This is a genomic window from Pseudanabaena sp. FACHB-1998 (genome assembly GCF_014696355.1).
Classification (GTDB): domain Bacteria; phylum Cyanobacteriota; class Cyanobacteriia; order Pseudanabaenales; family Pseudanabaenaceae; genus Pseudanabaena.
In genome coordinates this window covers 1-180,398 of sequence record NZ_JACJQA010000024.1, presented here as the reverse complement: position 1 = coordinate 180,398, position 180,398 = coordinate 1, and the positions used below count along the sequence as shown (strand labels likewise).

Genomic DNA, 180,398 nt, shown 5'->3' with positions numbered 1-180,398 from the left:
CCTGCGTTATACTCTGACCAGTTGCGGATCTGATATTGCTCTTTCATTGGCTGTTTTGCCATCCTTATTTATATTTAATCTACCCTTCCATCCCTCTTTTATGCAACAACGCCGTTACTTCCCTTAGAAAATGACCATTAGCTTTATCGCAGTTAACAAAGCCTTTGGAGGAAACATTCAATGAATACTCAATTAGTGGATTCGATCGCCCAGTTAATCAAATCCCTCCCCGAAGAAGATCGCTCATTACTGAGGGATAAGTTACTAACTGACCTCTTCATCCCAATTCTAAACACCCAAACATCCCCATCTCAAAACATACAACCCGAATCACCCAAACAAGAACCTAACTTAAACCTAGCCCACTTATCAACCCTAAGCGATCAGCAAATAGTCGCCCTCACTGAACTTCAGATGGAACCATCTCAAGATCAAAGATTAAGTCAACTTTTACAGACCCAACAAGAAAGACCACTGAACATTGCCGAGCAATCCGAACTAGAAATGTTAATGGGAATCTATCAAGCAGGGCTACTTCGCAAAGCCCAAGCCCTGAATGAAAGCGTCAAACGCGGACTAAGACAACCATTAAGCGCATGAGTAGCAGGATTTCCGAAGAAACTAGAGCTAGGGTTCGGACGGCAGCAAAAGATTGTTGTGGCTATTGTCGTAGTCAGCAAAAATATGTTTTGGGAATGCTAGAAATTGATCACATTATTCCCACAGCCCAAGGCGGCACTGATGACGAAAAGAACCTATGGCTTGCTTGTCGATTATGCAACAGTTTTAAAGGAACTCAAACCCATAGACAAGATCCAGAAACAGATCGTCTAGTACAACTCTTCAACCCGCGCACCCAAAAATGGCATCGACATTTTACTTGGTCAGAAAATGGTACACATATTGTCGGGCGCACAGCCTGCGGTCGCGCCACAGTTCTCGCTTTGCAACTTAACAACACCTGTGCATTGATGGTCAGACGTGAATGGATTAGCGCAGGTTGGCATCCGCCCAAAGAAACTGAGACTAAAATCGATTAAAAAGGCATTTGAGCAAGGAGCAAAAAATAAGATTGATCTGTGTCACTGGTAAATCAGAAATCTTTACCCCATTAGCTTAGGTGGCGATCACATTGGTATAGAGAGCATTTGTTAAGGAACTTGAGTATTTTGCTCTTTTCCCCTTCTCTTATCTCTTATCTCAGGTTGAGATTCTATGTTTAGGAACCCTTTCACGTCTTTATATGCACTACTAAGCGCAAAGCGCTGTAAGATATTGTTTCTTGCAGTGATTTTAGAATAGTTAAAGCGCTTATGCTGGCGAAACGCATTTTGCCTTGTCTCGATGTTAAAGCAGGTCGAGTTGTCAAAGGAGTAAACTTTGTTGATCTCAAAGACGCAGGCGATCCTGTAGAACTCGCGCAGGCTTATAACATTGCAGGAGCCGATGAGCTAGTATTTCTAGATATTACTGCTACCCATGAAGATCGCAACATTATTTTAGATGTTGTTTATCGCACAGCCGAGCAAGTATTTATTCCCCTCACCGTTGGTGGTGGAGTTAGAAATTTAGACAACATTCGAGAATTACTTAGGGCGGGTGCGGATAAAGTCAGCATGAATTCAGCAGCCGTCAGTGATCCAGATCTGATTAATCGCAGTAGCGATCGCTTTGGTAATCAATGCATAGTTGTAGCGATCGATGCCAGACGTAGAAACGATCCTCAAAATTTAGGTTGGGATGTCTATATACGCGGAGGACGGGAAAATACGGGTATTGATGCTCTATGGTGGGCGCAAGAGGTAGTCAAACGGGGTGCTGGCGAAATTCTGCTTACTAGCATGGATGCCGATGGCACAAAAGCAGGCTACGATCTCGACCTTACTCGTCAAGTTGCCGATTTGGTAGAAGTCCCTGTAATCGCTTCTGGCGGGGCAGGAAATTGCGAGCATATTCGTCAAGCATTAACCGAGGGTAGGGCAGAAGCTGCCCTATTAGCTTCGCTCTTACACTATGGAGAGCTAACAATCTCCGAAATTAAAGATTATCTGAGTACCAGCCAAATTCCCGTAAGAATTCAGTAAAACAAAAGTACAAAATGGCACTGCCATTTTGTACTTTTGTTTTACTGAGTTTGATTTTTAATTCACAAAAGTGTACTGACACTTTTGTGAATGGGGATTACGAATTGATATTTGGACAAATAAGATTTTTAGTCACAATATTTTTTAAGTCCGCTACTCCCTTTCCAGTATTAGCTGTGCGGCACTTAGCGCCGCACAGCTAATACTGGAAAGGCAAGGACGTATTTATTTAGCAATAGTTAAGATGAGTATAAATACTTATCTTCTTTTAGTGTTTGTACAAAGAAAATCCCAAATAAAATTCCTGACCAAAACTCATTTAAGGCATTTTTAAAGCCACTGGTTTTAGTACTGGTATATTGTTAGCTAATATACTCAACCTTTCTGTATATTCCCAAGGGAATACACAAAAACAGTCTTAACACTTTTTTAATATTTGTTGTCACATGTAAATACTTGTAAACATAATTAAAACCTTTGCTCAGAAAGGGTTTTGAGATTATAAGCATTTTGTCAGAAGTCAAACGTAAAGATGTGTTAAGCTAATTTCAAATCCATATAAATACTCGTAGTTAAAGCAGGATTTAAGATTATGACCATTGCAATGGGCAGGTCGCAAGAAGTCGAAAGAGGATGGTTTGACATCGTTGACGACTGGCTAAAGCGCGACAGATTTGTATTTATTGGTTGGAGTGGCTTATTGCTATTCCCCACTGCATTTTTATCAATTGGTGGCTGGTTCACAGGCATCACCTTTGTATCTTCTTGGTACACCCACGGTCTAGCTTCTAGCTTCCTCGAAGGATGCAACATCTTGACCGTAGCCGTTTCTTCTCCTGCTTTGAGCGTAGGTCACTCCTTGCTATTGCTATGGGGACCCGAAGCTCAAGGTGATTTTACTCGCTGGTGTCAAATCGGCGGTTTATGGACATTCCTAGCCCTACACGGCGCTTTTGCTTTGATCGGCTTCATGCTACGTCAATTTGAAATCGCTCGTCTAGTTGGTATCCGTCCTTATAACGCGATCGCCTTCTCTGGCCCTATCGCCGTATTCGTATCCGTATTTTTAATGTACCCCTTGGGTCAATCTGGTTGGTTCTTTGGCCCTACCTTTGGTGTTGCTGGTATTTTCCGCTTCATCTTGTTCCTCCAAGGTTTCCACAACTGGACTCTTAACCCCTTCCACATGATGGGCGTAGCAGGTATCCTCGGTGGCGCATTGCTTTGCGCTATTCACGGTGCGACTGTAGAAAACACCTTGTTTGAAGATGGCGATGGTTCTAGTGCCAACACCTTTAAAGCTTTTAATCCAACCCAAGCTGAAGAAACCTACTCCATGGTTACAGCTAACCGCTTCTGGAGCCAAATTTTCGGTATTGCATTCTCCAACAAGCGTTGGTTGCACTTCTTCATGCTATTCGTACCTGTAACTGGACTATGGTTCAGCAGTGTTGGTATTGTTGGTTTAGCATTGAACTTGCGAGCCTATGACTTCGTATCTCAAGAAGTCCGCGCCGCAGAAGATCCAGAATTTGAAACTTTCTACACCAAGAACTTGCTCTTGAACGAAGGTATCCGCGCATGGATGGCTCCTCAAGACCAACCAGCCGAAAAATTTATCTTCCCTGAAGAAGTACTACCTCGCGGTAATGCTTTGTAAGTTTCCTCTATCTATAAATTTTGCTCAAACTTTAAGTTGAGCAAAATTTTTTAGCAACTTAGCTATCAGATATCGGCACAGTTAGACTAGTTTTTAGATTATGATGATTCTCATCAAAACTCTAGACGTTAGCAGCTAGAAAGCTGATATCTGATAGCTAAAAAATTATTTGCACTTTAAACCTATAAAAAGTTTTCTGGAGATAACCTCTCGTGACGACGACCATTAACTTAAACTCGCTAGGAGTAGGTGGGCGCACACAAGATACATCTGGCTTTGCTTGGTGGTCTGGCAACGCACGCCTTATCAACCTTTCTGGCAAACTGCTGGGCGCTCACGTTGCTCACGCTGGTCTGATTGTATTCTGGGCTGGTGCAATGACTTTATTTGAAGTCGCTCACTTTGTTCCTGAAAAGCCCATGTATGAGCAAGGCTTTATCCTTCTACCTCACATGGCAACTCAAGGCTGGGGCGTTGGTGCTGGTGGCGAAGTTGTTGACATCTTCCCCTACTTCGTAGTTGGCGTTTTACACCTCATCTCTTCAGCCGTTCTGGGCTTTGGTGGTATCTACCATGCTTTGCGTGGACCTGAAGTATTAGAAAACTACTCTTCTTTCTTTGGCTACGACTGGAAAGACAAGAACCAAATGACCAACATCATTGGGTATCACCTGATCGTGTTAGGTTTTGGCGCGCTCTTGCTCGTATTCAAGGCTATGTTCTTTGGTGGACTCTACGATACATGGGCCCCTGGTGGTGGCGATGTGCGGGTGATCACTAACCCAACTCTTAACCCTGTGGTCATCTTTGGCTACCTCCTCAACTCACCCTTTGGTGGAGAAGGTAACATCGTTGGTGTTGACAACTTAGAAGATGTAGTTGGTGGGCATATTTGGATCGGTTTGATCTGTATCAGTGGTGGTATCTGGCATATCCTCACCAAGCCTTTCGGCTGGGCAAGACGTGCTTTGGTATGGTCTGGTGAAGCATATCTCGCCTACAGTCTTGGTGCATTGAGCTTGATGGCATTCATTGCTACTTGCTTCGTATGGTTCAACAATACTGTTTATCCTAGTGAGTTCTTTGGTCCTACTGGTGCTGAAGCTTCTCAATCTCAAGCATTCACTTACCTTGTGCGTGACCAAAAGCTTGGTGCAAACATTGCAACCTCTCAGGGGCCTACTGGACTTGGTAAGTACCTGATGCGTTCTCCTTCGGGCGAAATCATCTTTGGTGGTGAAACCATGCGTTTCTGGGATTTCCGTGGTCCTTGGTTAGAGCCTCTTCGTGGACCTAGCGGTTTGGATATAGACAAACTCAAGAATGACGTTCAGCCTTGGCAAGTACGTCGTGCTGCTGAGTATATGACTCACGCTCCTTTGGGTTCTTTGAACTCCGTTGGTGGTGTTATTACGGAAATTAACGCAGTTAACTTCGTATCTCCTCGTTCTTGGTTGTCAACATCTCACTTCGTGTTGTCCTTCATGTTCTTAGTTGGTCACCTATGGCACGCTGGTCGCGCACGCGCGGCAGTTGCTGGCTTTGAAAAGGGTATTGACCGTAAGACTGAGGCTGTACTATCGATGCCTGATCTTGATAAATAATTAATTAAAAAAAGAGACGCTATGCGTCTCTTTTTCTAGCAAATAAAAAGGAGACGCATAGCGTCTCTTTTTTATTTAGTGTGTTTAGTTACTACCAGTAAATATGACATCAGGGAATTTTCCTTGAGCTTCTGTCATTGGGCGATTTTTACCCTCTTGCTGCCAGTAATTAATTACTTCGGTTGCCTTATTTAAAATCTCGATCCGATCTTGATCGGCAATCCAAGGCTTGCTTTCCATTTCTGATTTAAGTTGATCCCAAGCGTCATCACGGGGCCAAAAGAAATATTTGGTAAGAGGGCTAAAACCTTTGCCAACGACTTGATCGACGGCAAGAGCTACATTATTCTCTAACCATAAGATTTTTAGAATAAACTGGGACAATGCTACCTACCTCCAAGAAAAGTTAAATTACATATTAAAGTAGCGATCTTGCACTATAACATGATTGAAACCTCTAAATCCGTCTCAAATTTATTCGACTCAAGTATTTTTGTATTTGATATTGATGGTGTATTGCGTGATGTGTCTGGTTCTTATCGACGGGCGTTAGCGGATACTGTGGAGCATTTTACAAATTTGGCTTATCGCCCCACTCCCGAAGAAATTGATGATCTTAAGGCTGAAGGGATTTGGAATAATGATTGGGAAGCTTCTCAGGAGTTAATCAATCGATATTTTCAGGGATTGGGGGAAATATCGCGTATTTCCTATGAGGAGATTGTTGCATTTTTTCAGGGACGTTATCGAGGTCGTAATACGGATTGGTCAGATGGTTATATTGCCACGGAGCCTTTGATTGCCACGCAGAAATATTTTCAAGATTTGACTGCTTTGGGTATTGGCTGGGGCTTTTTTAGTGGGGCAACAAGGGCTTCGGCTAGTTATGTATTGCAGCGTTTGGCGATCGCCGATCCTGTATTAATCGCGATGGAGGATGCCGCAGGTAAGCCAAATCCTAAGGGTTTGTTATTAGCGGTGAAGCAAATTGAGGCAAAACAAGGTAAGGCAAAGCAGATAATCTATGTAGGCGATACGGTTGCGGATATGCTGACGGTTGTAAAAGCTAGAGATTATGATCCTAGTTACGATTATGTTGCTGTTGGTGTAATTCCACCTCATGTTGCGGAGGAATTGCGCGATCGCTATACAGATTTACTTAAGGACAATGGTGCAGATATTGTTTTAAATAGTGTTTTAGAGCTAACGCCCTAGATATTGCCCAAACCTCATTGACCATGTATAAGGTTAATTCGCGTTAACATAGATTTGGCTTTACAAGCTGTCCCTGTGTTAAGCATTTTAAAATTAATTTTTTATGTCAGAGTCCAAGCAATATTATTTTGTGGCTGCTAGCCGTAAGTATTTGTGTGAAGAAGAAGGAAAACCTTTAGGTGAGACTTTATCGGAGCGTCGGCGCAATTTTGAGGCTCGTAATCTCGAAGTTAACTTTTGGTTGATTGAGCAGCCTGCTTTTTTGGAAGCGCCTGAACTAGCGAGTATCAAAAAGCAAATTCCTCAACCTGCGGCGGCGATTATTACTACTGATGCGAATACTATGCGTTGGTTGAAGCTCAGACTTGAGTTTGTGGTCACGGGTGAGTTTATGGCTCCTAGCGTCTCTATTCCCGACGCTTTTGCGTCTTTAGCGATCGCCTAATACATCTCTTTATACCTATACCAAAGCACAAAATGGCTTTGCCATTTTGTGCCTTTAAAAACCTTACGGGGTATGGTTTCTAATTCACAAAAATGTGCCAACACTTTTGTGTATCCCCCCTTGTTGGCAAACTTTAAAGATAGCGGATTTAGTGGTTAAACCTTTTGGCGGCAATCCTATATTTGGTAAGCATTCTCCATACGGGTATGCAAATTTGGGATTTAAAGCGATCGCTACTCCTAGTCTTGTTCATAAAGTTCATAAATATAGCGATCAAGATTTATATAAAGTAATTGCCAGCAAGCCCCAATTGGAGACACAGGGTTTTAAAATCCCAAAATCAGAATTACGAGAATTAGTCTCAACTCATAGTTGTGAGCTAAGCCAGCGTTTTTCACTGCAAAAAGCGGGTAATACGATCGCCGAGTGTGAAGATATTTGGCATTATGCTGAAAGCGATCGCCAATTTTCTATAGCTCTATCCGATGGTGCAACCGAGTCTTCTTTTGCAAGAGAATGGGCGGAGGAGCTAGTTAGGAGTTTTGTAAAGCGCGATGTGTCATCAAATCAAGACGATTGCGAGAAGCGAGCATGGCTGCTACCACTTCAGACCTATTGGCAGCAATGGTTAGCTAGTCAAAACCTATCTTGGTTTGCTAAGCGGAAAGCGGAACAAGGAGCATTTGCAACTTTTGTCAGCTTAGAAATTTTTCCTAATAAGAAGTGGAAATCTTTAGCAGTAGGTGATTCTTGTGTGTTTATATTGCGCGATCGCCAATTACATAAGAGTTTCCCATTACAAAGTAGTCAAGAATTTAATAATAGACCGAGGCTGATTGGCACTCATCTGGCGGCGCATAACATCAGTATTTTGCAAATTGAAGGGGATTGGCAAAACGGTGATCGCTTTTATCTGGTGACCGATGCAATCGCCTGTTGGATTTTGAAGCAACTAGAAGCAAATCAAGATCCTTGGGTAAAATTAGAACAGATTAAGTCACAAGAAGCTTTTGCGGAATTTGTGAATGATTTACGCGATCGCCATGAGATGGCTAACGACGATACAACGTTGCTATGTCTAGAAATTAAGGATGCTCCTGAAATTTCTCCTGAAATTCCTTCTGAAATTTTTTGTGAGTCATGACAGATATCCAAACTTGGCCCCTAAATATTGACTTCACAATTGCTGTGCAGAATCCCCAGCTTTGCTTTGCTGATGCCGATCTCAAGCAAGCAAATACCACCAAAAATTCACGGGGAAGGGTGTTGTTGTGGTCAGGGAATTTTGCAACAGTTTACAAATTGACTAAAGGCGATCGCGCATGGGCAGTGCGCTGTTTTACGCGAGTTCCCCAATCAGATGTCCAGCAACGCTACCAATTGATTAGCGACTATCTGAGTCAGCATCCCATTCCTTATTTAGTTAATTTTGAGTTTCTTGCCCAAGGAATTTTAGTCAAAGGAGAGTGGTATCCCATCTTAAAAATGGATTGGGTGGAAGGAACGGAGCTAGATCGCTACATTGGGGAATATATTGATGATTCGCAGATCTTGCTTCGCCTAGAGCGCCAGTTGCACCAGCTTCAAAAGGATTTACAAAAAGTGGGGATCGCTCATGGCGATTTACAGCATGGCAATATCATGGTGGATGAGCATGGGGAACTCAAGCTGGTTGATTACGATGGAATGTATGTGCCTGCACTGCGTGGCACGCCACCTCTTGAGGTCGGTCATCCTAATTACCAACCGCCAAAGCGATCGCCTGAAGACTTTAGCGATCAATTAGATGAATTTTCCTTTGAGGTAATTTCTTTATCGCTGCGAGCCTTGGCAACTGAGCCGAACCTATGGGCAACTTTCCATGAAGATAATAAAAATTTAATTTTTCGCCAAAACGACTTTGAGCAGCCTGAGTCATCCCCTGTATTTCAGGCGATCGCCAATATTCCTGATGATGAAACTCGCGCCCTATGCGATCGCTTAATTCGGCGCTGTCATGGCAAGGATCAAAAAAATGCCGATCCTCAAGCCAACTTCTCGCCAACACCTAAATTTTTTAATTTTCCCAATCTTGCCCCACAGCAAACCTTAATCTTAATTAGTGTCATTGCCTTAGCATTAGGAGCCGCCTTTCTATGGACAAGACGCAGTCCATCAAACCCAATCATAACTATCCCCACGTCCATCCCTGTCCCTATTTCCCCCAAACCATCACCCACAAATAGCCCCACAAATAGCGCCAAGCCAAGTAATTCACCAGCCCCTGTCCCATCTTCGCCTAAGCTTACACCGATGAATGTGGCAACTTTCCAAACCAAATATGCGGAGGGACAACGCGATTTTCGTTATATCCAATTAACTGGTAATGCAGGCGATCGCCTCCAAGGACAAGATTTCAGCAATATTGATCTCAGTGGGTCAGTTATTGAAAAACTTGATCTGCGGCAAGTCATTCTCAGAAAGGCAAATCTCGATAATGCCAAACTCAATAAAATCGATCTCAGGGGCGCTGATCTTAGCAATGCCAGTTTGATTGAAGCTGATTTATCTTTGTCTAACTTAGCGGAGGCTAATCTCACACAGGCAAAATTATTACGCAGCAACTTAAGTCAAGTGAAACTAGGATCGGCTATTTTGCAAAAAGCGGACTTAATGAAAAGCAATTTAAGCGAAGCGGATCTTAATGCGGCTAATCTCAATGGTGCGATTTTAGTCCTCACAAATCTGCGTAAAGCTAATCTCACTAAGGCAAATCTGCGTGAGAGTAATCTCGCGGCAGCGAACTTGAGTGATGCTATTCTCGATGGCGCAGATTTAACTGCATCGGATCTGCGATCGGCTGAACTACATTTAACAAATCTCTCCAATGCCAATCTTAGTGGCTCAAATTTAACCTCTGCCAAACTAATTTTGATTGAGTTTGCAGGAACAAATCTCAGTGGGGCAAATTTTCGCAATGCCAGTATTGAAAATATTGGCAGCATTGAATCCGCCGATTTTAGCAATGCTCTTAACTTAGCGCCTAATCTCCGTAAATATTTTTGTTCTCTCGCCTCTGGCACTATTACTGAAAGTGGTAGTGCCACAAAATCAACTTTGAACTGTAACTAAAGCAGGCGAATCTTGTTTTTATGTGAGTGATAGCTATACGAAGTCTCAGATAAGCAGTAAAATCGTTGTGATTGGCGGAAATCGTCAAAACTAAACACTCAAAAAATGTCAACTCTTAGCAATTTACTGCTAGTCTGAAAAGCGCGAAAAGAGTATTAACGCAATGATCGAAGAAGAAAACTTACCCAACTCGGATGATCTCATCGACGAAGATGATGATGTTCTGGAGTCAAGATTACAACAATTGGCAACCGAAGAATTAGATCAACTCTCTAACTTAGAAGAGTCCTCCCCCGAAGCTAGTCAGTCAACTGATAAAGCTGCCGGCGAACCAAAACCCGAAAATAACAAAGCTAGCGCAGCCGCAGCCGCCACTCTAGAAAAAATTAATGGTTTGATCGCTGAGACGACTACTCTAAGAGAGCAATTAGATGATCGCAAACAACAGTACTTGCGACTATACGCTGACTTCGAGAATTTCCGTAAACGTACAGAGCGTGACAAGGAAGAGCAAGAAGGCACAATTACCTCCAAGATTCTCAAAAAAATCTTGCCAGTAGTTGATGATTTTGAACGCGCACAATTGCAAATCTCTCCTAAAACTGATGGTGAAGCTTCAATTCACAAAAGTTATCAGTCAGTTTATAAGCAATTGCTAAAATGTCTCAAAGAAACTGGTGTCGCGAGAATGGAAGCGGTCGGTCAAGAATTTGACCCCAATTTCCACGAAGCGATTATGCAGGAACCTTCCCCTGAGTATGACGAAGGTTTAATTATCGAAGAACTGCGCCCTGGGTATTTAGTCAGTGACGATCGCGTGTTGCGTCATGCACTGGTGAAGGTATCTTCGGGAAAAATTGACGGAGATAGTGCTACATCGGACAAAGCCCCTGACAATGCCTCTAGCGAACCTAGTTAATTAAAAAAACTAAATAACTAGACTAAATTATTCAAGATGCGATCGCGATTGCATCTTGAAATGCATTCTTAGGGTACATTATTCAGAAAATCACTAAGCTAAACTTTTAAAAAGCTTTTTACGGAACTGGCGATTATGTCGAAAGTAATTGGGATCGACCTTGGTACGACAAACAGTTGTGTTTCGGTCTTGGAAGGTGGAAAGCCTGTTGTCATCTCCAGTGCAGAGGGGGGAAGAACCACCCCGAGTATTGTCGCCTTTGTAAAGGACAGCAACGAACGGATTGTTGGGCAGGTTGCCAAGCGTCAATCTGTAACCAACTCGGTTAATACAATTTATAGTATTAAGCGTTTTATCGGTCGTGGTTGGGACGAAACTTCCGATGAACGTCGTCGTGTGCCTTATACAGCAGTCAAAGGTAAAGATCAAACTGTTGATGTCCAAATTGGTGATAAAACCTATACTCCCCAAGAAATTTCGGCCATGATCTTGCAAAAACTTAAGCAAGATGCCGAGAACTACTTAGGCGAAGAAGTTACCCAAGCCGTTATTACTGTCCCTGCCTATTTCACCGATACACAGCGTCAAGCAACCAAGGATGCTGGGGCGATTTCGGGCATGGAGGTTTTACGGATCGTCAATGAACCGACGGCTGCGGCTCTCGCCTATGGATTAGATAAACAGGATCAAGATCAGATTGTTCTCGTCTTTGACCTTGGGGGCGGCACGTTTGACGTATCAGTTCTGCAATTGGGCGATGGTATTTTTGAGGTAAAGGCAACTTCAGGAAATAACCACCTTGGTGGTGATGACTTTGATGCGGCGATCGTCGATTGGCTGATTGCCGATTTTAAAGAAAAGGAAGGCATTGATTTAGAAGCTGATAAAACCGCCTTACAACGACTCAAGGAGGCAGCCGAAAAAGCCAAGATTGAGCTATCAAGCGCCCCTTCTACTTTAATCAGCTTGCCCTTTATTGCTGCGGATGCCAATGGTCCTAAGACCATAGAACTTGACTTTACCCGTTCTAAATTTGACGAGATTACTGCGCCACTAGTTAAGGCAACGCTCGAACCAACGGCTCAAGCCTTAAAAGATGCAGGATTATTGCCTAAAGAAATTAATCGCATTATTTTAGTTGGTGGCTCTACCCGTATTCCCGCGGTACAGGAAGCTATATCGAGATTTTTTGATGGTAAAAAGCCCGATCAATCGGTAAACCCTGATGAAGCTGTGGCGATCGGGGCGGCTGTGCAAGCGGGGATTTTAGGCGGTGAAGTTAAGGATCTCCTACTGCTAGACGTAATTCCTCTGTCCATAGGCTTGGAAACTCAAGGCGGTGTATTCACCAAAAACCTAGAACGTAACACGACAATTCCCACCAGCAAATCCCAGATTTTCTCGACTGCCGTGGATAATCAATCAGCCGTGGAAATCCATGTCCTCCAAGGCGAACGAGCCATGGCAAAGGATAACAAGAGTCTTGGCAAATTTGAGTTAGAGGGAATTCGTCCAGCCCCTCGCGGTATTCCTCAGATTGAAGTTTCCTTTGACATTGATGCGAATGGCATTCTCAAGGTGTCTGCGCGGGATATTGATACTGGCGTTGAGCAAAGTATTAGTATTACAAACACTGGTGGCTTAAGTCCTAGTGAGATTGAGAGAATGCGGATGGAAGCCGAGGTCTATGCAGACGAGGATACAGCCCGTCGTGAGCTTGCTAATATGCGTAACCAAGCCTCTAACCTGATTCGGACTGTTGAGGAAATCCTTAGAGATAATGGTCCTACCGTAATTAGCCAAAGTATGCGCGAGACTCCGCTTAAAAATATGGAAATTCTCAAAAATCTCTACGAATCCGAAGAGGCTACCTATGAGGATCTCCAAATCGCGATTAAGCCTTTGCAGCAATCTTTGTTTGAGCTAACTCAAGCAGTTGAGAAGTACTCGCAAGTTGAGCGGGTCAAGCAAAAGCCCAGCGATTCTCTCGAATAATAGTGTTAAGGAGGTGCGAAGCGCCTCCTTAACACTATTATTCTAAAAAGACTGGCGATCGCTCATACTTCTCCTGAAGTCCAAAGCGCTGTATGATGACAAAGTTATAGTTGTATTTTTGGTTACAGTTGTCTTGTCCCAAATATTGACAACTGAATGCCTATTCTGTGAACCGTGAGCCGCTATGTCACTGTTTGATTGGTTTGCTGAAACACGCTCTCGCGCAAGTGAAGCATATCGCCGCAAAACTCCTAATTTAAATCAAGAATCTCAAGAACGCGAAATTCCTGATGGTTTGTGGCACAAATGTTCTATTTGTGGCGCTTTGACCTATGTCAAGGACTTGAAAACTAATTTGATGGTTTGTCCTGAATGTGGTCATCACAATCAAGTTAATGCCTATGAGCGCATAGCCCAACTGATCGATGCAGGTACATGGGAAGAGATGGATGCTGATTTAACTTCCTGTGATCCGCTAGGTTTTAAAGATCGTAAGCCTTATATTGATCGCATCAAAGAATACAGACAAAAAACGGGCTTAAGCGACGGTGTCATCACTGGCACTGGCAAGATCGATGGCTGTGATGCTGCACTTGCTGTAATGGATTTCCGATTTATGGGCGGTAGCATGGGATCTGTAGTTGGGGAAAAGATTACCCGTATGCTAGAAACTGCTACGGCAAAGCGTTATCCTGCTCTGATCTTTTGTGCGTCAGGTGGGGCGCGAATGCAGGAAGGGATTTTGAGCTTGATGCAGATGGCAAAGACTTCGGCGGCTTTAGAGCGCCATCGTCAAGCTAATTTGCTGTATATTCCTGTTTTAACTAATCCGACAACGGGTGGTGTAACCGCAAGTTTTGCGATGCTTGGTGATCTGATTTTGGCTGAGCCAAAGGCATTAATTGGATTTACAGGTCGTCGTGTCATTGAGCAGACTCTGAAGCAAAAAATTCCTGAAGGCTTTCAATCATCAGAATATTTGCTTGATCACGGTTTTGTGGATGCGGTTGTACCCAGAACAAAGCTGAAGCAAAATCTTGCCATGATTTTGAAAATGCACCAACCGCAACAAGCGGATATTAGTGGCGATCGCCATCTTAATGGTGCTGCTAAGGCTGAGGTTCATCTTATGTCTGAGCCAAGCTTATCTTCTGAAGTCTAGTTCTATCAATTGACTTCGCAAAATAGGGAGCTTCTGACAAATTTAAAGTCGTCTGGTGACCTAAGCTCAGGGAATATATTTAGATTGTTAGAAAACGAATACTCACACCAAGTTAATCTTTTAGGTGCTTTGGGATCGATCGCTAAGTTCATCGCATGACGCGGCATATTGATCACTAACTCAATTGCCTCCGATGCTGGGCAAACATTCCACTGAACTAGATTGTTGACAGCATGAATCAGGGGCAGCGTCGTACCTGAAAGCGTGCCGTCGGGTAATCTTGCTGTTCCATTTTTAATCGTAATTTGACGATCGTCCCAAGGATAAGTGCCGTCGGGTAAACCGAGGGGGGCAAGGGCATCACTGACCAGAAAAATTTGTTTTTTCATCCGATAAAGTAGTTTGATCATTTCGGGTGAAACATGAACGCCATCAGCGATTAATCCGCACCAAACCCGATCGCTTAGTATTGCTTCACCCAATAAACTGACATCGCGATGATGTAGGCTAGGCATGGCATTAAAGGCATGGGTGACCATTGTTGCCCCTTTGGTGATCGCTATTCGCGTTTGCTCAGCATTTGCAGTGGAGTGACCTAAACTGACGATGATATGGCGATCGCGTAAATATTGAATCGTTTCCCCTGATGGATCGAGTTCGGGCGCGAGGGTGACAAGTTTAATGATGTCGGTGTAATCACCTAATATCTGCCGTAATGTATCGAGATTAAGCGGTAATAGATGTTGTTGTGGATGTGCGCCACGTTTGTCGGGATGCAGAAAGGGTCCTTCAAGATGAATACCTAAAATTTTGGCTTCTTGAGGATCGAGATTTTGCTTTTGATGGGCGATCGCTTCGGCTAGGAAAAATAGCGATCGATTGAACTGCTCAAGGTCGGCAGTAACAAGGGTAGGTAAAAATCCATCGAGTCCCTGTTGATATAGAAACCGACAAATTTCTGATAACTTTGCTGCGCGCTCGGGATTTAAATCATTGAAGGGAATTCCCAATGCTCCATTAATTTGGAGATCAATTGCTCCTTGGGTAGAACAGATAATTTCACGTAAACCTGTCATGATTTCTAGCGATCGCTAACTATGGTTGGGGAATGTTATAAATTTAATTTTCATTGAATTTATGGGCTGAGCTATGATGATCATCAATATCACTCCAAGCAATCTAATTCTAAGCTTATGACAGTTCAACTGCTTACGCAAAACCAGAATAAGTTGGCGAATAAGTTCCTATTGACGACCCAGCAATATCACCTCATGCATGAAGCTGGCATATTTCAAGAGGGCGATCGCCTCGAATTAATTAATGGAGAAATTCAAACTATGTCCCCAATTGGCAGAAAACACGCTACTTGTGTCGCTCGACTGAATGCAATTTTTACTAATCGCCTTTTTGGTAAAGCTATAATCTGGCCGCAAAATTCAATTCGCTTGGTTAATAACTCTGAGCCACAGCCAGATCTAGCCATCTTGAAATTTCGTGATGATTTTTATGAAGAGGGATTACCAACAGAAGATGACATTTTGCTGATTATCGAGGTTGCGGATAGCTCCATTGATTACGATCGCGATATCAAAGCACCTTTATATGCGGCGGCGGGGATTCCTGAGATGTGGTTGTTTGATGTGAATAAAAAAGTGATCGAGGGATATTCGCAACCATCGGTAAATGGATATAAATTAATCAGGCGCTACGATGAGAGTGATAATCTTTCAATTCTTGCTTTTCCTGATGTGACTTTCAATTGGAATGAACTATTTTAAATAGTAATTTTTTGCTCCTGAGGGGAAGTAGAGGAAATGGCAAAATTAAGAGAAAGTTTTTTTAATTAATCATCAGAGATGCCATGATCAACTTTTTCCTGATCGAATTGCTAAATGAGCAAGCTTGCTATAGATAGTTGTTAAAGATATTACATCCGCATGGTTGGCGATAATAAACCCGTTATTGCAACTTATCCAAAGCTGATTTGGCGACTTTTTGGGCGGCTTTTTGGATACGACCGACAGTTTTTGTGACCTGTTTTTCGAGCTTCTGTTCCACATTTTCTAGGGCTTCATTAACTGATTCCACTGCCCAGCTATCCAGTTCCTCTAGCCGATCGCGTACCACATCAACTTGCTTATCAACGGTCTTATGAGCTTTGGATAGATTCTTTTTATATTGCTGTTGAGCGACATCAGCGACCGTATGGAGAGTCTTTTCGATCTGATGTTTAATGTCTTTTTTGGGCATTGCCATAACTCCTAAGTGGGTCGTAAGTGGGTCACTGCAAAAACATTAGTTTTAACTATAATACTAGGGCGATCGCTACTATTGCAGTACTTTACATTCCAGAACAATGACTCAAGATACGGCTCAAGATTTTTATAATCAAGGATTAGCCAAAACTAAGGCGGGCGATCGCTATGGGGCAGTCCAATTATTTAGCAACGCGATCGCCACTAATGCTGAATTTGCTGAAGCCTATTATCAACGTGGATTAATTCTTTTTGATTTAGGCGATCGCCAAGGGGCGATTAATGATTATGAACAGGCGCTAAAAATCAAGCCTGATTTTCTGGATGTCTATATTGCGCGGAGCATGACAAAGTTAGCGATCGCTGATATTGTCGCCGCTCAAGCGGATATTGCTCAAGCCCTTGAGATTAATCCCAAATCAGCGATCACCCATCAATTATTAGGTTTGACCTATAAACAACAAAATCAAATTGAAAAGGCGATCGCGACTTATAAAAAAGCTGCCAGTTTATTTTTAGAACTACGAGATGAGGAGAATTGCCGCCGTTGCATCGAAAGCTATAAGTCTCTTGAGGCTTTATTACCACCATCAACGGAGCAAATTTTAGCGAATGTGCGTCAAAAAATTGATCAGAGCGAATATACCAATGCTTTGATTGATCTCAATTGGTTATTACAGATCGAACCGCAAAATGCGCGAGCCTTTTGTCTGCGCGGATTAGTTTTGGGTAAATTAGGCGATATCACAGGTGCGATGAAAGATCTCAATCAAGCCCAATTTCTAGAACCGCACAATCCTGAAATTCGTATCGGCAGAGGCAAAATTCGGGTCGAAATTGGTGATGCACAAGGAGCGATCGCTGAGTTTAATGATTTGTTGCGCGAATATCCTAGCAATAGTGCAATTTATCGCGATCGCGCCCAAGCCTATCTCAAGCTTAAGGACTATCGCACTGCCATTGAAGATTTTTCGCGATCGCTAGCCATCGACAATCAAAACCCTCAACTATATTGCGATCGCGCCGAAGCGAGGTATGACTTTGGCGATCTTAAAGGGGCGATCGATGATTACCAGCAAGCAGCAAATATTTGGTTTAAGCAATCAGTCACAGATAGATATAGTTATGCCCTTAATCGTATTAATCTCTGGCAATCGGAACTAGAAAAGCAAACTAAAGATGCAAAGCGCCAACAGGACAAGGCGGCGGCAACCGTTGATTTAATGCAAATGCCTAGCCTTGAATTGCAACAAAGGTTATTAGCTTTAGTTGGTGGCAATATGGCGATCGCCCAACGTTTGATCGATATTGCTAAGCAAGATCATCCCAATATGCCCGAAGTTTGGTATTGGCAAAAAGTGATCTTCGACTTGGAAAGCGATCGGCAATAGTATCACCCCATAAAGTTGCGCCGCTTCGCACCGCAACTTTATGCTTTAAGAAAGTGGCATATATTCCTGAATTAAAGTGCGCTGGCTGACTCGCTCCCCTTCTGCCAATAGGCGATCGCCTGCTTCCTTCAAGGTTTTCAAATCAAAGCTCGGTGGACGAAATTCAGGGATTGCCTCAGTACTATTCACCAAACGTAACGACAAGCGCTCTAAGCCAATCTCATAGACAAACTTGCGTACCTGCTCATCATAAAGACTCGATCGCAATGAGCTAAAGAAATCAATCGAGCGATCGGGAAACATATCCACAAGGCGCTCAATCTCCCATTGTGGAATCCCATCAGGCGCAAAAATGCCGCTTACAATCCCAATGCGATCGGCGCGATCGGGTTGCCAATAAAACTTGTCCATCCGACCATCACGCACCAAAGGCGCATACAAAGTCGAAAAGTCATTCCCCGTCACAATGATTGGCACACGCCGAATCGGATTACTGTCATAACTTCCGGGAAGCTGCACATTGGTAGGATTATCCGCAATATTCATTAACGTCGCATTAACTAGCTGCGTATTTACCGTATATTGCGTAGTGCTATCAACCCGTCCCGCCCCTGCATCAATATCATTAATCAACAAAGCGCACATTTTCCCACGCACTTTCACCAGTTCCGCCGCCTCACGATAGCGCATTCTAATCAATCGAGCAGGATCGCCAGCGTCAGGGCTTTCTAACTCACCACCCGACATTCGGATGGGATCAATCCCTAATTTCTCAAACGCTAACTCACACTGAAAAGATTTACCTTCACCTTTACCGCCATGAATACCCAAAATCAAAGGCACTGTCACATTAGGTAATTTCATGAAATTCTTAGCCAAATGGACAACAAGTTTATCCAAAAAGCGCGGTGAAATGTAATAAGACATACAGATTAATTTTTACAACTAATAAAAATCTACATGATCGTGTTACCTAATAAAAATCTAAAGAGGGTCGCGTAGTGACCCTCTTTAGATAAAAATAAAAAAGCCCGCCTAGGCGGGCTTTTTTATTTACTTCTTATCTTTAGAATTAGAGATAACCTTGGGAGGCTCGCGGAAGAAGATTGCGAAGAAGAACAAACCAATCAAACAAGCGAAAATAAAAGTATAGGTGAGAGCTTCCATTGGATCTTATGCCTCTTTAACACGAGTAGTTTTGTCGCCAACTTTTTGGAATGCGCCCCACTCAACTTGCTCTTCGCTGAGTTCTGGGTCAACCCCAGCAAACACATCGCGGAACAAAGTACGAGCGCCATGCCAAATGTGACCAAAGAAGAAGAACAGTGCAAATACTGCATGACCAAAGGTGAACCAACCACGAGGGCTAGTACGGAATACACCGTCAGAATTATTCTTTTCTTGATCGAATTCAAAGATTTCGCCTAGCTGAGCTTGACGAGCATACTTCTTAACGCTAGGTGCATCGCTGAAAGTCTTACCATTCAACTGACCACCAGCAAAGGCGACAGTTACACCAGTTTGCTCAACACTGTACTTAGATTCAGCACGACGGAAAGGAATGTCTGCTCTAACAACACCATCTTGGTCTTGGAGAACGACGGGGAATGTTTCAAAGAAGTTAGGTAAGCGGCGCACGCTTAGCTCACGACCTTCTCTGTCTTTGAAAATAGGATGTCCTTGCCAACCTTGAGCAATACCATCACCATTATTCATCGGACCTACACGGAACAATCCACCTTTAGCAGGGCTGTTACCAACGTAGTCATAGAAAGCAAGTTTGTCGGGGATCGTTGCCCAAGCATCTTGCTCACTCAAACCAGAATTAACACCAGCTTGAACGCGGCGAGAAATTTCTTGTTGGAATGAACTGCTGTCCCACTGATAGCGGGTAGGACCAAATAACTCGATGGGAGTAGCAGCCGAACCGTACCACATAGTTCCTGCAACTACGAAGGCTGCAAAGAATACGGCAGCAATACTGCTAGAGAGTACAGTTTCAATGTTACCCATGCGAAGGGCTTTGTAAAGCCGCTCAGGTGGACGGACGGTCAAGTGGAAAAGCCCAGCGATGATGCCCACAATACCTGCGGCAATGTGGTGAGCCACAATACCACCAGCGTTAAAGGGGTTAAAGCCATTGGGACCCCATTCAGGAGCGACAGGTGCTACGTGACCAGTCAAGCCATAGGCATCAGAGACCCACATGCCAGGACCAAAAAGCCCTGTTTGGTGGAATGCACCGAAACCGAAGCAAAGTAAACCAGATAGGAAGAGATGAATACCGAACATCTTAGGTAAGTCTAAGGCAGGCTCACCTGTGCGAGGATCTCTGAATAGCTCTAGATCCCAGTTGACCCAGTGCCAAATAGCAGCAAGGAAAAGTAAACCAGAGAGTACGATGTGTGCAAGTGCAACACCTTCAAAAGACCAGAAACCGGGGTCAGCAACTTGCTCACCAGTAATTGTCCAACCACCCCAAGAATTGGTAATCCCAAGACGGGTCATAAAAGGCATGACATACATACCTTGTCGCCACATGGGGTTGAGGACGGGGTCACTGGGGTCAAAAATTGCTAGCTCATAAAGTGCCATCGAGCCTGCCCACCCTGCTACGAGAGCAGTGTGCATCAGGTGCGTGGCAATCAGTCTTCCTGGATCGTTCAGGAGAACTGTATGCACTCGATACCAGGGTAATCCCATTGCAAATGTTCCTTAATCTATGTAGTGAATAAGATCTTAACGATTCTTTATTTTAATTTATGATAATTGATCCTGAATTATGGCGCTACTCAAATACTTAAATACCTAGACTCATATATCTATACCCCAATGATTTAGAGAAAGTAGATGAGTTTAAGGAAATGAAAACGAGTAGATACCTTACTCAGAATTGTCAAACCAGAGTGATTATTTTATTCGTAACATCATAATAAACTATTCCTTCCGATTGATTGCGATAAAACCTAAAAAGTAAGGACAGCTCAAAGCCCTGCTCTTATTTTTTAGGTTTTATCGCAGCACAAGTTTTACTTAAGAACTAAAGCCCAAATAAATGAGGCTCGAAAAGCTTCATTTATTTGGGCTTTAGCCTTAGCGACAGCTATAAATCCTCGTTGGTAGGTGCGATCGCATAATTTCGACGACTAAATCCGCAGAGAAATGATCGCTACTTGTTTTTTTACCAAGCATAGGCGGAAGAAATAGGTTAGGATGTAAAGCCTTCCAGAAATATTCGACAAATTTAGTTGTTTCTGCGTCATTCATTCCCGATTTGCCAGATTGTATTAGCTTATGCTCTGCCTCAAGCCGCCATTGCAAACTGTAGGTATAGTCTTCTGGGATCAATACTATTAAGCTATGGAGATAGTCCCATAGAGGTAAGTAGTCGTAAAGCCTAGCGTTACATGCAAGGGCAAAGTCGCGATCGCTTTCAGTCAAAATTGGGGGGATAAACTTTTCAAAAGCCGCAATTGACAGAGGACGCATCCCCACAAACCAACCTTCAAATAGGATTACATCTGCACCGTCGGAAATTTCTGGCTCGATGCGATCGCCTGCACCATTATGTAAAGACTTATCAAAACGGGGAATCGCGATTTTTTGAGGATTATCGGGGTGGCGATCGCGTAATTGTTGGAAGACCTGAATCCCCAAATCCACATCATGGGTGCTAGGTGGACCCCGCCAAATTAGATCGGGGCGATGCAATTGTAATTTTTGGCGATCGGCGTAGGTTTTATACAAATCATCCAAGGAGATACTTAAAAATGTTTTGCCTAAATATTTCAACAGGATATTAAGAACAATACCTAAGGTCGTTTTCCCCGTGCCTTGTCCACCTAATAAACCTTGGATTAAAGGTCGTCCCAACTTTTGCTGCTGCTGATCAAGGTGGATAGCTAAAGGCAGCCAGTAGTACCACAGGGTTGGGAATATATCGGAAGAGAGATCTATGCTGATATTTTGCTGGGCAAGGGTGCGCGATAATTCTGGGTAAACAAGCTTTAGTAGATGTGATCTCCGCTTAATAATTGTGATAATTTCTTCAGAATGACTAACATAAAAATCCTGTTTATCCAATACCTGAAAGCGTTCAGAGCTTATTAACAAATCTTGGATTAGATACTCATAATCTGTATTGGATACAAAACTACCTTGAATAATTAGTTCAATAATTCTTATGAGTGATTTTTCGGTCATTTCCTTACCCTATAAGCTTCTTACACTATTTAGTGCTTAATTCAGCTATACAGATTACAAATTTACAAAAAGTAAGTTATTAATTAACAATTATTTAACATAGAATAATACGGTGAGTAATTATACGCAGGCTCCTCCACAAAAACTGCTTATAGTTACTGACATCAAAACTAGTTAGTCCATTAAAACAGAACAAACTTACAACTATGAATTTGAAAGCTCTTTTGATCGTTGCAACTCTCGGATTATCTGCTGGTCTAGCTTCTTGCGCTACCGAAACTCCTGCTCCTACTGCTACCCCTGCGGCTACAACTGCTCCTGCTGCAAAGCCTGCTGACACCAAGCCTGCTGCTGATGCGACCAAGGAAAAAGCTAAAGATGCTAAGCCTGACGCAATGGCTAAGCCTGATGCCGCTAAGCCTGACGCTAAGCCCGCTGAAGCTCCTAAGGAGAAAGCGTCTGAAACTAAGCCTGACTCAATGGCTAAGCCTGATGCTGCTAAGCCCGATGCTGCTAAGCCTGACGCAATGGCTAAGCCTGATGCCGCTAAGCCTGACGCTAAGCCCGCTGAAGCTCCTAAGAAGCCTCAATAGTTAGTTGTTAGATCAAAAGTAAAAAAGGGCGATTATCGCCCTTTTTTACTTTCGATGTATAGCTGGTGGCATTCTTGTTAGTAACAAAACCCAAAAAGATAGTTGCGGCGCTTTGTCGCAACTATCTTTTTGGGTTTTGTTTTGTCTTAATGCAAGTGACCACAACTATAAGAAAGTAGGCGCAATTAAATATAAAATCCTCAAGGTTTTAGCTCAAGCCTCAAAGATGAATGGCGACGCGAAACGCCGCCATTCATCTTTGAGGCTTAAGTGTTTTAATACAAGCCACATGAGTTATATATAGTAAAATCCTGTAAACATTTGAAGGATTGGTAATGCGATCGCCTGTAATGCCAACTCAAAACCTAGCTACCAAAATTTTTCATTGGGTTAGCTTAATCAGTCTATTTTTGATGATTACTAGCGGGTTACAGATTTATAACGCTAATCCAGTTTTTGGAGGGCGTGGGGGAATTCATATTCCGCCAATTTTTGGTTTGGGGGGCTGGCTCGCTGGAGGAAGACATTGGCACTTTGCCAGTATGTGGATTTTTTCTTTAAATTTATTGTGGTACGGGATTTATATCTTCGTGACTCGCCGTTGGCAGCATCGCTATATCAGTGCCAAGGATATTAAGGCTTTATTAGTGAGCCAAAATGAAAAGCGCAAAAATTATGCTTGGCATCGATTGGTCTACACAATTTTAATCCCGCTTTTACTGCTATCAATTTTTACGGGAATCGGGATGTATAAGCCTGCTCAGTTTTATTGGATTGTTGATAGCTTTGGTGGTTGGGATGCTCTGCGGATTACCCACTTTATGGCAGTGCCATTGACGATTATTTTAGGTGGTATTCACTCGCAACTGGGGCGCAAGGTGGGAGGCGATCGCTTGTTAGATTCGATGTTTTGGAATGATTAATTTGATAAGGATAATTCAGTAAGCTTTATGTCCCACGAACCTCCACAGAACCAATCTCAAAAAACTCTTGAAAATGAAGATGACGATACCGATATTTTGCCGCGCCGACGGTTTTTAAATTTAGCTGGCGCAGGTTTGCTGACTATTGGTTTTGGCAGTCTTGCCGAAGGGATAGTGGGCGGAGTATCTGAGCCACTAAATCAACAGGTCGAGACTTTAATATTTAAGCCCCACCAACTCGTCCCCGAATTTCCGTTGAGTGCGATTGAGCCAGAAAAACTAATTGTTAATAGTTTTCGCGGGACACCTGCTATTAATCCTGTTTCCTATCGCCTTACTGTTGACGGTAATGTAAATAATCCCCTCAGTCTTAGTCTCCAAGACTTACAAATTCTGCCATTGACATCAATGGTGATTCGTCATGTTTGTGTGGAGGGTTGGGCGGCGATCGTGCAATGGGGCGGCGTGAAACTAAGAGATATTTTGGCGATCGCTCAGCCATCATCTCAAGCGAAATATGCCTATTTTTATTCCGCAGATGGCTATTACGAAAGCTGGGATCTAGATTCGGTAATGCATCCCCAGACTATGATGGCGTATCAAAAAAATGGTCAAGCCTTAACTCCAGAAAATGGCGCACCTTTGCGCCTCGCATCTCCGATTAAGCTGGGCTATAAGCTTAGTAAATGGGTAACTCGGATCGAGCTAACTACCGAGCTAACTTCTAAGCGTGGTTATTGGGAAGATTTGGGCTATGAGTGGTATGCAGGGCTATAGCGCCGAAGTTTTAAAAGATGAGTGGCGGAGCTTTGCGCCGCCACTCATCTTTTAGGCTTTAGTATAATGACTGTTAATAATTGTTACAATTTGTATTATGCTGACTATCAGATAAAAAACAGATTGTGCGGGCTTAATGATTAGCCCAAGAGAAATTTATGCGTTTAATCTTTACTCCTAGTTTTAATCGCTTTCAGGCAATTAACTTTACACAGGCTTGGTCTTTATTCTTGACTGGTTGCCAAAAAGATGACTCATTCGGTAAAAATCCTATGATTGGTAAATACTTAAATGTGGTGATTTTGGGAGCATTAATTGCTCAAGTATTAGAAGCAATTTTACAAGCTTCTTAAACTTCTTGCCATAAAAAAGGAGGCGCTTTGCGCCTCTTTTTTTATGGCGTTAATATACTTGACTCACCAAATCGCTAAGCCCTCACCCGTAGGAGAGGGGAACAAAGCAAAACCCAAGAAACGAGTTGCGGCGCGAAGCGCCGCAACTCGTTTCTTGGGTTTTGCTTCCTAACTTGATTGGCTATAGCTATAAAAAGAGAGTCTACGCTAAGCACAGACTCTCTTTTTAGGATGATAGGTATACTGGAACAGCTTTAGACTGCTTCTAGATCCTTTTCACCAGTACGAATTCGGATAATTCGCTCTACAGGGGATACGAAAATCTTACCATCGCCAATTTCGCCAGTACGGGCGGCAGTGATAACTTTATCTACCACCATATCAACTTGATCATCTTCTACAACAATCTCAATTTTGAGCTTTTGTAGAAATTCAACAGTGTACTCAGAGCCGCGATAGCGCTCTGTTTGTCCTTTTTGACGACCAAAACCACGCACTTCTGATACAGTCATGCCTACTACGCCAGCATTTACCAGAGCAATTTTGACTTCGTCAAGCTTGAATGGACGAATGATTGCTTCAACCTTTTTCAAATTAACTCCTCCACTGATTCTTGAACTTTAATACACTTGAATCGATACCCAAATTTGTAGCCTAACATACTTTTTGGGAATGGTATTTCAATTGGCGCTATTGTTTACGTTGCCAAACCCACCACCGAATTACCAGTTTCTCTAATTCTATCCAGACAAACATCAAAGCGCTAAAACCAAAACAGACGGCTAGTTCTTCGGGTCTGAGTAGCTTTGTACCAAAAAATCTTTGAAATGGCTCAACGTAAATTAGTACCAGTTGTAAAACTGTGGTCATAATTACCGATCCCCAGACATAAAGGTTAGTTCGTGGATCGAGTTCGATCGTTAGCTGTGTGTTTGATCGAATGGCGATCGCATGACCCATTTGTGCTAAACACAGCGTGGTAAATACCATGGTTTCCCAACGCTCTTTGTCATAAATCACGCCGTCAAAGATGTAATTGGCTTCGGTGTAGCCATGCGCCCACACCATTAAGGAGATGGTGATCACGGCTAGGATGATGCCAACTCTGATCATGTATGAACCCATCCCCCTTGCAAAGATATTTTCACGGGGATCAATAGGCGGTCTTTTCATGACATTGGGTTCGGCTGGCTCGACAGCTAGGGCTAGGGCAGGTAAGCCATCGGTGACCAAATTCATCCATAAAATTTGCAGAGGAGCTAAAGGAACTGTAAATCCCATTAAAGGAGCCGCCGCGATCGTGATTACTTCACCGATGTTACTGCCCAGAATATATTTAATAAAACGACGAATATTCGTATAAACGACGCGACCTTCCTCGGTGGCTGCGACAATCGTGGCGAAGTTGTCATCCAGCAAGATCATGTCACTGGCTTCTTTGGAGACATCCGTACCAGTGATCCCCATCGCAATACCAATATCGGCTTGCTTGAGCGCAGGGGCATCATTCACCCCATCGCCTGTCATCGCCACAAATTGATGTTGTCTTTGCAAAGCTTGAACAATCCGTAATTTATGCTCAGGGGAAACACGCGCATAGACATTGACAGAGTTAACTTCATGATCAAGATCTGTCGAATTCATGCGCTCTAGTTCTCGTCCTGTAAGAACGCGATCTCCTGCTTTTCCAATCCCTAAATCTTCAGCGATCGCCTTAGCCGTAAGTTGATGATCACCCGTAATCATGATGGGGCGAATCCCTGCTTCACGACAACGCTTGACCGCTTCCCGCACTTCTGGACGGGGCGCGTCAAACATTCCCACTAAGCCTACCCAAATCAGATTACTTTCATCGTGGATGGTAATGCCATCTTCAGAAAGTTGATCGACGTTGCGATAGGCAAATCCCAAGACCCGCAAGCCGCGAGCCGCAAGCTCATTATTTTGGGCAATAATGTGTTGGTGCTGTTCGTTGGATAGGTCGTGAATTTGATCACCAATCTGAATATGAGTGCAACATTCCAAGGTCATCTCTGGAGAGCCTTTACAAAACAATACATGACCTCCATATTCACCCTGTACTAATACGCTCATGCGTTTGCGTTCTGAGGAGAAAGGCACTTCAAACACACGGGGCATCCGATGTTGCCATTCGGCAGATTCACAGCCGCCTTTACTGGCGAGAACCAGCAAAGCGCCTTCGGTGGGGTCGCCGATAATAATCCATTCGCCATTTTTCTGCTGTAAAATCGCGTCGTTACAGAAGACACAAGCCATCAATAACTGCTGAACTTCAGGAATATTATGGACAGCAAAAGAGGAATCTTCAACGGAATTGCCTAGTACACTAAATTCACCACTGGGTGTGTATCCATCCCCTGTGACTTGGAGAGAATGTAAACCAGTACGGATACCCTGCACCACCATTTTATTTTGGGTGAGCGTTCCTGTTTTGTCGGAACAAATTGTTGTCACTGAGCCAAGGGTTTCGACGGCTGGCAAACGACGAATGAGGGCATTGCGTTTGACCATGCGTTGCGTGCCTAAAGCAAGGGTGACAGTTACCACCGCAGGTAACCCTTCAGGTACGACGGCGACAGCCATACTTAGAGAAGTCTCAAGGAGTTCGCCAAAAGCACTTGTCCCTTCTTTAATCACCCCAACTATGACAACCAGAGCAACCAGAGCCAACGATCCACTGACCAGTACATTTCCTAGCTGGGTCATCCGTTGTTGTAGGGGGGTGTCTTCGCTCTCTACATCTTGCAGGAGAGTAGCGATTTTCCCTAATTCAGTTTGCATTCCGATCTTGGTAACTACGGCTTTAGCACGTCCCTGTACTACCTCCGTTCCTTGATACACGCAATTAAGGCGATCGCCTAAACTAGCATCTTCTTCTAAAATTAGTTTTGCTTCTTTGCTGACGGCTTCTGCTTCGCCTGTTAGTGCCGATTCACGCACTTGCAAGTTCTGTTCTTCAATTAATCGACCATCCGCCGAGATTTGCACCCCTGCCTCCAGCAGCATGATGTCTCCCGGGACAAGTTCTTTGCCATTAATTTCGATAACTTCCCCATTGCGAATTACGCGCACTCTGGGAGAAGACATTCGCTTTAGAGCCGCTAGAGCTTTTTCGGCATTTATCTCTTGCATATAGCCAAGAATGCCATTGAGCAGAACAATGGAAAAAATTGCCACGGCATCTTTAGGAAATGCAGGTTCTGGCTTACTGAGAGCTAGAAAAGCTGAAACTACGGCAACCGCCATCAGCATAATCAGCATGATATTGGTGAACTGATCGATAAAGATTTTTAGGGACGATCGCCCTGCTTTTTCGACTAATTCATTGGCTCCATAGCGTTCAAATCGAACTGCGACTTCTTGATCGCTAATCCCCTGATTACTATCACTTTTGAGCAAACTAAGGGCTGCGTCGGCATCAAGAGTATGCCAATAGGCAGGAGTAGTATCTGGTGACTCTGTTGTCATAGATATATGTTGGTAAACAGCTACCAACATAGTACTAAAAAATAGTACTTGTTGGGCAAAGGGTAACAACTCTCTTGGGACTTTTAGCGAGAGCTATCCAAGAAACTTTTTGAAAGTGTTGCTTTGCAACACTTTCAAAAAGTTTCTTGATTTAGGTTTGAGCGAAAAGCGCTATAAATTGCTATACAATTAGCCTATGATCAACAATCCATTTTTGCCTCAACGGTTGGTGGGCAGACACAAAGAGCTAGAGCAAATTAGTCAGATTTTGCTAGCAGATGGGGATTTATTAATTGCTGGAGTAGCGGGAAGTGGGCGCAGAACTCTGGTCAAATGGGCGGCTAAGAAGGTAGGCGCAAGAGTCATCACTCTCGATTGTCTACGGGCAACTGATGGCGATCGCTTTTTAAAGTTAGTAGCTGAAGGATTGCTAAATGCTTTTGATCGACCTGATGAAATTTTGATGTTGCAGCAGATGCTCAAGGAGCAGCAGGTCAACTTTGAGCTAGAACCAAAACCATACATTAAATGGAAGCTTGCTTCTTCGGGTATTTGGAGTCTTTTTCAATATTTACTTAGGCTTCCTCAACAGATGGCGGAATGGCTGGATTGTCGGGTGGCGATCGTTTTGCATAATTTCACGCATATTCGTTCGTGGGATCGCAAAGGAGAATGGGAAGAGTATTTGCGGCGCGAAATTCAATTACAAAGCCGTGTAAGCTATACGCTGATTGCCACAGTTCCCGAACCTTGGATGCATAAATTAAGTATTGATGTCGTAGAGTTGCCACCTCTTCACCATGAAGAACTTTATGAATGGCTAGAACCAACAATGGAAAATAAAGGGTTAAGATTTGACCCTAATAATTCTGAATGTATCTATCCCTTCTCAAATCATGCCACTAGTTCTTTACAGCTATTTAAAGAATATATTCAAGGGAATTTAAGTGATGCGATCGCCTTAATTAGAAGAATTTGGCTAGATTCTCTGACCAAATCCAATCAATCTTCTTCCCCGTCTATATTTCTGATTCAGCCGCATCATGTGCATCACAATATGCTAGCCCTGATCGAAGATTTAGCGCCCACTTTTGAATCTTTAATCATGCTGTTACCGCCAACTCAAGTTAGGGTTTTGGAAAGCTTGGCGATCGATCCTACGGTTAGTCCCCATAGTCGAGAATATATTCAGAAACACCAATTATCCAAGGGAGGCAGCTTACAGGGAGCTTTAGATAGCTTAGAGCAGAAAGGGCTAGTCTATGGTGCAAAATATGGCTATCGCATCGCGCTTCCTACATTGCAGTTTTGGCTAAAGCAAAGACTAGGATGAGCAATATTCATACACTTCCCATTGAAGTTGTCCATCTGATCGCCGCAGGGGAAGTGATTGATTCCCTCTCGGCGGTAGTGAGAGAACTTGCTGAAAATGCGATCGATGCAGGGGCGACCAGAATTGTTATTTCTATTTGGACAGATTCGCTCTCAGTACAGGTGAGTGATAATGGTTGCGGGATGGCGATCGCTGATTTATCACAGGCGGCGACACCCCATACAACTAGTAAGATAGCCAAAGCGGAAGACTTGCAGCAAATCACCAGTTTAGGCTTTCGGGGAGAAGCTCTATATAGTCTCGCACAACTGGCAGATTTAAGCATTTGTAGTCGTCCAAGGTTGGAACCTGTAGGCTATCAAGCTCACTATGGGGAGATGGGGAATTTACTTACTAGCCCCAAAGTTGTGGCGATCGCGATCGGTACTGTTGTGACAGTTCGGAATCTTTTCGCTCGTTATCTCAATCGTTTACAATCCTTGCCCAGTAATTCTCAACAGGTTCGGAAACTGCAATTACAAATTCAACAAATGGCGATCGCTAATCCTCAAATCAATTGGCAAGTTAACTTAGATAATCGTGAGTGGATGACCATTTGGGCTGGGGAAAATGCTAGTGAAATCCTAACGCAAATTATTAGTTCTATTCAGCCCTACGATTTGGCATATAAAGAATTTGCCCTTATTCCCCAATCCCTCCTCTCCAATGGGAAAGAAACTGGGGGGGAGAAAATTTCCATTACTCTCGGTCTACCCGATCGCCTCTCGCGCCGCCGACCTGATTGGGTAAAAGTTGTTCTCAATGGACGAGTGATCAACTTTCCTGAGATCGAGCAGACTATTCTGGCTAGTCTCGAACGAACTTTACCGCGTAATCGCTTCCCAGTCTGCATTGTAAATTTTAATTTGCCCTGCGATCGCCTTGATTGGAACCGCCATCCCGCCAAGTCTGAAGCCTATGTTCAAAACTTAGAGGAATTAAAATCTCAATTAAAAGAATGTATTACTGATGCACTTAAGGTTCCTGAAGTTAATTCTCAAAATCTTTATAGCAATGCAACGAAGGATTTACTTCGTACTGCCGAGCGTAAAACCTCCTATTTGATACCTGCTAAGCGGGAAAATTTTAATCAGCCTAGTTCTAATTTAAAGGCGATCGCGCAAGTTCTCGACACTTATATTTTGGCAGAACATGCAGGTGGTTTATGGCTTGTAGAACAGCATGTTGCCCATGAGAGAGTTCTCTTTGAGCGCATCGAAAGTCAATGGCAAATAGTGACCATAGAGCAACCAGTATTACTAAACCAAGTTACGGAGGAGGGAGTCGAGCGGCTGCAAGATCTAGGGCTAGAAATTGAAGCCTTTGGGAATGATCTATGGGCGGTGCGATCGCTGCCCGAAATTTTAGTTGGGCATGGGGATTGTAGCTTAATTTTGCAGGAAATGTCTCAGCAGGATGATCCAACGATGGCAAGAGCGACGGCGGCTTGTCGTAGTGCTGTTCGCAATGGCACAAAGTTAGATTTAACGACTATTCGCGATCTGCTATCTCAATGGCAACAAACTCGCAATCCTCACACCTGTCCTCATGGTCGCCCAATTTGCTTAGCGATCGATGAGTCCGATCTCGCGCGATTCTTTCGCCGTAATTGGATTATCTCAAAATAAGAAATCTAAAATATGTCCCTAAAATCAGCTAGCCAAAAGTGCGATCGCCTAATCTAGTCGCCAACTTCCTTTACAGCTTTACTACAGTTTGTTTCGTAGTAAATCAGGTTAATCAAATCACTCACGAAGTCATATATCCCCTAGTCAGGATGTCTATATAGAGAAATTCTCTAGTTAACTATTCAAGGAGTATTTAATTGAATCCTGTCATGATCGAGAAATCTCCAATCGTCTAGAAAACTTTCTCGAAGATGATGAAAAGAATTTAGGGATCATCCATACAGTAAGCGTTCAGTATGAAATCAAAGCTGAGCCGAAATGAACTAACTGTCCAAAAGATGATCAAAAAAGTAACTGAAGTGATGGAAAATTCATCGCTTATTAAGAGCAAAATTCAAACTAACTGTCCCAATTAACAGGAAAAAAAATCATGATTTATACTAATCAGCCAGGCGAAGTTATTACAGAGCGTCGTATTAATAATAGTAATAATGGTGTTACAGAGTTTAGCGATCGCGTTCATTGGGGCGCAATCATCGCGGGATTAGTGGTAGCCATAAGCTCTCAATTATTGCTAAGTGCGATCGGTGCTGCACTGGGCTTTGGTAATATTGCAGACTCGGGCGCACCTCGCTCTGACTCAGGTGATGTTGCTCAATCCGTTGGTATCTGGACAATCATTAGTCTATTTATCTCTCTATTTATCGGTGGTTGGGTAACCGCCAGATCTTTCGGATCGGTTAATCGGAGTACGGCGGCTCTTAATGGAGCAATTCTCTGGGCAACAACTCTAGCAATTAGCTCTTTGTTATTAGCTGTTGGAGTCACTGGTGCTTTTGGGTTGGCGGCTGCTAATGCCGATAGGATTGCTAATCAAGCCCAACAAAATGGAATTACTATTCCTGATGTAAGAAATAGTATTCCTTCTGGAGGAGTGGCACCAAATGCTGGAGCAACACCAAGCCCGATGCCTACTTTGAGCGCTCAACAAACTCGTGAGGTTGCTTCAAATGGATCTAAGGCTAGCTGGGCTTTTACTTTTGGTTCATTGTTAGGACTTGCGGCTGCGGTGATTGGAGCAGGTGTTGGCGCTCGTAGTCGGCATACTGAAAGAACCACCTATAACGGTCAGAGCCAAGCATAAATAAAGTGTTAGCTATAATCGCTTACCGCTAATATAGCTAACACTTGGATTAGGATAAATCAAAACCAGAAGCGAGTGGCGGCGCAAATCGCCGCCACTCGCTTCTGGTTTTGTGTCCTAACAAGAATGGCTACGGCTACATCACTACTATGATGAATTTGGTTTATATAAAAACATCCCTTTGAAACATTTTCAAAGGGATGTTTTTAATGATCCTAGTTCTGGGAAATGGGTCAAGCATAAGCATAAAATCCGCTACCAAAAGTCGCGATCGCACAGCGTTGGTTTTTGCTCAGTCTGGGGCATGGGTTTAGGAGATTCGATAGAGAATTTATAAAGTATATTTATGATTACTGAAATATCGCGATCGCATCTTTAATCCTAATCATGAGAGTCATCTCATTGATAGGCGAAGCTGTAAATCCACATTTCTCGTAAAAAACCTTCGCATTCTCAGAAATAGCATGGACAAGGATAGCTCGTATTCCCGCAATTTCAGACGCTTGTAGAGTTCTTAAAATCGCGTCCCTTAGCAAGGCCCGACCAAGCCCTTTCCCCTGCCACCTGCGATCAATTGCTAACCTTCCGATCACCATTACAGGAATTGGATCGGGCATATTCCGCCGCACTTTACCCGTAGCAACAGATTGAATCACTGAGCCATTAGAAAGGCAGTAGAAACCAATCACAACATCATCAGTACAGAGAACATAGGTACGCGAAGCACCCTCAAGTTCATTTTTGATAGCTTTATTCTTTAACCAGTCATCTAGTTGACTATTGCCAGAGTCGAACCCCTTGATCTGGTGAGATAAATTGAGCTTTTCAGGCGATCGCAAATTATCTAAACTTATTCCCACGGAGATTTAGTTGTTAGTAACTTCTGTAACTTTTGATTTGGCTGAGGAACTCCATCCAATAATGCTGTAAATTCCTGATACTTCAATGGGTCTAAATCAAAGAAAGCCCAATCTAAAAGAACATCTTGCGCCTTCTGATATGCTGACTCAAGCATAAACTCAGAGCGTGTTTTACCCTGTACTTCGGCAGCAAGATCAATGATATTCCGTTTCTCTTGTTTCACACGGATATTAATCGTTACATCGCGATTTTGGCTAGAAGGAAGGTTATCTATTGAAGTAGACATGGGGATTTGCCTAAAATACACACTTCTTTATTCTAATGTTTTGTATATACAATGTCAATACACTATCGGGTTTCATGAAAAGCGATGGTCTCTTCTAAACACAAATTAAGATCGCGATCGCCCAGCGTTGTTTTTTGCTGGATAGTCTGAGGCATAGTTTTTAGTTGGGGAGCATTAAATAACATCCACTAAATCTATCTTAATTCTTTTCCCCACTGCTCTAGCCGCTTTATCTAAAGTTCGTAAAGTCACAGAATCATACTCAGGATCGAGTAAGCGATCTAGTGCTGCGCGGCTAGTTTGCATAGATTTAGCCATCTTGGATTTAGTTAAGCCACGTTCTTTCATTGCTTGTTCAACTTGCCAAGCCAAAACACGCTTCAGTGCAACTTCTGTTACTTCATTTAAAATCCCTTCCTGTTCTAGAAAGTCATCAAAAGCCGAACCTAAATGACAATTATTAGACATGTTTAACTCCTAGCTTTGTTTTTAAACTCAATCTGTCGCTTGATGGCTAGATTCAAATCTTCTTTAGGTGTTTTTTGCGTTTTCTTGGTAAACCCGTGCAAAAGAATCATTTGCTCTCCTTCCACACAAAATAAGACTCTAGTAATCGTATTTTCAAGATTAGTACGCACTTCATACAATCCTTTACCCATAGGGCGACAGGTAGGCATTCCGATTGGAAATCCAAACTCAATTGTTTTAATATCTTCTCCTATTTTCTGTCTATCTTCTTTAGATAAAGTCATCAGCCAATCTCTAACAGGTTCTTTATCAGATTCAGTTTTGAAAAAGCTTGCTTTAATTCTCTTAATATTGCTCATAGAAAAATCAAGCAGAAGCTTTCAAAAAATAGAGATTAAGTGATAAATAAATGAGTATTTGATTTTGATTTGACTATTGTATCATTTCTGGTACATAAACTCATAAAATATAAAGAGTGTATAGCTCTCTTATCCTAGCTCAGCGGCTTTTCTAACCATAAACTGCGATCGCGATCGCAAAGTTAAATTTATAAAATATTCTGTATCATCAGTTTAAGCGACGCGATGGCATAATAGGCTTAAGCAACCCAAGGATTTATCAGTAAAGAATCAGAGATATATGTCTAAAATACCGATCCTCCAAGCTGATCAATCATATACTTTTCGCTCCTACTTCGAGATGTCCTACGGCGCGGACGAAATTCTGGCTGAATTTGGCTATACATTTGCTAGCGATCGCATTCCATTACCGAAAACAGAAGAAACTCTAAACTGGGTTCCCGAATTACGCGATCGCATCGAATCCTTCTTACCTCATATCCGACTTACTAGCGAAACTGCTCGTCGTGAAACGCTAGTTGCTCCTTTATTACTTGCGGTTACAGTCCATTGCAATTGTCAATTAAGAATTGAATATCCATTAAATGTAAATAATTGGCTGAAAGGTTATCTAGATTACCTTGTACGTTCTACTCATAATTTATTGGTTGTAGAGGCTAAGAATGATGACCTTACCAAAGGATTTACTCAATTAGCAGTAGAGTTAATTGCTCTTGCTGAAGCTGAAGGGCAGAATGAACTTTATGGAGCCGTGACGATTGGGAATGTTTGGCAGTTTGGATACTTAGATGCGAAATCGAAACAGATAATACAGATTGCTTCACTGTATCGGATTCCTGAGGATATCGAAGAATTAGCTCAAATTTTGGTTGGTATTATCAATCAATAGAACAAGGCTAAGACTTATCGACAAACTCAGTCAGATTGCTGTTTTCGGCATAGAAGGGACGCATGATTTCAGCAGTTTCTCTTAGGCTAAGTTTTTCTGGCTTGTCTATGTCTTGCCGCAGTAGCTTTAGAGCAAATTCGATTACCTCTAGGTGATCGCTATTTGGCATTTGTTTGATCGCTTCTAAAATTTGAGTTTTAATCATAGTTTTTTGAATAAGCTAGAGTAAGAAATCGCCTCTTCTAGCCACAAATTAAGATCGCGATCGCACAGCGTTATTTTTTGTCCGATAGTCTGAATCAATTCATTTTTCAAAAAATAGATAAACTTGGCTGATTGTGACTTAATTAAGCTTGGGCTGACCCTAATCTAAGTTCAAAGTAACCAATATTCTAAAAGCTATCAGTTAGTCTTCTAAATTCAATTTCAAACTTTTCATATGTATTATCACTAGCTGTCACATTCCAAATTGCATAAATAATTTGCTCTTTGTTCAATCCCATCTTAAGCATATTTTGGATTCGACTCTTTAATTCAGCATCCTTAACCTCATTTTCACGATAAGTTTTTTCTCCCTCTTTAGCACCACTTTCTCTTGCTCTTTTTAGATCATCTTTTGTTGCAGTCATGCCACTAGCAAAGTAAAGCTCTGCCGACTTACCCATACCGAAAGTCCATCCATATACAAAAGCAGAACCGAAGAATCCTCCAGCACCTGGCAGCCCTATTTTAAAGAGAGCTAAAATTGTCTGCTGTCCAAGAAAACCGCCACCAATTACAGCTACTATTTCTCCCACAGAGTTTTCACTAATCTTGTAGCCGTAAATATTTCCTATAGCTCTAACCATTAAATACTGGACAGGAGTAATAGTCCAAATGTCAGCAAAAGGCATTGGAACTAACGCTAAAGCAGCACCTGCACCTGCGGCTATCGTGCGTACTTGTGAGCATTTTTTTTGCTTTTCTACTTCACTACAATTAGAATGGTCAGCCGTTATATATTCTAAAATATCGTCTAAGTTCATTACAAATAACCTTTTTTAATAATTCAGTTTATTATACTAATGCTTTAAAATTTAATTGACCTAAGATAAAATGTTGAGAAAAATCACATAATATGCGAGATAAAAACTTAGAAAGAATCAAGAAAATTTTGCCAATTCTCATTTGCAACTGATTGATCGTCGTCATCATAATACATGGTACAAGTATCAGGAAACATATGCTCGATATCATTAGCATCTAGAGAGTTGATATACTCAAACTCAGCTTTTGATTTTTCTGATTCTTCTTTTATTCTTTCATACGCTTTCTTACTTCCGTCACCTAACAAACGTCTTAAGCGTTGATCGTTAGAATCTCCCAATATCTGCGCTTCCAATATTCCAGAGCTTATATAACTAGAGGCAGAAGGATCTCGCGCTATAAATTCAATGACTGACCTGCCCCAAAAACTCTCTACTAAAGGGTCTAGCAGTTCTAGTGAATAATTTAGCGTTAATTGATCTAGGTTTTTAGCATTTGTCATTGAAAAATGAATAACTTGGTTTCTTAACCGCCCAAACTCTTTATACTGAGTAATCTGATTGACTTTAATTCCTGTAGTTGCCCATAGTTGCTCAGGTAATTCGTCATATGAGAAAGTGCGACCATCTTTTAGCAAATCAATAAGTGTAAGATTATCCTTGTTAGGCTCTGATTTAGGCAGTTTAGAAAAAATCAAGAGAGGGTGTTCTTGAGCTATTCTGGCTTTTAGTAAAATTTCTGCTGCATGGGCTGCATGAACTACACACATTGGAGTGTGTCCTTGTAAAGCTTCAATAAATGCACTTTGGAACAAAAGCATCCCGACTCGGCGCATATTTTTTGGGACATCCTTCATATCCATCTACATTTCTTCCCAAAATTCAATATTGAGTATAGCGTCCATATCTCGGCTGAATTGCCACGTGTTAGGAAAATTGACAGACTTATAATCTGGATCTGATCGCATTAACTTGAGCGCATCATCAAAAGCATCTTGAAACAATTCGGGACTGTTTGCATAGTTTTTGAGACTAGGTGACTGTCGCAAGATTTTGCAGATTTCTATCCTTGTTCTATTGATAGTTCTAACCCACCCCGCATAGTTATATTCACTTTTGACATAGATCCGCTTGAGTAAATGCTCTAGCAAAGTGGTTAGTCTATTTTCTAACTCGCGCCTATCTCTACCCGCCAAACCTTCTAACTCCTCAATTAAGTTTTCTACATCTAGATTTTGAAAATCACCTGCTTTTAACTGAGCGATCGCCTCTTCTAACCACAAATTAAGATCGCGATCGTACAAAGTTATTTTTTGTTCAATAGTCTGAGTCATAAGTTTAGGCAATGCGATACAGCATTTACAAAGTATATCCCAAAGAACAAGGGGCTTAAGCCCCTTGCCTGACTTTAATTACTCGATACCATCAAGAGGCGCAAAGCCTTGACGCTGAGTGTTTTCGGTAATAGACCTCGGCTCTAAGAACTGCAATAGATAATCGCGTCCGCCAGCTTTGGAACCGATACCGCTTAGCTTGAAACCACCGAAGGGATGGCGATCTACCAAAGCGCCTGTGATGCCGCGATTGATGTAGAGATTGCCCACTTCAAACTCGCGATAGGCGCGTTCGATATGGGAAGGAGTGCGCGAATATAAGCCGCCCGTGAGCGCGAAGTCAGTACCATTAGCGATCGCCATTGCCTCATCAAAACTATTCGCCTTGATTACCGCCAGTACGGGACCAAAGATTTCCTCTTGGGCGATCGCACTGTCAGGATCAACATCACCAAAAATAGTGGGGCTGACATAGAAACCATGATTAGGAACTTCGCCTTCATAGGTGAGTTTGGCGGTTTCCTTACCTTTAGCGATGTAGTTCTGGATATTGCGTTGAGCAGCAGCGTCAATCACAGCGCTGAGTTTGGTGTCTGGAACGTGAGCTTCACCGACAATTAAGGAACGGGTGGCTTCCACTAATCTCTCCATGAAATTGTCGTAGACGGGAGCCAAGACGATCGCTCTTGAACAAGCGGAACATTTCTGACCCGCAAAACCGAATGCGGAATTCATTACGCCCACTACAGCTTGATCGAGGTCGGCGCTTTCATCGATGATGATGCCATTTTTGCCACCCATTTCAGCGATGACGCGCTTCATGTGTTTTTGCTTGGGGCGCAAAATAGAAGCTTCAGTGACAATCTGACATCCCACTTGCTGCGAACCTGTGAAGGCAATTAGATGCACATCGGGATGTTTGACTAAATGGGAACCAACAGTCGAGCCTTTGGCAGGGAGATAGGTAAATACGCCTGTGGGTAATCCTGCTGCTTGGAGAACTTCCGCGATTTTTGCACCAATTACAGAGGACTGTTCGGCGGGTTTGAGAATGACAGTATTACCTGCGGCGATCGCAGCGACACTCATACCCAAGGCGATCGCAAAGGGAAAATTCCAAGGCGAAATCACCACGACAACGCCGCGAGGTTGATAGATGTATGTATTGTCTTCCCCTGGAAGATTGCGCTGTACTCCTGATTCGAGACGTTCCATTTCTTTGGCATAGTAGCGGCAGAAATCGATCGCTTCGGAAACTTCACCATCGCCTTCACGAATTGGTTTAGCAACTTCCCAACAAATCCATGCAATCAGTTCTTCCCGCTTCTCTTCCATGATGTCCGCAGCTTTGCGGAGAATATCACCCCGTTCTTTAGCGCTGAGTTTCTTCCATGAGGTAAAGGCGGATTTTGCAGATTTGACGGCTTCTTCGGCTTGGTCGATGCTGGCTAGACCGATTTTACCAACTACTTGCGATGAATTAGCAGGATTGACGGATTCTACATAGTTCTCAGTTTGAACAGGCTGACCGTTGATGATTGGTAAATAGGTTTTACCGAGTTGATTGCGAACCTTTTCTAATGCAGTTTGGGCGGCTTCACGTTCTTGATCAATGGCATAGTCGCGATCGCTAGAATTGACAAAGCCATCAAAAACATTTTGGACAGGTGCGCCGTTGTAATTCAGATCGCGATCGCTTTTGACTGGAGCAGCAATCAATTTACCGATATCGCTACTTTCTCCACTAATTCTTAAAAAAGAACTATTAGCGGTATTTTCCAACAGGCGGCGAATTAGGTAAGACATTCCGGGAATCAAATCACCAAAGGGACAGTACACGCGCACACGATAACCCATATCGGCGATCGCCTTGGCAAATTTGTCACCCATGCCATAGAGACATTGGGCTTCAAAGGCGCGACTAGGGATATTCAGGGTTTGGACGATTGCGATCGCCTTAGCTAGTGATCGCGCATTATGACTTCCGATCGCTGCATAGAGATATTGATGATTTTCTAATAGAATCTGAATTAAGCGCTCATAATTGGCATCGGTGGAAACTTTATCGGAGAATACAGGAATAGCCCAACCCTGTTGATAGGAACGAATAGTTTCACGATCCCAGTACGCTCCTTTGACTAGGCGCACGGTGACAGGCTTACCGCGTAATTTTGCCCATTCGACTAGTTCTAATAAATCCTGCTCACTATCGCGGAGATAGCCTTGGATGGTGATACCAACATCGGTGCGATCGCGGAATTCTGGTTCCGTTAGAACTTGTTTGAGAATTTGCAATGTGAGAGATTTGAATTCATACTGCTCCATATCAAAATGGATGCCACAGCCTAAAGTCTGCGCTTTACGCAAGAGAACTCTAGCAGGTTCGCTGACTTTCTCTGTAGTCTTAATGGGATCGAGGGGATCGAATTGGGAATAGAAAGCACTAAGCTTTACGGAAACTTGAACCCGCTTTAGTTCTTCACTATTAGCTTTATCGATTTGATCAATCAATCCCCAATTTTTTGCCTTATTAGACAAATCTTCCATCATGCCGATGTAGCGATTAAGATAGCCCTCGGCTTCCACTTCACTGATTACCGCTTCACCGAGCAGATCCATTGTAAAGCCAAAGCGATCGCGCCGTAGTTTCTCGATTGATTTGGTCGCTTCATTCAAGTTTTCACCGCAGATATAGCGCTTGGCAAGAGTTCCTACGGAGGTCGAGAGCGCGGTAGCCGCCGCCGTTGCTGTTAGAGAATTAGGATTGTCGGTACTGAAATTGAGCAATCCCCGCAATGCTGGCACATCTACGGCATTACTAGCGAGATATTCGTGCATATGACTAGCGATCTCTGACTTGCTCTGCAATGCTGGCAAGCAATCAATCAATCTAAATAACTGCACTCGCAAGCCTTCGTTTTCCATCGTCCAAGCCATGAGCTTGTCATCAAGTCGCAATTCATCCTTAATTTGCGATAATTTTGACCAAAAGGAACCTTTCTCATTGCCACTTAAAATCTTCTTCGCGATTTCCTGTGTCTTCGCTTCATATTTTGAGACATCAAGGGAAGTATCAAATTTGTTGTTAGAGCTTGTATTTGCTCGCTGTGTTGGGCTAACCACTGCTGTAATCCATAAACCTTGCAATCAATCAGTATAGCTAGTAACCATCCTTTGGTTATTTGTAGCTTTGTTAGCTAAATCTGGAAATTAGAAGGCGATAATTGTTGCTATTTATAGGTTGTCAGCGATCGCCACAGCGCAAAATCTAGTGCAAATTGTAAGCAAGTCATGACAAATAATACCAATAACAGAAAGGTGGTGCATCGCGCCGCCTTTCTATAGGATCTCACCAGTCACCACCAGCACCTCCTCCATCACTACTGCCACCCCCAAAATCACTGCTAGAACTACTACTTCCATAATCTGAGTAAGAGGAATCATAGCTACTAGAACTAGAGCTATAGTCAGAACTACTCTCATAAAGACTATTGCTGGTATAGCTTGGCGCAACATAAGGATAGACAGGCTGTTCATAGAAGCAGTTCTGGCATTGCAAGATACTCACAGCCTCCTTTGAGCCTTGTTTCGGAAATTTTTTGGGTTTACGTGACTTTTCGAGAGAAGCGCCAATTACTGTCGGATATTTACATTTAGAACAAATAGATGTTGCCTTGAGAATATTCGGCTGGCAATAAATATGTTGCCGATCGCGCTCAGATTTAGAATGGCAGCGATCGCAAGTATACAAATCATAGGTCGCATTGCCTAGCTCAACTGCGAGTTTCTCAGGTTGAGTGAGATAAGTATTGCTTAAAACCTTATCGAGGTGCTGAGTTACGCTATGGCAAGTGGCACAAAAAAACTGCTCTCTAGTACTCTTCTCGCTCTTCTTATCTAAGGATACTTGATTAACGAGATGAATCAGAAACAGTTGATAGCTCATGGCAAGACTCAAGCCGATCGCTATAAACAGAATATCGCTAGGCAAGAGTGCGGCAACAGTTGGAGATATTAAGGGGATTATTACTAATAAAAGCGAATATTGAATTCCCAGTAAGAGAAATAAATTTTTGAGAAGGATCGCGCCCCATTGCTTCCATAGTTGTAGAGGGGGTGGTTGCTGGAAAGCCTTTGCCAATTTTGCTAGCCAATAGTAAGTAATGCCAAACCACAGGGGAAGACTAATCAGGGCGATCGCGGCATTGATGCCGAGGAAATCTACAAAGTGGTTATCTAACCTTATGGACAGACCTGTGGCTGCCTCGGATAACAAAAAAGCATCTGCACTAGTGGCGATCGCGCTAATCCCCAGAGACAGCATTAATATCGGTCTATTAGCTACTTGTTTGAGTTGGGGAACTCTAAGTTGAAATACTAATGGACTAGACGACCGTTCTCTGTCAGGTAATAGCTGACACCACGAGTTGATTTTTGAGACTATCCAAGCAATGCTGCCTAGGGCGATCGCTATCCCTAATCCGCCCATAACCCTATAAACTGGCGCAAAATCAAAGCTAGGGACACCAATTTGTTCTAAACGGTTCGTGATTTCCTCGACACCATTAATTGTCCCTTGGTCGAATTTCTGAAGCTTGAACTCAGGCTTAATTTTAGTCTCGATAATTTGCGTAACTTGAGCATTGCTGAGTTGGGAAGTAAGCCCGCGACCAGTTTCGATCTCAATCCTCCGTTCATTTACAGAAATTAGAAGTAATACACCATTATCGACACCACGCTTACCAATCCCCCATGTATTAAATAGTTCCGTTGCATAGGCTTTAGGGCTGGATAAGGGAATTGTATCGGGAACCGTCACAACCGCGACTTCTGAACCCTTACGAGCCTCTAGTTGAGAAATTCTTTGATTGATTCGAGATTCGGTCTCCGCACTGAGAATATTGGCGACATCACTTACCCAAGTCCCATTTGTTTTGCGAGGATTGGGAATATCTTGAATGGGAATAGCCCATATAGGCGATATGGGTAATACCACTGCCCAGATTAAAAAACAGAGCAAAAAAATGCGCCGCAGGCGGAGCGATCGCTGCATTTTTTTGGTTTTCTTCTGAAATTGCCAAATCCTTACTGCGCTAGTTTGTAACCATTCAAGCCAATTACCCTTCATAAGCTGTGATCTCCACTCCTGAAACTTGGTATTTAATCTCGCGAAACTTACTTACTTCGACCGCATCCCTAACCAGTAGATCCCTAACCGCAGCACTCAAATATAACTTACCAAATTCCCCTCGATCTTGAGCCATTTTTGAAGCAACATTTACAGGGCTTCCTGCAATGTCTCTCGTGCCGATCGCCAAATTAAAAATTAAAACTTCCCCCTGATCGAGCCCAATGCGACAAGTAAGATCCTGCTTTGCGAGTTCTTGTCGGAAGGTTTGGGCGAAATTAAGTGCGGCGATCGCCTGATCAAAGGCATAAATTCCCAAAGAGCTAACGACTTTAATTTCTGCCTCTAATTCAGGAGCAATGAGCCTTAGCCCAATATCCTTCATGAGTGCTGAAAATGATAGCTGATTGAACATCGTAATTTCATGGATGTCGGCAACTTCACTTTTGCTCTCGATTAGTACCACGACCTTCTGCTGCATATACTTATCCGTCAAGTAATGGGCAAAATCATGATCTTCTAGTCTTGTCTCGTATTCTAATAAATTGGCATAAAAGTCTTCAGAATAGGGAATTGGATAGCGTTGATCAGAGGGTCTTAGATCTTCTAATCTTGCGCCATCTAAGACACGATAAATATTGCCAATTTCCGCAGTCAAATTCTGAGGTAAGTCATCACGACGCTCTAGCGTGAAATTATGCTGGACGGGTAAGCGATCGCATATGGCCTGAGAGATTAGAATTTCGCCCCCCTCAGTATGACTTTCCGCAACCTCCTCGATCGCATTTGCTTCCGTTCCATACAAGCCGCCACTAATTTGATAGAAGCTGCCATAATGAGCGCCTAAACCAATCTTGATCTGACAACTGCGATTAATTTCATCTTGAATAGTTAAGAGCGCAGCAACAAGGGTGGAAGCCTCAACGGAATTTGGATAAAACATTTGGGTATTGTCCGCCGCCCATATCCCCACACTTTCCCCAGAGATCGCTTTTCCATAGCCATGCACAATCTTTTTCGGTTGATTGATAATTGCCAAAATCTCTAGCAATCCTTTTTGCTGACAGAGCTTAGTTAAACCAACGGAGTCTGAGGATACGCTATAGCCCTGTACTTGATGGGTCGCCAGCAGCTTTAGCGCATCATCATAGGTTTGATCACTGCTGAGCCATTGCTCAACGAGCTTTAAGGGCAATGCACCAATGATGTCCTGTGTAACATCAAACAGATTGGTGGAGTAACGCTTCTTGCTAAGTTTTTCAGTCATCGCAATTACCCAATATTGCAAAAAAGAAAAACGGCGCAGAACGCCGTTTTTCTTTTTGTGGTTACTTGACTAATCCTGCTCTCAAGGCTCGAACTGCGGCTTGGGTGCGATCGTCTGCGCATAGCTTGTTCAAAATATTTCGCACATGAGTTTTGACAGTGCCAACCGTAATATACAGGCGTTCAGCAATTTCGGCATTGCTATTACCATTGACAATTTCGGATAATACCTCTAACTCGCGCTCTGTCAGTGGTGTCGCTTCTAGAACCTGTTTATAATCAGCCTCAGCAGCAGCAATTTCCACAGTCGCCTCCTTACGGCGTACCTGTTGCAACACTATACTGGCGATCGCTGGATCAATCCATGAGTTACCCTCGGCAGTTAATCTCAAAGCCTGCACCAGATTTTCCGAGCTAATATCCTTAATGCAATAAGAGTCCGCACCTGCGGCGAAGGCAGCAAGTACTGTCTCTTGGTTATCAGTCAATGTCAAAATTAATACTTTGGTAGCTTTGCCAGCTTCTGTGGCTGCCGCCTTAATTTGGCGCGTTACCTCTACGCCATCCATATCTGGTAAGCCTAAATCCACGATCGCCACATCAGGCTGTTGGCTATTTACCAGCGCCACGCCTTCCGCGCCTGTCGCTGCTTCACCAACAAAGACTAGCTCTCCTTGCTGTTGTAAAGCGATTTTCATGCCCATGCGGGTCAGGTCATGGTCTTCAATTAGGACAACACGAATCGAACTCATAAGCACTTTTGCGAATATGCAGGGTCTATATTCTTACCAGAATCTCACAGAAGGGGCAATAAAAACAAAATACTCTCTAAAAGCTATTTTTTAAGATTTGTTATACCTTTAGTGCTTTTCAAGAGAATAAGCGTGGGTTATTGTTCCCGCCTACGGCAGGAGCAATAATCCACACTTCAATAAACAAGGTATCTGTGACAAATCTTAAAAAATGGTTTGAAATTTCTTCAGGAAGATATACAAATTCAAAGCTAAGTGGCAGCGAGGAATGTCGTCACTTAGCTTTCCCATTCTTATACCAAAACTAAAAATAGCGTAGCCATTTTTAGTTTTAAAAACTCTTACTGGGTTTAGTTTTTAATCCCCGAAAGTGTACCCCCACTTTCGGGGATTGATATTACCTAAATCTAATCAATGATCATTGATATGGAGGCAATCAATAGACAACATTAATTTTGCAAAGCGATCGCCTCTAATCTTAATCAAAAAAAATGATCGCCTCAAATATCCACACTCCCAACCCACAGGCGATTGCTTCCTCAAAAAGCCAACAATGATCGCCTCTAATCTCAATCATAAAGCGATCGCCAGATTTTTCTATTCATAATGTGACCACACAGAAACAACTCTAATAGTTTTAGTTTCTTCATGGATGGCATAAACCAATCGATGTTTGATATTGATGCGTCTTGAGCAATATCTTTTCAAGTTGCCTGAAAGTTTCTCATAGGGAGGTTCGTAGGGATTTTGCTTGAGGATTTCTAGTAAGGTTTTGAGGTTAGAGTCCAAATTGGCAGACTTCAACTTTTTAGCATCCTTAACCACATTTCGACTAAATTCAATCTTCCAATCCATTCAAGGCTCCTAGAAATTCATCTTCGGAAACCCACTCATCCAATTGTTCGGCGGCTTTAATTGACTCCACTAAATTAGGAATAGATTGGAGATAGAGAGTTTCCTGTATGCTTTCCCAATCAGATTTAGATATCAATACTGCGTCACCTTGCCGACTCGTAATAAATCTTGGTAGATGATCTTTGTTAACTTGCTCGACTAAGCTGAACAAGTTGGCTCTCGCTTCACTGGCGTTAAAAATTTTCATTAATAAATTCAAACTCGTACAATAAATTGTACCACTTTTTTTGTTAAAGCGATCGCCTAAAATATCCACACTCCCACCCCACAAGCGATTGTCCCTCAACAAACCAACAACATCAAACAGCGTCAAACACAAGTTAAGATTAAGAAAATCCCAACACACACAAATACTAAACTTTAAAATGAGATTTGAGTGGGATGAACGTAAAAACCAGATTAACCGCGCTAAACATGGATTTGACTTTGTTGACGCTTATCTAGTTTTCAATATGCCTATGGTTGTTGAACTTGACGAAAGAGAAAACTATGGAGAGGAGCGGTATATCGGTATTGGTTTACTTCAAGGTCGAGTCGTGGTGGTCGTCTACACGGAACCTGACGAAAAAACAATTAGGATTATTTCATTAAGAAAGGCACTATCTTATGAACGCAGATACTATGAACAATACCTCGAAGACTGATTGGGAAAGAATTGATGCAATGGGTGATGAGGATATCGATACATCTGATATTCCTCCATTATCATCAGAATTTTGGGCTAAAGCAAAATTGAGAACTCCTAAACAAATTACAACATCGGTTCAAATCGATCCTGAGACTTTTGCATGGTTTCAATCGCAAGGAGAGAATGCATCTCAGCAAATGTCAGTCGCTTTAAAAATTTACGCAGAAGCACATAAGTCTTATGTCGCAACGGCAAAAGCTTAGAATCTCTTGATCCTCCCTCAACAAACCAACATCATCAAACAGCGATCGCCTCTAATCTCAATCAAAAAATGATCGCCTCAAATCCCTACTTTCACTAAACAAGCGATCGCCCCTCAACAAACCAACGACATCAAACAGAGATCGCCCCCAATCTCAATCAAAAAATGATCGCCTCAAATCCCTACTTTCACTAAACAAGCGATCGCTCCCCACATAATCAGCAACACCAAAGTAGCGATCGCTTTATTAACTTGTGACAGAAAACTAGAAAGATTTTCTTGAATCAATTAATGGAGGATGCCAACCAACTTTTACCCATGCTTGTCTAGCTCGCATAATTTCTCCTTCGCCGCGAACTTCATCATTCAAATCTAGTCGGTTTACAGTTGCTCTTCCTACTTCCGTAAGACCAATAATTCTACATCCATCGTTACTCCAAATAAAATGATGATTCCATACTTGTTGGCGAGGATGAAATAGATTTACGGCGTTTAATGTTTTTGGATCTTTGCCTTGGATGAAGTTGTAATGGTGAGAGTTGCAGCGCTGGCAAGCTAGGGCTAAGTTATCAATATCATCTGACCCTCCAATGGATCTTGGTTGAATGTGATCTATCTCAAACTTTGCAGGACTAATTTCTTCTGAAGAATGACAATATTCACACAAAAAACTGGCTCTTTGTCTTATTTGGAGTCTTATTGCTATAGGAATTGCCATGTCAAATTTAGGATTCGCTAATAATTTTGGCATTAAGCAAGGTGAAAATCTGATCTAATTCCAAAATTCCTGCTAATTCTGCTTTTTCTTTGTCATTTAATCCAATTCCTTTAAGTCGCTCATTCAAGTCATCTAAGTGATTTTGTAATTCTTCAGAGAACTTAAATAAATAACGATCGCGCACTTTTGCGGTAATAATTCCTGTAGATATCCACGAAGATGGCTTTACCATTGTTTGAGTTATCATTTGCTTAACTCCTTGCTCTTGATTTAGTGATAATTATAAGCGATCGCCCAAAATATCCACACTTTCTCTACAAAAGCGATCACCCCAACATAACCAACAATATCAAACAGCGATCGCCTAAAATATCCATACTCTCACCACACAAGCGATCGTCCCTCAACAAACCAACATCAAAAAGCGATCGCCCCTAATCTCAATCACAAAGCGATCGCCTAAAATACCAACACTCCCACCACACAAGCGATCGCCCCTCAACAATCAACAAAATCAAAAAGCGATCGCCCCCAATCTCATCACAAAGCGATCGCCTAAAACATCCTTACTTTCACCACACAAGCGATCGCCCCTCAACAAGCCAACAACATCAAACAGCGATCGCCCCTAATCTCAATCAAAAAGCGATCGCCTAAAATATCCACACTCCCACCCCACAAGCGATCGCCCTTCAACAAACTAACATCAAACAGCGATCACCCCTAATCTCAATCAAACAGCGATCGCCCTTCAACAAACTAACATCAAACATTGATCGCCCCCAATCTCATCACAAAGCGATCGCCTAAAATATCCCCACTTTCACCACACAAGCGATCGCTCCTCAACAAACCAACAACATCAAGCAGTCTCAAATACAAGTTAAAATTAGGAAAATCCCAACACAGACAACTACTAAACTTTAAAATGAGATTTGAGTGGGATGAACGTAAAAATCAAATTAATCGTGCTAAACATGGATTTGACTTTGCTGACGCATATCTAGTTTTCAATATGCCTATGGTTGTTGAACTGGACGCAAGAGAGAACTATGGAGAGGATCGGTATATTGGTATTGGTTTACTTCAAGGTCGAGTCGTGGTGGTCATCTACACGGAACCTGACGAAAAAACAATTAGGATTATTTCATTAAGAAAGGCACTATCTTATGAACGCAAATACTACGAACAATACATCTCAGACTGATTGGGAAAGAATTGATGCTATGCGTGATGAGGATATTGATACATCTGATATTCCTCCATTATCATCAGAGTTTTGGGCTAAAGCAAAATTGAGAACTCCTAAACAAATTACAACATCGGTTCAAATCGATCCTGAAACTTTTGCATGGTTTCAATCGCAAGGAGAGAATGCATCTCAGCAAATGTCAGTTGCGTTAAAAATCTATGCAGAAGCACATAAGTCTTATGTCGCAACGGCAAAAGCTTAGAATTTCTTGGTAATAAAATAGCCTCTAATCTCAATCAAAAAGAGATCGACTAAAATATCCACACTCTCAACCCAAAAGCGATCACCCCTCAACAACCAACAACATCAAAGGTAGTGCTTCAAAAATGTGGATGTGATGTCTAGATTCCTTGATAGATAAAATTATTATACCAAAGAAGTTCAACAAGTCTAATGCACTACCTAGTAAGTGATAACATAATATTTCATTAGTAATTATTCTAAGAGAGTGCAAAGGTCATCTAAAAACTGAATCAGTATCAGCATCTGGGAAAAATCTCTTAATATCTTTCAGAAATATATCTGCATCCTCTTTCTTAGTGAAAGAAGCCATTACAATTTTAGTTTCTTTGTCTGAGAGAAAAGCATCTTTGCAAAATTTATCTCGTACAGTTTTTAGGTTATTTCCATTTGAAGGAACAAATACTCGATGAGGTGCATTTTGTCCTATGTAAGTTGCTCCAGCTCCACAGTCTGCAAGGGGATATTTAAGAAGTCCATCTTGAGTTGTAGATGTGGGTGATGGAGTTGTTGTAGATGTGGGTGATGGAGTTGTTGTAGATGTGGGTGATGGAGTTGTTGTAGATGTGGGTGATGGAGTTGTTGTAGATGTGGATGGTGGAGAAACACTAGGTTGATAATCTTTATGATTTTGTGTCTGCTTATAAATCTCAGCCCCAATAGGAGAGAAAAAAGTTGCTACGATTGCCGAAATTGCCGAAATTATCTGCCATATACTTACTTCATTCTGAGTGCTTAATTGCTTTGTAAGCTGAATTATGACTACTACGTCATCAGTCTCGGGGTAAACTGGATAATTTGGTATGTTGATACTAATATTCCCAATATCAGTTATTCTGTAATGGTTCTTGTGTTGGTCAATGCCATTAAGCATAACTGTCTTTATGTCTGCTCCAGGTATTTCAAGCGCACGGCAACGCCAACTAAGAGTAGACGACTCCCATTCTTCTTTACTTAGCCTAATGGGAAAATTAATTTCTTTTTTTTTACTCATAAATTTTTTTGTTCTTTATTTTATAAAGATATTTGAATTTATAAATCAGCAATTTTAAAGCTTAAAACACAATTTTCGTTTAGTAAAGTCTATCAAACCATTTATTAGTTGCCATAATCAAAAAAGAATCGTAACATTTTGTTATTAAAACAGCATTCTAATGTTGAAATGGGGGAGTCATCTATCTTTTAGAAATCTAAACTAGCGTCATAGTTGCTAGTCTGGATGAAGACTCCAACCATGAATTAGATTCGCTTCACTTGCTAAAATCTCTTCATCTCTTTCCGAAATATCTTTTTCATTGGAAGCCCCCAAACCAGCAATTGACAGTAAAAAACTGTTATGAGGTTGTGCTGTTTTTGTTTTAACAGCCTTGTAGCGAAGATAGCCAATAAAACTAACAAGCTCAGAGAAAGCATCCTCTGGCAAGTTATCAATTACTTCAATAATCTGTTGCCGCGTTGGAGTTAGGGTATTCATAAGCAAACATGAAAAAGATGCTCATTATAAAGATGCTCATTATATTTTAGCTGCAAGATGTGGTAAAAACCCTTGCAACATCTTCATCTAAAACCACAATATTTAGTTTTTTAGCTTCATTACGATTAGCAAAGCGATTAGGTTTAGCCTTCTGGTAATCAAAACTATATTCATGTAAAAGCTCATCACTAGGACTTTGTTGACCATCAACGGGAGTGTTGTTCATAATCTTCACGCTCTTTTCTGGTTGTTTGACGGGCGCTAATAATTCGTATTAAAAAACAAGGGGCTTAAGCCCCTTGCCTCTTATTTAATTAGCTACCACCAATACGGGCGACATCGCGAGAGTTGGCTTCAAAAGCGGCGTTGAGGGCATCATCACCACTCAAACCATCTTCCAATGCTTCCTTAATCGCTTGCAATACTCGCTTGTAATCCTTGGGCATTACCTTCACGAATTTAGGAACGATCGCATTCCAATCAGCGAGAACCTTCGCACCCTTAGCGCTCTCCGTATAGTCAACGTGCTGTTGAATCAACTGCTTCAGATCCTTGATTTCTTCGGGATCTTCGAGCTTTTCTAAGCCGACCATTGAGGTATTGCAACGGGTTGCGAAATCGCCTGACTCATCGAGAATGTAGGCAACGCCGCCACTCATACCTGCTGCGAAGTTCCGTCCTGTTAAGCCTAAGACCACAACCTTACCGCCTGTCATATATTCACAGCCGTGGTCGCCGATGCCTTCGACTACGGCATTTACGCCAGAGTTACGGACTCCGAAGCGTTCGCCAGCGATACCGCGAATGTAGACTTCGCCACTGGTTGCGCCGTAGAGAGCGACGTTGCCTGCGATCACGTTCTCTTCAGCGACAAAGGTAGAAGCTTTGTTAGGATAGAGAATGATTTTGCCACCACTCAGTCCTTTGCCGAGATAGTCGTTGGTATCGCCTTCGAGTTCCATCGTCACACCTGATGGAACGAATGCGCCAAAGCTTTGACCAGCCGTACCTTGGAAATGCAGATGCACGGTGTCATCGGGCAATCCTTCCCAATGGCGCTTAGTGATTTCGTTGCCAAGGATCGTACCGACGGCGCGATTGATGTTCTTGATCGGAATAGTCTCTTGAACGGGTTCACCATCTACGATCGCAGCTTGACATAAATCCAATAACACAGTCATATCAAGGGATTTGTCTAAACCGTGATCCTGTGGAATTTGGCAATAGCGACCGACATCTGCTCCAACTTCTGGTTGATAGAGAATCTTCGAGAAGTCTAAGCCTTTCGCTTTCCAATGTTCCACTGCTTGCTTCGCTTCGAGAACTTCCGTACGACCGACCATTTCATCAAGGGTACGGAAACCGAGTTTTGCCATCAGTTCACGGACTTCCATCGCAATGAAAGTCATGAAGTTGACGGTGTGGGCGGGATCACCTGTGAACTTCTCGCGTAGTTGCGGATCTTGGGTGGCGACACCAACAGGGCAAGTGTTGAGATGGCAGACGCGCATCATGATACAGCCAAGGGTGACGAGGGGAGCAGTGGCAAAGCCGAACTCTTCTGCACCAAGTAAAGCGGCAATCACGACATCTCGCCCTGTTTTCATTTGTCCATCGGTTTCCACAACGATACGGCTGCGAAGGTTGTTGAGAACGAGGGTTTGATGGGTTTCGGCGAGTCCAAGTTCCCAAGGTAAGCCAGCGTGTTTGATCGAAGTTTGGGGCGATGCGCCAGTGCCGCCGTCATAGCCAGAGATGAGAACAACATCAGCATGGGCTTTGGAAACCCCTGCGGCGATCGTGCCGACACCGACTTCTGAAACCAGCTTGACGCTGATACGGGCAGCGCGGTTGGCATTTTTGAGGTCATGAATCAACTCGGCGAGGTCTTCGATGGAGTAGATGTCATGGTGAGGAGGTGGCGAAATTAAGCCCACACCTGGGGTGGAGTGACGCACTTTGGCGATCCAAGGATAGACTTTCTTTCCAGGGAGTTGACCGCCTTCCCCTGGTTTCGCGCCTTGAGCCATTTTGATTTGAATCTCTTTGGCTTGGGAGAGATAGAGGCTAGTTACGCCGAAACGTCCAGAAGCTACCTGTTTGATGGCGCTATTTTTGGAATCACCTTGCTCGTTTGTCCATGTGTAGCGATCGGGATCTTCGCCACCTTCGCCTGTGTTGGACTTGCCGCCGATGCGATTCATGGCGATCGCCAGAGCTTCATGGGCTTCCTTAGAGATCGACCCATAGCTCATCGCCCCCGTTTTAAAGCGGCTTAAAATTGATTCGATTGGTTCTACTTCTTCAATAGGGATAGATTCGCGAGCTTTGAAATCGAGCAAGCCGCGCAGGGTGAAATGTTGTTGATTTTGTTCATTCACCAAACTGGAATATTTTTTGAACAGTTCATAGTTGCCATCGCGTACTGCTTTTTGCAATGCGTGAATAGTTTCAGGACTGAACAAGTGTGCCTCACCATCTTTGCGCCATTGGTAATCGCCACCGACATCGAGGGTATTGCCACTCGCAGGGCGATCGGGGAAAGCGTGGGTATGACGGGCGATCGCTTCTTTAGCAATCACTTCCAAATCTGCACCTTCGATGCGTGAGGCTGTCCAAGTGAAGTATTTCTTGATTACATCTTGATTTAAACCAACTGCTTCAAAGATTTGAGCGCCGCGATAGCTTTGGATTGTGGAAATACCGATTTTGGAAGCAACCTTAGTTACGCCCTTAGTTGCCGACTTAATGAAGTTCTTGCAAGCAGTTTTGAACTCGACATTTACCAAGAGACGTTGATCGATCATGTCTTTGATCGTCTCAAAGGCAAGGTAAGGATTGATTGCGCCGCAACCATAGCCAATCAATAATGCGAAATGATGGACTTCTCTAGGTTCGCCAGATTCGAGGACTAGACCGACTCTGGTACGAGTTCCTGTGCGGATCAAATGGTGATGTAAGCCTGATACCGCCAATAATGCAGGGATCGGCGCATTATCAGGATTCACGCCGCGATCGCTTAAAATCAAAATATTCACACCATCAGCGATCGCTTGGTCAGCCTTGGCACAAATCTCAGTAATTGCTGCTTCTAATCCAGACACACCAGACTTAGGAGCAAACAAAGTGGAAAGTGTAACTGATTTAAAACCACCTTCATTAATGTGCTTCAATTTCGCAAATTCAGCATCACTAAGAATAGGAGTTTTTAACTCGATCAAGTGACAGCTTTCGGGTTCAGGCTTGAGCAAATTCCGTTCTGCACCAATCGTGGTTTCTGCGGAAGTAATAATCTCTTCACGAATAGAATCGATAGGAGGATTCGTTACTTGAGCGAATAGCTGCTGGAAATAGTCATAAAGAAGTTTGGGACGATTGGAAAGAACTGCTAGAGGTGTATCGGCTCCCATTGCGCCGATCGCTTCGACACCATCACGCGCCATTGGTGTTAATAGCAAACGTAAATCTTCAAAGGAATAGCCAAAAGCCATTTGCTTCTGAGTTAAAGGAATCGCTTCGGGTTCACTAGCTACACCATCCTTGAGATTAGCGATATCCACCATATGCTGATTAATCCATTCGCGATATGGATGTTCAGTGGCGATTTGATGCTTGATTTCTTCATCAGCAACAATCCGACCTTCTTCCATATTCACCAGAAACATCCGCCCTGGTTGTAGACGACCTTTTGATTCAATCATCTCAGGGGCAATATCCAATACACCTGCCTCCGAAGCGAAGATGACGAGATCATCTTTAGTGACGTAATAGCGTGAAGGACGTAAGCCATTGCGATCGAGAATCGCGCCGATCATTGTGCCATCGGTGAAGGCGATCGAGGCGGGACCATCCCAAGGTTCCATCAAACAGGAATGGTATTCATAAAAGGCTTTCTTCTCGTCACTCATCGACTCATGAGCTGTCCAAGGCTCAGGAATCATCATCATCACGGCATGAGGTAGCGATCGCCCTGCCAATACCAACAATTCCAAAGCATTATCAAAAATCGTGGAGTCACTGCCCTCGATATTAATTACAGGCTTGATTTTGGAAATATCATCACCAAACAAATCCGACTCAAACATCGATTGACGGGCAATCATCCAGTTAGTATTGCCGCGCAAAGTATTGATTTCGCCATTGTGGGCAATGTAGCGGTAAGGGTGCGATCGCTCCCAACTGGGGAAAGTATTCGTACTAAAGCGGGAGTGGACTAGAGCTAGAGCGCTCTCCATGTCAGGATCATGCAAATCGTGAGCATAATACTGCCCAACTTGCGCTGTCATCAACATCCCCTTATAGACGATGGTGCGACAGGAGAGGCTAGAGGGATACCAATAGGAATCGATATTCGTAACCCGAATATTAGTATGGGCGAGTTTACGCAATACATACAGCTTGCGGTCAAATGCGAGATCATCCGCAAGATCGGCAGAACGAGAGATAAACACCTGTTGCATGAAGGGTTCGCTCGATTGTGCAGTATTGCCCAAAGAAGAATTATCGGTTGGTACATCTCGCCAACCAAGCACCTTTAAACCTTCAGCTTCGACTAATTTTTCAAAGGCTTGTCTACCATTTTGACGTGCTTCGGGATCGGGAGAAGCGTAAACCATACCCACGCCGTACTGTCCGACTTCGGGCAAAGTGATGTTTGCTGCCGCCGTCACTTTCACCAAGAATTTATGGGGAATCTGCATCAAAATCCCCGCACCGTCCCCTGTATTCGTTTCGCAACCGCACGCGCCACGGTGTTCCAAGTTCTCCAGAATGGTTAATCCCTGTTCGACGATCACATGGGATTTTTTTCCTGATTTATGGACAATAAATCCGACCCCACAAGCATCATGTTCAAACTGTGGATCGTACAAACCTTGTTTTAGTGGCAGTGCGTTGCTATTCATCATGGACAAAAAGGGGATATTTTAGAGGGCTAAGTTAGCTTGGACGTAATTCGGATTTTACGACGGCTATCTTGGATTGTACTAATAACTTTATGTCTTCGGGAAGATGTCTTAATGAAATGATCATACTAAAAGCCGAAATTTCTGGTATTTTGCCCTGTTTTGTTATTTTCGCTACTGAATAGAATGGGTCTCACGCTGCGCCACACCCCCTTGGGGTTTACGTTTAATCTTCTGGCATCCAAGAATTAGCTGTGCGGCGCGAAGCGCCGCACAGCTAATTCTTGGATAGTAAGAAATTACGAATATGCACATAGCTGGACATGGGCAAATAAGCGCAGGAACGTAAATTTTAGTGGTAATCAATTTATGATAGGCAGTACCAACAACCTAAATTTTTCATGCAGCTTGGTGCAGCTTGATATATGCCTGCCATTCCTTCCCATGATGACAAACCTCAACGCGATCGCCGTCAGTTGTCTCTCAAGATATTACTGATAGTTCCAGTCGTCACACAGGTGATTGCCGCCGTAGGGATTACAGGGTGGTTGTCAGTCCAAAATAGCCATGAAGCCACCAAAGAACTCGCGCCCAAAATCGGACAGGAAGTAACCAACACAATCGAATCCCATGTGCGCGGTTATTTTGATGCTCCCTTAGAAATTCTTCAGGCTCATGGGGCGGCGGCGAAGGCAGGATATTTAGCTTTAGAGAATTTAGATAGTTTAGATAAATTATTTTGGCAACAGATGCATCAAGCCAAAAATCTATACTTTTTTTATGGGGCAAATTCTGAAGGGAAATTCATTGGGGTTGAGCGTAGAGAAGATAACTTACTGTTATTGCATCGCACATCAATGCCCGCGATCGCTGGTATCGTCAGCCCTAGCCAGCCGCAAAAAACAATCTATCGTCTAGACGAAAAGGGGCGAATCCTTAATAAAATTGATGTCAATATTTTTGAACCTCGCGATCGCCCTTGGTACAAGCAGGCAGTCAAGGCTCGTCAAGCGGTTTGGAGTCCGATTTATCTATTTGTTGCCCGCCCGATTTTAGGAATTACGGCTTCCTTGCCAATTTATAGCGAATCGGGAAGTTTGCGCGGAGTCTTAGCGATCGACCTTCCCCTTTCGCAAATTGGCGATTTTTTAAATAAATTAAAAATTGCCAAAACAGGACAAGCCTTCATTCTCGAACCATCAGGAAATATCGTCGCCACTTCGACCTTAGAAGTCCCCTATATTTCTACCTCCACAGGACAAGAGCGAATCCATGCGCTCAAAAGTCAAAATCCTTTACTACGTTTGATCTTTCAAAATCTTCAGCGACAATATCCTAATTTCGCTAATTTACCCAACCATTTACAGATCCAAATGGAATGGGAAAATGCAAATCAATATATTCAGGTAAGTAGATTACGCAACGATCAAGGGCTGGATTGGTTGCTAGTTGTGGCTGTATCAGAACAGGATTTTCGCGATCGCATTGATATTAATACTCGTAATACGCTGGTTTTATGTGCTTTAGCCTTCCTCTTAGCCAGTATCACAGGCTTTTATACATCTAAATGGATTGCCAGCCCCGTTGAGAAACTTATCGATGCATCCCACAAACTTGCCACACTTTCCGCATCAGCAGATATGGCTACAGGGCAACCCTATCATTTAATTGAAACTGCCAATGTTCGCGAACTCTCGATTCTTGCGGATTCCTTCAATCAAATGGCTCAACAATTACAAATTTCTTTTACAGCTCTAGCTCAGAACAAAGAAGAATTAGAACAGCGTGTAGAACGACGGACAGAAGCGCTCAGAACTAGTGAAATCAAATACCGTACTTTGGTTGAGGCAGCAAATTGCATCATCCTTAGACGCGATACCGTGGGTACAATTAAATTTATCAATGAATATGGCTTGAGCTTCTTTGGATTCTTAGATGAAAATGAAGTAATCGGCAAAAATATCCGAGGCACAATTGTCAAAGATGATGATGATACAACCAGTACGAACTTACTCAACTGGTTACAAAATAGCGCCCATAACCCTGAAATCTATATGTTTCAGGAGAGTCAGAATATGCGTAGTGATGGCGAATTGGTCTGGATTTCTTGGTCAAATCGCCCCATCGTCGATGATAACGACAATTTGCTAGAGATTCTCTCCATTGGTGTGGATATTACGGAACGTAAGCGCGTTGAGTCCACCTTAGAAGAATTCTTGAGCTTACAAAGGGCAACCTTTGAATCGATCGCCGATGGCATTTTAGCCGTAGATCGGGTTGGGCATATCACCAGCTATAACCAGCAATTTATGGATATGTTTTCTCTCTCAGACGAGATTCTCACCATACCTGACTATTCCTTAAGATTAGAATTTCTCGCGGAGCAAATGCTCGATCCCCACGAATTTATGCAGCGATCGCATGGATTTTATCGCCATCCCGAACAGGAGAGTTATGACTTACTAGAACTCCAAGATGGTCGAACTATCGAAAGATATTCCCGTCCCCAGAGATTAGGAGATGCAATTATTGGGCGAGTCTGGAGCTTTCAAGATATTACGGCGCGAACTAAAGCCGAACAATCTCTCAAAGAGCAGGAAACCTATCTCCGCCTCATTATTGATAGTATTCCTCAACAAATTTTCTGGAAAGATACCAATCTTATTTTTCGGGGATGTAATAAAAACTGGGCGATGTATGCTCAATTAGAAACCCCTGAAAGTGTGGTTGGCAAAACTGATTATGACTTGATCAATAATTCTCAATTAGCGGAAATGTTCCGTAATCACGATCGCCAAATTATGGAATCGAATATTCCTGAAATGCATATTATTCAGCGTAAGGTCAATCCTGATAAATTAGGTCAATCCATTTGGTTAGATATTAGCAAGCTGCCAATAATTGACGCTGATGGCAAGACTATTGGGATTTTAGGCGTACTAGACGATATTACTCAGCGTAAGCTGGCTGAAGAAGCTCTCTATGCAGAACAAGAGAAGTCGGAAAGATTATTGCTCAACATTCTACCCAAGGTAATCGCCGATCGCCTCAAACAATCTCACGGAGTCATCGCCGATAGTTTTGAGTCAGTCACCGTTCTATTTGCTGATATCGTCAACTTCACTAAAATATCTTCGGAACTTTCACCACAGGATTTAGTCGATCTTCTCAATCTCATCTTTTCTAATTTTGATACCCTCAGCGAAACCTATGGCTTAGAGAAAATCAAAACCATCGGTGATGCCTATATGGTAGCGGGTGGTATTCCTCTCCCCAATGAGAACCATGCTGAAGCGATCGCCTCTATGGCTTTAGAGATGGTTCAAAAAGTGAACGAACTGCGCGAGTTAACAGGTCGAAAATTACAAATTCGCATTGGCATTCACACGGGTGCTGTTATCGCTGGGGTAATTGGCACACAGAAATTTATCTATGATTTATGGGGTGATACGGTGAATATCGCCAGCAGAATGGAATCCCACAGTGAGGTGGGCAAAATCCAAGTTACCTCTGAAACCTATGAATTGCTCAAAGATCAATTTGAATTAATAGAACGGGGGGCGATCGAGGTCAAAGGCAAAGGAACCATGAAAACCTATTGGCTAGAACGCAAAAGATAAAGGCGGCACAAAGTGTCATTTTTATCATTGCCATTTTTATCATTGAGAATTGCGGCGCGAAGTGCCGCACCTCTCAATTGGTTTATAGCTATAGAAACAAAAGCAACTTACTGCTAGTCTGTAATTGCATGTTTGCAAGATATCTTGAGGATGTCTCGGTATGAATAAGTTTCCCTGTCTTACTAATGTAATTAATGTAGCTAACGTCGCTTTTGTCATTGCGCTCAATTTGCCAGCGATCGCTTGGGCGCAATCTCAACCCACCCAACAAAAGATCGTTTTTGTCTCCCCACAAGGTGCGGATGTCGTGGGTGCTGGCTCACCAACCCAAGCCTTTCGCACCATCTCTGCCGCGATCGCCGCCAATCCAGAGCAAGGAACTATCTTTCAATTAGCTGCGGGTAACTATAGTGCAGCAACGGGTGAAAATTTTCCCCTTCGTCTTCCTAAAGGAGCAGTATTACGCGGCAATGGAAATGGAAGTAATGTCGTAATTAGTGGTGGTGGGCGTTTTGTTAGTCCGACCTTTGCGAGCCAAAATATCGCGATCGCTGCTGCTAGTGACTCCCGCATTGAAGGTGTCACCATCACCAATAGCAATCCCCGTGGCTATGGACTATGGCTAGAGTCTAGTCGCAATGTCGTTATTGCCAACAATAACTTCGTTCGCAGCACCCATGACGGCATCTTCCTCACGGGCAATGCGAAAGCCTATATCGGCAATAATCTATTCGCAGGCAATACGGGAAGCGGTATCTCAGCTTTGGGAACTAGCTCAGGTGAAATCCGTGATAACCGATTTGAGAATACTGGCTTTGGTCTGTCCATTGGACAACAATCACAGGTTGTCCTCATTAATAACAACATCTCTCGCAACGTCGATGGCATCGTTATTTCTAATACGGCTCAGCCCACACTTCGCAATAATGCCATCTTTGACAATCAACGCAATGGTTTAGTAGTTTTGCCTAGCAGTAATGGCGCACCACAGCCAGATTTAGGCACAACTTCCTCTCAGGGAAATAATATCTTCAAGAACAATCGCGAATACGATATTAACAATGCCACCACGATTCCCCTTTCGGCAGTTGGTAATCAAATCAACCGATCGCGAGTTACGGGCTTAATCGATCTCACAGCTTCCGTTCCCCCCAGCAATAATCCCATTATGGCAAGCAAGCCCCCTCTTCCAGCTATTGCCGTAGCGCCGATCAATCCTCCTAAAACTGTGTTTGTGCCTGCTAAACCTCCGAGTCAAGCCTTACCAAGTCCCGTAATTTCCACTTCTCCTAATTCGTCAAGAAAACCAGAATCACCAATGGTGATTACAATTGAGCGGGAATATAGTCCTAATAATATTCCGAATACCTCGGCTCCGCGTGTGGCAACTTTACCTCCCGTCACCCTCGATCCGACAACTGGCAAACCATTTCAATATCGGGTAGTTGTGCCAAATACTTCCTTCGCAATTACGCAAAAGGTCAAAACCATGATTCCCGATGCCTTCCGCCTTTCCCGTAGCGGTCGAATCCTGTGGCAGGTTGGTGCATATAGCGATCGCCCAGCCGCCGATGCCATGCTCCAGAAATTAGCCCAGTCGGGTGTTAATGGGGAAATTATTTCCTTTCGCTAAATCCCTGCCTAATCCCAAATGAAGAAATGGCTTAGCCATTTCTTCATTTGGGATTATAGCTGTTGACATTCTTCAAAACCAGAAAACGAGTTGCGGCGCGACGCGCCGCAATTCGCTTTTTGAGGGCGTAAGGCAAGTGACCACAGCTATACATCACAAAAATTGTCATAATTTAGCTTTTTGATAGTGCGGCGAAGCCGCACTATCAAAAAGCTGTTTTTTATTTTTGTGGCGGAGCAATCTCGTAGGTCATGAAATCATAGGCAGGAATGGTATTTGCAAAAATCATTCTTGCTTCATTTACGAGATCTTCCAATAAAACGGCATTTCCGGGGGCATACCTTGGACTGAAATGGGTCATGATTAACTGCTTCACATTTGCCAATAGAGCCACTTGCGCCGCCATCGTGCTAGTGGAATGGAGGCGCTGAAACGCCATATCTGAATCTTGATGGGCAAAGGTAGTCTCATGGATTAAGACATCGGCATTTTGCGCCAACTCCACCGAGCTATCACAAAAAATCGTATCCGTGCAGTAGGCAATCTTGCGCCCAATCTGCGGTGCGCCACAAAATTCCTTTCCATCAATCTTGCGCCCATCAGGAAGAGTGACAATCTTGCCCTGCTTGAGTGCGCCAAAAAGCGGCCCTGCGGGAATATTCATGGCGACCGCCTTATCGACATCAAACTTACCTGCGCGATCGCGTTCTACTAATCTAAAACCATGGGCAGTTACCTTATGTTTAAGAGGTGCTGCCATCACATAAAATTCTGAATCTTCACAAACTATCCCTGTTTTGACCCGATGCACCTTAATCGAATAGGAAAGCCGCGTTTCGCTGTAGCGTAAACAAGCATCCAAATATTCGCCCAACCCTGAGGGTCCATAAATATCAATATGGCTAACATTTCCCGCCATCCCACAACTTGCCAATAGCCCCGGCAATCCAAAAATGTGATCACCATGCATATGGGTAATAAAAATTTTGGTGATTTGGCTAATTTTTACATCACTTCGCAGCAATTGATGCTGAGTAGCTTCGCCGCAGTCCAGCAGCCAAACCTCAGCCCGTTGTGGCAGCCTTACCGCCACACTAGAGACATTGCGTCCGCGAGTGGGAACCCCTGAACTAGTACCGAGAAAAGTGATCTGCATATCTAATCATCTACAAAAATCTCGATACGGCGATTACCTTTGCTATTACTATCGCCAGCGCTACTGGCTAAAGGACGAGTCGCGCCATAGCCCACCACCGTCCAATAATAGCTTTGCTCACCCCGCAGTCTTACCAAATATTCTTTAACCGCCGAAGCCCGTAAATAGGACAAGGTGAGCGCATTGTCAGTACTAGCTACGTCAGTATGTCCATTAATTCTAATGCGTTTACCTTTTTCTAGGGGCAGTTGCGCCGCCACTTCATCCAGTAATCGAAAGCTTTCAGGACGAATGCTTGCTTTATCTGATTCAAACAACGCATCTGAGGCGAGAGTAAATTGCTGCTTTTTGTAATTTAAGAAATTAAAGGAGGGTTGCCATACTAAATCTGGTCGCACAAAAGCGATCGCTAAGCCAGTCACAATTCCTGCGATCGCCCCTACACCCAGAACTGTACTCCGCACAAGCAAAGTCATCACAGGATGATCCGAGGGCAAATTACTCGATGGTTTGCCTATAGATTTACTAGTTCCTTTATCTGGAGTTGGTGAATTTGTCACAGCAACCGCACAATATCCTTGCTCAATAGTCAGATCTACAATTGAGCATACGCCTAATTGTGAATCTCGTACAAATCTAATAGTAGGTTTTTTAGATTTATATACCAAAACACAAAATAGCGTAGCCATTTTGTGTTCTTAAAACTCTTACTAGGTTTGGTTTTTAATCTCCAAAAGTGTCGTCACACTTTTGGGGATTGATATTAAGGTTCTAGAGATCAGAATCAGCAATGCTGAGTTATAGCTGTGGTCACTTGCAGGAGGACAAATCAAAACCCAAGAAGCGAGTTGCGGCGCTTCGCGCCGCAACTCGCTTCTTGGGTTTTGTGTCCTAACAAGAATGGCAACAGCTATAAGAGCGAGCCGCACCTTTAGATACATTATTTTTTCTTGGCTTTAGAACTAACGGTTGTATCGATCAGTTCTAACTCATTTGCCCGAAAGGACACCATCTTTTCCCAGTTCCCACCACCAAAAATCACGGCAACTCGACCATCAGTTACACGCTGTACCTGTCCTTGAAATCCGTAATAGGTGTCACCTTCATTTACAACCCGCACTGCTGAACCCGGAAAAATGATTGGCTGCATATTTTCTTGAAACTCCCTGCTGTGGTTTTGACTAGGTTTATTCTATATCTTTTGACGATCTCCCCCTATTGCTTTTTTCAATGATTACCAGTTGGATAGGTAGATCAGAGGCGGGGGCGCACTACCCATGTGCTACAGATTTCGTATTGATTTGCGAAAGTAAAATTAGAATAATTGAGTATGGGGGGCTTTGCCGCGCAATACTCAATTATTAACGGGGAAGAAATTAATGTTACATAAGTTACAAAAAACTTGCAGACAAAGAAATATTGATTATGATCAGGGCAACGCCAAAATGAAAGCCAAACTTGAAGAGGCATAAATGGTTTCTAGCAATAGCAGGATTGGGATTATCGGCGCAGGGACATCAGGGGCTTATCTTGCCAGTTTACTGATTCAAGAGGGATTTGAAGTCAGCCTGTTTGAGAAATCTCCTGCCGTGCGTACCGATGGCTGTGGCATTCTGATCGTGCGATCGGGGATGCAAGCTCTCCATGATGGAAACCCTCAAATCACTAAAAAAATTATTGAAGCTGGTAATCCTGTTAAGTTGTTTGAGTTTCGGAACCTTAAAGGTGGATTTATTAATTCTGAATCTGTGACCTATGAGGAAGGAGAGATTCCGGGAATGTTGGTACATCGCAAGGCGATTTTAGAAGCCATTCTCGATACTTTGCCGAGCGATCGCATTACCTTTAATGCTCAGGTGTCATCGATCGCCCAGACTCCTCATAGCGCGATCGCCCATTTTAAAGATGGCAGTCAATGGGAAGGCGACTTGATTATCGGGGCTGATGGCATTCTCTCAAAAGTCCGTCCGTCTGTGGTTGGCAATATTGAGCTTAATTATTTAGGGGATCTCGTCTGGCGGGGAATTGTGGAAGATGATAGCTTCTGTCCCGAAGGAAACTTTTTTGTCTATGTGCGCGGTCGTGGCATCTATGCTAACTTTTTTCACATCGATGCAACCCATACCCATTGGGGCTTTTTCATTGAAACCGAACAAACCGATATAGAAAAACAGACGCTACATCCAACGAACACAGAAATACCTGCTCAAGAATTAGCGAAGCTACCAGAGGATGCTCGACAGGTAATTGCATCAACTCCTCTAGAAAATATAATCTGTCGCTATTCCTACGATATCGATCCATTGCCACAGTTATATGATGGTCGAGTTCTGTTAATTGGCGATGCGGCTCATGCTAAAAGCTCTACTCGTGCTAGGGGGATGACTTCAGGATGGGAAGATGGCTTGGCTTTGGTGCGACATCTCAAATCCAGTGACAATATTGCTGAAGCTCTGGCAAGTTATCAGACGGAACGATTACCCATCGTCCATGAGTATCAGCGCAGCAGTCGTGAAGTTAGCCAAAAAATTGGGCGGCGTTAACAAAAACTAGAGGTATTCATTTTGCCCTAGGCAAAACGAATACCTCTAGTTTTAATAACAAAAAATGGCGTAGCCATTTTTTGTTTTGGCATTGAGTCGTGAAAAAATTTATAAAAACAAAGGCGAAAGTTGATGATTAATAACCTTGAGATACCGCCCGATCGCTCCCAAGTTCCTGAAATCTTTATCCGTCATCTTGGTACTTGGCAAGGCGAATATATTAAAACCGACAAACAAGGACAATTCTCCCGTAGTTTTGTAGGCAGCTTTACGATCGCGATCGCTGGTAATCAATACCGACAGGTAAACAAATATGAATATGCCGATGGCTCCCGACTTCAGCTTGATTTTGAAGGAGAATTTGTAGATCAGATTTTAACAATGCGTTCTCGTAGTTACTCTGACTTTGAAGCGATCGCGTGGGATGCAGGGCAGGGCTTAGTTTGCTTTCAGGCTACAAAAACGCAAGATGATGCACTCATTAAGTTTATCGAAACCATGACTTTACTCGATGATCATCAGCGCGTGCGTAGCACCCAAGCTTTTAAAAATGGCATTTTTGATGGCATTTCCTTTATCGAAGAAATCCGAATTGCCTAAGCCAAGAAGCATTTCCCAAATATTGCAAAGCAATATTTGGGAAATGCTTCTTGAGTCGTCGGTCGAAAATTGCTGGCATAATAGCGATATTGCGATCTATTGCCGAAACCTTGAATCAATCCTACTTTCAGTCTGAATATTTACTGTTTGACCCCACTACACCAGATCATGATGCAGTAAATATTGTCTTTGCTTTCCCAAGTACCTACACCGTTGGCATCACTAGCTTAGGCTATCAAGGGGTTTGGGCAAACTTAGCTACGCGATCGCAGGTTAATGTGAGTCGATGGTTTACCGATGCCCATGAGAATTTACCGCGTCAGATTGAAATATTAGGATTCTCGTTTTCGTGGGAACTGGATTACGTGAATATTTTGGCGGCGCTAAAGCAATTTGAGATTCCCATAGATACAAGCGATCGCACCGATGAGCATCCCCTCGTATTTGGTGGGGGACCTGTCCTCACGGCTAATCCTGAACCCTTTGCAGCATGGTTTGACATTGTGCTACTGGGAGATGGTGAAGAATTAATTGGGAACTTTCTCAAGGCTTATCAGGAAGTGCGCCATGCTAGTCGTGACGTGAAACTGCGTCATCTTGCCAAACTAGATGGAATTTATGTTCCGCAGTTCTATGAAGTTACTTACGAATCAGAAGATGGCGCGATCGCTTCAATTCAACCCATTGACTCGGATATTCCCGCCCTAGTGCATAAACAGACCTATAAGGGCAATACTCTTTCGGCTTCTACGGTCGTTACCGAAAAGGCGGCTTGGGAGAGCATTTTTATGGTGGAAGTGGTGCGGAGTTGTCCAGAGATGTGCCGCTTCTGTTTAGCCAGTTATTTAACCCTCCCCTTTAGAACGGCAAGTCTAGAATCAAGTTTAATTCCTGCGATCGCTAAGGGACTGAGCGTAACTAAACGATTGGGCTTGCTCGGTGCATCAATTACCCAACATCCTGAATTTGATGCTTTACTGGATCATCTCGCCCAGCCGCAGTTTGATGATGTGCGCCTCAGTCTCGCCTCTGTGCGTACTAATACACTCACGGAGAAATTGGCGCGAATTCTCTCTACTCGAGATAGCCGCTCTGTTACCATTGCGATCGAAAGCGGTTCTGAACGCTTGCGGGAAATTATTAATAAGAAATTACATAACGATGAAATTAGACAGGCGGCAATTAATGCACAGGCTGGTGGTTTGAAGTCTCTCAAGCTCTATGGTATGGCAGGTATACCGATGGAAAATGATGATGATATCGAGCAAACTATTGAGATGTTAATTTCCCTTCGCAAAATCGCACCAAAATTAAAGATAACCTTTGGTTGTAGTACTTTTGTTCCCAAATCCCATACGCCTTGGCAATGGCAAGGGGTCAACACTTCTGCCGAGAAGAAAATGCAACATTTCCGTAAGAAGTTATTACCAAAGGGAATTGATTTTCGTCCTGAAAGCTACAAGGATTCGCTGGTACAAGCGCTCATTTCTCGTGGCGATCGCCGCCTAACTAAGTTATTGATTTTGGCTTGTAGCTATAGCGATGGCGATGTACCGAGCGATGGTTCCTATAAACGCGCCTTTAAGGAATTGCGGGAACAGTTGCCACCTTTAGCTTGGTATGTCCATGAAAATTGGGATGTAAATCAAGTATTACCTTGGCAACACCTTCGCACTAATTTACCCGTAGAGACTTTAATTAAGCATCGAGATACTTCTTTATCTCAAACCCAGTAAGTTTTTTAAATGAAGAAATGGCGTAGCCATTTCTTCATTTGGTATTAGAGTGAGCCGCACTCTCTCAAGGTCTTAGGGGAGCGACAATAAATGCTGAATAGTTGCCACTAGTTGCTTTAACTTAACAGGTTTGGCTAAATACTCATTTGCTCCTGCTTCTAGGCATTTTTCGCGATCGCCTGACATTGCTAGAGCCGTTAAGGCGATGATAGGAAGTGATTGCAATTCGGGATTTTTACGAATAATTTTAATTGCTTCTAATCCATCCATCTCTGGCATTTGAATATCCATCAAAACTAGGTCAGGCTTTTCTTGCTTGACTATATTAACGGCGGCAAGCCCATCCTTGGCTACTAATAAACGATAGCCATGACTTTCTAAATAGTCCCAAATGCTTGCCACATTGGCTTCATTATCATCAGCAATTAAAATCAAAGATGATTTAGGGTAGAGCGTTTTTTTAGTTGAGATAAAAGAAGATAATGAAGTATTAACTTCAATGATTGGATAAGGTAAAGAATCTGCTTGATGAGGTTGATAGGGAATTCGGATAATAAATTTACTACCTTGATCGATCTGACTTTCTAGCAAAACATGACCGCCATGCAGTTCCGCAATTCTTTTGACTAGGGCTAGTCCTAGCCCAGTACCCGCATATTTGCGATTGAGAGCGCTATCGATTTGGACAAAGGTTTGAAAGAGTTTGCTAATATCTTTTTGATCGATTCCAATACCTGTATCGGTTACCGAAAATTCAATATAAGTGGGACTTGTTTCTATATTGCCTAAGTTAATAATTTGGATTTCTAAGGTGACCTGACCATCATTGGGAGTGAACTTGACCGCATTGGTTAATAAATTGATTAAGGCTTGACGCAAACGAAGTTCGTCAGCATAGATATAAATGGTATTTAAGGGAAGTTTGGTGATTAATTGAATATTCTTTTTATTAGCCAATTGCCTTACAAAGGTCAGACTATCATCGCAAATTGCTGGGGCTGAGGTGTTTTGCAAATGGAGTTCTAATTTGCCAGATTCAATTTTGGCAAGATCGAGAATATCATTAATTAGTTCTAAGAGATGATAGCCACTACGCTCAATCGTTTCAAGGGATTTTCTCTGACGTTCGTTTAGCTCTCCGAGGATACCTTCGAGCAAACTTTCGGACAAGCCTAAAATTGTATTGAGCGGAGTTCTTAGCTCATGGCTCATACTCGCTAGAAACTCATCTTTGAGGCGGGTTGCCCTCACTAGTTCACAGTTAGCTAGTATTAATTGCTCCTCTACCTGCTTGCGATCGCTAATATCCCGAATAGAAGTTAAATAGGATAGCTCGTTATCCCATTCAATTTGGGTGACGAGAACTTCTGCGACTTTGAGTTTACCTGCTTCGGTGATGAAATCCATTTCAAAGGATTTATCAATCGTGATGGGAATCCCTAACTCTAATCCCTTTAGTTCGCCAATATGGAGATTAAAGATTTTTTCTGCGGAAGGATTTGCAAAGATAATCCTTCCATATTGGTCAAGAATGATAATCCCGTCAGAGCTGTGGCTGACAATTGTTTGTAAATGTTCTAAAATAGATCTTTGCTGGGATTCGATCGCTCTAATTTGTTCTTCGGCAAGCTTACGCTTATGAATGTCTTGAGCTTTGCCAACTATTTGTTTAGCCCGTCCCTCTGCATCCCTCAAAAATACGGCACTACGATCATAAAACCAGCGATATTGCCCATTAGCATTAATAATTCGATACTCAAGCTCTAAAATATCTCCATCTTTAGCGTTATCAAAACGTTTTTGAGTTTGGATTATCGTTTCCAAATCATCAGAATGGATAATGGTCAGAAACAAAGCTGAACCCATTGCTTGGATCTGGGAAACAGAGTAACCCAGAATTGAGGTGATAGAGTTATTTACATAAATATTACGATGCTCTTGTAAATCATAGATATAAATAATATCTGGCGATATATCAACAATGCGTTGGATGAAATGTTGATCGTCTACAGGTGTATTTGGGAAGTCCGTGGTAAATCTTGGTTTTGTTAATGCTTCTTGATGATTTTGCTGTATTTCAGTTGTAACTTCACTTTCAATTGAAGATGAACCAGAGGTACGGGAGATTATTTGGACGAGATGCTCCGCTGTAATTAGAGCGATCGGATATTCGTGTTCGTCTAAAACTGGTAAGTATTTGAGGCTATGTTCTGTAAAAAGACGAAGAATTTCTGCAACAGAAACTTGCGATCGCCTAATAGTAATAGGCGATCGCGTAATGACATTAATAAGCTTTAAGGTATCTAATTTTTGATTTGTCGCAATAAGTCGAAACAAATCCTGTTCGGTAAATGTCCCAGCAAACCTTTCCCCCTCTACTACCAATACACAGCTTTGCTGTGATTGGCTCATAAGACCTATTGTATGTATTACAAATTCATGAGCATCGATTGTAGTGGGACTATAGTCATTGCTCCAATCTAAGCTTAGATTAGAAAGAGAATGCAGACTCATAGCCTAAGTTTTTATAATTAACCTGAGTATATGCCAAGCATAGAGCAGTTAATCGGATACTTCATGATTCTTTTGATTTAATAAATTTCACAATCCTGCAAACCATTCATAGCCTTCATCTACCCAATAGCCTCGACGTTGCGAAAGTTCCTTGGCAAAGGTGACTCTAATTACCCATTTAGATTGCTTATAACCCAATTTAATCGGAGATGCTAATCGTAAAGGAGCGCCATTCTCCACAGGTATCGTCTCTCCATTTTTTTGATAGGCAAGCAGCGTCTGTGGATGTAAAGAAGAGGCGATATCCCAACTTTCATAATAGCCATCGGCGGACTCAAAGTAGACATAACGCGCTCCTGCTTGGGGCTGGACTAGCTTTGCTAAATCCAGTAAGCGTACACCTCCCCACTGCACGATCGCTGCCCAACCCTCTACGCAAACATGACGGATCACCATGGAGGTTAAGGGTAGCGATCGCATATCACTCATGCTCAATTGCAAGGGATTATCCACTGCACCATCAATTACTAATTTGAAGGTATTAGGATTAATAATAGGAGTGAAGTCAAAGGAGTTGACTAATAAAGCTTCTGGCTCGATCGCACTGGCGGGAAATTCAGGCACAGGAGTCTGAGGCTTGAGAATTAACTCTTCAATGCTTTGATTAAGTGGCTCAAAAATCGGACGAACTTTATCTACATACAGAGAAGTCCCGCAACTTCCCAAGGCTAAGCCCAGTCCTGATAGTCCTGTAAATTGGAGCATCTGACGACGGGAAAACCGACGCTGTAAATTATGCTGTAATTGCTTTTGAAGATTATTCCGAATGTATTTATCAAACTGCATTTGCTTTACCTTAAAGTATCCTACTTACACAAACATGGAGCGAATCATCTTGAGACCGCCAACTCTAAAAGATAGAAATATATGGGCGATCGCAAAAATAAGCACAATCGGAATAGTCAGAAAATGAGCAATGCGGAGATTTTGCCAACTGCCAAATAAACCTGAGACGAAGGCAAACTGAGCAGGCTTATACATACATAAACCCGAAAGAATCGCTAGCAAAAGTATGGGAATAATCGCCGTATAGGCAAGACGATGCCATGCGTAATTTTTGCGTTTAGGATTTTGAGCTTTGAGGGCTTGCAAATCTTTTTCCGAAGCAAAGCGATGCTTCCAACGCCTAGTAATAAAAATATAAATTCCATAAATCAATAGGCTCATCGAAAAGAACCACATCGCCGCAAAATGCCAATTGCGTCCGCCTCCTAGCCATCCGCCCAAGAGTAAAACCTTAGGGAATCGCCATCCTGCTCTACCGCCAAATACAGGATTAGCGTTATAAATTTGCAGACCACTAGCGGTCATAAAAATCAAAGAGATTAAATTAATAAAATGGAAGGATTTAATAAAAATCGCTTGCTTGGGTGCAGGAGAAGATTTGGGACTCATCAGCTTTTTAGAGGTAAGGAATTAGAGCTTAAGAAGCATTAGCTAAAGATCAAACAGAGGTGGAAATAAAGGCGCTAGCCAAAGTTGAACCTTGACATCCCATCCGAGAATGATCGCGATCGCTGTCAAGGAAATCAGTAAGCCACCGATTTGTTGAAGTATGGCGCTATGTTTACGCAGCTTGATAAATGACTTGCTGAAATAGCGGCTGGCATAGGCAATCAATAACATCGGAATACCTGCGCCAAATCCATAGAAAATTAAAAGAATAAAAGCGCTAAAGATTTCTTGCTCAGCAGCAGCTAAAACTAAGATACTGCCAAGGACAGAACCAGCACAGGGAGTCCATAACAAGCCTAATTGCGAACCTAAAAGGAACTCACCAGCTAGATTGATCCGTTCTGGTTCTTTGAATTTAGGAAGTCGCAACTTACTTAATAATAAATAATTTAACTTTGGGAATAGAGATAGAAGTCCTAAAATTAGCAAAATGGCGATCGCCAAAATGCGGATAAAATTTGCTAAGTCGGTAAACCATAAACTTGCTACGCCTAAGAGGCTACCCGCGATCGCAAAGCCACTCATCGTTCCAGCGACGAGGGCAATGGGTCCGTAGCGATGGGTTTGGAGCGATCGCCCAATCACAATTGGTAAAATTGGCAAGATGCAAGGAGAAAATACGGTGACCATACCGCCAAGAATTGCTAAACCAATTGCGAAAGGAGAAAGTTCCATTATCTCTAGCCTAAGAGTTGTTGAATTGTTTTTTCAGTACGGTCATATGCACCTTCACCAATATGATCATATCGGAGATTACCTTGGCGATCGGCTAAGTATAGATGCGGCCAGTACTCGTTACCATAGGCTTTCCAAGTTTTAAATTCATTATCTACTGCAACCGTGTAGTTAATTCTATAGCGTTGCATCGCATCCTTAATGTTATTGATATCACGTTCAAAGGCAAATTCAGGCGTATGCACACCGATAATTTTTAAACCTTTCGCCCCATACTGCTCATGCCAGCGAGTGACATAGGGCAAAGTCCTTTGACAATTAATACAGCTAAAAGTCCAGAACTGAATCAGCACTACATTACCAACTAAGTTCCCAGTCATCAAGGGAGGAGAATTTAACCATTGAGCAATACCTTGAAATTCTGGCAACTTTGGCAAATTGGCTTCTGTTACTAGGGGCTGGGCTAGGTTTGTCAAAGGCTTGCGAGTCTCTAGTTTGGGTTTGTTGGCTGTAATTTTAGATGCGCCCAATTGCGTGGCGATCGCCGCACTACCAATCCCTAAAGCTCCCAAACCTGCATAGATCAACAATCGACGACGACGCAATAGACTATTACTCATAATATATGCTCCTAAAGGATTGTCCAGTAGAGCGATGCCATCCTTTGTTCATTAAGAAGAAGTGAGAGACGCAGCACCAAAGGTCGCGTTAAACTGGCGACACCAGATCGCAATAGACTGATATTGGTCTGGCTGAATACCTTTAGGAACTGCATAGCGTTGTTTGCCGTTAAAGCTTTTGAGAGGTGCAACTAGGGTATAGTCTCCCTTAGCGATCGCAAAATCTGGCGGCTTAGTCGTTTTTAAAACATCTGGCGATCGATGCAAAATTACAAACAAATCTGGCCCCTTATCTGATGTCTGAAAGGTTTGATCCAGTTCAACAAAATAGGTTCCATTTTCGTAGATAAGTCTAGCCGAGCCACTGGTGGGATGTTCGCCATTAACGAAACTACCAGTTCTTAATTTATTGATAGCTTTTGGGCTATCAGCCAAGACAGGAGATTTAGTCTGCAAAGATTTTTCATTCGCAGTTATTGATGTAGGAATAGACTCAACTTGGGATATGGTTGAACGATTTGCACATCCTAGAAGTATCACTGTTAAAGTGGCTAAGATTAGATTTTTATTTAACATAAATAGATTTGTTCAATTCCAAGAATCGTAATCAAGTCGCTCTTTTTAAGTTAGTCCAAGTAAAGCTTAAGATCTCCGACTTTTTCTCAAAGGGGATGAGTTATACCAAAACTAAAAATGGCTACGTCATTTTTAGTTTTGGAAAGCCTTACTCGGTTTGTTTTTTAATTCACAAAAGTGTTGTCACACTTTTGTGAATTTGTATAACTATGGTTTAGGAGCATCCGCAGGTTTATCACTTTTCATCGCATCATTCTTCATTGCATCCGCAGGTTTATCACTTTTCATCGCATCATTCTTCATCGCATCTCCCTTCATCGCATCCGCAGGCTTATCCTTTTTCATGGCATCACCTTTCATGGCATCATTTTTCATCGCGTCGCCAGTTTTATCCTTCATCGCATCGCCTTTCATTGCGTCATTTTTCATCGCTTCGGCGGGCTTGGTGGCGGGAGTGGATTGAGTGGCGGGAGTGGATTGCTGGGTAGGCGTAGTGGAATCTGCACAGGAGACAAGCCCAGAGGTCAAAACTAAACCAGCAATTAGTCCAAGAAATTTGTAGTTCATCGTTATAAGCTCTCTTTGCAATAAATGGAGTTGTTTTTTGGATACTCACTTATTGGATATACGCATGAACTTTCAAATTGGATGACAAAATAAAAGTGGCGGCGCGAAGCGCCGCCACTTTTATTTTGTCATCCAAGAATTAGTGGTGCGGCACACGACACTTTTGTTTAGACTTCTCCTTTCATGACCATTTCGCCTGTGGGTTCGGGCATATCTTTATTAGGTTCGATTGTAATTATTAAAGTCGTGGATTGCTTGAGAGCGCTCCCTAATGGCACTTTTAAAAAGACCTTGCCCTGAGCATCAGGACGAAATTGGGCGCAGTCAACCTTTTTGCCATCCACGATCGCCCAAAGACGGTAGCTATTTTCTTCAGGAATCGGTATGAGATTTTGAATGTTGATCATGGCAGTCTTTTCATTGGGAGCAATCATCACACTTCCCGAAGCCGCAGGAATTGCGCCCATTCCCTTAAGCGAAATCATCCGATTATCAGCCGCTTGTAACATAGCGATCGCTTGGCGATATTTTTGCATTTCTATTTGAGTACTGGCAATTTGCTGACGCATTTGATAATTGTCATAGCCCAAAATCGCTAGGGCGATCGCACTAATAGCGCCTAAACCAATTGCTCCTAATTTCCAGAGATTTTGAGTTTTTGGTGATCGCTTATCTGTTTCTAAATTACTGTTTTTTAAGGATTTGAAGACAAGTTCAGGATTATCTTGAGGCACAGCGATCGCCGCGATGCGATCGCGCAAATTATTAGCGGGTAAACTTTCACTCAGTCCAAGTGGTAAAAGTGCGAGGGTTTCCTGCAAGCGATCAATTTCCGTAATTAGCTCTGGATAAGTGGTGATGAGTTCCTGCATTTCGGTCACCTCATCCGACTCTAAATCACCTAAAACATAACCAGCTAATAACTCTTCCCAATTAGGAGGATATTTTTGAGGAAAACTTTCAGGATAATTTGCTTGTGTCATGGGTACTCTCGCCTCAATCTAACGCATCTTTTAAACTTTCTCTCAGTCGAATCAATCCATTTCGCGCCCAAGACTTCACCGTTCCTAAGGGCTTATCGAGTGCTTTGGCGATTTCGGTTTGGCTGAGTCCATCAAAATATGCCATTTCTAAAACTTGGCGATGTTTGTCTGGCAAATTTGCTAAAGCTGCCTTTACCTTTTCTGAACGTTCGGCAAGTGACATTGTTTCCATGAGCGAAGAATTTCTAGGGTCATAGTCGATCGCCAGATTCTGTTCCCATTTTTCTAAATGTTGCTGTTGCGATCGCGTTTTGCGAATTCGGTCAATGGCACGTGATCGCGTTAGAACCGTTAAGTAGGTAGAGATCGAACCACGGCTACTGTCATAGTTAGTATTGCGACTTAGCAGAATAAAAATCTCTTGGGTTAAGTCTTCCGCTTCTTGCAAATTACCCAAAATTCTGAGGGCTAAGCGATAAATCAACTCGCCATAGCGATCGTAGAAGATGCCAAAAGCTAGACTGCTACCCGATCGCCAAGCTTGCAAAATATCTGCGTCAGTCTGGTCAGCAAGTTTCATAGTAAAAGGAATCTCAGAAAGCCTTTGAGATTTGGACTTTGCCGTAAGTTTTTTGCTCTTTATTAATATAGCAATGTAAGTTTTGCTTAGGACATAAAACCCAAAAAGCGAGTGGCGGCGCGAAGCGCCGCCACTCGCTTTTTGGGTTTTAGCTTGGACTGGCTAACTCTTGCTTTGCTATACATACGCATCCTAAGCGAAAATGGATGAATTGCAAATAAATCGATCACCACAAGCACAGCTTATGTTTTTGAATAATGCGATCGCGTCGTATTTTTTTGAGGGCTATTTACCTAAGCTCTTTGCCTTCGACTTACCAAGTCCACTTTTAGCTACTGCCGAAGCTGAAAATGCGCCGATTGTCCTCTCTAGTGTGTTATTAAGCTTGGTGGTAATCTATCTCGCCAGCAAAATTGGCTCCGAAATAGCCAAACGGCTCGATTTTCCTCCTGTCCTCGGCGAACTTGTGGCAGGTGTCCTTGTCGGCATATCGGCTCTACATCTGATCATTTTTCCCGACAGTGGCTTATTGGTGTCCGACTCGTTGATCATGTCAGGGATTCAACTACTCAATCATCTGTCCCCCGAAGTCCTTAGCCAAGTTTTTGCTTCGCAAAGTGAAGTTATTTCAGTGATTGCTGAGTTAGGGGTGATTGTCTTGCTATTCGAGATTGGGCTGGAATCCAACCTCCGTGACCTAAAGGAAGTAGGGATTCAAGCCGTGGTTGCTGCTTGCGTCGGGGTAGCAGTTCCCTTTGCCGCAGGTACGGTGGGATTGATGATGATTTTCCATGTGGCGGCTATTCCTGCTATTTTTGCGGGAGCTGCTTTGACTGCAACTAGCATCGGTATTACCTCTAAGGTGCTATCGGAGCTAGGCAGATTGAAGTCTACAGAAGGTCAAATCATCGTTGGGGCTGCGGTTATAGATGATGTCTTAGGAATTATCGTTTTGGCAGTGGTCGCAAGTTTAGCGAAAACTGGTGAAATTGATGTGCTTAACGTGGTTTACCTAATCGTCAGTGCAACAGCTTTTTTGGTGGGCGCAATCTTGCTGGGTGGCTTTTTTAATAAAAGTTTTACAGCGATCGTCTCTAAGCTAGAAACTCGCGGCAACATTGTGATCCCTGCCTTTATTTTTGCCTTCTTTATGGCATTTATCGGGAATGCGATTCACCTTGAGGCGATTTTGGGTGCTTTTGCCGCAGGGCTAGTTTTAGACGAAAGTGACGCAAGGAATGAATTGGATGAGCTAATTAAGCCGATCGCTGATCTAATTGTGCCAGTGTTTTTTGTGACGGTTGGGGCTAGAGCCGATTTAACCGTTTTAAATCCTGCTAATCCTGATAATCGCGCTGGTTTGCTGATTGCGATTTTCTTAGTGTTAGTAGCGATCGCTGGCAAATTGGTCACGGGTTGGGCGGTATTTGGGATACCTAATATCAATCGAGTAGCGATCGGCGTAGGCATGATCCCCCGTGGTGAAGTCGGATTAGTCTTCGCGGGAATCGGTTCCGCTAGCGGTGTTCTGAGCAAACCCTTAGAGGTTTCGATCATTATTATGGTCATCCTCACCACTTTCCTCGCCCCCCCATTTTTACGTCTCGCCTTTGGACAAACCAAAGACAGTTAGGACTTAAAACCCCAAAGATAAAGGGCGGCACTTTGTGCCGCCCTTTATCTTTGGGACTAGGACAGAGCATAAAGTTAGGCTAAACTCCATAGTAATTGTTTAACCAATAATCACAATCTTCTCGAAGTTTGTTAAAAGACACGCAAGAAATAGCAGTTGAATCAACAATGATTCTATCATTTCGCCAATTTAGACGATCTATTTCTTGTGAGCTAAACCGCATATCTTTCCCAATCACAATCAAACCTTGAAATTTTGCCCTTCTACTGCCAAACGTATTATGGAAATCTGAGGTACTTCTCATATCTTCTAATTTCCATAGCCAATCAACTAATTGCGAAAACGCTGCCTCGAATCTTGGTGACCACTCAGGAGTAGCTTTATTTCTCTTGTGCATAAAAATACTATCTGGTCTGCCATCTTCAAATTCAACAAGCAAATAATTATGTGTTCTTGAATCTCCAATGATTAGGTCTGCAACAAAATCACCATTTATTTGAAATTCATGGGCAAATACATCTGGCTTTTTGATGTTTGGAATGTATGAACAAATTAGTATAGATAAATCTTGCCTTTTCTTAAAAAATGGCAACACATCTTTACGCTCACTAAGTGTTTCTTTTGTTCTAAGCAAGGCATCAAAATCATTCCACTCTAATCGGCAATTTATCGCATCAAAGTTATGTGATTTTAGAATTTTCATGCCTTCTCTTGTATTAAGAAGAGTCTACTTGAGTGACCATGATAATCAACAATATCTTCAATAATCCATTTGTCTTCATCAATAGAAATCATTAACCTTAATCTGCTGTTCACTCTATATGCATACAATTGAGTTTGATGAGTTTTAGATAAACCCGTTAATTTATAAAACTTGGGTGAATTTAATGCATTTTCAAAATTCAATTCATTCAGTGAATTGATCGCTTTAACAACCTGATTTCTTTCCGAAGGAGTAAGTGATCTTTTAGCAATTGCTGCCCGTTGTTGTAAAATTACTTTCATAACCAAATAGCTCTCCAATTTACTGTTTTTTAATGCGCGTAGCAATTAAACTTGAGCGATCGCCTCCATGAAATTTAATTTCGCCCTCAAGAGTATCGTCATCTCTCAATTGTAACCAACCACTTCCTGCGGCTTCGTCACATTCGTCATTACCTTCCCAAGTAAACTCAAGACGAGTCTCTGTTTTTCTCTGGATAACTTCTCCATCAATATATCCTGAGACCAATCCAAATTGGAACCGCCCATCACCACGCTCATCTATGGAAATAAAAGCCTCTACCTCCATATTGAGATAATCTGCTTCCCACAAATCCATCTCATCAATGCGCCAGTCACCAGTATATTTCATATTCTTTGAATCTATTTATTTACGATTTATTTGCGATAAAATTCAGGCTTTTGTTCCAAGAATAACTTTAGTCAACTAAGAGGGTAAATACACTACTGCTCTGCGGTGTAAGTACATTTAGACAAAAATTTGTGACTGCTATTAATGCAAATATATTACCCCAAACATATTTTACGCACCAAAGTTTAATAGGATCGATAATAAGTTAAGTATTTGTAAAGAATTAAAATAACAAGTATGTTATCAGCCTACCGTGACCATGTTGCCGATCGCGCCGCCCAAGGGATTCCGCCCTTACCCCTCAATGCTCAGCAAGCATCAGCCCTTTGTGAGCTATTGCAAAATCCCCCCACAGGCGAAGAGGAATTTTTACTCGCGTTACTGCGCGATCGCATTCCCCCTGGTGTAGATCAAGCTGCCTATGTGAAAGCGGGATGGCTAACGGCGATCGCTAAGGGTGAATTGCGATCGCCTCTAGTTAGCCCAGCTTACGCGGTGGAACTGCTCGGCACAATGGTCGGTGGCTATAACGTGCAGACCTTAATTGATTTGCTCACCAATGATGATTTGGGCGACTTGGCGGCAAGGGCGCTCAAGAAGACGTTGCTCGTATTTGATGCCTTTAATCAAGTTCTCGAATTATCAAAAACTAACGCGAGAGCCAAATCCGTCATCGATTCATGGGCTGCTGCCGAATGGTTTGCCAGTCGCCCTGCTTTGCCTGAAACTGTGACCGTGACCGTCTTTAAAGTCACAGGCGAAATCAATACCGATGACTTCTCTCCTGCTTCTCAAGCCTTCTCGCGTCCTGACATTCCCCTCCATGCGCTCTGTATGTTGGAATCGATGATGCCAACGGGTTTGCAAACTATTGCTGAACTGAAGCAAAAAGGGCATCCCGTCGCCTTTGTCGGTGATGTGGTGGGAACAGGTTCTTCGCGCAAATCTGCAATTAACTCGGTGTTGTGGCACATTGGCAACGATATTCCCTTCATCCCTAACAAGCGATCAGGTGGTGTAATTCTCGGCAGCACGATCGCGCCGATCTTCTTTAACACTGCCGAAGATGCAGGAGCCTTACCAATCCAATGCGATGTCACCAAATTGGAAACAGGCGATGTGATCACGATTCACACTCGCGAAGGTAAAATCACTAACGCCGCAGGTGAAACTCTCTCCACTTTCAGTCTCACCCCTGACACGATCGCCGATGAAGTTCGCGCAGGTGGTCGCATTCCCCTCTTGATTGGTCGCAGTCTCACCGCCAGAACCCGTCAAGCCTTGGGACTCCCTGCCAGCGATGTGTTCATCCTCCCCGCCACTCCCGCCGACACAGGCAAAGGCTACACCCTCGCTCAAAAAATGGTCGGCAAAGCTTGCGGCGTGGCTGGTGTGCGCCCCTACACTTCCTGCGAACCCTTGATGACTACCGTTGGTTCTCAAGATACCACTGGTCCGATGACCCGCGATGAGTTGCAAGAACTGGCTTGTTTAGGATTTAGCGCTGACTTGGTGATGCAGAGCTTCTGTCACACCGCCGCCTATCCCAAACCCACCGACATCAAAACCCATAAGGAACTTCCCGACTTCTTCTCCAATCGTGGCGGCGTAGCCCTACGCCCGAACGATGGCATTATCCATTCTTGGTTAAATAGAATGCTTCTGCCCGATACCGTCGGTACTGGTGGCGATTCCCATACCCGTTTTCCATTGGGCATTTCCTTCCCCGCAGGTTCAGGACTAGTAGCCTTCGCCGCCGCCCTTGGCATCATGCCCTTGGATATGCCTGAATCTGTATTGGTGCGCTTCACAGGCGAATTGCAAGCTGGTGTCACCCTGCGTGATGTCGTGAATGCGATTCCCTATATTGCCATTCAACGCGGCTTACTCACCGTTGAGAAGAAGAACAAAAAGAATGTCTTCGCAGGTCGGATTATGGAAATCGAAGGATTGCCTGATCTGAAAGTGGAACAAGCCTTTGAACTCACGGATGCCACTGCCGAGCGTTCCTGCTCTGGTAGCACAATTAAACTCAGCACGGAGACAGTTGCCGAATACCTGCGATCGAATGTTGCCCTCATGAAGAATATGATCGCTCGTGGCTACAGCGATGCCAAGACCCTCTTGCGCCGTATCGCCAAAATGGAAGAATGGCTTGCCAATCCCATATTAATGGAAGCCGATCCTGATGCTGAATATGCAGAAATCATCGAGATCAATCTCAATGAAATCAAGGAGCCAATCGTGGCTGCACCCAACGATCCTGACAATGTGAAGTTGCTCTCTGAAGTAGCAGGCGATCGCGTGGATGAAGTCTTTATCGGTTCCTGCATGACCAATATCGGACATTACCGCGCCGCCGCCAAGGTTCTCGAAAAAGAAGCCGCCGTCAAAGCCCGTCTCTGGGTCGCACCACCCACGCGCATGGATGAGTTCCAACTCAAAGAAGAAGGAATCTACAGCACTTTCGGTGTAGCAGGAGCCAGAACCGAAGTTCCTGGATGTTCTCTCTGCATGGGTAATCAAGCCCGTGTTGCCGATGGCGCGACGGTATTCTCCACTTCCACTCGCAACTTCAATAATCGCATGGGGAAGGATGCTCAAGTCTATCTCGGTTCCGCCGAACTTGCGGCTGTCTGCGCCTTGCTAGGTAAGCTTCCAACCGTGGAAGAATATCAAGCGATCGTCACGAAAAAGATCGATCCTTTTGCCAGTGACCTCTATCGCTATCTCAACTTCGATCAGATTAGCAATTTTGAAGATCAAGGTCGAGTGATTGCGTTGGAGGATATGCCTCGCATTGAGGATATTTTGGGTATGCCTGTAGTAGCGAAGTAGTTAGTTTAATTTGCGTATAATGGGGGTGGATGAATTAGTTCACCCTCATTTTTTGGATTTAGAGCTATGCCAGCCAAAGACATTTATCATGATGCAGTAAAAAATGCCCTCATCAAAGATGGCTGGGTGATCACGGCTGATCCTTATTTGATTCGATATAAAGATGTTGATTTGTTTGCTGACCTAGCTGCCGAACAGCCGATCGCTGCTGAACGACAAGGCAAAAAGATTGTGGTTGAGATTAAAAGTTTTTTAAGTCCTTCACCAATGCGAGATTTTGAATTAGCATTGGGGCAGTACATTCTCTATCGAAATTTAATCCAGTTAACTGCTCCTGAATACAGTCTTTATTTAGCAATCAAGGAAAGCCGTTATCAAAACTTTTTTCTGAGAGATTCAATTCAAGATCTGATACGCATCGATTCAATTAAGTTGTTGATTGTAAATACAATGCAGGAGGAAATTTTACAATGGATAGATTAGATAAGTATCGTGATATCATCAAAAAGATTTTGACTGAATATCATAGCTGGGCTTCTAATTCTAACATTAGAGAAAGGGAGAATTGTCTAGTTTTTGATGAGGTTCACGATCAGTATTTTTGGTTTTTAATGGGTTGGCAAGACAATAGAAAATATAGAAATATTCAGCTGCATATCCGTATTAAGAATCAAAAGATTTATATTGAGGATGATTGGACTGAAGAGGGGATTGCTAATGAGTTGTTAACGGAAGGTATTCCTAAGTCTGATATTGTTTTGGCTTTTCATGATCCAGAGACTCGGAAGTTAACTGAGTTTGCATTGGCTTAGAGATCGCTGGTTGATTAATTTTTTTGAGGGGCGATCGCCTATTTATCAAACCTCTACACCGATAGGAAAACTGTCATCAAAAACTTGAGCAATCACATAAGGACATTCTCTGGATAAATCCTTATAGTCAAGTGGGGTTTCTCGTACTACTAGATCCAAAGCCGACTCATAACCATCTGTCATTGCTTCATCTAAATAAGACTTCAAGCTAGGATTTTTTCTAATTAATTTTTTGATTTCGCGGCGTTGTTCCCTAATTGTTGCTCGCCAACTCTTACCACGCAAATTCGGCTGCAAATCCCACTTGAGTAAATGCCCTAGCAAAATTGCCAAACGATTTTCCAACTCAGACCTTTTCTGATTACCCAAAGATTCAATCTCTTCCGCTAAATTCTCTAAATCTAAACTATCCAACTTACCTAATCGCAAACTCTTGACCTGTTCAACTGTCCAATTATAAAAATCAGATTCATAAAGTACTGTTGATGTCATGATACTCACCGTATTAGTTTAGGCTAGGAATTGATATAACTCCTCTTGTGATTATATAGAATTATTTGCTTGAAGCGATCGCCTTGCTTTAATCTTGGGTGAATAAGCGATCACTGTTTATGGGGAATGGATAGGCGATTGTTGGTTATGAGAATGGATAGGCGATCGCTGGTTGATTGATTTTTAGAGAGGCGATCGCTGATTGTGGCTAATGGATAGGCGATTAGATAAAGATTCTAAACTTTTTTAATTATAATGTTAGGGTGAGTCCAAAGAACTCACCTCAGTTTTTACAAAACTTGTAAGAGGTTAATATAGTGACGAACCCACGTCTTGAACTATTGTCAGAACTTTAGCAAACTCCTGAAGAGTATATTCCAGAATTAATTGGAGTAAGGTGACATGATCGAGCTAAAGAGCATCAATCTTGCCTTTGCGATCGCCCAAATTTATCGAGGAATTACTCTTAGTCCAGAAGTTGAGTAAATGTGGCGCACTCGCGCCACATCTATATTTTTTGAATTGGAGCAATTTTAGGATCGATGATTTTTTTGCCTTGACCTGCAAAGGAAACCGCTAAATACATCTTGTCGCCAGTACCTAATAAATTTGCCACTTGACCTTCGCCAAATTTGTCGTGCATCACGCGATCGCCTAATTGCCAATCAATGCGAGGCTTAGGCTTAACGGCATTGACCTTAGGAGGTGCGACAGTTCTGAGAGAACCTTTAACGCTAGTGGCTTCAGCACGCTGACTCGCCTTGCTAATAAACTTATCGATCCCATGTCCTGTGAGATATTCCTTTGGCAATTCGGCGAGGAATTGGGAGGGAATGGCGTATTCGCGATTGCCATAGAGGCGACGGGCTTGAGCATGGCTCAGAAATAACTTCTCTTGGGCGCGAGTGATGCCCACATACATCAGGCGGCGTTCTTCTTCTAATGCCATGGGGTCATTAATGGAACGGAAGCTAGGGAATAGTCCTTGCTCCAGCCCAACGAGAAATACGACAGGAAATTCTAAACCTTTTGCCGCATGGAGGGTCATGAGGGTGACCTTTTCGGCATTTTCACTACTATCATCAAGGCTAGAAGCTAGGGCAGCATTGGCTAAAAAGGCATCAAGGGATGCATCTTCATTTTCTTCCGCAAATTGAACTGCCGCGTTATAGAGTTCCTGCAAGTTAGCAATGCGATCATTTGCTTCATCATTGCTCTGAGCCTTGAGTTCATCCACATAGCCTGATTCTTGGAGAATTCCTTGAATGATATCCGCCGCAGGGGTAACAGGAACTTTCTCTTGCCATTTTTGCATGAGTTCCACAAAGGAGAGAACTCCCTTTGCCGATCGCCCCGCCAGAGTTTTGACTGTCGTTTCATCGCTGATGATTTCCCAGATCGGGACACTGAGTTCTTGGGCGGCTTGCTGGAGCTTATCGAGAGTAGCTTTGCCGATGCTGCGTTTGGGGACATTAATGATTCGCATCAAGCCGAGGGTGTCGGACGGATTGGAGAGTAAGCGCAAGTAGGAGAGAATATCTTTAATTTCTTTGCGATCGTAGAAACGCAAGCCGCCTACCACTTTATATGGGATATTCCAGCGCACTAGCATTTCTTCAAAGGGACGGGATTGAGCGTTGGTGCGATAGAGAATCGCAAAATGTCCTAGATTGGCGCTAGGATTTTTTGCCCTCACCCGGCGAATCTGCTCGATTACAAATTGGGCTTCATCCACTTCATCATCGGCGCGATATAGCTCAATCAGGTCGCCATCGGGACGAGTTGCCTTGAGCACTTTATCAATACGCTGGGAATTGTTATCAATCAGTTGGTTAGCAATTTCGAGGATATTGGCAACAGAGCGATAATTCTCTTCGAGTTTGATCATTGTGCCTGTGTGGGCATCGGGCAGGCGATCGCCAAAAGCCTCTTGAAATTCCATTAAAATCGTGAAGTCGGCAGAACGAAAACTATAGATGGATTGATCCGCATCACCCACTACAAAAATAGAACGATTCTCCCAAGTGGGCTGATTATCATTTGTGGATAGTAAGCGAATCAAATCATACTGAGTGCGATTGGTATCTTGGTATTCATCAACGAGAATATGTTTAAAGCGATTGTGCCAATAGGTAAGAACTTCGGGATTTTGTTGGAAAAGTCGGACGGGTAAGAAGATCAGATCATCAAAATCGAGGGCATTATTCGTGGCTAGCTGATTTTGATAGAGATTATAAACTTGCGCGATCGACCTCTTCCGATAGGGCGAATCATCGCTTTGTTTTTCATATTCTTCGGGAGTCCAGCCTTTATTTTTGGCATTGCCGATCGCAAAGCGAACCGAGCGTGGCTCAAACTTCTTGTCGTCCAGATTTAATTGATTAACGACAATATCTTTAACTAGGGATTGCGCGTCCGAATCATCAAAGATCGAGAAATTTTTTGCCCAACTTCTCCCATTGGAATCTTTATATTTATCAATATCTAGCCGCAAAATTCGACAGCACATACTATGGAAAGTCCCCATCCATAGCCCATCTTCAGCAAAGCTGTTGATATAGCGCTTATAAACCTTTTTGCGAAGTTTTTCCTGTTCCCATTCATTAATTTCTGTTAAAGGCTTGCCATATTCTCTTTGGGCGACTTCTTGGGTTAGGAGTGATTGAATTCGCTCATTCATTTCCTTTGCCGCCTTATTCGTAAAAGTTACCGCTAAAATCTGCTCGGAGGCAACATCGTGATTGAGCAGTAAGTTGGCAATTCGGTAAGTTAAGGTGCGCGTTTTTCCTGAACCTGCGCCCGCTACTACTAGCATGGGCCCGTGGAGATGGCTAGCTGCTTTTTGCTGAGCAGGGTTGAGGTGATTTAAAAAGTTGGAACTCATGGGTACAGGAGGGAAAAACTTAGGTAGACTCTAATACAGTATGCCAAAAATGTTTACGCATACGTTTGATATGGCGATTACTGCATAAGTAATACCACAAAACCCAATAGATAGCTGCGGCTCTAAGCGCCGCAACTATCTATTGGGTTTTGTGGTTTCGGGCAAGGGGTTGATTTATGTCCAATTTAATTTATGATGGCGATCGCTATGGGACGATCGCTATGTGAGTAGCATTGGTTTCATAAAAGTCAAGGCAATGTAAAATGGTCTGTGAGAAGGTTCTTAAAAACTCATTCTCATAGACCTTTTTAGGTTTAATCACCTTTTAACTCGCCGCCTTTTAACACGTCGCAGAGCGCTATAAGCATCGTGGACATTTATTGCACTCGCCCCAATTGCACCAAGCCTTTAAATTCCTTTGCCGATCTCGACAGCGGCAATACGGTCAAGACGGTTGCCCAAAAATTCTGCACCAGCTGCGGGATGCCTTTACTCCTTGGTGGGCGTTATATCGTCGAGAGTCCGATCGCGAGAGGTGGCTTTGGTGCGACCTTCTTAGCACGCGATCGCTATACACCCGCGATGAAGAGATGTGTAGTGAAGTTGCTGCAACCCATTGGGCTGAGTGGTTCGCAAATGGTCATTGCTAAGCAAATGTTTGAGCGTGAAGCAACGGTTTTAGAAGATTTGGGGACACATCCGCAAATTCCTGATTTACTTGCCTATTTTGAGGTGCAGTCGGGACAGGATGAATTTTTTTATCTAGTTCAAGAGTTTGTGGATGGCTTCACCCTAGAGCAAATTGTGGAGCAGCATGGGGCGATCGCTGAAGCCGATGTCATTGAATTAATGCAAAGTCTCTTGCCTGTCTTAACATTTATCCATGAGAAAGGCTCGATCCATCGAGACATCAAGCCTGCAAATATCATGGTACGCAAATCCGATCAGTCTTACTTTTTGTTGGATTTCGGTGCAGTTAAGCAGGTCGCCGCCGCCCAAGGTCAAAAATCTACAGGTATTTTTACCCCTGGGTATGGCGCACCTGAGCAGATGCGAGGCGATACGGTGTTTCCCTCGACTGATCTCTATGCCTTTGCCGTAACCTGTCTCTTTTTGTTAACGGGCAAGGAGCCAGAGGAATTATTTGATGTGAATTACAATCAATGGCGTTGGGAGAGTTTTATCAAGCTAAGTCCTAACTTCGATGCCATTTTGCATAAAATGCTGGAGACTGCTCCCAGCGATCGCTTTAACAGTGCCGCTAGTGTAATTCAAGCCCTTAGCAATAAATCTCCCATTCCCACACCCATTCCATCACCAATTCCCGCAAAAACAGCCCATCAGACCAATATTCAAGTACCTGTCCCCATTACTTCCCCTAGTGCAGTTAATGCCCCCTCAGTCCCCAAGTCTATATCCACTAAATCCAATAAAACACCTTGGCTCCTATCCGCACCCATTAAGATTCAGTTCTTAGCCGCTTTTTTGTTGGGGGTAGAAGCGATGTTGCTATGGCAATTTGCGGGTACTGTAGGCAAGGCTTTGATGGGTATGCCCAATAACTTGATTGCTTTTGGTGTGGTCATGGTAGGCATAACTTTGCTCAGGATTTCCTCTATTTTAGATAACAAAGATCTATTTTTCTTCGTCAATTTGCTGAGTGTAGGAGCGATTTGGGGAGTGCAAACCCTTGTCAAAATCCCTCAATTTCAAGATTTCCCTCAATGGCTAGAGGTCGCTCAACTATGTGGAGTTGCTGGGTTTACCGCGATCGCCCTCATGGCATTCTTCCGCTTGATTTTCCAATTACTCTATTCAATTTTGTAATGAAAACTGATTATCGCGGACACGATCGCGCCTACCAACGCAACCGCCAAGATCCTAATTTTGAAGGTTGGAGTAGCGGTTATGAAGAGGATTGGGTAAATAGTTGGCTTCCTCTTATCCAAAATCATTACTTTCCTAAACAAGGAAAGCTTCTAGAATTAGGATGCGGAGCAGGTAATCTCAGTATTCGGTTTGCTCAACAAGGTTATGAAGTCGTAGGTGTAGATATTGCGCCCACAGCAATTGATTGGGCAACCGAAAATGCTGCGAAGCTAGGAGTAAAGGCGATATTTCTAACCGCAGATGTTCTTCAGTTAGCCGAGATTGAAGATAATTCTGTTGATATTGCCCTAGATGGACGTTGCTTTCATTGCTTAATAGATCGCGATCGCCAGCTATTTTTAAAAAATGTCTATCGAGTTCTCAAGCCTAAGGGCATTTTTGCGGTGAATACGATGTGTAATGAAGTTCCTGCAACCGCTTCTTGGTTGGCTAATTTTGACCAGCGATCGCGCTGTACCATACATGGAGAGATCGCTACTCGCTATATTGGTGATTCTAATGATATTTTGCAAGAAATCATTCAATCAAATTTTAGAATTTTAAATATGGAGATTGTTCCTCCCCAAAATGTTGAAGATATTGCCGATTTACGAGCGATCGCGCTAAAGCCATAGATGAAGTAACACACAATACCGCATGAAAAACCTAGTTGATCACAAAATTTTTAAATAAAAAGATTTGCTACAAATCCACATAAGCAGTAGTTAAGGCAACGAAGTTAGATATATATCAGCAACATTAAAACGAGAGGTAAGGAAATGAAGTTCGAGACACCCATACAACAAGCTTGCTATGAAAAAATTCAAACTTGGTTGCATGATTTGTATGACAACGTCTATTCACCTCCTTACGATATGCCTGTATTTGTCTTACCCTTAGGTTCAGCAACAGCCACCGTTGAAGTATTACCTTGGGGAACTACAGAAGCCATAATTTCCACTTGGTCGTATGTGGTAACGGGCGCAGAAATTACCCAAGATTTGATGCGATTTTTGCTTAAAAAAAATTCTGAACTACAATTTGGGGTTTTTAGTATTGATGATGATGGCGATATTCGCTTTCATACGACCTTAGTGGGTTCAACCTGCGATCGCACTGAATTACAAACCCTAGTTTCGTCCGTGTTGCAAACTGCGGATAAATACGATGATGCGATCGTCGCTTCGTGGGGTGGAGAACGCGCCTTAGATCGTAGTCTTTAGTAAAAGGAGTCGCTTTGCGCCTCCTTTATGTATATTCGCGAGAATGAAAAATTATTGGTGTGGGCTTTGCCCACACCAATAATTTTTCATTCCTTGCTGTAAACTCTAATAGGTTCTAGTTAACGGTAAATTGAACTCGTGAATTTTCAGACAGATGCACAAAAAGATTGCTACCAAAAAGTAGCTAATTGGCTAGCTGAATATGACAGCGTCACCAAGCCTGTTCCCCAGACACCCATTTTTAGCTTACAAAGTGGTTCGGCAACTGCCCTCATTGATATCAGTCCCTTTGGCGATCAAGAAGCTGCCATTTGTGTCTGGTCGTATGTGGCGACAGAAGTAGAAATTAGTGACGATTTACTCTTATTTTTACTGAAGCAAAATGATATTTTTCGCTTTGGGGGATTTAGCATGGCGGATGATGGCGATATTCGCTTTCACGTTACTTTGCTCGGCTCATCTTGCCAACAGAATGAATTTAAACTTGCACTCACCGAAGTTTTAGAAAGTGCCGATCGCTATGATGATCAGATCGTTCAGCGCTGGGGTGGTAGACGAGCTACGGATGATTTATTTTAGATGTAACTATGCTCTTACCTCGGCAACAATCTAGTCGCGATCGCCATCCGAATCATCTTGCCGAAGTGGTGGCAACTTCCACAACCGAATTTCTTGCTCAATGTCTAGAGCCTGAAAATTTGGATTTTCCGATCATGCCTGCCTTTGGGAGTTGGGTGAAGTCCCAACAGGATGAGCAAAGCGATATTATTGCCTATGGGGTGGTTTATCATGCAACGACAGCCCCGATTGATTCTGTGCATCGAGCGGTGGCTCTAGGGCTGAGCCTTCAGGAACTCCGCGAGCAGCAACCCCAAATTTTTGCGATGCTCCGTTCTGAAATTAAAGTTATTTTGCTAGGCTTTAGTTCTATCGGTAATATCTATCAACATTTACCTTCTCAACCTCCCCAAATCCATCAAGCGGTTTATGCCTGTAATGAGGAGGAAATTGAGAACTTTACGGAAGAATTAAATTTTTTGAGAACCTTGGTACAAATGAATAATGCTCCTGTGGATGAGCTAATTGCGGCGGTACTCCGCAATGTTTATCAAGTGAGAAAGTGCGATCGCAATTGGTTAGTCCAAGCGGGAAGAAAGCTCAGTATTTTGCTAAAAGATGATTACGATCGCCTCGGCGCAATTTTAGGGCAAGTACATCCCTAAAACCCCATAGCAAGATTAAAAAATGGCGTAGCCATTTTTTAATCTTGCTATGGGGCTGATAGTTTAATAGCTACCGCGCAAGCCTTTAATTCTGGTTGTTTGGAGTCAGGACAAGCTTCAGGATGGGTTAGCGCATTTGCCTCCGCCTTATCTGCCCAGAGTGCGCCCCAATGCATCGGCACAAATAACACACCTCGCGCGATCGCCTCAGTCACCAGAGCAGGAAAATTAGAACTGCCGCGCCGCGATTTCACTTCCACAAGATCGCCATTATTAATGCCAAATTTCGCAGCATCTTTGGGATGGATTTCGATAAAGGGATTAGGATACATTTGCCTAATTTTATCGATTCGACCTGTGCGCGTTTGAGTGTGCCAATGTCCATATAATCTACCTGTGGTCAGAATAAATGGATACTCCTCATCGGCAGCTTCAAACACACCTTGGGAATGGTAAGCGCCAAATCTGGCTCGACGATCGCTGGTATGGAATTGCAAATCTGTATAAAGGCGCTTATTGTGAACCGAGTCTTGAGCGGGATCTTGATCAGAGGCTTGCCATTGCATCGCTCCTAGTTCGGTAAGTTTCCCATGGCTAATTCCTGTCAGATCACAGGGTCGATCGCGCGTAATCTCCACAAATTCAGCATAGACTTCGGCGGAGTTTTGGAAAGGGAACTTATCCGCAAATCCTAATCTTTTGCCAACTTCAGCGAAGATTTCCCAATCAGCACGCGACTCGCCAAGGGGCGGCTGAAAAGACTGACAGAGCGTGACACAACGCTCAGAATTAGTCATTGTGCCAGTTTTCTCGCTCCATTGGGTCGCAGGTAAGAGAACATGGGCAAAAGCTGATGTTTCCGTAGGATAGTAAGCATCTTGATAAACCGTGAAAGGCGATCGCCTCAGAGCCGCTTTTGTTCTGACGAGATCAGGAAAGCTCACCGCAGGATTAGTCGCCGCAATCCAAAGTAAATCTACTTCTCCCGCTTCTAAACCCCGAATTATATCCCAAGCAGTCCGGCCCATCTGTGGCGAAATCTGACCAGAGGGAAACTTCCAAAATGATTCTAATTCCGCACGATGATCGGGATTAGTTACAAAGCGATACCCCGGCAATAAATGGGCTAAGCCACCTGCTTCTCGACCACCCATCGCATTTGGTTGTCCTGTCAGCGAAAAAGGACCCGCTCCTTCTTTGCCAATTTGAGCCGTCAATAAATGGAGATTAATAAGGCATTCTACCTTGGCTGTACCTTGAGTAGATTGATTGACTCCCATTGACCAAATGGAAAGAACTCGCTGGGACTCCGCCCAATATTTAGCGGCAAGTTCTAAATCCTCGAGCCTAATTCCACAGCGCCGCGATACAAATTCGGGAGTATAGAATTGAGTAATTTCCGCAAATTCGGCAAAACCTGTGGTGTGATTTTCAATGAATTGGCGATCGCATTTATTCCAACGTAATAGCAAATGGGCAATGCCATTTAATAAATCAATATCCGTTCCCGGTTGAATCGCTAGATGTAAATCTGCAACTTCGGCGGTTTGAGTACGGCGCGGATCAACGACAATCAGCTTGACATGGGGATTTTTTTTGTGATGGCGGCGAAAGCGATTAAAAATAATCGGATGACATTCGGCGGTATTCGTTCCGATCGCAAATAAGCAATCAGTCAAATCAAAATCTTCATAACAACAAGGCGGGCCGTCGGAGCCAAGACTTTTGACATAGCCAGAAACGGCTGAGGACATACAAAGCCTTGAATTGGCATCAAAATTGTTTGTCCCCAAACAGCCCTTTAGGAGTTTCTGAGCGATGTAATAATCTTCAGTCTGGAATTGTCCTGAACCATACATACAGAGAGCATCTGCACCTTTAGCTGCCATCACCTGCTGAATGCGTTGGGTAATAGAAGTTAAAGCTTCGTCCCAGCTTACTTGGCGAAATTCCTGATCGAGGCGATCGCGCATCATCGGATGCAGCAGCCGATCCTTTTGAATGGATTCGGCAATGGTTGCACCCTTGACGCAAACCATCCCCTGACTCGAGGGATGGGCGCGATCGCCGCGTACTTTAAAGCGATCAGGGAATTTGACAGTTGGCTGTTTCGTTGTTTCCACCACTTCTAAACCGCAGCCGACACCACAATAGGGACATAGGGTTTTAGCGATTTGAGGTGTGGTGCTGGTATTAGAAAGAATTGCAGACATAGACGGATAACTTAGCTATTGGCGAACAGCTACTTTTTTGGTGGCGAAACCTTTGACGGGATCGAAATAGCTAGCTTCGGTGAATTGAGAATAGGGCATAGCCGCAAGAGCCGCGATCGGATCGGCACAATCAAAAGTAGAACCATCAGCTAATACAATTGGTTCTTTGTTCTCCTGTGCAGTGGGTAAATCCAACTCTCGCGCCGCTTGATTATATACATCAGTGGCAAGTAAGTTATAAATTACTTCCGCATGATTTTCTGGGAAATTCACTAAACCCCAACGCGCCATTTGTGCCAAAACCCATAGATGTTCTCTACGTGAAGGCATGTTGTCCACACCAAATTGGCAAAAATCCTTATCATATTTTGCTTCCATCGTACTGACGCGGTAGGGACCCGCAAAGCCTGGACGAATATACACAGGATCAAGATTGAGATAATTAGGTTTTGCCAAAGTTAAGACAACTTCATCACGATTTGACACATTTTCACAGAATTGTGAGGCTTCTAGGAGAGCCTTAACGAGGGCTAGATGGGTATTGGGATACTGCTCCGCCCACTCTTTTTTCAGCCCTAACACCTTTTCAGGATGGCCGCGCCAAATATCCAGATCGGTTGCTACAACAAAGCCGACATCATCATGGACGGCTCGGACATTCCAAGGTTCGCCCACGCAATAGCCAATGATGTTATTCGCGATTAAATTAGAAACCATCTGTGGTGGTGGAATTACGATTACATCCACATCCTTATCAGGTTCAATTTCGCCACTGGCTAGCCAATGCCGTAGCAAAAAGTTATGCATGGAGGCATGATGTACCATGCCCATCGCAGGTGTGTAGGGATTATCGGCGAATTCCTTAATATAATTTTTTAAGGAATTTAGATCATTTACTCCCTTGTTTTGCAACTTTTTGCTCAAGGTAATTGCATTACCATTGCGAGTGAGCGTTAGAGAAGTGACAACTGGAACAGGGATTTTATTCCCCATACCCAAGGTAATCGCGAGGGGCATTCCCGTAACCATTTGAGCCGCATCAAGGCGACCTTCGCGAATTCCTTCCGCTAGATCGTTCCAGCTATTTTCTTTAGAGAGTTTGACATCTAAGCCGTATTTAGCAAAGAAACCATTTTCCTGCGCGATCGCAAAGGGAGCGCAATCAGTTAGAGGAATGTAGCCAATTGTGAGATTGGTTTTCTCGATATTGCCCAAACTGACAGCCGCACTGCTCTTGTTTTTGGCGCGTTCGATCTTGATCTGCTTCTGGCGATCGAGGAAGTTCACCACTTCGCCTCTGAGTCGGTAATAGTTAGGATGATTGACCGCATCAAGACGCTTACGTGGATGGGGCAGATCAACGGTGAGGACTTGACCAATTTTCGCTTCGGGTCCGTTAGTCATCATCACAATGCGATCGCTTAAGAGGAGTGCTTCATCCACATCGTGGGTGATCATTACCGCCGAAATCTTATGCTCATCGCAAATCTGCATTAACTTCTCTTGTAATCGACCTCTAGTTAAGGCATCCAATGCCCCAAAGGGTTCATCTAATAGCAAAATTTTGGGCTTAATTGATAACGCACGGGCAATTCCCACCCGTTGCTTCATCCCGCCCGAAATTTCTCTAGGATATTTATCTGCCGCATGACTTAAGCCCACCAGATCAATATTTTCTTGAATAATATGGCGACGTTCCTCTTTGGGCAAATCCCTTAATACGCGATTAACAGCTAAGCCGATATTTTGACGCACCGTTAGCCAAGGTAATAGCGAGTGATTTTGGAATACCAACATGCGATCGGGACCGGGTTCGCGCACTTCCCGACCTTCTAAGACAATACCGCCTTCACTAGCTCTATCTAATCCCGAAAGGATATTCAAAACTGTTGATTTACCACAACCTGAATGTCCAATGATCGAGACAAACTCGCCTTCTTTCATTTCAAAGTAGACATCTTTGACAGCAACGTAGGGTTTCCCATTGTTGGTTTTAAAAACGCGACTGACGTGATCGATTTCTAGGAATTTGGACATAATTAATTACTCAGCATCATCAGCAAGGGCAAAGCGGTTATACAAAAATTCGAGAATGTAGTTACGCAGGGTGTAATAGCGAGGATCGTCGGCGATCGCTTTACGATCGCGGGGACGGGCAAAGGGTATGTCAACGACTTCGGCTATATGGGCGGCGGGTCCATTGCTCATGAGGACAATGCGATCGGCTAGGAACAAAGCCTCATCAATGTCATGGGTGATCATCAGCGCCGTAACTCGATTGGCTCGCCAAATTGAGAGTAGTTCTTCTTGCAACTCTTCGCGGGTCATTACGTCCAACGCGCCGAAGGGTTCATCAAGGATTAACACTTCAGGACGAATTGATAATGCACGGGCGATCGATACGCGCTGACGCATCCCGCCAGAGAGTTCTTTCGGTCTTTTGTTCATTGCTTCAGTCAAGCCCACCAGAGCCAGACTATCTTTGGCAATCTTGGTCTTTTCTTCTTTAGATTTGTCGGTATAAACTTGTTTTACAGCAAGATAGACATTCTCAAAAGCACTCATCCAAGGCAATAGCGAATAGTTTTGGAATACCACCATGCGATCAGGACCGGGACGCAGGATTGGTTTTGACTTTAAGCAAATCTCGCCAGCAGTCGGTCTGTTAAAACCTGCGATCATATTCAGCAATGTCGATTTACCGCAACCAGAGTGACCGATCACACAAATAAATTCGCCTTCATATACGGTTAAGTTCACGTCTTCGAGAACGGTATAGGGACCTCTAGCAGTTTGGTAAACTTTGGAAACTCCATCAATTACTAAGAAAGGGTCTTGATTTTTTTTCTGGTCGTTATCGGTAAGATCTAATGTCTGCATATTGCTACTTTGATTAATTTTAAAAATTTAGAGTTTTAATTTTGCCTATGGCAAAATTAAAACTCCAATAGGTTTACGAATCTGACTGAACTGCGAATTTACTAATGTAATAAACCAGTTTGTCAAGCAACAGCCCCACTAAGCCGATATACAAGAGCGCTAGAATCAGTTCGCTCTGTTTGCCGCTATTGTAACTATCCCAAATAAAGAAGCCGATGCCACCACCTGCGGTTAACATCTCCGCCGCCACGATCGCTAGCCATGATAGACCAACAGCAATACGTAAACCTGTGAAGATATAGGGTGCAGCAGATGGCATTAGGATTGTGATGAAGTAATCTAATTTACCGAGTCGCAATACTCTTGCCACGTTGCGATAATCTTGAGGAACCTGCTGTACACCCACCGCCGTATTCATCAAAATCGGCCAAATCGAAGTTACAAAAATCACGAACAGTCCCGCCGCTTCGTTGACGTTCAGTCCGATAGTTTGGAGGGATTCATTCATGCCACTAAAGGCTGCTAAAGCGATCGGCAACCATGCGAGGGGAGGGATAGTTCGCAAAACTTGGAAGATTGGATCGAAGGCGCGATAGAGAAAAGCATTTGTACCGATCGCAATACCTAGCGCGATCCCCACGATCGCTGATGCTGTATAACCGATCGCCACACGGCGAACGCTAATCATGGTTTTGACACCCAAGCCCTGTTCGATCGTTACTTTTTCTTTAAGTTCTTTACGGGCTGGACTATCAATTTTTTCTTTGGCATTGACATCATAATATTCGCGATCAAAAAAGGGATGCCAAATATATGGTTGAGTTTCTTCCCAAACTTTAGTTGGTGGTGGTAATGGCGGTTTTTTGCCAGAACAAATTACTTGCCAAGCTGCTAAAAGTAAGATTAGCGCTAACAATGGCGGAATAAAAGTTTTTGCCTGCTGTTGTAACCATTCACCTATGTTATTAAGTGTGAATTTAGAAGTTATGCTACCTGCCACCATTTTTTTGTCTCCTAAATTGGAAGTAATTAATTTTTTGCAACCAACTGCTATTTATATCGCTGATTTAGAAACCATTGAAGAATTACTGTGATTGGTTTTAAATCTCTAAGAGATCCCCCTCAATCCCCCTTAGAAAGGGGGAAGAAGATAGTTTTTATATTCTCCCCCCCTTTCGTAAGGGGGGATGGGTGGATCTACACCAGCATCAAATGGCTTCTAAGACATTACGCCTTCTTGATCTTGAGTCCATCCAAATAGGCTTTAGGATTTTCAGGATCGAACTTGACTCCATCAAAGAAAGTTTCAACACCACGAGAAGTACTCTTAGGAATATCAGCTTCTTTTCCAATCATCTTCGCGGCTTCCTTCCAAAGATCTTCGCGGTTAACCTTATCAACCAACTTCTTCGCATCAGTGTCAGCGTCAAGATAGCCCCAACGCATATCTTCAGTCACAAACCAAAGATCGTGGCTCTTGTATGGATAGGAAGCGTTATCTTTCCAGAATTTCATCGCCAAATCAGGGTTGTCAAGGGTGCGTCCATCGCCGTAGTCAACCTTACCTTGAATTCTACCCAAGATTTCAGCAGCAGGAACTTTGAGCCACTTGTCAGCACCGATGATCTTACACATCTCTTCTTTGTTCTCAGCTTTCTCACACCAAACTTGAGCTTCAAGAATAGCTGCAAGCATTGCCTTGGCAGCTTTAGGATTCTTGTCAACCCAATCACCACGGAGTGTGAATGCTTTTTCTGGGTGATCTTTCCAGAATTCACCTGTGGTAAAGGCTGTATAACCAACATTTTGAGCAACTAGACGAGCATTCCAAGGTTCACCGACACAGAAGGCTTGCATGTTGCCAGCCTTCATGTTGGCAACCATTTGTGGTGGTGGAACAACGATCGTGCTGACATCTTTATCAGGATCGACACCATTTGCCGCTAGCCAATAACGCATCCAAAGATCGTGATTACCACCAGGGAAAGTTACAGCACATTTAACCTCTTTACCACCAGACTTGATTTTGGCAAAGCTGTCTTTAAGAGAATCACTCTTGAGTGCGATTTTTAGTTCTTTAAACTCATTAGCGATCGACATCGCTTGACCATTGGTGTTCAACCTTGCCAAGATGTACATCGGTACTTTGTTCCCGTTAGTAATCTTACCTTCAGAAATCAGGTAAGGCATTGGAGACAAGATATGTGCGCCATCAATACCACCTGACTCAGAACCAAGCACAAGATTGTCACGGGTAGTTCCCCAAGAAGCTTGTTTGAGGACTTCGACATCCTTCATGCCATATTTCTCAAATAACCCCTTTTCTTTGGCAATGATCAGTGGTGCAGAGTCAGTCAGAGCAATAAAGCCGAGTTTTGCCTTAGTTGTCTCAGGAGCATCAGCCGCACTCATTTTAGGAGTGGAACTTGCTGTTGCCGTAGGGCTAGTACTAGCTTTGGTTTCGGTCTTGGTGTCAGTTTTCGTAGCTTCGCCACCACAAGCATTTAAAGCGATCGCGCTGACGGTAGATAGCCCTGCTGTGGTTAAAAATTTACGACGGGAGAATGTACTCATTGATTTCCTTAACGTTGATGAATGACTTGATAAATGAAGTTAATAACTAAACTAATGGGGATTAGGAAGATTAATTAGTAATTTCCTGAACTAGATATGTAGAAGGTGACCGCATAATTGCTTATCCAACGGCTACTAGCTCTGCCGAAGATTCAGATAGGGCTTGTTCCTTAGGTGTAGCACCAAAGTGATCCACTAAAAGTTTTCCAATAACTTCTCGTAAATCTTCACAGGGAACCTTCTCCATCACACATTTGCCGAGATGGGCATCCTTGCCGACAGTGCCACCCATATAAATGTCAACACCATCGACAACCTTGCCATTCTTACGCGCTTTACAGCCCGTAAAACCAATGTCGGCAACCTGTGGCTGGGCGCAAGAATTCGGACAACCGCTCCAATGAATGCGGACAACTTTCGGAAGATAGTAATCATCTGCCAGTTGCTTAGTCAGCGCAAGGGAGCGATTTTTGGTCTCCACGATCGCCACAGGACAGAATTGATTACCCGTGCAGGAGACCAATCCGCGCATCAGGTTATCTGGACTAACAGGGAATTTTTGCAGCAAAGGTTCTTGCAAAAGCGCAGGCAATTTCTCATCACTTACATGGGTAATGAGCAGATTTTGCTCTACCGTGAGGCGCATATCTCCGTTGCCATAGGTGTCGGCTAGTCTTGCGAATTCATACATATCAGGCGCATACATCCGCCCCACAGGAATTTGCAAGCCGACGTAGCTCAACCCAGATTGCTTTTGCTTATGCACACCAATATGATCGCGCTTTTCCCATTCGATCTCATCTTTGAGGGCTGCGGTTTCTAGGGTTTTACCCATTTGTTTCTCAACCTCAGCACGGAATTTTTCCATTCCCCACTCATCAATGAGATACATTAATCTAGACTTTTGGCGGCTCTCTCGTAAGCCGTTATCGCGGAATACGATTAACACCGCTTCGCATAGGGCAACGACATCTTCAGGAGCAACCCATACATTGAGGGGAATGGCAGCTTCAACGCGCTTCGCCGAAAAGAATCCGCCCACAATAACGTTAAATCCAAAAATTTCTTTTGCTTCGTCTTTAAAGGCAGGCACAAAGGCGAGGTCATTGATTTCCGCATGGGTGGAATTATCGCGACAACCTGCGATCGCGATATTAAACTTGCGAGGTAAGTTAGTAAAGGCGGAATTACCTTCACCGTTATTAGTTAGTAAATTTTGAACTTGAATAGCGAGTTCGCGAGTGTCGTAAAGCTCATCAGCATCAATCCCTGCAACAGGTGATCCTGTAATATTGCGAATGTTATCCATAGCGGACTGCACACTGGTCAAGCCAACGGCGCGAAACTTCGCAAACATCTCAGGCACATCTTCGATACAGATGCCGCGCATTTGAATATTTTGGCGGGTGGTAATATCTGCAACACCATGCTCACCGCACTTTTCAACCACCGAAGCGAGAACTCGCATCTGATCGCTACTCAATAATCCGTTGGGAATTCGCATCCGCACCATGAAACGTCCAGGGGTGCTTTTGCGAAAGAATATACCTAGCCATTTCAAGCGGTGTTGCAAATCATCGTCCTCGATCGCTTCCCAACCAATTTGGGCAAACCGATCAATTTCTGCTTTAAGTGCAAGACCATCCTTTGAGGCTTTTAGGTCTTCAATTTTGTTTGCCATGCGATTTATCCTTGGCTCATGCGGGTGAACTTGATCTTTAGCGATCGCGATTACAGCAAAATGCTAAATTTCTATATGTCAAACGCTATTTCAACTTTGTATAGGCTTTACACTACTTAATGTTTCGATCTCAATTCGTATAACTAAATACATATTTTTAATCTTTATTTAATAATTGCAATTATGCAATGCGTTAAATGCATAGCCAGAAAACCCCGCAAATCCAGAAATAACTACGCCATTTCTGGATTTGTAGGGTTTTCTGGTTGGTTCACAAATTGGTATAACTGAAAGAGAGTGGCGCTTTTTGCTGCTTTCTTTCAGTTAATTATTGAGTCCCTATGCTTGAGCGTCTTCAAAAAATTCTGTCTAGACATGGCATCGCTTCGCGCCGAGAGTCCGAACAGATTATTTTGGCAGGAAAAGTATGGGTAAATGGGAAACAAGTAACAGAGTTGGGTACTAAAGCCGAGGCTGCTAGCGATCGCATTGAAGTTAACGGCAAGCTATTAAAAATAGATGCGCCCGCCTTTACTTATCTATTAATGAATAAACCCACGGGAGTAGTTTGCACCTGTGATGACCCCCAAGGTCGAAAAACTGTTTTAAATCTACTGCCCGAAGAATATCAGCATCTTTATCCCGTGGGGAGATTGGACTATAACAGCAGTGGGGCGCTAATCTTAACTAATGATGGCGACTTTGCCAACTACCTGATGCATCCACGCCATCATGTTGACAAAACCTATGAGGTCTGGGTAAAAGATATTCCTAGTCAGTCCACCCTTGAACAATGGCAGCAGGGTGTCATGTTGGAAGGAAGAATGACCTTACCCGCGATCGTTCATCTTCAAAAAATTGCACAATCTCCAAATCCTAAATCACTCACTTCTACAACCCAACTCCAAGTAATTTTGAGAGAAGGTCGTAATCGCCAAATTCGTCGCGTTGCTGAACAATTAGGACATCCAGTATTAGCCCTCCATCGAGTCGCGATCGCTTCAATTTCGGTTACTTCATTAAAAATGGGAATGTATCGTCTCTTAAAAAACACTGAAATCAAAGATTTATATCCTGCAAAAACCTGATGCTGTCTAATCTCTCCAGAGTTTCATCACGTTTTAGATCCCAAATCTCTTTAATTCCCTAAATTGTCAACAAATCAACCCTTAAAATGCTGAAAATCACCCAATTATGTTCAAGCTGATCTTTATTTGATGTCAAAACTTTGCAGAATGTTATAGTTATAAAGGTGTAAGCAATCTGCCTATCGCAGAGCGCTACGTTGTGAGCAAACATATTGCGAACAAATATCTATATAAAACTTGTGGTTGTCCAAGTTTGACCAAGGTCAGCTTGTGTAAGTCAGTCAGTCCAATCTCTTCCTAACATGTCTGTGAGTATTGTGAATATTACAACCTCGAAGCAAGCAGAGAAATTAGCAGAAATCGGAGCGCAGTTTAAGCGAATTCGACAAGATAAAGATCTATCGATTCCACATTTAACAGCAACAACGTTAATTTCTGAACGATACTTGCGGGCGATCGAAGACGGAGAAATCGAGTCTCTTCCCGAACCTGTCTATGTGCGTGGATTTATCCGTAAATATGGTACAGCGCTGGGAGTTGGGGATCTTTCGGATGATTTTCCTTTAAATCCTGTATTGCCTGAGCAAAAATGGGCAGGTAGTGCGGCGGCGGAATTACGCCCACTTCATTTATATGCGCTTTATGTGGGGGTCATTGCAGGAGCCGTGAGTCTGCTAGCGACATTTTTAAATCCTCCTGAAGCTAATAAGATTAACGACAATCAAACTATTTTTGGTAATTCGGCGCAAATTAGTCCTGCTAAAACCAATAAGTCCACCACCGCAATTGATGTTTTGTTGCCGAAAATTGGGGGGTTAGAGGTTCTACGACAGGTCGGAATCGATCAAACGGGAAAAGCCATACCTAATATTTCTAAAACTACTGCTCCCGCCCAGCCGCCTGTGGGTGAAACTGTGACCGCCACTCTCTTAAATCAAACTCAAGCCCAGACGGCTTTTACAGAAGCTAGTTTTGGATTTAATAATGCGCTTACCATATGGGCTAGCAGTACTAATCTCCAAAATAATAGCAGTGCGATCGTTGACAATCCTAAGTTTGATTTTGTGGGTAGTAAACCCGTCAATGTCGGTATTGTCGCCAAGGGAGAATCTTGGGTGAGAATCATTGTGGATGGACAGACGGAGTTTGAAGGAATGCTCAATGAGGGCAAAAAGCTATCTTGGTCTGGCGATCGCCAAATCTCCATCCGTGCGGGTAACGCTTCTTCGATCGCCCTAAGCTACAATAACCAGTCCATTAAGCTACTGGGCAAAGAGGGTGAAGTGGCGGAAAGAAACTTTGGGCTTAATCAAGCCAATAATGTCGAAGTTAATGATGATAGCGTGCGTGGTTTTGTGGAATTTATGTCCACTAGTAACTCTCAATAAAACTTCATAAAAAAGGCGGTGCAAAGCACCGCTTTTTTTATAGTTAGCTACTCTCTAGCCCACTTTTTTTGACTAACTCCTCTGGGGTGAGCTTGGCTAAAAATTCACGAAAGGCTTTTCTTTCAGCTTCGTCAGCATCTTGATCCACAGGAATTGATGCTTCGAGGATGACCTCTTCCATTACCCAAATTGGACATTTTGCCCTTACTGCAACGGCGATCGCATCACTAGGACGGGCATCGATTTCTTTTTTGATATCTCCCTGTGAAACCGTGATCACAGCATAAAAAGTGCTGTTTTTGAGGGCATGGACGACAATCCTCTCCACAGTTATACCCCATGCATCCAAAAAATTCAGCATTAAATCATGAGTCATTGGGCGCTCTAGTGGTCTACCATCTAAAGCTCCGATAATTGCTTTGGCTTCGGCTTCGCCAATCCAGATCGGCAAGGCTCTCCGTTCTAAAGTGTCTCGCAGTAAGACGATAGGATTACGGCTGACAGCATCAATCGCTATTCCAGCCACCTTCATTTCGATCATTGTTGCCAGCCTTTCTCAAGAAATGAGCGAAAGTACCCCTCATCAATCAAAAATCTTGATGTGATATTGATAATTAAAGACCATCCATATCTAACTAGCAAGGGTTTTAGAAATTGAGAGGCTTTTGCAGGTTATTATATCACCGTCACGATAGGGAATCTGGCTTCCCGTCTTGTTTTTAAGGGCAATATCCACAACATGAAATCAGACTTAAAAAATATTACGATTATTGGCGCTGGTGCTTGGGGATCGGCGCTAGCAAGTCTGGTAAAAACAAACGATCATTCTGTGCAGATCTGGTCGCGGCAAAGCAATTTGTCGCTGGCGGAAGTAGTTATAAATAGCGATGCGATTATTTCGGCAGTGTCGATGAAAGGCGTTAGGGCGATCGCGGAGCAGTTACAAAGTGCAAAGCTACTACCCCATGCAATTTTGGTCAGCGCCACGAAGGGGCTAGAGCCACAGACCCGACAAACTCCTTCCCAAATTTGGCGATCGCTGATCCCCGATCATCCCCTTGTGGTGCTGTCAGGACCAAATCTGTCTAAGGAAATTATGGCGGGACAACCTGCGGCGACCGTAGTTGCGAGTAGCGATGAAGCGGCGGCTCAATTCATTCAAAATATTTTTGCGTCACGCAATTTTAGGGTCTATACCAATTCCGATCCCATTGGCGTGGAGCTTGGCGGCACGCTCAAAAATGTGATTGCGATCGCGGTGGGGGCTTGCGATGGGCTAAATTTGGGGACAAATGCTAAATCCGCCTTAATTACGCGATCGCTGATTGAAATTATTCGGGTCGGGGTGTATTTTGGGGCGCAGCCTGAGACCTTTTGGGGACTATCTGGTTTGGGCGATCTACTAGCCACTTGCAATAGCAATCTCAGCCGTAATTACCAAGTAGGCTATGCGATCGCACAGGGGATGAGTCTGGAAGCGGCGATCGCGAGTGTGAGTGGTACGGCGGAGGGGGTAAATACGGCGAATGTATTAATGGAAATTAGCGATCGGGAAAAAATCTATGTACCTGTATCCCGTTATGTTGATCGACTGCTCAAGGGTGAAATTACTCTACAACAAGCTGTAGAAGGACTGATGGAACGGGATCTCAAACCAGAAAATTAAAAAATCAAAAAAGAGGTGTGGCGCACGCGCAGCGTGCGCTAAAACTTTTAGGATTTATTTAGCACCAACTTAAACCTATGCATAATCCAAATATTGTTTCGGCTGATTGGCTCCATGCTCGTCTTGACCAGCCTCAAGATCATTCTCAAATAGTTGTAATTGATTGCCGATTTTCTTTAGCCGATCAAGATTTAGGGCGTAAGCAATATCAAGAAAACCATATTCAAGGTGCTTATTACCTTGACCTCCATCTAGATTTATCCAGCCCTGTGCAGCAACATGGCGGGAGGCATCCTCTCCCCGATTTTGAGCAACTAGCGACAAAGCTATCCCAAATGGGAATCACAGAGAAAACTACAGTCATTGCCTATGATGATTCTCGGTTTGCCTTTGCCTCGCGGCTGTGGTGGTTATTACGCTATATGGGACATGAAAGTGTGGCGGTTCTAGATGGCGGCTTTGCAGGATGGCAAGATCAAAACTATGCAACTAGTGCGGAAATTCCTGAGCCGAAAATGGGATGCTTTATTCCCAATTTACAAACTGGATGGGTGGTCGATATTCAAGAGGTAAAATCTCGCAAGGATTTAGCCGATGTTGTTTTAGTGGATTCACGGGAAGGCGATCGCTATCGGGGTGAGCGCGAACCGATCGATCCTGTGGCGGGACATATCGAAGGTGCAGTTAACTATCCTTGGATGGAAGTTACCAATGAGCAAGGTTTTGTACTTAGCAATCAGGGCGATCGCTGGCAAAATGTCCAAAATGCACAGGAAGTGATTGTTTACTGCGGCTCAGGGGTGACTGCTTGCGTGAATTTGCTATCGCTAAAATTAGCAGGAATTGAAACAGCAAAGCTCTACGCAGGAAGTTGGAGCGATTGGTGTTCCTACTTATAATTAGCTAATGGTGGCGCTCTGCGCCACCATTAGCTTTTTGCTAAACAAGGGGCGTAAGTAAGCCCCCTTTTATTTAATTCGGGTGCTGCTGCGTAAAATTTGCCGATCGCACATTTCCTGACTAGTTGCAGGTTCCAAACAAGCTAAGCCCTGACAGACCATCGCGATCGCCTCGGGATGGGCAAAATTCTGCTCGATTCGCAAATTGGCTACGGGCCAATATTGCCGATTGAGATAGGCGTACTGCTCTGGATTTGCGCGTACCAGTGTATGATTGCGGAACCAGTCAAAGGCAACTAATAGACTCGGACAAGCTACAGGGCTATTGCTCATCACCTGACCAAAACGTTTCAGCCCCAACTCAGCCCGATCTAGATATTCCAATTTTTCGGTAATGCTCGCTAGCCGTACTAGATTCGCGATCGCCACACCATTAGCTGAAGGAATCGCATTATCTTGATAATTGCGTTCTCGCAATAATAAATGCTGACTGGAATCGCTCGTAGTATTGAAATAACCGCCAGACATCGCATCCCAAAAATCGCGATCGAACTCCGCTTGAATGGCGATCGCCTGCTCTAAATAAAAACTTGCTGTTTCAGGAATTGCTTGATGTAAATCTAGCAAAGCCTTAATTAAGAGTGCATAGTCTTCCGACTGAGCCGCCCCCGAAGCTGTGCCTTCATAATTAATTCTTTGTAAATGTCCCTCCATCCATTGATTTTCTAGAATGAATTTCGCCGCCTTGACTGCTAGCTGCTTAAAAATTGGCTTCGGAAAGGCACGATAGGCAACAGCTAAGCCCGATATCATCAGCGCATTCCAAGACGTGATTGCCTTGGTATCCGTTACGGGAGGAACGCGACCTTCCCAACTAATTTCGCGAATGTCCGCTTGGCTACGCGCCACCGAAAAAGCGTCAGTCGGACGGGAATATTCACCATAACGACGACGGAATAGTTTTAAGAGACTATTTTCAATCTCAGGGGCTAACTCTCCTAGCCTTTTACGCTGAAGCACATTAGTTTCTTCAAAATTACCACTCACCGAAATGGTGAACTCCTGCATTAATAATTCTAATTCTGTGGCACTAAAAAGCTTTTTGAGTTCTGCATAGCTCCATACCCAAAATTTGCCTTCTCGACCCTCGCTATCAGCATCTTGAGAGGCATAAAAACATCCCTCTTCCGCGAGCATTTCTCTCTGTAACCAAATAGCCGTGATTTCGCAAGCTCTGGCGATCGCAGGTTCTTGTAAGCCAGACATCCATAAATTCGCGAGATATTCCATGATCAAGCCATTGTCATAGAGCATCTTCTCAAAATGCGGCACTGTCCAAGTGGGATCGACCGTATAACGATGCCAGCCCCCCGCTACATGATCAAAAATACCGCCCAAGGCTAAATCTAGTCCCCTTTGCTGCGCCTTATCTAACACCAGCGATCGCACCGATTCAAAACGACTTGCCCTCAGCAAAAAATTAGCGTAGGGAATCATCGGAAAACAAGTTCCATAATCCCGATTAGTAACTACCTCAGCACATTTGGCAATTCCATTAGCCAAAACCTCATCGCTAATAATTGGCACAGGAATGAGACGATTAACTTGATGCAAATTCCGCACGATTTGCTCTTTATAGTCTTGAATGTCCTGATGGCGATCGTAATAAATCTCACAAATCGACTGCAATACTCTTAAAAATCCTGGGCGACCATAGCGTGGCTCAATGGGAAAATAGGTTCCGCCATAAAAAGGCACTAAGTCATCGGGAGCCAGAAACAGATTAAGCGGCCATCCGCCACTTTCGCCCATAATCTGCACAGCTTGCATATAGATGCTGTCAAGGTCAGGACGTTCTTCGCGATCAACTTTAATCGCCACAAATCGCTCATTCATATAGTCAGCGATTAAGGTATCCGAAAAGGCTTCATGCTCCATCACCGTACACCAATGGCAGCTAGAGTAACCTACAGATAGAAAAATCGGCTTATTTTCGGCTCTCGCTTTTACCAAAGCTTCGTCGCCCCAAGGATACCAATCAATGGGGTTCTCAGCGTGTTTACGGAGATAGAGGCTTTGCGATTGCGCGAGACGATTGGGCATAGGGCAGAGTTAGGCGGACTGACTAAAGAGGAATTTTTGTGTCATGGCTAAGCCATGACACAAAAATTCCTCTTTAGTCAGTTTAACTCTTTGTTTCGCCAATCTTCAAAGCAACTTAGTTGCTTTAATCCAATCTTTGATTTCGCTGGGTACGGTGGTGAAATGTAAGTAAATGATCTTAAATTTGGGCGATCGCTGTTTAGGAATAGAAGCGATCGCTAGTTTATTTTCGAGAACGAAATTTTCTGAAATCATCTGCTCTAATCCACTCGTACGATTAGGCTGTTGACGCTTTAACACCTTGGCATAGATTTCCCCTGAAACGGCAATTTCTGAATTTTGATTCCCATCTACTCGCGGATAATCAACGGGAACTTGGAGATGGATCTTGAGATTGCTTAATACAGGAATATCCTGACTAGCAAAGATTTCCGCCCCATAAAGAGATAATCTGCGGATTTCGCCTGTAAAAATGTCCGTTCCTAAATGCTTCTCTTCTAAAATGCGATAGGTAATGGGAATAGGAGTTGGCAAAACTTGGAGAGATTCATTGATGGAAGGGAGTTCCAGACCATAACTACCTTCAATACCCCAAATATCGTAGATCGAGATTGGTTGAGATACGCCTTTGGGTTCTACTTGCATAGAGCCGTTAGTTTTGACCATATCTTGAACTTCTTGATAGGTAGTTTCCGAAATCAGGATTTGACCACCGACCGTATAGGATTCGATGCGGGCGGTGAGGTTGACGTGATTGCCCACCACGGCATACTTAGCGCGGGATTGGGAGCCAATATTTCCCGCCACGACTTCCCCTGTATTAATGCCAATTCCCATAGCTATTTCGGGTAAATTCATGTGAGCAAGCTTTTCATTGACCGATCGCATGGCTAATTGCATAGCGATCGCACTGGCGACAGCTCTGGCGGCATCATCTTCGCGATTAATGGGTGCGCCGAAGAGAACTAAAATCGCATCCCCGATGAATTCGTCAATTGTGCCTTGATAGGGGGCGATCGCCTCGGTCATTGTGCCGAGAAAAACATTGAGGATTTCCACGACCTTCTCAGGAGGCATCTTTTCGGAAACTGTGGAGAATCCCCGCAAATCACACATCAGGATTGAGACTTTACGGCGATCGCCTCCAAGCTTCAGTCCTTCAGGAGTTTCGAGAAGGCTTTTGACCACCGCGTCGGTGAGATAGCGACTAAAGTAAGCGCGAACCTGTGCAGCCGTAATAGCTAAATAGCTCGTCACGATCGCGCCGCCACCTAAAAAGGCAATCATCGCAGGCACAAAGGGTAACCACCAGCCATAGTTTAGGGCTATATAGCTAACAGCCACCAAACCACCGCCGATCGCAAAAATACTGAGCGATCGCGCCACCAGCACCAAGAGTTCCCGATCCTTAGAACTAACATTGCGCCATTGCCAAATTAAAAAGGAACCTGCTAAAGCCCACCCAAAGATCCAGAGATATTCCCAGTACTTCTCCCAAGTATGGATCGTCGCTCGTCCATCAAGGGAACTACTAAGAATATGACTAACAATCTGGGCATGAACCTCGGCTCCCGACGTAAATATGCGGGTGCTGCCAATCCCGCTATCCAGAGGCGTAAAAAACCAATCTCGCAAACTCACCGCAGTTACGCCAATAATCACCACGCGATCGCGCAATACCTCAGGGGCAAGCTTGCCCTCTAAGACTTCCGCCATTCTCACAAACTGAAAGCCTTTAGCGGAACGGCGATAGTTAATTATAAATTGATGTCCTCCCACATCAATATGACTGTAACCGCCATCATTCGCATTTAGTCGCGGCGGATTTAACGCTTGCTCAAAGGGAACTGTTTTTTCCTGTTCAAGATAGAGCAAAGATAATTGCAAACCAAAGCTTAGGGAAGTTTTACCATCGGGGAGGCGCAGAGATAGCAAGCCTCGCCGCACCCGACCATCAGCATCAACGGGCAGATTAATTGCTCCCACTTGATCTAGCTCCGCTAAAGCAGGAGGTGGGGCAATATCTGAACTAGCGATCGCAAAGTTAGAAGCTACGAGATCGGCGGTTTTGGATGCACCAATCAAGTTGGGAGTAGTTTTAAATAATTTCTCTAATTGGGCATAGCCTAAACCCAGTGGCTTATCTCTTGCTAAGTCCAGCCCGATCGCACGGGGCTTTTGCTGACGCACTTTATCTAATAACTGAGTTAATAGAGCATCATCAATTGGCCATCCATATTGACGGATATCCGCTTCATCAATGCCCACAACGACGACTCGCTGATCTTCTGGCTCGGGCGATCGCCATCGAAAAAATTGATCGAGCAAAGATAGTTCTAAAGGTTCCAATGCTCCTAACAGTCTTAGAGCAATGACCACTACAGAAATACTGGGAGCGGCGATCGCAATACCACGCCATTTCCAGAGAAGATTTTTCAACCGAGCAACCTTCGCCATGATCGATCCTTATTGAACAATGCTATAGCCATCCTACTTAATAGTGGTGCGCGGCAACGCCGCGCACCACTATTAACTGATGTTACGTGGAATCCTCACCCCCCCAGCCCCCTCTCCCATCAAGGGAGAAGGGGAGTAAGACAATTTCTTGTTCCCTTCTCCCCTTTTGGGAGAGGGGCTAGGGGTGAGGGTCTTGGAAACTTCCACGTAACATCAGTATTAAGTAGAAGGCTTTGAATTAAGATTATTCTACTGGGGAAATTTTTTGGGACACAAAGGAGAAGGGTAAGACGCGATCGAGTTTAGATGTTTGTAGCAAAGCATTCCATTCTGCAAATACTTCAGTATTTCGAGGAACTGTCATTTGAGCTTCCGCCAAAGTTTGTACAGCATCATACCAAATGCTCTCTTGGGCTAGAAGAGCCGCTTTTTCGGTGGGATTAGTAACCTTTTTAAGTTGTTCTACGAATTTGGCACTAGGCGCAATTCGGCGAATCATTCCAAACACAATCTTGGAATCAGGCTTTTCATTTACATCAAATCTCCATCGATAAGCCTTACCTAATTCTAGGCTGGGCGCATCATCGGGAAGTTTAAAGGCAATAATACCAGCTTCATTTTTTAGTTCAAAATCCTTACGGTAGATAAAACGACCATTCCCTTCTCTTTCATACAGTCGGAAAGTGCCTTGTCCTTCAAATTTGGGAACAAGGAAATAAATGGTTGGACGCTCCGAAATAGTTTGCGGGACGGGGGTTGTATCTATTTTTAAATCTGGAAGTAAACCAATTAGACAAGCTGTATCCTTGAGGCAGACACCACGGATGATCCCAGGGGATGATGTTTTGGGGGCATCTAGATTGCTTGGGGGATTGTACTTGACTTTACGTGACTGTGCTTGGGCAAATGGCGTAAAGATGGTAACCGATGAAGCGATAGTAGTTGCCGCCAAGCAAGAACAGGCTAACGCTGTTAAGAGTTTTTTTGGGAAATACATAATGCGATCGCCTCCAGAAAATTGGATTGTATGATCAAGTAGGCAAATAGTGGGCAGTTATACAGATATTAAGAATGCAGCTTTCACTAAAAAGTTGCTATAGACATTCGACTTAACATTTTGCTGTGGGCGTAAAGCACAGGAAAGCGTATGATGAGATTTAGAAAAGTTTATTTAAATTGTCCTTAAGTCTATAAATCGTTACAAATTATGGATATCTTGTCACTAGGTTGGTTTGGTTTGTTGGGTATGTTCACACTATCGATCGCTTTCGTTGTGTGGGGACGTAACGGTTTATAAATCGTGCTTCTCTATTCCAAAATATAAAGGCGGCGCATTGCGCCGCCTTTATGATGTCGTACCAAAACAGAAAATGGCGTAGACATTTTCTGTTTTAAAATCCTTAGTATAGCTGTGGTCAATCTTGTTAGGACACAAAACCAGAAGACGAGTTGCGGCGCGAAGCGCCGCAACTCGTCTTCTTAGGTTTTGATTTGTCCTAATACAAGTGACCACAGCTATAGATTTGGGTTTCAATTCACCAAAGTGTTAGCACTTTGGTGAATTGGGATAAAAAGTTTAAATTTTGTAACCAAGGTATATGTCAGAAGCTATTGTTCTTAATTCTTTTTTCTGGATTGCGATCATCTTGCTAGCGCTTACCACAGGTGGCATTGGCTATCTTACTTATCTAGAATGGCAAGACCGTCGCCGTCGTGGTGGAAAAAGTTAAACCACTCGTACAGGCGATCGCTTTTCCAAGGACTATTCCAAGCTAGCCCCAAATTGATCGTATCCTCAAATTCGTCGGGCAGTTCCGCATCCTTTGTGGCTACAAAAAATTTAAACGTGGTGATTTGCTCCCATTGCTTTAGATGCTTAAAGACTCGCACGATCGCTTGGCGGTAGGGATGATTGGGCTGCTCGTACCAATCCTCGGAAATTTCATTGGAGCGATCGAAGCCTAAATGCACAATCGAAAGCTTATGAGCGGGAGACTGGGAGGAATCTTTTTTGCTAGCTGCCTCAGGAGATAGGCTCGCACCATTGGCAAAAAGACTAGCCAAATTGGGAGAATTTTCCTCCTGCAATAGCAGGTCATTCTCCGAGGCAACTTCTCGTAATTGCGCCAAATAATCTGACGATATATCACCTGTCCAGCAAATGCCCAAGGTGACCAGCTTAGTTTGCAGGAGTAGATGCCCTAATTTCTCCGCCTTAGTTTCGAGATAGCGCGAGTTATATTCGTTGGTTTCGATCAGCAGAGGCAAACGCCCAACTACTTCAATATCAAAACCCTTCAGCCCTGCTAGTTTGCGGGGATTATTGGTGATCAGGCGCATTTTTTTGACTCCTAGATCATGCAACATTTGCGCCCCAACCCCATAGGTACGCAGATCAGCCCCAAAACCTAGCTTTTCATTTGCCTCAACCGTGTCTAATCCGCCATCTTGGAGGGCATAGGCTTTGATCTTGTTAATTAGTCCAATGCCGCGCCCTTCTTGCTTGAGATAAATGACTACGCCCCAATTGGCAAATTCAATCATTTTTAAGGCGCTTTGCAACTGCCCGCGACAATCACAACGTAGGGAGCCGAGGGCATCACCTGTCAAACATTCCGAATGGACTCGGACTAGCACTTCATTGTCGGCAAATTCCTGTGGATCGCCTTTGACGATCGCTAAATGCTCGGTGTTATCAATGATATTGCGATAGGCATAGACGCGGAAATTACCAAATAGGGATGGCAAACTGGCGATCGCCTCCCGCTTCACAAAGCGATCGTGGGTAAGGCGATAGCTAATCAAATCGGCAATGCTAATTAATTTGAGGTTGTGCAGTTTGGCATATTCGATCAACTCAGGCAAACGCGCCATCGAGCCATCATCATTCTGAATTTCACAAATTACGCCTGCGGGATATAGCCCTGCCATCTGCGATAAATCAACGGCTGCTTCCGTATGTCCTGCTCGTTTTAATACGCCGCCATCTTTGGCTCGGAGGGGAAATACATGTCCCGGACGACGCAGATCATTAGGGCGAGTATGAGGGTTAATCGCGGCTTGAATTGTGCGCGAACGATCCTCCGCCGAAATTCCTGTGGAGGTTCCTTCGACCGCATCAATGCTGACGGTGAAAGCGGTTTGTTGGCTATCGGTATTGCGATCAACCATGAGGGGCAAATCTAAATTATCAAGGCGATCGCCAGTCATCGCTAGGCAGATTAAGCCCCTTGCTTTGACTGCCATAAAGTTAATCATTTCAGGAGTTGCAAATTGCGCCGCTCCAATTAGATCGCCTTCGTTTTCACGGTTTTCATCATCGACAACGATAATTAGGCGACCAGATTTAAGGTCGTTAATGGCATCTGGGATGGAGTCAAATTGAAACTTGGTCAAGGCTTACTATTCAGGGCTTCAAGCTATTTATATCTATAATATAACGTTGTTTACCCAAGGATAAGTGGCGACGCTTTGCGCCGCCACTTATCTTTTTATGCAGGCATAGTGAAATTTCTAAATTATTTGAGGGAATAATTTTATTGAGGGGAAATGCGAAGATTATTTGTAAGAACTTGCGATCGCGGCAGAAATTCATATTTCAGGCAGGTGGGAGGAAAAAAAATAATTGGATGAAATTTTCATAAGCTTTTTAGTAGATTAATTGAGGCTGGGATATGTTGAATGCATCTAAGGTTGTGAATACCGCAAAGACTAGCGAACCCGAAGGACTATTTAGCGCGATCGAACAGACAACTATGCCTCTCCAAAATGTGATGGGTGTGAGTTTGTTGATAGTTTTACTTTGGAGCGCTCTTGGCGCAACTGCCTATCATTACTGGCAATTGCGAAGAACTCGCGAACAGTTAAGGGTGGAACAAATCAAGAATCAAGAACTGCTCAAAAAACTCAAATTAGCGCTACATACAATTGATGACCATGAACGTAATCCCGATCTAATTCATTCCCGTGAATTTAATCTCGACTACCTCAGTATGAGAATGGAGGAACCTCACTTTTGTGACATTATTTTGGCGCAGATAAAAGTTAATCTCCGTCACAAAGTTGCGCCTGCCTTAATGCCTACGGAAGAGGAAAATGGCAATGTCCGCAAAATTGATGTCATTTTCGATGTTTCCTACCAGCCTGAACATCATGATGATTCGCAAATTCGGGTTCTTTTTCGTATTCATGTCAAATTAGCCAAAATTCCTGCCCATGGTTCTCAAAGTATTCTTAAGGATTTGGCTAGTGGTTTAGAAAACTTTGTTTCAGCTTCCGATGAAAATCGCAACTGGCAACCTACGATTCAAGGCAAACTTGCCGTGATCAGTTGGGATCAAAATGCGAAGCCTACACCTGTACTAGTGATTGAGCAAACCAATGAGGGCGCAAATGTCCTGATGCGAAATAAGCGTTTAGCTCACTCAAAAAGATAAGGGTTCCATAACTTAATAAAGAACCAGATTTTGATGGCGCGGCTCTGCCGCGCCATCAAAATCTGGTTCTTTATTTTATGACAGAGCCATAACAGAAACTGATTCTCACGCAAAGCGTGAGAATCAGTTTCTTGGAGTTTAGCAATTATGGATGGCGTAACTGCCGAGAATTTTGAGATTTTCGGTAACGGTTTTTAATTCTTGTAATGCTTCATGGAAGTTCGATTCCTGAGAACTAACTTCGATATCTAGAAAAAAGATATATTCGCCAAGCGATCGCTTGGTGGGGCGAGACTCAATGCGACTTAAATTAATATGGCGATCGGCAAAGACTAACAAGGGCTTAACTAAAGCTCCGGGAATATTGCGATTGAGGCTAAAGGCTAGGGATGTATGCGTGCCTTGGGTGCTGGGTTTATGTCCTAAAACTAAAAAACGGGTGCAGTTATCGGGTTGATCGTTAATGGGAAATTGCAAAATCGGTAGGTTATACAATTCAGCAGCGCGTTGAGAGGCGATCGCCGCCGCAGTTAAATCTTCTGCAACCGTATGGAGTCCATCGGTAGTGGAATCTGTAGCAATTTGCTGCACATTAGGCAAATGTTGATCGAGCCATTGCTGACATTGGGCTAAGCCTTGAGGATGGGAATAGACAGTTCTAATATCTTCCAGTTTTTCGGCACGGGTAATCAGAGCATGGGCGATCGGGAGAACGATCGCTTGTTGAATTTGTAAAGCTTCCGATTGCCAGAGGCTATCAAGGGTCATGGTTACGCCGCCTTGGATAGAGTTTTCCACAGGCACGACCGCGATTTCCACATTACCTTTTTCGGCGGCGTTAATTGCTTGGGGTATCGTCGGATAGGGACACATTCGCGATGGATCGTGTTCTAGGTCTGGATGACTAAGCTGCAAATAGCGCAAGGCTGCCATTTCTGAATATGTACCTGCGGGACCAAGATAAGCGATCGTTGTCATGATTAAAGCTGTGTGGCAGTCAGGTTAATCATAACGCGATCGCTTTGATTAACAGGAATGTAAATGTAACCTGTGTATGTCCAGATCCCCGACTTTTTCTATATCAGTTCAGATCGCTTTTGCCCTCATCCCCCACCCCCTTCTCCCGTTCTGGGAGAAGGGGAGTAAGATATTTTTCTTGTTCCCCTCTCCCTTTTTGGGAGCTACCGTGTACACACAAGTCTAAGTGTCTACGTTGCGATTTATCTAAGCCCCCTAAATCCCCCAATTCTGGGGGACTTTGAAAGAATTTTCTTTTCTTGTTCCCCCAGAATTGGGGGCTAGGGGGCGATTAAATGTTGACTTGACTGGGTTTTATGACTTGTGTGTACACGGTAGTTTTTGGGAGAGGGGCTAGGGGTGAGGGTCTTAGACAATTCTGCGTCAGTCCTAATAAATTTCCTAAATGAGCGAAAAATGCCAATTAGACAAGTCAAACGCAGTATTGCTATTTATTTATCAGCAAAGTATGCTTTGTCGAAAGTAGCTGCAATTTTCAACTCTAATCTATATAAATAAGCGGCTTAAGCCCCTTGCCTGTAAATCCCTACCTAACAACCTGTCACCAAATGCTCAAATCTAAAATAAAAATGGGGGGGTGACTGCTCTCCTAGCAACCACTCTAGCCTTTTCTAGCTCCGCCGAAGCAATTAATCTGATCGGTAACTTACCTTCAAATGATGGTGGTGGTGGTGCTAACATTTCTGCTGGCGTTCAGCAGACTGCTGTCGGTTTCACATTACCCGTAGGCGTGGGCTATCAATTAGATAACATCGTTTTGCGACTCTCAACCTACAACACCGATACTGATGGTGATGTCGCCCTGCTGCAAATCTATGCCGATGCCACTAAAACAAGTACCAGTCCATTAGGAGCCACACTCCAGACAGTTTTCTTCACTAACCCTACATCTAATTCTGATGCAGCGAGTGACTTCACCTTCACTCCCACTGCCAACTTCACCTTTGCCGCAGATACGCGCTATTGGCTATTAGTCGATGCAACATCTGGTAATTATGCTTGGTTTGGGAGTTTTCCTGCTGTCGCGCCAACAGGAGTTGCTACTTTTGATAGTTATAGGAGCAGTAACAACAATGGTGGAAGCTACTTTAATAACGCGAATCGCTATTCTTTTCAAGTCAATGCTATAGATGCTACGCCTGTTCCCTTTGACTTTTCGCCACAGTTTGGCATAGCCGTCCTCGGCGGCGGTTGGCTCTTGCGTAAAAAGTTTAAAAAATCAAAATAAGCAAGAAAGGCGACGCATTGCGCCGCCTTTACTATTTTAAAATAATCTATACTCAAAAAATATAGTTACATCAGCCTAACGATGACAACCCTAACAGTCACTCTGCCTGAAGCTTTGACCCTATACTTGCAAGAGCAAATAGCATCAGGATATTATTCCAATGCCAATGACTACATTCAAACCTTAATTCAGCAAGATCAGTCGCGCAAACAATACCTTGAACCACTCATTCTCGAAGGTATTGCTTCAGGAGATCCAACTCCCATGACCAGCGATGATTGGGATGCAATCCGTCAATCAGTCCGCAACAACCATAGCGATCGCACTCAGAATAGCTAAGACCCAATGGCTAACATCAACAAACGTCCGATCGTCATTCAGGATCTAATTGCCCATGCAACCAATATCAGTCTGGAAAATCTTGATGCAAGCGATCGCTTGCTCTACTCTGCTGAAGCCACATTTAATGTTATCGCTCAGTTTCCCGCGATCGGCAGACTTAGTAACTTCAGCCATCCACAGCTAACTCAAGTTCGCCAGTACCAAATTAAAGGGTTTACGAAATACATCATTTTTTATCAGATTCAATCCCCTGAAACTGTTGAAATCCTTCGGGTTTTACATGGCGCTCAAGATCTGGAATTTATACTTACCCCTGACAAATAAAAAGACTTGTCTATCCCTGTGTATTAACAAACAAACTATTCATTCACTTGTAGCTCCTGATAAAGATCTTGACCGATATAGCGATCGCAATTTTCAGTAAGAGCGGGTATATCAACATCAATAGAACCAATTAACCGTAAGAGCGGATCGGTTTCTGTAACTGGTAACAAGCTAATCTGAGATAAAAACTTTAACTGCCTAGTCAAAGCCTGTAACAAGATCGCTTCAGGAGATTGATTTAGGCGTACTGCTTGAGCCGTTAACTCTTCTTCCAAATTATCTGAAAGCGTAATCGTCAAAGTTTTAGCCATAGCTTTTCTCAGATTGGGTTGTTACCATTTTAGATAACAACATATCTAGAAAGACCAGAATATAGATATTTGTTGATCATTTTATGGTTCTACACCTAATGCAGCTAAGCGATCGCGTAATTTTTGAGCCTCTAGTTCGGCAAGTCTAGCCCTTTCTTCCGCAGATTCGGCACGTTGAGTCTGTTCTTGCAGAGCCGAAAATAACTCACTAGGAATTAACAACTTTTCGCCATTGTCTTGGCGATAGAAATTGATTAGAGAACCTTCAACTTCAAGGCGTAATCCTAAAACCTGACTCAAGCCATCAGCGATCGCTTCATAAATCAATAAATCTTCTTCCCTTTCTGGGAGATTCGCTTGACGACGATAGCCGCGTAATTTTTCAGGAATCCATTCACCTTTAGGATCAAAAAGCCAATATTCCAAAACCCCAATGCTTTCGTAAAGCTCTCGCTTTTTCGTTTGATCATGAGCTTGTGTACTTGCCGAAGTCATCTCAAAAATTACGCTGGGTATTTTGCTTGTTTCCCAAATTTTGTAATTGTCATAGGGTTGTTGAGGAATATCAAAAATCACCATCACATCTGGCGCAACCCGTAATCTAGGAAAGCCCTTTGCGTAATATAAAAACTGATCTGCAAGGACAACAGACGATCGCTCTACAAACTTTTCGGCTAAATAATTGCGTAAAACAGCTACCGTTGCAATAATTGCATCGGCATGAACAGAAGTCTCAGCCAAAGGTTCGCCATCCTCAGAAGGATAAAATATTTCTTTTTGAACTTCTTGAATTTGTTGAACAGACTCAAGCTCAGGGGCAATAATTGGTGTCATAGCTCAAGCAATACGATCGCACTGAATATTTTAGAATAAAAAAAAGGCGGCGCATTGCGCCGCCTTTTTTAATCATTAAAACTTGACTGAAGCCGTTTTCTTTTCGGGTAGCTGCGTATATTCCGCCACAATTTTACGGAACTCCTCACCATCAAGGGTTTCCACATCAAGAAGAATGTCCACAAGGCGATCGCATAGATCGCGATTATCTTCGATGAGTGTTTTAGCAGTGTTGTAACAGGTTTGAGCGATTTCACGAATCTGCCGATCAATGCGATCGCCTAGCTTAATTGAGTAATCACTTTGGGGCATAAAATTACGACCCAAGAAAACTTCACCGCTTTCTGATTCCAGAGCACCCAAACCTAGTTCCGACATGCCAAACTGAGTCACCATCAGTCTAGTTAAGCGGGCAACCTGCTGAAAATCTCCCGATGCACCTGTGGTAATTTCGGCATCACCAAAAACCACTTCCTCCGCAGCACGACCACCGAGCATCATTGTAATCGTGTCCAGAATTTGCGATCGCGACTCTAGCCCATATTCCTCGTCGGGAACACCCTTAGCAAAGCCACCGATACCACCCGAACGCGGCACAATCGTAATTTTGTCGAGGAGAGATGCATTTTTGAGTAGGGTCATCACCAAGGCGTGACCAACTTCGTGATAGGCAACTAGACGCTTCTTGGAGCTGTCGAGCATCGGCTTCATGCTTAAACCGATGGTAACGCGATCGATCGCATCGGCAATTTCCAGTTCACCGATCGCCTCTTTGTAGCGACGAGCGGCTAGAATTGCGGCTTCATTAAGCAAGTTCGCCAAATCAGCTCCTGCAAATCCGGGAGTTAAACGGGCGATCGATTCAATCGATACATTTTCTTCTAGTTTCTTATTACGCGCATGGACTTTGAGGATTTCTTGGCGACCCTTGTAGTCGGGATAGTCCACCGTAATTTGGCGATCAAAACGACCGGGACGGAGTAGGGCGCTATCTAAGACATCAGGGCGATTGGTTGCCGCCACCACAATTACGCCTGAATTACCTTGGAAACCATCCATTTCCGTAAGCATTTGGTTAAGGGTTTGCTCACGCTCATCATTACCGCCACCGATGCCCGCGCCCCGTTGACGACCGACGGCATCAATTTCATCAATAAAAATAATGCAAGGCGCATTTTCCTTGGCTTTTTGGAATAGGTCGCGGACGCGGGATGCACCCACACCCACAAACATTTCCACAAATTCGGAACCCGACAACGAGAAAAATGGTACACCCGCCTCTCCCGCGATCGCCTTAGCTAAAAGCGTCTTACCAGTTCCGGGAGGACCAATTAGCAATACGCCCTTGGGGATTTTTGCACCAACCGCCGTAAAGCGATCGGGCTGTTTCAGAAAAGTGACAACTTCTTGCAATTCTTCCTTAGCAGTGTCAATTCCCGCCACATCTTCAAACATGATTCCTGTTTTCGCTTCTGGCGAAAATCTTGCCTTAGTCTTGCCAAAGCTTAGGGTCTGTCCCGGACCTCCGGGGGCATTACTAAGTCGGCGTAACACCATTAGCAACACAAAAATTAACAATAGTGGCACAAAAAAAGTACTTGCCAATTGCCAAAGTAAGGTTGGCTGTTGAGGCGCTCTTACCGCAATATCGACATTATTCTCCCGTATAGCCTTCATCAACTCGGTGTTTCCGTCACGGGCAATCAAGTCAACTCTGGCTTTGCGTCCGTCTTTTAGAACTACTTCCGCCGCCAGCCCGTTACTTTCAAGATCGATCTTTTGGACTTTGTTATCTTTCACATTGGAAAGTAGCTCCGTATAGCCCATAGATGACGCGGTTTCACCGTCAGCACGCACTGGTGTAGGCGCTGTCATGGCTACACCCTGTACTATTGCTAAACTTACGGCTGTCGTTTTGACGCGCCGCCAAAAGTTTGCCCAAAAGACTTTGTTTACAGAAGACATCACTGCCTGTCGCTCCTTAGAACCCCGTCGATGCGGTAATCGGTTGACTTTGTTATGTTACTAGTCTAATGCATTCTCAAATATAAAGTAGGTTGCTTAACCCCATAGAGATCTGCGCCGCAACTCTGCTATTGAGTTTTATGTCCCCATTATTTATCACTACAAGACAAATGCATGAACAATTGCATTAAAATACACGCAAGTAAAGCTACGCATCTTTAGCATATTTATCTCTATCCATGAACGCCACAAAAAATATTCAGCCATTTTCTGCCGATGACTTTGCCAACGCCCTCGCCGAACATAACTACGAATTTGCTGTGGGGCAAATAGTTAAGGGCAAGGTGATCTCCGTTGAAAGTAGTGGCATTTATGTCGATATTGGCGCAAAATCTTTAGGATTCCTACCCAGTGAAGAAGCTACTCTCAGTGGTTCTTTACGCTCTAGTGATGTTTTCCCCATTGGCAATGAGTACGAATTTCTGATTATTAGCAGTCAGAATGCGGATGGGGAAGTCAAACTATCCGTGCGCCGTTTATTATTTAAGCAAGCTTGGGAAACTCTTCGCACCTACCAAGCCGAATCGCAAGTGTTTGAAACCAAGGTAATTGGTACGAATAGTGGCGGTGTAATCGTCGATGCGGTGGGTTTACGTGGGTTTGTACCGCGCTCGCACCTGACCGACACCACTGATCTAGCAAAACTTGTAGGCACAAAGATGCCTGTAATGGTTTTAGATGCTGATGAAACTCGCAAAAAGTTAGTCTTGTCCAACCGTCAGGCGGCAAAACTTGCAGCCTTAAACCAACTTGCTAAGGGACAATTGGTTACAGGTAAAGTGACCAATATTCGACCTTTTGGCGCATTTGTAGAGTTCTCAGGAGTTTCGGGCTTACTCCATGTCAAGGAAATGAGTCAAAAAGCCGTTGGCGATCCTACCCGTGTATTTCAACTTAATGATGTGATTAAGGCGGTGATTATTGATATTGATGAGTCTCGCAATCGGATTGCCCTTTCGACCAAACTCCTAGAACTTCATGCTGGCGAGATGCTCGATAATTCTGCTCAAGTATTTGCCGAAGCTGAAGAGCGTCTTGAAAAAAATATCAGCAAACTCTGGGAAGCTTAAAACCAAAAAAGAGAAGGGGCGTAAAACGCCCCTTCTCTTTTTTGGTTTTAATTTTTTCGTAAGAGTAATCATTTTTCCACTTAAAATATCTACAGACATTAAAATCTTTAAAATCAGCACTCAAAATCAAATTTATGGAAACTAATTTTCTCGGTCTTCTAGCTACCGTCTTAGCAATATTTGTACCTACCGTTTTCTTGTTAACCCTCTATATTCAGACTGCTAGCCGAGAAGAAGGTCAAAGCAAGTAGGTAAACCAACAAAAAACTCAGCTATTTAGCTGAGTTTTTTGTTTTTGCTAAAATATAGCAATCTAAATTTTCTAAGATTTATTTAGCATGAGTAACTGCCTGTGCCTTGCTTGCGATCGCGCTAATCCTTTAACCACAAAATTCTGCGCCCAATGTGGCGCAAAGCTACAAATTCAAGAGCGTTACCGCGCTTTGAAGGTAATCGGTAAAGGGGGATTTGGTAAGACTTTCTTGGCTCAGGATGAGTCGAAGCCATCACAGCCGCGTTGTGTGATTAAGCAGTTTGCTTTTGAGACGATCAATCCTAATGCGAGTCAAGGCACTTTGGATGTCGCCATCAGGTTGTTTGAGCAGGAGGCAAAGCGGCTTGATGATTTGGGTAAGCATCCGCAAATTCCTGAACTTCTATCTTTTACAATCCATGAGGGTAAGCAGTACCTCATCCAAGAGTTTATCGATGGTGAGACTTTGGAGCAGGAGTTAAGGCGAGTTGGGGCTTTTAGTGAGCAGCAGGTGCGGGATGTGTTGGGGGAGGTGCTGCAAATTTTGGAGTTTGTGCATAGCAAGTCAGTAATCCATCGCGATATTTCGCCAGACAATATCATTCGGCGGCGCAGTGATCAAAAGTTGGTGTTGGTAGATTTTGGGGCGGCAAAGCACGCAACGGCGACGTTATTGGCAAAGACGGGGACGGGTATCGGGAAGCCGAGTTATGGCGCTCCTGAGCAAATGTTGGGTAAATCGGTGTTTCAGAGCGATTTGTTTGGGTTGGGTGTGACTTGTTTGCATTTGCTCACGAATGTGGAACCGTTTACGCTCTATGACGTTTTGGAAAATGAATATCAATGGCGACAGTTTTTGAACGGGAAGGTGGTGAGCGATGAGTTTGGGAAGTTATTGGATCGGATGACTGCTTACAGGGTCAAGGAAAGACCCAATTCAGTTATAGAGACTTTGCAAGTGTTGCAACTAAAAGCGGCTCCAGTTAAGCTTGCACCATTACCCATAGTCCAATCACAACCAGCCAAACCAAGTATCTTATCAGGAATATTTTCACAGCCAGTACAGACTCCTATATCAACTTCGAGTAATTCCCTTGTGTTGGACTGTGGGAATGGCGTGAAGTTAGAACTGGTGAAAGTGGCGGCGGGTAGTTTTGATATGGGAGGTAATGAACGTGATGAAGAAAAGCCGATTCATCGGGTGAACTTGCGTGAATTTTTGATTGGCAAATATGCTGTCACACAGGCGCAATATCAGGCGGTGATGGGTAATACTCCGTCAAACTTTAAGGTTGCTCAAAATCCTGTAGAACAGGTTAGTTGGCATGATGCTATGGAGTTTTGTCAGAAACTATCGCAAAAAACAGGACAGAAAGTGCGATTACCTAGTGAAGCAGAATGGGAATATGCCGCGAAAGGTGGTAATCAAGGCAAAGGCTATGAATATGCAGGAAGTAATAATTTGGATGAGGTGGGATGGTATAACATTCTGGTAATAAAACCCATCCTGTGGGTCAGAAAAAAGCCAATGAGCTTGGTATTTACGATATGAGTGGTAATGTCTGGGAATGGTGTGAAGATGTATGGCATGACAATTACAATGGCGCACCAACGGACGGAACTGATTGGCTGGTTGGCGGCGAACAAAACAGACGTATATGGCGTGGCGGCTCGTGGTTCAACTACGCGTTCATTTGTCGTTCGGCGGTTCGCTTCTGGGAAGATACGGATTTTCGCGACAGCCTCCTCGGTTTTCGGGTGGTTATCTAAGTTCTTTCTGGCGTGAGGACTTTTTCTTTTTTTATATTTCTATGACAAACCAATTACGAGAAACCTATAGAAGTCGTCTAAATCGACAAAAACTATGCCCCTTATCGCATCCGCTAAAAACGGACTAACCATTCGCTTAACCGAGGAAAGATGGCAACATATAACCGCAGGACATCCCGAACTTCTCAACCTCCAATCCGAAATCATGCAAACCATAGAAAATCCTGATAAAATTCTAGAAGGCAATAATGGTGAACTTTTAGCAGTCAAGCTGCTAGGTGATAATAAGTATTTGGTTACAATTTACAAAGAAGCAGAAGAAGATGGGTTTGTCATCACCGCCTATCTAACTAAACGTATCAATTCTCTCAACAAACGCAAAGAAGTATGGTCACGCTCCCATTAAACCCTCTCAAAATTCCTAGCTATCTCAACTTAGCTAATGCAATTAAAAACCTACCCAAGAAAAATACTTGGACTTTTTATGATGTCGAAGCCGATGTGTTATACATCAATTTTCATCAACCCGCACTTCCTGCCGATGATAGCGAACTCACAGATGACGATATTTTAATCCGCTATCAAAATGATGAAATTGTTGGTCTGACTATCTTGAATGTCAATAATCGAGTGTAAAAATCCACTTCGCCATCGCAAAGAGGGAAAAACATGAGTAAGTTTCAAATGTTTGATTCCGTTACCTTAAATCAAGACATTCATCTTCACTCTAGTGGAATTGCCCCACAAGGGACTGATGGTGCGATCGTGGAAATATTTAAAGATGGTGAAGCCTACCTAGTCAAACTATTTGGTGGATGGCTAAAGTTCACCACTGAAGGCGATATGATCGAAGCATCTCAAGACGATCCCGAATCATTTCGTGACACCCTAGATGTAGAGACGCTCTATCCTCATCAAATAAATCCAATAAATGCTCATCAACAAAGCGACAAACATAAAGTAAAACAGCAACTTTTAGCATTACTAGAACTACTTCCCGAAGAATCGATTTTGCAAGTTAAAGACTTCACAGAATTTCTTTGCTACAAGCAACAAGCTACATCAACCTCATCTAAAACCGATCGCCCAAAAGTTTCCACATGAAACAAGATCGCCGATCGCACATCATTGAGAGCCTCTTCATAGGAATCTCCCTCACCAACTACAACCCCTTGAATGCCTAGAGGATAAGCCACATAACCCTCTGGATGTTTTTCTACCACAATTTTGATATGTTTCATGATTAATTGATGTAATTAGAGATATCTATAATACTAGCCTTTTTATTTTCTGGACAAGCACTCATCAAGCAGCACTTCCCTAATCATGCGCCAAATAATATTTGATTGATAGATTTAAAGACTTCACTACTTTTTCTTTCTGCACAGTTGGGAAGTCATCTAAAAAATCTTCCAGAGAGTCTCCTGCTTCAAGATAATCAACCAAATTCTTTACAGGAACTCTAGTTCCCTTAAATACAGGTATTCCAGAGAGAATTTCACGATCTCTTACAATTAATTGATTTTCCATTTTGTTGCCTCAAGTTGATGACGGTGCTTGCACTCCACGATCTTCTATCTTAAGAGAAAGTTAGTACTGTCCGAATTGCCTCGCCTCTGTGCATTAGGTCGAAAGCCTCATTAATCCGCTCAATGGGCATTACATTTGTAATTAGACTATCGATATCGATTTTACCTTCCATATACCAATCGACAATCTTAGGAACATCAGTTCGTCCCTTTGCACCACCAAAGGCAGTACCTTTCCAGACCCGACCTGTGACTAATTGAAAGGGTCTAGTACTAATTTCTTGACCCGCACCTGCTACACCGATAATCACACTCACTCCCCAACCCTTGTGACAGCATTCAAGCGCTTGGCGCATCGTCTCTGGTCTGCCTATACATTCAAAGCTATAGTCTGCGCCGCCTTTAGTTAAATCTACGAGATAGGGAACGAGATCGCCTTCGACTTCCTTGGGATTTACAAAATGGGTCATCCCCATTTTTTCTGCAAGGGCGCGTTTTTGAGGATTAATATCTACGCCGACGATCATATTTGCGCCGACCATCCGACTTGCTTGAATGACGTTTAAGCCGATGCCTCCTAAGCCAAAGACAACGACATTAGAGCCATATTCAACTTTGGCGGTATTAATTACCGCACCGATGCCAGTCGTGACTCCACAGCCGATATAGCAGACTTTCTCGAAAGGTGCGTCATTACGGATTTTGGCAAGTGCGATTTCAGGAAGAACGGTATAGTTCGCAAAGGTGGAAGTTCCCATATAATGATGAATTTTTTCACCATTGATGGAGAAACGGCTAGTTCCATCGGGCATTAAGCCTTGACCTTGGGTGACGCGGATCGCTTGACAGAGGTTCGTTTTACCACTGAGGCAATAGGAACAGTTACGACATTCGGGGGTATAGAGAGGAATTACGCGATCGCCTGCTTTCAGAGAAGTCACGCCTGCGCCTACTTCAACCACTACACCCGCACCTTCATGTCCGAGAATAGTCGGAAATAAGCCTTCAGGATCAGCACCTGATAAGGTAAAAGCATCGGTATGGCAAACTCCCGTAGCCTTGATTTCGACTAGGACTTCGCCAGCCTTAGGCGGCTCTAACTGGACTGTCTCAATCTTGAGGGGGTGACCTGCGGCAAAGGCAACTGCGGCTTTTACATCCATGAATCTTTTGCGTCCCTGAGTTTATATCTGGCGATTTACACCAAATTATACGGGAGACATCCTAAAATTCCCTAGGATTTTCGCTGTCATGGACTCGAAATCGAAATCGAGACTGTTGAATGCATGGACGCATCTGTTCATACAGTTCCCTCACATCAATAGGTAAGCGTTCTAACAAAACTTGGGGAGTACTATGATCGCGAGTAACTAACATGATATTGCCAGTTCCCATAATGCGCTGATTTAGAGGCTTTTCTAATAGGATATCGTCAACTTGATAGATTTCGAGGGTTTCAATATTTTTTGAAAATACTCCAATTTCTATAACAATTCTTTGGGAGGTAATTAGATACTGTGTATTGATAGATCTTAGCCAGAACCAGATCGCACCGATCCCCAACGTAAAAATTACGATTAATAGTCGAGTCACACTCCCAATCACCGCAGGATTTCCTTTAAACAGGATGCGCTCTTCAGGTAAAGGTACTTGTGTCATAGGTCGCCCAATAAACTTTAAGAGAGATTTGCTAGGCAAACCTCTCTTAAAGTTTACAGCGCTTTGCACGGACATCAAAGTCAAAGCCTCAAAATGTTTGCTGTTGCCAAATCCCCATAGAAGAAAGGCGGCGCGTTGCGCCGCCTTTCTTTTATTCGGAATGTTAGCTACCTATCTGGTTTTCTGCGCCCATACACGGATTGGCAGACCCCAGACATAGATAAAACCTTCGGCGGCTTTATGGTCAAATTGGTCAGCACTGGTGTAGGTGGCAAGGTTTTCGTCGTAGAGGGAGTTAACCGACTTGCGACCGACAATAGTTGCATTGCCTTTATAGAACTTGACGCGAACTACGCCTGTGACCCGCTCTTGGCTCTTATCGATGAAAGCATCAAGGGCATCTTTGAGGGGGCTGTACCATAAGCCGTTGTAGATAATCTTGCCATAGGTTTCTTCGACACTACGCTTGTACTGCGCTAGGTCAGAGGGCAAGGCGAGACTTTCGAGATCACGGTGAGCATGGATCAACACCAACATCGCAGGAGCTTCGTAGATTTCGCGAGACTTGATTCCCACGAGGCGATTTTCTACCATGTCGATGCGTCCATAGCCATTACCGCCAGCGATCGCATTGAGTCTAGTGATTAATTCCACTGGCTCAAGGGCTTGACCATCGAGCGATACGGGAAGTCCTTTCTCAAAGCCAATTTCTGTATAGGTTGGCTCATCGGGAGTATCGCTGATCGCCTTGGTGAAGTCATAAATTTCTTCGGGTGGCTCGTTCCAAGCATCTTCTAGAGGACCTGCCTCGATGCTGCGTCCAAGCAAGTTGCGATCGATGCTAAAAGGTGAGGACTTTTTAACGGGTGAAGGAATACCAAACTTTTCACCATAGGCGATCGTTTCTTCACGACTCATACCCCACTCGCGAGCAGGAGCTAGCACCTTAAGATCAGGATTCAAAGCCGCGATCGATACATCAAATCGCACTTGATCATTTCCTTTACCAGTACATCCATGAGCAACGGCATCCGCTCCATATTCTGCTGCTGCTTCTACCAAAATCTTGGCAATCAGAGGACGGGCTAATGCTGTTGTTAAAGGATAACGGCTTTCATAAAGCGCATTTGCCTTAATTGCAGGAAATGCATAGTCCGTGACAAATTCCTTAGTTACATCTCTAACTAGCGAGACGGATGCACCTGAATCTAGAGCCTTTTGCTTAATGGGGCCTAACTCATCCCCTTGTCCTAGGTCTGCCGCAAGGGTAATGACTTCTTCAACACCCCATTCTTGTTTTAGATAAGGAATGCATACAGATGTATCAACGCCGCCCGAATACGCAAGTACGACTTTTTTCGCCCGACCCATGAATCTCTCCTAAACCCATTTCTAAACCTAAAAAAGTAGCCCGGGTACTACGCCTATCTTAAGCATCCCTTAGTGCTGCTGCCTTCCGACCCTGACACGATTCGGGCGTTAAGATCGCATAGATCCGAGCCATCTATAAGATTAGCACTAAGCGTGAAAGTTAGATTAATTGTTGGCAAATCCACACATAAATTTTGTAGCCCGATGTAGCCATTTGGGGTTTTGGCTGGAGCGCAAAATTAAACAGGGTCGAGATTGATACGCAGCAGATCTGCTGCGTATCAATCTCGACCCTGTTTAAAAGTAGTGGCTTAGAGTAAATTTTGCTTTGACTGATTTAATTGCTGCCATAGCTCTTCAATCTTTGAATAAGCCTCGTGGGCTGATAACTTGCCGCCAGTTTCTAACGCACAAATTATGCTGACTCGATGGGAAAACTCTTGCAAATTGGCATTAAACATCAAGTTTTCTGGAGTAAAAGTACCGTAGTAACGGGACTGGGGAAACATAAATTTTGTATGAGACATAATTTCCCTCCTTAGATAGCAACTCAAGGTAAATGGGTGAGTAGTCTTAAAGATCCTGAAAGATTCGCCTTTAAGTAGGCGGTTTCATTAGCTTTTAGGGATTCAAGTTAATAACTATGAATATTATGATCGACAATATTTTTTATTAACCTAATCTTAACCTAAGCTTAATCCATTAAGACGGCTTATTTTACGATCTGTTCCTAGTGAAGAGGTTAGAAAACTACACCACTAAATTACGCCTAGCTACTTACTCCCAATGAAATAAGTAGGCGTGCGCGGCTTCGCCGCGCACGCCTACTTATTTCACTTTTATATAGCTGTAGTTATTTGCATTAGGACAAACCAAAACCCAAGAAGCGAGTGGCGGAGCTTTGCGCCGCCACTCGCTTCTTGGGGTCAAGACTAGCTATAAGCTATAGCTATAGTGCTTATTCTATGGAGTGAAAGGGAGGAGTAACCGATTCAAAACTTAGGTTTTGTTGTCTCTATTGATCACAAACTCAGCTTTCTCAGACTGATTTAAGGTCACTAAGAGTATAAAATTGAGAACTAAATAGACAAGTTTTAAGAGGCTGCGGTATGCCAAGAACTAGCCTAGAAGACTATCGCACACAAAATATGAAGCTATTTAAACCAGCAATAGCAGTCATGAACCATCTGAAATATCCTCAGAAATTTTTAGTGATCAGCCTGTTATTTGTCTTACCACTAGCATTAGTGATGAATTTCCTGATTACTGAATTAGATAGTCGTATAGAGTTTACCCAAAAAGAAATTTATGGAAATACTTATCTCCGTCCCATAAATCAGCTTTGGCAATACATCCCTCAAAGGCAATTACTCTTACAAAGAGAATTTTATAAAGATTCTCAGCGTCTAGACCAGTCAGCAACCACCGAATCTTTTCTAACTTTGCAAAAAAAAATTGACGAAAAGCTGCAAACTTTAACAGATATCGATATTAAATTGGGGAAAATCTTACAAACTGAGCGTAAACTAAACGATATTCGCTTTAAATGGCAATCATTGATAGATAGTCAAGAATTTTTAGGATTTCGCAATCATGATGTATTAATTGAATCAATTAATCAATTTCGTAGACATATTATTGATTATTCAAATCTCATTCTCGATCCAGATTTAGATACTTACTATCTCATGGATGCTATTTGCCTTAAATTACCTGAAATGCAAAGTTTGCTTTACAAGGTGATGAAGGTTGAATCGGAAATCCTCTTTAAGCAAGAGATCAGCAACGAAAAAAGAGCTACATTGATCTCTCTATCGAGCTTACTCAGCGACTACAACAACGATCTGGCGGCAAACCTTGAAAGAGCTTTTCAAAATAATCCCCGTGGCAATTTGCGTAAGGAGCTAGGTGGATCGCTACGAAATTTTGTAGTGATTATCAGTGAGATTAATGCATATACCAGTCAATTAGCGACTCAAGACATTAATCTATCCTCCAAAGAACCACTTTATCAAACAGAAATGCAAAGCGCTTTTGAAAGCAGCTTTACGTTGTGGGGAGATTTGGTAGAGCGTCTTGATGAGCTTTTAATAGATCGAATTCAAGGACTTAAGGATCGGAAGCAATTTATTGTTAATTTTGTAGCGGTGGTGATGGTTGCCATTATCTACTTGTTTATTGGCTTTTATCTATCGGTGATGCGAACTGTCTATCAGTTAGATATTGCTTCTAAACAAATGACTTCAGGGGGTACAAGTATCATTAAATTAGATAGTAAAGATGAGCTATCCATGGTTGTGCGATCGTTTAACAAGGTGGCGATCGCCCTTAAGGAGTCCGAGGAAAAGTATCGTAGCATTTTTGAAAACTCGGTTGATGGGATTTTCCAAACTACTGTGGATGGCAAGTATATCAGCGTTAACTTAGCTCTCGCCCGAATCTATGGCTATGAATCTGTAGAGCAATTGCTGGAGGAAATTGTAGATATTCAAGCTCAACTTTATGTGGAAAAAGATCGCCGCCAAGTTTTTCAAAAATTAATGGAGGCAAATGACACCATCAAGGGCTTTGAGTCACAGGTATATAAACGCGATCGCTCTCCTATTTGGATTAGTGAAAATGTAAGAGCATTGAGAGATAGTCAGGGAAAAATTCTTTATTACGAAGGTACGGTTGAAGATATTAGTCAGCGCAAAACTGCGGAACTCGCCCTAGAAAAAGCCAACCAACAAATTATTGCGTTAAATAATTTGCTGAAGGAAGAAAACCTCCGTATGAGTAGCGAGTTAAATGTCACTCGTAAGCTTCAAGAGATGATCTTGCCCAAGGACAAAGAGCTAGCTTTAATCAGGGGCTTGGATATTGCGGGCTTTATGGAGCCTGCTGCCGAAGTAGGAGGAGACTACTATGATGTTTTGCAGCAGGACGAACGCATCAAAATTGGGATTGGCGATGTCACAGGGCATGGGCTGGAAAGCGGCATGTTAATGATCATGGTACAAACTGCGGTGCGTACTTTACTCGAAAATAATGAAGAAGATCCCGTGCGGTTTCTGGATACGTTGAATCGTACTATTTATGGCAATGTTCAAAGAATGTCTTCAGACAAGAATTTAACTCTCTCCTTGATCGATTATGAGCATGGGAAGTTGACATTAAGTGGTCAACATGAAGAGATTATCGTAGCTCGCAAGAATGGAACGTTAGAAAGGTTTGATACGATCGATTTAGGATTTCCCATCGGTTTAGAGAAGGAAATTATTGATTTTGTGGATCAAAAGCAGATCCATTTAGATGCAGGGGATGTGATGGTGCTGTATACCGATGGTATTACGGAAGCAGAAAATGAACAGCGTCAACTCTATGGTGTGGAGCGCTTATGTGAGGTTGTGGTGAGGAATGTGGCGGGTTCGGCGATCGTCATTCGTCAGGCGGTTATCGAGGATCTGCGATCGCATATTGGCACACAAAAAATCTATGACGACATTACTTTACTTATACTCAAGCAAAAATAGCAAAAAAACAAGGCTCAAAGAGCCTTGTTTTTTCTAAAGAAGAGGCTCGAAGAGCCTCTTTGGTGAACAGTTCTAAACGCCTACAGGAGCAGGAATACTAGTGAAGTTCGCCACCGAGGGCTTGTTGAATACTTGAGCTAGTTGACGAGGAGCGCGATCGCACCAGTTGCGCTTGCCATAGACATAGCCAGCAATCAAAGGCAAAGCAACGGTGGCTTCGGAGAAGACCATTTGCTCTTGCACAATATCAACCTTGCCCCAAGAATGAGCTTCCTTCAAGGTGGAACCAGAAAGAGCGCCATCGCGTTCATCTGCTACGGTAATTTGAACGGCATACTTGTGCATGGCAGCTTCAAATCCAAGCAATTCGGCAGCCACAACGGTATCTTGAGCAAAGTTCTTAGGAACACCACCACCGACCATGAATAGTCCTGTATGAGGACTTGCCAACTTGCATTGAGTCAATTCACGGAAATCTTTTACAGAGTCAATGCTGAGGTGTTCTTCGGGGGAGTTCCATTGGTGATGTACCAACCCAAAACCTGCGGAGCAATCACTAAAAGCGGGAACAAAGATAGGGACTTGATGTTCGTAAGCAGCTAAAACAACGGAATGACGATTCTTGGCATTCTTGTCAAGATAAGCACCCATCTCATGGATGAATTCGCGGGAAGAATAAGCGCGAGCTGGTAGAGAATTAGCAATTTTTGCGATCGTCATATCGCAAACGCGCAATTCATCTTCGTCAATGTAGGTGTCATAGATGCGGTCGATCGCATTTTCGCGCAGCACTGTATCGTCAGCGAAGGTATCACCTACATAGTGACGAAATCCAAGGGCTTCAAAGAAATCTTGGTCAACGATGTTAGCGCCTGTAGATACGATCATGTCCACCATATTGTTGGTAATCAAATCGTAAATGATGCCTTTGAGACCCGCACTAAATAAAGAACCTGCCAAACATAGGATAATCGCGCAATCTTTGTCTTGAATCATGTTGTCGTAGATACGAGCAGCACGACCGAGGTTTCTGCCTTGAAAAGCTGTATTTGCCATGGCATCAACCAAACCAACAACATCAAAAGCTTTGATATCGATGTGTTCAACAGTCTGTTTAAGTAGTTCGCGTTTCATGGTTCTTTTTTCCTAGATGTTTAATGTGGGTGTATGCAAATATGTGCAGAGTTTTAGAGCAAACTTCAAAACAATGAAACAAGCAAAATCGAACATCTAGAAGTTGAAAAAATTTATTCGCTGCAAATCATGGCTACGGCTTAGACAATCACTGTTAGCTCAAGGACTAACCTAGCTTTGATGTCAACACCAAACCTTGCACGCAAAAAAACTTCTTGCCCCAAACGGTTCTTTTACTACTTATTCAGTCTTGAAAATATTTAGCCTTCTCCAATCTGAGAAGCGATCGACCGAGGTTGTTAACGGTTGTTACAACCCTGATAGTTAGAAGGTCGATCGGAACATACTGGGTCCTTCACAGGCATCATCCCACGAAAGCGTAGGGTCAGACTCACGTCTGTCGCCCAACTTTACGTTGAGGAGCCAATCACATCCAAGCAATAAAACCAGTTTTTTCAATTTCTGTAATAACTGAGTACAACAAATCCCTACATATAATAGCACTTTTTTTAATAAACACAAGCAAAATGGCGCTAGAGAATTTATAGGGCGATCCGTTTAACTGTCTATTAGGAGACTTGTAGAGATTTAGAGGCTCCTGCTTGAAACAAGATAGACGTATTTCATACAGGGACGATCATGATGACAGCGCAGTATCAGGCGGCTCTACACTCCTATGCAGAGGGTCGGTATGAAGAGGCTATGCAACAGTTCTCAGAATTGTTGTACGAAGATCCTCGTAATCCTAAACTGCATATTTGGTTGGGCGCAACTTTTCGGAAGGCAGGCAAAATCGAATACGCTAAGGTGCAATATCAGCAAGTACTAACCCTAACGGATGATCCTGACTTGCTTGATCTTGCTAGTACTTCCTTGGCTCAAATCCAAAACAAACTGGCTGCTGCATCTCAAAGAACTTCTTCTAAAAAAGATATCCACAAGGATGTCGATAATATTCTCACTACCAGTGGTCAATCTTTTAACACGGATACTAACAGTACGAGTGGTGCAAGTGATGCTGTAAGTGGGACAAATCAGATTATTACGCCAAATCGGGATGTGACGGTCGAGGATTTAACTTTACTGACTCCCTCTTCTCCTCCCAATTCGACTTCTAAAATAAAAGCGCCCTTAAATATTCAGAGTAATGGGAATGGAGTAGTCCCCCCTCCTCCTGCGATCGCTTCTTTAATTAAAACGCCACCACTAGAAGTCTATCCCGAAGCTTCAACTCAATTAGGTGAGCAGACAACGGATATTGTGACCTTGGAAGAACTAGCGGAGAATGTTAATTCAACGGTTTTACAAGATACTATTGCCAATATTCAGAAAAGTAATCCCAAGACTAAGTTACCGAAAAAAGGCAAAAAAACAAAGAAAAATAATGCCCAAGCTCAGTTCCCTCCTGTAGAAGCGGTTTTATTTGGAGATCGCCATGGTCTAGAGCCAGTGGATAGGGCTTTTAAAAATAGCCCTGATGCATCAGCAATCTCACTGGAGGAGATGTTTAAGTTCTCTAGTGTGGGTCAAAAAATTACGCTATGGGGAGCGTTAATAGCTACAATTCCTGCGATCACCTTAGGCGTAGCAGCTTATCAAGTAGGGGATAGCTTACTTCTAAATAGAGTCAAGCAGGGGCAGCAGGCTGAGGCGATCGCCTTAGCGAAATCAACGGGCAGTTTCTTGCAAAGACAATCTGCGGACGTTCAAGTTTTGAAAACTTTATTGGTTTCCACAGAAGTAGGGCTAAGTACTCTCCAAAATCCAGCTAATCCAGTTCCCTCAACTAATCTTCCTGCTAATAAGACCACAAAACCTGCCCCCTCTTTACCAATTGCTCAACAAAGGCAATTAAAGCAACAGTTAACTAATCGCCTCAATTTGTACGGTCAAGCTTATCCCCAATACTCTAGTATTGCCGTTTTTAGTGCCAATGGTGAGTTGATTGCCCAATCTAAAAACTCTCAAGGTTTACAAACCCTTAGCCCCAACTTTTTAAGTAAGGCGACAACTACGGATAGTACCTTGATCAGTAATTCTGTAGCTACTAAAGAAGGTGCTTACATTTATGCGGTTAGCTCCATTAAAAGTTCTGTTTCTAACAAGGTAAGCATGGTGCTACAGGTAGAAATACCCGTTAAATCCCTAGTCAGTGAATTATCCAGCAATACTAGTAGTACTAGTAGTTTCTACGTAATTGACAGTTCCAATCGCTATGTTGCGAGTTCTCAGACGGTAAATATTGCGGAAGATGCATCGGCGGATTTTTCCATATTATCGGATCTGCGAGCCGCCCAAAGTCCTGATTTACGAGAAGTACTCAAAGGTGATCGCACTTCCCAATTTCTTGCCTATGCCTCTGTAGGCAATATGCAAAATTATGGAATGCTGCCTTGGGATATCGTCACTACGGTAGATAAGTCGGTAGTCATGGCAGGTAATCAAAATCTATTACTTGTGATTGGAATTGGAATTGCTTCGACTCCTTTTTTAGTGGGGGCGATCGCCTATGTTTTATCGCGTAAATTAAGTAGCCGACTCAAGGATATCCGCTCAGCTTTAAGAGATCTTAAACAAGCGAAATCAGATACTCACTTGGGAACCTTGAGTGTGGAGGGTAATGATGAGCTATCAGATATTTCTTTAAGCATTAACAAGATGTCTGAACAGTTCCAAATGATGATGCTCAAGCAAGAACAGGAAAAGGAACGTTTGCAATTACAAGTTGTGAAGTTGTTTAAAGTCTTGTCTAAGCTAGCTAGAGAAGAGAAACAAGAAGTTCAAGAATCTGACTTGTCCGATGAAAATATTTTACAGTTGGGCAAAAAGGTACGGGGAGAAATGGTTCAGCGTAATGCTGAAGTTGAGAGTTATCGTAAGCAGAAGGAAGAAATTCAATTTCAGTTAATGCAAATGCTGAAGGATATGCAAGCTTTGGCTGATGGTGATCTGACGGTGACTACTACGTCTGTTGATGGTAACTTTACAAATCTAGCGATCTTTTTTGATGATGTGATGCGGGGCTTACACAATATTGTCGGTCAAGTTAAGTCATCGGCAAATCAAGTTAACTTCTCGCTAGGACAGAGCGAACAGGCGATCGCTAATCTTGCTAGTGTGTCCCAAAGACAAGTGGATACGGTGGCGCGATCGCTCAATACGGCTCAAATGTCTACTATAGCGGCGACAAAAATATCTAATGATAGCCAGAGGATCGTTCAGTCTTCACAATTGGTAGCATCTAAAATTTCCGAAAGTGATCGCTCCATTGATGCTGTCATGGAGAAAGTCAGCGAGTTGCAAAGTACGGTTTCCAATACGGCGAAAAAAATCAAAAACTTGGGAGAATCTTCCCAAAAAGTCGCCAAAGCAATTTCTACAATTAATGAGATCGCTATCAAAACGAATTTTCTTGCCATTAACGCTACTCTTGAGGCATCTCGCTCAGGAGAAATGGGTGGTGGATTGGCGATCGTTGCCGAAGAAGTTGGCGAACTAGCCGCCCGCTCGGTGGCGACTACTAAAGAAGTCGAGAGATTACTGAGTAGTATTCAGATGGAAACCAATGAGGTAATGGCAGCCGTTGAGTCTGGTAGTAACCAAGTTGCCGAAAGCAATAATTTAGCGATCGCGGCAAGAGATAACCTGCAACAAATAGCCGAAATCTCACAACAGATTGACGAGCTAATGTCTTCCATCGCTGATGCAACCCTATCGCAGGTACAAACATCTGAAGGGGTAGCTAATTTAATGAAAGACATTTCACATATTGCCAAAAGAACCCTTGCTTCTTCTTCGGAAGTATCTAAATTTCTTAAGAGCAGCAAGCAGTATTCTGGAGATTTACAGCAATCTTTAGCCCATTTTAAAGTTAGATAAATGCCCGCCAAATAGAAACAATTAAAGCTTGTCAAATCCATTACAAACCACCTTGAGTTACCAAAATCTACCCAAAATGATTCCTCCAACTGTTGAAATAGCATTACCAACTAAACAGTTATTGGCTGATGAAGCCAATATTTATATTCAGAATCTGAAGCAACAAATATTAGGACTAGATTCTAATTTACCTGTTTTTTTTAATCAGCTTGACAGCTTAATTTTTACCAATAGTCTGCTGAGAGCGTCGGCAATCAAGGCTAAATTTTATAGCCCTGAATCTAACTTGGCTAAAATATCTAGAGATTTTGACGAATCCGTTAATCTATTGCGAGACTACAATTCTGTTGGCGATCCTATTAAAGGCTTACTCGATCAAATAACAGACATAATGTCTCAGATTATTAATGAATATTGCTACGAAATGGAACCTAGTAGTAATTGGATGGATTTACAAAATAAATTGTTTGATCAAATCCAAGAGCATTTGTTACTTAATTTAAACAATCTAGAGATTTTACAAACCAATGAGAATGAGCCATTTAATTTAGATGATATTCCAGAAGCTCTACATTTATTTGATATCGATTTTGATGTCGATTCCGATGGGAATACTGATGATGATTTATATCTACTAGAGGGAACTCATTTAAATGAGTTAGATGGATTTATAATGATTCAGGTAGATGATGAAGTCGAAGATGATGAGTCTAACTCCTTAGAATGGATTAAAGAACAAGATTTATTAGAGCTAACTTCTGATCTGAATGCGGATTTGGCGATCGCCAGTGATGATGGGGACAAGATTGAAAGTGTACAGGAATTAGATAACGCAGATAACGCAATAATTGAAATCTCTCAGGAATTAGATAACAGCGAAATAACTAGCCTGCCTATGCCAGAAATGCTGGCGGAAATATTTTTAGCCCCTGTAACCGAAAATCTGCTGGGCAGCGATGATGAAACAGAATTACAGGGAGTTAGTTGGAATGAGCAAGAAGATATTACCAATATTCAGGAAGATTTAATTGTAGAAGATCTTGATGATCCTTGGATTAAGTTTTCTTCTTTTGAGTCTTGGTCTCCCGTAGATGAGGATGAACTCTCAACTTTAGAAGAATTGGAAGCTAGCTTCAATATAACTCCAGAGGATACCTCTGAATACTCAATAGCCGTCAGCATAGACGATCCCTTAGAACAAGATGAAGAGGATGAAGACGATGATGCGACTTTTTGGAAGTCTTTGGAATCTATCGGTGAACTCCAATCAGAACCTTTAGAAGTAAGCTTTTTAGAAGAAATCACTTTTACAGATGAAGCTCAGGCTGAGAGTGGAGTATTTCTTGAGACTCAACCAGATCAAGACTTCTCCAGTTCCGACGTTGATACAGCCATTGAAGAGTCTCCGATTTATCAAAATAATAATGTGTATTTGGACTTGGAAAAAGGTTCATTGCTGGATGATCCCAATATCTCTGATACTGACTTTAATTTAGAAGATAGTTCTCCGATATTTCTAGAGTCCGATTTGAACTTTGTAGGTTCTTTGAGTTTGGGCAACAACGAGCAGAAAAAGCGAGACTTAGATACAACTCAGGAGCGCGAACAAGCCTATCATTTAGCAACTATCACCAATGATGCTTCTATCCGTTTGCCGATCAATCATTTGGAAATGTTGGGTGACTTAGCTGAAGAGTTGTTAGTTCGTAAAGGTAGCCTAGATATTTATTTAGGAGAAATCAAAGCTTTTTCAGGAGAGGCTCGTAAGAGCTTGCAATTGCTAGATCATAATTCTAATAATCAAACAGCGATCGCCGATTTGCAGAGTAATCTTGAGCAGATCTTGAATGTGATTGACCAATCTGAGCATCAAGCCTATGCAATGGGACAAGATGTTAGGGAATTAAGAAAAAATCTGCGTCAAGTACTCAAGCATCCCATCTCTAGCATTGTTAGAAAATATCCTCGGATTTTGCGTGATTTATCTTTGCTATATGGTAATCAGGTAGAGTTGATTGTTAAAGGTGCGGAAATAAGCATTGAGCGGATTTTGTCAGAGATAGTCGCTGAACCCCTTGAACTCTTACTTCGCAATGCTGTGGAATATGGTATTGAGACTCTCTTTGAGCGCCAACAAATGCAGAAATGTCCTCAAGGAAAAATTGAGATAATTGCCACACAGACAGAAGAAGGTACAGTTATCAAGGTCAGCGATGATGGTCGAGGTATCAATCTTGAGAAGATTCGCCAGCAGTTAGAAAATTCGGCAACGATCGCAGGAATGTCTGATTTCTCTACGATCGAGATGGGAAATGAGCAATTAATGGGCTTGCTTTTTGATGCCAACTTTAATATTTCTCGCGAACCCCATGTAGGCAGTGTGACGAAATTAAGCGATATTCGGAAAAAATTACGTGATGTCGGCGGCACAATATCCGTCCAGTCGCAAATGGGAGAAGGTACAGAATTTACGATTGTTTTACCTAACTTACTGGCTTTAGTCAGAGTCATGCTCATTGATATTAATCAAATGTGTCTTGCTATTCCCAGCAAAGTTGTCTTAGAAGTTATTCCTATAGAATCTGACGACCCCCATGAGGAAGGACAAACGACCCTATTATGGCGCGATCGCAAAATTCCTGTATTGCGCCTTAACTCCAGCCTCAAACTTAACTGTCGCCATAACACCCATCAATTACCTACAACCACAGCATCTTTACCCTTTGCCGATCTGGTAGAAAGATATAAGCCAGCAAATGCTGTATCTGCTTTTCTGATTATTCACCATGATAATCATCTATTTGCCTTACATACAGATGGATGCTGGAATGATCAAGATGCCACATTCCATCATATTGAAGGTGATATTTCTCTAGCCTCAATTTTTCTGGGTACGGTTATTTTAGGTAGCAATCAAGCGGTAGCTCTCATCAATCCTGCGGAACTAGCTGCGGAAGCTTCGAGAATTAATATCCCTGAATCTATAGCTCCCCCATCAAATCAAGGGATTGATAATTTAAAAATTCTCTCTGACTTTTTTGGTAATGACGATGTTATTTCTGAGAGTTCTAATTCATTCAATCAGGCTAATTTAAGTAGAGTTTCTGATCCAGAAAATCTAGAAAGTTCGGGATTGATGATGAACGCTTCAGGAGATCGACAAACTAAGCGATCGCATCAACCTAAAGTCTTAATTGTGGAGGCTTCGGCAAATGTCAGACGATATCTGGCGATGACTTTAACTAAGTCAGGATTTTTGACGGAGCAGGTGCAAGATGGCAACGAAGCCTTTGCCTTTCTCAAAAATCAGCTACGCCGCAATCTAGATATTGATGTGGTGATTACAGATTTAGAACTACCCCACATGGATGGATTTAAGCTCTTAACTAACATTCGGGCTGACGAGGCGCTCAATAGAATGCCTGTAGTGGTTTTGACTTCCCGAAATAATGATCATGATCAAAAATTGGCTTTAGAACTGGGCGCAAGTGCTTACTTTAGTAAGCCTTATCGTGAGCAAGAATTGGTATCAACTTTACAGAATATTATTGGCTAAAAGAAAGAAGGTGACGCGGAGCGTCACCTTCTTTCTTTTTTAGGTAAGTATCGGCGCGAAGCGCCGCCACTTTTTGCTAAATAGTCCCTTTAAATAGTCCCTGCGGTTTGAATAGCAATACTAAAACCATAATTACTAAACCAACCCCTAGCTTATATTCCGTGCCGATACAGTATTTCTGCAATTCTCCTAAAGTGGTGGGGCAGGTAGTCGCGACTTCTTGGGAAATGCCCACAATTAGCGCTCCCGCGATCGCCCCATAGGGATTACCAATGCCGCCGAGAATCACGGCTGCAAACATCGGCAAAATCAGAAACCAACCCATATTCGGGCGCAAATTCGTAATCAGACCATACATACTTCCACCAAAAGCAGTCATCCCGCCCGCAATCACCCATGTCCATAGAATTACCGCATTAACATTAATTCCCGCGACTTTCGCTAGTTCAGGATTATCGGCAACGGCTCTCATCGCTTTACCGATCTTGGTGTTTTGGAGGAGGTAATATAGCCCTGCAATCACGGCGATCGCTGCTACAATAACCACAATTTTATTGCGCGTAATCGCTAACTCAAAAATATTAATTGCGGGAAAAGTCGGTAAATTATACTTTTGCGGCTTTGCGCCCCAAATCAAAACGATCGCATTCCGAATCACTAAAGCTAAGCCAATCGACACGATCATCATTGTGGTGGAAGTGGCTCGCTTGGCGCGTAAGGGTTGCCAGAGAATTTTTTCGCAGATCAGCACCAACCCAATAGAAGCAGCACTACCAAAAGCGATCGATAGCCAAATATCCAGTTTAAAGGTTGTATTGGAAAGAAAAGCAAGATATGCGCCGAGGGTAAGAATGTCCCCGTGGGCGAAATTAGCGAGGCGAAGAATGCCATAGGTAAGCGTTAAACCAACGGCGGCAAGCGCGATAATGCTGCCAACGGCGATACCATCAACGGTTGATTGCAGGACTTCCAGCATTAAAGATTTTTATAGAAATTGATTATTCATAGTACAGCGCTTTGCTGGGTTGCTTTGGAAATAACAAAGTAGATTTTGGGTGATGCGGCAAAGCCGCATCACCCAAAATCTACTTCCTTGGTGAACCAAGTTAGGATTTTACGGATCACTAAGTAAATCAAGACTTTGCGCCTCCTCTAGATGGGTAGCGATCGCCTTATTACTCAAACATCAGCCCAAAGACATAGGAAAATATCCTGTTTTTTGTAAAGATCTAGTAGACATTTCGAGATAAGGGATGTATATTAGAGAGGTGTGAGGAGCGAACAAAGAAAAAAGCCTAGGAACGAAACAGGGAAAGTAACCTAGGCTTTTTTCTTTGGTTACTGTAAATAAAAAAGGGAGACTAGTTATTAACTGGTCTCCCTTTTTTATTAATGCTTTTATTCAAAGAAAGGGTTACGAAGGGTCATCTTTCTCCTAAAAATTAAGCTTGGCTAATACAAAGGGTGGTACAACCAGACTCGTAAACTCTTTTTCCTTGTTGGCATTCCAATCGCTGAGTTCCTCGGCGGAGGGATGACGCAACCAGCCATCCTCGATCCATGACTGCACCAATTTTGCATTGTCTTCAGTCAGAGCCTCGCCCACATCGACGAGATCCAGATTTGCCCCAACTAAAATTACCCTTGCTCTAGCCGCATGGGGCGACAACCATTCCCACAACGCCACATCCACCATCTTCGCCAAATCATCCCTTACATTACTCACTAAAATTCCTCATCCACAACTGGTTCTGTACCTATAATTTCTAAATACTTAGCTTTAATCACCTTTACATCTTGCCATGTCAGCCACTTAGGACTGCCCTGTTCACGACTTTGATTGCGTAATAAATAGGAGGGATGAAAGATGGGCATCACTAGGCGACCCTCCCATTCATACCATTTACCGCGAACTTTGGTAATGCCTAATTTTTCTCCCAGAATTGACTTAAGGGAGGTTGCGCCTGTGAGCAAAATAATCTTGGGATCAACAAGACGAATTTGTTCTAATAAATAGGGTTTACAGGTAGTAGTCTCGATCTCCGTAGGGACACGGTTATTAGGGGGGCGGCATTTGACGGTATTGCAAACATAGACATCCTTATTGGTGTCTAAGCCTACGGATTCTAAGATTTTGTCTAACAGCTGTCCTGACTTACCGACAAAGGGCAACCCTGATAGATCCTCTTGTTCTCCGGGGGCTTCACCGATGATGAGAATTTTGGCGGTGCGATCGCCTCTTTCGACAACCACGTTAGTGCGAGTGGACGCGAGTGGGCATTTTTGGCAGTTACAAGCCGTTTCGCGCAATGCGTCTAGACTGGCAAACTGCTCGGCGACTGGTACTGATACCGCAGGCGCAGCCGTTTTAGAAGAACGAGTAGTTTTTTGAGCCGATGGAGACTTGCCCACAGATGCTTTGGGTAGCTCGGTTACAGGAGCTTCCGAGGGAGTCAAATCGAATAGGCTCATTTGTTCTTTGTCAGTCATAGACAGAATATGCGCCCCAAATCAATATTATTACTAATATTTTACCTGTTAGGACTTACGCAAAACCAAAGAATTTACTGAGTTTTGGGTAGATTGGGAGAGTGCTTTGCCCTCGCCCAATCGCAAGTCCTAAACCCAAGAATTAGCTAAGCGGCGCGAAGCGCCGCTTAGCTAATTCTTGGATGGGAAGGGAGTATCACCTAAAAAATAGACATGATAAAGTCAAGAATTGGTGGTGCGAGGCTTTGCCCCGCATCACCAATTCTTGATCAAGAAGGAATTATCCATGTTGCCAAAATCAAATTTACGCATCGCCTTACTGACTTACTCCACGAAGCCAAGGGGCAGTGTAATTCATACCCTCGAATTGGCTGAGGCTTTGCAAAAATTGGGGCATGAGGTTTGTATTTTTGCTTTGGACAAGGATGGATTAGGCTTTGAGCGTCATTTGGTCTGCCAATTTCAGGCTGTTCTTGCCAAGTCTGCCCCGAAGGAAATTGATCTCTTAATTCAGCAGAGAATTCAAGAATTTGTCGATTATTTAGTCGATTATTTAAGTGCTGCAACCCGTGATTTTGATATTTATCATGCTCAGGACTGCATTAGTGCCAACGCTTTAGCGATTTTGCGATCGCAAGGACTTATTCCTCACTTTGTCCGTACCGTTCACCATATCGAAGATTACAACAGCCCCTATCTACAGGCTTGTCAGGATCGCTCGATTCGCGAGGCAGAGCTTTGTTTATGTGTGAGTGATAGTTGGCAACAGCAACTATATGAGCATTATCAAATTCATGCGTCGCGAGTGATTAATGGGGTGAATTTAGAAAGATTTTCGGGCGATCGCAATGGAATGGAAGCGCAAATTCAACAAAAATTTGGCTTAGGCTTAATAGGATCGCCCGTTTATCTGACCGTAGGCGGTATTGAACCGCGTAAAAACTCTATTAGGTTAATTCAAGCCTTTGCTCAGGTTTTAAATGATTTTCCTAATGCTCAGTTAGTTATTGCGGGGGGATCGACTTTATTTGACTATCAGGATTATCGGGAGCAATTTTTTGGAGTCGTTGACAAGTTAGGGATTGCTCAATCCTTAGTTATCACGGGAGTCCTTACTGATGCTGAATTGGCGACTTTGTATCGCTGTGCCGATGCTTTTGTATTTCCTTCAGCCAAAGAGGGTTGGGGACTAGTGATTATGGAGGCGATCGCCTCAGGATTGCCCGTAATTACTTCCGATTGCTTGCCTTTTACGGAATTTTTATCCCATCAAAGTGCATTGTTAGTAAATCCCGATGATGTGGAGGCGATCGCTAGAGCCATGCAAAGGGTTACTCAGCCTAATATTAGGGACTCTTTAGTAAAGATGAGTCAGCCTGTTTTGAGTCAATATACATGGCAAAATTCGGCTCAGATGCATAGGGTGCATTACCAAAAAATGGCAAAATTAAACTAGATGCAGCTTTGCTGCATCTAGTTTAATCTGTGAGAAATTTTATGCCTGAAATTCGTTTTCAAGTTGCTTGGCCAGATCAATCACAGGACTCGTGTTATTCCCCGTCCCTAGTGGTCAAAGAATATTTTGAGCCGAATACGGAATATGACCTTGTGGACTTTGTAGAGCGATCGCGGACAGCCTTAAATATTGCTAGCGATCGCGTAAAAGCTAAGTATGGATTTCCCTGTGGATTGGCTCTAGGTCAGTTGCAGGAGATCGAGACAAAGGCGGCAATGTTTGCCCAACTTGATAAACCGAAAGTCAAATTTATTAAATTTAATAATTAGGTTGCATTATTCCCGCGTTCTGCTAAGATATAATTCCTAATAAATTTGGAGAGATGGCTGAGTGGACGAAAGCGGCAGATTGCTAATCTGTTGTACGGCAGGTAACTCCGTACCGAGGGTTCGAATCCCTCTCTCTCCGTTCACAAGCCTGTCATAGAGTGATATGGTTGATAACCCTTCAAAGGATCTAATAGTTGAGGCTCCTGAGATCGATCCTAAAGATTTTAATGCGACAGATGTTGCAGCGATCGCGGATCGTCTAGAGCGTGATGACTACGATAATGCTTTTGAGAGTCTTAGGGATTGGCATATTTTGCGATCGCTGGCTTTTAAAGGCTCTGATTTGGCTGAGCCATATCGCCATTTACTAGACTTAGAAGCATTCGATGAATGCTAAACAAAAAGGTACGCTTAGCGTACCTTTTTTGTTTTTATAAAAGATTCGCGCTTCCCGAATCTTTTTATTAGGGGTTTGGACTGGGACTAGGTGCTGCGGGTAAGCCGTTAGTAAATTTCTCGGTAGCGTTTTTGCTTTCGTAAATGCAATCAACACTGGGAGACTTTTCGAGATCGCCTGTAAAGCCAAAAGTATTCATTCTGTCCTTACACTGACGAATATCGGCTTCTTTAATTACATTTTTTTGGAGTAGTAAATTCCAGTTGTTAGGCAAAACTACGCAACCGGGGACTGGCTCGGCTTGGCTGATGAATACATTAAAGGGGTTGAGAGTCACATAGACGCGGCTACTCATCACCATTGCCGATGCTCCGTAGTTATTGCAAAAATCGCGGCTAGGGGCGAGATTATCAAGACGAATTGCATCAACGGTGCGGGGTGTGGGGTTGAGCGTAGAGAGAGCAATGCCCACACCAATACCGACTGCAAAAATCGCGCCTGCGATCGCCAGTTTTGTGGTCGTATCGTTCGACCTTGGTTCTGTGGGAGGTGTATTCAGAGTTGAAGAATATCTACGTCGTGCCATAGATGTGAGTTAGGGTTATTCCCTAGATTAACCGAAAGTGTTGAACTTTTGAGAGGTTTACCTAGTAAACCTCTCAAAAGTGATACTAATTAGCGAAAGTTCTCTATAGCAAAGCAAGAGTTAGCCAGTACAAACCAAAACCCAAGAAGCGAGTTGCGGCGCGAAGCGCCGCAACTCGCTTCTTGGGTTTTGTGTCCGAACAAGACTGACCACAACTATAAAATGACGTAGGCATTTTATTTTCATTATTTAGAGACTAGAAATTCCTGCGCGATCCAAAATTTCAGGAATTAGGTGTTCGGCTTTGATTGCCATAATATGCACGCCTTGGCAAATTTGCCTTGCGGTTTGAATTTGTTCAGCAGCGATCGCGATGCCTTCCTGTAAGGGTGACTTTGCACTGGCTAGGCGATCGATAATATGTTCAGGAATCTGTACCCCTGGCACATATTTATTGAGAAATAAAGCATTTTTGGCGGATTTAATTAGAAATATTCCTGCTAAGACGGGTTTATCGGCTTGATTAGCGATTTGAGTTACAAATTTATCGAGGCGTTCAAAATCGGTGATTAGTTGGCTTTGGAAAAATTGCGCCCCTGCGCTAATTTTTCGCTCAAAACGTCTTTGCAATCCCGACCAGCTTGGGGACTGAGGATCAACGGCGGCTCCTGCTAAGAAATTAGTACCTTGATGGGGCAAGGCTTTGCCGTTAGAGTCTAGCCCCTGATTTAGCTTTTCAATTAATTGCAATAACCGCACTGATTCATAGTCAAATACCGATCGCGCATCAGGAGAATCACCCGCTTTCACAGGATCGCCTGTCAACGCCAAAATATTGGTAATTCCTAAAGCTGCGGCTCCCAATAAATCTCCTTGTAAAGCAATGCGATTGCGATCGCGACAGGCTAGTTGACAAATGGCTTCTATGCCGATTTGTTGCTGGATTAAGACCGAGGCAGCCACAGGACTCATGCTCATCACCGCCCGACTCGAATCAGTAATATTCACAGCATGGATACGCCCCTTCAGCGATCTCGTTTGGGCGAGCATGTGCGTGGGGTCACTACCCTTTGGTGGAGAAACTTCAGCCGTGATTAGAAATTCCTTATTGGCGATCGCCTTGCGGAATTGGTTAAAGGTTTTCTCTGGTTTCTCGAATACTGACTGGGGCGGCTCGATCATGCGAAACAAAACTATTAAAAATTTTTAAGATTGTCTGCATTTTAAACCATTGCGATCGCTAGTAAAGTTCTGATGCATTTGAAAAGAGTAACGACACTTTTGTAAATTAAAAAATAAACCCCGTAATATCAAAATGGTGTAGCCATTTTGATATTACGGGGTTTGCTATATTTGCCTAATTAAGGAGACAAAATTTCGTAATCTTAGGCTATTAGAACCAAGTGCGATCGCTAATGGCTGCTTGCATTTTGCTAATCACTTCATCCACCCCAATAGCACCAAGTTCGCCATGCTTACGGCTACGGATGCTGAGAGTATTTGCCTCCACTTCCTTTGCGCCGATGACTGCCATCACAGGGATTTTGTCCATTTCAGCCTTGCGGATTTGCTTCGCCATGCGATCGCCACTATGGTCTAGCTGGACGCGCAAACCTGCGGCTCTCATTTTTGCCGCAACCTGTTCGGCATATTCTATTTGGCTATCAGAGACAGCAATCAACTTTGCTTGGACAGGAGCTAACCAGAGGGGGAAATCACCCGCATAGTTCTCAATTAATACACCGATGAAACGCTCGACGGAACCGAACAGAGCGCGGTGAATCATGATTGGTTGATGGCGCACGCCATCTTCGCCGACGTACTCCATCTTAAAGCGATCGGGTAAATTGAAATCTAGCTGAATTGTCGAACATTGCCAACGCCGACCGATCGCATCTTCGATCTTGATATCGATTTTGGGCCCATAGAATGCGCCGCCGCCTTCATCAATCACATAGTTCCAGCCCTTGTGATTAAGAGCTTGCTTAAGAGCTTCTGTGGACTTTTCCCAAATCGCATCGGAGCCGACATATTTCTCGGGACGGGTGGAGAGATTGATTTCGTAGTTCTCAAAGCCAAAGGTGGAGAGAATCAATTCGGCAAGATTAAGAACGCCGAGAATTTCCGATTCAATTTGCTCCTCAGTACAGAAAATGTGAGCATCATCTTGGGTAAAGCCACGTACACGCATTAGACCATGCATGGTTCCAGAGCGCTCGTAACGATAGACTGTTCCCAATTCCGCATAGCGAATTGGGAATTCTTTATAAGAATGCAATGTATCTTTATAAATCAGCACATGGAAAGGACAGTTCATCGGCTTAAGCTGATAAACCTGATGTTCCACTTCCATCGGTTGAAACATACTTTCGCGATAGAAGTCATTATGTCCTGAGATTTTCCACAAATCCAAATTCGCCATGTGTGGAGTGGTTACCGACTCATAGCCATTCTGGACATGGGTATCTTTCCAGAAGGTTTCGATGGTATTGCGGATGATCGCGCCCTTGGGATGCCAGAAAACTAAGCCACCGCCAGCATCTTCTTGAATACTGAATAGTTGCAAATCCTTGCCAATGGTGCGGTGATCGCGACGTTTGGCTTCTTCGAGCATGGCATGATACGCCTGAAGTTGTTCAGGAGTTTCCCAAGCCGTACCGTAAATCCGTTGCAGCATCGGATTCTTTTCATCACCGCGCCAGTAGGCTCCCGCAATGCTCTCGAGGGCAAAGGCCTCGGGATGAATATCGCCAGTACTTTCGAGGTGAGGTCCCGCACACAGATCCCACCAAGGCTGTTTTTCAAACTTTTCGGGATCACCGATAAAATAGCGACTAATATTTTGCCCTTCAGGAATGGCAGCTAGTAGCTCTATCTTGTAAGGCTCGTTAAGCTTTTCGATTTCCGCAAGCATCTCAGGACGTGGTAATTCCTGACGCACAAGGGGTTGATTCCACTTGATGATCCGCTTCATTTCCTTAGCGATCGCCTTGAGATCACTGGGCGTAAAATGCTCTGTGCGATCGAAATCGTAATAAAAGCCATTTTCAGTTGCAGGACCGATTGTCACCTTAGCATCGGGATATAATTTCTGAACTGCCATCGCCATCACATGGGAGCATGTGTGGCGAATCCGCGCTAATTTTTCGGTGTCGGCTTGCCGCAGGATATCGCTAGGTTTAATATCACTAGGTTTGCTTTCGCTGGGCTTTACTGCAACTGCATCCATAACTTGATGTCGTGACCTTAATTTATTACAAGAGTTACAAAAATTTTACTAGAGACTAACATCTTAGCTTTTTTATTGCATTAAGTAGGTTGTTGGAATTAAATGTAGGATGGATTAGCGATCGCGTAACCCATCATCTTTATATAATTGATGCGTTACGTTGCACTAACGTATCCTACTAAATAACTAGAAGATTTCTGTTTTTTGATGTCCCAGATTTACGTCCGGTTGTAGATTTTGCATCTATAACTTGATGTCGTAACTTGCAAAAGTTACGACATCAAGTTTTTGTGCCACGCGACTTAGCGAGATTCTTCTTTAACTTGCCTTAATAGCCGCCGCTTGTTCTAATAAAGACTCGGCAAAAGCGATCGCTTGTATGACTGAGCTATCATTCCCATTTGCCGCCACATTTTTTCCTTTTTCCTTTTTCACTTTCCCCTGACTTTTCTCTACACTTTTGCCAGAAGCAATTTGGGCTAACTCCTGTTTGCGCTCTTCTAGCTCTAAGAGTCGAATCTGTACTTGAGTCCGATCGCCAACTACTTCTTTATTAACATGGAAATGGCGATCAGCGATTGCGGCAATTAACGGTTGGTGAGTTACACAGAGAACTTGAGAACTACGGCTGAGCTGCCAAAGTTGTGTAGCGATCGCCTGAGCGACTCGACCTGATACGCCAGCATCAATTTCATCAAAAACCATCGTGCCAACGTTAGCATGAATAAAGTCATTCTCAACTTTTCCTGCTGGAGGATGTGAAGGCTCAATTTTCTGTTTGACAAAACAGGTCTTTAAGGCTAGTAAAAAGCGGCTCATTTCCCCACCAGAGGCAGTTTCGGCTAAAGGCTGTAAGGGTTCGCCGAGGTTGGGACTAAATTCAAAAACAATGCGATCGCCTCCTAAAGCGGTAGGCTCAACGGGATAAATCCCCACTTGAAATCGCACTTTTTCCATTGCTAACATTTTGAGGAATTCAATTTGAGCTTGTTCAAGGGCGAGTGCTGATTGTCGTCGCAGTTCCGTAAGTTTTTTACAGGCTTTAAGAAGCGCCTGCAAATCAGACTCAGCTTTTCGTTCTAATTCTTCAATGGAAATGCTGTGATCGGTAAGTTCGGCTAGTTCATTTTGCAACTTTTCCCGATAGGCGATCGCTTCAGGCAGTGTGCCATACTTGCGACAAATCTGCTTGATTTGATTAATTCTTTGTTCGATTACTTCCAATTGCTCAGGATCAGAATCGAGCCGATTTACATAGTTATTAACTTGTCTTCCCGCCTCTTCTACTTGAGCAAGGGCGCTAGATACTAACTCTAGAATTCCTTCCGCTTCTCGATCTAAGGAAACCATGTCGGTGAGGATAGTTTCCGCCTGTCCAAGCAAGTCTGCACAGGCATTTCCCCCATCATTCTGATAGAGGGCTTCATAGACAGCGTAGCCTTGTTTTTGTAGTTCCACACTATGGGCAAGGCGATTGCGATCGCCTTCAAGATTTTCTAATTCATCGGGATCATCGAGATTTGCTGCCTCAAGTTCTTTTAGCTGATAGCGCAACATATCGAGATGTTGCAGACGATTGCGCTCATTCTGCTGGCGTTCCCCTAGAGCCTTGCGCGATCGCTCTTTTGCTTCAAATAGTTTCGCTACCTTAATGCGCTGCAAAGATAGTGTTTGATTCAGCGCTTGATCGCCAAAATTATCGAGCCATTCCCTCTGCTGGGCGGCTTGGCTGAGCAAAATCGTCTGCCCTTGGGCTGTAATCTCTACAAGGCGATCGCGTAATTCCTGAATTTGCTGTTTATTGACGACTATGCCATTAATGCGGGTGCGATTACTTCGCGCCGTAATTTCGCGACTACAAATGAGGGTTTCGGCATCAATCGCATCGATTTCTTGCGTTTCTAGCCATTGAGCGATCGCCTGATTTGTGGAAAAAGTTGCTTCGATATTGGCGCGATCTGATCCAGTTCGTAACATTCGCGCCGAAACTTTGCCACCTAGCGCCGCATCTAGGGCATCTAGGACAATCGATTTCCCTGCACCTGTTTCTCCTGTGAGAATATTTAATCCTGCATAAAGCTCCAGTTCGAGGCGATCGATTAGGGCAAAATTTTCAATTTTTAGGCTCAGCAACATAATGTCTTTTTGATTTGAAGCTATGGGGAAGCAAAACTTCAAATATTTTAAAAAAGTCTTCTAGATTTGATTCCTTATTACAGGTTCAAAATTTAATAAATTAGGACTGTACAAATTACAGTCCTAATTTATTAAATTGGTAGAGTTTCGCCAGCTAAAAGGCGCTTCGAGGCACTCAGCAATTCTTCTTCGAGATAGGGCTTAGTGAAATATCCCTTAGCCCCTAGTTGAATAGCCGACTGACGGTGGCGATCGGCTCCACGCGAGGTCAACATCGCCACAGGAATCTCCTTGAGTCGCGAGTCTTTTTGCAATCTCGATAGGAGATCCAACCCGTCCATCCGAGGCATTTCAATATCACAGAAGATCATGTCACAGGGTAAGCCTGCACGTAATTTTTCCCATGCGTCTTGACCGTCCTTCGCCTGTTCGACCCGATAGCCCACCTTGGCAAAGGTCAGCGATAGCAACTCGCGTACCGTAATCGAGTCGTCTACGATCAGCACCGTTGGATCGACGGCGATATCTTCTTCGACGGGTGGAGACGTAATTACTCCCGAAGCCGAAGGACGCAGTCTACCGCTAGCAATGTCAAATAGTTCCAGAACGTTAGCGATCGCCATCACGCGACCATCCCCTAACACCGTCGCCCCTGCAATACCCGCTGGTTGAGGAATTGGTCCCTCTAACTGCTTGATTACGATTTCGTACTCACCAAGGAATTGATCGACCTGCAAAGCGAGATAACTCGTATCGTTCCGCAGAATGATAATGCAGAGTTCGTCATTATCCTGCTTCCCGTAGATATTGCTACGGCTGAGGTGACGACTATAGGCAAGTAAATTGGATAGATGCTGGAATGGCAGGATTGTATCGCGCCAAGGTAAGCAAGGTTGACCTTTATCATTGAGGACAATCTGGCTTTGAGGAACTTCCACCATATCCTCGAATCCATCGACAGGGAATGCAATGCGGGCGCGATCGCTAATACAGAACATCGCCTTAGAAATACTCAGGGTCAAGGGTAAGCGAATGGTAAAGGTCGTTCCTTTCCCAACTACGGATTCCACAATGATCACGCCGCGAATATCATCGAGACAGGTTTTGACCACATCCAGACCCACACCCCGCCCTTTAAACTCATCGGCTTGGGCTGCCGTACTAAATCCAGGTTCAAATAATAAACCGTAAACTTCGGTATCATTGAGGCGATCTACTTCGGAAAGGGTACGAACTTTTTTCGCAACCGCACTCTTTTTAACTTTGTCTATACTAATACCCGCACCATCATCACTAATAGAAATAACGGTTTGGTTACCTTGATGGTATGCTCTCACGGTTAGTTTGCCCGACGCTGGCTTACCAGCCGCTTGACGAGTAGTGGGATCTTCTAATCCATGATCGATCGCATTATTTACAAGATGCGTTAGTGGATCGGTGAGGGATTCTAAAATTGCTTTATCAATTAAAGTTTCGCGCCCAAAGATTTCTAGTTCCGCTTGCTTACCAGTTTTGAGTGCGCGATCGCGAATCCCTCTAGGCAAGCGATCGGCAATCTGCGCGAAGGGAACCATGCGCGATTGTTTAAGGTCGTCCTGAATTTGAGTCGTAATTGTGCCTAACTGACGGGTTACTTGATCGGTTTCACCCACCACGAACTCAATGTCGGAAGCCGATTCGCGGACTCGGACGATTAACTCAATGATTTCCTGTGAGAGAACGTGGAAAGTGTTGTAGCGGTCAAACTCAATACCCTCAAACTCACTACTTACCGCGCTATTGGAGCTACTTCCCTCAATCGCAAAGGAAGCTTCAAAACTACTGTTAAAAGAACGACCTCCCCGCCCTGCGGTTAAGGAAGCCTCTAATAACGAGCGATCGTACTGATCACGCATTCTTTGAGACACATCACTCAACAACTGCACCTGATGCAATAGGCTGGTAATGAACTGCTGCAATCTTTCTTGATCTTGCTCTAATAGATTACGGTTAACGACAAGTTCCCCAACGAGGTTGTTCAAACTATCGAGATACTTGACATCTACCCGCATCGTCGTATCAGCCATTCTTTGCTTACGAGCAGTTGCGGGGGGACGCGCAGGGGTTTTCGTTTTAATTGGCCCCACATCCTTAGCAAAAGCGGACTGGAGCATACTTTCTAGCTCGTCGAAGTCATCAACGGGTTTGGGCGGAGCAACTTCGATTGACTTCGCAACAGGTTCATTAACCACGGGGCTATCAAAACTGCCCGTATCACCGAGGAGAGCTTCCAGCTCATCAAAATTCATATCATCATTCGCAGCTTGCTGATCGTAGCTGAAAGATGCTGTAGATTGACTTTCACTGGTTAAGCCCATCTCATTAGTAGAACTTGCAAATTCATTGCCAGAATTACCAGAGTTGCCAATCATCGCCTCTAAGTCATCGAAGTTAAAGTTGTCATCAATACCATTTAGCTCTTCGATGCCAGACTGACTCGGAAATCCTCCACTTATTACCGATGATGTTGGAATCTCTTCTGGTTGTTGAGCAAAAGATTCATCTATAAAATCCAAGTCGGCATTACTGGAATTAACCAGCTCGGCAAAATCAGCGATCGCATCCACCGCAAGACTATTTTCATTAGCAGCCTCATCATCTAATAGACTCATCGCATCATCATCATCGCCTTGGAAAAAGTCGGCTAAGTTGTCAATGGTATTACTTGCTGTAACTTCATCATTACTAAGGTTGGTTTGTCTTAGCTCAGTATCCAGATCGTTAAATCGATCTTGAATAGACGTTAGATCGTCATTAAAGTCCGTATTAAACTCAGGGTCAGATATATCGTCATTTTCGCCAAAGAAATCTTCGCTTAGAAAATCATTAGCATTTTCGGGAGATTCATCTTGCCATTCCTCTTGGGTAAGCGATCGCACTTCATTAAAACCCAACTCATTTTCGAGTACCGTCAGATCATCTTCTTCAGCACTGGAGAACAAAGTGGCTAAATCAGCCGCCGCCTGATCCGACTCTCCAAACAAATCGGGACTACTTTCCTCTAGATAGTTTTCTTCAAGGCTGGTGTCGAATTGAGTTAATTGAGCTACAGAATTTGATTCAGCGCTTAGCTCTTCTTCAAAGTCGGAGAAATCATTTTCGACTGAGATTGTCGATTTATCTGATGAAGCAAAGAAATCGCCTAAATCTTCATTACCATTAAACTCATCTGTAAATTCATCGCTAAAAGCATTAACTTCTACCGAGGCTTCCGTTAGATCATCTTGGGAAGCTTCCATCTCTGAGAAGAAATCGTCTAGTTCTTCGGAGTCTTTAATTTCAGTACTAACATTATTTGAGAAGACAAAGCCCTCAGACAGTTCTTCTTCGGCATCTGCAAAGAAATCACCCAAATCATCGGTATTCTCGATCGCCATACTTACAGCAGCTAGATCCGCGATCGCTAAATCATTTTCTTCAGATCCATCCATCCCTTGATTGTCAGCAAAGAAATCATCTAATTCATCAATAGCATTTCCACTACTTACTACATCATTTTCTTCTTCAGAGAAAATTTCCAATTCGTTATCACTTTCAGTAGTAATATCAAAATCTCCAAAATCATCAGTTTCTTCAACCGTTTTTGATTCCTCCGTATCTTCAAAGAAATCACCCAAGGATTCCGTATTGGTAGGTATATTTTCGGATTCACTAAAGAAATCGCCTAGAGCCTCTGTACTAGTAATTTCCGCATTAGTTTCTTCGGCTTCGCTAGATTCTCCAAAGAAATCACCTAAATCATCAACATCACTAAATTCGCCACTAAATTCATCAATAGCAACATTTTCTAAACCTTCAACCGTATTGAAAGCGTCTATGTTATCCACAGAATTGTCCGCATCCGCAAACATATCTGCTAGATCGTCAGTGCTAGTAATCGGCTGCTCAAATTCAGTTGCGATAGAATTGGAAATGGTAATCTGTGGCTCAGCATCGTCTTCTGTAAAGAAATCAGACAATTCATCACTTGCCACTTCTATCTCATTGAAACTAGAGGAGCTAAGAGTGACTTCTATATTACTGAGGTCATTATTATTTTCAGAATCAGAGAAGAAATCTCCAAACTCTTCGATATTATCGATGGGTTGAGGATTATCAAAATCACTGAAACTTTCAGCAGGAGTTTCTATTTCCAAGAATTGTAAATTCTGCTCCCAATCTGATTCACTTTGTAACTCTGAATTATCGGAGATGACATAATCTGAGTTGGTTTCTTCAGGAGTTATTGCAAATTCCGCAGCATTTGCAACTTCTAAAGTGCGGGAACCTGAGGTCGTATCAAAATCATCACTATCAAATCCCAATTCGTCGAATATATTTAAACTGGAGGTATCATCATTCTTGGAATTGTCAGTAATATCTTCTAAAGAATTACTAACCTCATCTATTGCCTCAGAGCCTGCACCTTCTAGGAGCAGATCAATATCATCAGCGATCGCTCCTTCAATTTCCTCACTAACAACCTCTGTAGATGCTCCCATCAGTTCTTCGTCAAGGCTGTCATCGATCGCAAAGGGATCTTCCAAGAGAGCCATATCTTCTTCGGAAAGGGTTAAGGCAAATGGCTCATTAGGAGTATCATCTCCATGATCTACATAATCAGAGATTTCACTATCTTGACTATTACCTGCGTTGTCCAGTGCTGCGAAATAATCTTCACTAGATAAATCGTCAACAAAGCTATCCTGAGAATTAATAAACCTATTATCAAGCCCTTCTTCCTCATCCAACTTCGTTGCAGTAGGAACGCTGTATTCTAGGAGATCGACTTCAGACAAATTGATATCATCAAAATTAATGTCTTCAATGTTAATTACGCCAGCAGATTCTTCAATCTCATTAATTTGATCAATAATATCAATTCCCAAATCGATTTCATCATTGATTGCATCATCATTACTTAGTAAATCATCCAAGCCAGAATTGACGCTTTCCTTCACAGCTAAGGGCGATTCTACCCAAGCGTTATCTAGATCGTCAGGGAATAGAGCGTCTTCCGAAGCTTGATCGTCAAAATCAATTGCTTCATCCGTTGGAAAATCACCAAACAATTGATCGATATTTGATTCTTCGGGAGTAGATTTACTAGATGCTACATTTGCCTTATCGTCATATTCTTGACCCAATAAATCCGCAAAGTCATCATGATTATCAGGCGCTTGATCCAGCCCTTGATTAATCATATTGGTCTCATTAGACTCAATATCTTCCCAAGCTGCATCAAAGTCAATGTCATCATTCTCAAAGAGAACAGCCAAGGACTTTAATTCTGATGCACCAATTTTTGGCCCATCAATATGCTGATTCTCGGAAATTTCATATTCTCCGTCAATCCAATCCAATTGATCGATTTGATTATCTTGACTGTCGGACAGATCGAATACATCTTCACTACTAGGATCGGCAAATAGATCGATTTCTTCGAGGTCAGCACTCGTAATTGTACTTTCAGTAATTGGCGTAGTGGCGGCGATCGCTAAGTCTTCCAGAATTGAATCATCATCAATATTACCCGCAGCAGTGGTAAAGATAGTGCTGACCTCATCGTCTTCTGGCTCACTAAACCAACTGGGCAGTAAATTTTGAATCTGAGGAGAAACTGTAATTTCTTGCTCCCGATTTGCCAAGACTAAATCTTGAGCCTCTTTCAGTTCTCTAATTAAAATTGGCGCAAGGGTACGATAGGCATTTGTGGGCTGGGCGATCGCATTTTTAATTTGCGTTACCAAATTAGTCCAATTGCTTAACGCAAAAGTATCCCCTACCTCTTGGAAGTAACCACAAATTGCTTGCAACCCTGCCCGCGTGTCTGACGAATCTTCACCTCGGAATAATTGCAACATATCCCGCATTTTGGTGGTGACTTCTTTTTGAAACACTGATTCTGCGGAATTACTGCCGACTGGCTGTAGTTGTATTTCCGCAGGAATAACTTGTTCGGTTACTACAGGTGCTACTTGGCGATCGCTATCCGAGTTAGTCAACTGATTAAGATAGGATTGTAACTCCGCGAAAATAGGTTTAACTCGATTACTTGTCTCTAGAGTCAACTCATCGGATATCTTAAATCCCACCTGCAATTCATCTAGTAGCTCCGACAGAGGATCAAAACCTGCTAGCAATAAACTCTTAAGCCTTTCATCAACATTGATATGGGGATTTTCTTTAATGATTTTGAAAAAGTCTTCTAATCTGTGAGACACATGCTGGATACTGCTAACTCCTAACATTGCCGAACCACCTTTAATCGAATGAGCAGCTCTAAACAACTCATTAATTGATTCAGAGTCATTCAATATATCTTGCAAGTTTAAAACACCTTGCTCAATGGTCTGAAGATGTTCGCGGGCTTCTTCTATAAAGTAGCCCATGATTCGCTGCTGTTGTTGTTCCGAGTTCATGACAGAGTCCTCTCAAAGATTAGGGTATGAGTAGCTAGCTAATGGTAATAGTCCTAACGACCTCCCGTTGTTTTATCACCTGAATCAACGCGGAACCTTTCCACAGAATCTTGCAAACTACGGGCTACACCTACAAGGTTTTGTAGAGAAGCTGACACTCGTTGCGATTCCTGTGAAGTTTCTTGAGCGGTTAACTCAACTGATTGCATAACCTGTGATACGGTTCGTGATGTCTCGGTTTGTTTGACAGTATCTTCGGTAATCGACAAAACTAAAGTTTCAATGCGATGGGAAACTTGGATAATGTCAGCGAGAGACTGACGGGCTTGTTCCGCACGTTTTGTACCATCGATAACCTGTTGTGTGCCGACTTCCATCGCTTGTTGCACATTACTGGTTTCACTTTGAATTTGCAATACGATTTGTTCGATTTCTTTAGATGCTTTTGCCGCCCGATCTGCTAGCTGGCGAACTTCGTCAGCAACGATCGCAAATCCCCGACCCGCATCGCCTGCTCTTGCCGCTTCAATACTAGCGTTAAGCGCGAGTAAGTTGGTACGGGACGCAATTTGGGAAATCAAACCCACAATCTTAGAAATTTCCTGCGAGGATTCGCCTAAGCGTTTTACCTTGCGCGTCGTTTCGGCAACCGTTTCTCGAATGTCCAAAATACCCGCCACAGTACGTTCTACTGCGTCGCCGCCTTTGATCGCCGTTTCGGAGGCGAGTTTTGCCACCTGATCTGCTTCGCGGGCGCTTTCTGCTACCCGTTGAATGGACTCGGTCATCATTTGGACTGAGTTTAGGGTCACGCTTAATTCTTCGGCTTGACGCAATGCGTCTGAGGACAAGCTTCGCGCAAAGGCTTCGTTCTCGCGAGAGCTTTCGTTTACCTGACGCGCCGCAATTTTTACTTGGTTAACGATTTCGCGCAGGTTTTGAATGGTGAGGTTAAAAGAGTCAGCAACCGCCCCGAGTACGTCGGCAGTTACCTCCGCCTGTACGGTCAAGTCACCTCGCGCCGCCCCTTCTACGTCGTCGAGTAAGCGAATTACCTGCCGTTGAAGATCTTCTTTGGCTTGTTCCTGTTCGGCAGCTTTCCGTTGAGCTTCGTTAGTGTTGGCAACGATTGTCTGGATCATTTGGTTAAAGCTTGCCGCCAGACGACCAAACTCATCTTCGCTGTAAATAGAGGCGCGTGGAGACATATCGCCACGAATAACCGATTCAAACTGAGCTTGGAGGTTTTCGGTAGATTGATCAATTAACTTAGAAGAGCGTTTACCTAGTCCCCAAGCCGTGGCTCCACTGGCGATCGCCGCCGCCGCCGCCATCATCCACCCCGTATTTCTCACCTGTTCTTTTTGACCTTGATCCTTAATCGCGCCCGTGGCGAAGTTAGTCACCAAGCCAGCCGCCACGATCGCCACTACCCCCGACGCGATCGCCGTAATCACGCTCTTAGTCTTAAGCGGCATATTGTCAAAGGGAGAAAATAGTCCTCCCTGTTCAGAGGCTTCGGCGACTATGTCCATTCCCGAATGTTTTGTACCTGATTGGTTGTTAATTGCGCCTAATCCAAACAGTTCAGCTTCATTATCGACTTGACCAAATCGCCCAATTTTCATGTCATTGCCCACGGCAACAGTGGTATTGCTCGGACGCGCCGCCGTCGCAAAATCTTGACCACCAAAATCTGACATGGAGCGATCGGAAACCATTTGGGTAGCCTCCGAATCGCTAAAGGAACTAGAAAAAGATGATTCGCTAATATCATCAAAGTCGTCAAATTCTTCCATAAAGACGACATCGGTATCCGACATACTCGAAGAACTATTGCTGCCCTTATAACTGGGGTTATAGTTAGATGTGCCAGTTAACTGCGTTTCATCAGTGTAGTTGTACTGACTAGCGCCATTCATAGATACGTCAGAGTTAAAATCTTCAAAATCAAACTCTTCACTCATGGCGCGACTCTGTCCGCCACTGCTCGCACTCGTATCTGACGACCAAGAAGAATTCTGAACGTAGGTAGAATTAGGGCTGTAGTTGCTATCGTTATAGGAATATTGATTACTACTCCCAAACGCATCAGAATTACCTGTATCGCCTAAGCTAGCGTCTCCATAAATATCATCATCATTTAGATCTAGCCTTTCCTTCGCCGCCGCTATGCCACTATGAGCATATTCCAAAATCGAGTTTTCATCGGTCAGTTGCAGGACGGTTTCATATTCACCAATAGAGTCTTGATAGCGTTCTAGGGCAAGGTTGATATGAGCATGAAGTAACCGATACATAGGATCGCTAGGACAAACTTTGACAAGCTCCTGTGTTAATTTTGCAGCTTGTGTATAGTCTCCTTGCATGTAGGCTAAGGAAGCCTTTTCGTATTCTTTTTGGTATTGCGTACTTGATGCCATTTGCTTTCTCCTAAAATCCCTAAAATCTCTATCATCAGCTCGAAATTATCTTGAAGTTATCTTCTCAGTATCTTTTGTCAGTATCTTTAGCCTGTACTATCTGCTTAAAATTGTAGATATATAACATATAGTTGTTGCATAGGCTTTACTTAAGATGCCCAACGAGCTGATCGCAGTATGTTGACCTGATCCAGCAGCTTTAATGGTTCACTTTCTTCCATTATCCACTCACCCTTAATAAAGGGAGCCATACTGTCCGAACTATTTCTCGAAACAGTTAACTGGGAAGAATCGAGCCAAGCCATAACGCCAATTTGTTCGACTGCTAGTCCTAGCATCATGCCCTGATCTTCGATCGCGATGATAGAAATTTCAGCACGATCTGTATTTACTGGCGGAGCCTCACCTAAAAATTGTCCAAGATCGCCTACCCAAACTACTCTACCCCGAATGTTTACTGTTCCTAACAATAGGGGGGATACATTGGGCATTGGGTTAATGCGATCGGGGGCAAATTCCAAAACTTGACTGACTCCAATTGCTGGCAGAGCAAATTCAATCCCAGAAGCCACAAAAAATCTTAGGTGCAGCTCACCTTCTGGAGCTTCGAGTCCTTGCTCAAAGTCCGTAGCCTGATCCTGTCCGATGCCGGGGAAGAAGTCTTGGTTTCCTACCATAATTTGGGAAGCTCTACCTTGCGAAATAGCAAATTCTGGGAAAATTTTTGATGTCTTTAAGTTTTAGAAAAAAATCTTAAAGTATTGATGGTAACGAACAGACTTTAAATAATCAAGAATTGTCCATATTTTTAGCATTCTTAATAAAATTCTTAAGCTTTTCTAAGTAACTGCTTGACTGTGCCAACAAGTTCTTGGGGTTGAAATGGTTTGGCGATATAGGCATCGGCTCCTTGCTTCATTCCCCAATAGCGGTCAAATTCCTCTCCTTTTGATGAACACATTACGACGGGAACGCGCTCGGTTTTAGGATCGGTTTTAATACGGCGGCATAGTTCATAACCATTCATGCGTGGCATCACAATGTCCATGACTACGATATCTGGACAACTATCTTGAATTTGGTCTAGTGCTTCTACGCCATCACCTGCGGTTTTGACGGTTAAACCACTGCCTTTCAGTAAGTCCTCAATCATTTCTCTCTGTGTGACACTGTCTTCAACCACCAGAACTGTACTCATACATAAATGCCCCGATAGGATTCTTCCGCTAGCAACTTACTAAACAATATACTTAAGGTTGACGATGGTTTGGCTTTCGCCGCAGATCATAACTTTGAGATTACTATTTATTAAGTTATCGCTTAATTATTAACTAAACTGTTCATATTTTAGTCTTCTCTGATTAAGTTAGAGCAGAGCCAAAAGTCCAGACACAAAATAGCATGTAAGGGGCTTTTCTCTATAGCTACATTTAAATTATTTTTTGCTAAGTAGTGGGGCGCAATTAAATATAAAACCCCCAAAACCTGTGGTGCACGCGCAGCGTGCGCCACAGGTTTTAGCTCTAGGTTTTAATTATGCCCAGCTACTTACTCGCTTATCATTCCTTAAACAACAGAGGGTCGCGGCTCAGCCGCGACCCTCTGTTGTTTAGGTAACCCGATCAAGGGTGCGATATTGGACGGCTTCGGCAACATGGACTATTTGAATAGGTTCGGAATTGGCGAGATCGGCGATCGTGCGCGACACCTTGAGGATGCGATCGGTGGCGCGAGCCGATAAGCCTAAGCGCTTAATCGCAGCTTCTAGGAGATCCCTTGAATTGTCGTCTAATTTGCACCATTGTCTTAAATGCCTTGATTGCATTTGAGCGTTGCAGTTGACTCTCACTTCCTGCTGAAAGCGATTTTGCTGGATTTTACGAGATGTCTGTACTCTGGTTTTTACGTCACTAGAGCTTTCGCCCTCTGACGATCGCGTCATTTCCTCGGGCTTGAGCCTTGAAACGGTCACCTGTAGATCAATTCGATCCATGAGGGGACCCGATAACTTAGCCCAATACTGCTCCCGTTGGCGAGGTGTACAGGTGCAAGGCTGAACCGAATCGCCGTAATATCCACACTGACATGGGTTTGTACTAGCAACTAGGGTAAATTGTGCGGGGAAGGTAACGGACTGTCTGGTGCGAGAAATACTGACGAAGCCATCTTCGAGGGGTTGTCGCAAAAACTCTAATACATCCCGCTTAAACTCGGTCAGCTCATCTAGAAATAAAACTCCATTCGTAGCAAGGGTGATCTCCCCCGGACGAGGAAAGCTGCCACCACCGACTAGGGAGGGGCCTGAAGCCGAATGGTGGGGACTGCGAAAGGGGCGATCGCTAATTAAACCTTTGCCTTTGAGTAAACCTGCTACGGAATGGATACGGGTGACTTCTAAGGCTTCATCAAAATTCATGTTGGGCAAAATACTAGGCAAGCGCCTTGCGAGAAGGGTTTTGCCCGAACCAGGAGGACCTACAAAAATTAGGTTGTGTCCACCGGCGGCGGCGATTTCTAAGGCTCGGCGAGCGTGCTGCTGACCCTTGACATCTTTAAGATCGAGTTTAAATTCGCTTTCATGCCATTTCATCTCAGGGTTGGCGATTACAGGTTGATATTTTTCTGGATGGGCTAGAAACTCGCCTACCTCGGTAATGCTGGACAGCCCATAAACGGCTAAGCCTTTAACTAAGGCGGCTTCTTGGGCATTGTCCTTGGGTACGACAATCCCCACCATGCCTAATCGTTGAGCCGCCGCCGCGATCGGCAATACTCCTGACACTGGGCGGAGAGAACCATCTAAGGAAACTTCCCCTAGAAATAAATGATCGCCTAGTAATTGTGGTTCGACCTGCTCGGAGGCGGCAAGAATGCCGATACTGATTGGCAAATCGAAAATAGGTCCTTCCTTGCGTAGATCCGCAGGAGTTAGGTTGATCACAATTTTTCGCATGGGAAAGGCATAGCCAGCATTTTTAATTGCAGCTTTGACCCTTTCACGGCTTTCTTGAACTGCGGTGTCAGGTAATCCGACGAGGGTGATTCCTGGCAAACCGCCCGACACATCTACCTCTACCCCCACTTGGATAGCATCGATCCCTAATATTGCTGCGCTCCAAACCCTTGCTAGCACTTGTTCCTATACAAAAAAACTATAAAATATTATGAATTTAGCCTACCATATTCACCAAAAGTTTAGAGATTTTCTACTGAGTATTGCTGGTCAGATATAGCGATCCTATTGCATTTGTTAGAAAGTCAAGGGCTCAAGCCCCTGTTATTAAACTTTTGTTTCTCAGGACTCATTTATAGCAATGTAAGTTTTGCTTAGGACATAAAACCCAAAAAGCAAGTTGCGGCGCGAAACGCCGCCACTCGCTTTTTGGGTTTTGGTTTGTACGGGCTAACTCTTGCTTTGCTAGAGGATCGCTATATTCAAGAATTAGCACTGAGCAGCAAAATTTCTTATACCAATTAATAAAATTGTTGTCACAATTTTATTAATTAAAAATTTAACCTAGCAAAATCAAAACAGAAAATGGCTATGCCATTTTCTGTTTTGATTTTGCTAATAATTTAGTAGCTATTTAAGGATATATGTTTAAATAACAGTTTCGTTGAAAGATTTGCATCGTAAGTCTTTCAACGAAACTATTGTTTGAGGTATAAGCTCATCTAAGATAAATCAAAATTTTGAATTAGCATTCTGCTAATGTAAGCATTCTAATACTTAAGTATTGGAGTTCGTTTGTTTCTAAATGATAGCTAATCGTTAATGGGTCATGGAGGTTGTCTTGTAAAAGTGAGGTAAGACTATTGGGAGTATCACAAGATATCTCAAAGGGACTCTCAGCTAAGCTGCAAGCTTCCCACTTAGATTTCACATGAACATCAAGCTTTTCACAAAGCCCTCCCATCCTGCCTACAGGGCTGTAATGTTGACACAATCGACAAGCTGTAACTGAGCTGCCTGAAGAGTCCATATATATTATTTGGCTATGCCAAATTTACTAAAAGCTTTTTTTATTAATTTAATTATGAAGGGTAGCTTTTAGAGTGAAAATGGCTTCCGAAGTATATTCATCAATACTTTTAGCGATCCCGAATAAAATATTAACTTAATAATCTCTTAACTGATTCCTGTAATGCTTCTATGACAATCTTTTTAAGGTTTTTGGCAATTAAAATTGAGGATGGGAATAGTTAAGAAAATATAGATATATTTTTTTGATGAGTTTTAGTTAAGTATTTGTACTTAAATTTATTGTAATTTCTAATACTTTGCCTCCCACAAAATTCCTATAAAATTTTATAAATTGTTGGGCTAAGTAAGCTACAAAAAATAGCGGTAGTGCTTTGCACTACCGCTATTTTTTGTAGCTTACTTAGCCCTATATATAGCAATTTAAGTTTTGCTTAGAAAATCAAACCCATCAGGCGGCGCGAAGCGCCGCCTGATGGGTCGGGTCGTTGAATTCTTTTACTTTAAGGCGATCTTTTGGGGCGGTAAGGGTTGATCCTGTCGAGCTTCGGTATTTTTGTAACTACAGAGATGATCGGGTAAAGCGGAACCAGACGGATCGAGCTTTTCAGCTAGGTGAGGATATTTGATCCTGCCATGATTGCGTTCTTGCCAAACCTTAATAAATACTGGAGCAATGCGATCTAAATCTTCCCAACTTAAAGAACAATCCTTGAGTTGACCATCATCCCACCGAGCCTTAAAGATTCGCATGAGTAGATTTTTAGCTTCTTCCAGAGTGGTTTCTGTGCCTAGTGATCGCAAGGCAGCTTCACAGGCATCGGCTAACATAACCACACCTGTTTCACGGGATTGCGGAATGGGCCCCACGTAGCGAAATTCGGACTCCACCACATAATTGGATCGCTTTTGGGCTTGGCAATAAAAATAGGAAATGGCGATCGTGCCTTGATGCTCAGGGATAAATGCTTGGAGCAATTCGGGAAGATGATATTTTTGGGCTAATTTGATGCCGCCTGAAACATGTTCTTTGACAATTTGGGCGCTGCGCCAAGGATCATTGAGAACATCATGGGGATTAGGCTGTCCCATTTGGTTTTCAATGAAATATTCAGGTCGTAAGGTCTTGCCAATATCGTGATAGAGCGTTCCAGTTCTTACTAGGGTAGTATCAGCCCCTAACTCACGGGCGGCGGCTTCCGCAAGGTTTGCTACAAAGAGGGTGTGCTGAAATGTCCCCGGGGTTTCCGTGACGAGACGGCGTAAGAGGGGGCGATCCAGATTGGCAAGCTCTGCTAAACGGAAGGGGGTAAGGGCATAGGAAATATGCTCGAGGTAGGGAATAGCGCCAAGGGCTAAGATTGCTGAGATTAAGCCTCCTGAAGCGTATTGCAGGGCGGTAATTGCAATTAAAACGGGTGGGGCTGATCCCCCAATGATGGCGATCGCGGTATAGGCAGCCGCTTGGACGAGGGCAACTAGCAAACCTGTAGCTGCCAGATGGGAACGGGTTAAGGGGCGATTGGTAATGGCGGCGGCGACGATTGTGCCAATAATAATGGGACTGAGGGTAACTAGGTCAGCACTAAGGGCGATCGCCAGTAAAGCTGAAGTTAAGCAGGTAATCAGGAGAGCTAAGCGGGAACTATAAAAACTGCCGATGATTAACCCCATGCTCGCTAAGGGGACAAATACCAACATATTGGGAGCCATGAGAACCGTAGCGAGGGCATTTCCGATGCACACCACTCCAAGGGTCATGAAATCCTTAACGTGGAGCTTAACCTTCAGCAAATATTGCCATCGACGGTTGGCGTAGCCAAAGATGGCAAAGGCGATCGCGGTAGAGCCAATCATTAACAACAAGCCCTTGAGGTTGACTTGTCTTTGGGTCATTTTAAGTTCGTCTAAAATTACAAACTGTTTCTCTGTAATTTTTTGCCCCCCTTTAACGATTAAATCTCCTGCTTTGAGGGCAATTCGCTGGGGTTGTACAGACTCAGAAGCCTTGATGGCTCTTTCGGTAGTACCCACATAATCAATGGAAAGGTTTGGTTTCACTGTAGTGCTAAGCAAGGCGATCGCCATTGCTCGCTGAGCGTCATTGGTGGGTAAATTTTTAAGATTTGCTAGACGTTTTTGTAATAAATTGTCGGGAAACCCAACCACTAGTCCTGATGACTGAATATCCGTTAAAGCTTGCCTAATGAGAGTTTTGATATTTTCCCACTCCTCATTAGTCATATCTAGGAGGCGATCGCGAAACATTTCGGGACCTTTTGCCGACTTTTCCTGAGTGATGGTATAGGCTTTACGCACCTCAGTAATTTTTAAAATTAAATTTTGGTAATCGGTTACCCCCCCATTAGATTTATATAAAGATAGTTCGGCTAGAGCTAAGGAGGAAATTTCTTGCTCTTGATTTAGAAAGCTTGCGCTAGTAATAAGTTGATTCCCTGAACTAGCGGTCAGTTTATTAACTTTTTCCTGTAATTGTGACCATTCTTGTTCTGAGGTACGCCTCAGATATCGTTGAACTTCGTCACTCAGAATTTTGCGATCGACATAGGGTAAGTTGCCTGAAGATTGGCGGAGATCATCACCGACTTTGAGTAATTCCTCTAAATGCTTGGCTGCACTTGCATCTATTTCAGGATTACTACGAAAAATAGGTACTACTTGCTGCTTAGCTAGCTCTTGAGCCTGCTTGGTTGCCTCAATATCTGTCGCTACTATCGTTTTAGGCGATCGCAGATCTTGGTCAACAAATGTACCAATCGCTAAGCGAGGCTCCGAGTAAAAACGAATACTTAGGGTCGAAGATAGACAAATAAACGTGATGCCTATGACCACTCTACCAAACCACTTTCGAGACATCCGAGTGGTTGTAGGAGGAAGCGTCGATGACTGGGTGGGAGTAATTCCCATAATTTGATTACTCTAAATTAAAAGGCTTTGTAAAAACAAATACAGTTCAAGTTGCTATCAGCAAGTTGCCATTATGGAGACTGCAATTAATTGGGAATTAGTTTGAAATTAATTTGCAGTTAAAAAAATCGTAGATATCATCTAGATTTACCAGATTTCTTTGTTGAATTTCAATCAAAAAATAAAAAATCTGCTTTTTGATTTTTTGATTGTCAATAAAAGCTAAATAAATTATTAAGGTTATTCAAGAAATTACTGAGGTAGCCCTGTAAGTTTTGCTGAGGACATAAAGCCCACAAGATAATAGACGATACTTCGCGCCTTCAATTATCTTGTGGGCTTGGATTTGTCCCAGATATTTCTTGCGTTACCATAAAACCTAATTCTTGCTTACCAAAGGAGATAGAAAGAGTAAGACATAAGCCGGGTTCTGTTTGGGGAGTTTTTCAACTCCTTAGCGGTTATCTATCTGGGATATTTGTTACCAAATACCTCATGCGGCACACACTTACATAGCGATCGCCTAGCTTTCACTAAACCATCACTTTAAGCAACGAATACAAGATCAAATTGAAGATCGCAACACTTGTATTCTCTCGCCTTGCTTCCAACTGGGGTTTACCGAGCCAGAGCCTCACGACTCTGCTGGTGCGCTCTTAACACACCTTTGCACCCTTACCCATTGAATAAGTATTGCGAAGCGCTATTTATCAATGGGCGGTATCTTTCTGTGGCACTATCCTCACGATCGCTCGCACTGGGCATTATCCAGCAGCCTGATCTTCGGGGAAGCCCGGACTTTCCTCAAAACTTGCATCTAAGATAAATCTTGAAATAAGTTTCGCAACCGCACGCTTGCTCTTTCCAATCTCTATTATGTACTAAGTAGCTGAGCATGATTAAATCTCAAACAAATAAAGGTGATGCGATGCACCGCCTTTATTTGTTGAGGATGTCCTAAGCAAAACTGGCTCAGTTGTTTTCACTAATAGTTGTTGCTATTCTGGTTAGGACACAAAACCAGAAGCGAGTTGTGGCGCTTCGCGCCGCAACTCGCTTCTGGTTTTGATTTGTTCTAAGGCAAGTGACCACAACTATACTTATTTTTCAGCAAGTCCAGCGAAAATAATGTTTATCAAAATCGAATTGTTTTGCTAAACTATCTGGTTATTCGTGGCTACCCCCGAATAACTTAAAAACTATTCACAATATATTTAAAATATATTTAAACTGTTACATTCTCTGCTCATAGGTGTGAGTGACTAACTAATGATGAAACACTTCTCCAAAGGGATGTATACGCTAATTTTGTCCTTAGTATTGGTACTTGTGGCTGGCGTATCTCAGGCGGCGGCAGCTAACCTCTTACGGGTATTGGTAAGAGAAGAAAATAGCTCCAAGATGTCCGTTGCGGTTACTCAACCTGCTACTTTACAAATTTCGGGTCAGGCTAGTCGGCGACTCGATCCTGGTAAATGGTACACATTACCTCTTACATCTGCTTATCGTATTAGTCCTAGTAACAATGGATTGGTGCAAGTCGGCAGCAATCTCTATCCAGGTGAAATTGAGTTACGCGCTTGGAATAATAAAGCGATCGCCGTTAATGTTTTATCTCTAGAGGAATATCTTCGCAGTGTCGTTCCTAATGAGATGCCTGCCAGTTGGCACATGGACGCATTGATGGCGCAAGCGGTTGCGGCAAGGAGTTATGCGGTCAATACGCAACGTCAGCGTAAATGGGGCGAGGCTCCTTACGATTTGGTAAGTGATACTCGCGATCAGGTTTATAAAGGTTTTTATCGTTTTGATCCCCAAACGGGGCAAGCGATCGCCCTCATCCATAGCCGTAGTGATCAAGCTGTTGCTTCGACGGCTGGCTATATGCTGAGACCAGGATTTAATGGTTACTATCGCGCTCGTCTACCTCGAAATTGGATTAGCTGGGGTGGCGGATATATGCCTGTGTCCGATGGTCAGCATCTTGATCAAGAGATGACTCAGCAAATGGCGCAAAATGGCTGGAATTGGGTACAGATTTTGTCTTGGTGGTATCGAGATCAACCAATTAAGAATTAAAAAAAGTGGCTAAGCCTCTTTTTTTTAATAAAGGCGGCGCATCGCGCCGCCTTTATTTTTGGATTTTCTAAGCAAAACTTATAACTGTGAGCATTTGCTAAATCAAAACCCCAGAAGCGAGTTGCGGTGCTTCGCGCCGCAACTCGCTTCTGGTTTAAGAATGGCAACCCGCTATAAGTTACAAAAAACCAAGCCTAAAATTAGAGATGTGTGGCTTTGCCGCGCATCTCTAATTTTTTTAGGAAACAAATATGGCTATTCAAAAATTATCGGAAGTTGAAATTTCTTCAGCGATCGCCCAGTTAGCAGGGTGGGCTGTCGTTGATCACAAGTTACAAAAAAACTTCAAATTCCGTGATTTTGTCGAAGCCTTTGGCTTTATTAGCAAAGTGGCGATCGTTGCCGACAAAATGGAACATCATCCTGAACTTTTTAATGTCTACAACAAAGTCAGGATCGATCTCACGACCCATGATGCTGATGGCATTAGCGCTCTCGACTTTGAGCTTGCTCAAAAAATTGACAAATTGCTTTAAGCGCTTGGCGCTCCAAGCCAAACCAAGATATTTTCTGAAAGTGTTGTTAAGTAACACTTTCAGAAAATATCTTGGTTTGGCTAAGCATGGTGTTTTTGATGCCATTGCCAAGCGTGTTGCAAAATTAAATGCAAATCAGCATACTTCGGCTGCCAGTTTAGAATTTTACGTGCCTTCTCACTGCTGCCCACCAAGGCAGGTGGATCACCTGCACGGCGATCGCCAAACAACACATTGATCGGCTTACCCGTAATTTGCTTAGCCGCATCAATCACTTCTTTGACCGAAAACCCGTTGCCATTACCTAAATTAAAAATTTCGCTCTGGTTGCCATTGAGCAAATACTGCAACCCTAAGACATGGGCGGCCGCTAAATCTGACACATGGATATAGTCGCGAATGCAAGTACCGTCTGACGTTGGGTAATCAGTCCCATAGACGGTAATCGCGTCCCGCTTGCCTAAAGCAGTTTGCAAAATTAATGGAATTAAATGTGTCTCAGGATTGTGATCCTCGCCGATCGCCCCATCAGGATCGGCTCCCGCCGCATTAAAATATCGAAAAATCACTGACTTTAAGCCATAGGCAACGTCAAAATCCTGCAAAATTCGCTCGACCATGAGTTTAGTCGCACCATAGGGATTGATCGGCGCTTGGGGATGATCTTCCCCAATGGGAATTTGTTGCGGTACACCATAGCTCGCGCAGGTCGAAGAAAATACAAAGGTTTTGATCTTTGCCGCGACCATCGCCTCTAGCAACGATAAAGTTCCGACCACATTATTGCGATAGTACTTATCGGGCTGGGTGACCGATTCACCCACATAGGCATAGGCGGCAAAGTGCATCACCGCACTAATGGCGCGATCGCTAAATAATTTATCTAACAATTGGCGATCGTTTGTATCACCAACGATCAATTCTGCTCCCAAGGTTTCGGCTATATCGCGATGCCCATATACAAGATTGTCTAAAATCAAAACCTCGTAGCCACCATTTTGGAGAGCCTTGACCGCATGGGAGCCGATATAACCCGCACCACCTGTGACCAGAATTGTTTGCTTGCTCATAAATTTGCCATTAATTTTCTATAAACGCGATTTGAGGATATCAAAAATTTCATTGGGAATATGGGTACGCAGCGATCGCCCCAAGCGATTTTTCTTTTGGGCAATTTGCAAGCATTCTAATTTTTTGCACAGATAAGCTGATCGCCCCATTCCCTCGTCTAGCGAGACTTGGAACTGCTGAGAGTTGCTTTTTTGTTGATTTGCACTTTGATTTGCACTTTGATTTGCATGTAAAGCGATTGGTACACGTACTACTCGCCAAAAGTTATCTCGGAGGGCGACACATTGGCAACTAACACAACGACGGTGTAGCTTAAGAGCCAAACTGATTTACTCCTAAATTTTAAAATTTTGACTATGGTTTTGTAATTTTATAAAAACTAAATTTTTGTGATGTGACACGACTTTGCCACATCACAAAAATTTGGCTTTCTATTTTACTGAGCGTCCCTTAGTTATTGTCGTAGTCTTCATCTTCTTCTTCGGAAGGATCATAAGCTTCTAACGCCAAAGCATTACTGGCTTGCATCTTACGCTCCTCCTCCTCATAATCGTATTTTGCCAAATTCTTGATATCAATTTTCCAACCTGTCAAACGAGCTGCCAAGCGCACATTCTGCCCCTCCTTACCGATCGCTAAGCTCAGTTGATCCTCAGGAACCAGCACATGGGCAATTCTTTCGTTGGCATTAATCAACCGTACTTCTTGAATTCTGGCCGGGCTGAGGGAATTGGCTATATAGGTAGATGGATCGGGCGACCAACGGATCACATCAATCTTTTCACCCCGCAGTTCTGATACCACCGCTTGAATTCTTGCGCCTCGCGCTCCAATGCAAGCACCCACAGGATCGACATCGCGCTCCAGGGTATCCACCGCAATTTTGGTGCGAGGACCTACCGCAGGCGATGGTGGATTCGCTTCCCTTGCCACGGCGACAATCCGCACAATTTCTTCCTCAATTTCAGGCACTTCATTGGCAAATAAATACACAACTAGCCCTGCATCGGCACGGGAAACTAACAATTGAGGACCTCGGCGGGAACCCTCAAATACCTTCTTTAAATAAACCTTCAAAGTGGTGTTTGGACGATAGGGTCTTTCGCCAGCTAGTTGTTCGCGCTTAGGTAGCTCGGCTTCAACTTCAGGCTGACCAAACCCACTGCTTACCGCCATAATTACTGAGGTAGTTTCAAAGCGTAATACTCGTCCCTGTAATACGGTTCCCTCAACATCTTGAAACTCTTCTTGGATGATTTTGCGCTGTTGATCCCTTAATTTTTGGGCTAATACTTGCTTCGTCTGAATAGCGGCCATCCGCCCAAAATCTCCCTGCTCAGGGGTAACATCGACTACTACAGTTCCACCAGCTTGGGCTTCGGGCGCAACTTCGCGTACTTCCGATAAGCCAATTTCATGATCGGCATCACTAACTTCATCCACAATTGTTTTCGTGGCTAATACTCGAAATCCTTCACCTTCGAGATCGAGTTCCACATCAAAGTTATTAAAATGCTCCTCTTCAAAATTAATCCCATCGGAACGATAGGTCTTGCGAAAGCGCTCATATCCCTTAAGCAAAGCTTCCCGTAAAGCATTTTGTACCGCGTGCTTTGGTAGATTTCGCTCTTTGCTAATCACCTCTACCATTTGTCCTAAGCCAGGTAAATTCAACAATGACATAATTTTTCTCGTTTCTTATTTCTATATTTGCTTCAGACAAAATATTCAGAATTGTAAATAGCTCGGTTATTCCATTTTTGTGAGTTCAACGCGATCGATAAGCTCACGGGGAATATTAACAATTCGACCTTTGAGGCTAATGCTGACATGGGTTTCGCTGCGTGCTATGAGATGCCCACTCCAACTTTGTTTGCCATCATGGGGTGCTGTCGTACTAACGGTAACCATAAACCCTTTAAAAGCAACAAATTCGCGATCTCCCTGCAACTGACGTTCTGCACCGGGACTAGAAATCTCTAGCACATAGGCATGGGGAATCAAATCGATCGCATCCAGAGTCGGCTCTAGCGCACGGCTCATTTTTTCACAGTCATCTAGTCCTGTATTTTGGTCAGGATTGCGGATATCGACACGCAAAACCACAGGGTTTTTATTAGTATGCAAGACGACATCAACAACCTCTAACCCAAGAGGCGAGGCAACTTCTTCAGCAATTTGAAAAATTTGCGGAATTAGAGGATGACTCATAAAATTTATGGCTTGAGCAATGTGATCAGTTAATTGGAGAGCAAGACAAGTACTAAGCAGGCAAGCGATATCCAGCCAAGCAATATGCAGTCAAGTGATGTAAAGCTAGCCTTAAAAGGCAACTTCTCATCTGGGTTTGGTGCTTTTTAAGCAAGATTAAAAACCCGCTTAAAAAACAAAAAAGTGGGACAATTGCCCACTCCTTGAGTGCTTTAATCTGTAACCGCTCATAGCAAAAAACATCACAGATGCGATGCTTTTGCTGTTATGGACTCCTAAAGTGTCTGCAATATATGCAGCAGATCCTCAAGAAGTGCATCTAGTCGGAGCTTTTGTACAACAGGTAAAACACGATTTTCTTAGTGCTTACTCTTTAATACTTGCCTGCTAGTACTAAAGCCTATAATATCACGCCCATCCTAAATCTAGGAAAAACAGATTTTTTCGTAATTTAGAAGTTTTAATTTTGCCTACAGCAAAATTAAAACTTCTAAATTACCAATTCGGGACGCTCTTCTGGCAATATTGCTCCCTGTACAGGACATACCTGTAAACATACGCCACAGTCAATGCAGATTGATGCATCAATCTTGAACCAAATTGTTCCTTTGCTATTAGCACCATCCCCCTGTTCAATGCAGGCAACAGGACAAGCAGGGACACAATCTGCTACGCCTTCACAAATATTTGATGCGATCGTATAAGCCATATGGAGTCTAGGTTTCAGGGAATTAAAGTATAGCTAAAAATAACTAAAAGTAACTAAAAATAACCAAAAGTAACTAAAGTGTATAACCCAAATATAACTATTTTACGAAAATTAACATAAATTAGGGGTTGTGCTTTCTAATTTCTCATGTAATATACATTCATGCGAGAGAAACTGTAGGAAGTTGCCCGTAGTCAAACTAAAAGATTATTAAGCTTTTAACTAGCGAAGATAACTCTTGATAGTTTGAAAGAATGATGCAATTTATGTGTCTCTTCAGTGTGACTTAGATAGGGCTATTTGGTCTGACTAAAGAGAAATGTAAGTTTGTTGATTATCGTTTAGCATTAGACAACCTAAGTTTAGACGAAACTAGGTGGTGATGGGACTAAGGCAAGACCATGTTTAATGTTAATTCGTCACCTAAGTATTAAGTAGCCGAGCTTGGACGAAGCAGAGCGGTGATGGAATCGCCAAAATCCATACTTTTTACTAGTTAAGTCCAAAGATAATTAATAAGTTGCCTTATATCTAGTAATTAAGTAGCTTGACTGTGACGAAGTTGAGTGGTGATGGTATTAGACAAAACCATGCTGATTACTACAACGTCAATTTAGATCCTCACAAGTGCTTACCAAATGTAAGCCGATCTTGTTAAACACATCTACATTGATTGCTTAAAAATTATGAAATCTTCTGCACTTACCCTCGGTTTAGGAATTCTCGCTGTTACTGGCTCAATGATGGTTGCAGCCTCTTCTGAAGCAGCTACCCTTGTGTTTGCTGATGGCCCCAGCCTTAGCGGAACCGAATTTGAATTTGAATTTTTGCCTCCAACTGTAGGTTCTTACGTATCTGAACTGTTTGTAACTGATGTAGCCAAGTCTGGTGTTGTACAAACCTTGTTTACAGAAGTACCTAGCAACAATGGTAGTGTTACACCAAATAGTGTTGTTTTGTCTGGAAGCTGGGCTGCTACTAATGGTTCTTACCTCCTAGGATGGGGTAATGCTGGTGATCCTGTACTCAGTGCTACCGTTTACTCTAACGATACTACTCCCTTTCAGTTCCGTCTCGATTCTAGCGTTGGTGGCTGGTACACCTACGCAATTGAAGACATTAAAGGTGGCGGTGACTTAGACTTCAACGATGGTAGATTCAGAGTTCGTGCTGTACCTGTACCTGCGATCGTTCCTGGTATTGCTTTGGCAGCCGCTTTCTTGGGTAGCAAGGCTCTCAAGCGCAAGAAGCAAGATGCTAGCGAATCTGTTGGTTAAAATCTAGATCGATGATATTTAAAAGTGTTGCTTTGCAACACTTTTAAATATCATGTTAGCTCTTTAGATATGAAATTGCTATAAATTAAAAGTCGAAGACAGCCTTAGGCTGTCTTCGACTTTTTGGTAGATAGTCTTAGTTAAGGTTTTTATGAAAGCATTACAAATAGGGACAAGTTGGTTTCTTGAGGATGCTGGCGGTTTAGCTCGTGTTTATTATGGTTGCGCCAACTATTTGCCACGGGTAGGGGTTGATGTGCAGGGCTTGGTTACAGGTTCTAGCTTTGTTAGTCAGAGTTCTGGTGGGCGAGTAAAAACCTTTGCGTCAACAGATAGCTCGACTTGGAAGCGATCGCTAGGTATTAGAAAGTCTGTTAAGCAAACTCTAGCCAGTGGTGATTATGACCTAGTTGCTAGCCACTTTTCTCTTTATACTTTTCCAGTTCTGGATTGTTTGGGAAAGCTTCCCTTAGTGATGCATTTTCATGGACCTTGGGCGTTGGAGAGTAAAGCCGAGGGTGCGGGTAAGTTATCAGTCTGGGGTAAGTGGGCGATCGAAAAATTGGTTTATAACCGAGCCAATGGATTTATTGTTTTGTCTGACTCCTTTCGCCAAATTTTGCATAAAACTTATAACGTGCCTTTAGAAAAGATTTTTGTCGTCGGTGGGGGAATTGATACATCAGAATTTGATTTGGATTTGTCGATCGCTCAGGCAAGAGAAAAACTCGGTTGGCAACAGGATCGGCGCATTATTCTCTGTGTGCGTCGCTTAGTGCAACGTATGGGCTTAGAAAATTTGATCGCGGCGATCGCCCAAGTTCGTAAGAAGCATCCCGATGTATTGCTGTTGATCGCTGGTAAAGGGGCGATCGCTAACAATTTGCGATCGCAAATCCAAGAAATGCAACTGGAAGACCATGTGCAGTTATTGGGCTTTGTGCCTGATGCAGACTTAGCGATCGCCTATCGAGCTGCCGAATTAAGCATTGTGCCGACGATATCCTTAGAAGGCTTTGGGCTAATTGTGATCGAATCTTTAGCGGCTGGTACACCTGTATTGGGGACACCCATTGGCGGCATTCCTGAGATTTTGCAACCATTTAATCCTGATTTAATTTTAGAAGGCTCGGGCATTGAGCAATTAGCACAGGGTATAACCGAGGCTTTGTCGGGCGATCGCCAGTTACCAAATGCGTTAGCTTGCCAGAGCTATGTAAAGACAAATTATGATTGGCAAGTAATTGCTAATCAAATGAAATCAGTCTACGAGATAGTTTTAGAGAAAAGGTAACGTAAGTCCATAAATTTTTTGAAAGTGTTGCAAAGAAACACTTTCAAAAAATTTATGGACTTACGTTATTAGCGTTATTGCTATCTTCTACGGCTCCTAGAGATAGTAGTTTCGCCTTCTGAGCGGGAGTAATACCCGTTGCTTCAAAAATATTTAACCCTTCGTAAGGACGTGGCTCCCGATAGGTTCGGACACATTTGCCCGAATGAATATCCCAAAGTTTAACGGTTTCATCGCGACTACTGCTAGCGATGAAATTACTATCAGGCGAAAAGGCGATCGCATAGATCGTGCCAGTATGTCCACTTAAATTAGCAATAGTTTCGCCAGTTTGCCAATCCCAAATATTAATCTGGGAATCTTCGCCTGCGCTTGCCAACAAATTCCCTGTAGGGTCGGAGGCAATGGTCAAGACATCCCGTTCATGCCCGATAAATTCAGCCGTTAATTCATTACTTTGCAGATTCCAGCGATAGATAGATTTACCTGTACAGCAAAAAGCTAGCTGGGTCTGTAAAGGAATAAAAACTACATCGGAAATGATGGAATTTAATTGCCCAAGAGTTTGGAGATTTTCTCCTGTTTGCACATCCCAGACTTTGATGGTTTTATCGCGACTGCTGCTGATGATGTAGCGATCGTCATGGCTAAAGGCTAAGGACAAAATCGCGGAAGTATGACCATCAAAAATGCGGAGACACTCACCCGTGACAATATCCCTCAGCTTAATCACTTTACTCGTCTCACCAGTGGCTAAGAACTTGCTATCGTGGCTAAAGACCAAAGTTCTTGCCAAATCGGGATGCTCCGAGATCGTGGTCAGGCAGTTACCACTGCTGACATCCCAAAGTTTAATGCTACAGTCCTCTGCACAACTGGCAAGGAGCGTACCGCTAGGGCTAAACGCAACTTTCCAAACATGCCCCGCATGACCGTGTAAAGCTCGAATACATTTACCTGTTTGCACATCCCACAGACGAATGATGGAATCATCGCCACCACTAGCTAAGAGAGTTTGCTCTAAGTTAAAGTTTACCGATCGCACTGCGTTGGTATAGCCCTGCAAGATCCGAAACTGTTGTCCCGATGAGACTTCCCAAAGATTCAGTAAGTGTTCATTAGAGGCATTGTCTAAGGGTTGACTATCATTTTGATCTACCCACGATCGCCCCGTATGTCCTTGAAAGGTTCGCATACATAAGCCCGTGTCAATCTCCCAAATCTTCACCATTTCATCGCCACTGCTGCTGGCTAAAATTAAGTGTTCTGGATGAAAAGCTACCGATCGCACCCAATGATTGTGACCAGTTAGGGTTTTAAAACATTGGGCAGTCTTGAGATCCCAGAGACGAATCGTGCGATCGCCACTACCAGTAGCGAGGGTCGAGCCATCATGGCTAAAGCTGACGGCAAATACGGTGTGATTATGACCCGTCAAGGTTTTTAGGCAATTTCCTGTGTCTACATTCCAGAGGCGCGTAGTTTTATCTTCGCTACCACTAGCCAGAACCTTGCCATTTTGACTAAAGGCGATCGACCAGACAATATCTTCATGTCCTTCTAAGATTTGGATACATTCGCCATTCTCAATATCCCAGAGGCGGATCGTGCAATCATCGCTACTGCTCGCTAGTAAGTGACCTCTTTCGCTAAAAGCCACGGACTCGACAATATCTTCATGTCCATGCAAAATCTTGATGCATTGCCCCGATCGCCAGAGTCTGACCGTGCGATCGGCATGACCACTTGCAAGAATTGTCCCGTCAGGACTAAAAGCTGCGGACATTACTGCCCCAATATAGCCTTGGAGCGTATTTAAGCAGTTTCCAGTGGAAACGTCCCATAATTTAATAGATTGATCGATGCTGCTACTAGCTAAAACTGTACCTTCGGGGTTGAATGATACCGAAACTACCCAACCCTTATGCCCTTGATAGGTTAATAAAGGCTTGCCATCGCTCACCCGCCACAGATGAATATCTCCTTTGGTATCACCGATCGCCAATAATTTTCCATCGGCACTAAAGGCAACCGATAACACGCCGCCAATTACCTCCGCGAACACCGATTTAATGAGGGCTGTTTGCGAAAAATTTACCCGATGCAATTTAATTTCTGATAAATAGGCTTGACGGATTGCTAGATAAGAAAAATCTGTACCCGTTAAATCAATGCCAAGGTTGCACAACAAATTAATAATGTTGCCACCACCATAGCCAAAGGTAGATTTCAATTCGCCTTGAGGTCTTAATTCCCGCCTTCTTAACTCCTCTATCGTCTGAAATAACTCCTTGGCTACCATTTGCTTACTGCCTAAACGCCCCAAAAGCTTAGAAACTAATGGCTCTAAAATCAGTCGAATCTGACTTTGGCGAATATAGTCTTTGGCGGTTGCCTTGATTAGGGCATAGTGCCGCAAATAAAACAGTTGGCGATTAAGTTTAGTTTGGATACTTGGTAAGACTCCAAGGGGATGCTCTTGGGTAATCTCTTGGTAAATTTGGTCGATAAGTAAGCTGGTTACAAATTCCATTACCACTGGCTGCTGGGTAAAGCCTGCGGCTGTATGCTCTACTAGCGATCGCCGTTTGAGCGATCGTAAAGACATCATCAAGTAATTTTGTTCGATGATCGGCACAATATCCGAACGTAGCTCATTGGGCTGCACAGGTTCGCGATTGATCGCCAGCCAGATCATGATTTGCTTTTCGTAGGCGGTTAGCCTTTGATATTGCTGCTCGATCAGATTACCGATTCCACTAAAGATGATCGTTTTCTGCTCTAAAAAGCGATTAATGTTGCCTGAATATAAATCCTTAATCGAAGTAGCCGCAATTTTTAAAGCCAAGGGATTGCCGCGATACCAGTCCACTAAGCGATGCAAATCGTTTGCCATCGCCCTGATCCCCTTGGACTCAAGCACCCGCTCGGCTGCTGACTCATCTAATCCACTCAGTTGCAAAGCCCGTACAGGTAAGATATCTCCTTCCAAAGTTGCCACTTCTTCGGGCATTTCACGGCTAGTAATCACAATGCAACTACGATGGGCGACCTCTCCCACTCTTCTCAATAGAGAGCCGTAACCCTCATAGTCTTTGCGATAGGCTCCCGCTTGAGCTTCGTCTTTCAGAACTGATTCAAAGTTATCTAATACCAAGAGACAGCGATAGCGCTGTAAATATTCCATCAGTCGAGAAATCAAGGCATTGGGATCATTAGTCTCAGGATTTTCGCGCTGCTGTGATAAGAAATGAATGATTCCCGCCAGCATCTCACTGGGGGTTTTGGCGTTATTGAGCGATCGCCACACCACAAAATCAAACTTTCCTTTTAATTGATGCGCTAGCTTCACCGACAAAGCTGTTTTACCCAATCCGCCCATCCCCAATATGGCGACCAATCGACAGCGATCGGTATCGACCCACTGCTCTAGTGTGTTTAGCTCCGCACCACGACCGTAAAAGAAAGTGACATCCACTACTTCGCCCCAATCTTGGTGACTATTCGATTCAGGAGTTAAGTTAGGGAGCGTGGTGGTGATTTGCTCAGGTTTGCGTAGCTGCATCTGCCGACGGATGACATTTTGCATCGTACTTTTAGTGACCTTCTCACCAAAAGTTTCTGTCAACAGATGCCATAGCTTGTGACTGACTAGCTTGATATAACCAGCATCATATCCAGTTTGTTTAGCAATCTCCGAATATGACGAACCTTGCCACACACCAAGAAAGACAGACTGCTCAACCCGAGTCAGACTACGCTCTTCTAACGACAACTCTATAAATGCCACCGCTTCATCAGCCGTCATAGATGCGCCTTAAATATAACTTTATAACTTTTATATAACCTCACATTAGTCATTCTAAGACGTTTTATGGTTTGTGGTATTTTGTTGAGAATATTGCTTTTTGCGATTATTGTCTCTAGATCGTGATGGTAAGGATCTTCTAAGATGGACAGATTAAAGTAAAGCCTTACTGGATCTTAAATTCTGCCATTTATATCACTAAGTAAGTAGGCAAAATTCATATAAAACCCTCAGAAGCTGATTTGCCCGCTTCGTGGGCAAATCAGCTTCTGAGGGTTTTATTGTTGATAAACGCAGATGTACAGCCTGTTTAGGGTTTGTGGATTACAGATAAATTTTGAAAAAGCTGGCGAAGCCAGCTTTTTCAAAATTTATCTGGGTTTTAAGAAAGTGCAAAGTGCTGTACTTATCATATTTGTTAAGGTGTAAACATGAAAATTGCTCTAGTACACGACTATCTTACGCAACGTGGTGGCGCTGAAAGGGTGTTTGAGCTTTTATGCAAGCATTTTCCCACTGCCGATATATATACGTCGGTGTATGACCGTCAAAATACTATTGATTTAGGCGATCGCCCAGTTCACACCACATTTTTACAAAATATTCCCGCAACCCGCAAATACTTTCGACTATTTGCACCTTTTTACTACACCGCTTTTAGTGCTTTAAATTTACAAGAATACGATTTGATTTTGAGTAGCAGTGCCAGTTTTGCCAAAGGAGTCCAAAAACGTCCTGAAGCAATCCATATTTGCTTTTGCCACAACATTACTCGGTTTTTATGGGATACCAATACTTATCTTCGTGAATATGGAGCTTATAGCTTTTTAAAACCTGTGATTGAGCTGTTGTTTAAAATCATGCGCCAACAGGATATTTTTTATGCTCAAGCGCCCGATTACTATATTGCTAACTCCAGCACCGTGGCGAAAAGAATTGAAGAAACCTACCACAAAGACGCTCTAGTTATTAACTATCCCATCGACGATCGCCGCTTTACCTTTTGCGATCGCAAAGAAGACTACTGCCTTGTTTCATCGCGTCACCTCAGCTATAAGCGTCTAGACATCATCATTGAAGCCTTTAATTCCCTAGGAATGCCCCTCATCATCACAGGCGAAGGTCCTGAAACAAAACAACTACAAGCCAAGTCTCATAGCAATATTCAATTCTTAGGACATGTGAGCGATCGCGATCGATGTGATCTAATGGCAAAAGCTAAATTTGTAATTGTGGCAGCCCTAGAAGACTATGGACTTGTGCCAATCGAAGCCAATGCCAGTGGCACACCTGTCATCGCTTATGGAGCAGGTGGAGTAATGGATACCCAGATTTCAGGAATGACTGGACTCTTATTTGAGCAGCAAACCTCAGAATCTCTAAAAAATGCCATAATCAAGGCACAGGAAATGCCTTGGAACTATGCCAAAATTCGAGAACATGCTATTTCCAACTTTTCTGAAGTTGTCTTTTTTCAAAAAGTTGATCGCCAAATAGAAAAAATATTAAATAGTAAGGCTACTATTGCGTCAATTTAATAAAGAGATCAACAGAATTTCTAACATTCAACCTCTACAGTCAACTCTTTATTAAATCAATTGTCAATTTTTTACATAAGCATCTATAGGAATGAGGAACTATGCAAACTAACTCTACTCAAAACACTCAACTATTAGTTGGCGAACAAGATCCGGGCTACGGAAAAATATTTGCGATTATTTTACGCAGACGTTTTTGGCTCTTAGGAGGATTAAGTTTAGGATTAGTCTTTGCCCTATTTATTAATATTAACTCCAAGCCAAAATATACAAGTGTAATGAGGCTTTTAGTTGAATCAACTTACAAGTCTAGTTCTTCATCTTTCATTGACTCCAATGTTCAAATTGACTACGCGACCCAATTAAATCTACTCCAGAGTTCATCAATGTATCAGAAAGCTGCTAACTTGCTAGCAGCCGAGTATCCTGGCATCAACGCTGGAGAATTGCAGTCCTTAAAAATTGGCATGTTGGGTGGAGCAGAGAAACCCACTAAAATCGTTGAATTACAATACACCGCAGGCGATCCCGTCAAAACTCGCCAAGTCCTCAGAGCATTCCAAAAAGTCTATACCGATTACAACCGTGAACAACAAGAAAAGCGTTTACAAAAGGGATTAGCAGGAATCGACGAGCAAGCAACCAAAGTCCGCAAGAGTATTTCGGAAATAACCGACTCCATCGAAGAGTTTCGGCGTAAGAACAATTTATTTGACGCTACTCAGAGAGTAAATGACATCACAGCGGCTCTCACTGGATTAGAGCAACAAAAGCGTAATCTCAAGCTAGAAATAGACCAAGCCAACACTCGCCTCAGTGCTGCTCAACAGAAATTGAATTTGTCTTCTCAAGATGCGGTCTTGCTCACACGGCTAAATCAATCCCAACGGTATCAAGCGCTAATTTCGGAAATGCAATCGACGGAGGTGAATCTAAATCGCGAGAAAGCAAGATTTCAAGGATCTACTCCTATTGTTGAGGCTTTAGAATTACGTTTTAAACAGCAGCAAGCTAGCCTAGACGAAGAGAGAAGAAGTATTTTGGGAGATGCAAGCTTATCTACTTCGACCAAATGGAATGGGGATCAACTAAGTGGCATTGACTTAACCTTGGCAAATCAAATAGTGGAAACCCAAGGTCAGATCGGACTTTTGCAATCTCGGCAAGAGTCGCTAGCAACCCAAGAAGCGGAATTAAAGGCTGAGATAAATCGTCTCCCCAAGTTACTGGGCGAATATGAAGCCTTAAAACCTAAACTCCAAGTTCAGCAAGACACATTACAAACCCTACTCAAAAATCGCCAAGAACTTAGTCTGGAAATTGCCCGTGGTGGTTTTGATTGGCAAGTAGTGGAGGAACCGGGGATTGGTTTTACGGATGCAGGGGATAGCCTGCGGAGAAATCTGTTACTAGCTGATGTTACGTGGAAGGAAAACAGAGTAGAGTAAAGATAGACTCCGACAGAGGTTGAAAGGTATGGACAGAAAGTTCTTAGACCTATACTCAGATTACCTAATCAGTAGTTT

Annotated in this window: 157 protein-coding genes, 1 tRNA gene, 2 other RNA genes and 1 pseudogene; 71 read left to right on the top strand and 90 right to left on the bottom strand. The window is 43.3% G+C overall.

The genetic code is table 11. The annotated features are described in order from the left end of the window. Nucleotides 1–180 precede the first annotated feature (180 nt). From H6F42_RS08995 to psbC, 5 genes are all read left to right on the top strand, one after another. Nucleotides 181–600: a hypothetical protein gene (locus tag H6F42_RS08995; protein WP_190399013.1), complete on the top strand. Its 420-nt coding sequence runs from the start codon at nucleotides 181–183 to the stop codon at nucleotides 598–600. Beyond that, complete coding sequence (locus H6F42_RS08990) at nucleotides 597–1,040, top strand: HNH endonuclease signature motif containing protein (RefSeq protein ID WP_190399012.1); 444 nt, start codon at nucleotides 597–599, stop codon at nucleotides 1,038–1,040. The genes H6F42_RS08995 and H6F42_RS08990 overlap by 4 nt, the downstream gene beginning before the upstream one ends. 273 nt (nucleotides 1,041–1,313) lie before the next feature. Then, nucleotides 1,314–2,084 (top strand): imidazole glycerol phosphate synthase subunit HisF, encoded by a 771-nt coding sequence (gene hisF, locus H6F42_RS08985; RefSeq protein ID WP_190399011.1) that lies wholly within the window; start codon nucleotides 1,314–1,316, stop codon nucleotides 2,082–2,084. Between the two features lie 592 nt (nucleotides 2,085–2,676). Then, complete coding sequence (gene psbD / locus H6F42_RS08980; protein WP_190399010.1) at nucleotides 2,677–3,744, top strand: photosystem II D2 protein (photosystem q(a) protein); 1,068 nt, start codon at nucleotides 2,677–2,679, stop codon at nucleotides 3,742–3,744. Nucleotides 3,745–3,956: 212 nt separating this feature from the next. Then, nucleotides 3,957–5,348 (top strand): photosystem II reaction center protein CP43, encoded by a 1,392-nt coding sequence (gene psbC, locus H6F42_RS08975; protein ID WP_190399009.1) that lies wholly within the window; start codon nucleotides 3,957–3,959, stop codon nucleotides 5,346–5,348. Between the two features lie 84 nt (nucleotides 5,349–5,432). Here the strand turns inward: psbC and H6F42_RS08970 are convergent, their stop codons facing one another. Next, the gene (locus tag H6F42_RS08970; RefSeq protein WP_009627931.1) at nucleotides 5,433–5,732 is read right to left on the bottom strand and encodes a 30S ribosomal protein PSRP-3; all 300 of its coding nucleotides are present in this window, start codon (nucleotides 5,730–5,732) and stop codon (nucleotides 5,433–5,435) included. Nucleotides 5,733–5,792: 60 nt separating this feature from the next. Between H6F42_RS08970 and H6F42_RS08965 the strand changes: the two genes are divergently transcribed. The 7 genes from H6F42_RS08965 (at nucleotide 5,793) to accD (ending at nucleotide 14,195) form a co-directional block, all read left to right on the top strand. Continuing rightward, complete coding sequence (locus tag H6F42_RS08965; RefSeq protein ID WP_190399008.1) at nucleotides 5,793–6,563, top strand: TIGR01548 family HAD-type hydrolase; 771 nt, start codon at nucleotides 5,793–5,795, stop codon at nucleotides 6,561–6,563. A gap of 103 nt (nucleotides 6,564–6,666) precedes the next feature. Beyond that, complete coding sequence (locus H6F42_RS08960) at nucleotides 6,667–7,008, top strand: MgPME-cyclase complex family protein (protein WP_190399007.1); 342 nt, start codon at nucleotides 6,667–6,669, stop codon at nucleotides 7,006–7,008. Nucleotides 7,009–7,159: 151 nt separating this feature from the next. After that, nucleotides 7,160–8,152, top strand: coding sequence for a protein phosphatase 2C domain-containing protein (locus H6F42_RS08955; protein WP_190399006.1), 993 nt, complete (start codon nucleotides 7,160–7,162; stop codon nucleotides 8,150–8,152). Beyond that, on the top strand, nucleotides 8,149–10,119 hold the full coding sequence (locus H6F42_RS08950) for a pentapeptide repeat-containing protein (protein WP_190399005.1): 1,971 nt from the start codon (nucleotides 8,149–8,151) through the stop codon (nucleotides 10,117–10,119). Before H6F42_RS08955 ends, H6F42_RS08950 begins: the two co-directional genes overlap by 4 nt. Nucleotides 10,120–10,282: 163 nt before the next feature. After that, nucleotides 10,283–11,038 carry a nucleotide exchange factor GrpE gene (gene grpE, locus H6F42_RS08945; RefSeq protein ID WP_190399004.1) on the top strand — a complete coding sequence of 252 codons (756 nt, stop codon included), beginning with the start codon at nucleotides 10,283–10,285 and terminating at the stop codon, nucleotides 11,036–11,038. A 135-nt stretch (nucleotides 11,039–11,173) separates the two neighbouring features. Beyond that, nucleotides 11,174–13,033 carry a molecular chaperone DnaK gene (gene dnaK, locus H6F42_RS08940; protein WP_190399003.1) on the top strand — a complete coding sequence of 620 codons (1,860 nt, stop codon included), beginning with the start codon at nucleotides 11,174–11,176 and terminating at the stop codon, nucleotides 13,031–13,033. A 184-nt stretch (nucleotides 13,034–13,217) separates the two neighbouring features. Next, entirely contained in the window at nucleotides 13,218–14,195 is a 978-nt protein-coding gene (accD, locus tag H6F42_RS08935) for an acetyl-CoA carboxylase, carboxyltransferase subunit beta (protein ID WP_190399002.1), read from the top strand. A 5-nt stretch (nucleotides 14,196–14,200) separates the two neighbouring features. On the opposite strand, the gene nagA is transcribed toward accD, so the two are convergent. Further along, nucleotides 14,201–15,271, bottom strand: coding sequence for an N-acetylglucosamine-6-phosphate deacetylase (gene nagA, locus H6F42_RS08930; RefSeq protein WP_190399001.1), 1,071 nt, complete (start codon nucleotides 15,269–15,271; stop codon nucleotides 14,201–14,203). A gap of 117 nt (nucleotides 15,272–15,388) precedes the next feature. Between nagA and H6F42_RS08925 the strand changes: the two genes are divergently transcribed. Continuing rightward, nucleotides 15,389–15,973 carry a Uma2 family endonuclease gene (locus H6F42_RS08925; RefSeq protein WP_190399000.1) on the top strand — a complete coding sequence of 195 codons (585 nt, stop codon included), beginning with the start codon at nucleotides 15,389–15,391 and terminating at the stop codon, nucleotides 15,971–15,973. A 181-nt stretch (nucleotides 15,974–16,154) separates the two neighbouring features. Here the strand turns inward: H6F42_RS08925 and H6F42_RS08920 are convergent, their stop codons facing one another. Next, nucleotides 16,155–16,451 (bottom strand): hypothetical protein, encoded by a 297-nt coding sequence (locus H6F42_RS08920; RefSeq protein WP_190398999.1) that lies wholly within the window; start codon nucleotides 16,449–16,451, stop codon nucleotides 16,155–16,157. Between the two features lie 100 nt (nucleotides 16,452–16,551). On the opposite strand from H6F42_RS08920, the gene H6F42_RS08915 reads away from it, so the two are divergent. Further along, a complete protein-coding gene (locus H6F42_RS08915) occupies nucleotides 16,552–17,841 on the top strand; it encodes a tetratricopeptide repeat protein (RefSeq protein WP_190398998.1) in 1,290 nt (429 codons plus the stop codon). Nucleotides 17,842–17,928: 87 nt separating this feature from the next. Here H6F42_RS08915 and H6F42_RS08910 read toward each other — a convergent pair. From H6F42_RS08910 to H6F42_RS08895, 4 genes and pseudogenes are all read right to left on the bottom strand, one after another. Then, nucleotides 17,929–18,768: pseudogene (locus tag H6F42_RS08910) on the bottom strand (AAA family ATPase); the annotation flags it as partial. Between the two features lie 126 nt (nucleotides 18,769–18,894). After that, the gene (locus tag H6F42_RS08905) at nucleotides 18,895–19,008 is read right to left on the bottom strand and encodes a photosystem II reaction center protein T (RefSeq protein ID WP_094531873.1); all 114 of its coding nucleotides are present in this window, start codon (nucleotides 19,006–19,008) and stop codon (nucleotides 18,895–18,897) included. A 6-nt stretch (nucleotides 19,009–19,014) separates the two neighbouring features. Then, complete coding sequence (psbB, locus tag H6F42_RS08900; RefSeq protein ID WP_190398996.1) at nucleotides 19,015–20,544, bottom strand: photosystem II chlorophyll-binding protein CP47; 1,530 nt, start codon at nucleotides 20,542–20,544, stop codon at nucleotides 19,015–19,017. 390 nt (nucleotides 20,545–20,934) lie between these two features. After that, nucleotides 20,935–22,044, bottom strand: coding sequence for a glycerate kinase (locus H6F42_RS08895; protein WP_190398995.1), 1,110 nt, complete (start codon nucleotides 22,042–22,044; stop codon nucleotides 20,935–20,937). A gap of 224 nt (nucleotides 22,045–22,268) precedes the next feature. Here H6F42_RS08895 and H6F42_RS08890 point away from each other — a divergent pair, with 224 nt between their 5' ends. The 4 genes from H6F42_RS08890 to H6F42_RS08875 all read left to right on the top strand — a co-directional run bounded on the left by H6F42_RS08890 (nucleotide 22,269) and on the right by H6F42_RS08875 (nucleotide 24,690). Continuing rightward, a complete protein-coding gene (locus H6F42_RS08890) occupies nucleotides 22,269–22,637 on the top strand; it encodes a hypothetical protein (RefSeq protein WP_190398994.1) in 369 nt (122 codons plus the stop codon). 335 nt (nucleotides 22,638–22,972) lie between these two features. Continuing rightward, nucleotides 22,973–23,560, top strand: a complete 588-nt coding sequence (locus H6F42_RS08885; RefSeq protein WP_190398993.1) for a cytochrome b/b6 domain-containing protein — start codon at nucleotides 22,973–22,975, stop codon at nucleotides 23,558–23,560. Nucleotides 23,561–23,587: 27 nt separating this feature from the next. Continuing rightward, nucleotides 23,588–24,337 (top strand): molybdopterin-dependent oxidoreductase, encoded by a 750-nt coding sequence (locus H6F42_RS08880; protein ID WP_190398992.1) that lies wholly within the window; start codon nucleotides 23,588–23,590, stop codon nucleotides 24,335–24,337. A gap of 158 nt (nucleotides 24,338–24,495) precedes the next feature. Then, a complete protein-coding gene (locus H6F42_RS08875; protein ID WP_190398991.1) occupies nucleotides 24,496–24,690 on the top strand; it encodes a hypothetical protein in 195 nt (64 codons plus the stop codon). Between the two features lie 254 nt (nucleotides 24,691–24,944). On the opposite strand, the gene H6F42_RS08870 is transcribed toward H6F42_RS08875, so the two are convergent. Both H6F42_RS08870 and H6F42_RS08865 read right to left on the bottom strand, forming a co-directional pair. After that, nucleotides 24,945–25,283, bottom strand: a complete 339-nt coding sequence (locus H6F42_RS08870) for a P-II family nitrogen regulator (RefSeq protein ID WP_009627341.1) — start codon at nucleotides 25,281–25,283, stop codon at nucleotides 24,945–24,947. Between the two features lie 97 nt (nucleotides 25,284–25,380). Continuing rightward, nucleotides 25,381–28,179, bottom strand: coding sequence for a cation-translocating P-type ATPase (locus tag H6F42_RS08865; RefSeq protein WP_190398990.1), 2,799 nt, complete (start codon nucleotides 28,177–28,179; stop codon nucleotides 25,381–25,383). A 196-nt stretch (nucleotides 28,180–28,375) separates the two neighbouring features. Between H6F42_RS08865 and H6F42_RS08860 the strand changes: the two genes are divergently transcribed. The 3 genes from H6F42_RS08860 to H6F42_RS08850 all read left to right on the top strand — a co-directional run bounded on the left by H6F42_RS08860 (nucleotide 28,376) and on the right by H6F42_RS08850 (nucleotide 32,323). Then, on the top strand, nucleotides 28,376–29,512 hold the full coding sequence (locus H6F42_RS08860; protein ID WP_190398989.1) for a helix-turn-helix domain-containing protein: 1,137 nt from the start codon (nucleotides 28,376–28,378) through the stop codon (nucleotides 29,510–29,512). Further along, nucleotides 29,509–31,179 carry a DNA mismatch repair endonuclease MutL gene (gene mutL / locus H6F42_RS08855; protein WP_190398988.1) on the top strand — a complete coding sequence of 557 codons (1,671 nt, stop codon included), beginning with the start codon at nucleotides 29,509–29,511 and terminating at the stop codon, nucleotides 31,177–31,179. The genes H6F42_RS08860 and mutL overlap by 4 nt, the downstream gene beginning before the upstream one ends. 430 nt (nucleotides 31,180–31,609) lie before the next feature. Further along, on the top strand, nucleotides 31,610–32,323 hold the full coding sequence (locus tag H6F42_RS08850; protein ID WP_190398987.1) for a hypothetical protein: 714 nt from the start codon (nucleotides 31,610–31,612) through the stop codon (nucleotides 32,321–32,323). A gap of 350 nt (nucleotides 32,324–32,673) precedes the next feature. On the opposite strand, the gene H6F42_RS08845 is transcribed toward H6F42_RS08850, so the two are convergent. The 4 genes from H6F42_RS08845 to H6F42_RS08830 form a co-directional block, all read right to left on the bottom strand. Beyond that, entirely contained in the window at nucleotides 32,674–33,183 is a 510-nt protein-coding gene (locus H6F42_RS08845) for a GNAT family N-acetyltransferase (RefSeq protein ID WP_190398986.1), read from the bottom strand. Next, nucleotides 33,174–33,470: a DUF1778 domain-containing protein gene (locus tag H6F42_RS08840; protein ID WP_190398985.1), complete on the bottom strand. Its 297-nt coding sequence runs from the start codon at nucleotides 33,468–33,470 to the stop codon at nucleotides 33,174–33,176. Before H6F42_RS08840 ends, H6F42_RS08845 begins: the two co-directional genes overlap by 10 nt. A gap of 174 nt (nucleotides 33,471–33,644) precedes the next feature. Next, complete coding sequence (locus H6F42_RS08835; protein WP_094535353.1) at nucleotides 33,645–33,938, bottom strand: helix-turn-helix transcriptional regulator; 294 nt, start codon at nucleotides 33,936–33,938, stop codon at nucleotides 33,645–33,647. 2 nt (nucleotides 33,939–33,940) lie between these two features. Continuing rightward, on the bottom strand, nucleotides 33,941–34,297 hold the full coding sequence (locus tag H6F42_RS08830) for a type II toxin-antitoxin system RelE/ParE family toxin (RefSeq protein ID WP_190398984.1): 357 nt from the start codon (nucleotides 34,295–34,297) through the stop codon (nucleotides 33,941–33,943). Nucleotides 34,298–34,577: 280 nt separating this feature from the next. Between H6F42_RS08830 and H6F42_RS08825 the strand changes: the two genes are divergently transcribed. Beyond that, nucleotides 34,578–35,186 carry a hypothetical protein gene (locus H6F42_RS08825; protein ID WP_190398983.1) on the top strand — a complete coding sequence of 203 codons (609 nt, stop codon included), beginning with the start codon at nucleotides 34,578–34,580 and terminating at the stop codon, nucleotides 35,184–35,186. Nucleotides 35,187–35,193: 7 nt separating this feature from the next. Here H6F42_RS08825 and H6F42_RS08820 read toward each other — a convergent pair whose 3' ends face one another. The 10 genes from H6F42_RS08820 to H6F42_RS22120 form a co-directional block, all read right to left on the bottom strand. Next, nucleotides 35,194–35,391 (bottom strand): hypothetical protein, encoded by a 198-nt coding sequence (locus H6F42_RS08820; protein ID WP_190398982.1) that lies wholly within the window; start codon nucleotides 35,389–35,391, stop codon nucleotides 35,194–35,196. A gap of 187 nt (nucleotides 35,392–35,578) precedes the next feature. Next, a complete protein-coding gene (locus tag H6F42_RS08815; protein WP_190398981.1) occupies nucleotides 35,579–36,211 on the bottom strand; it encodes a DUF697 domain-containing protein in 633 nt (210 codons plus the stop codon). 107 nt (nucleotides 36,212–36,318) lie between these two features. Beyond that, complete coding sequence (locus tag H6F42_RS08810) at nucleotides 36,319–37,074, bottom strand: hypothetical protein (protein ID WP_190398980.1); 756 nt, start codon at nucleotides 37,072–37,074, stop codon at nucleotides 36,319–36,321. Further along, entirely contained in the window at nucleotides 37,075–37,545 is a 471-nt protein-coding gene (locus H6F42_RS08805; protein ID WP_190398979.1) for a DUF29 domain-containing protein, read from the bottom strand. Between the two features lie 78 nt (nucleotides 37,546–37,623). Further along, complete coding sequence (pruA, locus tag H6F42_RS08800) at nucleotides 37,624–40,668, bottom strand: L-glutamate gamma-semialdehyde dehydrogenase (RefSeq protein ID WP_190398978.1); 3,045 nt, start codon at nucleotides 40,666–40,668, stop codon at nucleotides 37,624–37,626. A gap of 226 nt (nucleotides 40,669–40,894) precedes the next feature. Next, complete coding sequence (locus H6F42_RS08795; protein WP_199288960.1) at nucleotides 40,895–42,673, bottom strand: TPM domain-containing protein; 1,779 nt, start codon at nucleotides 42,671–42,673, stop codon at nucleotides 40,895–40,897. Further along, nucleotides 42,663–43,940 (bottom strand): adenylate/guanylate cyclase domain-containing protein, encoded by a 1,278-nt coding sequence (locus H6F42_RS08790; RefSeq protein ID WP_190398977.1) that lies wholly within the window; start codon nucleotides 43,938–43,940, stop codon nucleotides 42,663–42,665. Before H6F42_RS08790 ends, H6F42_RS08795 begins: the two co-directional genes overlap by 11 nt. 61 nt (nucleotides 43,941–44,001) lie before the next feature. After that, nucleotides 44,002–44,691 (bottom strand): response regulator transcription factor, encoded by a 690-nt coding sequence (locus tag H6F42_RS08785; RefSeq protein ID WP_190398976.1) that lies wholly within the window; start codon nucleotides 44,689–44,691, stop codon nucleotides 44,002–44,004. Between the two features lie 597 nt (nucleotides 44,692–45,288). Continuing rightward, nucleotides 45,289–45,546: a Txe/YoeB family addiction module toxin gene (locus H6F42_RS08780; protein WP_190398975.1), complete on the bottom strand. Its 258-nt coding sequence runs from the start codon at nucleotides 45,544–45,546 to the stop codon at nucleotides 45,289–45,291. Further along, complete coding sequence (locus H6F42_RS22120) at nucleotides 45,530–45,793, bottom strand: type II toxin-antitoxin system Phd/YefM family antitoxin (protein WP_190398974.1); 264 nt, start codon at nucleotides 45,791–45,793, stop codon at nucleotides 45,530–45,532. The genes H6F42_RS08780 and H6F42_RS22120 overlap by 17 nt, the downstream gene beginning before the upstream one ends. 178 nt (nucleotides 45,794–45,971) lie before the next feature. On the opposite strand from H6F42_RS22120, the gene H6F42_RS08770 reads away from it, so the two are divergent. After that, nucleotides 45,972–46,250, top strand: a complete 279-nt coding sequence (locus H6F42_RS08770) for a BrnT family toxin (RefSeq protein WP_190398973.1) — start codon at nucleotides 45,972–45,974, stop codon at nucleotides 46,248–46,250. Then, entirely contained in the window at nucleotides 46,213–46,497 is a 285-nt protein-coding gene (locus H6F42_RS08765; protein ID WP_242018379.1) for a BrnA antitoxin family protein, read from the top strand. The genes H6F42_RS08770 and H6F42_RS08765 overlap by 38 nt, the downstream gene beginning before the upstream one ends. A gap of 264 nt (nucleotides 46,498–46,761) precedes the next feature. On the opposite strand, the gene H6F42_RS08760 is transcribed toward H6F42_RS08765, so the two are convergent. Both H6F42_RS08760 and H6F42_RS08755 read right to left on the bottom strand, forming a co-directional pair. Beyond that, the gene (locus H6F42_RS08760) at nucleotides 46,762–47,214 is read right to left on the bottom strand and encodes an HNH endonuclease signature motif containing protein (protein ID WP_242018378.1); all 453 of its coding nucleotides are present in this window, start codon (nucleotides 47,212–47,214) and stop codon (nucleotides 46,762–46,764) included. A 7-nt stretch (nucleotides 47,215–47,221) separates the two neighbouring features. Next, nucleotides 47,222–47,461 carry a hypothetical protein gene (locus tag H6F42_RS08755; RefSeq protein ID WP_190398971.1) on the bottom strand — a complete coding sequence of 80 codons (240 nt, stop codon included), beginning with the start codon at nucleotides 47,459–47,461 and terminating at the stop codon, nucleotides 47,222–47,224. A gap of 681 nt (nucleotides 47,462–48,142) precedes the next feature. Between H6F42_RS08755 and H6F42_RS22295 the strand changes: the two genes are divergently transcribed. Both H6F42_RS22295 and H6F42_RS08745 read left to right on the top strand, forming a co-directional pair. Then, nucleotides 48,143–48,421 (top strand): BrnT family toxin, encoded by a 279-nt coding sequence (locus H6F42_RS22295; protein ID WP_190399018.1) that lies wholly within the window; start codon nucleotides 48,143–48,145, stop codon nucleotides 48,419–48,421. After that, nucleotides 48,384–48,668, top strand: coding sequence for a hypothetical protein (locus H6F42_RS08745; RefSeq protein ID WP_190398970.1), 285 nt, complete (start codon nucleotides 48,384–48,386; stop codon nucleotides 48,666–48,668). The genes H6F42_RS22295 and H6F42_RS08745 overlap by 38 nt, the downstream gene beginning before the upstream one ends. Nucleotides 48,669–48,923: 255 nt before the next feature. On the opposite strand, the gene H6F42_RS08740 is transcribed toward H6F42_RS08745, so the two are convergent. The 4 genes from H6F42_RS08740 to gltB form a co-directional block, all read right to left on the bottom strand. Further along, a complete protein-coding gene (locus tag H6F42_RS08740) occupies nucleotides 48,924–49,700 on the bottom strand; it encodes a hypothetical protein (protein ID WP_190398969.1) in 777 nt (258 codons plus the stop codon). Nucleotides 49,701–49,916: 216 nt separating this feature from the next. Beyond that, a complete protein-coding gene (locus H6F42_RS08735) occupies nucleotides 49,917–50,180 on the bottom strand; it encodes a hypothetical protein (protein WP_190398968.1) in 264 nt (87 codons plus the stop codon). A gap of 46 nt (nucleotides 50,181–50,226) precedes the next feature. Next, a complete protein-coding gene (locus H6F42_RS08730) occupies nucleotides 50,227–50,406 on the bottom strand; it encodes a hypothetical protein (protein ID WP_190398967.1) in 180 nt (59 codons plus the stop codon). Nucleotides 50,407–50,494: 88 nt separating this feature from the next. Continuing rightward, on the bottom strand, nucleotides 50,495–55,084 hold the full coding sequence (gene gltB / locus H6F42_RS08725; protein WP_190399017.1) for a glutamate synthase large subunit: 4,590 nt from the start codon (nucleotides 55,082–55,084) through the stop codon (nucleotides 50,495–50,497). A gap of 425 nt (nucleotides 55,085–55,509) precedes the next feature. On the opposite strand from gltB, the gene H6F42_RS08720 reads away from it, so the two are divergent. Further along, nucleotides 55,510–58,704, top strand: a complete 3,195-nt coding sequence (locus tag H6F42_RS08720) for an adenylate/guanylate cyclase domain-containing protein (RefSeq protein WP_190398966.1) — start codon at nucleotides 55,510–55,512, stop codon at nucleotides 58,702–58,704. Nucleotides 58,705–58,864: 160 nt separating this feature from the next. Beyond that, nucleotides 58,865–60,337, top strand: a complete 1,473-nt coding sequence (locus H6F42_RS08715; protein WP_190398965.1) for a DUF1565 domain-containing protein — start codon at nucleotides 58,865–58,867, stop codon at nucleotides 60,335–60,337. A 220-nt stretch (nucleotides 60,338–60,557) separates the two neighbouring features. Here H6F42_RS08715 and H6F42_RS08710 read toward each other — a convergent pair whose 3' ends face one another. The 3 genes from H6F42_RS08710 to H6F42_RS08700 all read right to left on the bottom strand — a co-directional run bounded on the left by H6F42_RS08710 (nucleotide 60,558) and on the right by H6F42_RS08700 (nucleotide 62,634). Continuing rightward, complete coding sequence (locus H6F42_RS08710; RefSeq protein ID WP_190398964.1) at nucleotides 60,558–61,493, bottom strand: ribonuclease Z; 936 nt, start codon at nucleotides 61,491–61,493, stop codon at nucleotides 60,558–60,560. Between the two features lie 2 nt (nucleotides 61,494–61,495). Further along, the gene (locus H6F42_RS08705; RefSeq protein WP_190398963.1) at nucleotides 61,496–62,053 is read right to left on the bottom strand and encodes an OmpA family protein; all 558 of its coding nucleotides are present in this window, start codon (nucleotides 62,051–62,053) and stop codon (nucleotides 61,496–61,498) included. 380 nt (nucleotides 62,054–62,433) lie between these two features. Beyond that, a complete protein-coding gene (locus H6F42_RS08700) occupies nucleotides 62,434–62,634 on the bottom strand; it encodes an NAD(P)H dehydrogenase subunit NdhS (RefSeq protein WP_190399016.1) in 201 nt (66 codons plus the stop codon). A 331-nt stretch (nucleotides 62,635–62,965) separates the two neighbouring features. Between H6F42_RS08700 and H6F42_RS08695 the strand changes: the two genes are divergently transcribed. From H6F42_RS08695 to H6F42_RS08685, 3 genes are all read left to right on the top strand, one after another. Beyond that, the gene (locus tag H6F42_RS08695; RefSeq protein WP_190398962.1) at nucleotides 62,966–64,036 is read left to right on the top strand and encodes an FAD-dependent monooxygenase; all 1,071 of its coding nucleotides are present in this window, start codon (nucleotides 62,966–62,968) and stop codon (nucleotides 64,034–64,036) included. 132 nt (nucleotides 64,037–64,168) lie between these two features. Then, complete coding sequence (locus H6F42_RS08690; protein ID WP_190398961.1) at nucleotides 64,169–64,636, top strand: DUF3598 family protein; 468 nt, start codon at nucleotides 64,169–64,171, stop codon at nucleotides 64,634–64,636. A gap of 110 nt (nucleotides 64,637–64,746) precedes the next feature. Beyond that, the gene (locus H6F42_RS08685) at nucleotides 64,747–66,372 is read left to right on the top strand and encodes a radical SAM protein (protein ID WP_190399015.1); all 1,626 of its coding nucleotides are present in this window, start codon (nucleotides 64,747–64,749) and stop codon (nucleotides 66,370–66,372) included. A 72-nt stretch (nucleotides 66,373–66,444) separates the two neighbouring features. On the opposite strand, the gene H6F42_RS08680 is transcribed toward H6F42_RS08685, so the two are convergent. The 9 genes from H6F42_RS08680 to H6F42_RS08640 all read right to left on the bottom strand — a co-directional run bounded on the left by H6F42_RS08680 (nucleotide 66,445) and on the right by H6F42_RS08640 (nucleotide 74,402). After that, nucleotides 66,445–68,886: a response regulator gene (locus tag H6F42_RS08680; RefSeq protein WP_347272294.1), complete on the bottom strand. Its 2,442-nt coding sequence runs from the start codon at nucleotides 68,884–68,886 to the stop codon at nucleotides 66,445–66,447. A gap of 87 nt (nucleotides 68,887–68,973) precedes the next feature. After that, a complete protein-coding gene (locus H6F42_RS08675) occupies nucleotides 68,974–69,732 on the bottom strand; it encodes a molybdopterin-dependent oxidoreductase (protein ID WP_190398959.1) in 759 nt (252 codons plus the stop codon). 24 nt (nucleotides 69,733–69,756) lie between these two features. Next, nucleotides 69,757–70,341, bottom strand: a complete 585-nt coding sequence (locus H6F42_RS08670; RefSeq protein ID WP_190398958.1) for a cytochrome b/b6 domain-containing protein — start codon at nucleotides 70,339–70,341, stop codon at nucleotides 69,757–69,759. A gap of 42 nt (nucleotides 70,342–70,383) precedes the next feature. Beyond that, entirely contained in the window at nucleotides 70,384–71,076 is a 693-nt protein-coding gene (locus H6F42_RS08665) for a cytochrome c biogenesis CcdA family protein (RefSeq protein ID WP_190398957.1), read from the bottom strand. A 5-nt stretch (nucleotides 71,077–71,081) separates the two neighbouring features. Further along, the gene (locus H6F42_RS08660) at nucleotides 71,082–71,696 is read right to left on the bottom strand and encodes a thioredoxin family protein (protein ID WP_190398956.1); all 615 of its coding nucleotides are present in this window, start codon (nucleotides 71,694–71,696) and stop codon (nucleotides 71,082–71,084) included. Between the two features lie 51 nt (nucleotides 71,697–71,747). Next, nucleotides 71,748–72,272: a DM13 domain-containing protein gene (locus tag H6F42_RS08655; RefSeq protein WP_190398955.1), complete on the bottom strand. Its 525-nt coding sequence runs from the start codon at nucleotides 72,270–72,272 to the stop codon at nucleotides 71,748–71,750. Between the two features lie 207 nt (nucleotides 72,273–72,479). After that, a complete protein-coding gene (locus tag H6F42_RS08650) occupies nucleotides 72,480–72,839 on the bottom strand; it encodes a pentapeptide MXKDX repeat protein (protein WP_190398954.1) in 360 nt (119 codons plus the stop codon). A 167-nt stretch (nucleotides 72,840–73,006) separates the two neighbouring features. Then, a complete protein-coding gene (locus H6F42_RS08645) occupies nucleotides 73,007–73,822 on the bottom strand; it encodes an anti-sigma factor (protein ID WP_190398953.1) in 816 nt (271 codons plus the stop codon). 13 nt (nucleotides 73,823–73,835) lie between these two features. Then, nucleotides 73,836–74,402, bottom strand: a complete 567-nt coding sequence (locus tag H6F42_RS08640; RefSeq protein WP_190398952.1) for a sigma-70 family RNA polymerase sigma factor — start codon at nucleotides 74,400–74,402, stop codon at nucleotides 73,836–73,838. Nucleotides 74,403–74,646: 244 nt separating this feature from the next. Here H6F42_RS08640 and H6F42_RS08635 point away from each other — a divergent pair, with 244 nt between their 5' ends. Then, nucleotides 74,647–76,035, top strand: a complete 1,389-nt coding sequence (locus H6F42_RS08635) for a cation:proton antiporter (protein ID WP_190398951.1) — start codon at nucleotides 74,647–74,649, stop codon at nucleotides 76,033–76,035. A gap of 79 nt (nucleotides 76,036–76,114) precedes the next feature. On the opposite strand, the gene H6F42_RS08630 is transcribed toward H6F42_RS08635, so the two are convergent. From H6F42_RS08630 to H6F42_RS08620, 3 genes are read right to left on the bottom strand one after another with little or no spacing between them, the layout of a single operon-like run. Further along, complete coding sequence (locus H6F42_RS08630) at nucleotides 76,115–76,738, bottom strand: Shedu immune nuclease family protein (protein WP_190398950.1); 624 nt, start codon at nucleotides 76,736–76,738, stop codon at nucleotides 76,115–76,117. Then, nucleotides 76,735–77,040, bottom strand: a complete 306-nt coding sequence (locus tag H6F42_RS08625; protein WP_190398949.1) for a hypothetical protein — start codon at nucleotides 77,038–77,040, stop codon at nucleotides 76,735–76,737. Before H6F42_RS08625 ends, H6F42_RS08630 begins: the two co-directional genes overlap by 4 nt. A gap of 19 nt (nucleotides 77,041–77,059) precedes the next feature. Further along, nucleotides 77,060–77,389, bottom strand: coding sequence for a hypothetical protein (locus H6F42_RS08620; RefSeq protein WP_190398948.1), 330 nt, complete (start codon nucleotides 77,387–77,389; stop codon nucleotides 77,060–77,062). Nucleotides 77,390–77,626: 237 nt separating this feature from the next. Between H6F42_RS08620 and acnB the strand changes: the two genes are divergently transcribed. From acnB to H6F42_RS08605, 3 genes are all read left to right on the top strand, one after another. After that, entirely contained in the window at nucleotides 77,627–80,227 is a 2,601-nt protein-coding gene (gene acnB, locus H6F42_RS08615) for a bifunctional aconitate hydratase 2/2-methylisocitrate dehydratase (protein WP_190398947.1), read from the top strand. A gap of 66 nt (nucleotides 80,228–80,293) precedes the next feature. Then, entirely contained in the window at nucleotides 80,294–80,710 is a 417-nt protein-coding gene (locus H6F42_RS08610) for a XisH family protein (protein WP_190398946.1), read from the top strand. Further along, complete coding sequence (locus H6F42_RS08605; RefSeq protein WP_190398945.1) at nucleotides 80,698–81,039, top strand: XisI protein; 342 nt, start codon at nucleotides 80,698–80,700, stop codon at nucleotides 81,037–81,039. The genes H6F42_RS08610 and H6F42_RS08605 overlap by 13 nt, the downstream gene beginning before the upstream one ends. A 45-nt stretch (nucleotides 81,040–81,084) precedes the next feature. Here the strand turns inward: H6F42_RS08605 and H6F42_RS08600 are convergent, their stop codons facing one another. Together H6F42_RS08600 and pcrA are read right to left on the bottom strand one after the other, a co-directional pair. Beyond that, a complete protein-coding gene (locus tag H6F42_RS08600; protein ID WP_190398944.1) occupies nucleotides 81,085–81,531 on the bottom strand; it encodes a DUF29 domain-containing protein in 447 nt (148 codons plus the stop codon). A gap of 508 nt (nucleotides 81,532–82,039) precedes the next feature. After that, nucleotides 82,040–84,415 (bottom strand): DNA helicase PcrA, encoded by a 2,376-nt coding sequence (gene pcrA / locus H6F42_RS08595; RefSeq protein WP_190398943.1) that lies wholly within the window; start codon nucleotides 84,413–84,415, stop codon nucleotides 82,040–82,042. A 369-nt stretch (nucleotides 84,416–84,784) separates the two neighbouring features. Here pcrA and H6F42_RS08590 point away from each other — a divergent pair, with 369 nt between their 5' ends. The 5 genes from H6F42_RS08590 (at nucleotide 84,785) to H6F42_RS08570 (ending at nucleotide 88,730) form a co-directional block, all read left to right on the top strand. Then, nucleotides 84,785–86,242: a protein kinase gene (locus tag H6F42_RS08590; RefSeq protein WP_190398942.1), complete on the top strand. Its 1,458-nt coding sequence runs from the start codon at nucleotides 84,785–84,787 to the stop codon at nucleotides 86,240–86,242. Beyond that, on the top strand, nucleotides 86,242–86,919 hold the full coding sequence (locus H6F42_RS08585) for a class I SAM-dependent methyltransferase (protein WP_190398941.1): 678 nt from the start codon (nucleotides 86,242–86,244) through the stop codon (nucleotides 86,917–86,919). The genes H6F42_RS08590 and H6F42_RS08585 overlap by 1 nt, the downstream gene beginning before the upstream one ends. A 144-nt stretch (nucleotides 86,920–87,063) precedes the next feature. Further along, nucleotides 87,064–87,507 carry a YbjN domain-containing protein gene (locus H6F42_RS08580; protein WP_190398940.1) on the top strand — a complete coding sequence of 148 codons (444 nt, stop codon included), beginning with the start codon at nucleotides 87,064–87,066 and terminating at the stop codon, nucleotides 87,505–87,507. 138 nt (nucleotides 87,508–87,645) lie between these two features. After that, nucleotides 87,646–88,086: a YbjN domain-containing protein gene (locus H6F42_RS21870; protein WP_190398939.1), complete on the top strand. Its 441-nt coding sequence runs from the start codon at nucleotides 87,646–87,648 to the stop codon at nucleotides 88,084–88,086. 8 nt (nucleotides 88,087–88,094) lie between these two features. Next, on the top strand, nucleotides 88,095–88,730 hold the full coding sequence (locus H6F42_RS08570; protein WP_190398938.1) for a hypothetical protein: 636 nt from the start codon (nucleotides 88,095–88,097) through the stop codon (nucleotides 88,728–88,730). Between the two features lie 47 nt (nucleotides 88,731–88,777). Here H6F42_RS08570 and H6F42_RS08565 read toward each other — a convergent pair whose 3' ends face one another. The 6 genes from H6F42_RS08565 to H6F42_RS08540 form a co-directional block, all read right to left on the bottom strand. Beyond that, nucleotides 88,778–90,943, bottom strand: coding sequence for a nitrate reductase (locus H6F42_RS08565; RefSeq protein ID WP_190398937.1), 2,166 nt, complete (start codon nucleotides 90,941–90,943; stop codon nucleotides 88,778–88,780). A 15-nt stretch (nucleotides 90,944–90,958) separates the two neighbouring features. Beyond that, nucleotides 90,959–92,980 carry a nitrate ABC transporter ATP-binding protein gene (locus tag H6F42_RS08560; RefSeq protein ID WP_190398936.1) on the bottom strand — a complete coding sequence of 674 codons (2,022 nt, stop codon included), beginning with the start codon at nucleotides 92,978–92,980 and terminating at the stop codon, nucleotides 90,959–90,961. A gap of 6 nt (nucleotides 92,981–92,986) precedes the next feature. Beyond that, nucleotides 92,987–93,823 carry a nitrate ABC transporter ATP-binding protein gene (locus H6F42_RS08555; RefSeq protein ID WP_190398935.1) on the bottom strand — a complete coding sequence of 279 codons (837 nt, stop codon included), beginning with the start codon at nucleotides 93,821–93,823 and terminating at the stop codon, nucleotides 92,987–92,989. Between the two features lie 73 nt (nucleotides 93,824–93,896). Continuing rightward, nucleotides 93,897–94,826 carry a nitrate ABC transporter permease gene (gene ntrB, locus H6F42_RS08550; protein ID WP_190398934.1) on the bottom strand — a complete coding sequence of 310 codons (930 nt, stop codon included), beginning with the start codon at nucleotides 94,824–94,826 and terminating at the stop codon, nucleotides 93,897–93,899. A gap of 224 nt (nucleotides 94,827–95,050) precedes the next feature. Then, the gene (locus H6F42_RS08545; protein WP_190398933.1) at nucleotides 95,051–96,397 is read right to left on the bottom strand and encodes a CmpA/NrtA family ABC transporter substrate-binding protein; all 1,347 of its coding nucleotides are present in this window, start codon (nucleotides 96,395–96,397) and stop codon (nucleotides 95,051–95,053) included. 121 nt (nucleotides 96,398–96,518) lie between these two features. After that, nucleotides 96,519–98,078: a ferredoxin--nitrite reductase gene (locus H6F42_RS08540; protein ID WP_190398932.1), complete on the bottom strand. Its 1,560-nt coding sequence runs from the start codon at nucleotides 98,076–98,078 to the stop codon at nucleotides 96,519–96,521. Nucleotides 98,079–98,419: 341 nt separating this feature from the next. Here H6F42_RS08540 and H6F42_RS08535 point away from each other — a divergent pair, with 341 nt between their 5' ends. Continuing rightward, complete coding sequence (locus H6F42_RS08535; protein ID WP_190398931.1) at nucleotides 98,420–99,166, top strand: pseudouridine synthase; 747 nt, start codon at nucleotides 98,420–98,422, stop codon at nucleotides 99,164–99,166. Nucleotides 99,167–99,483: 317 nt separating this feature from the next. Next, nucleotides 99,484–100,554: a helix-turn-helix domain-containing protein gene (locus tag H6F42_RS08530; RefSeq protein ID WP_190398930.1), complete on the top strand. Its 1,071-nt coding sequence runs from the start codon at nucleotides 99,484–99,486 to the stop codon at nucleotides 100,552–100,554. 43 nt (nucleotides 100,555–100,597) lie between these two features. Here H6F42_RS08530 and H6F42_RS08525 read toward each other — a convergent pair whose 3' ends face one another. After that, nucleotides 100,598–101,095, bottom strand: coding sequence for a bifunctional nuclease family protein (locus H6F42_RS08525; protein WP_190398929.1), 498 nt, complete (start codon nucleotides 101,093–101,095; stop codon nucleotides 100,598–100,600). 198 nt (nucleotides 101,096–101,293) lie between these two features. Between H6F42_RS08525 and H6F42_RS08520 the strand changes: the two genes are divergently transcribed. Both H6F42_RS08520 and H6F42_RS08515 read left to right on the top strand, forming a co-directional pair. Continuing rightward, nucleotides 101,294–102,220: an NAD(P)H-dependent glycerol-3-phosphate dehydrogenase gene (locus H6F42_RS08520; protein WP_190398928.1), complete on the top strand. Its 927-nt coding sequence runs from the start codon at nucleotides 101,294–101,296 to the stop codon at nucleotides 102,218–102,220. 77 nt (nucleotides 102,221–102,297) lie between these two features. Further along, entirely contained in the window at nucleotides 102,298–103,119 is an 822-nt protein-coding gene (locus H6F42_RS08515) for a sulfurtransferase (RefSeq protein ID WP_190398927.1), read from the top strand. Nucleotides 103,120–103,188: 69 nt separating this feature from the next. On the opposite strand, the gene H6F42_RS08510 is transcribed toward H6F42_RS08515, so the two are convergent. The 3 genes from H6F42_RS08510 to H6F42_RS08500 all read right to left on the bottom strand — a co-directional run bounded on the left by H6F42_RS08510 (nucleotide 103,189) and on the right by H6F42_RS08500 (nucleotide 108,676). After that, nucleotides 103,189–105,222, bottom strand: a complete 2,034-nt coding sequence (locus tag H6F42_RS08510) for a thioredoxin domain-containing protein (RefSeq protein ID WP_190398926.1) — start codon at nucleotides 105,220–105,222, stop codon at nucleotides 103,189–103,191. A 105-nt stretch (nucleotides 105,223–105,327) separates the two neighbouring features. After that, nucleotides 105,328–107,679: an adenylate/guanylate cyclase domain-containing protein gene (locus H6F42_RS08505; RefSeq protein ID WP_190398925.1), complete on the bottom strand. Its 2,352-nt coding sequence runs from the start codon at nucleotides 107,677–107,679 to the stop codon at nucleotides 105,328–105,330. A 244-nt stretch (nucleotides 107,680–107,923) separates the two neighbouring features. After that, nucleotides 107,924–108,676, bottom strand: coding sequence for a DUF928 domain-containing protein (locus H6F42_RS08500; protein WP_190398924.1), 753 nt, complete (start codon nucleotides 108,674–108,676; stop codon nucleotides 107,924–107,926). Between the two features lie 210 nt (nucleotides 108,677–108,886). Here H6F42_RS08500 and H6F42_RS22115 point away from each other — a divergent pair, with 210 nt between their 5' ends. Both H6F42_RS22115 and H6F42_RS22110 read left to right on the top strand, forming a co-directional pair. After that, nucleotides 108,887–108,976 carry a cytochrome b6-f complex subunit PetN gene (locus tag H6F42_RS22115; protein ID WP_190350483.1) on the top strand — a complete coding sequence of 30 codons (90 nt, stop codon included), beginning with the start codon at nucleotides 108,887–108,889 and terminating at the stop codon, nucleotides 108,974–108,976. Between the two features lie 301 nt (nucleotides 108,977–109,277). Then, the gene (locus H6F42_RS22110; protein WP_277873840.1) at nucleotides 109,278–109,409 is read left to right on the top strand and encodes a hypothetical protein; all 132 of its coding nucleotides are present in this window, start codon (nucleotides 109,278–109,280) and stop codon (nucleotides 109,407–109,409) included. On the opposite strand, the gene ribBA is transcribed toward H6F42_RS22110, so the two are convergent. After that, nucleotides 109,360–111,075, bottom strand: a complete 1,716-nt coding sequence (ribBA, locus tag H6F42_RS08490) for a bifunctional 3,4-dihydroxy-2-butanone-4-phosphate synthase/GTP cyclohydrolase II (protein WP_190398923.1) — start codon at nucleotides 111,073–111,075, stop codon at nucleotides 109,360–109,362. The genes H6F42_RS22110 and ribBA overlap by 50 nt on opposite strands. Before the next feature lie 278 nt (nucleotides 111,076–111,353). On the opposite strand from ribBA, the gene H6F42_RS08485 reads away from it, so the two are divergent. Beyond that, entirely contained in the window at nucleotides 111,354–112,115 is a 762-nt protein-coding gene (locus tag H6F42_RS08485; protein ID WP_190398922.1) for a hypothetical protein, read from the top strand. 138 nt (nucleotides 112,116–112,253) lie between these two features. Here the strand turns inward: H6F42_RS08485 and pheA are convergent, their stop codons facing one another. Further along, nucleotides 112,254–113,096: a prephenate dehydratase gene (gene pheA / locus H6F42_RS08480; RefSeq protein WP_347272295.1), complete on the bottom strand. Its 843-nt coding sequence runs from the start codon at nucleotides 113,094–113,096 to the stop codon at nucleotides 112,254–112,256. 634 nt (nucleotides 113,097–113,730) lie between these two features. Between pheA and H6F42_RS08475 the strand changes: the two genes are divergently transcribed. The 3 genes from H6F42_RS08475 (at nucleotide 113,731) to H6F42_RS08465 (ending at nucleotide 115,047) form a co-directional block, all read left to right on the top strand. Beyond that, nucleotides 113,731–114,381 (top strand): choice-of-anchor R domain-containing protein, encoded by a 651-nt coding sequence (locus tag H6F42_RS08475; RefSeq protein WP_190398920.1) that lies wholly within the window; start codon nucleotides 113,731–113,733, stop codon nucleotides 114,379–114,381. A gap of 81 nt (nucleotides 114,382–114,462) precedes the next feature. Then, a complete protein-coding gene (locus H6F42_RS08470) occupies nucleotides 114,463–114,720 on the top strand; it encodes a type II toxin-antitoxin system ParD family antitoxin (protein ID WP_190398919.1) in 258 nt (85 codons plus the stop codon). Nucleotides 114,721–114,726: 6 nt separating this feature from the next. Next, on the top strand, nucleotides 114,727–115,047 hold the full coding sequence (locus tag H6F42_RS08465) for a type II toxin-antitoxin system RelE/ParE family toxin (protein WP_190398918.1): 321 nt from the start codon (nucleotides 114,727–114,729) through the stop codon (nucleotides 115,045–115,047). A gap of 35 nt (nucleotides 115,048–115,082) precedes the next feature. On the opposite strand, the gene H6F42_RS08460 is transcribed toward H6F42_RS08465, so the two are convergent. From H6F42_RS08460 to ftsH, 3 genes are all read right to left on the bottom strand, one after another. Next, nucleotides 115,083–115,358 (bottom strand): hypothetical protein, encoded by a 276-nt coding sequence (locus tag H6F42_RS08460; RefSeq protein ID WP_190398917.1) that lies wholly within the window; start codon nucleotides 115,356–115,358, stop codon nucleotides 115,083–115,085. 81 nt (nucleotides 115,359–115,439) lie between these two features. Beyond that, nucleotides 115,440–116,192 carry a Uma2 family endonuclease gene (locus tag H6F42_RS08455; protein WP_190398916.1) on the bottom strand — a complete coding sequence of 251 codons (753 nt, stop codon included), beginning with the start codon at nucleotides 116,190–116,192 and terminating at the stop codon, nucleotides 115,440–115,442. 75 nt (nucleotides 116,193–116,267) lie between these two features. Further along, nucleotides 116,268–118,067, bottom strand: coding sequence for an ATP-dependent zinc metalloprotease FtsH (gene ftsH / locus H6F42_RS08450; protein WP_277873839.1), 1,800 nt, complete (start codon nucleotides 118,065–118,067; stop codon nucleotides 116,268–116,270). Here ftsH and H6F42_RS22105 point away from each other — a divergent pair. From H6F42_RS22105 to H6F42_RS21620, 8 genes are all read left to right on the top strand, one after another. Further along, on the top strand, nucleotides 118,066–118,221 hold the full coding sequence (locus tag H6F42_RS22105; protein ID WP_277873838.1) for a hypothetical protein: 156 nt from the start codon (nucleotides 118,066–118,068) through the stop codon (nucleotides 118,219–118,221). The genes ftsH and H6F42_RS22105 overlap by 2 nt on opposite strands. A gap of 175 nt (nucleotides 118,222–118,396) precedes the next feature. Then, on the top strand, nucleotides 118,397–119,287 hold the full coding sequence (locus H6F42_RS08445) for a S1 RNA-binding domain-containing protein (RefSeq protein ID WP_190398914.1): 891 nt from the start codon (nucleotides 118,397–118,399) through the stop codon (nucleotides 119,285–119,287). A 134-nt stretch (nucleotides 119,288–119,421) separates the two neighbouring features. Then, nucleotides 119,422–119,538 (top strand): photosystem II reaction center protein PsbM, encoded by a 117-nt coding sequence (psbM, locus tag H6F42_RS08440; RefSeq protein WP_190398913.1) that lies wholly within the window; start codon nucleotides 119,422–119,424, stop codon nucleotides 119,536–119,538. 87 nt (nucleotides 119,539–119,625) lie between these two features. Further along, nucleotides 119,626–121,092, top strand: coding sequence for an SUMF1/EgtB/PvdO family nonheme iron enzyme (locus H6F42_RS08435; RefSeq protein WP_199288958.1), 1,467 nt, complete (start codon nucleotides 119,626–119,628; stop codon nucleotides 121,090–121,092). Further along, nucleotides 121,089–121,310 (top strand): SUMF1/EgtB/PvdO family nonheme iron enzyme, encoded by a 222-nt coding sequence (locus H6F42_RS22100; protein ID WP_277873837.1) that lies wholly within the window; start codon nucleotides 121,089–121,091, stop codon nucleotides 121,308–121,310. Before H6F42_RS08435 ends, H6F42_RS22100 begins: the two co-directional genes overlap by 4 nt. A gap of 94 nt (nucleotides 121,311–121,404) precedes the next feature. After that, a complete protein-coding gene (locus H6F42_RS08430) occupies nucleotides 121,405–121,716 on the top strand; it encodes a DUF4258 domain-containing protein (protein ID WP_190398912.1) in 312 nt (103 codons plus the stop codon). After that, nucleotides 121,698–121,946 (top strand): DUF2283 domain-containing protein, encoded by a 249-nt coding sequence (locus H6F42_RS08425; protein ID WP_190398911.1) that lies wholly within the window; start codon nucleotides 121,698–121,700, stop codon nucleotides 121,944–121,946. Before H6F42_RS08430 ends, H6F42_RS08425 begins: the two co-directional genes overlap by 19 nt. Before the next feature lie 33 nt (nucleotides 121,947–121,979). Beyond that, complete coding sequence (locus H6F42_RS21620; protein WP_199288957.1) at nucleotides 121,980–122,414, top strand: hypothetical protein; 435 nt, start codon at nucleotides 121,980–121,982, stop codon at nucleotides 122,412–122,414. On the opposite strand, the gene H6F42_RS08415 is transcribed toward H6F42_RS21620, so the two are convergent. From H6F42_RS08415 to H6F42_RS08385, 7 genes are all read right to left on the bottom strand, one after another. Continuing rightward, entirely contained in the window at nucleotides 122,354–122,551 is a 198-nt protein-coding gene (locus H6F42_RS08415) for a type II toxin-antitoxin system HicB family antitoxin (RefSeq protein WP_190398910.1), read from the bottom strand. The genes H6F42_RS21620 and H6F42_RS08415 overlap by 61 nt on opposite strands. A 79-nt stretch (nucleotides 122,552–122,630) precedes the next feature. Beyond that, entirely contained in the window at nucleotides 122,631–122,840 is a 210-nt protein-coding gene (locus H6F42_RS08410; protein WP_190398909.1) for a DUF433 domain-containing protein, read from the bottom strand. 49 nt (nucleotides 122,841–122,889) lie between these two features. Continuing rightward, the gene (locus H6F42_RS08405; RefSeq protein ID WP_190398908.1) at nucleotides 122,890–124,002 is read right to left on the bottom strand and encodes an S-(hydroxymethyl)glutathione dehydrogenase/class III alcohol dehydrogenase; all 1,113 of its coding nucleotides are present in this window, start codon (nucleotides 124,000–124,002) and stop codon (nucleotides 122,890–122,892) included. Between the two features lie 61 nt (nucleotides 124,003–124,063). After that, nucleotides 124,064–124,498, bottom strand: coding sequence for a PH domain-containing protein (locus H6F42_RS08400; RefSeq protein WP_190398907.1), 435 nt, complete (start codon nucleotides 124,496–124,498; stop codon nucleotides 124,064–124,066). 171 nt (nucleotides 124,499–124,669) lie between these two features. Continuing rightward, nucleotides 124,670–125,869 carry an argininosuccinate synthase gene (locus H6F42_RS08395; RefSeq protein WP_190398906.1) on the bottom strand — a complete coding sequence of 400 codons (1,200 nt, stop codon included), beginning with the start codon at nucleotides 125,867–125,869 and terminating at the stop codon, nucleotides 124,670–124,672. Between the two features lie 34 nt (nucleotides 125,870–125,903). Beyond that, an RNA gene (gene ffs, locus H6F42_RS08390) (signal recognition particle sRNA small type) lies at nucleotides 125,904–126,000 on the bottom strand. 180 nt (nucleotides 126,001–126,180) lie between these two features. After that, on the bottom strand, nucleotides 126,181–126,396 hold the full coding sequence (locus H6F42_RS08385; protein ID WP_190398905.1) for a hypothetical protein: 216 nt from the start codon (nucleotides 126,394–126,396) through the stop codon (nucleotides 126,181–126,183). Nucleotides 126,397–126,978: 582 nt separating this feature from the next. Here H6F42_RS08385 and H6F42_RS08380 point away from each other — a divergent pair. Then, the gene (locus tag H6F42_RS08380; RefSeq protein ID WP_242018375.1) at nucleotides 126,979–129,384 is read left to right on the top strand and encodes a SpoIIE family protein phosphatase; all 2,406 of its coding nucleotides are present in this window, start codon (nucleotides 126,979–126,981) and stop codon (nucleotides 129,382–129,384) included. Nucleotides 129,385–129,456: 72 nt separating this feature from the next. On the opposite strand, the gene H6F42_RS08375 is transcribed toward H6F42_RS08380, so the two are convergent. Beyond that, complete coding sequence (locus H6F42_RS08375; RefSeq protein ID WP_190398904.1) at nucleotides 129,457–130,518, bottom strand: deoxyhypusine synthase; 1,062 nt, start codon at nucleotides 130,516–130,518, stop codon at nucleotides 129,457–129,459. A gap of 639 nt (nucleotides 130,519–131,157) precedes the next feature. Here H6F42_RS08375 and H6F42_RS08370 point away from each other — a divergent pair. Then, nucleotides 131,158–134,397, top strand: a complete 3,240-nt coding sequence (locus tag H6F42_RS08370; RefSeq protein ID WP_190398903.1) for a methyl-accepting chemotaxis protein — start codon at nucleotides 131,158–131,160, stop codon at nucleotides 134,395–134,397. Nucleotides 134,398–134,425: 28 nt separating this feature from the next. Beyond that, on the top strand, nucleotides 134,426–137,953 hold the full coding sequence (locus H6F42_RS08365; protein WP_190398902.1) for a response regulator: 3,528 nt from the start codon (nucleotides 134,426–134,428) through the stop codon (nucleotides 137,951–137,953). A 76-nt stretch (nucleotides 137,954–138,029) separates the two neighbouring features. On the opposite strand, the gene H6F42_RS08360 is transcribed toward H6F42_RS08365, so the two are convergent. The 3 genes from H6F42_RS08360 to H6F42_RS08350 all read right to left on the bottom strand — a co-directional run bounded on the left by H6F42_RS08360 (nucleotide 138,030) and on the right by H6F42_RS08350 (nucleotide 140,443). Further along, on the bottom strand, nucleotides 138,030–138,929 hold the full coding sequence (locus H6F42_RS08360; protein ID WP_190398901.1) for a branched-chain amino acid ABC transporter permease: 900 nt from the start codon (nucleotides 138,927–138,929) through the stop codon (nucleotides 138,030–138,032). A gap of 459 nt (nucleotides 138,930–139,388) precedes the next feature. After that, the gene (locus tag H6F42_RS08355; protein ID WP_190398900.1) at nucleotides 139,389–139,679 is read right to left on the bottom strand and encodes a DUF2288 family protein; all 291 of its coding nucleotides are present in this window, start codon (nucleotides 139,677–139,679) and stop codon (nucleotides 139,389–139,391) included. After that, nucleotides 139,679–140,443, bottom strand: a complete 765-nt coding sequence (locus H6F42_RS08350; RefSeq protein WP_190398899.1) for a uracil-DNA glycosylase — start codon at nucleotides 140,441–140,443, stop codon at nucleotides 139,679–139,681. Before H6F42_RS08350 ends, H6F42_RS08355 begins: the two co-directional genes overlap by 1 nt. Nucleotides 140,444–140,729: 286 nt before the next feature. Here H6F42_RS08350 and H6F42_RS08345 point away from each other — a divergent pair, with 286 nt between their 5' ends. From H6F42_RS08345 to H6F42_RS08330, 4 genes are all read left to right on the top strand, one after another. Further along, entirely contained in the window at nucleotides 140,730–141,899 is a 1,170-nt protein-coding gene (locus H6F42_RS08345; RefSeq protein ID WP_190398898.1) for an MSMEG_0565 family glycosyltransferase, read from the top strand. Nucleotides 141,900–141,940: 41 nt separating this feature from the next. Further along, nucleotides 141,941–142,228 carry an MSMEG_0570 family nitrogen starvation response protein gene (locus H6F42_RS08340; protein ID WP_190398897.1) on the top strand — a complete coding sequence of 96 codons (288 nt, stop codon included), beginning with the start codon at nucleotides 141,941–141,943 and terminating at the stop codon, nucleotides 142,226–142,228. A gap of 47 nt (nucleotides 142,229–142,275) precedes the next feature. Beyond that, nucleotides 142,276–142,367: transfer RNA gene (locus H6F42_RS08335), tRNA-Ser, on the top strand. Nucleotides 142,368–142,391: 24 nt separating this feature from the next. Next, on the top strand, nucleotides 142,392–142,625 hold the full coding sequence (locus tag H6F42_RS08330; RefSeq protein WP_190398896.1) for a DUF2555 domain-containing protein: 234 nt from the start codon (nucleotides 142,392–142,394) through the stop codon (nucleotides 142,623–142,625). Between the two features lie 67 nt (nucleotides 142,626–142,692). Here the strand turns inward: H6F42_RS08330 and H6F42_RS08325 are convergent, their stop codons facing one another. The 12 genes from H6F42_RS08325 to rnpB form a co-directional block, all read right to left on the bottom strand. Continuing rightward, on the bottom strand, nucleotides 142,693–143,211 hold the full coding sequence (locus H6F42_RS08325; RefSeq protein WP_190398895.1) for a DUF3172 domain-containing protein: 519 nt from the start codon (nucleotides 143,209–143,211) through the stop codon (nucleotides 142,693–142,695). A 249-nt stretch (nucleotides 143,212–143,460) separates the two neighbouring features. Beyond that, entirely contained in the window at nucleotides 143,461–144,393 is a 933-nt protein-coding gene (locus H6F42_RS08320) for a methylenetetrahydrofolate reductase (RefSeq protein ID WP_190398894.1), read from the bottom strand. A 211-nt stretch (nucleotides 144,394–144,604) separates the two neighbouring features. Continuing rightward, the gene (gene thrS / locus H6F42_RS08315; protein ID WP_190398893.1) at nucleotides 144,605–146,440 is read right to left on the bottom strand and encodes a threonine--tRNA ligase; all 1,836 of its coding nucleotides are present in this window, start codon (nucleotides 146,438–146,440) and stop codon (nucleotides 144,605–144,607) included. 318 nt (nucleotides 146,441–146,758) lie between these two features. Beyond that, the gene (gene recN, locus H6F42_RS08310; RefSeq protein WP_190398892.1) at nucleotides 146,759–148,576 is read right to left on the bottom strand and encodes a DNA repair protein RecN; all 1,818 of its coding nucleotides are present in this window, start codon (nucleotides 148,574–148,576) and stop codon (nucleotides 146,759–146,761) included. A gap of 131 nt (nucleotides 148,577–148,707) precedes the next feature. Beyond that, nucleotides 148,708–155,016 carry a hybrid sensor histidine kinase/response regulator gene (locus H6F42_RS08305; protein WP_190398891.1) on the bottom strand — a complete coding sequence of 2,103 codons (6,309 nt, stop codon included), beginning with the start codon at nucleotides 155,014–155,016 and terminating at the stop codon, nucleotides 148,708–148,710. Between the two features lie 53 nt (nucleotides 155,017–155,069). Further along, nucleotides 155,070–157,439 carry a methyl-accepting chemotaxis protein gene (locus H6F42_RS08300; protein ID WP_190398890.1) on the bottom strand — a complete coding sequence of 790 codons (2,370 nt, stop codon included), beginning with the start codon at nucleotides 157,437–157,439 and terminating at the stop codon, nucleotides 155,070–155,072. Between the two features lie 149 nt (nucleotides 157,440–157,588). Next, a complete protein-coding gene (locus H6F42_RS08295) occupies nucleotides 157,589–158,116 on the bottom strand; it encodes a chemotaxis protein CheW (RefSeq protein WP_190398889.1) in 528 nt (175 codons plus the stop codon). Between the two features lie 152 nt (nucleotides 158,117–158,268). After that, nucleotides 158,269–158,637: a response regulator gene (locus H6F42_RS08290; RefSeq protein ID WP_190398888.1), complete on the bottom strand. Its 369-nt coding sequence runs from the start codon at nucleotides 158,635–158,637 to the stop codon at nucleotides 158,269–158,271. Nucleotides 158,638–159,048: 411 nt separating this feature from the next. Then, nucleotides 159,049–160,572, bottom strand: coding sequence for a YifB family Mg chelatase-like AAA ATPase (locus tag H6F42_RS08285; protein ID WP_190398887.1), 1,524 nt, complete (start codon nucleotides 160,570–160,572; stop codon nucleotides 159,049–159,051). A gap of 565 nt (nucleotides 160,573–161,137) precedes the next feature. Further along, nucleotides 161,138–161,422, bottom strand: a complete 285-nt coding sequence (locus tag H6F42_RS08280; protein ID WP_190398886.1) for a hypothetical protein — start codon at nucleotides 161,420–161,422, stop codon at nucleotides 161,138–161,140. Between the two features lie 497 nt (nucleotides 161,423–161,919). Next, nucleotides 161,920–164,349 (bottom strand): HDIG domain-containing metalloprotein, encoded by a 2,430-nt coding sequence (locus tag H6F42_RS08275; protein ID WP_190398885.1) that lies wholly within the window; start codon nucleotides 164,347–164,349, stop codon nucleotides 161,920–161,922. A 403-nt stretch (nucleotides 164,350–164,752) separates the two neighbouring features. Continuing rightward, nucleotides 164,753–165,212, bottom strand: an RNA gene (rnpB, locus tag H6F42_RS08270) — RNase P RNA component class A. Between the two features lie 406 nt (nucleotides 165,213–165,618). Between rnpB and H6F42_RS08265 the strand changes: the two genes are divergently transcribed. Together H6F42_RS08265 and H6F42_RS08260 are read left to right on the top strand one after the other, a co-directional pair. Further along, nucleotides 165,619–166,428 carry a SpoIID/LytB domain-containing protein gene (locus tag H6F42_RS08265; protein ID WP_190398884.1) on the top strand — a complete coding sequence of 270 codons (810 nt, stop codon included), beginning with the start codon at nucleotides 165,619–165,621 and terminating at the stop codon, nucleotides 166,426–166,428. A 251-nt stretch (nucleotides 166,429–166,679) separates the two neighbouring features. Next, on the top strand, nucleotides 166,680–166,964 hold the full coding sequence (locus H6F42_RS08260; protein WP_190398883.1) for a 4a-hydroxytetrahydrobiopterin dehydratase: 285 nt from the start codon (nucleotides 166,680–166,682) through the stop codon (nucleotides 166,962–166,964). 80 nt (nucleotides 166,965–167,044) lie between these two features. Here H6F42_RS08260 and galE read toward each other — a convergent pair whose 3' ends face one another. The 5 genes from galE to H6F42_RS08235 form a co-directional block, all read right to left on the bottom strand. Next, nucleotides 167,045–168,034: a UDP-glucose 4-epimerase GalE gene (gene galE, locus H6F42_RS08255; protein ID WP_190398882.1), complete on the bottom strand. Its 990-nt coding sequence runs from the start codon at nucleotides 168,032–168,034 to the stop codon at nucleotides 167,045–167,047. Nucleotides 168,035–168,052: 18 nt separating this feature from the next. Beyond that, nucleotides 168,053–168,358: a YlxR family protein gene (locus tag H6F42_RS08250; RefSeq protein ID WP_190398881.1), complete on the bottom strand. Its 306-nt coding sequence runs from the start codon at nucleotides 168,356–168,358 to the stop codon at nucleotides 168,053–168,055. A 127-nt stretch (nucleotides 168,359–168,485) separates the two neighbouring features. Next, nucleotides 168,486–169,718: a transcription termination factor NusA gene (nusA, locus tag H6F42_RS08245; protein ID WP_190398880.1), complete on the bottom strand. Its 1,233-nt coding sequence runs from the start codon at nucleotides 169,716–169,718 to the stop codon at nucleotides 168,486–168,488. A 66-nt stretch (nucleotides 169,719–169,784) separates the two neighbouring features. Continuing rightward, entirely contained in the window at nucleotides 169,785–170,246 is a 462-nt protein-coding gene (gene rimP, locus H6F42_RS08240; protein ID WP_190398879.1) for a ribosome maturation factor RimP, read from the bottom strand. 490 nt (nucleotides 170,247–170,736) lie between these two features. Then, the gene (locus tag H6F42_RS08235) at nucleotides 170,737–170,955 is read right to left on the bottom strand and encodes a 4Fe-4S dicluster domain-containing protein (protein ID WP_190398878.1); all 219 of its coding nucleotides are present in this window, start codon (nucleotides 170,953–170,955) and stop codon (nucleotides 170,737–170,739) included. Between the two features lie 686 nt (nucleotides 170,956–171,641). Between H6F42_RS08235 and H6F42_RS08230 the strand changes: the two genes are divergently transcribed. Next, nucleotides 171,642–172,232 carry a DUF4114 domain-containing protein gene (locus H6F42_RS08230; RefSeq protein ID WP_190398877.1) on the top strand — a complete coding sequence of 197 codons (591 nt, stop codon included), beginning with the start codon at nucleotides 171,642–171,644 and terminating at the stop codon, nucleotides 172,230–172,232. A 151-nt stretch (nucleotides 172,233–172,383) separates the two neighbouring features. Beyond that, nucleotides 172,384–173,526 (top strand): glycosyltransferase family 4 protein, encoded by a 1,143-nt coding sequence (locus tag H6F42_RS08225; RefSeq protein WP_190398876.1) that lies wholly within the window; start codon nucleotides 172,384–172,386, stop codon nucleotides 173,524–173,526. A 52-nt stretch (nucleotides 173,527–173,578) separates the two neighbouring features. On the opposite strand, the gene H6F42_RS08220 is transcribed toward H6F42_RS08225, so the two are convergent. Further along, nucleotides 173,579–177,334 carry an NB-ARC domain-containing protein gene (locus H6F42_RS08220; protein WP_190398875.1) on the bottom strand — a complete coding sequence of 1,252 codons (3,756 nt, stop codon included), beginning with the start codon at nucleotides 177,332–177,334 and terminating at the stop codon, nucleotides 173,579–173,581. Nucleotides 177,335–177,765: 431 nt separating this feature from the next. On the opposite strand from H6F42_RS08220, the gene H6F42_RS08215 reads away from it, so the two are divergent. Both H6F42_RS08215 and H6F42_RS08210 read left to right on the top strand, forming a co-directional pair. Next, complete coding sequence (locus tag H6F42_RS08215) at nucleotides 177,766–178,872, top strand: glycosyltransferase (protein ID WP_190398874.1); 1,107 nt, start codon at nucleotides 177,766–177,768, stop codon at nucleotides 178,870–178,872. A gap of 101 nt (nucleotides 178,873–178,973) precedes the next feature. After that, on the top strand, nucleotides 178,974–180,320 hold the full coding sequence (locus H6F42_RS08210; RefSeq protein ID WP_190398873.1) for a hypothetical protein: 1,347 nt from the start codon (nucleotides 178,974–178,976) through the stop codon (nucleotides 180,318–180,320). The last annotated feature ends 78 nt before the right edge of the window (nucleotides 180,321–180,398 follow it).

Excerpts from the sequence above, each read along its gene's own strand:
- H6F42_RS08645 (WP_190398953.1), bottom strand. The coding sequence starts at position 73,822 with ATGACACAAGCAAATTATCCTGAAAGTTTTCCTCAAAAATATCCTCCT.
- recN (WP_190398892.1), bottom strand. The coding sequence starts at position 148,576 with ATGTTGCTGAGCCTAAAAATTGAAAATTTTGCCCTAATCGATCGCCTC.
- H6F42_RS08915 (WP_190398998.1), top strand. The coding sequence starts at position 16,552 with ATGACTCAAGATACGGCTCAAGATTTTTATAATCAAGGATTAGCCAAA.
- H6F42_RS08535 (WP_190398931.1), top strand. The coding sequence starts at position 98,420 with ATGCTTGAGCGTCTTCAAAAAATTCTGTCTAGACATGGCATCGCTTCG.
- H6F42_RS08325 (WP_190398895.1), bottom strand. The coding sequence starts at position 143,211 with ATGGCACGACGTAGATATTCTTCAACTCTGAATACACCTCCCACAGAA.
- H6F42_RS08995 (WP_190399013.1), top strand. The coding sequence starts at position 181 with ATGAATACTCAATTAGTGGATTCGATCGCCCAGTTAATCAAATCCCTC.
- H6F42_RS22115 (WP_190350483.1), top strand. The coding sequence starts at position 108,887 with ATGGATATCTTGTCACTAGGTTGGTTTGGTTTGTTGGGTATGTTCACA.
- H6F42_RS08665 (WP_190398957.1), bottom strand. The coding sequence starts at position 71,076 with ATGGAACTTTCTCCTTTCGCAATTGGTTTAGCAATTCTTGGCGGTATG.
- H6F42_RS08425 (WP_190398911.1), top strand. The coding sequence starts at position 121,698 with ATGGTCACGCTCCCATTAAACCCTCTCAAAATTCCTAGCTATCTCAAC.
- H6F42_RS21620 (WP_199288957.1), top strand. The coding sequence starts at position 121,980 with ATGAGTAAGTTTCAAATGTTTGATTCCGTTACCTTAAATCAAGACATT.
- hisF (WP_190399011.1), top strand. The coding sequence starts at position 1,314 with ATGCTGGCGAAACGCATTTTGCCTTGTCTCGATGTTAAAGCAGGTCGA.
- H6F42_RS08965 (WP_190399008.1), top strand. The coding sequence starts at position 5,793 with ATGATTGAAACCTCTAAATCCGTCTCAAATTTATTCGACTCAAGTATT.
- H6F42_RS08470 (WP_190398919.1), top strand. The coding sequence starts at position 114,463 with ATGACAACCCTAACAGTCACTCTGCCTGAAGCTTTGACCCTATACTTG.
- H6F42_RS08555 (WP_190398935.1), bottom strand. The coding sequence starts at position 93,823 with ATGCAGACATTAGATCTTACCGATAACGACCAGAAAAAAAATCAAGAC.
- H6F42_RS08385 (WP_190398905.1), bottom strand. The coding sequence starts at position 126,396 with ATGTCTCATACAAAATTTATGTTTCCCCAGTCCCGTTACTACGGTACT.
- H6F42_RS08820 (WP_190398982.1), bottom strand. The coding sequence starts at position 35,391 with ATGATTAAAACTCAAATTTTAGAAGCGATCAAACAAATGCCAAATAGC.
- mutL (WP_190398988.1), top strand. The coding sequence starts at position 29,509 with ATGAGCAATATTCATACACTTCCCATTGAAGTTGTCCATCTGATCGCC.
- H6F42_RS08925 (WP_190399000.1), top strand. The coding sequence starts at position 15,389 with ATGACAGTTCAACTGCTTACGCAAAACCAGAATAAGTTGGCGAATAAG.
- H6F42_RS08430 (WP_190398912.1), top strand. The coding sequence starts at position 121,405 with ATGCCCCTTATCGCATCCGCTAAAAACGGACTAACCATTCGCTTAACC.
- H6F42_RS08805 (WP_190398979.1), bottom strand. The coding sequence starts at position 37,545 with ATGACTCAGACTATTGAACAAAAAATAACTTTGTACGATCGCGATCTT.
- H6F42_RS08825 (WP_190398983.1), top strand. The coding sequence starts at position 34,578 with ATGTCTAAAATACCGATCCTCCAAGCTGATCAATCATATACTTTTCGC.
- H6F42_RS08690 (WP_190398961.1), top strand. The coding sequence starts at position 64,169 with ATGATTAATAACCTTGAGATACCGCCCGATCGCTCCCAAGTTCCTGAA.
- H6F42_RS08460 (WP_190398917.1), bottom strand. The coding sequence starts at position 115,358 with ATGGCTAAAACTTTGACGATTACGCTTTCAGATAATTTGGAAGAAGAG.
- H6F42_RS08680 (WP_347272294.1), bottom strand. The coding sequence starts at position 68,886 with ATGAGTCTGCATTCTCTTTCTAATCTAAGCTTAGATTGGAGCAATGAC.
- H6F42_RS08610 (WP_190398946.1), top strand. The coding sequence starts at position 80,294 with ATGCCAGCCAAAGACATTTATCATGATGCAGTAAAAAATGCCCTCATC.
- H6F42_RS22100 (WP_277873837.1), top strand. The coding sequence starts at position 121,089 with ATGAGTGGTAATGTCTGGGAATGGTGTGAAGATGTATGGCATGACAAT.
- H6F42_RS08545 (WP_190398933.1), bottom strand. The coding sequence starts at position 96,397 with ATGAGTACATTCTCCCGTCGTAAATTTTTAACCACAGCAGGGCTATCT.
- H6F42_RS08500 (WP_190398924.1), bottom strand. The coding sequence starts at position 108,676 with ATGTATTTCCCAAAAAAACTCTTAACAGCGTTAGCCTGTTCTTGCTTG.
- ftsH (WP_277873839.1), bottom strand. The coding sequence starts at position 118,067 with ATGACAGCGCCTACACCAGTGCGTGCTGACGGTGAAACCGCGTCATCT.
- H6F42_RS08840 (WP_190398985.1), bottom strand. The coding sequence starts at position 33,470 with ATGTCTACTTCAATAGATAACCTTCCTTCTAGCCAAAATCGCGATGTA.
- H6F42_RS08445 (WP_190398914.1), top strand. The coding sequence starts at position 118,397 with ATGAACGCCACAAAAAATATTCAGCCATTTTCTGCCGATGACTTTGCC.
- H6F42_RS08400 (WP_190398907.1), bottom strand. The coding sequence starts at position 124,498 with ATGACACAAGTACCTTTACCTGAAGAGCGCATCCTGTTTAAAGGAAAT.
- H6F42_RS08850 (WP_190398987.1), top strand. The coding sequence starts at position 31,610 with ATGATTTATACTAATCAGCCAGGCGAAGTTATTACAGAGCGTCGTATT.
- H6F42_RS08735 (WP_190398968.1), bottom strand. The coding sequence starts at position 50,180 with ATGAATACCCTAACTCCAACGCGGCAACAGATTATTGAAGTAATTGAT.
- H6F42_RS08875 (WP_190398991.1), top strand. The coding sequence starts at position 24,496 with ATGCGTTTAATCTTTACTCCTAGTTTTAATCGCTTTCAGGCAATTAAC.
- H6F42_RS08600 (WP_190398944.1), bottom strand. The coding sequence starts at position 81,531 with ATGACATCAACAGTACTTTATGAATCTGATTTTTATAATTGGACAGTT.
- H6F42_RS08660 (WP_190398956.1), bottom strand. The coding sequence starts at position 71,696 with ATGAGTAATAGTCTATTGCGTCGTCGTCGATTGTTGATCTATGCAGGT.
- H6F42_RS22105 (WP_277873838.1), top strand. The coding sequence starts at position 118,066 with ATGGCTACACCCTGTACTATTGCTAAACTTACGGCTGTCGTTTTGACG.
- H6F42_RS08505 (WP_190398925.1), bottom strand. The coding sequence starts at position 107,679 with ATGGCGAAGGTTGCTCGGTTGAAAAATCTTCTCTGGAAATGGCGTGGT.
- H6F42_RS08380 (WP_242018375.1), top strand. The coding sequence starts at position 126,979 with ATGCCAAGAACTAGCCTAGAAGACTATCGCACACAAAATATGAAGCTA.
- H6F42_RS08295 (WP_190398889.1), bottom strand. The coding sequence starts at position 158,116 with ATGGTAGGAAACCAAGACTTCTTCCCCGGCATCGGACAGGATCAGGCT.
- H6F42_RS08415 (WP_190398910.1), bottom strand. The coding sequence starts at position 122,551 with ATGAAACATATCAAAATTGTGGTAGAAAAACATCCAGAGGGTTATGTG.
- galE (WP_190398882.1), bottom strand. The coding sequence starts at position 168,034 with ATGAGCAAGCAAACAATTCTGGTCACAGGTGGTGCGGGTTATATCGGC.
- thrS (WP_190398893.1), bottom strand. The coding sequence starts at position 146,440 with ATGGATGCAGTTGCAGTAAAGCCCAGCGAAAGCAAACCTAGTGATATT.
- H6F42_RS08960 (WP_190399007.1), top strand. The coding sequence starts at position 6,667 with ATGTCAGAGTCCAAGCAATATTATTTTGTGGCTGCTAGCCGTAAGTAT.
- H6F42_RS08920 (WP_190398999.1), bottom strand. The coding sequence starts at position 16,451 with ATGGCAATGCCCAAAAAAGACATTAAACATCAGATCGAAAAGACTCTC.
- H6F42_RS08525 (WP_190398929.1), bottom strand. The coding sequence starts at position 101,095 with ATGATCGAAATGAAGGTGGCTGGAATAGCGATTGATGCTGTCAGCCGT.
- H6F42_RS08275 (WP_190398885.1), bottom strand. The coding sequence starts at position 164,349 with ATGGGAATTACTCCCACCCAGTCATCGACGCTTCCTCCTACAACCACT.
- H6F42_RS08320 (WP_190398894.1), bottom strand. The coding sequence starts at position 144,393 with ATGATCGAGCCGCCCCAGTCAGTATTCGAGAAACCAGAGAAAACCTTT.
- psbD (WP_190399010.1), top strand. The coding sequence starts at position 2,677 with ATGACCATTGCAATGGGCAGGTCGCAAGAAGTCGAAAGAGGATGGTTT.
- pcrA (WP_190398943.1), bottom strand. The coding sequence starts at position 84,415 with ATGAGTTCCAACTTTTTAAATCACCTCAACCCTGCTCAGCAAAAAGCA.
- H6F42_RS08765 (WP_242018379.1), top strand. The coding sequence starts at position 46,213 with ATGAACGCAGATACTATGAACAATACCTCGAAGACTGATTGGGAAAGA.
- H6F42_RS08695 (WP_190398962.1), top strand. The coding sequence starts at position 62,966 with ATGGTTTCTAGCAATAGCAGGATTGGGATTATCGGCGCAGGGACATCA.
- dnaK (WP_190399003.1), top strand. The coding sequence starts at position 11,174 with ATGTCGAAAGTAATTGGGATCGACCTTGGTACGACAAACAGTTGTGTT.
- H6F42_RS08210 (WP_190398873.1), top strand. The coding sequence starts at position 178,974 with ATGCAAACTAACTCTACTCAAAACACTCAACTATTAGTTGGCGAACAA.
- H6F42_RS08720 (WP_190398966.1), top strand. The coding sequence starts at position 55,510 with ATGCCTGCCATTCCTTCCCATGATGACAAACCTCAACGCGATCGCCGT.
- H6F42_RS08455 (WP_190398916.1), bottom strand. The coding sequence starts at position 116,192 with ATGACACCAATTATTGCCCCTGAGCTTGAGTCTGTTCAACAAATTCAA.
- H6F42_RS08760 (WP_242018378.1), bottom strand. The coding sequence starts at position 47,214 with ATGGCAATTCCTATAGCAATAAGACTCCAAATAAGACAAAGAGCCAGT.
- H6F42_RS08625 (WP_190398949.1), bottom strand. The coding sequence starts at position 77,040 with ATGAAAGTAATTTTACAACAACGGGCAGCAATTGCTAAAAGATCACTT.
- H6F42_RS08810 (WP_190398980.1), bottom strand. The coding sequence starts at position 37,074 with ATGGATATGAAGGATGTCCCAAAAAATATGCGCCGAGTCGGGATGCTT.
- H6F42_RS08755 (WP_190398971.1), bottom strand. The coding sequence starts at position 47,461 with ATGATAACTCAAACAATGGTAAAGCCATCTTCGTGGATATCTACAGGA.
- H6F42_RS08655 (WP_190398955.1), bottom strand. The coding sequence starts at position 72,272 with ATGTTAAATAAAAATCTAATCTTAGCCACTTTAACAGTGATACTTCTA.
- H6F42_RS08570 (WP_190398938.1), top strand. The coding sequence starts at position 88,095 with ATGCTCTTACCTCGGCAACAATCTAGTCGCGATCGCCATCCGAATCAT.
- H6F42_RS08675 (WP_190398959.1), bottom strand. The coding sequence starts at position 69,732 with ATGCAGTTTGATAAATACATTCGGAATAATCTTCAAAAGCAATTACAG.
- H6F42_RS08785 (WP_190398976.1), bottom strand. The coding sequence starts at position 44,691 with ATGAGTTCGATTCGTGTTGTCCTAATTGAAGACCATGACCTGACCCGC.
- H6F42_RS08225 (WP_190398876.1), top strand. The coding sequence starts at position 172,384 with ATGAAAGCATTACAAATAGGGACAAGTTGGTTTCTTGAGGATGCTGGC.
- H6F42_RS08520 (WP_190398928.1), top strand. The coding sequence starts at position 101,294 with ATGAAATCAGACTTAAAAAATATTACGATTATTGGCGCTGGTGCTTGG.
- gltB (WP_190399017.1), bottom strand. The coding sequence starts at position 55,084 with ATGAATAGCAACGCACTGCCACTAAAACAAGGTTTGTACGATCCACAG.
- psbM (WP_190398913.1), top strand. The coding sequence starts at position 119,422 with ATGGAAACTAATTTTCTCGGTCTTCTAGCTACCGTCTTAGCAATATTT.
- H6F42_RS08990 (WP_190399012.1), top strand. The coding sequence starts at position 597 with ATGAGTAGCAGGATTTCCGAAGAAACTAGAGCTAGGGTTCGGACGGCA.
- H6F42_RS08395 (WP_190398906.1), bottom strand. The coding sequence starts at position 125,869 with ATGGGTCGGGCGAAAAAAGTCGTACTTGCGTATTCGGGCGGCGTTGAT.
- H6F42_RS08790 (WP_190398977.1), bottom strand. The coding sequence starts at position 43,940 with ATGACTGAAAAACTTAGCAAGAAGCGTTACTCCACCAATCTGTTTGAT.
- nagA (WP_190399001.1), bottom strand. The coding sequence starts at position 15,271 with ATGACAGGTTTACGTGAAATTATCTGTTCTACCCAAGGAGCAATTGAT.
- H6F42_RS08375 (WP_190398904.1), bottom strand. The coding sequence starts at position 130,518 with ATGAAACGCGAACTACTTAAACAGACTGTTGAACACATCGATATCAAA.
- H6F42_RS08670 (WP_190398958.1), bottom strand. The coding sequence starts at position 70,341 with ATGAGTCCCAAATCTTCTCCTGCACCCAAGCAAGCGATTTTTATTAAA.
- H6F42_RS08230 (WP_190398877.1), top strand. The coding sequence starts at position 171,642 with ATGAAATCTTCTGCACTTACCCTCGGTTTAGGAATTCTCGCTGTTACT.
- H6F42_RS08740 (WP_190398969.1), bottom strand. The coding sequence starts at position 49,700 with ATGAGTAAAAAAAAAGAAATTAATTTTCCCATTAGGCTAAGTAAAGAA.
- H6F42_RS08830 (WP_190398984.1), bottom strand. The coding sequence starts at position 34,297 with ATGAGCAATATTAAGAGAATTAAAGCAAGCTTTTTCAAAACTGAATCT.
- H6F42_RS08410 (WP_190398909.1), bottom strand. The coding sequence starts at position 122,840 with ATGGAAAATCAATTAATTGTAAGAGATCGTGAAATTCTCTCTGGAATA.
- H6F42_RS08290 (WP_190398888.1), bottom strand. The coding sequence starts at position 158,637 with ATGAGTACAGTTCTGGTGGTTGAAGACAGTGTCACACAGAGAGAAATG.
- H6F42_RS08305 (WP_190398891.1), bottom strand. The coding sequence starts at position 155,016 with ATGAACTCGGAACAACAACAGCAGCGAATCATGGGCTACTTTATAGAA.
- H6F42_RS08650 (WP_190398954.1), bottom strand. The coding sequence starts at position 72,839 with ATGAACTACAAATTTCTTGGACTAATTGCTGGTTTAGTTTTGACCTCT.
- H6F42_RS08235 (WP_190398878.1), bottom strand. The coding sequence starts at position 170,955 with ATGGCTTATACGATCGCATCAAATATTTGTGAAGGCGTAGCAGATTGT.
- H6F42_RS08350 (WP_190398899.1), bottom strand. The coding sequence starts at position 140,443 with ATGACTGACAAAGAACAAATGAGCCTATTCGATTTGACTCCCTCGGAA.
- H6F42_RS08540 (WP_190398932.1), bottom strand. The coding sequence starts at position 98,078 with ATGGCAAACAAAATTGAAGACCTAAAAGCCTCAAAGGATGGTCTTGCA.
- H6F42_RS08265 (WP_190398884.1), top strand. The coding sequence starts at position 165,619 with ATGATGAAACACTTCTCCAAAGGGATGTATACGCTAATTTTGTCCTTA.
- H6F42_RS08895 (WP_190398995.1), bottom strand. The coding sequence starts at position 22,044 with ATGACCGAAAAATCACTCATAAGAATTATTGAACTAATTATTCAAGGT.
- H6F42_RS08640 (WP_190398952.1), bottom strand. The coding sequence starts at position 74,402 with ATGAAACTTGCTGACCAGACTGACGCAGATATTTTGCAAGCTTGGCGA.
- H6F42_RS08370 (WP_190398903.1), top strand. The coding sequence starts at position 131,158 with ATGATGACAGCGCAGTATCAGGCGGCTCTACACTCCTATGCAGAGGGT.
- H6F42_RS08620 (WP_190398948.1), bottom strand. The coding sequence starts at position 77,389 with ATGAAATATACTGGTGACTGGCGCATTGATGAGATGGATTTGTGGGAA.
- H6F42_RS08560 (WP_190398936.1), bottom strand. The coding sequence starts at position 92,980 with ATGTCCAAATTCCTAGAAATCGATCACGTCAGTCGCGTTTTTAAAACC.
- psbB (WP_190398996.1), bottom strand. The coding sequence starts at position 20,544 with ATGGGATTACCCTGGTATCGAGTGCATACAGTTCTCCTGAACGATCCA.
- H6F42_RS08745 (WP_190398970.1), top strand. The coding sequence starts at position 48,384 with ATGAACGCAAATACTACGAACAATACATCTCAGACTGATTGGGAAAGA.
- H6F42_RS08635 (WP_190398951.1), top strand. The coding sequence starts at position 74,647 with ATGTTTTTGAATAATGCGATCGCGTCGTATTTTTTTGAGGGCTATTTA.
- nusA (WP_190398880.1), bottom strand. The coding sequence starts at position 169,718 with ATGTCATTGTTGAATTTACCTGGCTTAGGACAAATGGTAGAGGTGATT.
- H6F42_RS08835 (WP_094535353.1), bottom strand. The coding sequence starts at position 33,938 with ATGTCTAATAATTGTCATTTAGGTTCGGCTTTTGATGACTTTCTAGAA.
- H6F42_RS22110 (WP_277873840.1), top strand. The coding sequence starts at position 109,278 with ATGTCAGAAGCTATTGTTCTTAATTCTTTTTTCTGGATTGCGATCATC.
- H6F42_RS08300 (WP_190398890.1), bottom strand. The coding sequence starts at position 157,439 with ATGGCATCAAGTACGCAATACCAAAAAGAATACGAAAAGGCTTCCTTA.
- H6F42_RS22120 (WP_190398974.1), bottom strand. The coding sequence starts at position 45,793 with ATGAAAATTTTTAACGCCAGTGAAGCGAGAGCCAACTTGTTCAGCTTA.
- H6F42_RS08565 (WP_190398937.1), bottom strand. The coding sequence starts at position 90,943 with ATGTCTGCAATTCTTTCTAATACCAGCACCACACCTCAAATCGCTAAA.
- H6F42_RS08710 (WP_190398964.1), bottom strand. The coding sequence starts at position 61,493 with ATGCAGATCACTTTTCTCGGTACTAGTTCAGGGGTTCCCACTCGCGGA.
- H6F42_RS08345 (WP_190398898.1), top strand. The coding sequence starts at position 140,730 with ATGTTGCCAAAATCAAATTTACGCATCGCCTTACTGACTTACTCCACG.
- H6F42_RS08485 (WP_190398922.1), top strand. The coding sequence starts at position 111,354 with ATGTTGAATGCATCTAAGGTTGTGAATACCGCAAAGACTAGCGAACCC.
- rimP (WP_190398879.1), bottom strand. The coding sequence starts at position 170,246 with ATGAGTCATCCTCTAATTCCGCAAATTTTTCAAATTGCTGAAGAAGTT.
- ntrB (WP_190398934.1), bottom strand. The coding sequence starts at position 94,826 with ATGGTGGCAGGTAGCATAACTTCTAAATTCACACTTAATAACATAGGT.
- H6F42_RS08815 (WP_190398981.1), bottom strand. The coding sequence starts at position 36,211 with ATGAACTTAGACGATATTTTAGAATATATAACGGCTGACCATTCTAAT.
- H6F42_RS08360 (WP_190398901.1), bottom strand. The coding sequence starts at position 138,929 with ATGCTGGAAGTCCTGCAATCAACCGTTGATGGTATCGCCGTTGGCAGC.
- H6F42_RS08515 (WP_190398927.1), top strand. The coding sequence starts at position 102,298 with ATGCATAATCCAAATATTGTTTCGGCTGATTGGCTCCATGCTCGTCTT.
- H6F42_RS08435 (WP_199288958.1), top strand. The coding sequence starts at position 119,626 with ATGAGTAACTGCCTGTGCCTTGCTTGCGATCGCGCTAATCCTTTAACC.
- acnB (WP_190398947.1), top strand. The coding sequence starts at position 77,627 with ATGTTATCAGCCTACCGTGACCATGTTGCCGATCGCGCCGCCCAAGGG.
- H6F42_RS08340 (WP_190398897.1), top strand. The coding sequence starts at position 141,941 with ATGCCTGAAATTCGTTTTCAAGTTGCTTGGCCAGATCAATCACAGGAC.
- H6F42_RS08865 (WP_190398990.1), bottom strand. The coding sequence starts at position 28,179 with ATGACAACAGAGTCACCAGATACTACTCCTGCCTATTGGCATACTCTT.
- H6F42_RS08780 (WP_190398975.1), bottom strand. The coding sequence starts at position 45,546 with ATGGATTGGAAGATTGAATTTAGTCGAAATGTGGTTAAGGATGCTAAA.
- H6F42_RS08260 (WP_190398883.1), top strand. The coding sequence starts at position 166,680 with ATGGCTATTCAAAAATTATCGGAAGTTGAAATTTCTTCAGCGATCGCC.
- grpE (WP_190399004.1), top strand. The coding sequence starts at position 10,283 with ATGATCGAAGAAGAAAACTTACCCAACTCGGATGATCTCATCGACGAA.
- H6F42_RS08465 (WP_190398918.1), top strand. The coding sequence starts at position 114,727 with ATGGCTAACATCAACAAACGTCCGATCGTCATTCAGGATCTAATTGCC.
- H6F42_RS08330 (WP_190398896.1), top strand. The coding sequence starts at position 142,392 with ATGGTTGATAACCCTTCAAAGGATCTAATAGTTGAGGCTCCTGAGATC.
- H6F42_RS08795 (WP_199288960.1), bottom strand. The coding sequence starts at position 42,673 with ATGAAGGGTAATTGGCTTGAATGGTTACAAACTAGCGCAGTAAGGATT.
- H6F42_RS08510 (WP_190398926.1), bottom strand. The coding sequence starts at position 105,222 with ATGCCCAATCGTCTCGCGCAATCGCAAAGCCTCTATCTCCGTAAACAC.
- H6F42_RS08220 (WP_190398875.1), bottom strand. The coding sequence starts at position 177,334 with ATGACGGCTGATGAAGCGGTGGCATTTATAGAGTTGTCGTTAGAAGAG.
- H6F42_RS08950 (WP_190399005.1), top strand. The coding sequence starts at position 8,149 with ATGACAGATATCCAAACTTGGCCCCTAAATATTGACTTCACAATTGCT.
- H6F42_RS08770 (WP_190398973.1), top strand. The coding sequence starts at position 45,972 with ATGAGATTTGAGTGGGATGAACGTAAAAACCAGATTAACCGCGCTAAA.
- H6F42_RS08885 (WP_190398993.1), top strand. The coding sequence starts at position 22,973 with ATGCGATCGCCTGTAATGCCAACTCAAAACCTAGCTACCAAAATTTTT.
- H6F42_RS08580 (WP_190398940.1), top strand. The coding sequence starts at position 87,064 with ATGAAGTTCGAGACACCCATACAACAAGCTTGCTATGAAAAAATTCAA.
- H6F42_RS08860 (WP_190398989.1), top strand. The coding sequence starts at position 28,376 with ATGATCAACAATCCATTTTTGCCTCAACGGTTGGTGGGCAGACACAAA.
- H6F42_RS08280 (WP_190398886.1), bottom strand. The coding sequence starts at position 161,422 with ATGGACTCTTCAGGCAGCTCAGTTACAGCTTGTCGATTGTGTCAACAT.
- H6F42_RS08405 (WP_190398908.1), bottom strand. The coding sequence starts at position 124,002 with ATGGATGTAAAAGCCGCAGTTGCCTTTGCCGCAGGTCACCCCCTCAAG.
- accD (WP_190399002.1), top strand. The coding sequence starts at position 13,218 with ATGTCACTGTTTGATTGGTTTGCTGAAACACGCTCTCGCGCAAGTGAA.
- H6F42_RS08215 (WP_190398874.1), top strand. The coding sequence starts at position 177,766 with ATGAAAATTGCTCTAGTACACGACTATCTTACGCAACGTGGTGGCGCT.
- H6F42_RS08605 (WP_190398945.1), top strand. The coding sequence starts at position 80,698 with ATGGATAGATTAGATAAGTATCGTGATATCATCAAAAAGATTTTGACT.
- H6F42_RS22295 (WP_190399018.1), top strand. The coding sequence starts at position 48,143 with ATGAGATTTGAGTGGGATGAACGTAAAAATCAAATTAATCGTGCTAAA.
- H6F42_RS08730 (WP_190398967.1), bottom strand. The coding sequence starts at position 50,406 with ATGAACAACACTCCCGTTGATGGTCAACAAAGTCCTAGTGATGAGCTT.
- H6F42_RS08585 (WP_190398941.1), top strand. The coding sequence starts at position 86,242 with ATGAAAACTGATTATCGCGGACACGATCGCGCCTACCAACGCAACCGC.
- H6F42_RS08905 (WP_094531873.1), bottom strand. The coding sequence starts at position 19,008 with ATGGAAGCTCTCACCTATACTTTTATTTTCGCTTGTTTGATTGGTTTG.
- H6F42_RS08880 (WP_190398992.1), top strand. The coding sequence starts at position 23,588 with ATGTCCCACGAACCTCCACAGAACCAATCTCAAAAAACTCTTGAAAAT.
- H6F42_RS08715 (WP_190398965.1), top strand. The coding sequence starts at position 58,865 with ATGAATAAGTTTCCCTGTCTTACTAATGTAATTAATGTAGCTAACGTC.
- H6F42_RS08630 (WP_190398950.1), bottom strand. The coding sequence starts at position 76,738 with ATGAAAATTCTAAAATCACATAACTTTGATGCGATAAATTGCCGATTA.